We start from the raw sequence: 223,993 nt of genomic DNA, 5'->3' as shown, positions 1-223,993 counted from the left end.
GCCGAGCCGGCTCCGTCGGCCGCCCCGCGACCGACCCGCGGGACCCCGCCCAGGCGCCTGGTCCGGCCGCTGCCGCCGAAGCTGCCGACGGGGCTGCGGCGCACGACCGGCGCACGGACCGTGGCCCTGACCTTCGACGACGGGCCGAACCCGACCTGGACGCCGAAGGTCCTCGACCGCCTCCGGGCGGCCAAGGTCACCGCCACCTTCTGCGTGGTGGGCAAGCAGGCCCGGCGCCATCCCGACCTGGTCCGGCGGATCGTGCGGGAGGGCCACCAGCTCTGCAACCACAGTTGGAACCACGACCTGGATCTCGCCCGGCGTCCGGCCGCCGAGATCCGGCGGGACCTCCTGCGCACCAACGCGGCCATCCGGGCGGCGGTGCCGGGCGCCAAGGTGCCGTTCTACCGGCAGCCGGGCGGCCGGTGGACGGCCGAGGTGGTGACGGTCGCCAAGCAGCTCGGCATGCGGTCGCTGCACTGGCACGTCGACCCGCAGGACTGGGGCAAGCCGACCGCCGCGACGATCGCCAAGCGGGTACGCGCCGCGGCCCGCCCCGGCTCGATCGTGCTGCTGCACGACGGTGGCGGCGATCGGGCCGCCACGCTGGCCGCCAGCCCACGCCTGATCGCCGACCTGAAGCGCCGCTACGGCGTCGCCCGGCTCCGCTAGCGCCCTCTGACCTGCGGTTTTGCGGGACGTTGTGGTCAGGGCCATACCGGTTTGGTCGACGGACCGATCATCACGTAAGCTATCCAAGCCTCCGGCGGGGCCGGATGGGAGCAAGTCCGCTTGAAGTTGCGAGTGTGCAATGATGGCGGGGCCGCCCTCATCGTCTAGCGGCCCAGGACGCCGCCCTTTCAAGGCGGTAGCACGGGTTCGAATCCCGTTGGGGGCACGGTCCGGCTTCGGCCGGAGGCAACAAAGCTAGGTCCTGTGGAGCAGTTGGAGTGCTCGCCGCCCTGTCAAGGCGGAGGTCGCGGGTTCAAGTCCCGTCAGGACCGCCAGCGGAGAACGCCGCGCCCTGCGCGGCGTTCTGCGTATCGGGACATGTGACCCTTCCGGCGGAGAACCCGCCGTGCGGGTAGCATGAACCGAGCAACACGGCCAGGTAGCTCAGTTGGTACGAGCGTCCGACTGAAAATCGGAAGGTCGGCGGTTCGACCCCGCCCCTGGCCACATAGCCTTTCGCCGGGCTAAAGAGATCCCCACCAGCGGAAACGCCGGTGGGGATCTTCTTGTATGCCCTCCTGGCGCATCGATCGGCGCTGCCCGTGGTTGACCGCGCTTGACCCCTGATCGCTGCCGCTCGCTGCACGCGCCCCCTACCCTGCTGCCCCCAACCACCCACCCACCACAACCGTTCGGCAACTCCATCCTGGAGCCGTCTGGCCCCGCCGGAGGCACAGCTCTATCCCCGCCCCCGTGCTCACCTCCCACCCCTCCACCACCCTCACCCCACCCCTCCTGACCGGGCAGAATCCGGCGGCCTCGCGGATCTCGGGGTTCGGCTCCATCACCTCGGCCAGCGGCCGAGAGACGCCGTCCACCACGGCGAGGTGCCCGGACGCGACACTTTCGCACATTCTCGACCCGATACGCCGGTTCCGGTCCCACGGCGACCCGCCAGCCGGTCTTTTCCCCGGACTCGTCCGAGCGCCCGATGACTTCCTCCCTCACCCCGACGTCGGAAAATGCTCGCGGCCGCTATTCGGCGTTCCGGGTACGCATCGTCCAGCGGAAGGCGATCGGGCCGTCGTCCGCAGGATCGGCGCCCGTCTGGCGCAGGATCTCGACGCCTAGCCATTCGACGGAATCAAAATCGGGGGGAGCGGGCCCACCCCTCACGGACCCCTATCGGGAAAGCCGGTGGCGGCCGCATTCGCCGGCCCACGTTGCTTACCCGGTGATTACCGGCTTGTTCCACGGCGGATCCTATGTTGCGTCAGCGCGGCAACAGACGAGATCACCCCACATCGCGGTCACCTGCGAACAGGAGTCAGCATGGCAACGTTGGGCCCCACCGTGCCGGCCGGCAAGGCCGACAGTCCGCCGTCATTCCCGATGCGCCGCTCCGGGTGCCCCTTCAACCCGCCCCCGGAGTACGAGACGCTGCGCTCGACGGAACCGGTGTCCCGGGCCATGCTTCGCGACGGCAGCGCCGTCTGGCTGGTCTCGCGGTACGCCGACGTCCAGGCCGCGCTCACCGACCCCCGGATCAGCAGCGACAGCACCATCCCGAACATTCCCCTGGCCGGCGGTGCCGGGGTGGACCCGCAAGGACGGCGTTCGTCGTTCGTCCGGATGGACCCGCCCGAGCACGACATCTACCGCAAACTGCTGGTGCCCGACTTCACGATGCGCAAGATCCGCACCCTGCGCCCGCGGATCCAGCGGACGGTGGACGATGCGCTGGACGTCATGCGGGACAGTGGCCAGCCCGCCGACCTCGTGAAGCTGGTGGCGCTACGGGTGCCGTCGGTGCTCACCTGCGAACTTCTCGGCGTGCCGGAGTCCGAGCACCACTTCTTCCAGACCCGCGCGAATGTCCTGCTCGAGCGCAGCGTCCCGATGAACGAACTCCGGACCGCCGTGATGGAGATGCGCACCCGCATGCTCGCCCTGTTGGACGAGAAACGCCGTAACCCGGGCGACGACATCCTCACCAAACTCGCGCACGCACCGGCCGAACTCGAGCTGGCGGATTCCGAGCTCGCCGGCGCGGCCCAGAGCGTGCTGAACGCATCGCACGAGTCGACCGCCAGCATGATCGCCCTCGGCACGCTGGTCCTGCTGGAACACCCCGGTACGCTCGCCGAACTGAAAGCCGACCCGGCCCTGTGGCCCAAGGCTGTCGAGGAGTTGCTCCGCTACCTCAGCGTCGGCGATCTGGTTCTGCCCCGGATCGCCAAGGAGGATGTCGAGATCGCGGGTCAACGGATCGCGGCCGGTGAGGGTCTGTATCTCCTCGCCGCCTCGGCCAACCACGACAAGGACTTCTTCGAGGACCCGGACACCTTCGACATTCATCGCTCGACGCGCGGGCACATGGCGTACGGCTACGGCATCCACCAGTGCATCGGCCAGAACATGGCCAATGCGGAGCTGGAGATCGTCTTCGAGACCCTGTTCCGGCGGTTCCCCGACCTGCGCTGCACCGTGCCGCTCGAGGAGCTGTCGTACAAACACGAGAGCGCCTTTTTCGGTGTTCACGAATTGCCGGTCACCTGGTGAACCGGTGAGACGGAGCGGCCGGCCGATCCCGGCCGGTCGCTCCGTCCCCCACGTACGGTCAGCGCGGTCGCAGGCCGTGGATATCGCTGCGGCCCGCCAGCCAATCCCGGATCGCGTCGGTCATGTCCTCGTCGCTGTCGTAGGCGCTTTCGTTGCACAGCTGCCGCAATTCGTCCACGCGGCCATCATCGATCCGATTTCTGCCCTCCGGTCGCAGCGACCACTTGGCGAAGCTGGCCCGCCACGACGATGCCAGCGTCTCATCGATGACCGGCTTTTCGTGAGCCGCGGCGGATCACCGCTGCGGGGCAACATCTTGCGTCAGGCGTTCGTCCGGGCGCGGAAGCAGGTCGGCCTCGATGATCTGACCTTCCATGACCTGCGGCACACCGGACATACCCTCGCCACGCAGACCGGCGCGACCCTGGCTGACCTGATGAGGCGGCTCGGGCGCTCGTCCATGGCTGCTGACCTGCGGAAATGTGGCCGCCTGGAAATCGGGAGGCTTCCGGTTCGACGCCGGAGGGGACTCCGCTTCACCTTCCCTGGGGCCAGCGCTGGGTGGCTCCTTCGGAGCTGACGGTCCGGGCAGCGTCGGTGGCAGGACCAGGCTGGCGGACGTCACCTGTCGCCCCGGCTCCGCTGGGTCCGGTGCGCCTGGCGCGTCTGAGGCGCCGTATCGCCTCGGCTCCGGCGGCTCCCGCCGCAAGCAGCCCCGCCATCAGCGGCCATGGAGTACGACGCTTCACGGCTTGTTGCCTCTTCCGAACACGAGCACGACGGAGAGGGACGGCTGTTTTCCTCTTCAGGTACCTCTGCGCTGTCATTTCCTCATTGTGGGCACCCGCGATCAGGCAAGGTGGCTAAATCGAGGCGCAGAAATGGTCCGGTTGATCCTGCCCCGGGTTGGTGGCGGGGACGAGGGTGGCGGTCGGGTGCTGCGGCTGTCAGGTCATCCACCCAGCCGCGATCCGAATGGAGTCGGCGCAATCGCACGTTGGCTGCCGCAGTACTCGACGTGGCGGCGCCCCTGCTACGTTGCGCCCTTCCGGGGCGGCCGACATCCCGGCGACCAGGACGAGCCCCGGGGAGGAGCGCGGTGCCCACCGTCGACATGCCCGCACTGCGTGAGCGGATCGTCGCGAGCATCTGCGCGACGATCGGCCCGATGCTGGAGGGACGCGCATCGGAGGAGCTGTACGCGGTGGCGCTCACCACGGACAGCGACGTCGTCACGGTGACCCTGCTGGCGCACACCGAAGAGGCCCTGCAGATGCTCGTCGAGGCCGACGACGCGTACGCCGACGGCTACCGCTGGTGGCCCGACGAGTGGACTGTCACGGACGACCACGGGGCTACCGAGCCCGGTGTCGAGTCGATGGTGCAGATCAGCCGGGACATGTTCGACACCCACGACTCGCTCGGCGACGACGACGAGGCTCACGGCGAATGGTGCCTCCGGGCCCGCGCGACGCTGGAGGACGCCCTCGGCGACCACCGCGTCCGGGCGCGCATCGCCGACATCAACCCCGCATGGCACCCTGTGCTGTTCGTTACGGACACGGACGGCAACGCGCATCTCACGGTGCGCAGCATCGACCTGCTCAACAACGGCCACCCGTACCCCGACCTCGTCGCTTCCGCCCGCGACTTCTTCGACGAGACGGACGGCGGCTGACGACCGTTGCCGTAGCGTCGCCTACGCCGCTACGCGGCCGGGGTGGGGCGCGTACTGCCCGGCCTGGGCAGGATCAGCCGGCAGCACGGCACGGAGCCGGTGCCCTAGCGCCGGAGCAGGGCGAACCATCCCGCCCCGGTCACGGCGAGGAGGAGTGCCACCACGAACAGGGTGCGCCCGGCCAGGAAGGGCATGGGAACGAGGAACGGCGCCTGCTGGACCAGCAGGCACGCGCCGAGCAGCGCCTGGCTGCCGCCGATCCGGGCGGGTTGGGACCGCTGGGTCGCCGTCAGTCGGGCGACCCGCACCCACGCCGAGGGAAACCGTCCCGACACGGCGACACGCACGCCGAGCGCGATCATGGCCAGGCTGAGGACCACGATCACGAGGCGTACGGCGATCCACACCGGGTCCGGATCACTCAGGCTCATGCGGCCCATCATGCGGGGAACGTCAAGGTCCCAGGCCGTACCGGCGGGCCCGCTCCCTCGGCCCGGCCGCGACTGTCGGGGGTACGCAGTACGGTCCCGCCATGGCAGCCAGAATCAGCCTGACCCTCGACTGCGCGGACGCGAAACTCCTCGGCGAGTTCTGGAAGACGGCGCTGGGTTACGTGGACGAGCCGCCGCCCGCGCCCTTCCGGACCCGTGCGGAGTGGCACGCGAGTTTCGACCTGCCGGAGGACGACCCGGTGGACGACGTGGCGTGGCTGTGCGATCCCGACGGCGTCGGGCCCGCGCTCTCCATCCTCAGGGTCCCCGAGCCGAAGACGGCCAAGAACCGACTGCACATCGATGTCCGGGTGCCGGGCCACGGCAGCCCCGACGAGCGGTGGGCGCGGATCAGGGCCGAGTCCGAGCGGCTGGTGAAGGCGGGCGGGAGCGTCCTGGAGGAGTTCACCGGGCACCACATCGTCATGGCCGATCCGGAGGGCAACGAGTTCTGCGTCGCCGCGACCTCGGCGTGACGGCGCTTAGGCCGTCCGCCCGCCCCGGCTCCTGACGACGGACGGATCCGGGACAGCGCCAGGCCGCCCGGCTCTGCCAGGCTGTTCACCGACCCGCCCTGGTTCCGTCCGCGGCGGGCCGGCGCGACGGGGGGGGGGGGGGGGGGGGGACGGAGCGTGGCCGAGCAGTCGACCGCACAGTCGGCACCGCTGGTGGTGGTGAACCCAGGACGCCTGGCGGTGGGGCAGATGGTCGTGGTCGGCGTGACGGCCGCCCTGTTCCTGCGCGGGACCAACGGCGGCCCGTGGCTGCTGTTCGCCTTCTTCGTGGGGGTGCACGCCGTGCTGCTCGCCGGCGCGGCGACGCTGCTGACGCTGACCTACCTGCTCGGCACGCTCACCCGCCACGGATCGCTGCTGACCGAGAGCCCCGGCCCCCGGTGCGGCTGGGCCCTGCTCGTCTGGGTCGGCGGTGCCGCACTCGTCGGCTACGGGCGTGCCGCCCTCGGCCACCTCGGCTTCGATCCCGACCGGCACCCCGAGGTCGGTCACTGGTTGCTGGGCCTGGGCGCGGCACTGGTGGTGGGCCTGTTCACCCGGTCGCGACAGGCACGGACCGCCTCCGCCGCCACCATCGCACTCTTCGTCGTGGTCACGGTCGCACTGCGAGCCCTCGACTGATCATCCCGGCCGCGCGGGCCCGGACACCTGGGGGTCGTGCGCTACGAGGACATGGCCGTCGCCACGCGCGGCGTCCTCGACTTCCTGGGCTCGACGTGCCCGAGGACGGCTGTGTCGTCATCGCGCGTCACCAACGCCGGGCCGACGAACTCGACCGGCAGTGGACCGCCCGGTACCGGGCGGCGGTGACCGGCACCTGGTCCGTCGGCCGGCAGGCCCGGGTCAGCGCTGTTGGCGGTGCTGGGCGATCCCGCCCTGGATCGCCTCCCAGACGCTCCGGCCTGCCTGCCTCAGCGTCTCCCCCGCCTGCTCGGCGATCTGGGCGGCACTCGGCGCGCCACCACCGCCACCGCCCGAGGCCTCGGCCTGCCGGCCCTGCCCGGTCTCGGGCTGCTGGCGGCCCTGTCCGCCCTCGGACGGGCCGCCCGACCGCTCACGCTGCCCGGCCTCCAACCCGCCATCGGACCCGCCGGCGCCCCGGTCCCCGCCGCCCGCTCCGGCCGTACCGCCTCCGGGTCCGCCGACCCTCTCACCGCCCGGCTGCTGAGCGCCCTGTTCCGCGCGTTCCCGCCCCTGCCCGCCCCGCTCCGCGCCGCCCTGTGGTGAACCACCCGGCCGCTGCCCGCCCTGCTCCGGGGTGCCCTGGCCGCGCTCCCGTTCCTCGGGTCCGCCCGGCTCCCGACGGGCCGCCTCGTCGCCCTCCTGCTCGCGTGCGCGCTGCGCCTGGCCCTGCTCGCCGCCGCCGCCCGAGCCGCTGGCGAGGCCACCACCCCGCTGGGCCTGCTCGGCGCCCGGCTTCCCGCCCTGGCCCCGGCCGCCCGGCTCCCCGCCCTGGCCGGCGCCGGGCTTGCCGCCCCGGCCCGGGCCGCCCGGCTCCCGCAGTGACTGGTCGGCGACCGCACCGATCGCGCCCACCTGCTGACCGAGATCGTCGGTCGCGCCGCCGACCCGCTCCAGCGGGCGCTGCTCCCCAAGGGCGGTGAGCTGCTCAGCCCCGCCCCGCTCCCCCGGGCCGGTGAGCTGCCCACTCAGGTTGGCCAGCTGCTGACTGGCCCGGTTCACGTCGTCCATCGAGGCCGCCGCCGTACCCGACAGCGTCTGGATGACCTGCGGGTTGCGGTCGATGGTGGTCAACGCCCGGTCGAGGATCTGCACCAGCTTCTCCAGCCGCACCTTGAGCAACGCCTCGGCGTGCACCCCGGTGATGTCCAGCTCGACGCCCTCCAGGTGGACCCGTACCCCGGCGTCGAGCTGGAGGAGGTTGGCCAGCCGGGCCCGCAGGGAGACGTCGGCGTCCAGCCCGTCCACGGCGAGCCGGATCGAGTCGACCGACACCTCCGGGATGTCCAGCAGGACGTCCGGCTCGTTCTCCCCACCCCGACGGGCGGCTTCCGCTTCGCCGTCACGTCGCCCCGATCGGCCGCCGGTCCGGTCGTCGTCCCGCTGCTGCGCGTTCTCGCTCATGCTCCCCGCTCCGCATCCTCCGGCCGGGCCGGCCGGGACCGTTCGGCGCGGGTACCCGCTATCCGGCCGAACATCCCGCCGGCCCGGCGAGACGACCGGGTCACGGGTCGGGCGCGCGGGGCGTCTTCCGGCGTACGGATGGGCGGCCCGAAGACGGCAATCACGAAGCTGCGCACGCGGGCACCAGCCGGTATGGTCCGGGCCTATGGGACAGGAGATGGCTGACCCGGCCGGCATCCGGCAGGAGTCCGAACGATTCGCGTTGCGCAGCGCCCTCCTGGTCCCCGCTCCCGCGCAGCGGGCGTTCGAGGTGTTCACCGGCGCCCTGGCGCAGTGGTGGGTGGTGGAATACACCTGGTCCGGGCCGGAGCAGCTCGCCGACCTGGGCATGGAGCCGCGCGGCGGCGGGATGCTCTACGAGATCGGTCCGCACGGCTTCCGCTGCGACTGGGGCCGCGTGCTGACCTGGGATCCGCCCGAGCGGCTGGTCTTCACCTGGCAGATCGGGGCGGACCGGGCACCGGTGCCGGACCCGGCGAAGGCGAGCGAGGTGGAGGTGCTCTTCCACGCGGACGGGCCGGAGCGGACGCGGGTGACGGTCGAGCACCGGCACTTCGACCGGCACGGCGAGGCCGCGGAGGGCTACCGGCAGGCGCTGACCGCCGGCTGGCACGAGCTGCTCACCCGCTACGCCGCCAGAGTGGCCGACCACAGCGCCGACTGACCGGCTTCCGGCGGATCAGCGACCGAGGCCCGACCGCCCGGGCCACGCGCCACCGCCGTCACGCACCGCCCGGCCCACGCGCCACCGATACCATCCGCCACGTACCGTCAAGGGCTGCGGCAGGTCAGCGGCCGAGGCCGGGACGCGCGCCCGGCGCGGTGGCGACGCCCCGGCCACCGAGGTCGGCGCGGCGGCCCGCCTCGGCACCCGAGCCGAACCCGCCGCCGGCCAGCCGGCGCGGCGCGGCGGTACGCAGCCGTGGGTACACCTCGGCGACGCGGTGCTGGACCCGGTCCGACCGGTCGGCCAGGACCAGCGCCACCGAGGGCGCGCCCGCCTCGGCGACCGCCCCGGCCTCCGCCGCCCGCAGGCGCACGCCGATCACCTGGGCGAACCCGGCCAGCCACGAGCGCCGGAAGGCGGCGACGTGCGCGCCGGCCGGCACCTCGGCGCCGGCCAGCCCGTGGGCGGCCTGCACCAGCAGCGACGTGAAGAGCAGCTCGACCCGTTCCAGGTCGCTGGCGAAGCCGAACAGGTGCATGGCGAAGCCGGCGCCCTCCCGGCGGCGGACGCAGCGGCAGCGCAGCGAATCGGCGACCGCGGCGAGCAGGCCGGCCTTGTCCCGGGCGTACGGGGCGACGACCTCGACCACCCGGTCGCCCACCGGGTCCGTGGCCGGGTCCCGGGCGGCCAGCAGCGCCCGGTCCACGCCGTAGCGGGCGATCAGCTCGGTCGCCTTGGCCGTGAACGCGGCCGACTCGGCGGGGGTGCAGGCCGGGTCCTCGGCCTGGGCCAGCAGCTTGCGCACCTTGCTGAGCATGGCGTCGGACATGCCCTCAGCCTGTCACGGCGGTCCGGCCCCGCCGCGCCACGTCCAGCCGGCGGGCGGGCAACGGTCCGGCCGGCACACGCCGTCGTCCCGGACCGTGCCGTCGGGCGGCACGAACGGTCAGGCGGTCCGGCTACGCAGCGTCGCCACGGTCGAGCCGGCGAGGGTGAGCAGGCACTCCGGCAGCAGCCCGTCGGCCGCCGCCGCACCGAACAGCGCCTCGCCGGTGTCGTCGTCGGCGTTGGCGTACGCGCTGACGAAGCGCGCCACCCAGCGGGTGTCGTAGCCCGCCTCCTCGATGCCGGGGAAGTCCAGCGCGCACGTGCCCGGCGGCACCGGATCGCCGACCATCGTGGCGGCAAGACACCAGGCCACCCCGTACGCGCCGGCCAGGCCGGACCGGTCGACGACCGCGTCGAACGCCCCCGCCACCGCGTCGCCGTCCCCGGCCAGCGCCGAGCGGAGCACGGCGGTCGCGTCGTCAAGCGTCTGCTGTGGTGAGTCCGTCACCCACAGCACGGTAGAGGGGAGGGTCAAGCCACCCACCGACGGTCACTTTCCGTAGTCAGGGCGGGCGACCTGCGGATTGAGCCGCATCCGTGGTCCCGCCGCACGGCCCAGCACGCTAATGTGCGCAGCGGACCTTCGCCGGAGGAAGGACGACCATGTTCAAGTCACGCGCCTCGCGGGCGGCCACCCTGGCTGCCTGCGCGACGTTCCTGCTCGCCACGAGCGCCTGCGGGACCGAAGAGCCCGAGGAGGCGGCCACCCAACAGGTGCGCCTCTACGGCACCGACGGCAACATGCTGAACTCGTACCCTGCCGAGCTGAAGGACCGCGCCGGCCTGGTCGACGGCATGAAGGGCACCACGCCGCTCACGCCCCTGCCCGAGGACTTCAAGAACCGGCTCCGGTCAGTCGACCCGAAGCTGGGCGACTTCCTCTACTCCGCCGAGGCGTACGACGCGGTGGTGATCAGCGCGATCGCCGCCCAGCTCGCGGGCTCGACGGATCCGGCCGCCATCGCGAAGCAGATCGTCGGGGTCACCAACGACGGGCAGCGCTGCGAACGGGTGGCCGAGTGCCTGGCCCTGGCCCGCGCGGGCCGGGACGTGGAGTACCGCAGCGTCTCGCTGACCCGGGCCGGCTTCACCGACGCCGGCGAGCCGTCCACCGCGAGCTACGGCACGCTGCACTTCGACGGCCAGCGCCTCAACGACGGCAAGACGGAGTTCGTCGGGGCCGGCGACGAGTCGGCGGCGAGCACCAAGGCCCCGCCGAAGGCGAAGAAGCAGCGCGGCGGCCGGACCGACCGCAGCGACGGCTCGCCGCTGGTCCTGGGCGGCCTGCTGTCGCAGACCGGTGACCTGGCCCTCGCGTACCCGCCGATCTCCGCCGGCACCAAGCTGGCGATCAGGGAGATCAACGCGGCGGGCGGGGTGCTCGGCGAGCCGGTGGTCTGGATCGACGGCGACGACGGCACCAACCCGGCGGTCGCCAAGGCGACCGTGGCGCGGCACGTCGCGCAGAAGGTCCACGTCATCATCGGCGCCAGCGCCTCCGGCATCTCCCGCGCGGTGCTGCCCGACGTGGTGCAGGCCGGGAAGGTGCTGTTCTCCCCGTCGAACACCGACGCCAGCCTCACCGAGCTGGACGACAACGGCCTCTACTTCCGCACCGCCCCGCCAGACAGCCTCCAGGGCCGGGCGCTGGCCGACGTGATCCTCCGCGACGGCCCGCAGAAGATCGCCATCGTCGCCCGTAAGGACTCCTACGGCGAGGGCCTCCAGAGCACCGTCCGGGCCGAGCTGGAGCGGGCCGGCATCGGCGGCGACCGGCTCAAGCTGCTGACCTACGACCCGCCGGCGGACGCCAAGGCGAACCCGGTCGACTTCGTCGCGGGCGCGAAGGAGATCAAGGACTTCGGCGCGGAGGCCGTGCTGGTCATCGGCTTCGCCGAGTCCGCAGAGGTGATCCGGGCCCTCGCGGACGCCGGGGTGCAGATCCGGCACTGATTCACCACCCGTCGGACACGGACGGCCGCACCGGTGATCGGTGCGGCCGTCGTCTCGTCCGGGGCTCAGCGGGGGCGGCGCCGCTCGAGGAACTCCGTCATCCGCCGGTGCTTCTCCTCGTCCTCGAAGAGCACCGCCTGGCTGACCAGGTCGAGGTGCGGGTGCGCGGCGGCCGGCGCGTCGACCGCCAGCTTGGTCAGCCGCAGCGCCAGCGCGGACCCCTTCGCCATCTCGTCGAGCAGCCCGTGGGCCGTGGGCAGCAGCTCGACGGGCTCGGCCACCACCCGGTTGACCAGCCCGATCCGCAGCGCCTCCTCGGCGTCGACCCGACGGCCGGTGAAGAGCAGCTCCTTCGCTCGGGCCTCCCCGACCAGCGCCGGCAGCCGGTGGGTCGCGCCCGCTCCGGCCAGGATCCCCAACCGGACCTCCGGCTGGCCGAACACCGCCCGCGCCGTGCAGACCCGCAGATCGCAGGCGTACGCCAGCTCGGCGCCCCCGCCCAGCGCGGGCCCGTCCACGGCCGCCACGGTCGGCATCGGCAGCGCCCGGATCCGGGCGAAGGCCGCCGAGTTGATCGCCGCGAGCGCGTCCAGCCGGCCCCGCTCACGAAGCTGCCCGATGTCCGCCCCACCGGCGAAGATCCCCTCGGTGCCGCCGGTGAGCAGCAGCAGGCGGGGCCGCGCCTCCAGCTCCGCGCAGACCTGGTGCAGCTCGGCGATCAGGTCGGCGTCGATGGCGTTGCGCTTCTCCGGCCGGTCGAGCGTCACCACCAGCCGGTCCGGCTGCTCCTCGATCCGCAGCCCGCTCACGAGCGGGTCCCGCCTTCCCAGCGGTAGAAGCCCTGGCCGGACTTCTTGCCCAGGCGGCCGGCGGCCACCATCTCCACAAGCAGCGGCGGCGGGGCGAACCGGTCGCCGTACGCGGCCTGGAGGGTGCGCGCGATGTCGAGCCGCACGTCCAGCCCGACGATGTCCGTCAGCTCCAGCGGGCCGACCGGGTGCCGGTAGCCGAGCACCATCGCCTTGTCGATGTCGGCGGGGCTGGCCACCCCGTCGGCGACCATCCGGATGGCCTCCAGCCCGAGGGTGACCCCGAGCCGGGAGGTGGCGAAGCCGGGCATGTCGCGTACGACGACGGGGTCCTTGCCCAGCCGGCCGGCGAGCGCGACCGCCGCGGCGGTGGTCTCCTCGGCGGTGGCCGGGCCGACCACGACCTCCAGCAGGGCCATCGCCCAGACCGGGTTGAAGAAGTGCAGCCCGAGGAAGCGCTCGGGCCGGGCCAGCCCCTCGGCCAGCGCGGCGATCGGGATGCTGGAGGTGTTGCTGCCCAGCAGCGCCGGCCGCAGCGCCTCGGCCTCGCGCAGCACCGCCCGCTTCAGCTCCGGCCGCTCCGGTACGGCCTCCACCACGACGGCCGGCTCCTCGGCGACCTCGGCGAGCCCCGCGCGCAGCGTCACGCGCTGCCGGTTCGTGGCGGCCCGGTCGGCGTCCAGCTTGCCGCGCTCCACCGCCCTGTCCCACAGCTCCCCGAGCCGCTCGACGGCCGCCGCGCCCCGCGCCCGGTCCACTTCGACCAGCTCGACGGCGTGCCCGGCCCCGGCCGCCACGTACGCGATGCCGAGCCCCATCGTGCCGGCCCCGACGACGACAAAGCGGTCGCTCATGACGCCTCCCTGTCTCCGGTGGCGGGACGGGGTCGACCCGCGCCCCGCCGCCCGCTCCACTCGCTCATGGGCCCGACCCTATGCAGCGGCGATCTCCCCGGCATGCGTGGGGGCGCGCCGGATCGGGTACCACGGCACCCAACCGAGGGAAGGACGGCCCAGATGAGCCAGGCACCGGAGACCGTGCACGCCGCGGACGCGGCGGAGACCGTGGAGACCCGCGGGGACGAGCGGGTCGACCTGCTGCGCGCCGACACCAACAACGACGGCCGCACCGACGTCTGGGTGGTCGACACCGACGGGGACGGCAAGCCCGACCTGTTCCAGTTCGACACCGACGGGGACGGCAAGGTTGACATCACGATGGTCGACCTCGACGAGGACGGCACCCCGGACGAGGTGGTCGACGGCGACGGCGGCCTGCCGCCCGAGCAGCTCCCCCCGACCGTCCAGGTCTGACACCCGCGCCGGGTTCCCGCGTCCGGCGGGAATCCGGCGTCGGCGCCGTGGAGGTCTGCGGCCGGGGCCGGTCGTCAGCCGGCGAGGCGCAGGGTCGCCAGGTAGTACGGCGCGTCCCGATCGTCCACGTCGGTCAGTCGCCAGCCGGTGCCCCGGACCAGCTCGGCCAGTTCGTCCGGGGAGCAGACCAGGTAGTCGAACCACTCGGTGCCCAGTTCCCGGTAGCGCAGCCGGAGCCGGAGCTGCCCACCGAACCGGCCCCGACGCCGGTTGCGCTCGTGGTAGCCCGTGTGCACCGGGTCCCGGGTGCCGTACGGGTCGGTGCCGTGGGCGATGACCTGTGCTCCCGGCCGGGCCAGCGCCGCCAACGCGGCCAGCAGCGCCGGCCCGCGTTCCTGCCCCTCCAGCAGGCCCACGTTGTTGCCGAGCAGCAGGAACGTGTCGTAGCGGCGGCCGTCCGCGACGTGCGCGTCGACAGTGCCGTGCACCAGGTCGTGTACGCCCCGGCGGCGGCAGACGGCCAGCGCCCCGGCCGAGGTGTCCAGCCCGGTGACGGGCACGCCCCGTTCCTGGAGCAGCAGCGCGATCCGGCCCGCCCCGACGCCGACGTCAAGGGTCGCGCCCCGGACCCGGTCCACGGCCCGGTGGTCGTACGGCTGCCAGTCGGCCGGACCGTCCAGGTAGTGCGCGGCGGGGGCGCCGTTGATCAGCCCGTCGTCCCGCTCGATGATCTCGATGACCGGTCGCGGCAGCCGCCCGCCGGCCAGCGGGCGGGGGCCGACCCCGGTGGCCACGGCGTACGCGTCGCGCAGCATCTCCCCGAACACGTCACCGATCCGTGGCTGTCCCGTCACGGGCTTCACGCTATCCGGCCGGTCAGTCAGCCGCACCGGCCGTATCCTGGCGGGGTGACCACCCTGGACCGCCTCGGCGCGGAGAAGTACATCCTGCTCACGACGTTCCGCAAGGACGGTCGGGCGGTGCCGACCCCGGTCTGGGCGGTGCGCGACGGCGACGCGCTCTGGGTGTGGTCGGCGGCGGACGCCGGCAAGGTGAAGCGGATCCGGCGCAGCGGCGACGTCACGGTGGCCCCCTGCGACGTCCGGGGCCGCCCGCACGGCGAGGCGGTCGCCGCCCACGCGACCCTCTGCGACGCGGCCGGCACCCGACGGGTACGTGAGCTGATCAAACAGAAGTACCGGATGATCGGCCGGCTCAGCCTGCTCGGCAGCCGTCTGCGGCGCGGCGAGAGCGGCACGGTCGGCATCCGGGTCGTCCTCGCGGACCGGCCGCCGGCCGGCGCCTGATCCCCTCGCCCGTCGTCTTTACGCGGCGGGGTCCGGACACGACTGAGGGCGGCGGACCATGTCCGCCGCCCTCAGTTCACACCTGTTTGTACCCGGTCGGTCAGTCCCCCTGGCGCTGCTGGGGGATCTGTCCCTGCAACAGGGCCCTGACCTCCGACTCCCGGTACCGACGGTGTCCACCCAGCGTGCGGATGGCGCTGAGCTTGCCCGCCTTTGCCCACCGGGTCACCGTCTTCGGGTCGACACGGAACATCGACGCCACCTCGGCCGGTGTGAGTAGCGGCTCTGGTTCGTGCGTTCGCGATGCCATCGGTCACTCCTCCACATGTATAGACATCGGCCGGGGTCCCGCCGGTCGACGCGTCTCCCATGGTCCGGCTAGTCCCCGATGTCCGACATGGGCCGAACGGCCGAACGTCCCTAGACGGACGGATGAACCATGCCCGATTTATGCGACTTTTACACGGCAGAAAGTACCTTATTCGGACTCATGATCACGGTTCGTGATGCGTCGACTACGAACCCGCCTCGACTTCGGAGCAGATTATGGGCGGTTTAGCCTCAGTTGCACCTTTCCAGCAACTGGACCGCCCGCCAGCGCGCGACCAGCTTGTCGTACGCCGTCGAGGCCTCCTCCGCCTCGCCCCGGGACAGCCCGGCGAGCCCGCTCGCCACCAGCTGGGGCGAGTCGTCGGCGGCCAGCGTCTCGTCCGACAGCAGCTCGACCAGGCCGCCGTAGTCCAGCTCCACCATCGAACGCGGGTGGAACTCCTCCAGCCAGCGGGCGGCCTCCTCGACCGCCTCCGTGATCGGCGCGTCGCCGATCGACTTGCGCAGCACCGACAGGGCCCGCGACGAACGCCGCCGCGCCTTGGAGATCTCCGTCCGGTAGTGCAGCGCCCGCCGCCCGGGGTGGGTCACGTGGTGCCGTTCCTCCGGGCCGAAAAGCACGAACCAGCGCAGCGGCACGCCCCACGTGGCGATCTGCTCGTGCACGCGCGGCACGCCGTGCTCCAGCACCCGCGCCCCGCTGCGCCAGTCCTCCACCACGGCCTTCGCCTGCCCGGCGAGCACCGGCGGCACGAACGCGTCGGCCAGCACCGGCGGCACCCCGTCGCGCGCGTTCAGCGCCGCCTCGGCCACCCGGATGCGCAGGTTCCACGGGCAGACCAGCAGGGCCTCGTCGGTCTCCAGGACGTACGCCTCGTCCGGCAGGTCGGGCAGCCGGGTCCAGCCGGCGCCGAGCGCCTCCAGCACCGACGTCCGTTGCCGGCCCGGCCCCTCCACCGGTGCCACCGCCCGCCCCTGCTCGACGTAGCGCCGCCAGTACGCCTGGCGGTCCCGGTCGAAGGCGGTCAGCGGCTCGTACACGCGCAGGTATGAAGCGAAGAGCGACGGCACGGCGCGATCCTCCCACGAATTGGAACTCGGCCGCCGTCGGCAGCGCGATCACGCGTGCCGTGGGCGGCCGGACGGCGTCGGCCGATACTAGGCTCAGCGGCACCGGCAGCATCCCGCCGGCGGTCCACCGGTCCGCGTCCCACAAGGGCGCACCCCACACCAGGAGCGAGTCATGGGCGTATTCGCCACCACCGAAGACCCGGGGTCCAGCGGTCACGAACAGGTCGTGTTCTGCCAGGACAAGCAGACCGGCCTCAAGGCGATCATCGGCATCTACTCCACCGCGCTCGGCCCCGCGCTCGGTGGGACCCGGTTCTACCCGTACGCCAGCGAGTCCGACGCCCTCGCCGACGTGCTCGACCTCTCCCGGGGCATGGCCTACAAGAACGCCCTCGCCGGGCTGGACCTGGGCGGCGGCAAGGCGGTCATCTGGGGTGACCCCGAGCGGATCAAGAGCGAGGCGCTGCTGCGCGCGTACGGCCGCTTCGTGGAGTCCCTGGCCGGGCGCTACTACACCGCCTGCGACGTCGGCACCTACGTCGCCGACATGGACGTGATCGCCCGCGAGACCTCGTACGTCACGGGCCGCAGCGTCGAGCACGGCGGCGCCGGCGACTCCTCGATCCTCACCGCCTGGGGCGTGTTCCAGGGCATGCGGGCCGCGGCCGAGCACGTCTGGGGCGCCCCGACCCTCGCCGGCCGGCGGGTCGGCGTGGCGGGCCTGGGCAAGGTCGGCAAGTACCTCGTCGGCCACCTGATCGACGACGGCGCCGAGGTGGTGGCGACCGACGTCAACCCGAAGGCCCTGGAGTGGGCCCGCGCCACCCACCCGCAGGTCGCGCTGGTCGACGACGCCGCCGCGCTGGTCGCCGCCGACATCGACGTGTACGCCCCGTGCGCCCTGGGCGGCGCGCTCAACGACGACACGGTGCCGGCGCTGCGCGCCAAGGTGGTCGCCGGCGCGGCCAACAACCAGCTCGCCCACTCCGGCATCGAGAAGCTCCTCGCCGACCGAGGCATCCTCTACGCCCCGGACTACGTCGTGAACGCCGGCGGCGTGATCCAGGTGGCGGACGAGATCGAGGGCTTCAACTTCGACCGGGCCAAGCTGCGCGCGACCCGGATCTACGACACCACCCGGGAGATTCTGCGACTGGCCGACGCCGAGGGCGTGCCGCCGGCCGTGGCGGCGGACCGGCTGGCGGAGCGGCGGATGGCCGACGTCGGCCGGCTGCGCACGATCCACCTGCGCTGAGCGCCTCGGGGGCGGAGCGGTCGTTCCGCCCCCGGCCCCGGCGGGCCGCCCGTCCCGTTAGGGTGGTTTCGCATGGCTCTGCCCGGTGTCACGGGCGCTCCCGCCGCCGCTCCTTACCGGGTACAATCGGTGACGGCTGGATGACCGCGACGCGCGGTGTCGGTCGACGGTAACCCGAGGTGCCGAACGGTGGCATCCCCATGTACCGTAAGAGCCACGAGAGATGCCTGACGTCATCGGGGCCCGCCTTCGGGCTGCCCCGCATTCTGTGCGAGGGGGTCGAGCCATGGGGCGCGGCCGTGCTAAGGCCAAGCAGACGAAGGTGGCCCGGGAGTTGAAGTACCACTCCCCGAACACCGACCTCACCGCCTTGCAGCGCGAACTGGCGGGTGCTGGTAAGTCTGAGCACAACTTCGACGACGACTACAAAGAGTATGTCGACGACGATGATGAGGATCACGCGGACGAAGACCCGGATCCCTGGGTACGTCCGCCCCGCTGACCTCCGGTAGCAGCTGAGCACGCGGTGATCGCCCGCGTGCTCACGCATGTGCCCATCGAAGCGGCGCCAAGACCGACGATCAGGGACCTGCCCCGCCCGGAGAGCCTTCCGGACGATCGGCAGGTCCCTGATCACGGTCTGTCTCAGCGGGGACGGTTGTTCCAGTTGTAGAACGTCGGGATGTTCTCGAAGTGGTTCCAGGCGCACACGGCGCTCGCGCCGTCGCCGCCCGCCACCTCGGCCCGTAGTCGCCGCGCGGCCTCGGCCTCGCGCAGGAGTGCGGTGAGTCCCGGCGCGGCTTCCCGCACCCGGTCGGCGACCTCGTCCGGGCTGTCCGTCCTCCGGTCAGGATGCCGGTGACTGGTGGTCTCGGGCATGCTCCAACACTCCCTCCAGTAAGTGGATCTTGCTGTTGCGGCAGTGCGCGGTCTGCGTACCGTCGAAACGCCCCTGTTCGAAGTAGCGGTTGGCCGCGTGGCCGCCGCCGCAGAACCCGAAGTAGGGGCAGGACGCACGGCACGCCTCGACGCCGGCGAGGAACTCGCCGACCCAGGGCGTCCGGTCCGCGTGGGCGAGGATCTCGACCAGCGGGGTGGCCAGCACGTTGCCGCTGCTGAAGTCGCCGTACCGGACATCGGTGAAGCCGGCCAGCTCCGGCGAGAGCACTGTCACCGAGCCGTCGTGGCCGACGGTCGGGATCGGGTCCAACCGCCGGGGAAGCAGATCGTCGGCGCTGCCGTCCAGCACCGCCGCGGCGTACCGCAGCGACCACTCGACCTCGCGCAGGTGGATCCGGGGCTCCCGGCGCCAGGCCGCCACCAGCTCCGCCCAGAAGGCGGTCACCAGCCGCGCGTCGTGGGAGTTGTCGCGGAGGTTGACCCCCTCGGTCTCCTCGATGTTGACGCCCAGCACGTCGCAGCCCAGGTCGAGGAAGTAGTCGTACAGCTCGGTGGCCAGGCCCGGCCCGGGGCGACCCACCACCGCCAGCGCCGAGAACGGCAGGCCGTGCCGGCGCAGCGCCGCCACCCCGCGCAGGATCCGGTCGTACGCGGGACCACCTCCCCGCGTCACCCGGTCGCCGTTGCGTTCCCGCGGGCCGTCCACGCTCACGCTCACCCGCACCCCGTGCTCGACGAAGAACGCGCACCAGGCGTCGTCGATCAGCGTGGCGTTGGTCTGCACGTGGTGCTCGACCCCGGGCCCGAAGGGCGCGATCAGCGCGGCCAGGTGCTCCCGGCCGGCGGCCAGCGGCTCGCCGCCGTGCCACACCACCGAGAACCGGCCCGCCGCCGCCCACGGGTTGACCGACGCGGCCACCGCCTCGGCCACCGGCACCGGCATCCGCCGATCGGCCGCGCGGAAGGGCAGGTAGCAGTAGGCGCAGTCCAGGTTGCACAGGGTGGTGGGCTGCATGACCACGTACGAGGGGACGGCGGCCAGGCCGCGCATCCCGCTGAACGACAGTCCCCGAGCAGCCATTGCCCTCCTCCGCGCCTGAAGGGCTGTCGGGGAAACCGGGCGGGCGGCCCCGACAGCTCTGAGGGTGCCCTTCAGGCTAGGCGGCCACGGCCACTCGGGTGAAGCCCTGATCAGGTGCCCGTACGGTCACCGGGAGTCGATCAGCCCCGGGTGTGCTGGCCGACCATCTGCACGTTGCCGGAGCCCTCGATGATCTCGCCGGCCTGCCACGCGTCGACGCCCCGGCCCGTCAGGGTGGCCAGCGCGCGGTCCGCGTCCTCGGCGGAGACGATCGCGAACATGCCGACGCCCATGTTGAAGGTCGCCTCCATCTCCGGGTCCTCGATCCGCCCCTTGGACTGGATCAGGTCGAAGATCGGCTGCGGCTTCCAGGTGGACCGGTTGACGACCGCGTCGACGTGTTCGGGGAGCACCCGGACCAGGTTGCCGGGGATGCCGCCGCCGGTGACGTGGGCGATGGAGCGCACCTCGGCCTCGGCGATGAGCTTGAGGCAGTCCTGCGCGTAGATCTTCGTCGGGGTGAGCAGCTCCTCGCCGAGGGTGCGCTGCCGGCCGAAGTCGTCGATCACCACGTCGAGCCGCATCCGGCCGGCGCCCAGCAGCACGTGGCGCACCAGCGAGTAGCCGTTGGAGTGCAGGCCGGAGGAGCGCATCGCGATGACGACGTCGCCCACCTCGACCCGGTCGGGGCTGAGGATGTCGCTCTCCTCCACCACACCGACGCCGGTGGCGGAGATGTCGTACTCGTCCGGGCGGAGCACGCCCGGGTGCTCGGCGGTCTCGCCGCCCAGCAGGGCGCAGCCGGCGTAGCGGCAGCCGTCGGCGATGCCGGCGCCGATCTCGGCGACCTTGTCCGGCACGACCTCGCCGGTGGCGATGTAGTCGAGCAGGAAGAGCGGCTCGGCGCCGCAGGCCACCAGGTCGTCGACGACCATCGCGACCAGGTCGATGCCGACCGTGTCGTGGATGTCCATCTGCTGCGCGATCACCAGCTTGGTGCCCACGCCGTCCGTGGACGAGGCCAGGATCGGGTTCTTGTACTTCTTCGTGTTCAGCCGGAACAGGCCGGCGAAGCCGCCCAGGTCGCCCATCACCTCGGGGCGCCGGGTCTGCTTCACCTTCGACTTGAGCAGCTCGACCGCGCGGTCGCCCGCCTCGATCGAGACCCCGGCGTCCGCGTACGAGACCGAGCGTTTGCGCGCCTGGCGGCCGGTGCCGGCCGTCCAGGGCTGGCGGTCGCCGCCGGCGCCGGACGGGCTGCTTCCTGCGCCGCTGCGCTCGGACACGTGCGTCACGGTTCTCCCCCTTGGTTCTGGCGCCGCGCCGGCGGTGGCCGGGCCGCGCCGGGTGGTGCTACGGGCGGTGTGTGGTCACGCCGCCCGGAGTGGCGACGAGCGGGGCGGTGTGCTCCGGGGTGTCGGCCGCGTGCGCGGCGACCCGCCGGCCCACCCCTTCGAGCACGTGCTTGCCGATCAGGTTGCCGGCGGGCAGCTCGATCGGGTATTCCCCGTCGAAGCACGCACGGCACAGCCGGGTCTTCGGCTGCTCGGTGGCGGCGATCAGGCCCGGGAGCGACACGTAGCCGAGCGTGTCCGCCCCGATCGACCGCCGGATGCCGTCGTTGTCCAGCCCGTTGGCCAGCAGCTCGGCGCGGGTGGCGAAGTCGATGCCGTAGAAGCACGGCCAGTTGACCGGCGGCGACGAGATGCGCACGTGCACCTCCAGCGCACCGGCCTCGCGCAGCATCCGCACGATTGCCCGCTGCGTGTTGCCGCGCACGATCGAGTCGTCGACCACGACCAGCCGCTTGCCCCGGACGTTCTCCCGCAGCGGGTTGAGCTTGAGCCGGATGCCGAGCTGGCGCAGCGTCTGCGACGGCTGGATGAACGTGCGCCCGACGTACGGGTTCTTCATCAGGCCGGCGCCGTAGGTGATGCCCGACTCCTCGGCGTAGCCGATCGCGGCCGGGGTGCCGGACTCCGGCACCGGGATGACCAGGTCGGCCTCGACCGGGTGCTCCTTGGCCAGCTGGCGGCCGATCTGCACCCGGGCGGAGTGCACGTTGCGGCCGGCGATGGTGGCGTCCGGGCGGGCGATGTAGACGTATTCGAAGAGGCAACCCTTGGGTTCCGGGGCGGCGAACCGGCTGGAGCGCAGGCCGTCCTCGTCGATCGCGATCAGCTCGCCGGGCTCGACCTCGCGGACCACGCTCGCGCCGACGATGTCCAGCGCGGCCGTCTCGCTGGCCACCACCCAGCCGCGCTCCAGGCGGCCCAGCACCAGCGGCCGTACGCCGTGCGGGTCGCGGGCCGCGTAGAGGGTCGACTCGTCCATGAACACGAAGCTGAACGCGCCCCGCAGCTGCGGCAGCACCTCCAGCGCCGCCGCCTCGACCGACAGGTCCGGGCGGCTGGCCAGCAGCATCGTCACCAGGGAGGTGTCGTTGGTCGAGCCGTCGGCGACCAGGCCCCGCTCGGCCACCTCGCGCTGGAGCTCCGCGGTGTTGACCAGGTTGCCATTGTGGGCCAGCGCGATGGTGGTGCCGGACGTGGTGGACCGGATGGTCGGCTGGGCGTTCTCCCACGTCGAGCCGCCGGTGGTGGAGTAGCGGGCGTGCCCGATCGCCACGTGCCCGCGCAGGCTGGCCAGGGTCGGCTCGTCGAAGACCTGGGCGACCAGGCCGAGGTCCTTGTAGACCACCACGCCCGAGCCGTCGCTGACCGCGATGCCCGCGGCCTCCTGGCCACGGTGCTGGAGGGCGTAGAGCCCGAAGTAGGTCAGGTTGGCGACCTCCTCCCCGGGCGCCCAGACGCCGAAGACGCCGCACGCGTCCTGGGGGCCTGGTCGTTGGGGATCAAGGTCGTGGCTCAGCCGGCCGTCGCCTCGGGGCACCTGCGCTCCCTCATGCTGATCTGGACCGGCCTTGCGGAATCACGCGGGGGGCGGATCCGCACTCCTCGGCCGGGACCACTGTCGTCGCCTGACAGTGTACGCGAATCCGTGTCGATACAGAAAGTCACGATCCGGCTCCGAGGTGTGACCGGTCGATGCGTATCGCCCCAGCTAGAGCGGCAGGTGCGCGGAGAGATCCGCCCGGATTCCGCTCACCCGTACGCGACCCTGGGTGATCGCGTCGGCCCAGTCGAGCCGTCCGGTGGCCACCGCCAGCCAGGTCTCGGGCTCCATCTCGACGACGTTGGCGGGGGTGCCACGGGTGTGTCGGGGGCCGGAAACGCACTGAACTGCGCCGTAAGGTGGGACACGCACCTCCACCGATCGGCCGGGGGCGCGCTCCGCGAGGACGGTCAACAGGGCACGGACCGCCTCCCGGAGGACCGGTCGTTCGGGCGTACGCCCCTCGTCGAGCGCCGACAACGCCGCCGCGACCGCGGCGGACTTAGTGTGCGGAGAGGACACGACGGGACGATACGGCTTCAGCACGCCGCGCCTGACGCTGGCCCTGGGTCGCGCCGATCCGGTCAGACAAGGCATAGTTGCCGACGGCGTATTCGTACCGTGATGATCCCCGGCCCGGCGCCCCGCCGCCGAGGGAAGTCAGTCCGGAAGGGCGGTGGACGTGTCAACACACCGACGTGCCTGGAAGCAGCGGGCCGGTGTGGTCGTGGCGCTGGTTGTCGGCGCTCTGCTCGCCGCCCCCGCCACACCAGCCCTGGCCGCGGACGTCACCGTGTCGCCCGGCTCGGTCACCGTCAACGCCGGCAGCGACGCGATGGTCACCGTCCAGGTCACCCCCCGCGACGGCGACGAGAAGGTCGAGGTCAGCCTCGGCGGTCTCCCGAGGAACGTAAGCTGCGGCGGCTGCGGAGACATCGAGTTCAACAACGACCGGCCGAGGTCCCAGCTGCTGCGGATCAGGGCCAGCGACAACGCCGGCGATGCGAACGTCACCGTCACGGTAGCCGCGCAGGGCGACAAGTCCGGAGCCGGACAAGGCGCCACCTTCCAGCTCAGCGTCAAGGGCCGGGCCCAGCCGTCCCAGCCGCCCCAGACGCAGACCGTCAAGTCGGTCTCCGGCAAGGTGGTCGTGCAGGCGAACGGCAAGGCCGTGCCGAACGCCGTGGTCATGCTCCAGGACGGCGCCGGCAAGAAGATCGACACGATCAGCGACGACGACGGCAACTTCCGCTTCTCCGGCAGCAGCGAGAAGCCGATCGCGCCCGGCCGGCTCGCCATCGGTGCCAGCGTCGGTGAGGTCTACGCCACCAAGAGCTTCGACGCGTCCGCCGGGCAGAGCGTCACCGGCCAGCGCATCGCGCTGGCGATCAAGGTCGAGACGACCCCGAGCCCCACCCCGTCGGCCAGCGAGGAGCCGCTCCCCTCCGACGAGCCCGTCGAGGAGACGCCCGAGGAGAGCACCGAGGCGACCCCGGGCGCGGCGGCCAACGCCAGCAACGAGGACTCCGGCGGCATGGGCTCCTGGCTGATCATCCTGCTCGGCGGCCTGCTCGTCGCCGCCGGTGTCGGCACCATCGTGCTGCTCCTGATGCGGCGCAAGGACAACGGCGACGAGGCCGACGACGACGCCCCGGCGGGCGCCGCGGCCGGTGCGGTCCCGGCGGCCCGCGGGGCGTTCCGGGGCGCGGACGACCAGACCCGGGTGGTCAACCGGGTCGGCACCACGCCGGATCCGACGATGGTGGGCGGCGCCGCGCTCAGCGACGCCCCGACGATGATGCACCGCCCCGTGGTCGACGACGTGCCGCCGGACCCGTACGGCGCTCCCCCGCAGCCCTACGGCGCGGCGGGCAACCAGCAGGCCTGGGGCGGCAGCGGCTACGGCGACGAGCCGGCCGGCGCGGGTGGCTACGGCGGTGCCGGCTACGGCAACGCGCCCGCCTCCGGCGGCGGCTACGGCAGCGGCGGCTACGGCAACGCGCCCTCGTCCGGGAGCGGCTACGGCAACGCGCCCGCCTCCGGCGGCGGCTACGGCAGCAACGACTACGGCGCTCCGGCAGGTGCGGCCGGCGTGGCGGGTGCCGCGGGCTACCCGCCGGCGGGCGGCGGCCGGGGCCACGGCGAGCGGTACGACGAGCCGACCGGCCGCTACACCGGCGACGCCACCCAGTACCCGGCCCCGGCCGACCCGTACGCCACCGGCGTCTACCAGCCGGAGCAGGGTCAGGGCTACGGCCAGTCCGACCCGGGCGCTTACGGCCGGGGCGGCGAGTCCACCGGCAGTTACGACCAGCCGGGCGGCGGCTACGAGCGGGGCGGCTACGGCCAGTCCGGCGGCTACGGCGGCCAGGAGCCCACGGCGCCACGCGGCGGCTACGGCCAGTCGGGCGGCTACGACCAGCCCACCTCGTACGACAACCAGGGCGGCTACGGCCAGGGCGGCTACGGTCAGGAGCCCCCGCAGCAGCGCGGCGGCTACGAGGACCGCGACGGCTACGGCCAGGGTGGCTACGGCCAGCCGGGCGGCTACGACGATCCGCAGACCGGTCGCGGTCGCCCGGACGGCCCGCCGCAGCAGGACCGGGGTGGCCGCCGGCTGGACTGGCTGGACGACTGACCCGCTCGGGGCCGGCCCCCGACGACAGCACCACGGCGAGGGCCGTCCGGATCTCCGGGCGGCCCTCGCCGCCGTTCCGGCCCGCCCCGGGTCGGACGCGCGGTCGCAGGGAGGAGGTCAGGCGGCGGAGAAGACGCCCTGCCGCAGCAGCGGGACCACGTCCGAGACGCCGACCCGGACGGCGACCTCCACGTCCCCGGCGAAGCCGCCCTCGATGAGTTCGCGGCCCGACACGCTGCCGCAGACCGCGGCGGGCACGTCGGGGGTGCTGGCGAGCGCGGCGAGGGCCATGGCCGCCTCCACGGAGAGGCCGCCGGGCACACCCGACAGGGCGTCCAGCACGCAGGCCGCCCCGAGCTGGTCCTCCACGCAGGGGCGCAGGGAGCCGTCCGGCCAGCGCTCCCCGGAGGCGATCACGCCGATCGGCGCGTCCGTCGAGCCGTACCCCTGCTGGTCGAGCCAACGGCCGACGGCTTGCGCGTTGCGCAGGCAGGCCGCGACCACCGGCAGTCCGGTGGCGCTGGCCGCCGCGCTGATGGCCGAGCCGTTCGGCGACGGCAGCACGAGGTCGGCGACGACCGGCGCGGTGGTCAGCGCCGCCGACGAGAGCGACCACGGGTGTTCCGGGGTCGTCTGCCGGCGGCCCACCGCCGCGACCGCGCCGACGCGCCGTGCGTAGTCGGCGGCCTGCTCGCCCCACGGGAACGGGTGCACCCGCATGCCGCGCCCGACCGCGACGTCCACGGCGGTGGTGAACGACAGCACGTCCACCACCACCAGCACCGCGCACACCCGGCCCAGCTCGGCCGCCCCCGTCAACCCCCAGTCGAAGCGGGCGCCTGAACCGGGTTGGACGTGGACGGCCGCGGCCACCGCCTCAGCGCTGACCGGGCTCGGTGTCGCCGGGCTCGGGAGCCGACGCCCCGCCCGCCTCGGCCGGTCGGTCGGCGGCCTCGGCCGCCGACTGCTCCGGGCCGGGCGCGACGGCCTCCGCCGGGGCTGCCGCCTCGGCCGGGGCCACCGGCTCGACGGCACCGGTCGACGGGACCGGCCCGGCCGACGCGATCGGCTCGCTCACGACGGCCGACGGGTCCACCGGCTCCACGCCGGCCGATTCGGCGACGGGCAGCGGCACGGCCTCGACGGCACCCGCCACACCGGTGGCCGGCGCGGGCACCTCGACGACCCCCGCGCCCCCGAAGAGGCGCGGCAGCGTCTCGCCGTGCGCGGCCCGCAGCTCGTCCAGGCCGATGCGGAACTGGCCGTGCACCTCCAGCGCACCGCCGGTCGGGTCGGTGACGCCGATCAGCTCGAACGGCACGCCGCGCTCGGCGCAGAGGGCGGTGAACGCCTTCTCGTGGCCGCGCGGCACCGACACCAGGGCCCGGCCGGCGGACTCGCTGAACAGGTAGACGAACGGCATCGAGCCGCCGTCGAACCGCTCCGGCACGGCGATCCGGGCGCCGACGCCGCGCCGCAGGCAGGACTCCACCAGGCTCTGCGCGAGGCCGCCGTCGGAGAGGTCGTGCGCGGCGCTCAGGTGCCCGACCCGCGCGGCCTCCGCCAGCAGGTCGGCCAGGAGCCGCTCGCGGGCCAGGTCGACCTGCGGGGGTACGCCGCCGAGGTGCTCGTGGGTGACCCAGGCCCACTCCGAGCCGGAGAGCTCCACGTGCGTCTCGCCGAGCAGGAAGATCTGGTCGTGGTCGCCGCCCGGCCGGGGCACGAAGCCCATCGGCACCCGGTCGGCCACGTCGTCGAGCACGCCGAGCACACCGACCACCGGGGTCGGGTGGATCGGCGCCGCGCCGGTCTGGTTGTAGAAGCTGACGTTGCCGCCGGTGACCGGGATGCCCAGCTCCGCGCAGCCGTCCGCCAGGCCACGGACGGCCTCGGCGAACTGCCACATCACGCCCGGGTCCTCCGGCGAGCCGAAGTTGAGGCAGTTGGTGACGGCGATCGGCTTCGCGCCGGTGACGGCCACGTTCCGGTACGCCTCCGCCAGCGCGAGCTTCGTGCCGTGGTACGGGTCGAGCCGCGCGTACCGGCCGTTGCCGTCCACCGACAGCGCCACGCCCAGCCCGGTCCGCTCGTCGATCCGGATCACGCCGGAGTCCTCCGGCTGGGCGAGCACGGTGTTGCCCAGCACGTAGCGGTCGTACTGCTCGGTGACCCAGGTCTTGTCGGCCAGGTTGGGCGACGCGATCATGCGCAGCACGGTCTCGCGCAGCGCGTCCGGGTCGGCCGGCCGGGGCAGCGTCTCCGCGCGGTCGGCCTGGAGCAGGATCAGGTCGGCCGGTTCGCGCATCGGGCGGGCGTAGACGGGACCGTCGTCGACCAACGAGCCCGGCGGCACATCCACCACGAGCTGGTCGTGCCAGGTGATCAGCAGCCGACCCGGCTGGCCGTCCGGCGCCGGCGGGGTCACCTCGCCGATGGCGGTGGCCCAGACGCCCCACTTCTCGGCGGTCTTGAGCACCGCTTCGAGCTTCTCCGGCTCGACGACCAGCAGCATCCGCTCCTGGGACTCGCTGGCCAGGATCTCGTGCGGCTCCATCGAGGCCTCGCGCAGCGGCACGCGCTCCAGCCAGACCCGCATGCCGGTGCCGGCCGCCGCGGCGGTCTCGGTCAGCGCGCAGGTCAGGCCGGCGCCGCCGAGGTCCTGGATGCCGACGACCAGCCGGGCGTCGTAGAGCTCCAGGCAGGCCTCGATGAGCAGCTTCTCCATGAACGGGTCGCCGACCTGCACCGACGGGCGGCGCTTCTCGCTGCCCTCGTCGAAGGTGGCGCTGGCCAGCACCGACACGCCGCCGATGCCGTCCCGGCCGGTCCTGGCGCCCATCAGCACGACGACGTTGCCCGGGCCGGCAGCGGCCTTGTTCTGGAGCCGGTCGACCGGCAGCACCCCGAGGCAGAGCGCGTTGACCAGCGGGTTGCCCTGGTAGCAGGGGTCGAAGACGACCTCGCCGCCGATGTTCGGCAGGCCCAGGCAGTTGCCGTAGCCGCCCACGCCGGCGACCACGCCGGGCAGTACCCGGGCGGTGTCGGGGTGGTCGGCGGCGCCGAAGCGCAGCGGATCCATCACCGCGACCGGGCGGGCGCCCATGGCGAGGATGTCCCGCACGATGCCGCCGACGCCGGTGGCCGCGCCCTGGTAGGGCTCGACGAAGCTCGGGTGGTTGTGCGACTCGACCTTGAAGGTCACCGCCAGCTCGTCGGAGACCTGCACGACGCCGGCGTTCTCGCCGATGCCGGCGAGCAGCCGGTCGCTCGGCGGGGCCTTCTCGCCGAACTGCCGCAGGTGCACCTTGCTCGACTTGTAGGAGCAGTGCTCGCTCCACATGATCGAGTACATCGCCAGCTCGGCCTGGGTGGGCCGCCGGTCGAGGATGTGCCGGATCCGCTCGTACTCGTCGTCGCGGAGGCCCAGCTCGGCGTACGGCTGGAGCTCACCGGGGGTGTCCCCGGCGCGCGGCACGGTGTCCAGTCCGTCGGCCCAGTCGGCGTTCGCCGGCCCGGGACGCCCGGCCGGCGGCACGACGCCGGCCGGACGCGGCTCCACCGGCTGCGCCGGGGCGGCCGGGAAGGCCTCCGGGTTATCCCGTACCTCGTCCGGATGGGTGGTCATGACCTCTCCTCGCTGCGCTCGCGTCCGCCCGACGGGCGGGTGAGCCGACCGTTGATGCCGCGCACGGTCACGCCGGCATCCCCACCAGGTGCTTGAGCACCGAGGTGAAGAAGCCGAGACCGTCCAGGGAGGGGCCCGTGAGCGCCTCCACCGCGTGCTCGGGATGCGGCATGATGCCGACCACGTTGCCGGCGGGGTTCGTGATCGCGGCGATGTCGCGCTGCGACCCGTTGGGGTTGCCGCCGACGTAGCGGGCGACCACCCGGCCCTCGGCTTCGAGCTGGTCCAGCGTCGCGGTGTCGGCGACGTAGCAGCCCTCGCCGTTCTTGACCGGGATCAGCACCTCCTGGCCGGGCTGGAACGCGTTGGTCCACGCGGTGCCGACCGACTCGACGCGCAGGACCTGGTCGCGGTTGCGGAAGTGCAGGTGCTGGTTGCGGGTGAGCGCGCCGGGCAGCAGGTGGGCCTCGCAGAGGATCTGGAAGCCGTTGCAGATGCCGAGCACGGGCAGGCCGCCCCGGGCCGCGTCCACGATCGTCCCCATCACCGGGGCGAACCGGGCGATGGCTCCGCAGCGCAGGTAGTCGCCGTAGGAGAAGCCGCCGGGCAGGACGACGGCGTCCACCCCGTGCAGCTGCGGGTCGCCGTGCCAGAGGCGGACCGGTTCGGCGCCCGCGATCCGGACGGCCCGGGCCGCGTCCCCGTCGTCGAGCGAGCCGGGGAAGGTGACCACACCCACCCGGGCGGTCACGAGCGTGCGTCCACGGTCTCGTCGGCCTCGGCCACGCGGACCGTGAAGTCCTCGATGACCGGGTTGGCGAGCAGCTTGTCGGCGATCTCCCGGGCCCGGTCCAGGTCCGGTTCACCGGTGAATTCGATCTCGATCCGCCTGCCGATCCGAACCGAGGCGACGTCGCTGACGCCGAGCCGGGGCAGCGCGTTTGCGACGGCCTGGCCCTGGGGATCGAGGATCTCGGGCTTGAGCATGACGTCGACGACGACGCGAGGCACTGGGCACTCCTGACTGTGTACGCAGTTGGGTGCCTACCCACAACGGGCGAGCGCAGCCAGCCTACCTGGCAGATACCGCCCCGGACGCACCGGCCGGACGCAGTTCAGGCGGTGATCGACATTCCCGGCGCGGGGCCCGGGGACCGATGCGGGTTCGTTGCGATCCCGATGCCCATCCGTTGCCGACCGACCCGTTTCGCCCCACTCCGGGGGATCGCCGGGACACCGCCCGCCGCCCCGCCCGCCCATACCGTCTCATCCATCATTTCCGATGGATCTCTTGTGAACGACATCTCAGGGGCCCTACCGTACATCGTCGTACGTCGATCGGCTGTCGGGCCACCCGCCCGCCGGCCGACAGCTCGACCCGGTGAACCCGGGCCCCACCCCGAAGGAGCCCCCATGCGCATCCGATCCATGGTCGCGGTGCTGGCCACCGCAGCGGCCGGCCTGCTCGGCGCCAGCTCCGGCGCCCTCGCCGCCCCGGCCGGCCCGCAGCCGATCATCGGCGGCAGCACCGTCTCGTCGGCCCCGTGGGCCGCCGCCGTGCTCAGCAACGGCTCGTTCACCTGCTCCGGCACCATCATCGCGCCGCAGTGGGTGCTCACCGCGCGGCACTGCGTGAACGGCACGATGTCCGTCCGGGTCGGCAGCGTCAACCGCACCTCCGGCGGCCAGACCCGCACCGTCAGCGCCAGCTACAGCCGGTACGACCTGGCCCTGCTGCGCCTGTCCAGCTCGGTGAGCACCTCGTACGTCACGCTCGCCAACAGCAACCCGCCGCTCAACTCGACCAACTCGATCTACGGCTGGGGCATGACCTGCTACAGCGGCTGCTCCGCCTCGACCCAGCTGAAGACCGCGTCGGTCCGGGTGACCAGCAACAGCGCCACCGACGCGTACGGCGGGCAGGCGATCCGGAGCACCCGGATCAACGGCAACGCCTGGCGGGGCGACTCGGGTGGCCCGCAGTTCTACAACGGCGCGCAGGTCGGCGTCGCCTCCACCGCCGACGGCCAGAGCATCCAGAACTACGGCAGCGTCGCGTACAACCGGGCCTGGATCACCCAGACTGCCGGTGTCTGACGGTTAGCACCGCGCCGGGCGCGGATGGTCGGCAGCGCGCCGGCCGTCCGCGCCGCGCCGTTTTGCAGCATCCGATCAGGTGAACACGGCTCACGATCGGGTGCGCGCAACCCTGAGACCATCGGAAACGTGCTGGTCGTGACGACGGAGCAACTACCCGGGTACGAGATCCGCCAGATCCTCGGCGAAGTGGTGTCGTCGATGGCCAGGACGCGGAACCCGTACCGCGAGGGGGTCAAGAACCTGCGCGGTGGCGCGTACGACCCGATGGCCCCGGACAACCTCACCCGGTGGCGTACGGACTCGGTGGCCCGGCTCGGCGAGGAGGCCCGCCGCATCGGCGCGAACGCCGTGGTGGGGATGCGCTTCGACAGCCGCGACTGCGGCGAGATGTGGATGGAGATCTGCGCGTACGGCACGGCCGTGGTCGTGGCGCCCAAGATGCCCGACGTCATGCCGCCCGACCAGCCGCTGGTCGCCGCGGAGACCGCGCACGACCCCTCCTTCGCCGAGTCCCCGGGTGGCATCGCCGAACCGGCGAGCGCCCCCAACCTCCGCTCCGCAGCGGAAACCCCCACCCGAGACTGACCACCCCACCCCACCCCACCCCGGCCCCCCACCCCGCCCCGAGCCCGCGGTGATCATGAGGTTGACGGCGAAGTTGATCTCTAAAACCGCCGCCAACCTCATGATCACCGCGTAGAGGGTGGGGATGGGATGGGGGGGTGGGTGGGTCAGAGGATGGGGGGTGGGGTGTAGGTGGCGGCCTGGGGGTGGGCGTCCACGACCGTGGCGATGCGGCGGGCGACGGCCTCGACCTGGGCCGGGGCGGCGCCGACGAAGGCGGTGCGGTCGGCGACGAGGGTGTCGATCTCGGCGCGGGTCAGGCCCAGGCGGCCGTCCTGCGCCAGGCGGTCGAAGAGGTCGTTCCCGGCGGCGCCCTTCTCGCGCATGGCCAGGGCCACCGCGACCGCGTGCTCCTTGATCGCCTCGTGGGCGACCTCCCGGCCGACGCCGCGCCGGACCGCCGCCACCAGGATCTTCGTGGTGGCCAGGAACGGCAGGAAGCGCTCCAGCTCCCGGTTGACGACCGCCGGGTACGCGCCGAACTCGTCAAGCACGGTGAGGAAGGTCTGGAACAGCCCGTCGGCGGCGAAGAACGCGTCCGGCAGGGCGACCCGGCGGACCACGGAGCAGGAGACGTCCCCCTCGTTCCACTGGTCGCCGGCCAGCTCGCCGACCATCGACAGGTAGCCCCGGATGATCACGGCGAAGCCGTTGACCCGCTCGCTGGAGCGGGTGTTCATCTTGTGCGGCATCGCGCTGGAGCCCACCTGGCCCGGCTTGAAGCCCTCGGTGGCCAGCTCCTGGCCGACCATCAGCCGGATGGTGGTCGCCAGCGACGACGGGGCGGCGGCGATCTGGGCGAGCGCGGAGAGCACCGCCAGGTCGATCGAGCGCGGGTAGACCTGGCCGACGCTGTCGAGGACCCGGCTGAAGCCGAGGTGCCCGGCCACCCGGCGCTCCAGCTCGGCCACCTTGTCGGCGTCGCCGTCGAAGAGGTCGAGCTGGTCGGCGGCGGTGCCGACGGGGCCCTTGACGCCCCGCAGCGGGTACCAGTTGATCAGGTCGTCGAGCCGTTCGTACGCGATGAGCAGCTCCTCCGCGGCCGACGCGAAGCGCTTGCCCAGCGTGGTGGCCTGCGCCGCGACGTTGTGCGAGCGGCCGGCCATGACCAGGTCGCTGTGCTCGACGGCGAGCCGGGACAGCCGGGCCAGGGTGGCGACCACCCGGTCCCGGATCAGCTCCAGCGAGCGGCGCACCTGGAGCTGCTCGACGTTCTCCGTCAGGTCACGGGAGGTCATCCCCTTGTGCACGTGCTCGTGCCCGGCGAGCGCGCTGAACTCCTCGATCCGGGCCTTCACGTCGTGCCGGGTGACCCGCTCCCGCTCGGCGATCGAGCCCAGGTCGACCCGGTCGAGCACCCCCTCGTACGCCTCGACCACGCCGTCGGGCACTGCGATGCCGAGGTCCCGCTGGGCCCGGAGCACGGCGAGCCAGAGCCGCCGCTCCATCCGGATCTTCTCCTCCGGCGACCAGAGGGCGACCAGTTCGGGCGAGGCGTACCGGTTGGCGAGCACGTTCGGGATCGTCGTCACGGCGCTCATTCTCCCGGACCCGCCCGCACCGCATCGGCAGGGTTGCCGGCTGGCTATGGTGATCACCCTGCTGAGCCGACTGACGGGAATGAGGAAGAGTGTCCAGACTTACCGGCAGGGTCGCCCTGGTCACCGGTGGTAGCCGCGGTATCGGTGCCGCCGTCGTACGCCGGCTGGCCGAGGACGGAGCCCACGTCGCGTTCACCTACCGCGGCGCGGAGGAGAGCGCGAAGGCCGTCGTCGCCGACATCACGTCGTACGGCCGCACCGGCCTGGCCATCCGGGCCGACAGCGCCGACGGTACGGCGATCGTCGACGCGGTCGAGCGGACCGTCGCCGAGCTGGGGCGGCTGGACATCCTGGTCAACAACGCCGGGGTGTTCTCGGCCGGGCCGATCGGACAGGTCGGCCTCGACGATCTCGACCGGGCCATCGCCGTCAACGTGCGCGGGGTGTTCCTCGCCACCCAGGCGGCGGTACGCCACATGCGCGACGGCGGGCGGATCGTCAACGTCGGCAGCAGCTTCGCCAGCCGCGTACCGGTTCCCGGGGTGAGCGTCTACGCCATGACCAAGACCGCCGTCAACGGCCTGACCAGGGCGCTCGCCCGCGAACTCGGCCCCCGCGGGATCACCGTCAACCTGGTCCTGCCCGGCTCCACCGACACCGACATGAACCGGGCGGACAGCGCCGGCGCGGACGCCCAGCGGTCACACATCGCCCTCGGCCGCTACGGCACGCCGGAGGACGTGGCGGCGACGGTCAGCCACCTGGTGGGCGAGGGCGGCCGGCACATCACCGGCGCGTCGATCGCCATCGACGGCGGCGCCACCGCCTGATCCGACGGCCGGATGCGAGACCCGGACGAACGGCGGAACTCAGCGTGCGGGCCCAGGCCGGGGACTTCGACGAACTGCTCGACAAGAGCACGTACCGGTCGTGAGACTCGCCGACTACCTGGTCGACACCAGTGCGCTGGTCCGGCTGCTGCGCGACCCCGACACCCAGGCCCGATGGGAGCAGCCACTCACGGCCGGCCTGCTCGCGGTCTGCCCGCTTGTCGAACTGGAGTTCCTGTATTCGGCCCGCTCGCTGGCCGACCGCAGATGGCTGGGGGACCGGCTTCGGACAGTGTTCAACTGGGTGAGCATGCCGGACCGGACCTACGAGCGGGCGGCCGAGATCCAGGAGCAGGTCACCGCTCGGGGTACCCACCGGTCTGCCGGAGCCGTCGATCTGCTGATCGCGGCGACGGCCGAGTACCAGGGCCTCTCCCTGCTGCACTACGACCGCGACTTCGACCAGATCTCCGAGGTCACCGGTCAGCCCGCGCGATGGCTCGCCCCGGCAGGCACGATCAAGTAGGTCCCGGGGCCGACTCATGCCCCGGGACGCAGAACCCGTCGGAAAGGACTGCCCGCCTGGAGGGTCGCGACCGGCTGCCCGGCAAGGCCGCCCGTCCTCGGCGGGCCCGGGTCACCAGGTGGGGCGGGCGGCCGGATCGAGGGCGAGGTTCCGGAGCTGCTGCGGGGTGAGCACGAACCGCCCGTCACGGCTGTGCAGCCCGACCACGATCCAGGTGCCGTCGCGGTGCAGGACGTCAACCCGCCGGTGGTGGAGCACGCCCCCACCCCGCCCTGCGGGCGAGACGGCTGCGGTTTCCCGGACGCGCGCGCCGTCCGGTCCCGCGGAGAGACCGCACGAATCGACCCTCTGCTTCACGCAGTCCATGACGTCGCGGTTCATGCCCGGCTGCGGCTCGGCCAGGGCCAGGACGGACAACTCGTTGCCGAACGCGCCGGCGGGGTCCACCGGATAGGCGCGCACCGAGAACCCGACGTTGCGGAAGTCTTCGGACGCAGATCCGACCGGTGCGTCGCCGGCCGGTCCCGTGGGGAAGACGTCGCCGCGCACCACGGTCGGTTCCACCCACCGGACGCCGGACGCCCGCGCGACGAAGGCCGCCGCCACCGCGTCCCGGTAGCGCTCGGCCGCCTCCGTGGGCAGCCTCTGGTTGCTCTTGCGGTACGGGGGGCGCGAGGCGGCCACCGGGGCCGCCGGCTGCATGTCCGGACGGTCGACCACCAGACCCGCGCCGAGCACCAGCGCCAGCACCCCGCCGGTCGCCGAGGCGTACGCCCCGAGCCGGCGGGTGCGGACCAGCCGGCGCTGCCGCAGGATCACCCCGTCCAGGTCGATCGAGGAGGGTGGCGCGTCGCCGATCGCCGCGTCGAAGATCTCCCGGTACGTCACGCGAACCTCCCCGTGCTCAGGGCCGGCTGGTCAGCGGCCAGCAGGCGTAGCGATTCCAGTGCTCTGGCGGCCTGGCTCTTCACCGTGCCGGTGGTGATGCCGAGGATCTGCGCGGTCTCCTCCACGGAGAGGTCGCAGTAGTAGCGCAGCACCAGCACGGCGCGCCGCCGCTCGGGCAGCTTCCCGAGCAGGTCGAGGAGCAGCTCCCGGTCGGCCAGGTCGGGCTCGGTGTCCGGCGCGGCGTCGTCGGGGACCTCGTCGGTGCTGCGTTCACGCCGCCACGGCCGTCGTCGCTCGTCCAGCCAGGCGCGCGTGAGCACCTGCCGGACGTAGGCGTCGACGTTCTCCGCCGCGCGGACCCGGGTCCAGGCCCGGTAGAGCTTGCCCAGGGTGATGGAGACGAGGTCGTCGGCGGTGTGCCAGTCCCGGCAGAGCAGGTACGCCGTGCGGCGCAGATGCTCCAGCCGGGCCTCGACGAACTGCCGGTACTCGTCCTCGTCGGCCGACTTCACGCGTTCCGCCTTCGTCGCCTCATGCCCAGGGGACGGAGCGCGGGGCCGGGCGGGTTGCCCGGGTCCGCGTCTGCGGATCAGGTGCCCGGCTCAGCGCTCCAGGATCGCGGTCACGCCCTGGCCGCCCGCCGCGCAGATGGAGATCAGGCCCCGGCCGGTGCCCTTCTCGGCGAGCAGCTTCGCCAGGGTCGCCACGATCCGGCCGCCGGTGGCCGCGAACGGGTGCCCCGCCGCCAGCGACGAGCCGTTGACGTTCAGCTTCTCCCGGTCGATGGCGCCGAGCGGGGCGTCCAGGCCCAGCCGGTCCTTGCAGAACTCCGGGGACTCCCAGGCGGCGAGGGTGGCCAGCACCTGCGAGGCGAACGCCTCGTGGATCTCGTAGAAGTCGAAGTCCTGGAGCGTCAGCCCGGCCCGGGTCAGCATCCGCGGCACCGCGTACGCGGGGGCCATCAGCAGCCCCTCGTCGCCGTGCACGAAGTCGACGGCGGCGGTCTCCGACCAGGAGAACCACGCCAGCACGGGCAGGCTGTGCGCGCGGGCCCACTCCTCGCTGGCCAGCAGCACCGTCGAGGCGCCGTCGGTCAGCGGCGACGAGTTGCCGGCCGTCATGGTCGCTGCCCCGGCGTCGGGCCCCTTCGCGCCGAAGACCGGCTTCAGCGAGCCGAGCTTCTCCAGGCTGGTGTCGGGGCGCAGGTTCGCATCGCGGGTCAGCCCGAGGTAGGGGGTCAGCAGGTCGTCGAAGAACCCCCGGTCGTACGCGGCGGCGAGCCGCTGGTGCGAGCGCAGCGCCAGCTCGTCCTGGGCCTGCCGGTCGACCTGCCAGCGCAGCGCCGTGCGGGCGGCGTGCTCCCCCATCGACAGCCCGGTACGCGGCTCCGCGTTGCGCGGGATCTCCGGCTTGAACGGCTGGGTGGGGCGCAGCTTCGCGGCGATCTTCAGCCGCTCGCCGAGGGTGCGGGCGCTGTTGAGCCGGAGCAGCGTGCGGCGCATCTCCTCGTTGACGGCGAGCGGCGCGTCGGAGGTGGTGTCCACGCCGCCGGCGATGCCGACGTCGATCTGCCCGAGGGCGATCTTGTTGGCGACCAGGATGGCCGCCTCCAGCCCCGTGCCGCAGGCCTGCTGGATGTCGTACGCGGGGGTGTGCGGGTCGAGTTTCGAGCCGAGCACCACCTCGCGGGTCAGGTTGAAGTCCTTCGCGTGCTTGAGCACCGCGCCGGCCACCACCTCGCCGACGCGCTGGCCGGCCAGGCCGAACCGGGCGACGAGCCCGTCCAGCGCGGCGCCCAGCATGTCGGCGTTCGACGCGCTGGCGTACCGCGAGTTGGACCGCGCGAAGGGGATGCGGTTGCCGCCGATGACCGCCACCCGCCGGATGCTCTGCACGATCCCGCCTCCTCGAAAGACTTGCCCTCAACCTACTCGCCAGTAGGCTACGCCTATGACCGACAGGTACGCGAGCTTCGTCCGATCGGGGGCCGGCCGCACGCTGGTCAAGCGCCTCGGGCTGCCCGACCCGCCGCGACTGCGCCGGCACACCCCCGGCGATCCCATCGTGCCCGGCCCCGTCCTGCTGGGCGCCGTGACCGGCGGTCGGCTCGCCGAGCCGGCCGGCAAGTTCCTGGCCGCCGCCGGGGTCGAGCTGCGCGATCCCGGCGCCGTGGAGTCCACCGAGCGCTTCGCCGCCCTGGTGTACGACGCCACCGGCATCACCGACTCCACCGGGCTGCGCCAGCTCTACGACTTCTTCCACCCGCGTGCCCGGTCGGTGCTGCCCAGCGGCCGGGTCGTCGTGCTCGGCACCCCGCCCGACGAGTGCGGCTCCCCCCGGGAGGCGACCGCCCAGCGGGCCCTGGAGGGGCTGACCCGCAGCATCGGCAAGGAGTTCGGCCGGGGCGTCACCGCCCAGCTCGTCCACGTCACGAAGGCCCCCGACGCCGGCACCTGGACCAGCCTGGAGGCGACCCTGCGGTTCCTGCTCTCCGGCCGGTCCGCGTACGTCTCCGGGCAGGTGGTCCGGGTCGGCGCCGGCACGGCCGGGGCGCCGGCGGACTGGGACCGCCCGCTGGACGGGCAGGTCGTCCTGGTCACCGGGGCGGCCCGGGGCATCGGCGCGGCGCTGGCCCGGGTGCTGGCCCGCGACGGGGCCCGGGTCGTGGCGCTGGACATCCCGGCGGCCGGGGACGAGCTGGCGGCGGTCGCCAACGAGATCGGCGGCACCGCCGTCCAGCTCGACCTGACCGCCCCCGACGCCCCGCAGCGGCTCGCCGGGCACCTGGCCGAGCGGCACGGGCGGGTCGACGTGGTCGTGCACAACGCCGGGATCACCCGCGACAAGACCCTCGGCCGGATGGACGCCGACCGGTGGGACTCGGTGCTCGACGTCAACCTCTCCAGCCAGGAGCGGATCAACGACGTGCTGCTGGAGCGGGAGCTGATCCCGGCCGGCGGCCGGATCGTCTCGGTCTCCTCGATCGCCGGCATCGCCGGCAACCGGGGTCAGACCAACTACGCCACCAGCAAGGCGGGCGTGATCGGGCTCGTCGAGTCGCTCGCCCCGGCGCTGCGCGAACGGCAGATCAGCGTCAACGCGGTCGCCCCCGGTTTCATCGAGACCCGGCTGACCGCGCGCATCCCGCTGGTGATCCGCGAGGCGGGCCGGCGGATGAACAGCATGTCCCAGGGCGGGCTGCCGGTGGACGTCGCCGAGACCATCGGCTGGCTGGCGTGGCCGGCCTCCGGCGCGGTCAGCGGCAACGTCGTCCGGGTCTGCGGCCAGAGCCTGCTGGGGGCGTGATGGCGAGGAGAGGACAACCGGCGCCGGACCCGGACGACCTGTCGGTGCACGAGCTGATCGACGGCCCGACCGAGATCCTGTCGCAGGACACCCTGGACGCGATCCGCGGGCCGGCGGCGTCCGGCCACGACCTGAGCCTCGAAGAGACCCACGACCTCGCCGCCTCCGCCGCCGAGGCGACGCGGGACCTCTCGGGCGGGGGCCCGGCCGGGACGGGTGCCCGGGAGCGCGTCGAGCTGCCTCGGATGCCGGCGGCCGGGGCGCTCTACCGGCGGGCGCTGCTCGGCGCGCTGCCCGGTCTCGGCGGTGGACGGCGGTCGGCGGGCGTCCCGGCGGTCGAGCTGGCCGTCGGCGGGATCGCCGTCGACCGGACGCACCTCGCCGACTACGACCGGGTCTGCGGGTTCCGGCTCACCGACCGGCTGCCTGCGACGTTCCCGCACGTCATGGGCTTCCCGCTGGCGCTGCGGCTGATGACCGCGCCGGAATTCCCCATCCCGCTGACCGGCGTGGTGCACGTCGGCAACCGGATCACCGTGCACCGCCCAATCACCGCCGACGAGACCCTCGACTTCCGCGCGTACGCCGAGAACCTGCGCCCGCACGACCGGGGGCGGCAGGTCGACGTGGTGCTGGTCGGCTCGGTCGACGGGGCGGAGGTCTGGCGCGGCGTCTCGACGTACCTCGGCAGGGAGGGCAAGCGGGGCGGCGGCGGGCGGCGCGAGCAGGCCGGGCGGCCCGCGACGCCGGCCGGCTCGGCCCGCTGGCGGGTCGATCCCCGCGTCGGTACGGACTACGCGCGGGTCTCCGGCGACCACAACCCGATCCACACCTCCCGCCTCGGCGCGCGGCTGTTCGGCTTCCCCCGGCCGATCGCGCACGGCATGTGGAGCAAGGCCCGCTGCCTGGCCGCACTGGAGAACCGGCTGCCGGACGCCTACACGGTCGAGGTGGCCTTCAAGCTGCCCGTGCCGCTGCCGAGCACGGTGAGCTTCGGCCTGCTGGCGGACGGCGGGTTCGCCCTGCACGACTCGCGCGGCCGACCGCACCTGGCGGGCCTCGTGCGCTGAGGCGCCCCTGCCGAAACTGGGTACGCCCCTGCCGGATCCCGTCCCGGACTTGGCAGGGGCGTTCCCGTGCGCTAAGTTCTTCTCAGATCGAGATGTTCTCAGAATGAGAGAGACATGGTTGACGAGCAGGACTTCCTGGCCGCGTACGACCCCGGGGCCTACCCGTCGGTCGCCGTGACCGTCGACGTGGTGGCGCTGACCATCCGGGACGGCGCGCTGCACCTGCTGCTGATCCGGCGCGGCCAGCCGCCCTTCGAGGGACGGTGGGCGCTGCCCGGCGGCTTCGTCCGCCCCGACGAGGACCTCACCGTCGGCGCCCGACGGGAGCTGGCCGAGGAGACCGGGCTCGGCGGCGAGGGACTGCGCCGCGTACACCTGGAGCAGTTGGGCAGCTACGGCACCCCCGACCGCGACCCGCGCATGCGCGTCGTCTCGGTCGCCCACCTCGCGTTCGCCCCCGACCTGCCCGACCCGGCCGCCGGCACCGACGCCGACGAGGCCGGCTGGCTGCCGGTGACCGCGCTGGCCAACCGGCAGCTCGCCTTCGACCACGGTCGGATCATCGACGACGCGCTGGAGCGGGCCCGGTCCAAGCTGGAATACACCCCGCTCGCCACGCGCTTCCTCGCCGGCGAGTTCACGATCAGCGAGCTGCGCGCCGTCTACGAGACGGTCTGGGGCCACCCGCTGCACGCCGGCAACTTCCACCGCAAGGTGCTCTCGGTGCCGGGCTTCGTCGAGAGCACCGGCACCAGCACCGAGCGCGGCGGCGCCCGGGGCGGCCCCCGCGCCAAGCTCTACCGGGCCGGCGACGCCCGGCTGCTGCACCCGGCGCTGCTGCGCCCCGCCCGGGAGGAGACGGTCCGATGAGGACCGCCGAAGCCATCCGCCTGGTCGAGGCGGCCCGCACCGACGCCGACCTGTTCGGCACGGACCAGCCGGCCCGGCGCTACCGCGAGCTGGTCGCGGCCCTGCACCCCGACCGCCTGCCGGCCGACCCGGCGGTACGCGCCGAGGCCACCGACGCGTTCGTCCAGGTCACCACCCGCTGGCGGGCCCGGCAGGTCACCGTCCTCGGCGCCTACCGACTCGGCACGCCGACCCACTCGGGCGACCTGGCCGACCTCTACGACGTCGGGGCCGACCGGCTGCTCAAGCTGCCCCGGCGACCCACCGACAACGACCTGATGGCCCGCGAGGCGCACGCCCTGCGCACCATCGCCGAGCGCGGCGACCCGCGCTACCTGCCGTACGTGCCCCGGCTGGTCGAGGACTTCCGGCACCTCGACGCCGCGACCGGCGCCGAACGGCGCATCAACGTGCTCGCCACCGCGCCCGGCCTGCACGACCTCGACGAGGTCCGGCGCGCGTACCCGGACGGGCTGGACGCCCGCGACGTGGCCTGGATGTGGCGTCGGCTGCTGGTGGCGCTCGGCCTGGCCCACCAGGCGGGCGTCGTGCACGGCGCGGTCCTGCCGCCGCACGTGCTGATCGAGCCGGAGGCGCACGGCGTGGTGCTTGTCGACTGGTGCTTCTCCGCCCCCGTCGGCGGCACGATCCCCGCGCTGGTGCCCGGCTACGACGACTGGTACCCGCCCGAGGTCTACCGGAAGCGGCCCTGCGGGCCGGGCAGCGACATCATGATGGCCACCCGCTGCATGACCTGGCTGATGAACCGCCACGCGCCGCGCGAGCTGCTCACCTTCGCGCAGGGCTGCCGGCAGCGGTTCCTGCGCGACCGGCCCGACGACGCCTGGCGCCTGCTCGGCGAACTGGACGAGGTGCTGGACCGGCTCTACGGGCCACGCACCTTCCGACCCTTCACCCTCAACCCCTAAGGAGCTGTCATGGGCAGTGGAATGTGGTCCACCGACGTGTACGACGCCGCCGACCGCTACCGCCGGAAGACCGGCAAGAGCGCGTTCTCCTACAGCGACAGCGGGGCGCGCAAGGTGCACCCCGCGCTCGACCCGCGCGACGCGACGCGCGAGAGCCGCGACTCCGACGAGCACCCCCGCTCGACACCCATCGCGGTGCTCTTCGACGTCACCGGCTCGATGCGCAACGTGCCGCGCGTCCTGCAGACCAAGCTGCCGCAGCTGCTCGGGCTGCTGCAACGGCAGGGCTACGCCAGCGACCCGCAGATCATGTTCGGCGCGATCGGCGACGCCACCTGCGACCGGGTGCCGTTGCAGGTCGGCCAGTTCGAGTCGGACAACCGGATGGACGACGACCTCGGCCGGATCGTGCTGGAGGGCGGCGGCGGCGGGCAGATGACCGAGTCGTACGAGCTGGCCATGTACTTCATGGCCCGGCACACCGTGACCGACTCCTGGGAGAAGCGCGGCCGGCGCGGCTACCTGTTCATCATCGGCGACGAGCTGGCGTACCCGCAGGTGAAGGCCCGGGAGGTGGCCCGCCTGACCGGCGACGACCTGCGCGAGGACGTGCCGCTGCGGCAGGTCGTCGACGAGGTGACGCGCCGCTGGGACACCTACTACCTGCTCCCCGCCGGCAGCCACTACGCCGGCAACGCCAAGGTGCTCGACTTCTGGCGGGACCTGCTCGGGCAGAACGCCGTCGTGCTGGACGACCTCGACGCGGTCTGCGAGACCATCGCGCTCACCATCGGCCTCGGCGAACAGGCCATCGACCTGGACGAGGGCCTGCGCGACCTCGACCGCGCCGGCTCGGGCGCCACCGGCACCGTCTCCAAGGCGCTGGCCCGCCTGCGCGGGGGGCGGCGTGCCGAGGTGTCGACGCTGCCCGCGTTCCGCGACACCGGCGGCGAGGTGACCCGGCTGTGAACCACGTGACGGCGGTCGGCGGCGGCTCCGGCCGCCGCTGCGGCAGCGGGCAGGGCTCCGGCGGCGGCTGCGGGGAGGTCCGGTGAGCGGGCACGTCGCCGTGGTGGACCTCGGCTACGGCGATGCCGGCAAGGGCACGGTCGTGGACTGGCTCTGCGCCACCCGGCCCGTGCACACCGTGGTCCGCTTCAACGGGGGCGCGCAGGCGGCACACAACGTCGTGCTGCGCGACGGCCGGCACCACACGTTCGCGCAGTTCGGCGCCGGCACGTTCCACCCCGACGTCCGTACGCACCTGTCGCGGCACGTGGTGGTGGACCCGCTGGCGCTGGCCGCCGAGGCCGACCACCTCGCCTCGGTCGGGGTGCCCGACGCGCTCGACCGGCTGACCGTCGACGGGGAGGCGCTGCTCGCCACCCCGTACCACCGGGCCGCGAACCGGGCCCGGGAGATCGCCCGGGGAGCCGACCGGCACGGCTCCTGCGGGCTCGGGGTGGGCGAGACCGTCGCGTACGGTCTCGCCCACCCCGACGAGGCGCCCCGGGTGGCCGACTGCGGCGACCCGGGGCTGCTGCGGCGGCGGCTGACCGTCCTGCGGGGCCGGCTGACCGCCGAGCTGGGCCCGCTGGACGCGCCGCCCGTCGACGACTGCCTGCCCGCGTTCACCGGCTTCGCCGGGCGGGTCGCGATCGTCGACCGGAGCTGGCTGGCCGGGGCGCTGCGGGCCGGCACCTGCGTCTTCGAGGGCGCGCAGGGGGTGCTGCTCGACGAGTGGCACGGCTTCCATCCGTACACGACGTGGAGCACCACCACCTTCGCCAACGTCGACGGCCTGCTCGCCGAGGCGGGCCAGCCCGGCGACGTCACCCGGATCGGGGTGCTGCGCGTGGTCACCACCCGGCACGGGCCCGGCCCGCTGGTGACCGAGGACCCGGCCCTGCCGCTGGCCGACCCGCACAACCCGACGAACCCGTGGCAGGGCCGGTTCCGGTTCGGCCACTTCGACGCGGTCGCCCACCGGTACGCCCTCGCCGCCGCCGGCGGGGTCGACGGCCTGGCGCTCACCCACCTCGACCTCGCCGGCCCCGGGCTGCGGATCTGCCGCCGCTACGACACCACCGACCAGCTCACCCCGGGCCCGCCCGGCGACCTGGACCGGCAGGCCGCGCTCACCGCCCGCCTGCTGCGCGCCCGCCCCGTGTACGACGACGCCCCGCCGCCCGACTGGACGGCGGCCGTGCAGAAGGAGCTGGGCGCGCCCGTGGTACTGACCTCCCGGGGCCCCACCGCCGACGACAAGACCCCGCACGGCCCGCTGCTCGCCCCGCGCCCCCTCGCGCCGGCCAGAACGCCCGCCGGGGCGTCGGTGTGACGCCGGGCCGCGCCGGAGTCCCGAGCGGGTCGATCCGGCGACTCGACCACCGGGCGGGTCGCATCCGGCGAGCATGGGAGGCATGGAGTCCGTGCTCGACCTGCTCCGGCAGCTGGTCGCCTCACCGTGGGTGTACCTGCTGATCTTCGGGCTCACCGCGGTCGACGCGTTCTTCCCCGCCGTACCCGGCGAGACGGCCGTGATCACCGCCGCGGTGCTCGCCACCGGCGGCAACCCCGACCTGGGGTGGGTGATCGTCGCCGCCGCGCTGGGGGCGTGCGTCGGCGACCACGTCTCGTACGCCATCGGGCGCGGCGGCGGCGCGAGCCGGCTCGCCCGCTTCCCTGCGGACAGCCGGCGTCGGGCCAGCTCCGAGTGGGCCCGGCGGGCGGTGCACCAGCGCGGCGGGCTGATCCTGACCACGTCCCGGTACGTCCCCGGTGGCCGGACGGCGGTCACCCTCACCATGGGCGCGGTCCGCTACCCGATCCGGTCGTTCCTGCTCTTCGACGCCATCGCGGCGGTGAGCTGGGCGCTCTACTGCACCCTGCTGGGCTACTTCGGCGGGCTGGCCTTCGAACGCGACCCGGTCAAGGGCATCCTCGCCGGCGTGGGCCTCTCGCTGGCGGTCACCCTGCTGCTGGAGTCCGCCCGCTGGCTGCACCACCGCAGGCGGCGCGCCACATCTCGCCGTTGAACGCGCGACCGTGGAGCCGCCGCCGCTCAGCCGGGGGTGACCCGTGGGTGCCAGGTGACGCCGTGCAGGAGTTGACCGGCGCCGAGCCAGGCGACGTTCATCATCCGGGTGGCGGTCTTCTCCGGGTCGGCCTCCGGGTGGTCGGCGAGCCAGTCCGCCAGCGACTCGGTCGCCCCCACCAGGGCGTACGCGACGACCTCCAGGTCGGTCTCGCCCACCTCGCGCCCCTCGGCGCGCAGCGCGTGGTCGAGCATCCCGGCGACCACCTCGACCAGCCGGGCCCGCATGCCGGCCAGCTCGCCGGCGAAGGGCTGCTCGCCCCGGGCCTGCCGGTAGAGCACCGCCCATCCGTCGCGGTGCGCCCCGACGAAGCCGAAGAAGGCGCGCAGCCCGCGCCAGAGCCGCTCGTCGGCCGGCAACTCGGGGGCGGCCGCCCCGGCGATGGCCTGCATCATCCGGGTGCCCTCCCGGTGCAGGCAGGCGACGAAGAGTTCTTCCTTCGTGCCGAGGTACGCGTAGACCATGGGCTTGGAGATGCCGGCGTCCTCGGCGATCTCGTCCATGCTGGCCGCGTGGAAGCCCCTGCGTGAGAACACTTTCACGGCCGCGTCGAGCATCTGCTGCTCGCGTACGGCGCGGGGGAGGCGCTTGAAGGTGGGTGGGGTGGACACCTTGCGAGCATACCTACTCGCCCGTAAGGTTACGCACGAGTAGCCAATACCCGGAAGGTGCAGCCCCATGACTGACTTCGACCCGGCCAACTTCGCGAACGTCGGCCCCAAGGAGTTCGCCCAGCTGGTCAAGTCCACCCCGGACGACAAGATCGCCGAGGTGATGTCCGGCGACCTGCGCGGCAAGATCCTCGGCGAGGTCTTCGGCCGGATGCCGCAGCTCTTCCGCGCCGACCGGGCCGGCTCGACCAACGCGGTCATCCACTGGAACATCACCGGCCGTCCCGACGGGGGCACCGACACCTACGAGGTGGTCGTCGCCGACGGCACGTGCACCGTCAACGAGACCCCGCAGCACGACCCGAAGCTCAGCCTCACGATGGGCCCGGTCGAGTTCCTGAAGATCGTCTCCGGTGGCGCGAACCCCGTCATGATGTTCATGACCGGCAAGCTCAAGGCCAAGGGCGACCTGGGCCTGGCCGCCAACATCGCCAACCTGTTCGACATCCCCAAGGCCTGACATGGCCGAGTTCTCGCTCGACCTGAACGAGGAACAGCGGGATCTGCGCGACTGGGTGCACGGCTTCGCCGCCGAGGTCGTGCGCCCGGCCGCGGCCGAGTGGGACGCCCGGGAGGAGACCCCCTGGCCGATCATCCAGGAGGCGGCGAAGGTCGGCCTCTACGGCTTCGAGTTCCTCGCCACCTGCTGGGCCGACCCCACCGGCCTCTCCCTCCCGATCGCCAGCGAGGAACTCTTCTGGGGTGACGCCGGCATCGGGCTGGGCATCTTCGGCACCTCCCTCGCGGTGGCCGCGATCTACGGCGCCGGCACCCCCGACCAGATGGTCGAATGGGTGCCGCAGTGCTTCGGCACCGTCGACGAGCCGGCCGTCGCCGCGTTCTGCACCACCGAGCCCGAGGCCGGCTCCGACGTCGGCGCGATGCGCACCCGCGCCGTCTACGACGAGGCGACCGACGAGTGGGTGCTGAGCGGCCAGAAGGCGTACGCCACCAACGGCGGGATCGCCGGGGTGCACGTGGTCACCGCCTCGGTCGACCCGACGCTCGGCTCCCGCGGGCAGGCGGCGTTCGTCGTACCGCCGGGCACCGCCGGCCTGGCCGCGACCCGCAAGCTGCGCAAGCTGGGCCTGCGCGCGTCGCACACCGCCGACGTCTTCCTCGACGACGTACGCGTGCCCGGGCGCTGCCTGCTCGGCGGCCGGGACGCCCTGCTCGAACGGCTCGACCGGGCCCGCTCCGGCAAACGCGTCTCGGGCCAGGCCGCGATGCGCACCTTCGAACTCTCCCGACCCACCGTCGGCGCGCAGGCGCTGGGTGTGGCCCGGGCCGCCTACGAGTACGCCCTGGACTACGCGAAGGAGCGGGTCCAGTTCGGCCGCCCGATCATCGAGAACCAGGCGGTCGCGTTCACGCTGGCCGACATGAAGATGGAGATCGACGCAGCCCGGCTGCTGGTCTGGCGGGCGTCCTGGATGGGCCGCAACAACCGGCCCTTCACGGCCGGCGAGGGCTCGATGTCCAAGCTGAAGGCCGGTGAGGTGGCCGTCTCCGTCACCGACAGGGCCGTGCAACTGCTCGGCGGGGCCGGCTTCCTGCGGGACCACCCGGTCGAGCGCTGGTACCGGGACGCCAAGATCTACACCATCTTCGAGGGCACCTCCGAGATCCAGCGGCTGGTCATCTCCCGGGCCATCTCCGGCGTCCAGATCCGCTGACCGACCGCCGGCGCGGTCGCCGTCCAGGGCCGCACCAGGCCCGGGCGTCCGCCGCGCCCGTACCGCTGCGCGCTCGATCTCCAGATCGCCCGCGTGGGGTCCCCGGCCCGGGGGCCCCACGCGCACCGCACGAGGAGGCCGACATGGACCTGCCGTTCGTCGTCGCCACCCTGACCCGACGTGGGCTGCTCGCCCCCGGCCGACCGGTCCGCGTCGCCTCGCAGCTCCAGGCGCTGCGCAGGTGGGGCTGGAACATCGCCGGCGAGCTGCGCCAGGCCGCCGCCCGCGACCCCGACCGGGCGGCCGTCGTCGACGAGCAGGGCACCGCCCTGACGTACGCCGAACTGCTCGACCGGTCGGAGCGGCTGGCCGGGGGAATGCGGACGGCGCTGGGGGTGCGACCCGGGGACCGGGTCGGCGTGCTCTGCCGCAACCACCACGGCCTGGTCGAGACGATCGTGGCCGCCACCCTGCTCGGCGCGGACGCGGTGCTGGTCAACACCGGGCTCTCCGCCGGACAGCTCGCCACCGTCGCACAGGAGCAGCGGCTGCGGGCGCTGGCGCACGACGCCGAGTTCGCCGACCGGGTCGCCAACCTCCCCGCCGAGGTGCAACGGCTCGACGAGCGCGCCCGGGAGGCGCTCGTCGCCGGCGCGGTCCCCGGCGAGCTGCGTCCCCCCGAGCGCGACGGCCGGACCATCGTGCTCACCTCCGGCACCACCGGCGCACCCAAGGGCGCCCGGCGCCCCACCCCGAACGGGTTCGGCCCGCTGGTCTCCATCATCGACCGGATCCCGCTGCACGCCCGGGACACCGTCATGATCGCCGCGCCGCTCTTCCACACCTGGGGCTACGCGGCCCTCCAGGTCTGCTTCGCCCTGCGGGCCACGGTCGTGCTGCACCGCCGGTTCGACCCGGCCGCCACGGTGGCCGCCCTCGTGGCGCAGCGCTGCGACGCGCTCTTCGCCGTGCCGGTGATGCTGCAACGGCTGCTGGAGGTGCCGCCGCCGGACCCCCGTCCCCCGCTGAAGGTGGTCGCGGTCAGCGGTTCCGCGCTGCCGGGCGGCCTCGCCCTGCGGTTCATGGACGTCTACGGCGACGTACTGCACAACCTCTACGGCTCCACCGAGGTTTCCTGGGCGTCCATCGCCGGCCCCGCCGACCTGCGCGCGGCTCCGACCACCGCCGGCCGCCCGCCGCACGGCACCCGGCTGGCGATCCTCGACGCGGCCGGCGAGCCGGTGCCGGCCGGGCAGGTCGGCCGGATCTTCGTCGGCAACGAGATGCTCTTCGAGGGCTACACCTCCGGGGCGGTCCGGGAGCACCGCGGCGGCCTGCTCGACACCGGCGACCTGGGGCGGCTCGACGCCGACGGGCTGCTCTTCGTCGACGGCCGGGCCGACGACATGATCGTCTCCGGCGGGGAGAACGTCTTCCCGGCCGAGGTGGAGGACCTGATCGCCCGGCTGCCGCAGGTACGCGAGGCCGCCGTGATCGGCGTACCGGACCAGGAGTACGGCCAGCGCCTCGCCGCCTTCCTCGCCCTGCACCCCGGCGAGACGCTCGACCCGGAGGCGGTCCGCGAATACGTCCGGCACTACCTGGCCCGGTTCTCCGTACCCCGGGACGTGGTCTTCGTGAAGTACCTGCCCCGCAACGCCACGGGCAAGGTGCTGGCCCGCGAGCTGCGCCGCTACTACGGCTGACCGTTCCCCGGCCGTTACTGCCCGGATGCCCGGCCGCCCCTAGGCTGACGGCACCATGATCGGCTCCGGACCGCGCCGCCGTGCCCGGCATCGCCACCATCCCCGTCACCGCCAGCCGGGACCACGGAGGGCACCGCTGCTGCTGGTCGAAGCGGCGACCCTGCTCTCCAACACCGGCAACGGCGTGGCGAACGTGGCCCTGCCCTGGCTGGTGCTGGAACGCACCGGCAGCCCCACCGCCGCCGGCGTGGTCGCGGCAGCCACCGCCCTGCCGCTGCTGCTGTCCGGCCTCGTCTCCGGCACCGTCGTGGACCTGCTCGGCCGGCGGCGCACGGCACTGGTCTCCGACACGCTCTCCGCCGTCTCGGTCGCCGCGATCCCGGTGGTCGACGCGCTGCTCGGGCTGAACCTCGGCTGGATCGTGGCGCTGGCCGTGCTCGGCGCGGTGTTCGACCCGGCCGGCCTGACCGCCCGGGAGACGCTGCTGCCGGCCGCCGCGCAGGCCGCCGGCTGGCGGATCGAACGCGCCAACGGGGTGCACGAGGCGGTCTGGGGGCTCGCCTTCCTGATCGGGCCCGGCGTCGGCGGCATCCTCATCGCCGCGATCGGCCCCGGCTCGACCCTCTGGGTCACCGCCGCCGGGTTCGCGCTGGCCGTCGCGATGATCGCCGCCGTCCGGCTGCCCGGGGCCGGCCGCCCCGAACGTCCCCCGTCCGGGCTGTGGCGCGGCACCGTCGAGGGGCTGCGGTTCGTCTGGCGGGACAAGCTGCTGCGGACCATCGCGCTGCTCACGATGGTGCTGGCGGCGCTCTACCTGCCGGTCGAGGGCGTGCTGCTGCCGGCGTGGTTCGTCGGCCGGGGAGAGCCGGCCCGGCTCGGCGCGCTGCTCATGGCGATGAGCGCCGGCGGAGTCGTCGGGGCGCTCGCCTCCGGCATGGCGGGCCGGCTGATCCGGCGCCACACCCTGATGGTGATCTCCCTCGTCGTCATCGGGCTGGCCCTCGTGGGGCTGGCCACCCTGCCGCCGTTCCCCGCCATGATCGGCTTCGCCGTCGCGATCGGGCTCGCGTACGGGCCCGTCAACCCGCTGTCCAACTACGCCATGCAGACCCGCACGCCCGAACGGTTGCGCGGGCGCGTGGTCGGGGTGATGACCTCGTTCGCGTACGCCGCCGGCCCGGCGGGCTACCTGCTCGCCGGGCCGCTGGTCGGATGGGTCGGGCTGCGTACCGCCTTCCTGGTGCTGGCCGGGACGCTGCTGGTGGCGACGCTGGCCGCCGCGCCGCTGCCGGCGCTGCGGGCGCTGGACGAGCCGCCCCGCTACCCGCCCGCCCCGCCCGGCGGCCCGGGCGAACGGGTGGAGGAACTCGTGCCGCTCAACGGCCAGTACGCCTCCGCGACGCGCCGGGACACGCCCCGCGTACAGGGGCGAGTCCGGGTCGAGGGACTGTGGACGCCCGCCGCGCACCGGGACACGCCCGTACGGGGGTGACGGCACCGGGTCAGGGATGCAGCGTCAGCCCGGGCGCAGCGGTTCCAGCCGCGCCCCGACGTACTCGCGGTAGCCCTCGATGTCGGCAGGCAATCCCGCCACCTCCTCGCCTCACCGCTCAACCGGAGGCGAGGCTGGTGGAGGTTGCCCGGTCAGCCCGGAATGCTGATCCGACCCTCGACGGCGGCGGAGGCGATGTCGGTGCGGTGGTGCGAGCCGGCCAGCTCCACCCCGGCGACCAGCGCGTACGCGGCGTCCCGGGCGGCGGGCAGGTCGGCGCCGGTGGCGGTGGCGCAGAGCACCCGGCCGCCGGAGGAGAGCAACGCCCCGTCGGCGCCCCGTCGGGTGCCGGCGTGGACGATCCCCGGCCCCTCGCCCCCGGTGATCACGTCGCCGGTACGCGGGGCGGCCGGGTAGCCCTCGGCGGCCACCACGACCGTGACGGCGGCGCCGTCGCGCCAGCGCAGCGGCGGGTGCGCGGCCAGCGTGCCGGTCGCGGCGGCGTGCAGCAGCCCGGCCAGCGGCGTCTCCAGCAGCGCCAGCACCACCTGCGTCTCCGGGTCGCCGAAGCGGGCGTTGAACTCGATCACCCGGGGGCCGTCGGCGGTGATCGCCAGCCCGACGTAGAGCAGACCCGCGAACGGGGTGCCCCGCCGGGCCATCTCCGCCAGGGTCGGGTGGACGACGTCGCGCATGACCTCGTCGACCAGGCCGGCGGGTGCCCAGGGCAGCGGCGCGTACGCCCCCATGCCGCCGGTGTTCGGGCCGGTGTCGCCGTCGCCGACCCGCTTGAAGTCCTGCGCCGGCAGCAGCGGCACCGCCGCCTCGCCGTCGGTGACCACGAAGAGCGAGACCTCCGGGCCGGCGAGGTATTCCTCGACGACGACCCGGCCGCACTCCTCGGCGTGCCGCAGCGCGGCGGCGCGGTCGTCGGTCACCACGACGCCCTTACCGGCGGCGAGCCCGTCGTTCTTCACCACGTACGGCGCGCCGAACTCGTCCAGCGCCCTGCCGGTGCTCTCCGCGTCCGTGCAGGTGTACGCGCGGGCGGTCGGTACGCCTGCGGCGGTCATCACGTCCTTGGCGAACGTCTTCGAGCCCTCCAGCCGGGCGGCCTCGGCGGACGGCCCGAACGCGGGGATCCCCTTGGCGCGTACGGCGTCGGCGACCCCGGCCACCAGCGGCGCCTCCGGCCCGATCACCACCAGGTCGACCCCGGTCTCCACCGCCAGCGCGGCAACGCCCGCCGGATCACACGGATCGACGGCCCGCACCGAGGCGAGCGAAGCGATGCCGGGGTTGCCCGGCGCCGCAATCAGCTGCTCGACGGCCGGATCCGCAGCCAACCCGAGCGCGAGCGCATGCTCCCGCCCCCCACCACCAAGAAGAAGAACCCGCACACCGGCATCCTACTGACCCCCACCCCCGGCCCCGTTGATCATGAAGTTTGCGTCCCAATTCCGCCTCAGGACGGGCCAGAACCTCTTGATCACGCCGAGCGGGTGGGTCAGTGGGGGTGTAGGGCCGCTTTGACCGTGTTCGGGATGTAGTCGGGACGCAGCGTGTCGGCCCAGGTGAAGCGGAGGACCCGCCAACCGGCGTTGACCAGCCGGTTCTGCCGCGCCCGGTCCTCGAAGACCGCCCCGGGCATGTGGTGGGACGCCTGTCCGTCGGCCTCGGCGATCACCCGCGCCGCCCGCCAACCGAGGTCGCCGATGCCGAGCAGGTAGCCGTCCCCGTCGCGGACCTCCAACTGAAGTACGTCGGGCGGTACGCGACCGTCGACGCACCGCAGCCTCGTCCGGGTCTCCAGCGGGGACTGCGCCCGCCCGTCGGCCTCAGCCAGGTGACGGCGGGCCGCGACGGCTCCCCTACGGCCCTCGAGAAGGGCCGGCATCCCGGCCAGGTCGGACTCGGTGACGACCCGCCGATTCAGCGCGGAGTCGAGTACGCACACCGCCGAGTAACGGTCCACCCGGAGGATGACATCGGCCAACGTTCGCAGCGGGGTGGTCACGGGCATCCCGGCGACCTCGCCCACGGCGTGAGGATCGATGGTGAGCTGGTGCACCACGACGTCAGAGTCGGTGATCCGCTGTGGGCGTGGCCGGTTCGGCGGCAGGGACACGTGGATGGCGGGCGTCGGACGGAGCCCGGCGATCCGATGCAGCTCAGCGGCGGTGTCGAGAACGACGACTGCACCCGGCCCGAGGATGGCGACCGCAGCCCGGACGCGGGCTCTACGCAGTGCCGCAGGGCTCAACTCGGGGGCCGGCACGAAGCAGCCCCTCGCCACCCGGAGCCAACGGCCCGAGCGACACAGGTGCCGGATCTGGCTCCGGCTGAAGCCGGCAGACAACGCTTGGGCGGCCGTCACCATCCCGTCCTGGCGACCGGCGATGCGGCGGAGAACATCGACACTCATCCCACCACGATGACGGCCCGCCCGCACTCCGCACCGCCCCTGTGGACAACCCTGCCCCTCCTGTGAACACGCCCAACCTCTCCACGTTGATCAAGAGGTTTTTGTCCTGATCCGGCCTGGGTCCGGACGCAAACCTCTTGATCAACGCGCAGGCCGTCGGGGAGCCGGGTGGGGGTGGGGTTAGGGGAGGAGGGGGTGGCGGAGGACGTTTTCTTCGCGGCCCGGGCCCACGCCCACGACACTCACCCTGGTGCCGCAGAGTTCCTCGATGCGGGCGACGTAGCGGCGGGCGTTCTCCGGGAGCTCGTCCTCGGTCCTCGCCTTGGTGATGTCCTCCCACCAGCCGTCGAGCTCCTCGTAGATCGGAGTCGCGTGGTGGAAGTCGGTCTGGGTCATCGGCATGTCGTCGAAGCGCTCGCCGTTGATCTCGTACCCGACGCAGATCGGCACCTTCGGCAGGCCGGTGAGCACGTCCAGCTTGGTGACGACCAGGTCGGTGACGCCGTTGAGGCGGCAGGCGTACCGGGCGACGACGGCGTCGAACCAGCCGCAGCGGCGCTCCCGGCCGGTGGTGGTGCCGTACTCGTGGCCGATCTTCCGCAGGTGCTGCCCGTTGTCGTCGAACAGCTCCGTCGGGAACGGCCCGCTGCCGACGCGCGTCGTGTACGCCTTGCTGACCGCGATCACCTTGCTGATCGCCGTCGGCGGGATGCCGGCGCCCACGCAGGCCCCGCCGGCCGTCGGGTTCGACGAGGTCACGAAGGGGTACGTGCCGTGGTCCATGTCGAGCATGGTGGCCTGGGCGCCCTCCAGCAGGACCGTCTCGCCGCGGTCCAGCGCGTCCCAGAGCATGACCCGGGTCTCGGCGATGTACGGCTTGAGCCGCTCCGCGTACCGCAGGTATTCCTCGACGGTCTCCTCGACGTCGATCGCCTTGCGGTTGTAGATCTTGAACAGGAGCTGGTTCTTCTCGCGCAGCGCCAGTTCCAGCTTCTTGCGCAGGATGCCCGGGTCGAGCAGGTCCTGCAGCCGGATGCCCATCCGGGCGACCTTGTCCCCGTACGCGGGGCCGATGCCCCGGCCCGTGGTGCCGATGCGGGAGCTGCCGAGGTAGCGCTCGACGACCCGGTCGAGGGCCCGGTGGTGCGGCATGATCAGGTGCGCGTCGCCGGAGATCCGCAGGCGGCTGACGTCGACACCGCGCTCGGCGAGCCCGTCGATCTCGGCCAGCAGCACCTTCGGGTCGACCACGACACCGTTGCCGATGACGATCATCGCGCTCGGGGAGAGCGCGCCCGACGGCATCAGGTGCAGCGCGTACTTCTGGCCGTCCGGCGTGATCACCGTGTGGCCGGCGTTGTTGCCGCCGGAGTAGCGCACGACGTAGTCGACCCGCCCACCCAGCAGGTCGGTAACCTTGCCCTTGCCCTCGTCGCCCCACTGGGCACCGAGGAGCACGATCGCTGGCATCTCTTCGCCTCCAGAAGGCTCGGGTGCCAGGTGGCGACCGGTCAGCGAGCCCGGGGTGTCAGGCTAACAAGTAGTGGCGGCGCGGCCGGCAGGGGTCGCGTCGGGAGGCAGGAGGCCTTTCCGTGTACGACGTGGTGCTGCTCACCCTCGGCTCGGAGCGCGACGCGTCCGGCGGGGCCTGCGGCAGCGGCGGCTGCTGCGGCGCGGCGCCGCAGGAGGGGGCCGGCCCGACCGCCGCCGGCGCATCCGACGGCACGACGACCGACGCCGGCGCCCCCGCCAGCGGCACGACCGACGCCGGCGCCCCGGCCAGCGGCACGACGGCCAGCCGCGCGTCGGCCGACGCCTGCGCCCCCGCCGGTGGCGCGACGGCCGACGCCTGCGCGGCCGGTGACGCGACGGCCGACGGGCGCTGCGACACCCCGCGGGTGCCGGTGCTGGCCTGCGCCGACGCGCTCACCGCCCGGGGCGCCCGCGTCGAGACGGTCACCGCCCGCTCCGACGCCGAGATCGACCAGGTGCTGGCCCGGTTCGACGGCCCGCCCCGCCCGGACGGCCTCACCTGGCCCGATCCGGACTCCAAGGCCCGGCTCGTGGTCGCCGCGGCCAGCGACGCCCAGTTGCGCGCCGTCGTGCGCCGGCTCGTCCGCCGGTACGCCCCACCGCCCAGCCGCCGCCCCGACGACCTGCCCGGCAACCGGACGGTGCCGGACCTGCCGCCGATCGGCGTACTCCCGCTCGATCCGGCAGGGAGCACGGCGCACGGTGACCTGGCGGCGCAGCTCGGGCTGCCCCGCGACCCGGCGGCGGTGGCCGCCGCGGTGCTGGACGGCACGCCCCGCCGGCTCGACCTGCTGCGCAACGACGGCGGCTCGGTGACCCTGGACGGCGCGCTCCTCGGCGCCGCCGACGACAGCGGCCGGCCGCTGCACTGGCGCGGGCGGGTGGAGGTGGACGACGCCGTGCTCTCGAACGGCGACGATCCGCTGCTGGCCTGCGCGATCGGCAACGCGGGCGGGTACGCCCGGCTCGACGACGTGGCCCTGCTCGGCGACCCGGACCCGACGGACGGGCTGGTCGAGGTGGCGGTCGCCGTTCCCGTGGTGACCCGCTCGGCGTTGGGCAGGAAGCGGGTCCGGCTGGAGGTACGACGCGCCCGGGGGCGGGCCGTGGCCGTGCTGCCCCGCGAGGGAAAGGTCCCGTTCCTCGACGACGGTGCCGAGGGCGAGCTGAGCCGGAAGCGGTCCTGGTGGATCGAGCCGGGTGCCTGGGCGGTCTGGGCGGGCTGACCTCGGCGTCCCCGGCGCGACCGACGCGGCCGGCCCGCGACGGCCGGCCCGGCGCGGTCACTGGGCCTATCCTCGGCAGGAGGAATGGGGAGGAACCGTGGTGGACGAGAACGTCGACCGGGTCCACGGGCCCGGCCAGCAGCCGATGCCGGAGCGGGACATCGAACCACTCTGGCCCCCGGAGCAGATCGACGGCACCGACACACCGCCCTGGGCGTCGACCGCCGCGCCCCCGTCCCCGGTCCCGCCCCAGGGCCGGCCGGGTCACCCGCCCTCGCCGGCCGACTACCCGTCCCTGCACGGGGTGCCGCTCCCCGATGCGGGGGCGACCGCCCCGCAGGGCGTGAACACCGGCTGGGCGTCGCCACCACCCGCACTTCCGGGCCATCCCCCGGCCGCAGTCCCGGGGCCCTCACCGGCCACAGTCCCAGGGCCGCCACCGGCTGCGATCCCAGGGCCTCCGCCCACCGCAGTTCCGGGGCCTCCGCCCACTGCGATCCCGGGGCCTCCACCGGCCGTGGCTCCTGGGCCTCCGCATGCCGCCGCCTTGGGCCATCCAACGACCGGGGTGTCGGCCCGTCCACCGGTCGAGGCATCTGGTCCCCCACCGGGCACGGCGTCGGGATGGGGGCCGGACGCCTCGGCCTGGGCACCGCCGACGCCCACCGCGCAGGTCACACCGGCCACCCCGAACGCCCCCACAGGCCCGACGGTCCCGCCGAGCCCGAGCCCAGGCCCGAGCCCGACCGCAGGCCCGGGCCCGACGACCCCAGGTCCGAGCCCGACGGACCGAGGCCCGAGCCTGGGCCCGGGCCTCGGCGCGGTCGATGCGCCTGCCACCGGCCCTGCCGGCGACCGCATGGCGGTCGGGGCGGGCAGAGGTCCGTCGGTGGCCGCCGGAGGTGGCGTACCGGCTCCTCGGGCTCCGCAGACCGGTCCCGCCCCGGTCGACCTCGACATGCCATTCAGCCTCGACCAGCCGGCCGTACCCGTTCCGGTGGCGTCCCCGCAGCCCGTCGGCACCGCCCGGACCGACACGGCACCGGCCAACTCGACTCGTCCCAGCGGTCCGGGCGAGCCGGCCCAGGGGTTCGCCAAGCGGCACGACGGTGCCTCGCCGGACGCCACGGCCGGCGCCTTCCCGGGTGGTCGGCCGTCGCCCCACGACACGGCGCCCGGCCCCGGCGGATCCGCCGGAGCTGACGGCCCCCACCGGACCGGCGACGCCCCGACGGCCGGCACGCCGACTACGGGCGGGAACGGGACCGGCGGCCCGCCGAACGGGAGCACCAGCAGCCCTGCGAATGGGAGTACCGGCGGGCGGACGGATGACGGTGTCGGCGGCCCGGCGAAGGGCAGTGCCGGCGGCCCGGCGGATGACGGTCCCGACGGCCCGACGAACGGCAGTGCCGGCGGTTCGGCGAAGGGCAGTGCCGGCGGTTCGACGAACGGCAGTGCCGGCGGTTCGACGAACGGGGGTGCCGGCGGGGCGGCGACGGGCGGCGGTCAGGCCAACGGCGGGGTGCGGATGCCGGCCGAGTCGCCGTGGGCGCAGCCGCCGCAGCGGCCCGCCCCGGCGGTCGTCGAGCCCGGACCGGGAGCCGGCGTGACCGATCCGGCGCCCACGCACCAGGGCGCCACGCTCCGACCGACCCTCCACCACCAGCAACCGGCCCAGCCAGGCACGGCCGACCAGGCCCTCCCCCCGCCGGGTCCGGCCGACCAGGGCCCACTCCGGCAGGCCCCGCCCCAGGCGGGTGCGCCCCAGGTGCCGTTCCCGCGCGATTCGGCTGGGCAGGGCGTGCCGGTAGGCCCCGCGCCAAACCCCGGGCGCGACCCGGCGACGCCACACCAGAGCTTCGTAGCCGACCCGGCGACGCCACAGCAGGACTTCGGGGCCGACCCGGCGACGGCACAGCAGGGCCTGGGACCGGACCATGCGGCGGCACAGCAGGACTTCGGGGCCGACCCGGCGGCGGTACAGCAATCCGCACCGCCCGGGCCTTACCCGCCGCAGCAGGGCGGCCCCTACCCGGCGCAGCAGGCCGGTCCGCCGGGGCCGTACCCGCCGCAGCAGGGCGCGACGCCGCCCGGGCCGTACCCGCCCGGCTGGTATCCGCCGCCCTGGCAGCAGGCCGCCCCGGGGGGCCACGCCCCGACTCCGCAGCAGGCGTACCAGCCGGCGGAGGGGGTCGTCGCGGTGCCGCCGGCACAGCCCGACCCGAACTGGCGCCCGGCGATCACCGACCCGCCGACGGCCGAGGACTTCGCGCGCCGCCGGCAGGTCCGGCCCGCCGACCCGGTGGCCACGATGGGCGTACGGGCGGTGGCCAACCGGATGGGGCTGCGGCTGCCGCCCGGGCGGCACGAGCAGGAGATGCGGCGGGACATCGAGACGGTACGCCGCAACTTCGGCGGGCTGCGCCAGGTGACCGTGGTGAACCCGAAGGGCGGGGCCGGCAAGACGGTGGCCATCCTGCTGCTGGCGATGACGTTCGGCCAGAAGCGCGGCGGCTACGTGCTGGCCTGGGACAACAACGAGACCCAGGGCACCCTCGGGATGCGCGCCCAGCAGGACTTCCACTCCCGTACGGTGCGGGACATGCTGCGGGACCTGGGCCAGTTCCAGGGCGCGCACGGGCGGGTCGGCGACCTGTCGCAGTACGTCCGCTCGCAGGGCGAGGGGATGTTCGACGTGCTCGCCTCGGACGAGTCGGCCACGGGTGGCGAGATGCTCACCGCCGCCGCCTTCGCCGAGATCCGCGAGGTGGTCAGCCGGTTCTACAAGTTGATCTTCGTGGACACGGGCAACAACGTCCGGGCCCAGAACTGGCAGGCCGCCATGGACGCCACCGACCAGTTGGTGGTCACCATGTCGGCCCGCAACGACTCGGCGGAGACGGCCGCCCGGATGCTGGACCACCTGGAGCAGAGCGGCCGGCAGCGGCTGGTACGGCAGGCGGTCACCGTGGTCTCCATGCCGCCGTCGCGCAAGGAGATCGACCTGCCGGCGATCCAGGAGCACTTCGCGGCGCGCACCCGGGCGGTGCTGCTCGCGCCGTACGAGCGGCTCATCGACACCGGCGAGCCGATCCGGTACGGGGGGCTCTCCGCGGCCGCCCGGGACGCCTGGTTGAAGATCGCCGCCGCCGTCGCGGAGGGGCTGTAGGCCCTCGCACCGCCGGTGAGCGACCGCGTCGGCGCAGTCCATCGCCACGCTCCGGGCGCGGCGGAATGGTGGGTTCGGGCGAGCCGACGGCCGGCGGGACTGACGCCGCGCCGGCCGTCGGCTCGGACGTCAGTTGCTCGCGAGCGCGTCTGCGGCGGCCGGGTCGCAGTCGCGGAGGAACTGGGCGCAGCGGGCCGCCTCGTCCGCCTCGCCGATCTCGTCGGCGGCCCGGGACAGCACGTAGAGGCAGCGCAGGAAGCCCTGGTTCGGCTCGTGCGACCACGGCACCGGACCGAATCCCTTCCAGCCGCTGCGGCGCAGCTGGTCCAGGCCCCGGTGGTAGCCGGTGCGCGCGTAGGCGTACGCCGGGATGACCTGGCCGGCGGCGAGAGCCCGCGCGGCCAGCGCACCCCAGCCGGCGCTGTAGGTCGGGAAGCGCGCCGCCACCTGGGCGTGCGCCTCGTCGCTGCCGGCCTGCTCGGCGGCGGCCAGGGCGGCGTCGGCCTCGTCGTGCGCGGGGAGGAGAGTGGCCGGTGGTTCCGGCAACAGGTTCTGCATCGCCCCATTCAACCCGCTTCGCACCTGGGCGCGCGAGGGGGTTGGGCGAGCCGCCTGGCTGAACGGCTGAGGAGTTGGTCACGCCTGCGGCCCATGCCCCGGGCCGATACTTTCGACTACAACTATTGGTCGGGAGCCTCCCCAGGACCCGGTACCGCGGAAGCCCGGTGGTCACGGCCGCCGGGCTCCCGTCGGTCCAGCACGAGTGCGGTGACGCGCGGGTCGGGCGACCTCCGGCGGCAGGGTCGCCGGAGCGCGGAGGGCTCCCAGGTTTGGCCGGTTGACCCGGCGGGGCAGGATGGCCAGGGTGCCGACCCCACCTCCCGCGGACGTCATAGAGCCGCACACCTGCACCGACGAGATCGAGACCCGCGCCGAGTTCGACCGGCGGCTGACCACCGGCAGCCTCGTCGGGCTGACCGTGCAGGGGCTACGGCTCGACCTCGATCCCGTCCCCGACCTCACCGCCGTCGAGGTGACCGGCACCCTCTTCGTGGGCTGCCGCTTCGCCTCCCGGGAGGTCGGCGCCGACCTGGTCCGGCGCGGCGCGAACGTGGTGCCGCCGTTCTCCGGGCTGCCCTACCCGACCCAGCCGTCCCACCTCTACACCCCGGAGGAGCTGGCCGCCGGGTTCGCCGAGGGCGGGTTCGCCGGGATGTACGACACCCGCGTCTACGAGCACTTCCGGGCGCACGGCGGGGCGCTGCCGGACGTCCGGGAGGCGCTCGGCCAGCGGCTGCACGACCACGGCGTGGACAACGCGCTGGCCGACGCCACCCGCGCCTGGCTGGCCACCCACGGGCCGCAGTCGGTGGTGGGCATCATGGGCGGGCACGCGGTGCCGCGCGGCAGCGCGCCGTACCGGATGGCGGCGGTGCTGGGCTGGGAACTGGCGCGGGCCGACCGGCTGGTGGTGACCGGCGGCGGCCCCGGCGTGATGGAGGCCGCCAACCTCGGCGCCCACCTCGCGCTGCGGCCGGTCGAGGACCTGGACGCCGCGATCGACCTGCTGGCCGGGGCACCGGACTTCACCGACCACGACCGCTACACGGCGGCGGCGCTGCGGGTCCGGGAGCTGTACGGCCGGCCGGTGGTGCCGCCCCGGCCCCGGGACGCCGACACCGGCAGCGTGTCCCGCGCCGACTCGGCCGCGCTGGCCGGCGGCGACGTGGACTGGGCGCGCGCCGGCGGGCTGGCCATCCCCACCTGGCTGTACGGGCACGAGCCGGCGAACCTGTTCGCCGGCCGGATCGCCAAGTACTTCTCCAACGCCATCCGCGAGGACACCATCCTGCGGCTGGCCCGGGGCGGGATCGTCTTCGCCCCCGGTCGGGCGGGCACGGTGCAGGAGGTGTTCCAGGCCGCCACGAAGACCTACTACGGCACCGACGGGGCCAGCGGCGCGTACGTCTTCCTGGACCGCGCGTACTGGACGGACGAGCTTCCGGTGGAATCGCTGCTGCGGCCGCTGCTGGGCGCCTCGCCGTTCGGCGACCTGTCGTCCTCCGTGCACCTCACCGACGACGTCCACGAGGCGGTCCGGGTGCTCACCGCCGGTTAGGAAGGGCACCTTCCTATCGCATTCCGATGTGCAAGGTGCCCTTCCCGACGACGACGACGGCCGGCCCCCGGGTGGGGAGCCGGCCGTCGGCGGTACAGGTCAGCGCGTCACTTGGCCAGCGTGGTGCCGGTCGAGCGCAGGTGCTCGCAGGCCTCCGCCACGCGAGCGGCCATGCCGGCCTCGGCGGCCTTGCCCCAGACCCGCGGGTCGTACTGCTTCTTGTTGCCGACCTCGCCGTCCACCTTGAGCACGCCGTCGTAGTTGCGGAACATGTGGTCCGCGACGGGCCGGGTGAAGGTGTACTGGGTGTCGGTGTCGATGTTCATCTTCACCACGCCGTAGTCCAGCGCCTCGCGGATCTCCGACAGCAGCGAGCCGGAGCCGCCGTGGAAGACCAGGCTGAGCGGCTTCTCCTTGCCGTACTTGGCGCCGACCGCCTCCTGGATCTGGTTGAGGATCTCGGGGCGGAGCTTGACGTTGCCCGGCTTGTAGACGCCGTGCACGTTGCCGAAGGTCAGCGCCGCCATGTAGCGGCCCTTCTCGCCCAGGCCGAGCGCCTCGACCATGGCCAGGCCGTCCTCGACGGTGGTGTAGAGCTTGTCGTTGATGGCGTTCTCGACGCCGTCCTCCTCGCCGCCGACCACGCCGACCTCGATCTCGAGGACGATCTTGGCCTCGGCGGCGCGGTCGAGCAGCTCGGCCGCGATCTGCAGGTTCTCCGCCACGGGCACGGCCGAGCCGTCCCACATGTGCGACTGGAACAGCGGCTCCTGGCCGGCGGCCACCCGCTCCTTGGAGATCTGCATGAGCGGCCGGACGAACTTGTCCAGCTTCTCCTGCGGGCAGTGGTCGGTGTGCAGGGCGATGTTGACCGGGTACTTCTTGGCCACCTCGTGCGCGTACGCGGCGAACGCCACCGCGCCGGTGACCATGTCCTTGACGGAGGGGCCGGAGAGGTATTCCGCACCACCGGTCGAGACCTGGATGATGCCGTCGCTCTCCGCGTCGGCGAAGCCCTTGAGCGCCGCGTTGAGGGTCTGCGAGGACGTCACGTTGATCGCGGGGTACGCGTACCGGCCGGCCTTGGCGCGGTCCAGCATCTCCGCGTAGGTCTCGGGGGAAGCGATGGGCATGTCGAACGCTCCTTACTTACCGCTCTCGGCCGTCACCGGCCGCTGTTGTCCCTGGGTGCGCCGGACCGCGCTGTCCACCGTCGGCAGTATCCCGTAGAAGACCGGTGCCGGCACAACCGACCCGGTACGCGCCCGGTCCCTGGCCACCGCCCCGCCGCCCCTCCCACCTGTCGGGCACCGGGAACGCCGATCAGCCAGGTCGCCACGGCCAGCACGACGGCACCCCGGGACGCGGCCGCGCGACGGCGGTGGCCGCCGACCGGATCAGGAAGCCCACCGTCCCATCCTGGCACCGGGGGCGACGGCCGGTGGGTCGATTCGGTCGACTCGGCTTCCGAGCGGCGGGCGGGCGCAACCCGTACGGTGTGTGGGGAACTGTCCGCTGAGATCCCGGGAGGGACTGATATGGGTCAGCCCGAAGAGGACTTCGCACCCAGCGACCACCTCAGCCCCGAGGAACGCGACATGGAGGCGGAGCCGGCCGACGCGATCGAGCAGGCCGCCGCGATCGACCCCGGCGACGCCGACACCGAGCCGCACCGTGGCCTGGAGGTCGACGACTGGGACGCGATGGAGCAGGCGCGGGTGGTCGCCGCCGACGAGGACGACTACCGCTGAGCCGTACGCGGGCCGGACCCCGCCGGAGGACCCGGTGCCGTCCGGTCCGCGCGTCAGCGGGTGCGGTTGACCCGTTCCGGATGCCGCGCCGCCCACTGCGCCAGCCGGTCCTCCCGCAGCGCCGCGAGGAACTCCGGCGCTTCCTCCCGGTCCGGTGTCAGCCGCCAGCCGGGGCCCTCCGGCGGCCCGACCGGGAGGCTGAGCCCGACCGGGTCGACGGACGCCAGGCCCGGAAGCACCCGCAGCAGGTCCACGAGAGGCGTGCCGCCGCCCACCACCAGCCCCGCGCCGGCGGCGTCGACGAGGGCGCGGAGCCTGACGGGGCTGGTCAGCACCCCCTGCTCACCTGCCCGACGGATCAGCCCGGCGGCGAAGAGCTGCGCGTGCCGGTCCCGGTCGAGCCCGCCCTCGGGCAGTTCCCGCCGCTGCCGCAGCAGGTCGACCGAGGCGGCGCCGTCGAGCCGCTGGCAACCGCTCGGGAAGACCCGCTTCGTGTGGGACGAGCGCACCTCGCGCGGCAGGCAGACCTCCACCCCGCGGACCTCGTCGGTGAGCCGCCGCAGCACCGGGTAGGTGAGCACCGCGCCGGCGTCGACGCGTACGCCGGTCAGGTCGGCGACCACCCGGCGGGTCAGCTCGTAGCCGCGACCGAGGTCGGGCCGGCCGTCCCCGGCGCCGTGCAGGAAGGCGCTGCTGAGCTTGTCGGTCCCGTGCCCGGGAATCGGCACCGCCAGGTCGCGGGGCAGCGAGACGAGGTACGGCCGGCTGCGGTCCGCCGGGATGTGCACCAGCAGGACCGAGTCCGCCATCCGGGCGGGGGCCTTCGCCGAGCCGTCCGCGCCGAGCAGCAGGATGTTCAGCGCGCCGGTCGGTGCCGGCCCGGTGGGCTCGGCGAGCAGCGTGGCGTCCTCGGCGACCCGGTCCGGCGTGAACTGCGGCACTCCGATCCCGAGTACGCCGAGCAGGGCCAGCGCGGCACCGCCGGCCCGGAGCCGCAGCCGGCGACGGCGGCGGGCAGCCGCGAGCCGGTCGATGGCGGACCGCAGCGGGCCGGCGGGCGGCGTCAGGGTCTCGTGCCGGGCGAAGGCGGCACGCAGGTCGTCCTCGATCACGATCGGGCCTCCACGTATTCGGCGCGCAGCGTGGCCAGGGCTCGGGAGATGGACGAGCGGACCGTCCCGACGGCGCAGCCGAGGATGTCGGCGATCTCCGCGTCGGGCAGGTCCTCGTAGTAGCGCAGCACCAGCGTGGCCCGCTGCCGACGCGGCAGTCGGGACAGCCAGGACCAGACCTGGTCCCGCTCCACGGCGTGCTGGGCGTGGTCGGCCGGCGCCGGCACCGCGTCGTCGGGCTCGGCGCGTAGCAGCACCCGGCGCATCCAGGAGCCCCGCCGCCAGTCGACGTACTGGTTGGTCAGCATCCGGCGGACGTAGCGCTCGGGCGAGTCGGCACGGGCTACCCGGCGCCAGTTGAGCTGGACCCGGACCATGGTGTCCTGCACCAGGTCCTGCGCCTGGTGCGGGTCGCCGGTCAGCATGACCGCGTACCGCAGCAGCGCGGCCAGCCGTGAGTCGGCGAACTCCTCGTACGTCACTGCACCTCCCGGACTCCTGTTCCTGTTGACGGATGCGGGCGGCCGGAACATTGCGGCGATCCTGGTCAGCCGTTCGGTCGATGTTTGCCCGCCGGAGGCCGACCGGGCAGCGGCGGATCTTAAGGAGTCCTTAAGATCCGCTGGCCACTCCTGGCATTCCCACGGGAGGAACCCCCCACATGCTCAAGCACTCCACTCGGCGCTGGCTGGCCGGGCTGGGCGTCGCAGGCGCGCTCGTCGCCGCCTCCGCCTCCCCCGCCGTCGCCGAGGACACCGACGTCGAGCTCGGCGTCTACTTCACCGACCTGACCGTCGCGGCGGGATCCGAGGGCAAGTACGAGTCGCCCCTCATGTTCGCCTCCGAGCCCGTCACCGTGTTCGGCCTGACGGCCCGGTTCGACTACCGCGACTTCGCGGACAAGGTGCAGATCAAGTCGGAGTTCGAGTCCGAGTGCACGTCGCCGGAGACGGGCGTCCTGGTGTGCACGGATCCCTTCGAGCACGACCTGTACGACTGGGCCTCCGGCTACTTCAACGTGGCCGTCGTGCCCACGGCGGAGGCGAAGGACGGTGACGCCGGCAAGGTCAAGGTCACGGTGAGCGCCGACGGCCTGGCGCCGACGAGCCACACGTCGCAGATCCGGATCGGTGAGGGCGTCGACCTGGCCGGCGGCACGGAGACGGAGGTCTCGGCGGCGCCGGGCAGCCGGTTCACCGCGCCGATCGTGCTCGGCAACGCCGGTCAGACCACCGCGAAGGGCGCGGTCGCCGTCTTCGACAACGACCACGCCATCCGTGCCGACAAGCGGCACAGCAACTGCACCTACGAGGGCGACTACCTCCGCACCTGCCGCTTCTCGGCCGACGTGGCCCCTGGGGCCGTCCACTCGGGTTCGCTGGCGTACCAGCTGGGCGCGGACACCTACGCCCCCGGCAGGGACTACGGCTACTACAACTGGATGACCGTCGCCGAGTTCGAGGACTTCAGCAAGTACCTCACCGACAACGGCTACTCGGTCGGTGAGCCCGGCGACGGTGCGGCCCTGAGCCTCTCGGCCCCGAACGTCCGGGCCCGCTCGTCCCAGGTCGACATCAACCCGGAGAACAACTGGTCGAGCCTGGAGGTCACCGCCACCGGCACGAACGGCACCGACGTCGGCGCCATCGGCGACTCGGTGAAGGGGAACGCCGGCGTGCAGGTCACCGCGACCGTCGGGTTCCGCAACAACGGCCCCGCCACCCTCGACTACATGCGCGGCGGGTCCTCCGTGACCTACATGGAGGTCGCGGTTCCCGAGGGCACCACCGTGGTCGACGCGCCCGGGGACTGCATGCCCGTGAAGGGCGAGGACCGGGGCGAGCCGGGCGAGCCGGGCGGACGCACCTACTTCTGCTACGCCCAGCCGTTCCTCAAGGCCGGCGACGAGCAGACCTTCGAGTTCGGGCTCCGGATCGACAAGGTCGTCGCCAACGCGACCGGCACCGTCGACATCAACATCCCGTGCCAGTGCGACGGCGGCTTCTCCAAGGACCTGAAGCCGGCCAACGACACCGCCAAGCTCCTGGTGAACGCGTCCGGCGACGGCGGCGGCAGCGGAGGCGGTGACGGTGACGGTGACGGCGGCACCCTGCCGATCACCGGTGAGTCCACCGGCCTGATCGCCGGCATCGGCGGGCTGCTGCTCGTCGCCGGCGTCGGCGGCTACGTGGTGACCAAGCGCCGCAAGACCCGCTTCGTCGCCTGACCCACCCGCGCCCCCGGTGCCCCGCCGCCCCCTGGCCGGCGGGGCACCACCATTTCCACCCACCCCACCCCACCCCCAGCCACCCACCCCGACGCCACACCCCCAGACACCCACCCCCGACGGCACGCGCCCCCGCCCACAGACACCCCAACCGACGACAGGCGCCCCCGCCCGGGCGGCCGGACGAACCGGAACCACGACGGGTTTCCGGGGGAGCCCCGCCCGCGCAGGGATCAAGCCTGACCGCCCGGAGCGGGCGGGGCTCCCCCGGAAACCCCACCAGCGGACCCCCCGGAACCCACCAACCGACGAGCAACCAAAAACGGGACGACGCAAGATCGACGAGCCTGACACCATTGGGCGCGTGCTGCTCACCCTGACCACCACGCACCGCCCAGCCACCGACCTCGGACACCTGCTGATCAAGCACCCCGACCGCGCGCACGCCTTCGACGTGCCGGTCGGCACCGCGCACGTGTTCTATCCGGAGGCGGACGAGCAGCGTTGCACCGCAGCCCTGCTGCTCGACGTCGACCCGCTGCGGCTGGCCGGCGCGCGGGGCCGCGGCCGGCAGCAGGCGCCCACCCCGGACAGCTTCACCCTCGGGCGGTACGTCAACGACCGGCCCTACGCGGCGTCCAGCCTGCTCTCCTCCGCGCTGTCCAAGGTGTACCGCTCCGCCCTGCGCGGCGAGTCCCGCGAGCGCCCCGAGCTGGCCCGTACGCCGATCCCGCTGGAGGTGCGGGTGCCGGTGCTGCGCTGCCGGGGTGGCGCGGACGTGGCGGTCCGGATGTTCGGCCCGCTCGGCTGGGCGGTGACCGCCGCCCCGATCCCGCTCGACGAGCGGCACCCGGAGTGGGGCGACAGCCGGTACGTCGACCTGACGCTGACCGGCACGCTGCGCGTCGCCGACGCGCTCAACCACCTCTACGTCCTGCTGCCGGTGCTGGACGACGCCAAGCACTACTGGGTCGCCCCGGACGAGGTCGACAAGCTGCTGCGGGCCGGCGAGGGCTGGCTGGCCGACCACCCGGAGCGCGACATGATCAGCCGCCGCTACCTGGCGCACCGGCGGGCGCTGGCCGGGCTGGCCCTGGCCCGTCTGGCCGAGCGACGCCCGACCGACGAGCCGGCCGTCGACGAGGCGACCGGGGACGGCACGACCGCGGACGGGGCGACCGGGGAGGGCGGGCAGGTCTCGGCCCGCCGGGCGTCACTGGCCGCGCGCCGGCGGGAGGCCGTGCTCGGCGCGCTGGCCGGCGCGGGTGCGAGCCGGGTGCTGGATCTCGGCTGCGGCGGCGGTGCCCTGCTCGCCGCGCTGGTCGGCGACCGCCGGTTCACCGAGATCGTGGGCACCGACGTGTCCACGCACGCGCTGGCCCTGGCCGCCCGGCGGCTGCGGCTGGACCGGCTGCCCGAGCGGCAGCGGGACCGCATCCGGCTCTGGCAGTCCGCGCTGACCTACCGGGACGACCGGCTGCGCGGGTACGACGCGGCGGTGCTGATGGAGGTGATCGAGCACGTGGACCCGCCCCGGCTGCCGGCGCTGGAGGACGCCGTGCTCGGTCACGCCAACCCGGCGACGGTCGTGGTGACCACGCCGAACGCCGAGTACAACGTCCGCTACGAGGGGCTGCCCGCCGGGCGGTTCCGGCACGCCGACCACCGCTTCGAGTGGACCCGCGCGGAGTTCGCCGCCTGGGTCGACCGGGTGTCCACCACGTACGGCTACACCGCCGAGATCAGCGGGGTCGGCGACGACGATCCCGAGGTCGGCGCCCCCACCCAGCTCGTCGTGCTGACCCGGAAGGAGAACCCGTGACCACCCTCGACATCCCCGAGCTGGCCCTGGTCGCACTCGTCGGCGTCTCCGGCTCCGGCAAGTCCACCTTCGCGCGCCGGCACTTCGCGCCCAGCCAGGTGCTCTCCTCGGACACGTTCCGGGCGATGGTCGCCGACGACGAGAACGACCAGTCCGCCTCCGCCGACGCCTTCGACGCGCTGCACCACGTCGCCGCCACGCGACTGCGCCGGGGCCGGCTCACGGTGGTCGACGCGACAAACCTCCAGCCGCACGCCCGGGCGGGCCTGGTGCGGGTGGCCCGCGAGCACGACGTGCTGCCGGTGGCTGTCGTGCTGGACGTGCCCGAGGCGCTGGCGTGGGAACGCACCGAGGGCCGCGCCGACCGCACCTTCAACCGGCACGTACTCGCCCGGATGCAGCGCGACCTGCGCCGCTCGTACAAGCTGTTGGCCCGGGAGGGCTTCCGCAAGGTGCACGTGCTGCGCGGCGTCGAGGAGATCGACGCCGCCGAGATCCGCTACGAGAAGCTGTTCAACGACCGGCGCGAGCTGACCGGGCCGTTCGACATCGTCGGGGACGTGCACGGCTGCCGCGCCGAGCTGGAGACGCTGCTCGTCCGGCTCGGCTGGGAGCTGCGCCGCGACGAGCGGGGCCGGCCGGTGGACGCGACGCACCCGTCGGGGCGTACCGCCGTCTTCGTCGGTGACCTGGTGGACCGCGGTCCGGACTCGCCCGGCGTGCTCCGCCTGGTGATGGGCATGGTCGCCGCCGGGCACGCGATCTGCGTGCCCGGCAACCACGAGCAGAAGCTGCTGCGCCGGCTGCGCGGCCGCGAGGTGCGGCTCACCCACGGGCTGGCCGAGACGATGGACCAGCTGGCGGCGGAGCCGGACGCCTTCGTGGCCGAGGTGGCGGGCTTCATCGACGGCCTGACCAGCCACTTCGTGCTCGACGACGGTCGGCTGGTGGTCGCGCACGCCGGGCTGAAGGAGGCGTACCAGGGCCGCGCCTCGGGCCGGGTGCGCTCCTTCGCGCTGTACGGCGAGACCACGGGCGAGACCGACGAGTACGGGATGCCGGTGCGCTACCCGTGGGCGCGGGAGTACCGGGGTTCGGCGATGGTGGTCTACGGGCACACGCCGGCCGCCGTGCCGGAGTGGGTGAACAACACCATCTGCGTCGACACCGGCTGCGTCTTCGGCGGCCGGCTCACCGCGCTGCGCTACCCGGAGAAGGAGCTGGTCTCGGTGCCGGCGGAGCGGGAGTGGTACGCCCCGGTCCGCCCGCTGGCCGCCGCGCCGGCCCGACCCGACCAGGTGCTGGAGCTGACCGACGTGACCGGCCGGCGGCACGTCGAGCACCCGTACGGGTCGCTGACCGTGCCGGCGGAGAACGCGGCCGCCGCGCTGGAGGTGATGAGCCGCTTCGCGGTCGACCCGCGCTGGCTGGCCTGGCTGCCGCCGACGATGGCGCCCTGCTCGACGGCGACGGCGGGCGGCTTCCTGGAGCACCCGGCGCAGGCGTTCGCCGACTACCGTGCGGCGGGCGTGGACCGGGTGGTCTGCGAGGAGAAGCACATGGGCTCGCGGGCCGTGGTGCTGGTCTGCCGGGAGCCCGACGGCGGGCCCTTCGGCCCGGGCGGCGGGGTGGTGCACACCCGCACCGGCCGCCCGTTCTTCGGCGCGCCGCTCGACACCGAGCCGCTCGACCGGGTGCGCGCGGCGGTCGGTGGGGCGGGGCTCTGGGACGAGCTGGGCACCGACTGGCTGCTGCTCGACTGCGAGCTGCTGCCCTGGTCGGCGAAGGCGGGCGGCCTGATCCGCGAGCAGTACGCCGGGGTCGGCGCCGCCGGCCGGGCCGCCCTGCCGGCGGCGCTGGCCGCGCTGGAGGCGGCGGCCGGGCGGGGGCTGCCCGTGGCGGAGCTGCGTGACCGGATGGCCCGTCGCCGCGACGAGATCCTGGCCTACTCGGACGCCTACCGGGCGTACGTGGGGCCGACCGACGGGCTGCGCGGGGTGACCCTGGCCCCGTTCGCGGTGCTGGCCGGCGCGAAGGCCAGCTACGCAGACCGGGACCACGGCTGGCACCTCGGGCTGGCCGACCGGCTCTGCGCCGCCGACCCGGAGTTCTTCACACCGACGCGCCGCCAGGTCGTCGACCTGGCCGATCCGGCCGCCGAGGCGGCGGCCACCGAGTGGTGGCTGGCACTGACGGCGGCCGGCGGCGAGGGCATGGTGGTGAAGCCGTACGCCGGCCCGGCCGCCCGCACCGAGCGGGGCTCGCTGCTCCAGCCGGGCATCAAGTGCCGGGGCCGGGAGTACCTGCGGATCATCTACGGCCCGGGCTACGACGAGCCGGAGCAGTTGGCCGCGCTGCGCCGCCGGTCGCTGGGGCGCAAGCGGGGGCTGGCGCTGCGCGAGCACGGGCTGGGGCTGGCGGCGCTCGACGCGCTGGTCGCCGGTGCTCCGCTGTGGCGCCGGCACGAGCTGGTGTTCGCGATCCTGGCCTGCGAGTCCGAGCCGGTCGACCCCCGGCTGTGACGACGCACGACGGGTGACGGCGGTCGACGGCGGCCGTCACCCGTACCGCCGGGCGCCGGCTGTCGGTCGCCGCGGGTATGGTCGCCGGCCATGACGTACGAGGCGTTCTACGAGCCGGCCGGCGGTGGTCGGTTCGGGTCGACGCCGGCGACCGCCGGCCCGTGGGATCCGGCCGCCCAGCACGCCGGCCCGCCGTCGGCCCTGCTCGCCCGGGCGCTCGCCGGTCACGAACCGGTCGACGGCCAACTCCTCACCCGCGTGTCGGTGGACATCCTGCGCCCGGTGCCGGTGGCGGAGCTGACGCTGCGGGTCCGTACGGTCCGGGCCGGCCGCCGGATCACGCTGGTGGAGGGGATCGCGGAGGCCGGCGGGCAGGAGGTGCTGCACGCCCGGGGCTGGCGCGTCCTGGCCCCGGCCGAGCCGACGCCCGCGACGGTCGACGACGGGCCGCCGGTGCCGGGGCCGGACGCGGGCACCGAGCCGGAGCACTGGGCCGCCGCGCACTCCGCCGGCTACCTGTCGGCCATGCAGTGGCGCTTCGTCTCCGGCGCGTTCGTCGAGCCGGGCCCGGCCCGGGTGTGGGCGCGGCCCCGGATCCCCCTGCTGCCCGGCGAGCCCGTCGGCCCCGCGGAGCTGGCGCTGCTGGTGGCGGACTCGGGCAGCGGGGTGAGTGCCCGCCTGGACCTGGCCCGGTGGCTGTTCGTGAACGTCGACCTGACGGTGACCCTGCACCGGCCGCCGCGCGGCGAGTGGCTCCTGCTCGACTCGGCCACCACGATCGGGCCGCACGGTTCGGGCGTGGCGGCGAGCCGGCTGGCCGACGCCGACGGCACCGTGGGTGGCGCCGTGCAGACGCTCGTCGTCGCACCCCGCTGAGGCGGCGCGGCGGGCGGGGGGGGGCCGGTGCGGGATGTGCCTGCCCGGCCGGGGTGGCACCGCCTCGCGCGCTGTGACGTCGAGCACCGGGCAGGCCGGCAGCCACCTAGACTACGGACGTTCCGTCACCGACCGGCATACATCGGAGGTCGCCTCGTGCCGACGCCCACCACCACCCTGGCCCTGGGGCCGAGCTGGCTCGATCCAGAGGTGTTGATCTCGACGTTCGGGCTGATCGGCATCCTGGTGATCGTCTTCGCCGAGTCCGGCCTGCTGATCGGGTTCTTCCTGCCGGGCGACTCGCTGCTGTTCACCGCGGGGCTGCTCACCGCGGACGGGAAGTACATCACCTACCCGCTGTGGCTGGTCTGCCTGCTCATCACCATCGCGGCGATCGCCGGCGACCAGGTCGGATACGCGTTCGGCCGCAAGGTCGGCCCGGCGCTGTTCCGCCGGCCGAACTCGAAGCTGTTCAAGCAGGAGAACGTGCTGAAGGCGCACGAGTTCTTCGAGAAGTACGGCGCGCGCTCCATCGTGTTGGCCCGCTTCGTGCCGATCGTGCGGACGTTCACGCCGATCGTGGCCGGGGTCAGCCGGATGAACTACCGCACGTTCGTGATCTACAACGTGATCGGCGGCGTGCTCTGGGGCACGGGCGTGACCGTGCTCGGCTACTTCCTCGGCCAGATCCCGTTCGTCAAGGCGAACATCGAGATGATCCTGATCGCCATCGTGTTGATCTCGGTGGTCCCGATCGCCGTCGAGCTGCTGCGGGCGCGGATGGCCGCCAGGCGTGGCACCACCGCGCAGGAACGCGCCGCCGCCGAGGAGGCGATCCGGGAGACCCGCGAGCACTACGGCAAGCACTGACCGACCGGCCGTCCGGTGCCGCCCCCGGTGGGGGATGGCACCGGACGAACGGTGAAGGTCAGCGCGCCTTCTTGGTGGCGCGCTTGCGCGGCGGGGTCAGCAGATCGGCGATCGTGGCGATCGCCGTCGGCACCAGCCGGTAGTACGCCCAGACACCGCGCTTCTCCCGCTCCAGCAAGCCGGCCTCGGTGAGGATACGCAGGTGGTGACTGACCGTCGGCTGCGAGAGGCCGAGGGGTGCGGTCAGGTCGCACACGCACGCCTCGCCCTCGGGCGCCGACTGGATCAGGCTGAGCAGCCGAAGTCGAGCAGGGTCGGCGAGGGCCTTGAGGACCCCCGCCAGACGCTCGGCATCGGCACGTTCGATCGGCTCGCCGGCAAGCGGCGAGATCTGAGGCATAGTCATTTCGGCCAACGCAGTTCCCACGTATTCCATCCTTCCACCAGCAGCATCGATCCGCCTGCATATCGGCGGATCCGAATCGGCAGACTTTTACGCCACAAGGCCGAGGTCAGCCAACGTATAGGCCGCTCGATACGGCAATCCGGCGGCTCGCACCGCGTCGCCGGCGCCTCGATCAACAATAACCGCCACACCCACGATCTCGGCCCCGACCTCGCGAAGGGCCTCGACCGCCGTCAACACACTTCCCCCGGTGGTGGAAGTGTCCTCCACCGCCAACACCCGCCGGCCGGCCACGTCCGGCCCTTCGATCCGACGCTGGAGACCGTGCGTCTTACCCGCCTTGCGGACCACGAACGCGTCCACCGGACGGTCGGTCCCGGACGCGGCGTGCACCATCGACAGCGCCACCGGGTCGGCGCCAAGGGTCAGCCCGCCCACCGCGTCGTACTCCCAGTCGGCCGTCAGGTCACGCATCACGCGCCCCACCAACGGAGCGGCCTGGTGATGGAGCGTGACGCGACGTAGATCGACGTACCAGTCGGCCTCGCGGCCTGAGGAGAGCACCACCCGGCCGTGGACCACCGCCAGGTCAGTGATGAATTTACGCAGGTCGTCGTGGTCCCCCATGCCGATAGAGGGTACTGCTCAAGTCTGGGAGTCGTGTGCGGGGTCCACCGGGATCAGCCTTGGGGACGACCGGCGGGTGGCGATGGCCGGCTACGCTGAGCGACCGTTCAGCCGGACATATCGGACTATCGACGGAGGCCGACGGGGTGCGTCGCCCCCGACCCGCCGCTCAGCCGCCGTCGCGGCCGATCCGGCCCCGGGTGTCCCGGGACACCGCCTCCAGCAGCCGCCGGGGCGCGTGCCGCAGCCCCACCACGGCGAGCTTGTACTTCCATGCGGGAACGCTGACCAGCTTGCCTTTCCGCAGGTCACGCAGGGCTTCGTCGACCACGTCGTCGGCCCGCAGCCACATCCACTCCGGCGTCTTGGACATGTTGATGCCGGCGCGCTCGTGGAACTCCGTACGCGTGTAGCCGGGGCAGAGCGCCATCACGCGCACGCCGAAGGGCCGGGCGGACTGGCCGACGGACTCGCTGAAGTTGGTGACCCACGCCTTGCTGGCGGAGTATGTCGACCCCGGCATGACCACGCCGAACCCCGCCACCGAAGAGACATTTATCACTGCCCCACGCCGCCGCTCGGTCATCGGACGCAGGGCCGCGAGGGTCAGCCGCATCACGGCGTGCACGTTGAGCCGCAGCAGCCGCGCCTCGTCCTCGGCGGACGAGCGCAGGAACGGGGTGTTCAGGCTGATCCCGGCGTTGTTGACAAGCAACTCGATCGGCGGGCCCTCGACCAGCCGCCGCTCCACCGTCGCGCAACCGTCGTCGGTGGACAGGTCTGCCGGGATCGTCTCGACCTCCCGGCCGTGCCGCCCGGTCAGCTCGGCGGCCGTCGCCGCCAGCCGGTCCGCGTCCCGGGCCACCAGCACCAGGTGCCAACCGTCGGCGGCCAGCCGGCGGGCGAAGGCGGCACCGATGCCCGCGGTCGCTCCGGTGATCAGGGCCCGCCGGTCGCTGGCCGACTGGTCGAGCGTCACGGGCGGTCCTCACTCGGCGGGTACGGGGGCGCGGGCGGCGCCCCGGGCGGCTGGTGCGGGGGCTGGACGGGTGGCGGCGCGGGCGACGCCGGAGGGTGGTGCGGGGCGGACGGCGCGGGCCGCGGACGGAACCAGGCGCCCGCCGCCGGCAGTGCCAGCAGCACGGCTACCACAAGGTAACCGAGCACCTGGCCGACGGAAAGCCCTGCGCCCAGCGGAATCCACCAGGACGGGTAGGCGTCGGCGAGGAGGCCGAGGAGTTCCGCCGTCGGCCGCTCGTCCTCGCCCGACCCGAGCGGAGTGGCGCGCTGCCCGACCAGCAGCGCGAGCCCGCAGCACCCGGCGATCAGCCCCAGCCCCGAGACCACCCAGGTCGCGGTGCGGGCGCCGTCTCGGCCGGCCCGCAGGCCGAGGGCGAGACCGGCGAGGAGCAGCCCCGCGAGCAGGCTGACCACCGCCGTCAGCACGGTGGACACGCCCAGCAGGGTGACCGTCCCGTCGATCTGGTCCGGGAGTGCCGAGGTGCCCGCCGCGGCGACGCGGAACCGGTCGACGGTGCCGCCCCGGGTCGCCACACCGGCAACGGCGTACGCGAGGGCGGCGACCGCCATCAGCGCCAGCAGCGCCACGGCCGCCGTGACGACGGCCGGGCGGCGGGCCGGTGCCCGATCGGGGTGCGACACGACGAGTCCCTCCGGTAGGCGTCGGGTTGCAACCTACTCGGAGGGACCGTCGGCGTCGCTGTTATCGACCGGTCAACTCACCGGCGGCGGGGTCGGTCCGGGACGGTCCGAGCCGGGCTGCTCGCCACCCGGGTTCGGCCCCGGCTGGTCCCCGCCGTACGGCGTGGAAGGCGGCTGGTCGCCCGCGGCCGGCGGGTAGCCCGGCTGGTCGGACGCCTGCGGCTGGCCGGGCGTCGGCGGGTACCCCGGCGTGGGCGGGTAGCCGGGCTGGCCGGACTGCGGGTAGCCGGGCTGGCCACCGGACTGCGGGTAGCCGGGCTGGCCACCGGACTGCGGGTAGGCCGCACCCGGGACCGGCGGCTCCCAGCCCTGCTTCGGCTTGCGGAAGAACTCGTTGGCCTTCGGCAACGCCAGCAGGATCAGCGCGGCGAGCAGCGCGAGCAGCCCGAGCACGCTGAGCAGCGTGGTGACCGGGGTGAACCAGCCGGGCAGCGCCTCGTCGAGGCGGCGCTGGATCTCCTCCGGGCTCGGCGCGTCGCCGGTCGTCTGACCGGTGCCCATGCCGCCGCCCACTCCGCTGACCAGTCCGCCGCCCGTGCAGCAGACCATGATGCCGCCGATCACCCAGGTGGTGATCCGCGAGCCGTTGCTGCCCCGGTTGTTGAACACACCGAGCACGGCCAGCACGACCGCGAGCAGGAGCACGAAGACAGCGCCACCGATGGTGATCATCGTGGTGATGTCGGCCAGGTTCTGCGCGCCGTTGGCGTCGGTGCCCCGGTACGCCTCGTCGAGCACCTCCGAGATGGTGCCGACGGTGGAGAGCGTGATGATGAGGCCGATCAGCTGGGTGAGCGCGAACAGCCACAGCAGATACGTGGATATGGTCACCACACCCGGCCGGGTGCGGGCCGGCGTGTTGTGGGAATCGACCATGATTCTCCTTCCCTAGATCGCGGTCACACCGTATCCAGGTCGAGCCAGTCCGGCACGTCAGACGGGCGTTGACCCGCCGGGACGGCGGCGATCGCGGGCCACGGGCGGTACCTCAGTAGCCGCGCCACTCCGCGCGGGCGTACTCCAGCACGTGGGGCTGGAGCAGGGTGGAGGCCGGCACGTCCACCCGGCTCCGGTCGGCGGGGAAGGACCCGGCGGCGGAGAGCGTCGCCGGGTCGAGGAAGCGCAGCGTGGGCGCGTCCGGCGGCAGGGCCAGGGTGGGCGCGGTCGGGCCGGGGGCCGCCAGCAGGAAGCCCCAGTCGCCGAAGGACGGCACGTCCACGTGGTACGGCGTGGTGGCGAAGCCCGCCTCGCGCAGCGACGCCTCGATCGACCAGTACGACCGGGGCGCGAAGTACGGCGAGCCCGACTGCACCACCAGCCGCCCGCCCTCGGCGAGCACCGCCCGCACCAGCGCGTAGAACTCGACCGTGTAGAGCTTGGCGGTGGCCGTCTCGTCCGGGTCGGGCAGGTCCGCCACCACCGCGTCGAACCGGTCGGGGGCGGTACGCAGCCAGGCGAACGCGTCGGCGTGCACCACCCGCACCCGGGGGTCGTCGAGCGCCCCGCCGTTGAGCCGGCGTAGCTGCGGCTCGCTGCGGGCCAGCGCCACCACCGCCGGGTCCAGGTCCACCACCGTGATCCGCCGGACGTCCGGGTAGCGCAGCAGCTCGCGTACGGCGAGACCGTCACCGGCGCCCAGCACCAGCACCTCGCCGCGCGGGCCGTTCAGCACCGGATGCACCAGCGCCTCGTGGTAGCGGTACTCGTCGACGGAGCTGAACTGGAGGTCGCCGTTGAGGAAGAGCCGCAGGTCGGTGCCGGAGCGGCCGGTCTCGGCGACCGAGCGGGTCAGCACGATCTCCTGGTAGCGGCTGCGCTCGGAGTGCACCACCGGGTCCCGGTAGAGCTGCTGGCGGGCGGTCAGCTCGAAGTCGTGCGCGGTCACCCACGCGTACCCGAGGCTGAGGAAGACCACGACGCTGCCGGCGCCGAGCGCGACGCGCGACCGGCGGCTCAGCTCCCGCCGGAAGACCGTGCAGACGAGGGCGAGCCCCGCGACGGCGTTCACCGCGCCGACCACCAGCGCGCCCTTGAGCAGGCCGAAGACCGGCAGCAGCAGGAACGGGAAGGCCAGCCCGCCGAGCAGCGCGCCGACGTAGTCGGCGGCGAACAGATCCGCCACCGCACTGCCGGCCGCCTGCTCCCGGATGCGTTGCAGCAGCACCATCAGCAGCGGGATCTCCGCGCCGATCAGCAGGCCGAGCACGAAGGCGGTGGCGACCAGCGCCGGGCCGTAGAGGTCCAGCCACGCGAAGGCCGCGTAGAGACCGAGCACGGAGAGGCCACCGAGCAGGGCCAGGGCCAGCTCGATCGCGGCGAACGCGGGGGCCGACCGGGGCTGCAGGGGCTTGGCGGCGAGCGCGCCCACGCCCATCGCGAACACCATCACGCCGAGCACGATCGACGCCTGCCCGACCGTGTCCCCGATCAGGTAGCTGCCCAGGGCCACGAGGGCCAGCTCGTAGACCAGGCCGCAGGCGGCACAGACGAAGACCGCGACGAGCACCGCCGCGCGGGACAGCCGCCACCGCGCGGGCGGTGCCGGCGCGTCGACGGTCACCGGCCCTCCGGCGTACGCCTGGGGTCCCGCGCGGCGGCCTGCCGGGCGGCCCTGAAGTCCCGCATCCCGGCCCCCGCCTGTGCCTGCCGCCGGGCCTCCTCGCGGCGCTGCCGGCCGCGCTGCCAGAAGCCGACGGCGAACAGCAGCGCGGTGAACAGCAGCAGGCCGGCGACGGCGAGCAGGTAGCCCCAGCGGTCCCGCCAGAGGTCGCTACCGGCGTCCGGCAGCGGTGGCGCCTCGGCCGTCGCGGCCGCCGGGGTCGCAGCCGGCTCCACCAGGCCCGCCTCGGCGGCGAGCAACGGCAGCGAGACGGCGGCCCGGGTGACCGCCCAGCCGGGCTCGTCGACGAAGGCGTCCTCGGTCAGCCCGAGCCGTTCCAGCCCGCTCTGCATGCGGTAGCGGGCGGTGGTGGAGATGTCGCTGGAGGTCTCCACCGTGATGCGGGCGAAGTCGTTGCTCTCGCTGCTCTCCGAGGTGTACGCAACCTGGGCGACCACCTGCACCCAGCGCGGGCAGGCCGCGTTCTCCTCGACCGCCACCCCCTCGCCGAGGTTCGAGCCGACGCTGAGGTCCGTGTACTCGTAGAAGTCCCGCAGCACCCAGCCGTAGCAGATGCCCTGGCTGGCGCTGGAGCGTTGCAGGATCGGCACGGTGTCGCCGCGTTCCTGCGCCGTCGGCGGCAGCACGTTGTCGCCGCCGCTCCGGTTGATCAGGCTGATGCCCACGCAGCCCAGGACGACCACACCGATGACCGCCCAGACGATCCAGGTCCCCTTGGCCGCGTTCGCCTGCGCGGACCGTTGCCCGCCGGTGGTCTTCGTCCCGGTCATCAGCTGATGGCGGCGGCGATGATCGCACCGGTGGCGAGGTGCACGACGGCGGAGACCCAGACCGCCGGGTGCGGCTGCTGGTCGACCAGGATCTCGCCGAGCTTGCCCGGCGTGGCGACGTCGAGCAGCACGAAGGCCGCCGCCATGATCACCAGGCCGAGGATCCCGTACGCGGACGCGCCGACGATGCCGAGCGCGAAGTCGTCGTCGCTGGCGGCGATCGCGGCGACCACGATGATGCCGACGCCGGCCAGGTTGGAGGCGAGCAGCAGCGCGGCGTTGCGGTTGCGCTCGGTCCAGATCAGCTGGTTGAGCTTGCCGGGGGTGGCGAGGTCCACCAGGACGTAGCCGATGCCCATCAGCAGGACACCGACCGCCCCGTAGGCGAGGGTGACCAGCAGATCGGTGACGAGGGTCTGCACAGGAGGCTCCAGGGTGAGGGGTGTCGGTGCGTCACTTGCCGCTGCCGGGGCCGCCGCCCCGGACGGTGCTGCCACGGCCCCAGCCCCAGTGGGAGCCGACCGTGGAGTGGTAGCGGGGGTAGGCGGTGCTCATGCGCTCCAGCAGGATCACCGAGCCGGCGGCGATCGGCAGGATCACCACCGAGTCGTCGTCGTAGCGCAGGTAGACGCCGCTGCCGTCGACGTACTGGTCGGCCGGCTGCCACGCGTCGGTGACCTCCTTCGCCACCTGGCTCGGCGACCGGGGCGAGGTGTAGGCGACGGCGTTGCGGCCGATGTCCCGGCTCGCCGCCCGCTTGTACTTGTCCTCGACGTAGCCGCGCGGCGAGAAGCTGCCGTAGAAGATGGCGAAGGCGGCGACCAGGGCGCCGATGACGGCGAACGCCACCCCCACCACGAACCAGCGTCGGTACGTCATCGCAGTGCCACCACCGTCTCGGTCAGGACCAGCTCGTTGGTCTGGGGATACGCGTGCCAGGTGCGCCAGGCGAGGGTGCCGGCCGGCGGGTCGGGGCGGACCGCCAGCGCGGTCACCGCGTCCGCGTCGCCGGGGAACACGCCCACCAGCGCGTACGGGTCGTCGGCCAGGTCGGCACGGAGGGCGGCGACCTGCTCGCTCAGCCCTGCGCCGGCGGGGCGCAGCACGGTCGCCGTGAAGTGGTAGCCGCTCGCCTCGTCCCGTACCGCACCGGGCAGCTCGGGCGGGCGGCCGGGCAGGCAGGCGACCGTCTCGGTCAGCGCGACGCCGGACGCGTGCAGGACCACCTGGTGCGAGGCGCCGAGCAGCCGCAGCCGCAGCCGGACGCCGTCGGGCAGGTCGAGGTCGAGCACGTGCAGCGCGGGCCGCTCGACGTCGTCGAGCGCCAGGCTGAGGTCGGCAGCGCTGGTGTCGACGTACGGGGCGTCGAGGGTGACGAGCATCAGCCCACCTCGGACTGCGGATAGATCATCACGTCGCCGCGGTGCAGCAGCTCACCGAGCGCCACCTCCCAGCCCGCCTCGCCGTACGCCTCGAAGGAGAGCCGGGCGCCGCCGGGTGCCTGGTAGTCGTGGTACCGCATCGTGCCGGTCGGGTCGAGCCCGGTGTTGCCGACGGCGGTGAAGCGGGCCTGGCCGGACTCGTTCCAGCTGTAACGGCGGCCGGCGAAGTCGATGGTCGGGGCGCCGGGGGTCACGGTGGCGCCCTGCTCGGCTCCCCAGAGCACCAGCTCCAGCTCCGGGTCCTCCTCGACGGAGAGCCAGCGCCGCACGCCGCCGGCGTCGTCGAGCAGGTGCTCGGCCCAGCTCCAGCCGCCCTCGACCAGACGGATCGAGCCGCGCACCGCGTACGACACGCCCCGGATCTCGACGATGTCGCCGGGCTTCAGCCGGCGCGGGTCACCGCGCAGCGCGTCGGCGTCCCGGTCCCGCAGCGGGTCACCCGGCCCCTTGGCCCGTTGTTGCGGGCGGGAACGCGTCCGGTTCCAGGCGACCGCGGCCACCACCAGGCCCGCCACTCCGACCAGACAGCCGACCGCCGCCAGCACGTACGCGAGCGTTCCGCTCAACGCGACCACCTCCCCAGGTACGTCGGCGCAGACGGTAACAACCCCGCGCACCTGGGGAAAATGCCTGGTCGGGGAGTGAGAGGCCGGTTACGCCACGTGCCCGGCGACCGCCCTCCGCCGGGCCCGCCCCGAGAGGCTCTACGGCGCGTCGGGGCGGTCCGTGGCGTACTCGCGCAGGGTGGTGCGGCCCATGACGCAGCCCGTGAAGGTGCCGAACTCGGCCGGGTCGTCGCGCAACGCCGTCCAGGCGGCGCGCCCGGCGGTCGGATCGACGCGCTCCAGCAGCGTGGCGGCGTAGACGCGCCCGGCCGGGGTGCCCTCGGCGAGCAGCCGGTCGAGCTGTCCACGCAGGCCCTCGGGATCGTCGCCCAGCGCGGCCTCGACCCGCCGGTACGCCTCGGTCACCGGCAGCAGCGTCCCGGCGATCCCCACCCCACCGAACGCCACCGTCTCGGCCTGCCGCAGCTCGTCCAGCGCCGCCGCCACTTCCCGGTCGTGCTCCTTCTTCCGCCCCATTCCAAACACCCTCCACCCCTTCCCCGCAACCCACTCCCACACCACTTCCCCACCCACCCCCGCCCCCACCCTGTTGATCATGAAGTTGTTGCCCGCCAGATCGGCGTGTCGCGACAACAACTTCATGATCAACGCAACCGGGAGGTGGGTGGGTGGGGTCGGGTGGGGGTTAGGCCCGGGTGATCGTCAGGGATTCTTTGGTGTCCGCCAGGTCGACCCTGACCGTGTCGCCGTCGCGGATCTGGCCCGACAGGAGTGCCTTGGCGAGCTGGTCGCCGATGGCCGTCTGGACCAGGCGGCGCAGCGGGCGGGCGCCGTAGATGGGGTCGTACCCGTGCTCGGCGAGCCAGACCCGGGCCGGCTCGGTGATCTCCAGGCCCAGGCGTCGGTCGGCGAGACGCTTGCGCATCCGGTCGAGCTGGATGTCGACGATCGCCCGCAGGTCGTCCCCGAGCAGCGCGGCGAAGACCACGATGTCGTCGAGGCGGTTGAGGAACTCCGGCTTGAAGTGGGAGCGGACCACCGCCAGGACGCCCTCCCGGCGCTGCTCCTCGGCAAGCGTGAGGTCGCCGATCACCGACGAGCCCAGGTTGGAGGTGAGGATCAGGATCGCGTTGCGGAAGTCCACCGTACGGCCCTGCCCGTCGGTGAGCCGGCCGTCGTCGAGGACCTGGAGCAGGATGTCGAAGACGTCCGGGTGGGCCTTCTCCACCTCGTCCAGCAGGATCACCGAGTACGGCCGGCGGCGCACCGCCTCGGTGAGCTGGCCGCCCTCCTCGTAGCCGACGTAGCCGGGCGGGGCGCCGACCAGCCGGGCGACGGAGTGCTTCTCGCCGTACTCGCTCATGTCGATGCGGACCATGGCCCGCTCGTCGTCGAAGAGGAACTCGGCGAGCGCCTTGGCCAGCTCGGTCTTGCCGACGCCGGTCGGGCCGAGGAAGAGGAAGCTGCCGGTCGGGCGGTCCGGGTCGGCGACGCCGGCCCGGGCGCGGCGGACCGCGTCGGAGACCGAGCCGACCGCCTCGGCCTGACCGACCACGCGGGTGCCGAGCGACTCCTCCATCCGCAGCAGCTTGGCGGTCTCGCCCTCCAGCAGCCGGCCGGCGGGGATGCCGGTCCAGGAGGCGACCACGGCGGCGATGTCGTCGGCGCCGACCTCCTCCTTGAGCATCGCGCCCTCGGCCTGGAGCCGGGCCAGCTCCTCTTCGGCCTGCTTCAGCTCGGCCTTGAGGGCGGGGATCCGGCCGTAGCGCAGCTCGGCGGCCCGCTCCAGCTCGCCGTCGCGCTCGGCCCGCTCGGCCTCGCCGCCGAGCCGCTCCAGCTCCTCCTTGGCCGTGGAGAGCTTGGTGATGTGGCTCTTCTCCAGCTGCCAGCGCTCCGACAGGACGGTGAGCTGCTCGCGCTTGTCGGCCAGCTCCTTGCGCAGCCGCTCCAGCCGCTCGGCGGAGGCGGCGTCCGGTTCCTTGGCCAGCGCCATCTCCTCGATCTCCAGCCGGCGCACCGCCCGCTCGATCTCGTCCACCTCGACGGGCCGGGAGTCGATCTCCATCCGGAGCCGGGACGCGGACTCGTCGACCAGGTCGATCGCCTTGTCCGGGAGGAACCGGTCGGTGATGTAGCGGTCCGACAGGGAGGCGGCGGCGACCAGGGCGGCGTCGGTGATCCGTACGCCGTGGTGCACCTCGTAGCGCTCCTTGAGCCCGCGCAGGATGCCGATGGTGTCCTCGATCGTCGGCTCGCCGACCAGCACCGGCTGGAAGCGCCGCTCCAGGGCCGGGTCCTTCTCGATGTGCTCGCGGTACTCGTCAAGCGTGGTCGCGCCGACCATCCGCAGCTCACCGCGGGCCAGCATCGGCTTGAGCATGTTGCCGGCGTCCATCGAGCCCTCGCCCTTGCCGGCGCCGACGACGGTGTGCAACTCGTCGAGGAAGGTGATGACCTGCCCGTCGGAGTTCTTGATCTCCTCCAGGACGGACTTCAGCCGCTCCTCGAACTGGCCGCGGTACTGCGCGCCGGCGACCATCGCGCCGAGGTCGAGCGAGACGAGCTTCTTGTTCCGCAGCGACTCGGGCACGTCGCCGGCGACGATCCGCTGGGCCAGGCCCTCCACGATGGCGGTCTTGCCGACGCCCGGCTCGCCGATGAGCACCGGGTTGTTCTTGGTACGCCGCGACAGCACCTGGATCACCCGGCGGATCTCCGAGTCCCGGCCGATGACCGGGTCGATCTTGCCGTCGCGGGCGCTGGCGGTCAGGTCCACGCCGTACTTGGCCAGGGCCTGGTAGGTCTGCTCGGGGTCGGCGCTGGTGACCCGCCGGTCCCCGCCGCGTACGGACGGGAAGGCCGCGACCAGCGTCTCCTCGGTGGCACCGGCCGACTTCAGCGCGTTCGACACCGCGCCGCCCACCCGGGCCAGGCCGGCGAGCAGGTGCTCGGTGGAGGTGTACTCGTCGCCGAGCGGCCGGGCGATCTGCTCGGCGGCCCCGATGGCGTTGACGAACTCCCGGGCCAGGGTCGGCTCGGCGATGCTGGAGCCCCGCGCGGCGGGTAGGGCGTCGACCGAGCGCTGGGCCGCCCGGCGCAGCTCGCCGGGGTCGGCCCCGACGGCGCGCAGCAGGCCGGCGGCGGTCGAGCCGTCGGTGTCCAGCAGTGACAGCAGCAGGTGCCAGGACTCCACGGTGGCGTGGCCGCGCTGGTTCGCCAGCGCGACGGCACCGGTGATGGCCTCGCGGCTCTTGGTGGTGAGACGTTCCGTGTTCATGGGCTCCCCCGGGATCGGCGTGTCCACTGGAAAGGACACAACCAGAGTTGAGCCTATTCCGCTCAACCCTGGCCACGTGAGCTGACTCACACGAGTCCCGCGCGAGGGCCGAACTCATCGGCCCCGGGTCCGGCCTTCGGCGAGCCGAGCCGTGCGTGTCCGTGGCGGAGAAGCACTGACAGATGACTCAGCGACAGGCCACGTCCTGACTGGATCCGCAGGTGACGGCGGGGAGTAGCCTGACCGCGTGCGCGTACGTGTCGAACAGACCGCCCTGCCTGGCATCGGGGTCCGTCACGATCTGCTGACGGAATCCGGCCGCCGCCTCGGCGTCGTCTCCCACCGCAATGGCCGCCGTGACCTCGTCCTGTACGACCCGGACGATCCCGACTCATGTCAGCACGACATTCCGCTGACCGACGACGAGGCGGAGGCGCTCGCCGACATCCTCGGGGCGTCCCTGATGCTGGGCCAGCTCTCCGGGCTGCGCGACCAGGCCGCCGGGCTGCTCACCGAGCAGATCGCCATTCCGGCCGGGTCGAAGTACGTCAACCGGAAGCTCGGTGACACACAGGCACGCTCCCGTACGAGCGCCTCGATCGTCGCGGTGCTGCGCCACGGCGAGGTGATCGCCTCGCCGGACCCGTCCTTCCGCTTCGCGGCCGGTGACGTGGTGGTCGTCGTCGGGACCCGCAAGGGCCTCGACGGCGTGACAGCCATCCTCGCCGACAGCGACCCGGACGGCTGAGGCGCGGATGCACCACACGACAACACTGCTCGTCGAAGTCGGCGCGCTGCTGTTCCTGCTCGGCCTGCTGGGCCGGCTGAGCCGCCGGATCGGCCTCTCGCCCATCCCCCTCTACCTGCTCGCCGGGCTCGCGTTCGGGCACGGCGGCCTGCTCCCGCTCAACGCCAGCGAGGAGTTCTTCGCGGTCGGCGCCGAGATCGGCGTGATCCTGCTGCTGGTGATGCTGGGTCTCGAATACTCGGCCAACGAGCTGGTCGGCAACCTGCGCTCGGCCGCCCCGGCCGGGCTGATCGACGGGCTGCTCAACGCGCTGCCGGGAGCCGCGTTCGCGTTGCTGCTCGGGTGGGACTGGGTGGCCGCCCTGGTGCTCGCCGGCATCACCTGGGTCTCGTCGTCGGGTGTCATCGCCAAGGTGCTCGCCGACCTCGGTCGCCTCGGTAACCGGGAGACGCCGGTGATCCTCTCGGTCCTGGTGATCGAGGACCTGGCCATGGCGCTCTACCTGCCCCTGCTGACGGCCGTGCTGGCGGGCACCGGCCTGCTCGGCGGCGGCATCGCGCTCGGCGTCGCGGTCGGCACCGTGCTCCTGGTGCTGGTGGTCGCCATCCGGTACGGCAACCTCATCTCCACCGCCATGTCGGCGAAGGACCCGGAGGCGCTGCTGCTCGGCGTACTCGGGATGACCCTGCTGGTGGCCGGCATCGCGGCGAAGCTCCAGGTGTCGGCGGCGGTCGGGGCGTTCCTGGTCGGCATCGCCCTCTCCGGGCCGGTGGCGCACAACGCCACGGAGCTGCTCACGCCGCTGCGTGACCTCTTCGCGGCGGTCTTCTTCGTCTTCTTCGGCCTGGTCACCGATCCCCGGGACATCCCACCGGTGCTGCTGCCCGCGCTCGCGCTGGCCATCGTCACCATGGCGACGAAGACCCTCACCGGCTACCTGGCCGCCCGCCGGGTCGGCATCGCCGAACCCGGTCGATGGCGCGCCGGTCTGGCCCTCGTGCCACGGGGTGAGTTCTCCATCGTCATCGCGGGCCTCGCGGTGGCAGCCGGCAGCGTCGAGCCGAAACTGGCGGCGCTCGCGACGGCGTACGTGCTGATCACCGTGGTGACCGGGCCGATGCTGGCGCGGCTGCCCGACTTCGCGTGGTTCAAGCGCTGGCTGCGGCAGCGCGGCGCCGCGCAACGGGCCCAGCCGGCACCCGTGGCGGAGTGATCGACGTTGGCCGAGGGCCGACCCGACCGTACGGTCGGGTCGGCCCTCGGCCAATGGATGCCGAATTGCTCCGCGCGGGGTCTACCGCCGATCAGCGCTCCGGGTTACCGTTTCGCCCCAGCAGCCAGAGCTCGCGGGTGGCCGACGTCCGCGCGGGTTCAGAGCGGAAGGTTGGCCGGTGAGCGTGCAGGAGTCGACGTTCCACGGCTTCGCCAACCCCGTCGATCCGACCCCCGCCGAGTTGCGGGCGTGGGCCTACCAGCCGGACTCCGTACCGCTGACCTCGATGCCGCCGGACTGGGACCTGCTGGTCTCCGGCGACCGGCTGGTGGCGGTGCTCTTCGGCCTGGCGATGGACCCGGCCTGCCCGGCGCGCCGGTTCGCGCTGCACTGCCTCTACATCTACGCCGCCGACGGCATCCGGACGAACTTCCGCGCCCACCCGAAGCGGCGTTTCCGCAAGCTCGTGGAGCAGGCCGAGCGCGACGGCGACGACCTCATGCGCACCTGGGCGTACAACAGCCGGGTGCTGCTGGCCCGCCCGGAACTCTTCGTCTACCGGGACTGGTGCGAGGGCGGCCTGGTCCGGGAGAACCGCCGCATCGCCTGAGCAACGCAGGCAGCTTCTCAGGTGCGTCACGTCCGCCCTGTCGCCGAACACCGCTCCGTCTGAGCCACGAGTGGAACACGATGGGTGTCTCCGCCCCTGGATGACACCCGTGGTGTTCCACTCGTCGCGGTTGCCGGTTTGCCGGCGGGGGAGGCGCTGGATCCGCTAATCTGCGAATCAGGTCCAACCCGCTTAATCCGGACTCCAATGGCAGGGGGAGCCATGACGGAAGCCGCGAGGAAGGTTGCCCAGCAGGCGGAGGAACGGCTCGACGAGGTGGCGAAGAACGTCCGGGAGAGATTCGACCGGGTCACCGAGGGCCGCTTCACCGACAAGGTCAAGAACGGCGCGTTCGCCGACCGGGCCGACCACGGCACCGAGCAGGGACGCGACGAGGCGAGACGCCGCGAAAAGGGCGGATCGGAGCACTGACGTTCCGCCGACGTGCGGGCCGGGACCCACGGGGGGCCCCGGCCCGTTCGTCGTCGGAGTGCGGGCCGGGACGCTCGTGGGCTCCGTGCGGGGGCCCCGGCCCGTTCGTCGTCGGAGCGCGGGCCGGGACGCTCGTGGGCTCCGTGCGGGGGCCTGCGGCCCGTTCGTCGTCGGGCGATCGCAACCCAGCCCACGCGAGGGTCGCCGCGCGGCAGCAGAGAACGACCCGCCCAGGGCAGTCGAGCGGGAGCGGAAAGACGACCGCGCCCGGCCGCGGGAGAGCGGCCGGGCGCGCGAGGTGTCGTCAGCGCTCGGGGCCCCGGCGGGGACGCCAGACCACCAGCGCGGTGGAGGTGCGGTTGGTCGGCACGAGGTCGCTGCCGGGGAAGCGGGCCAGCGCCTCCAGTTCGGCGATCCGCCGGTACGCGGCGTCCAGCTCCGCCTCCAGCCGGGCCACCCGCTGCTGCGCCTGCTCCAGCAGCCGCTCCAGCCCGATGATCCGCTTGACCCCGGCCAGGTTGATCCCGTCGTCCTGGCTGAGCCGCTGCACCTCGCGCAGCAGCACCACGTCGCGGACGCTGTAGCGGCGCCCGCCGCCGGCGGCACGTCCCGGCTGGACCAGGCCCAACCGGTCGTACTGGCGCAGGGTCTGCGGGTGCATCCCCGCCATCCGCGCCGCCACCGAGATCATCAGCACCTTGGCCTCGTAGGCAGGGTCACCCGAGCCGACGAACTCGTCCGACATCCCGCTCACCTCCGCGTGCACTCCACCGAGCCGACTGAACACCGGGTCAACTGAATCGACGTACCCGCGCCTCGAGATGTTCCCGGGCGGCCGGCGGGGTCTGCGCGGCGAAGTCCTCCAACGCCGCCCGCGCCTCGTCGGACACCTTCGCGGGTACCACCACGTCCAGGGTCACCAACAGGTCGCCCGCCTGACCGTCACGGCGGACCACCCCCTTGCCCCGCGCCCGCAGGATCCGGCCGCTCGGCGTGCCCGGTGGCACCCGCAGGGTCACCGTGCCGTCGAGGGTGGGCACCCGCAGGTCCGTGCCGAGCACGGCCTCCGCGAACGTGACAGGCACCGTCAGCGTGAGGTCGTCGCCGGTACGCCCGAACAGTTCGTCCGGCCGCACCTTCACGTGTACGAAGAGGTCGCCCGCCGGGCCACCTCGCGCGCCGGGCTCGCCCCGCCCGGCCAGGCGGATCTTCTGACCGTCCGCCACTCCGGCCGGGAAGCGGACGTTCAGCGTGCGGGTCTTGGTGACCCCGCCGGTGCCCTGGCACTCGGGGCACTTCTCGTCCACGACGGTGCCCACGCCCTGGCAGTTGCGGCACGGCTCGGAGAAGCTGAACGACCCCTGGTTGCGGTTGGTCACCCCGGCCCCGTGGCACACCGGGCAGGTGCGCGGCTGGGTGCCGGGCTTGGCCCCGTTGCCGTGGCAGGTGTCGCACACCCCGGGGGCGCGCAGCGTCAGCGGGAGCGTCACCCCGCGTACGGCGTCCTCGAAGTCGAGGGCCACCTCGGCCTCGACGTCCCGCCCCCGGGCCGGGCCACGGGCCGCCGCCCCGCCGGCGGGACCGCCGGCACCGCCCGAGAAGATCGAGCTGAACAGGTCCTGGAAGCCGGCCCCGCCGAAGCGGCGGTCACCGCCCCCGCCCGCGGCGCCGCCGAACAGGTCGGAGACGTCGAACGGCACGCCGCCGGGCTGGCCGGCGCCACGGGCCCCGCGCCGGAACGCCCCCGAGCCGAACAGCGACCGCAGCTCGTCGTACTCGCGCCGCTTGGCGTCGTCGCCGAGGACGGCGTACGCCTCGGAGGCGGCCTTGAAACGCTCCTCGGCCTTCGGGTCGCCGGGGTTGTGGTCCGGGTGCGAATCCCGGGCCAGTTTCCGGTACGCCTTCTTGACGTCGTCGGCGGTGGCGGCCTTGTCCACGCCCAGCACGGCGTAGAAGTCCTTCTCGATCCAGTCCTTGGAACTCACCGGTCCACCCCCTTCCCTAGCTGGGGACCGACCGTCCCGCCGGCCCTCTGCGGGCGGGCGGGACGGTCCGGTCGTCGTTCCGCACTACTCCGGGTCGGCGACCGCGACCATCGCGGGCCGCAACAGCCGCTCACCGACCTGGTAGCCCCGACGCATCACCTGTACGCAGGTGGGCTCGGTGACGTCGGCCGAGGTCTGGTGGGCGACCGCCTCGTGCCGGGTCGGGTCGAACGGGTCGCCCTGCTCGCCGAACGGGGTCAGCCCGAACTTGCCGAGCGCCGCGACGAGCTGGTCGGCCACGCTGCCGAACGGCCCGACCAGGTCGCCGTGCTCGCGGGCCCGGTCCAGGTCGTCGAGGATCGGCAGCAGCGCGGCGAGCACCGCGCCGGTCGCCTGCTCGGTGACCAGACCCTTGTCCCGGTCCACCCGCTTGCGGTAGTTGGCGTACTCCGCCGTCACCCGCTGGAGGTCCCGGGTCCGCTCGTCGAGGTCCTTGCGCAGCGCCTCGAGTTCGGCGCCGAGCGCGCTCGGGCCGCCGTCGACCGGCTGGGCCGGAGCGTCCACCACCGGCGGCCCGCTCACCTCGGTCGCCTCGACCTCGATCTCGTCGACGACGACCTCGGACTCCTCGACCAGACCCTCGGCCGGGGCGTCCGAGCCGGCGTCGGCGGCAGCAGGCTCGGACGTCTCGCTGATCTTGCGGTTGTTACGGATGACGACCCGCGGCCCGTCGCCGGCCTGCTCGGCGGGCGCGGAGCCACCCGGCGTCGACCCGGTCGCACCCGGGTCGGCGGCTCGTGGCTTCTCCGTCATGGGGCTACCTCATCCCTCTGCCGTGGTTCCGTGTCCGGGACGAACCGTCACTTCTTGTCCTTGTCCTCGTCCACGATCTCCGCGTCGACCACGTCGTCCGCGCCGCCGGCGGGCCCACCGGCCTGCGTACCGCCGGTCGCCCCGGCGCCCGCGGCACCCGCCGCGCCCGGACCGGCCTCGCCCGGCTGCTCGCCCTGCTGGGCGTAGAGCAGCGAGCCGGCCTCCTGGGAGACCTGCGCCAGCCGCTCGTGGGCCGACTTGATCTTCTCGATGTCCTGGCCGCCGAGCGCGCCGCGCAGCTCGCCGAGCGCCTCGTTGATCTTGTCACGGGACTCCGACGGCAGCTTGTCGCCGCTCTCGGCCAGGAACTTCTCGGTCTGCCACTGGAGCGCCTCGGCCAGGTTGCGGGTCTCGGCCTCCTCGCGGCGACGCTTGTCGTCCTCGGCGTGCTCCTCGGCGTCACGGCGCATGCGCTCAATGTCGTCCTTCGGCAGCGAGGAGCCGCCGGTGATCGTCATCTTCTGTTCCTTGCCGGTGCCGAGGTCCTTGGCGTGGACGTTGACGATGCCGTTGGCGTCGATGTCGAAGGTGACCTCGATCTGCGGCACGCCGCGCGGCGCCGGCGGGAGGCCGGTCAGCTCGAAGGTGCCGAGCTTCTTGTTGTAGGCCGCGATCTCCCGCTCGCCCTGGAACACCTGGATCAGCACCGACGGCTGGTTGTCGTCCGCCGTGGTGAAGACCTCGGAGCGCTTGGTCGGGATGGTGGTGTTGCGCTCGATCAGCTTGGTGAAGATGCCGCCCTTGGTCTCGATGCCCAGGCTCAGCGGGGTCACGTCGAGCAGCAGGACGTCCTTGACCTCGCCCTTGAGCACGCCGGCCTGGAGGGCGGCGCCGACGGCGACGACCTCGTCCGGGTTGACGCCCTTGTTGGGCTCCTTGCCGGTGAGCTGCTTGACCAGGTCGGTCACGGCCGGCATCCGGGTCGAGCCGCCGACCATGATGACGTGCTCGACGTCGGAGACCTTGATGCCGGCGTCCTTCACGGCCTGCTCGAACGGGCCCTTGCAGCGGTCCAGCAGGTCCTGCGTCATCCGCTGGAACTCGGCCCGGCTGAGGGTCACGTCCAGGTGCAGCGGGCCCGCCGCGCCGGCCGTGATGTACGGCAGGTTGATGTTGGTGGTGGTGGCGGCGGACAGCTCGATCTTGGCCTTCTCGGCCGCCTCGCGGAGCCGCTGGAGGGCCATCTTGTCCTGGCCCAGGTCGATGCCGTGCTCGCCGCGGAAGGTCTTCACCAGGTGGTCGATGATCCGCTGGTCCCAGTCGTCGCCACCGAGGTTGTTGTCGCCGCTGGTCGACTTGACCTCGACGACGCCCTCGGCCAGCTCCAGCAGCGACACGTCGAAGGTGCCGCCGCCGAGGTCGAAGACCAGGACGGTCTGCTCCTTGGAGCCCTTGTCCAGCCCGTACGCCAGGGCCGCCGCGGTCGGCTCGTTCACGATCCGCAGCACGTTGAAGCCGGCGATCTCGCCGGCCTCCTTGGTGGCCTGGCGCTGGCCGTCGTTGAAGTAGGCCGGGACGGTGATCACCGCGTCGGTGATCTGCTCGCCCAGGTACGCCTCGGCGTCCCGCTTGAGCTTCATCAGCGTGCGGGCCGAGATCTCCTGCGGGGTGTACTTCTTGCCGTCGATGTCGACGGACCAGTTGGTGCCGATCTCCCGCTTGACCGAGCGGATGGTCCGGTCCGGGTTCGTCACCGCCTGGCGCTTGGCGACCTCACCGACGAGCACCTCGCCGTTGCGGGCGAACGCGACGATCGACGGGGTCGTCCGCGACCCCTCAGCGTTGGCGATGACGGTGGGCTCACCGCCCTCCAGAACGCTGACGCAGGAGTTCGTCGTGCCGAGGTCGATACCGACCGCACGTGCCATCTTCGCTTCCTCGCTTCATCACGTTGTGGGCAGGTGACGGGCGACGCCCGTCGAGCTGCCCGGCGGGCGTCGCCCGCAGCGACCCCACCACAAGTTGAGTGAACTTGACTCAATAGTGCCACGCCCCGCGAAATCGTCAAGTCGGGGTTGAGTCGACCCGACGCAACCCCAGGTTCGTACCGATCGGTTGTCTTCCCTTGCGTCGGTCGGGCACGCTTTAGCGGTGACGACGCACGGCGATCCCGCCACCCCGGCCGGCACGCCCACCGTCGCAGCCCGCACCGGCCCCACGGACGCCGGGGAGGACCGGCCCGCCACCACCGGGGACGACAGCCTGCCCGCCACACTGGCCGGCCTGCGCGCCGCGATCGGGGCGGCCCGGTTCCCGCTCGCGCTGCCCTCCGCCGAGCCTGCCCGGCGCGCCGGCGGGAGCCTCACCGACCAGCTCGACGACTACCTGCTGCCCCGGCTGCGCCGGCTCGACGCGCCGCTGCTCGTGGTGGTCGGCGGGTCCACCGGCGCGGGCAAGTCCACGCTGGTCAACAGCCTGGTGCAGGCGCGGGTGAGCGCCGCCGGGGTGCTCCGCCCGACCACCCGATCCCCGGTGCTGGTCTGCAACCCGGCCGACTCGGGCTGGTTCCGTCAGGGCGAGCTGCTGCCCGGCCTCACCCGCACCACCGAGCCCAGCGAGGACCCGCGCACCCTGCAACTGGTGACCGCCCCGGCCCTGCCGGCCGGGCTGGCCTTCCTCGACGCCCCCGACATCGACTCCGTCGTCGACGCCAACCGGGCCCTGGCCGGTCAGCTTTTGGCCGCCGCCGACCTCTGGCTCTTCGTCACCACCGCCGCCCGCTACGCCGACGCCGTCCCCTGGGAGCTGCTGCGCAGCGCCCGGGCCCGGGGCGCGGTCATCGCCATGGTGCTGGACCGGGTGCCTCCGGAGGCGGCCGACGAGATCGCCGCCCACCTGTCGGAGATGCTCGCCGCGCAGGAGCTGGGGGCGGCCCCGCTCTTCGTGCTGCCGGAGACCTGGGTCGACGGGCAGGGCCTGCTGCCCGAGCGGGTCACCGCGCCGCTCGCCGCCTGGTTCGCCCGGCTGGCCGCCGACGCCGACGCCCGCGCCGCCGTGGTCCGGCAGACCCTGGACGGCGCGCTCGCCGCGCTGCACCCGGCGGTCGAGGGGCTCGCCGACGCCGCCGAGGAGCAGGTCACCGCCGCCGACGCGCTCGACGAGCGGGTGCTGGCCGCGTACCGGGGGGCGTACCGGACCGTCGGGCAGGGGCTGAAGGACGGCCGGTTGCTCCGCGGCGAGGTGCTGGCCCGCTGGCAGGAGTTCGTCGGCACCGGCGAGTTCTTCCGCACCATGGAGGCCCGCATCGGGCGGCTCCGCGACCGGGTGGTGGCGGCGGTCACCGGCCGGCCCGCGCCCGCGTCCGAGCTGCGGGACGCCATCGAGTCCCAGCTGGTGACCCTGCTGCGGGGCGTCGCCGCCGAGGCGGCCGAGAACGCGTACACCGGGTGGAAGGCGCATCCCGCCGGGGCGGCGCTGCTCGACCCTGAGCTGGCCCACCCCTCCGCCGACCTGCCCGAACGGGCCGAGCGGCTGGTGCGGGAGTGGCAGCGGGGCGTGCTGGAGCTGGTCCGCGCCGAGGGCGGCGACCGCCGTTTCGTGGCCCGGACGGCCGCGTACGCGGTGAACGCCACCGGGCTCGCCGTCATGATCGCGGTGTTCGCCTCGACGGCGTTCATCCCCACCGGGCTGGAGGTGGCCACCGGGGCCGGCACGACCGTCGCCGCGCAGACCGTGCTCCAGGCGATCTTCGGCGACCAGGCCGTGCGTACGCTGGCCGCCAAGGCCCGGGCCGACCTGCTGGACCGGGTGCGGGCCCTGCTCGACGACGAGGCCGCCCGCTACCTGGACCGGACGGCGCAGGCGCGGCCCGCCGCGGACACCGCGGAGGCCCTGCGCGGCGCCGCCGACCGGGTGGAGATCGCCCGCAACCGCAGCGACCTCTCCGGCGCGGCCGTCGCGGGCCCGCCCGGCACCGGGGACGGAGGGTCATGACCAACATCGTCGGGCGGATGCGCGAGGCGTTCCGCGGAGACCAGCGGGTGGACGCCGACGCGCTCGTCGCCCGCCTCGACGCCGTACGCCGGTTCCTCACTGTCGTCGACGGCCACCTGCCGGACGCGCGGCTCGTGTCGGCGCACACCCTCGTCGAGCGGGCCGGCACCCGGCTGGCGCTCTCCCGCGACCACACCGTGGTGGCCCTCGCCGGCGCGACCGGCAGCGGCAAGTCCAGCCTGTTCAACGCGCTCGCCCGGATGGAACTCTCCACGGTCGGGGTGCGCCGCCCCACCACCGGCGTCGCGCACGCCTGCGTGTGGGGGCCGCTCGACGGCGGCAACCGCCTGCTCGACTGGGTGGGCGTGCTGCCCCGGCACCGGTTCGTCCGGGAGAGCGTGCTGGACGGCGACGACGAGTCCGCCCTGCACGGGCTGATCCTGCTCGACCTGCCCGACTTCGACTCGGTGCAGCGGTCGCACCGGCTGGAGGTGGACCGGCTGCTCGGCCTGGTCGACCTCGTGGTGTGGGTGGTCGACCCGCAGAAGTACGCCGACCGCGTCATCCACACCAACTACCTGCGCGAGTTCCACCGGCACCGGGACGTCACCCTGGTCGTGCTCAACCAGGCCGACCGGCTGCCACCGGCCGAGCTGCCCCGGGTGCTGGCCGACCTGCGCCGGCTGCTCGACTCCGACGGCCTGGAGGGCGTACCGCTGCTGGCGACCACCGCCGTCGACCCGGCGGGCATGGTCGGGCTGCGGGAGGCGCTGGAACGCACGGTGGCCGAGCGGCAGGCCGCGCTGCGGCGGCTCCAGGGCGACGTGGACGCGGTGGTGGCCGGGCTCGAAGAGCTGGTCGGCGGCGCCTCCCCGGCTGGTGGACCCGACGACGCCGCCGTCAGCGCGCTGCACCGGGCGCTCGCCGGTGCGGCCGGGGTGCCGGCGGTCGCCGACGCGGTCGAGCAGGCGTACCGGCACCGGGGCGCCGCCACCACCGGCTGGCCGCTGGTCCGGGGCTGGCGGCGGCTGCGGCCCGACCCGCTGCGCCGGCTGCACCTGCCCGGCCCGGCCGCCGGGCGCGACGAACCGGCGGAGAGCCTCGTCGCCGCGACCTCGGTGCCCGACCCCACCGCGGCGCAACGCGCGGCGCTCGGGCTGGCGATCCGGTCGGTGGCCGACCGGACCGGGGCGGACCTGCCCGCCGCCTGGCCGGCCGCGGTGACCGCCGCCGCCCGCTCCCGCCTCACCGACCTGCCGGACGCGCTGGACCGCGCGGTGGCCGGCACGGACCTGGGCATGGACCGGCGACCGCTCTGGTGGCGGTTCGTCGGCGGCCTCCAGTGGCTGGTGACCCTGGCCGCGCTGGCCGGGCTGGGCTGGCTGGCGCTCGGCTACGCGCTGCGCGCGCTGGGCCTGCCGGCGCTGGAGCACCCGATGGTCGGCGAGGTGCCGCTGCCCACCCTGCTGCTCCTCGGCGGCCTGCTCGCCGGGCTGCTGGTGGCCGCCCTGACCAGGCCGATCGTCCGCTGGGCGGCCCGCCGCGCCCGTCGCCGGGCCGAGCGGCGCCTCACGGACGCGGTGGCGACGGTCGGCGAGGAGCACGTGCTGGCCCCGGTGCGGACGGTGCTCGCCTCCTACGCCGAGGCCCGTACGGCCCTGGGGGAGGCCGCCGGCCGCTGAGCCGGAAATCCCGTGCCACGACAACCGCAGGTCGGCGGCGTGGCGGCGCGACGCGGGCCGGACGCTCGGGTCGCTCGTACCGTTCCGGGGCGGGCGGCGGCGTAGGGTCGGTGGATGGGAACGCCTCAGACCCCGTACGACGCGGTGCTGCACGCCGCCCGCGACGTGGCCAAGCTGGACAACGCCCTCGACGCGGAGATGCTCGGCGCGGCCCTGCTCGGCAGCGTCTACTCGGTCGCGGAGACCGAACGTGACGCCGCCGTCCGGGACTTCGTGGCCGGCTTCCTGGCCGCCACCTCCCGCCGCCGCTCGGCCGCGGCGACCACCATCCGTTCCGTCTTCGCCGCGCTGGTGCCCGACGCCGAGGGCACCGACCGGGTCCGTCCGGGCGCCGCCACCCCTGCCTGGGCCGGTCAGCTCGGCCGCGTGCACCTGACCGGCTGCTGGTCCTACGGCGACGTGTACGGCGACCAGACCTCCTACCTGGCGACCTTCGCCTACGACGACCCGGCCGGCGGTTCGGCGCACGCCGTGGTGACGCTGCTCGACCACAACATCGGCATCACCAAGGACGTCTTCGTCGGCGGACCGCCCGACCGCATCCTCGACCAGGTCCGGCAGATGTGCGCCGGGGACGAGCTGACCTGGTTCCGCGACGAGGAGCCGGCCCGGATGCGCGCCGAGGTGACCCGCCACCTCGCGATCACCGACGGCCTGACCGAGTTGCCCGGGGAGGGCTCGCTCGCCACCGACCGCGCCCTGCTCGGCGCCCGGCTGGCACGGCTGCCGCAGGCGGCCGGGGCGGCCCCCGCGCCCGCCGCCGAACCGCTCTCCGCCGCCGAGCGTACGGACCTGGTCCGCCGGTTCCTCGCCTCGCCCGAGGCGGCCCGGTTCGGCCTGGACACCATCGACGGGGCGGAGCTGGCCTCGCTGCACTTCTGCCTCAGCCTGCTGCTGGACCACGCGGCCAGCTTCCCGGACGCCGACCCGCTGCGGTGGAGCCCCACCGTGGCCGGGCTGTTCCTGCTGGACTGGGTGCATCGGCGCGCGGTGCTGGACATGGACGACGCCGCGCTGCTGCCCCGGGTGCTGCGCGCCTGGGCCGGCTACGCCGCCCGCAAGCGCGGGCTGCCCGAGCAGGCGGCGACGCAGATCGACACGGCCGTCGAGGAGATGGTGCCGGAGTTCGCCCGCCTCTACAGCACGGGCGAGCGCCGCAGTCCCGCCACCGCCGCCGTCGCGCAGCTGATGGCCGACGGCGTCGACCCCGACGACCCGGCCGCCCTGGACGCCTGGATCGAGGCCAACCGCCACCGCCTCACGGACGACCCGGCCTGACTCCACCCCGGCGCGTCTCGTGTCGTCGTTGGTTCAGGCGGCCCGCCGCGTTGATCATGAGGTTGGCGGCGATGTCGATCTTCCTGGCTGCCGCCAATCTCATGATCACGGCTGGATCCGCGGGAGTCAGCGCAGGGGGGCGAAGACCAGGGCGGCTACCAGGGCGCCCAGGGTTAGGCCCGCGACCACCTGGGGCACGGTGTGGTCGCGCAGGCGGACCCGGGACCAACCGACCAGCACGAGCAGTGGCGCCGTGGCTAGCAACCCGGCCCCGAACGTGAGCACCAGCACGACCACCGTGCCGGCGGCCACCGCCGAGTGGATCGACATCTTCCACCAGTGGCTCACCGTCACGGCGACCACCAGGCCGACGAGCCCGGCGGCGGCCAGGGCCAGCACCGGTCGGGGCGCGCCGAGCACGGCGAGCAGGGCCAGCCCGGCGGCGACCGAGCAGAGCCCGAACAGCAGCGGGACGCGGCGCTGCTCTCGGATCCCCACGTGATGGTCGGTCAGCCGGCCGCGACGCACCCCGCCGAGGATGTACGCGAACGGGATCCCGCTGACGAAGAGCGTGGCCAGCAGTCCCCAGGCCAGCCCGTGCGCGCCTCGGGCGCTGTGCCAGCCGACCGCCAGCGTCAGCGCCGAGACCAGCACGGCGGGCGCGGTCAACTCGGTCACGAACCGGGCGAGCCGGAGGGTCCGGCCGGGTGGTGGCGGGGCGGCCGGACGGCTGTGGGGTCCCGCGTCCGAACCGCCCGTCCCGCTCAGCGCCCCGCCTCTGCGTCCACCCCGGGCCGCCGCCCGGAACCGTTCCCGTCCGTACCCCGGCGCTCCGACCGGGCCGGGGCCCCGCCGTGGATCACCTGCCGTCGACCGTCACCGTACCCGCAGCCGGCCGTCCCGGTGCCCGGTCCCGCCGGGATCGCCGGTGGTCGGGCCGGGGTCCACGGTCGCGCTGGCGGTCGGATCGTCGGGTGCCGGGGACGCGCTGGGCGCCGGGGACGCCGTGGGCTCGGGCGGCGGTAGCGAGAGGGTGCTCGTCGGCTCCGCCGATGTCGGCTCGCCGGTCGGCGTGGGTGCCGGGCTCGGACTGGGGCTCGGCGAGGGCCTCGGCGACGGGCTCGGGGACGCCGAAGGCTTCGGGGCCGGGGGTGCCGAGGGCTTCGGGGACGAGGGCGGCGGTACCGGCCGGCCGCCGGGCCGGGACGGGGGCTTCGGACGCGCCGCCGGGCCGAGCGGCGGCGGGGCGGGCGCCGCGACGATCGGCGTACCCGGGAGGGGCACGAGGGTCCGCCAGTCGCCCGGGTCGGCCACGGCGGGGGACGGGGTCGACGGGACTACCGGGGGGCGACCCGTCGCCGGCACCGGGATCACCACGGGGCCGACCGAGGGTGTCGGGAGGAACGGGGTGCTGCCGTCCGGCAGGGCCGTGCTGCCGACGGTGGCGGAGCCGGTGCTGATCGCGGCGAGGATGGGCATCGACGCGGTGCCGGCGAGCAGTGCCACCGTGAACAGGTAGCCCCGGGACGGCCCGCCCGAGCCGGGGGCACGGTGTGCGCCGACCAGCCGGCGGTAGCCGCCGGCCCGGTGCCGGCCGAGGAGGGGAACGGTGGGGTCTGGGCCTGGCTCGGACACCACACACCCCTTTCGTCGACTTTGGCGGTGGACGGGCCGGTACGGCGACCGGCCCGAGCGCCCGGGGCACCGCCCGGACACGAGGAAGCGGCAAACCGCCCCGACGCGGACGATCCCGCGCCAATCAGCCTGGACCAGTGACGGTCGGTCGGCCAACCCTGTACAGCGTGTCGACACGCGTATCTGGCCGAACGGTGACGAACCATCGCCGGATCGGCCGCGCGTCGATGCAACGGACACCGGGCGCGCCGTGCGACGAAGCGGGCCACCGCGAGCGGCCGGGACAGGCGCACTGTGGGCGCGCTCACGTGTGATGCGAATATGGACCACGACGGCAACGCAGCCACGACCTCCGCGCACCCTCGCGGCAGGCGCGGCTGGGCGCCGGCGCTCCCGATCCGGGTTCGGCCAGAATCCGGCTCACGCCGCGCGGCAACCCCCACCGGGGCTAGGCGCGGCCGCCAGGAACCCGTCCGGCACCAGCCGGGCAGGCGCACGAGTTGCGCGGCCGGGTGACCCCCCGGTGCCGACGCAGACAGACAGGGAGAGACGGATGGCAAAGGGCGACCCCGGGGTCTCCAGTCGCGGCCGACGGGCCGCACCCCGGTCCAAGAAGGGTGCGACCGGCGACCCGCAGCTGGTGCAGCTGCTCACTCCGGAGGGTGAGCGGATCGAGAGCGCGACCGGCCCGGACGGGACCGAGTACCGCGTCGACTTCACCGACGAGGAGTACCGCGGGCTCTACCGCGACCTCGTGCTGGTCCGCAAGCTCGACGCCGAGGCCACCGCGTTGCAGCGCCAGGGCGAGCTGGGCCTGTGGGCCAGCCTGCTGGGCCAGGAGGCCGCGCAGGTGGGCTCGGGACGCGCGCTGCGTACGCAGGACATGGCCTTCCCGACCTACCGGGAGCACGGCGTCCTCTACTGCCGGGGCATCGACCCGATCATGCCGCTCGGCCTGTTCCGGGGCGTCGACCAGGGCGGCTGGGACCCGAACGAGTTCAAGTTCAACATGTACACGATCGTGATCGGGGCGCAGACCCTGCACGCGACCGGCTACGCCATGGGCGTCCACATGGACGGCAAGACCGGCACCGAGGACGGCGAGGCGGTGATCGCCTACTTCGGCGACGGCGCCACCAGCCAGGGCGACGTCAACGAGGCGTTCGTCTGGGCCAGCGTCTTCAACGCCCCGCTGGTGTTCTTCTGCCAGAACAACCAGTACGCCATCTCCGAGCCGCTGGAGCGTCAGACCCGTGTGCCGCTCTACCAGCGGGCCGGCGGCTTCGGCTTCCCTGGTGTCCGGGTGGACGGCAACGACGTGCTCGCGTCGTACGCGGTGACCCGGCACGCGCTGGACAACGCCCGGCTCGGCCAGGGCCCCAGCCTGATCGAGGCCTACACCTACCGGATGGGCGCGCACACCACCTCCGACGACCCGACCCGTTACCGGATCGCCAGCGAGGTCGAGGCCTGGCAGGCGAAGGACCCGATCGCCCGGATGAAGGCGTTCCTGGAGAAGCAGCAGATCGCCGACGCGGACTTCTTCACGGCCGTCGACGAGCAGGCCCGCACCGAGTCGGTGCACCTGCGTGAGCGGGTGCTTGCCATGCCCAACCCCGAGCCGGTGACGATGTTCGACCACGTCTACCCCAACGGGTCCCCCGAGCTCGACGAGCAGCGGGCGCAGTTCACGAAGTACATGGAGTCGTTCGAGGGGAGCGCCCACTGATGGCCACGGAGACGCTCACCCTCGGCAAGGCCCTCAACACCGGTCTGCGCAGGGCCCTGGAGAACGACCCGAAGGTCGTCATCATGGGCGAGGACGTCGGCAAGCTCGGCGGCGTCTTCCGGATCACCGACGGCCTCCAGAAGGACTTCGGCGACCAGCGGGTGATCGACACCCCACTCGCCGAGTCCGGCATCATTGGCACCGCGGTGGGCCTGGCCATCCGCGGCTTCCGGCCGGTCTGCGAGATCCAGTTCGACGGCTTCGTCTACCCGGCGTACGACCAGATCGTGTCGCAGGTGGCGAAGATGCACTACCGCTCGCAGGGCAAGGTGCGGATCCCGATGGTCATCCGGATCCCGTTCGGCGGCGGCATCGGCGCGGTCGAGCACCACTCGGAGTCGCCGGAGGCGTACTTCGCCCACACCGCCGGCCTGAAGGTGGTGTCCTGCGCCAACCCGCAGGACGCGTACACGATGATCCAGCAGGCCGTCGCCTCGGACGACCCGATCGTCTTCCTGGAGCCGAAGCGGCGCTACTGGGAGAAGGGCCCGGTCGAGCTGGACGGCCCGCTGTCGGGGGCTTACCCGCTGCACTCGTCCCGGGTCGTCCGGCCCGGCACGGACGCCACGGTGCTGGCGTACGGGCCGATGGTGCGGACCTGCCTGGACGCGGCGACCGCCGCCGCCGAGGACGGCCGGGAGCTGGAGGTCATCGACCTGCGCTCGATCTCCCCGCTGGACCTGACCGCCGCGTACGAGTCGGTGAAGCGCACCGGTCGCTGCGTGGTCGTGCACGAGGCCCCGGGCAACCTGGGCCTGGGCTCGGAGATCGCCGCCCGGATCACCGAGGAGTGCTTCTACTCCCTGGAGTCCCCGGTGCTGCGGGTGACCGGCTTCGACACCCCCTACCCGGCCGCCCGGGTGGAGGAGGAGTACCTGCCCGACCTCGACCGGGTGCTCGACGCCGTCGACCGCACCTTCGGCTGGTGAGCGGCATGTCGCGGATCAAGGAGTTCAACCTGCCCGACCTGGGCGAGGGCCTGACCGAGGGCGAGATCCTCGCGTGGCTCGTCAAGGTCGGCGACGTCATCGAGCTGAACCAGCCGATCGTCGAGGTGGAGACGGCCAAGGCGGCCGTCGAGATCCCGGCGAAGTGGGCGGGCCAGGTGCAGTCGATCTTCCACCCGGAGGGGAGCACGGTCGAGGTCGGCACGCCGATCATCGCGATCGACACCGACCCGGGCGCCGGCCCGATCGAGGCGTCGACGACCGGCGCCCCGGACGCGGCCCTGCCCACCCCGTCGGCGGCGTCGCTGGCCGCGGTCGAGGTGGCGCCGGCCGAGGGCGCGGTCGAGCCGGGCCTGATCGGCGGTCCCGCCCCGGGCGGCCGTACCGCCGTGCTGGTCGGCTACGGCCCGCGCACCGCGGCGGCCAAGCGCCGACCGCGCAGGGGCGACACACCGGTGCCGGCCCAGGCCGCGCAGCCGGTCGCACCGACGCAGCCGGCCCCGGTGGCCACTGCGCCGTCGAACGGTCACGGACCGGCCGGCGGGCCCGTGCTGGCCAAGCCGCCGGTGCGGAAGCTCGCCAAGGATCTCGGCGTCGACCTGTCCGCGCTGACCGGGTCGGGGCCGCTGGGCTCGATCACCCGGGAGGACGTACAGCGGGCGGCGAGCGGGGCCACGGCGGCGGCCGAGCCGCTCGCGGTGTCGGCGCCGGCCACGGCGGTCGCGAGCTTCGGCGCGGACCGCGAGCAGCGCATCCCCGTCAAGGGGGTACGCAAGCTCACCGCCGAGAACATGTCCCGCTCGGCGTTCACCGCGCCGCACGTGACGGAGTTCCTCACCGTCGACGTGACCCGGGCGATGAAGGCCCTGGACCGGCTCCGCAACCGGCGGGAGTGGCGCGACGTGCGGGTCTCGCCGCTGCTGCTGGTGGCCAAGGCGGTGCTGCTGGCCGTCAAGCGCCACCCGATGGTCAACTCGACCTGGGCCGGCGACGAGATCGTCGTCAAGGACTACGTCAACCTGGGCATCGCGGCGGCCACCGAGCGCGGGCTGATCGTGCCGAACATCAAGGACGCCGGGCGACTCTCGCTGCGCGAGCTGGCGGACGCGATGACCGGCCTGGTGCAGACGGCCAAGGCCGGGAAGACCTCGCCGGCCGACATGTCCGGCGGCACGCTGACGATCACCAACGTCGGCGTGTTCGGGGTGGACACCGGTACGCCGATCCTGCCCCCGGGCGAGTCGGCGATCCTCGCCTTCGGCGCGGTCCGCGAGATGCCCTGGGTCCACAAGGGCAAGGTCCGGCCGCGTCAGGTCACCACGCTGGGCCTCTCCTTCGACCACCGGATCATCGACGGTGAGCTGGGCTCGAAGTTCCTGCGCGACATCGGGGAGTTCCTGGCCGACCCGGAGGCGGCGCTGCTCGCCTGGACCTGACGGTCCTGACGCCAGCCGAACGGCCGGTGTGCGACGGGTTGACGCCCGGCACACCGGCCGTGTCCTTTTGTGGCGCGCGCACGCCCGGCGCCGGCCGCCCCTAGAGACAGAGGATTGCGTGGGTCACAGGCCCCCCTCACCTTCGATTGTTCGGCCCGTGTCCCAGCTCACCTAATAATCGATGGAAGTTGCGACCGTCTTGGGGTTCAATGGAAGACATCAAGGGGCTGACAACCGAATAGCCAGGAGGAGAGACCCATGAGCATGATCGAGCGAATCCGCAACCGCCGCGACGCCAACCGCCGCGCCCGTGCCATCGAGCACGCGCTGCGCTCCGCCAACTCGCCCGCGGTCCGCGAAGAGATCCTCGCCATCGCCCAGCGTCACATGAGCTGACGCCCGGAACCTTTCTCACCTCCTCCAGATCGATGACCCGCCCGGTCCGCCCGGGCGGGTCATCGGCGTTTCGCAGCGGTTGACACCGGGATTCCACCTCGCCTCAGCGCCCGGTACGGTGGGCTTCGGTCGTCGCCCGCCGACCCGGAGCAGTCGAGTCGATAGAAGCCGCTCGACACCATCCGGCCACGGGGAGTGACGATCGTGCTCCCCGGTCGCCCTCGGGCGGTCACCGGATACGGTGCGGGGAGCCGGCACGGCCGGTACACCGGCGACGCCGGCCACCCTGCCGAGAAGACCGATCGGCAGTGGCGGCCGACAGGTGATGGAGGAGGCGCACGCATGACGTCCGAGGGCACGCACCACCCCGGCCAGCAGCCGGACGAGGTGTCGCCGGGCGCCGGCGGACCGGCGCCGTACGGCGACCGCCCGGCACAGCAGGACAACGGATACGGCGCCGGCGCCCCCGATCTGGGCTGGGCACCCCCGCCCCCGTCGGAGCGACCGAACCCGCCCGCCTGGGGCGCGCAGGGTGAACAGCAGCCGGCCCCCGCGTGGGCCGCCCAGGCGCCGCAGCAGACCGACCCGGCCCAGTCCGGCCAGTGGGGACCGTCCGGCGCGTCGCCGCAGCCGCCGCAGCCGCCGTGGCCGGGCGCGCAGGAGCAGGCCGGTCCGGCCTGGGCCGCCGCCGCCCCGCAGCCGCCGCACGCCGCCCCGGAGCAGCCCGCCTGGGGATCCGGCGAGCAGGCGTCCCCCGCCTGGGCGCAGCCCGAGCCCGCCGCCCGCGGCGCCGCCCGGGTCCCGCAGCCCGCGCCCGCGCCCGCGCCCGCACCCACCACCCAGCCCTGGCCCGCCCAGGACGACCCCAACCGCTCCGGCGGCTGGGCCGGCGACCAGCAGCAGCAGGACGAGCAGCCCCGACCCGGCGGCTGGGCCGGCGGTGCCACCCCCGACGACCGGCCCGCGCAGGGCGACTGGGCCGCGCAGCAGAACGACGCCGACCGCCCCGGCGACGGCCAGCAGCAGGACGACCCCAACCGCTCCGGCGGCTGGCAGCAGGACGACCCGAACCGCTCCGGCGGCTGGCCCGGCGGCCAGCCGCAGGCCGAGCAGCCCGCCTGGGGAGCCGGCGAGCAGGCGTCCCCCGCCTGGGCGCAGCCCGAGCCCGCCGCCCGCGGCGCCGCCCGGGTCCCGCAGCCCGCACCCAACCCCCAGCCCTGGCCCGCCCAGGACGACCCCTCCCGCTCCGGCGGCTGGAACGCCGAGTCCCCTCAGGACCCCGCCAACGGCTGGAACCCGGGACAGCAGCAGGACGACCCCAACCGCTCCGGCGGCTGGGCCGGCGACCAGCAGCAGGGCGAGCAGCCTCCGGGTGGCGCCTGGGCCGCCTCCCGGGACGACGCGTCCCGGGACGACCAGCCCCAGGGCGGCGAGTGGCCGGCCCGGGACGAGCGCTCCGCACGGGGTGCCGCGTCCGTGCCCTCGCAGTCCGACGACCGGGACGCGAACGGCTGGGGCGCCCCTCAGCCCACCTCCACCCCGCCCGGTCGCGCCTCCGTCCCGGCGCCCGGCGACGGCGGGCCGAAGCCGTGGGGTCCCGCTGCGGAGAACCCGCCGCAGTGGGCCGGCAACGCCGCCGAGCGCCCAGCCGTACCGGACGTCGAGCCGTGGTCGGCGGACGAGGCGTGGGGCCGCGCGGAGGCGGGCGAGCCCGCCCCGGGCCGGGCCGGCAACGGCTGGGAGCCCGAGCGGGCCGAGGAGCCCCCGATCTACCAGCCCGCACCGGGGCCCGGCATCTCGCCGGCCAACGCCGTGCCGCTGCCGCCGCAGGAGCAGCGGGTGCCCGGTGCCAGCCTGGCCTCCGCCCCGCCCGTCGACTACGCGCCGCCGGCCCAGTTCGCCCCCGAGCAGCCCGGCCGGGACGGCGGCCTGCCGGCGTACGAGCAGGAGCAGCCGGCTTGGGCCCAGGCCGGCTCCCGGCACGACGAGCCGCAGTCGCCCGCCGGTCCGGTGGTCCCCGCGCCGCGCACCTCCCCGGAGGTGGGCGGGCGGGCGGGCGTACCGTCGCCGGAGGGTGCCGAACCGGCCGCCGGCAGCGTCTCGGCGAGCGCCTCGGTGCCGCTGGCCAGCCGGGTGCTGCCGCCGACCGACCAGGCCCTGCGACCGGGCGGTGCGCCCGCGCCGCAGCCCCGGGTGTACGGCCGACCGGCCCGCCCTGAGCCGGCGGACGAGCCGGAGCAGGAGGACCCGCGCGGACACCGGCCGGACCACGCGCCGACGCCCAGCTTCGACCAGGGACCGGACCCGCGCTTCGGCCAGGGACCAGACCCGCGCTTCGAGCAGGGACCAGACCCGCGCTTCGGCCAGGGACCGGACCCGCGCTTCGACCAGGAGCCGCGCTTCGACCAGGGTCAGGACAACCGGTTCGACCAGGGCCACGAGGGTCGCTTCGACGACCGGGACCGGGCACCGAGCGGAACCGCCGTCTTCGGCGCGGTCGCCCCGATGGCGCCCGCCTCGCCGGCCGCGCCCCCGGCCTTCCCGCCGGGCGTACCGTCCTTCGTCGACCCGCCGGCCAGCGACCGGCCGGTGAACGGGGTCCGGCCGCACGACAGCGCCGACCGGCCCGCCGACCCCTTCGGTACGCCGAACGCCGCCGGCGCGGCACCCGGCTACGGGCCCGCCCCGACCGCCGCGCCCACGTCGGGCGGCGCGTTCCCGTCGGCGTTCCCGCCGCCCCCGCAGCAGCCCGGCCCCTGGGACCAGGGCGGCCCGGAGCAGGAGCAGAACCGCTTCGACTCGTTCAAGCCGATCGCGGAGCCGAAGGCCGAGCCGGCCCCCACGCCCAAGGTCCGCAACGGCCGGGTGCTCGCCGCGGTGCTCGTCGCGGCGGTGCTCATCCTGGCGGTGCCGCTGGGGCTGCTCATGCTGCTCGGCAAGGTCGGCGGCGACGACCCGGCCCCGGCGTTCGACCCGGCGGTCGGCAGCTGCGTGAAGAAGTCGGGCGAGACGGCGGCGGCGGCGGAGTGCGGCGAGGCGGGCGCCTTCACCGTGGTCTCCAAGGTGGACGCGAAGGACAAGTGCGCCGACCCGACCCAGCCGCACGTGGTGCTCAAGGGCGGCGGGACGAACCGCGTGCTCTGCCTCAAGCCGGCGGGCCAGTAGCAGACGAAGACGACGGTGGGGCCACGGGAGACCGTGGCCCCACCGTCGTCCGTAGCGGCCGGCAGCGCCGTGGAGCGGATGCCGACAACGGCACTGCCGGTCGTACGGAAACGAAAGCGCCCGCCCCGTGGATGCGGGGACAGGCGCCTACGGAAGCCTGATGGTCAGGGTCGTTCGGCGACCTGGGCGACGAAGGCACGCCAAGCGGCCGGGGCGAAGACAAGGGCCGGCCCGGTCGGGTCCTTCGAGTCGCGGACCCCTACTGCACCCGGAAGATTGCCGGCGACCTCGACGCAGTCGCCGCCGTTGCCACCGCTCTTCGTGCTCTTGCGCCACTGCGCGCCGGTCAGGTCCATGATGCTGCCGCTTCTCTGAGAAGTTCCAAGGAGCGCCCTCGGGGAAGAGCCTCACCCCGTATGCGTTCCCACCGGTGCTCCAGCGTAGCAATGTCGGAAGTTTGGTCGACTATTTGCGCGCGCGCCTGGCTATCGACGTGCGCCACGCGCGTCCCGTCGGGAAGCTCGGCGAGTGTGAACGGTCCGTCGAGGCCTGGATAAGTCGATGTCTCACGCGGCACGACGTGGAGTTGAACGTTCGGCATCCCGGCGCAGCTCACCAGATGGGCTAGCTGCTCCGCCATGAGTCTCCGGTCTCCTGCTGCGGGACGACGGATGATTCCCTCGTCCAGCACCGCGACGAACAGAGGTCCGCGATCGCGAGTCAGGATCGCCTGACGGGCAACGCGTGCCGAGACCAACTCGCCTACCTCGTCCGGCGCCAGCGGCTGGCCTGTGAACGTGGCCCGCGCATAAGCCCTGGTCTGAAGGAGGCCCGGCACCCAGGCGAGTTGGAACGCCCTTAGGGCTACCGCCTCACGCTCGATGTCGACCCACGGTCGGAACCACACAGGTTCGCGCCGGTTGAGCAAGTCCGGCCAAGTTCCGACACGTTCTTGCCCAAGATCTTCGCGACTTCGGCACGGTGCCGACTCTGCGGAATACGTCCCGGGTTTGCCCACCGAGCGACGGTCTTCGGATGAATTCCGAGGCGACCTCCCAGACTTTCGGCTGTCTCGCACGCCTCGGCAAGCGCCGCCACAAACGCATGGTTCATGCCGCGTCCCTTCTGGAGCGATCGGAACGTTCCCGAGAAATCATCTAACGCTGGGTGATTGTCCGGCAACCCTCGGCAGGGTGCTTCGTAGACGGCGCGAGCCGGTGGAGGCGATGGGAGCCCGCCGGTCGCGCTGACGGGGCCGCTCTGGGCGAGCAACAGGGGCGGCCCTCCCACCTACCCGCCGGACAAGGGAGAGCGATGCCCGAGGAGAGGCCGAAGCTGAGACCCGCGCCGAAGAGCAATCCGCCGCCGGCCCGCCCGATCCTCCCGGGGCCGATCGGTCCCTTCATCCCGCCGTACCGGGGCCCAGGCCGCGTGGGCAACGTCGTTCCGGCGTCGCGCTGGTCGGCCCGGCGGAACGGGAGCCGCTGGTGACCGCCCGGACGCCGCCACCCGTACGGATGCTGCGGGCCGGCGAGGTCCTCCACTTGACCCGGGCGGCGTCGCCGCAGTTCGTGACCCCGATGCGCGTCCGCGTGATCCGCGAACTCGTCGACCGTTTCCCGCCGTACGGCTGGCTCTGGTTCGAGGGTTACCAGCTCGACGCCAAGGGCCGCGCGGTGGCGAAGCGCGAGCTGTTCGTACTGCGGGAGGGCCTTGAGTGGGTCGTCACCGCGCCGCCCCCGGCGCGGCCCGCCCCCGCACGACGGCCGCCGGCCCGCCCCCGCGCGGCGGTGGGCTGATGGTGCACGTCCGCGCCCACGTCCCCAGCCGGCCCACGTGGCGCTGTGGCGCCTGCGGGGTGGCGTGGCCCTGCTCGACGGCGAAGCTTCTCCTGCTCGCGAAGTACCGCGAGGACCGCGACGCGCTGATGGTCCATCTCGCCGAGCTGTGCGACGAGGCCGCCGAGGAACTCGCCGGGCTGGACCATGGCAGTCCGCCGGCGGACCTGGCGGTGCGCTTCACCGGCTGGGCCCGCGCCCGCTAGCCCGGCTCGCCGCTGTCGTCCGGGTCACGGGTCCGACTTCACGCGAGCCCGACGTGGCAGGCTGGCGGGCATGGGAACGACACCGCGCGTACGTGCCCCCGAACTGCGGGGCCGGCAGTGGCTCAACACGGGTGGGCGAGAGCTGAAGCTGTCCGATCTGCGGGGCAAGATCGTGATCGCCGACTTCTGGACCTTCTGCTGCATCAACTGCCTGCACGTGCTCGACGAGCTGCGCCCGCTGGAGGAGAAGTACGGCGACGTGCTCGTCGTGATCGGCGTGCACTCGCCGAAGTTCGAGCACGAGAAGGACCCGGACGCGCTGGCCGCCGCCGTGGAGCGGTACGGCGTCCACCACCCCGTGCTCGACGACCCCGAGCTGGACATGTGGCAGCAGTACGCGGCCCGCGCCTGGCCCACCCTGTCGGTGATCGACCCCGAGGGCTACGTGGTGGCGACGATGGCCGGCGAGGGTCACGCCGAAGGGCTCGCCCGCCTCGTCGACGACCTGATCGCCACCCACGAGGCGAAGGGCACCCTGCACCGGGGCGACGGCCCGTACGTCCCGCCCGCCGAGCCGCAGACCACGCTGCGCTTCCCGGGCAAGGCGGTGCTGCTGGAGAACGGCAACCTGCTCGTGTCCGACTCGGCCCGGCACTCGCTTGCGGAACTGGCCCCCGACGGCGAGACGCTGGTCCGGCGGATCGGCACGGGCAGCCGGGGCCGGGCCGACGGTCCCGCCGGGGCGGCCACCTTCTCCGAGCCGCAGGGGCTGTGTCTGCTGCCGGCGCACACCGCCGAGGTGGCCGGCTACGACCTCGTCGTCGCCGACACCGTCAACCACCTGCTGCGCGGCGTACGACTGGCCGACGGCGAGGTGGTGACGGTCGCCGGCACCGGCCGGCAGTGGCGTTCCACGGTCGACGACCACTCGCACGACGCGCTCTCGGTCGACCTCTCCTCCCCCTGGGACCTGGCCTGGTACGACGACAAGGTCGTCATCGCGATGGCCGGCATCCACCAGCTCTGGTGGTTCGACCCGGTGAAGCGCACCGCCGGCATGTACGCGGGCACCACCGTCGAGGCCCTGCGCGACGGCCTGCTGGCCGAGGCGTGGATGGCGCAGCCGTCGGGCCTCTCCGTCTCCGCCGACGGCGCCCGACTCTGGATCGCCGACAGCGAGACCAGCGCGATCCGGTACGTCGAGAACGACGTCATGGGCACCGCCGTCGGGCAGGGGCTCTTCGACTTCGGGCACGTCGACGGGCCGGCGGCGGAGGCGCTGCTCCAGCACCCGCTGGGGGTGTGCGCGCTGCCGGACGGCTCGGTGCTGGTGGCCGACACGTACAACGGGGCGGTCCGCCGCTTCGACCCGGAGAGCAACCGGGTCTCGACGGTCGCCGAGGGGCTCGCCGAGCCGAGCGACCTGGTGCTCACCCCGGCCGGCGAGGTGCTCGTGGTGGAGTCCGCCGCGCACCGGCTGACCCGGCTGGCGCCCGGCGCGCTCTCGGCGGCCGGCGCAAGCACCGTCGACGGTCCCCGGCACCGCACCGAACGCAAGCCCACCGACGTGGCGGCCGGCGAGGTGACCCTGGACGTGATCTTCACGCCTGCGCCGGGGCAGAAGCTCGACGAGACGTACGGCCCGTCGACGCGACTGGTGGTCTCGGCGTCGCCGCCGGAGCTGCTGCTGGAGGGGGCGGGGACCGGCACCGAGCTGTCCCGCCGGCTGGTGGTCGACGGCACGGTGGCCGGGGGCGTGCTCCAGGTGACCGCGCAGGCGGCGACCTGCGACGCGGACGTCGAGCACGCGGCCTGCCACCTGACCCGGCAGGACTGGGGCGTACCGGTCCGGGTGGTCGAGGGTGCCGCCGCCCGGCTCCCACTGGTACTCAGGGGCCTGGACGACGCCTGACGTCACGCGAACGGAGTGAGCGTCACCCCCGCGTCGATCAGGGCGGCGCGCACCAGTTCGGCGCAGCGGACCGCGCCGGGGGTGTCGCCGTGCAGGCAGATCGACTCGACCGGGCACGGGACGACGCTGCCGTCGACCGCGACCACGGTCCGCTCGGTGGCCATCCGCACGGCCCGGGCGGCCACCTCCTCCGGGTCGGTGACCAGCGCCCCGGGTGCGGTGCGCGGCACCAGCGAGCCGTTGGGCAGGTAGCCCCGGTCGGCGAAGCCCTCGGCGACCACCCGCAGCCCGGCGCCGGCGGCGAGCTGGGCGAGGACCGAGCCGGGCAGGCAGAGCAGCGGCAGCTGGTCGTCGTAGTCGCCGACCGCCGCGACCAGCGCCGCCGCCTGGGTCTCGTCGCAGGCGGCGGCGTGGTAGAGCGCCCCGTGCGGCTTCAGGTAGCGGACCCGGGTGCGGAACAGCCGGCAGAACGCGTCCAGGGCGCCCAGCTGGTAGGTGACCTCGTCACGCAGCTCCGCGAAGGCGTACGCGATGTGCCGCCGGCCGAAGCCGGCGAGGTCCCGGTAGCCGACCTGCGCGCCGACGGCCACCCCGCGCTCGGCGGCGCCCTCGCAGACCCGGCGCATGGTGGACGCGTCGCCGGCGTGGAAGCCGCAGGCGACGTTGGCGGAGGTGACGAGGTCCAGCAGCGCGGCGTCGTCGCCGAGTCGCCAGATGCCGAATCCCTCGCCGAGGTCAGCGTTGAGGTCCATGGAACCTGACCGTAGTCCCTGGCCGGGCCTGCGCGAGCGGGGTCACGTCGTCCACCACCCCGACGACGGGGTACCCGCCGGTGGTCGGATGGTCGGCCAGGAAGATCAACGGTTGGCCGTCCGCCGGCACCTGCACCGCCCCGAGCACGATGCCCTCGCTGGGCAGTTCCCCGGCCACCGCGCGGGGCAGCGCCGCGCCGGTGAGTCGCGCGCCGACCCGGTTGCTGACCGGGCTCACCGTGTACGCGCTGCCGAACAGCCGGTCCAGCGCGGTGGCGGTGAACCAGTCGTCGCGCGGGCCGAGGCGCAGGGTCAGCCGCAGCTCGGTCGGGGTGGGCGCCGCGACGGTGACGTCCACCGGGGCGGGCGGGCCGGCGGGTGCGCCCAGGGGCAGCCGGTCGCCGTCGCGTAAGGGCGGCGGGCCGAGCCCGGAGAGGGTGTCGGTGGCCCGGCTGCCGAGCACCGGTTCGACGGCGAACCCGCCGCCGACCGCGAGCCAGTTGCGCAGGCCGTCGCGGGGCGGGCCGATCCGCAGCACGGCGCCCGCCGGCACCGACAGCGGCCGACCCACGTCACCGGGACGGTCGCCAACCCGCACGGCGGCACCGGCACCGGTGACCGCGACCGCCGTCGCGCGGCGGAACCGCAGCTCGCAGCCGGTCATCGTGATCTCGAGGCCGGCGGCGGACTCCGGGTTGCCGACGAGCCGGTTGGCCAGCCGCAACGCCGCCGGGTCGAGCGCGCCCGACCGGGGTACGCCGAGGTGCGCCCAGCCGGCCCGGCCCAGGTCCTGGACGGTGGTCAGCGCCCCGGCGCGGAGCACCTCGACCACCGGGGTCACGCGGCCACCAGGCGTACCCGGGTGCCCGGGGTGAGCCGGGCGGGCGGGTCGGCATGCACGTCGAAGAGGCCCATCGTGGTGCGCCCGACCAGCAGCCAGCCGCCGGGCGAGGCCGCCGGATAGATCCCCGCGTACGGGCCGGCCAGGGCGACCGAGCCGGCCGGCACCCGGGAGCGCGGGGTGGGCAGCCGGGGCACCGCGAGTTCGGCGGGCAGCCCGGTGAGGTAGGCGAACCCGGGGGCGAAGCCGCAGAAGGCCACCCGGAACGGGGTACGCCGCAACCGGTCGATCACCGCCGGCACGTCCACGCCCCAGTGCTCGGCGACGAGAGGCAGATCCTCCCCGTCGTACGTCACCGGAACCTCGACCAGCTCAGCGGCGGCCGTCCCCGGTGCGGCGGCGGTGGTCGGTGCGGCGGCTGGTCGGGGCGGCCAGGCGGCGATCCGCTCGGCCGCCGTGGCCGGGTCCGGCACGCCGTCGAGCAGGACGGTGGTGGCCGCCGGCACGATCTCGACGGCGGTCAGTTCGCCGCGTTCCCGCCGCCGCCACAGCTCGGCCCGCCACGCCTCCACCTGGTCGGCGTCGGCACAGTCGATCAGCAGGGCGTGGGCGCCGACGGGTCGGATCCGCATGCCGCCATACTTCCCGACCGGCGCACGGCACCAGAGGCGGTCGGCCGGCGTCCCACGTGACCGGACGCACTACTTGAAAGTAACCTACGGTGCCGTAACCTAATGGGGTGACCACCCCCGCCCCGCTTCGACTGAAGCCGGTCGACATCGGTAAGCCCCGGATGCGCGGCTGGCTGCACACGTACGCGTTCTTCGTCGCAGGACTCTGCGGCATCGTGCTCAGCGCGGTCGCCGCCACCCGACCCGGCTGGGCCCCGCTGGTCAGTTGCCTCATCTACAGCCTCACGGTGTGCGGGCTCTTCGGCACGAGCGCGCTCTACCACCGGCGGGTGTGGTCCGAGCGCGGCTACCAGATCATGCGCCGGATGGACCATTCGATGATCTTCGTGTTCATCGCCGGCACCTACACGCCGTTCTGCGTACTGCTGCTGGAACCCCGGCCGGCCACGATCATGCTGGCGCTGGTCTGGGGCGGCGCGCTCGCCGGCGTGGCGCTCAAGCTGGTCTGGCCGCACGCCCCGCGCTGGGTCTCCGCGCCGCTCTACCTGGCGCTCGGCTGGGTCTCGGTCGCGATGCTGCCCGACATCCTGCACCAGGGTGGCGTCACCGCCCTGGTGCTGCTCATCGTGGGCGGCGCGATCTACAGCGTCGGCGCGGTCTTCTACGCGCTCCGCCGGCCCAACCCCTGGCCCACCGTCTTCGGCCACCACGAGTTCTTCCACGCCTGCACGCTCGTGGCCGCGCTCTGCCACCACATCGCGATCTACTTCGCCCTCTTCGCCTGACGGACACGCATCCGGGGGCCCCGCCGCGTGGCGGAGCCCCCGGAAAGAAGGTGTCCCGTCGTGACGTCAGACGGTGCGGCGCGGCTGGCGCACCTCGCGGTACTCCTCCACGACCCGGTCGTCCCGCACCGGCACGACCTGCTCGGCGACCACGCGCTCACCGCGCACCGGGGCGACCACGGCCCGACGGCGCGAGTTCCAGAAGTGGAGGGTGAGCAGCAGACCGGCCACGCCGGCGAGCATCAGCACCCAGCCCACCACGGCCAGGTTGAGCCAGCCCAGATCCGCTTCCACGGCGAACGCGAAGATCGCACCCAACGCGATCAGGAAGATACTGCCACCAAAGCCCATCTCGTCGCCTCCTCGGCTGTCCCCTGGCGTTTCCTTCCGCCGCGGCCATCGGTGAGGTTGCGGCATCCATCGACTTACCCAGGCGCTCTGATCGCCAATCGGGCAAGCTGTGGACATGACCGACGCTTCCGCCCAGGGACGCACGCTGGTGCTGCTCCGGCACGCCAAGGCCGAGCCGCCCGGGGAGGTGGTGCCGGACGTGCAGCGCCCCCTGGCGGTACGGGGTCAGGCCGACGCGGCTGCGGCCGGCGCCTGGCTGGCCAAGCACGACCTGCTGCCGGACGTGGTCATCTGCTCGGCCGCCCGGCGCACGCGGGAGACGTGGCACGGCGTGGCGATGGGCATGACCGGCTCCCCACCGGAGGGCGGCTCGGCCGGCCCCGCTCCCGTCGTGCGCTACGAGGCCGACGCGTACGAGGCGCACCCGGAGGACCTGCTGACGCTGGTCCGGGACGTGGACCCGACCGCCCGTACGGTGCTGCTGATCGCGCACAACCCGGGCATCTCGCTCCTCTCGGCGCTGCTCGACCCGGAGCGGGCGGACCGGGACGGGTTGCGCACCAGCGACGTGGTGGTGCACCGGCCCGATGTCGACTGGCCGGAACTGGGCCCGAGCAGGGCACCGATCACCGACCGGCACACCGCACGCGGCTGAGCCACCCGCCGGTACGTGGCGGGTGGCTCAGGACATGGTGCCGCCGGACGCGGTGGCTCAGGACGGTGGCGCGCCGCCGGACGCGCGGTGGCTCAGGACGGTGGCGCCGTCGGCGGCGGCGGATCGGGCGGCGGTGGCATCATCGCGGTCGGGTGCGAGAGCCGGTTCTCCTCGACGATCAGGGTCCGCGCCCGCTTGCGCCGGTCCTGCCAGAACCAGAGCGTGGTGAGCAGGACGCCCAGCCCGGCCAGGATGAACACCCAGCCGACTGCGCGCAGGTCGACCCACCAGACGTTGGCTCTGATGGCGAAGGTCAGGATCGCGCCGATGGCGATCAGGAAGATTCCGCTACCAATGCCCATGTGCGCTGCACTCCCCCGTGCGGTGGCTCTGGGCGTTCTCTGACGTGACCTCGCGACGGTTACCCGCCACACCGCCCGGCTACCCGGATGGCGTCCCCAAATAGCCGGCGGAAACCCCATCGGCGGGCCAGCCACCGTTCTTCCCACCCGACCCGATTGCACGCCACGACTACAAACCGTGACAGCAACCCCAAGGTCCGTGCCGCCACTCACCGTAACCACGGCCACCAGGCAGCGCTACCCGCAAAACGGGCATCACGCCCTAAAACCCGACCATCCGGGGCGACCTGACGCTCCCACGGGCACCCCTCCGCAGACGCTTTGCTCTGCATCCACGGACGCAACAGGCACCCAGAGTTGCTGGTGCCTCCGTGGATGCAGAGCAAAGGGCGAAGAGGGCAAGCCGGAGAGGCGGCCGACTGATGACACTGCGTGATCAGCTTGACCCCAGACCCACTCTGCCCGGCCCCGCCCAGCCCCGGCCCCGGCCCCGCCCGCGCTTTCCGCACCCTTTTCGGTGTTGATCATGAGGTTATCGCCTTGGAATGCGCTTTCCATAGGCAATAACTTCATGATCAACCTGCGCGGCGCTGGGTGGGGTGGCGCGGGGCGGGGCGGCGGCCTGACGTGCCCTCGTAGCGCGGGGTGCGGGCCGCCGACGAAAGGCAGCGGAACCAGGCTCGCGACGAAAGGCAGCGAAACCAGCCTCGCGCGGAGGGGCGGAGGCAGCGGAACAAGAACTCGCGCGAGGGCCGAAGGCAGCGGGAACGCATTCGCGCGAGGGGGCGCGCTGGCAGCGCGGAGCGCGCTCGCGCGAGGGGCGGAGGGCGCGGAGGGGCGGAGAAGGCGAAGGGGGCGGAGGAGGCGGAGGAGGCGGAGGAGGCGGAGGAGGCGAGGGGGGCGAGAGCGCTCGTTCGGGGGTGATTCGCGCGCCTCCGACGACACCGGCGACGTCCGGGGCGCTTTCCGGGCCGGCGGGTGGACGACGACGGCCGGCGAGCTGTTGCCCGCCGGCCGTCGTGCCGCTCATCTTCGGGTCGTTCCCGGCCCCGCCGCCGCGCCGCGGGGCGCTACGGCGTACCTCAGAAGGCCTCCTCCGGGAGGTCCATGACGTCCAGGTCGGTGCTCTCGACGATCCGCCGGTCGGCGCCGATGCGGGGCAGCACCTCGCGGGCGAAGAACCGGGCGGCGGCCACCTTGCCGGTGTAGAACGCCTTGTTGGCGGCGGAGACCTCGCCGGCCAGGGCCTTCAGGGCCACGTCGGCCTGCTTCTGGAGCAGCCAACCGACGACCAGGTCGCCAATCGCCAGCAGGAAGCGGCGGCTGCTCAGGCCGACCTTGTAGAGCGCCCGGGTGTCGCCACCCTGCGCCTCGCCCAGCCAGCCGGTCATGACGCCCAGCATGGTCTGGATCTCGGCGAGCGCCTTGCCCAGCGCCAGCCGCTCCTCCTTGAGCTGACCGTTGCCGGCCTCGGTGGCGATGAACTCCTGGATCTCGCCGGCGACCGCCATCAGGGCCTTGCCGTTGTCCCGGACGATCTTCCGGAAGATCAGGTCGAGGCTCTGGATCGCCGTCGTGCCCTCGTAGAGGGTGTCGATCTTCGCATCCCGGACGTACTGCTCCAGGGGGTAGTCCTGGAGGAAGCCGGAGCCACCGAAGGTCTGCAGCGACTCGTGCCCGAGCAGCTCGTACGCCCGCTCCGAGCCGACGCCCTTGACCAGCGGGAGGAGCAGGTCGTTGACCCGCTTGGCGAGCTTGGTCGCCTTCTCGTCGCCCGCCGCCTCGGCGATGGCGACCTTGTCCTGCCAGGTGGCGGTGTAGCAGACCAGGGCGCGCAGGCCCTCGGCGTACGCCTTCTGCAGCAGCAGCGAGCGGCGGACGTCCGGGTGGTGGGTGATCGTGACGCGCGGCGCGGTCTTGTCCGCCATCTGGGTCAGGTCGGCGCCCTGCACCCGGCTCTTGGCGTACTCCAGGGCGTTCAGGTAGCCGGTCGAGAGGGTGGCGATGGCCTTGGTGCCGACCATCATCCGGGCGTTCTCAATGATCATGAACATCTGCCGGATGCCCTCGTGCTTCTCGCCCAGCAGCCAGCCCTTGGCCGGTACGCCGTGCTCGCCGAAGGTCACCTCGCAGGTGTTGGAGACCTTCAGGCCCATCTTGTGCTCGACGTTGGTGGCGAAGACGCCGTTGCGCTCGCCCAGCTCACCGGTGTTCTCGTCGAAGTGGTACTTCGGCACCACGAAGAGGGAGAGGCCCTTGGTGCCGGGGCCGCCGACGCCCTCGACGCCGACCGGGCGGGCCAGCACGTAGTGGATGATGTTGTCGCTCAGGTCGTGCTCGGCGGACGTGATGAAGCGCTTCACGCCCTCGATGTGCCAGGAGCCGTCGGGCTGCTGGATGGCGCGGGCCCGGCCGGCGCCCACGTCCGAGCCGGCGTCCGGCTCGGTGAGCACCATCGTGGAGCCCCACTGCTTGTCGGCGAAGAGCTTCGCCCACCGCTTCTGCTGCTCGGTGCCCTCGACGTGCAGCACGTGCGCGAAGGACGGACCGGAGGAGTACATCCACACGGCGGCGTTGGCACCGAGGATCAGCTCGGCGAGGGACCACACGAGCGCCCGGGGCGCGTTGCTGCCGTCCAGCTCCGTCGGGAGCTCCAGCCGCCAGAACTCGGAGTTCATGAACGCCCGGTACGACTTCTTGAACGACTCCGGCAGCGGCGCGGTGTGCGTGGCCGGGTCGAAGACCGGCGGGTTTCGGTCGCTGTCCGTGTAGCTGGCGGCCAGATCCTCACGGGCGAGGCGGTCGACCTCGGCGAGGATGTCGCGTGCGGTGTCGACGTCCAGGTCCGTGTACGGCTCCTGGCTGAACGCCTGGTCCGCCCCGAAGACCTCGAAGAGGTTGAACTCGAGGTCCCGAAGGTTGCTCTTATAGTGGGTCATGCTCGCTGGCCCCGCTTCCGGACAGGTGTTACCGATCAGTAACTCCAGACTGTATTACCGATGGGTAGGCAGCGACAAGCCGATCACCGAAGTGACGGCGATTACACACTTGTCGTTCGGGTTGCGGAAGCGGGCGCCGAGCGGCCCCGGCTCAGCTCTCGGCCGCGCCGACTTCCCAGCTGGGGACGGCCACCGTGGCGGCGCCGCGCGAGCCCGTGTACTCCATCAGGACCAGGGCGATGTCGTCGTCGAGCCGACCGTGCACCCACTCGACCAGGGCGGTCTCCAGCGAGGCGAGCCCGTCGCCGACGGTGCCGTGGCCGAGCAGCCGCCAGGCCCGGTCGGCGGTCGGGAAGAACTCCCCGTCCCGGCGGGCCTCGCCGAGCCCGTCGGTGAAGAGCAGCAGCCGGTCGCCGGGCTCCAGCCGCTCGACCCTGGGGCGCACCACCGGCATGAAGCCCAGCGGCGGGGCGGGGGCCGGCGGTTCGAGCGGGATGACGGCGCCCCGGCGCAGCAGCAGCGGCGGCGGGTGACCGCAGTTGACGATGGTGAGCGTCCCGCCCCGCTCCTCGACCAGCGCGGCGGTGACGAAGTCCTCGTCGCCCACGCTCCGGGCCACCGCCCGGTCCAGGTCGGTCACGACGGCCCGCAGGTCCGCCCGCTCGTACGCCACGTGCCGGTACGAACCCAGCACGATGCTGGCGAGCCGGACCGCGTCGAGGCCCTTGCCCCGCACGTCACCGATGATCATCCGCACCCCGTACGGCGTGTCGACCGCCTCGTACAGGTCACCGCCGATCTCGGCGGTGGCGGTGGACGAGATGTACCTGGCGGCCACCGAGAGCGTGCCGACCTGCGGCCCGAGCGGGCGCAGCACTGCCTGCTGGGCGACCGAGGCCAGCCGGGACAGCTCGGCGATCCGTTCGGCCTGCCGCTGCCGTACGGCCGCCGTGGCCACCGCGATGGCGGTGCCCAGCGCGATGCCCGCGACGGCGACCGTGGTGGGCAGCGCCACGGTCTCCTCCCAGAGCGCGAAGCCGGCCCCGAGGGCGGTGGCGGCCAGGCCCACGCCGAGCACGATCCGCCACGACGCCAGCGCGGCGGTCAGGAACGGCGCGGCCACCATGAGCGCGATGTAGTTCGCCGGACGGCCGTCGGCCAGTTCCACGGCCGAGACGATCGCGAGCAGGACGAAGGCCGCGCCGAGGCCGGCGCGGGATCCGGGGCTCAGTGGGCCGGGGCCCGACTGGAAGGGTCGCGTGCGTACGAGGGACAGCATGCCTGATGGACGTGAGCGGGTGAATGAACCTGGCCCGTCGTCCGAGCATGTTCTGCCCACCCGGACCGTGTCGCCGGACCGATCGCCACCCGGCCGACGCTCAGCCGAGCACCTCGTAGCGGACCTCCACGTGGCCGGCGTCGAGCGAGGCGATCTGGGCGAACGCGGCCCGGGACAGGTCGAGGCAACGCCCCTCGATGAACGGGCCACGGTCGTTGACACGCACCGTCACGGACTTGCCGTTCGCCGGGTTGGTGACCCGGACCTTCGTGTTGAACGGCAGGGTCTTGTGGGCGGCGGTCAGCGCGGACGGATCGAAGTTCTCGCCGTTGGCGGTGAGCTGCCCCTCGGCGTAGAACGACGCGCCGCACGAGCCGGTGTCGACGACCGGGCGGGCGGTGCTGCTCTTCTTCGTCGCGGTGGGCTTCGGCGCGGCGGTGCGTGGCTTGCTCCGGGAGGGGGCCTGGGCGGACCGGCTGGCCTTGGGGGCGGCGGTCGCGCTCGGCGACGCGCTGGCGCTCGGCGAGGCGGCCGGCGGGGCGGCCGGGGTGCTGGGGACCGCGCTGGTCGGCAGGCCGGTGGGCGCGAGGTCGACTGCGGTCGGCCGGGCGGGCTCCGCGTCCGAGGTCAGCTGGACGGCGCCGACGGTGCCGCCGACGGCGAGGGCGACCCCGACCGCTGCGGTGGCCGCGATGCCGGCCGGCGAGGAGAACATGCGGGTACGGGAGTGCCTGCCAGCCACCGGCCCGGTCCTTTCGTCATCTGAACAAACCGGGTCGGACCGTAGCGAGAGAAGCACATCCGAAGTCAACGTGATCATGGTGGTATGACCGCAATTGCAGTGATACGTGTACCCGATCATCCGATCCAAGGTGGGCCGGGCGGCCCGGGTGCGGGGCGGACCGCCCGGCCCGGTCCCGTCGGGGTCACCCACTCGGCGGCCAGCCAGACCGGGTGGCGCAGGATGGGTCCATGCCCTCCGAGCTGAGCGGACGCCTCGCCGCGCTGGTCAGGTGGATCGATCCCGGCCCCGGCGCCACGCACCTGGTCAGCGATGTCTCCGGCTGGTGGCGGGACCCGGAGGTCCTCGCCCGGCTGGGGCCGGCCCTCGTGGAGCCGTTCCGGGCCGCCCGGCCGACGGTGGTCGTCTCGCCGGCGGTCACCGGATACCTGCTCGGTCCGCTCGCCGCGACGGCGCTCGGCGTCGGCTTCGTGCCGGCGCACAAGCCGGGCGACGGCCGGCTCCCCGCCGGGGCGCTCACCTGGGCGCAGAGCCCACCGGACTTCCGGGGCCGACGGGTCGACCTGGCCGTGCGGGACCACGGCCTGCAAGGGGGTGACCGGGTGCTGGTGGTGGACGACTGGGTGGCCACCGGGGCACAGGTCCGCGCGCTCTACGAGATCTGCGCCGCGCGGGGCGCGGAACCGGTCGGCACCGCCACGGTCGTGCTGGACTGCCCCCCGGCGATCGCCACCGAGCTGCGCGTACGGGGGCTCGTGAACGGGACGGATCTCACGGCTTGACCTGAACCTCGGTTCTTGCTCGCCGCCGCCGGCGATGCCGGTCACCTGATCTGAACGAAGTCCTCGACCGCCGTGCAGACCCGGCCGAGCGCCTCCGCCGAGCGGGCCAGCGGGCCCGGCACCATCAGCGCGTGGTCGGCCTGCTCGATCTCCACCACGTGCGGGGTGAGCCGGCGGGCGAGCGGGCCGTCCCAGGACGGGTCCGCCGTGCCGCCCACCAGCAGGACCGGCGCGGTGGCGCGGCGCAGGCCGTCGACCACGGCGGGCACGTGCAGCAGCGGGGTGAGCCAGACGGCCGGCAGCCCGCGGTCGGCCGCGAGCGGCGTGGCCATCGAGCCGAGCGACTTGCCGACCAGCAGGTGCGTCGGCTCGGCGAGGGTCGGGGCGACCTGCCCGACCACCCATTCGATGGCCGGCCCCGGCCCGTCGCGGTCGGGGGCGAACTGCTCCGGCACCTCCCACGAAAGGGCGTGCAGGGCGTAGCCGACGCGACGCAGCGCCTCGCCGGCGTAGACGAAGAGCGGGAACCGGGTGTCGTAGCCCCGACCGGGGATGAGCACCGCGCGCCTGTCCGCCATGCCGCCTCCCGATCGTCTCCCCACCCACCGTAGCGCCCGCCGCACCGACGGTGGGGGCGGAAATGCCACGACGGTTGATCGACGGTGACGGTACGGTCGGCAGGATGTGGCCTCGGATCGGTGGACTGCGCACCCTCGCCCTCGGCACCCCCGGTGAGCTGCGTACGCGGCTCAACGCCCTGGTGCTCGCCGGGGTGAAGACGGCGACCGCCGGGCTGACCACCGAGTACGCCGAGGAGGGCGAGGAGCTGGAGCACGCCGGCGAGCGGCTGGTCCTCGTCGACGACGGGGACGCGCTGGTCGGCGTCGTGGAGGTCACCGGCGTCGAGGTGGTCCGCTTCGCGGACGTGCCGTGGGACTTCGCCCGCTCCGAAGGGGAGGGGGATCGTTCCATCGAGGAGTGGCGCGCCGGTCACGCCGCCTACTGGGCGCGCGTGGGCACCCCCGTCACCGACGACAGCGAGGTCGTCTGCATCCGGTTCCGGTTGGTCTCCGGCGGCGACGGCGGCATCACCACCGGAGACCTCGGCACCTGAGGGCGCCGGCCCGACGCGTCCACCGGCCGGCCTGACGTCGTCGGCAAGGCGTCCGGTCAGGCGTGTCGCAGCTCGGGCAGCAGGCGGGTGGCGACATCGGCGAGGACGGCCTCGTCGCCGGCGTACCAGCTGCTGGCCCGGGGCCAGTGGGTGACCACGTCGGTGAAGCCGAGGGCGGCGGCCCGGCCGACCTGGTCGGCGAAGAACTCGGCGCTGCGCAGCGAGAAGACCGGCGCGGAGTCGAGCGAGAGGTAGCGGTCCAGGGTGTCCGGGTCGCGGCCGGCGGCGGCGAGCGTCGCGTCCATCCGGGCGGCGGCCTCGGCCACCCCGCCCCACCAGCCCTCCAGGTCGTCCTCGTCGGGGCCGGTGGTGACCCAGCCCTGGCCGAAGCGCGCCACCAGCCGCATCGACCGGGGCCCGTTGGCGGCCATCACGAACGGCACCCGGGGCGTCTGTACGCAGCCCGGGTTGTTCCGCGCGTCCACGGCGGTGAACCACTCCCCGCGCCAGGTCGTGCCGTCCTCGCGCAGGATGAGGTCGAGCAGCTCGGTGAACTCGGCGAGCCGGTCCACCCGCTGGCGCGGCGGCAGCGTCTCCCCGCCCAGCACGGCCGAGTCGAAGCCGATGCCGCCGGCGCCGAGGCCGAGCAGCAGCCGCCCGCCGGAGACGTCGTCGAGCGCGGTGACCTGCCGGGCGAACGCCGCCGGGTGACGGAAGTTCGGCGAGGCGACCAGCGTGCCGAGCCGGATCCGGGAGGTCACCGTCGCGGCGGCGGTCAGCGTGGTCACGGAGTCGAACCACGGGCCGTCGACCAGGTCCCGCCAGCCCAGGTGGTCGTACGTCCAGGCGTGGTCGAAGCCCCACTCGTCCGCCTGCGACCAGCGGCGACGCGAGTCGGACCAACGCTGGTCGGGAAGGATCACGATGCCAATCCGCATGATCGCCAGCCTAGGCCTCGTGGCGAAGGGCGGGCCAGGCCGTCGCGGTCGGGACGGGTCTTGACCATATATCGATGATCTGAATATGGTGTCGCCCGTGACCGCGATGCGAGAGCCGACCTTCCTGATCCTCACCGCGCTCGCCGGTGGCCCCCGGCACGGCTACGGCATCATCCGCGAGGTCACCACCCTGTCCGCGCAGCGCGTCACCCTGCTGCCGGGCACCCTCTACGCCGCGCTCGACCGGCTGCACGCCCAGGGGCTCGTCGCGCCCGACCGCGAGGAGACCGTCGACGGCCGGCTCCGCCGCTACTACCGCCTCACCCCTGACGGGATCCGTGCCCTCGACGTCGAGACCGCCCGGCTGCGCCAGCTCGCCGCCGCCGCCGAGAGCCGGCTGCGCACGCTCCGCCCCGGCACCGCCTGACCGCCCCGCACCCGCACCCCCGTCTGCCGCACCGGCACCGGCCCGCCGGTGCGTACCGATCGGAAGGACAGTCATGCCGACGACCGGCGACCCGCTCGCCCGCCGCTACCGGCGGCTGCTCTTCTGCCACCCCCGCGCCTACCGGCGGGCCCGGGCCGACGAGATGGTCGGGGTCCTGCTGGACGCGGCACCGCCGGACCGCACCCGGCCGACGCTGCGCGAGGCCGCCAACCTGATCCGGCACGGCCTGCGCTGCCGGCTGGGACGACCGGCCAGCCGCACGGTCGGCGTCTGGGCCACCCTCACCGCCGTCGTCTGCGGCCTCTTCACCGCCGCCCTCGCCACCCGGGCCGCCTGGGAGACCTCCGCGCCGCAGCCCGACCGGGCCGAGACCGCCGCCGTCTTCGCCGCCGTGCTGCCCGGTCACGACCTCGGCGACGTCGACCTGGCGCCGGCCTTCTTCACCTTCTACAGCCAGCCGCTCACCGTCCGCGCGCTGGACAACCTGCTGCTCGGCGACGGCGGCGAATACCAGCAGAGCGCCGTCGTGGCCGGCGCGGCCGGCACACCCCCGATGCCCGCCGACGAGACGCTCGCCCTGGCGCAGCGGCGCCTGCGCGAGACCGGCTGGCAGGTGTACGAGCCGGAGGTCCACAGCAACCCGGGCTGCGTCGACAAGACGTGCGTCCAGGTCCTCACGATCACCGACACCACCGTGCTCGCCCGGCGCGGCGACACGGTCCTCCAGCTCCAGGTGGCCGCCCCGCCCTCGGCCGACGGCAGCAACCTGTCGCTGGCGCTGAGCCGGACGGCCCCGCCGGCCGTGCTGCCGGCCGGCGTCGGCGGTGGCCTACTGGGAGCGGCTCTCGGCTGGCTGGTCTTCGGCTGGGCCAGCCGGCGCACAGAGGCGGGACATCCGGCCCGGGGAGCGGTCAGCGTCCTGCTCGCGATCACCCTGTTCCTCTGGTGGACGCCCGTACTGCTGACCGTCCCGAGCCTGCTCCGGCATCACCGCGCCGAGCCGCACCCGACGTGGCACCCGCTGTGGGAGTGGCTGGGTCAGCCGGCGGGCTCGCTGCTGTTCGTGGTGGGCGCGGCGAGCGCGCTGCTGGGGCTGGCGCTGGCCGCCGTATCCCGGCGCAGCCCGCAGCCGACGGCCGCCGTCGGCTGACCGCCGGAGCATCGGGCGGCGGGGCGACGCCGGACGTGGCGGCGTGGGCCGCGGCCGTATCCGACGTCGGACGTGGCGGCGTGGGGGGCGCCGTGTCCGACGCCGGACGTGGCAGCGTCGGGCGACGGCGTGTCCGACGAAGAGCTCTCCGGCGCCAGTCCTACCGGCTCCGATCCGTCGTCAGTCCCACCAGAACGACCAGGAGTGCAGGCCGAGAAGCTGCTCGGCGTAGGCGGTCAGGGTTCCGGCACCCTGCCAGACGTTGTCCGGGCAGAAGGCGAAGTGCTCGGCCGCGACCGCCAGGGCGTGCCCGGTCGACGTCGGTGGCGCGGCGACGCTGAGGTTCAGGGTGGCGAACCCGACGCCGACCACCCGTACGCCGAACCGGTCCTCCCAGCTCCGTAGCACCGCCGAGATCTCCCCGGCGTCGCCGGTGTGGTTCGCCGGGCCGTACCAGCCCACCACGGCGAGCGTGTCCGCGCTGCGGGCAGCCGGCACGAGCCCGAGACGCGTCCGCCCGTCCACGAGGAACTCCGCGCACTCGTCGGCGAGCTGGGCGGGCGGCTCCGTCGGGTCGCCGGGCAGGGCGAGGCCGGGCCAGTCCCGACCGAACGGGGCCGTGACGTCCGACGTGTCGTCCTCGCCGGTCGTCGCACAGTCGACCCACCACCGGGCCAGCACCTTCGCCACGTCGTGCTGCTCCGGCGACGACATGTCGGCCGGAGACACCTCGCCGTCGGCCCACGGGCGGTTCTCGTCGCTCGACAACCCGCTCAGCAGCAGCGGCCACAGCCCGGACTCCGGATGCCGCGACCGCATCCGCGCGAACAGTCCCGGGTCGGCCGGGGCGTCGCTCAGCCAGTACGGCGGCGGTCCGCCGTCCTCCGGCTCGACGGTGCGGCCGGGCGGCAGTGCCGCTGGCGGTAGCGAACTCGGCAACCGGGTCAGGTCCGAAATCACGGCGAGAGCGTAGGCGGCCCGTACGACCAATCCTGGCCCGCCCGCGACGCCCCGGGCCGACGGGGCCTCGAAACCGCTCACCGTGCCGAGGCAGCGCGCCTGGTCGCCGTCGATGGCCGGCGTGAACGCGGCGCATGAACGCCTGGTGCGTCATCGGGGTGTGCCGCCGCGCCGCTGGCCCCCGGTAACGATCTCGCCGCCGTCCGGCCGGGCGGTGGATTTCGGTGGCCGAGCCCTGCCCACAGGGGCTAGAACGGTGGTCGTGACCGCCGACATGAACGCCGACGAGGTCCACGCCGTCCTGGCCGCTCTCACCGCCGTCGGGTGCCGGGCCTGGATCGGCGGCGGCTGGGGCGTCGACGCGCTCGTCGGGCACCAGACCCGCGCGCACCGCGACCTGGACCTGGCCATCGCCGCCGAGCAGGAGGCCGTGGCGCTGAGGGCTCTCGGCCGGCTCGGCTACGTCGTCGAGACCGACTGGCGGCCGGTCCGCGTCGAGGTCGTCGCCGACGGGCGGGGGCGGGTCGACCTGCATCCGCTGACGTTCGACGAGGCAGGCGACGGCCACCAGGCCGGCCTCGACGGCGGCACCTTCCGCTGGCCGAAGGGCTGCTTCACCACCGGCACCATCGCCGGTCGCCGGGTCGACTGCATCTCGGTCACCCAGCAACTGCTGTTCCACAGCGGCTACGAACCGCGCGACGTGGACCGCGCCGACCTCGCCTGGCTGCACCGTCTCGCCACGCGCCCGGCGCCCGGCGACGAGCGGAGACCCTGAGCCGGCGGTCCCTGCGGACCTGGGCTTCACCGGAACCGTCCGGACTGGTTCACCGGCGGCCCTACCTGCCCGCGCCCCGTCGTCGGGCTGGCCGGTACGGCTTCAGCCCGGCCGCCGCCCCACGCCCGAGGAACATCCCCGCTGCGCAGCGGCCCAGCGGCCCGGCGGCCCAGCGACCCGGCGACCCGGCGGTCAGGCGGTCAGGCCGGTGTCAGGATCAGCCAGCCGAAGCCGACGACGTCGCGGTAGCTGGTGAGGTATTCGACGCGCCGCTCGTCGGCGAACGCGCGCGCCTCCGGCGTGCCGAGGCGCTCGATGCCCGCGCGCCAGTCGGACTCGAAGTCGTCCCACTCGGCGAGGGTGGACACGGCGACGTGCAGCGGTCGGAACCCGGCGTCCACGGCGAGTTGGGCCAGGCCAGCCAGATCGGGCAGGTCGCCGAAGATCTCGCGGACCTGCGCGCCGGGGCTGGCCTGGTAGAAGCCGTCAGCGAACAGCAGCCTGCCGCCGGGCAGGGTGAGCCGGTGCAGCGCGGCGAGGGCCCGCGCGGCGTCGCCCCAGATCTGGCCGGCCCCGACGTTGACGACGAGGTGGGCGGGCCGGTCCCAGGTGGCCGCGTCCGCGCCGTGGAACGTGACCCGCTCAGCGGCTCCCCGTTCCGTCGCGCGTCGCCGGGCCCGTTGACAGTCGTCGGCGTGGCGTTCCACGCCGTCGCCGGCGATGCCGTGAACCTCGCACAGCCGCAGGAGCAGCTCACCGTTGCCGCAGCCCAGGTCCAGGGCCCGCCAGCCCGGCCCGGTGGGGGTCAGCCGCCGGGCCAGGTCCGCCACCCGCTCCTCGCCGAGCGGCGAGTTGAAGGTCAGGTTGGCCGCGGCGGCGGCCAGGTAGGTACTGCGATCCTCGCTGTTCACCGGCACACGGTACGACAGTGGGCCCGTGACCGAGGGGCGTCGCAAAATCGACGGTCGGGGCTCCCGTCCTGGTCGGCAAACGCCCACCGGGGACGCCGAAGGGCCCGGAACCGCAGTGGCTCCGGGCCCTCGCGCGGCGACCGAGTTCAGCTGGCCGTGATGGTGAACGAGGTGGTGTCGTCCGCCGGGGTCACGTCGGTCAGGCTGGTGACGTAGTCCGAGCGGACCGTGTACGAGCCCGTGCCCAGTTCGCCCGCCGGGGTGCCGGCCGGCGCGGTGAGGATGACGTCGAAGGTGCGTGCCTCGCCCGGAACGAACCGGCCGCCCGGCACGGTGAACCAGTCCCCGGAACTCGGCATGTCCTGCGGCTCGATGTGGTCCACCACGACGCCGGCCGGCAGGTCGGCGATGACGTTCAGCCTGAACGAGGGCGCGTCGTTGCCGTACCGGACCGTCAGCGGCATGCGGCCCAGGAGGCTCCCGTCGGACAGCCGGTCGAGCCTGACCGCGTTGGCGCTCAGCGAGACGTCGGTCTGGGTCGCCTGCACGTACGGCTGCGGCTTGGTGATCTTGCCCTTCGTGGAGCGGAAGAGACTCGTGAACGAGGCGCTCTGGACCGGGTCCTGATCGCCGTTCGGCACCACGCCGATCCAGCTGTCGTCGACGACCATCGGGTAGTCCCGGGGAGTCGTCCGGACATGGAACCGGACGCTGTGCGCCCGACTGGCGCCGGGCGCCAGTTCGCCGCTCCCACTGCCGCAGTTCAGGATGGTGCGGACGCCGACCGCACCCGTATACACGCAGGCGTCCTCGGGATAGACGCGGCCCTCCGCGGCTCCGGCCGGCTCGAGGAAGGACAGGCTGTAGAAGCTGGCGGTCGGGCTGTTGTTCGTGACCGTGGCGTTGAGCGTGCCGACGTAGCCCTGATCGGTCGGCTCCAGGATCAACTGCTGCGCCGAGATGGACAGCGTGCCGGTGCTGGACTTCTGCGGCGCGGCTGCGGCCGGGGCCGTGGTGCCGACCAAGGCTACGGCCAAGCCGACCGCGACCGCGGCGACGCGGCGTCCGGTGGACAGAGTGATGGACATGCTGGAACGCACCTTCCCCCGTGGTTCATCACGCGGCGTAGTGGACGCGTGCTGAATGAGCAACATAGCCAGGCCGACTCCGGCCACGCTGCCCCGTGGGGCAAAACGGGCGTACGCGACCCCCGCCGCCGTTCCACCCTGCCTACCGCTCCTCCATGTCCCGGCCGTGGCCGGATCGGGTGGCGGCGACGAAGCAGAGGCCGGACCGCCCTGTGGACGCCCGGTCTGGTTGAGTCCGGCGTCGTGACCGTCCGCTGGTACGGGGCACGGCTGGCACAGCGCCTACGATCGTGCCCCGTGGAGGGTCTGGGAGCCCTCGGCGCGGTGCTCTGCGGCGCGCTGAGTTGCCTGTTCGCCTGCCTGATGCTCTGCGCCGTCGCTGCGGCCTGGGCAGCCTGGCCCACGCGCCGGTAACGGTCACTGCCGCCTCGGCCCGCCACCAACGCGGAAGCGGAACTGATGCCGCAATGGCAGCGAGGCGGCAACCAAGCGCCTTGCTGCTGCCGGACCTCGGTCAGTTGTACAGCCAGAAGGCAGCACAGCCGCAACAGAGCGCCAGTAGCACGACCGAGGTGAGCAGCAGCACGAGCAGCATGGACAGCTCGGTGCGCGCCGTCGGCGGAGACGGCTCCAGCGGGCGAACTGGCCTCGGCGGCTCGGAGTCGGGCACGGCGCGATCATGTCAGACCCGGAGAGGGCCGAGGAGCGTCCGTGTAACGAGGCCGCAAGGTGATTGCGTGCCCTGACGGCCGCGGTTCGCTCCGCTGTTGCCTGGCATGCTCATCGCATGCCCCCTCCCCGTCCCCGCTACGAGCCGATCATGGCTCCGCCCCCCAGCCCAGGCAGATGGCGTACGGGATTGGCAGCGGCCGCCGGCGTACTCCTGCTGTTCTTCGCCCTGTTCACCGTCGGTCAAGGGCTCTACCTCAACGCGAATGGTGTCACCAGTCAGGCCGAGGTCGTGGACGGGCGGCTCGGCGGTCGTAGCGACTTCGTGCGGGTACGGGTCAGTTCAGGGAAGGAGACAAATCTCTGGGCCTGGAAGGGAACTCCCGAGGTCGGCGAAACGATGACGGTGGTTCACCTTCGAGAGTCGAACTGGGCAAAGGACGCCCGTGCGTTCGCACCGGAAGGGAGCGTCTGGCCGGAACTGTTCCTGGGAGCCCTGTTTCTCGGCGAAGCGCTGCGGCAGCACCGTCGCCGCCGGCGGACCTTTCCCTTTCCGGCCGGCGGCAAGCGGTGACCGTGCCGTCCGCGTGAAGGGGCGGCCCACCGGCCGTGTTGCTCGGAACGCCTGCGACCGGTGGCCGGTCTGGTTGTGGCCCGCCCATGACCGCTCAGCCCTCTGGCTACCGATCCGCAGTCGGCCCATCGGAATCAGCCTGGCGCTCGGCTTGCCAGTTGGCGCGTCCCATCAGATCTCCTCGCCGGGCAGTCGTGGACCGTCCGATGCCGACCGGAGGTCGCAGGCGCGTCGGCAATGCCCGGGGCTGATGGCACGCGGTCGTCACAGCCTGGTCCCGATCGCCGGTCTCTAGCCGATGCGGACGCGACGGGCAGTTGGGGTGGCGTCGCGGACCGCTGATAGGGACATCCCGCGCAGGCGGATCGCTCTTCGAGCCGGAAAACCGTTTGAGCCCTACTTCGGCGTTCCCGTAGGTTGCCGATGCCCGTCGCAGCGAGGACAGAGGACAACCAGCGTGACCCCGCCCGCTCTTTAGACCTGACGCCTTCCTCCGCGCATCTACAGGCCGACCCTCCCGTCGGTTCTGTCGGGCTGCCCTCGTGCGCCCGTTCATGCAGCGTTTGAGGCCGCGCGCAATCGGCCTCGTGTCAGGTCTTCAGAGAGATCGTCATGTCTTCACAACCTCATATCGTGCTGCCCTGGATCGTTCGCCGGACCAGGCTTCCTCTGCTGTCGTTGCGGTGCGTGGACTGCCGGTCGGAGTCGGCCACCACCGGCGAGGGCAGGTTCCGCGTCAACGCCAACGGCAAGCTGCTGGACGTGTGGCTGCTGGTCCGGTGCGTGTCCTGCAATCGAACGAGCAAACTCACCGTGCACGAGCGAGCGTCGGTCAGATCCCTCGATCCGGCGTTACTCGACGGCTACCACGCCAACGATCCGGAGCTCGTGGCGGCCACGCTGCTGGATCCGCTGCTCGCCCGGCGCAACCGGTACACCCTGGACTGGCAGGGGGCCTGGCATCTGGACACCCCGCCGGCACAGCTCGACGAGGCGTGGCCCCTGCAGGTGGAGGTCGACTTCCAGGATCCGGTGCCGGTCCGCCCGGAGCGGCTCATCGCGCAAGGGCTCCGCCTCAGCAGAAACGAGGTACTGCGCCGGATCAAGTGTGACATTTCCCTGCGTCGTCCGACGAGCACCGGATTCACTTTTGTCGTGATGATGAGCGACTCGATGAACTGATTTGCACTCCCTGCGGTGCGAGTCACGGCCGCTACCACGCCACATACGCATACAGCGAGAATTGGTAGGGGGACATGGGCTGTCGCCCATGTCCCCCTGCCACGTTCAGGCCCTCGCTGGGTCCCCGCGCCTTAGCGTGGCAGGGTGGCTGCACCCCGCAGGGCACCCGCCGCCGGAGATGAGCCGTCGGTTTACGTTCCTGTTCGCGTTGGCGGCGGGAATGGCCATCGGCAACCTGTACTGGGCGCAGCCGCTACTCGGCTTCATTGCAGGCGACCTGCGCCGTGACCGCGGCGGCCGGCTGGCTCGTCACCGCGACGCGGATCGGGTACGCCGTCGGCCTGCTGCTGCTCGTACCGCTCGGTGACGTCCTGGACCGCCGGCGGTTCGTTCCGGTGATGCTGTTGATGCCGGCGGGCACTTCCAGGAACTGACCGCCGTTGAACCTCGGCTCCCGCTCGAACGGGAACGCAACGCCTCGGCGGGAACTATCTGGAGGTCGTACAGGCGCTCATTGCGCAGTCCAGGATGTCAGCCGTCCTCGGGCGTCGAGGCCTCCCTCCGATCGGAAGCCCTGGGCGCCATCGACGACATCAATCCCTTCTTGCTCTTCCGTCCACTGAGGGTAGTATCTCCATGTTTGGCCTGAAACGGGGGAGGAAGACCCACTTGAAATGGAAGATGCCGGCCGGCGTCCTAATGGCGCTGGCCTTTATGATTCCGGCAGCGCCGGCGGTGGCTCAAACCGAATCGCCCGGTCTGAACGAGGCCTGCCAGACGGTCGAGCGCAAGGTGTACAAGGATATCCGCGAGCTTGTCACCATCGACCTCGATACCGCCACCGATGTAGAGGTGCGGGTCTTGGCCAATCAGATCCTGGCCGCAGCTAACGCCGATTCGTTGCCCGTTCTGCCACGGGTGATGCAGGAGCGGCTGGACGGCACCGCGGATGATCTGCGTGCATTCCTCAAGGCGGACGTGCAGAACGCCTGGTCAACGAGTCTGCGGATCACGGTGGTCCGGACGTTGACGGGCGCTGGCGCCAACGTGAGGGCGACCGCGCAGAAGGTGCTCGACGACGGGTCCGTCGATGCCTACCTGGCTTACCTGAACAACGGCCTGCACTCCGCACGTGCGATTGACTGCGCGCCTCAGCCCACACCGACGGCAACGTCTCAGCCCACACCGGCACCGAGCGCCACGCCCAGCGCCACGACGACCGTTGCACCGACCCCTGCCCCCTCCTCCAGCCTGGGCGCCCCCGGCGGCGAGGGCGGTGGGCTGCCCGTGACCGGTGCCGACACCGCGACCGTGGCCGGCATTGGCGGTACGCTCCTGCTCCTCGGCGGCGCTGGCTACCTGATCGGACGCCGACGCCGTTCCCGCTTCGCGGCATAACTCGCTCGACGCGCCCAGCTCGATGCTTCGTCGGGTTGGGCGCGCAGGCAAACGTCGAAGGCCCTGGTCGGGATCTGCGTCCTGACCAGGGCCTTGCACGTGGAGCGGGTGACGGGAATCGAACCCGCACTGTCAGCTTGGGAAGCTGATGTTCTGCCATTGAACTACACCCGCAGGCGGCACCACTGTACCTGAGTCGTCACGACGCTGCACCCAGGTACCCCTCCGACACCACCCGGTGCCGCGATCTTGGCAGCCAACGGCCCCCACAGGGGCCTGAACTCGCCAAGATCGCGCCGCGCCACCGCCGCCGCGCCACCGCCGCCACGCCGCCGCCCGCCGCGCCACGCCGCGCCCGCCACGCCGCCACCCCAGTCACGCCACCGTCCGCCACGAGCCGCGTGGCACGACGTGCCCGATCCGCGCGTCGTGGTCCGGATCGAGGCGGCGAGCCGTGTCCCGCGTCAAGCAACGTCGATGCGCGTCCAGCCGCTGCCAGGAAAATCTCCACCGCGGCAACATATGGCCATTCTCAAATCAATCGATGGGTTGTAACGTCTGCCCAACGTTCCAGTCACGGCGTGACATACCCCCTGTCGCGCCGCCAGAAAGAGGTGGGCCCATGGGACTCCGTCCCAACCTGCTGACCCGGCGTACGGCCGGCGTCGCGTCGACGACCCTCGCGCTGCTGCTCAGCACCGCCGCCGTGGGTGTCGTACCGGCCGCTTCGGCCTTCTCCGCCGCCCCGACCGAGGTCTGCGTAGAGCCGGCCGACGTCCACTCGGACGCCCGCGTCAAGCCGGGCAGCGGCGCCAAGCACGAGCCGAACGAGCTGACCCTCGCGGAGACCCGCGAGCGCGAGGCCGACATGGCCGCCGCGCTGCGTGAGCGGGCCCGGTTCCGTACCGGCGCCGGGGCCTCCACGATGGCGGCCGCCGTCACCATCCCGGTGGTGGTGCACGTGATCCAGGAGAACAGCACCCGGGCCGGCGGCAACATCCCCGACTCGATGGTCAACTCGCAGATCAACGTGCTGAACCAGTCGTTCAGCGGGGCGACCGGCGGCGCGTCCACCGCGTTCAGCTTCCAGCTCCAGAAGATCAACCGGGTGACGAACCCGTCCTGGTACCCGATCGTGCAGGGCTCCTCGGCGGAGCGGTCGATGAAGACCTCGCTGCGTACGGGTGGCAAGAACACCCTCAACATCTACCTGGGCGAGCTGAGCGACAGCCTGCTCGGCTGGGCGACCTTCCCGACCCGGAAGCTCAGCAGCATGGACGGCGTCGTCGTGCTGAGCGAGTCGCTGCCGGGCGGCACCGCCACCAACTACAACCAGGGCGACACGGGCACCCACGAGGTCGGCCACTGGCTGAACCTCTACCACACCTTCCAGGGCGGCTGCTCCGGCTCGGGCGACAGCGTCAGCGACACCGCTGCCGAGGCGTCGCCGGCCTCCGGCTGCCCGACCGGGCGGGACACCTGCACCGCCCCCGGCGTCGACCCGATCACCAACTTCATGGACTACAGCTACGACTCCTGCATGTACCAGTTCACCGCCGGGCAGGCCAGCCGCATGCTGACCGCCTGGAACGCGTACCGCGCGGCGTAGTTGCGCCGTACGACTCGACCGGTGCCGGCCTCGCTCGACGGGGCCGGCACCGGCGTCTGCGCGGCCGGGCACGCGGGGGTCGGGCGGTGGTCACGGTGCGACGCCCCGGAGGGGGACGGCCCGGGGCGCCGCACCGCGTCTCAGGCGGCGGGGCGGGCGGCGTGGTCGCCGACGCGCCCCGGCCGGGTCTCGGGCACCAGCGCGGTGCCGGCGGCGGCCGCGTGGGGGTCGAGCCACACCTGGACGGCGGGCCGGCCGTGCCACTCGCTGGCGCCGCCCGCGACGCCGGACTCGCGGCGGGCCAGCATCGCCACGTCGACGGTGAACTCGAAGACCCGCCAGTCGACCTGCGGCGCGGCCCGGTGGCTGCGGGCCAGCCGGGCCACCCGCGCCGGGTCGGTCACCGGCCGGGCGTGGCCGGCGACGTAGGCTTCGTCGTCGCTCTCCTCCGGCGGGAACGAATGCAGCGCGTAGCGGCCGTCGCGCTCCAGGTCGCGCCGCTTGGGCGAGTCGACGACGAAGCAGAAGAGCCCCTCGTCGGTGATCACCGGGGAGACCGGGTGCACCCGGGGGCCGCCGTCGGCGCGGACGGTGGCCAGGTAGCCGAAGCCCGGCCCGTACTGCTGCATGAGGAGGCGGATCCCGTCGGCGAGGCGGGGCTCGTCGGCGGCGAATTCGGACCAGGAAGCCATGCCGGCATTCTATCGAACAATTGTACGAAGATGCACTCCGACACGCAGGTCACGCGTGTCGGTCGCTAAGGTGTGCGGATGCTGCTCTCCGACCGCGACCTGGCCTCCGAGATCGAGGCGGGAACGCTCGCGCTGGAGCCGTTCGAGCCCGCGCTGGTGCAACCGTCCAGCATCGACGTACGCCTGGACAAGCTCTTCCGGGTCTTCAACAACCACCTCTACACCCACATCGACCCCGCGCAGCAGCAGGACGACCTCACGTCGATGGTCGAGGTGCCGGAGGGCGAGCCGTACGTGCTGCATCCGGGCGAGTTCGTGCTCGCCTCGACGCTGGAGGTGATCACGCTCGGCGACCAGCTCGCCGGACGCCTGGAGGGGAAGAGCTCACTGGGCCGGCTGGGCCTGCTCACCCACTCCACGGCGGGCTTCATCGACCCGGGCTTCTCCGGGCACGTGACCCTCGAACTGTCCAACGTGGCCAACCTGCCGATCACCCTCTGGCCGGGCATGAAGATCGGTCAGCTCTGCATCTTCCGGCTCTCGTCGCCGGCGCAGCACCCGTACGGCTCGGCCGTCTACGGCTCGCGCTACCAGGGGCAGCGCGGACCGACCCCGAGCCGCTCCTGGCAGCACTGGCGCACCTGGCCGACGCGCTGACCCGACCCCGTGGGCACGCGGAGGGCCCCCGCCGGGCGGGGGCCCTCCGCGCGACTCAGCCGGGGCGGCCGTAGCTGTGGATCGGGCCGTCGTCGACCTTCTTCATCTTGATCGGCACCCCGGCGCGGGAGGCGTGCACCACCCAGCCCCCGCCGACGTACATGCCGACGTGGTGCAGGTCGCTGTAGTAGAAGACGAGGTCGCCCGGGCGCAGCTCTCCCCGGCTGACGGACGCGGTGGCCCGGCGCTGCTGTGCGGCGTTGTGCGGCAGCGACACCCCCGCCTTCGCCCAGGCGGCGAGCATCAGGCCGGAGCAGTCGTACGAGTTCGGCCCCTCGGCGCCCCAGACGTAGGGCTTGCCGATCTGCGCGCAGGCGAACTTCACGGCGGTGCCGGCCGGGCCGCCGGGATAGCCGGCCGGGCAGGGGGCGGGACGCAGCGGTCCGCCGCCGCCGTTGCCGTAGACCCGCAGCCGCAGCTTCTGCAACCGGTCGATCTCGGCGTTGATCTGCTTCTTCTTCGCCGCGAGCTGGGCCTCGGTGCGGCTGAGCTGGACGACCATCCCGTCCAGCGGTGCCTTCCTGGCGGCCAACCGGTCGCGCAGCTCGGCGACCTGCCGCACGTCCCGCTGCTGGTGTTGGGCGAACTGGTCGAGCAGTTCGAGCTGCCCGATCATCTCGCTCGGTGAGCGGCTGCCCAGCAGGGCGTTGACGGCGGAGACGTTCTCGCCCTTGTAGGCGCGGGCCGCCAGCGCGCCGACCTTCTCCATCGCCTGGTCGACCTGCTTCTCCAGCGGCCCGATCTGCGCGGCGAGCGCGTCGGCCTGCTTCCGCCTGGCGGCGAGGTCCTGGCGGGTGGCGTTGTGCCGTTCGATGATCGGTTCGAGCTTGTTCCAGTCCTCGTCGATCTGCCGCTCGATCTCGGCGACCGTCGGTTCGGCGTGGGCCGCCGTGGCGCCGCCGGTCAGGACGACGGCGAACGCGGCCAGGGCGGCGAGGGCGGTGGTGCAGCGGTACCAGCGTGGGCGCGGCGCAGCCGTCACCGGGTCGGCGAGGGCCGACCGGGCCGACGGTGGCCGCGGGGCATGGTGTGCCACCGGGCTTCGTGCTCCTTCTTCCGTACCGCCTACCGGGTTAGCTGACGGGTTCGGGCGGGAAGGGGCGCCCTACCGCAGGGACTGCGGATTCACCCCGGGGAACCTGGGTCCCCGGCTCGCTCGGGAGCGACTCGGCGGTGTCGGACCGTCACCGCCCTGGTTGGACGGAATGTCACCGGCCGACGAAGGACCAGAGTAGAGACGACCGTTATCGATCCGCAACCCTACGGGCGGTGACACTCCGTACCCGTCCGGGTCGGGCGGATCCGCAACCCGGGCGACGAAGATTTTCTTCCTTCTGAAGTGTCTGACGGAAAGGTATTGACCAGAGGCGGCGGGCGGGGCGAAGGTGACCCCACCTTTGCCCGTCCGAACTGGGGGTCTGATGCACCTGTCAGCGACATCGAGGAGCAGACGCGTCCTGCTGGCCGCCGCCGTGGCCGCCGCCATGGCGACGACGCCGCTCACCGCCGCCGGGTCCGCCGCCGCGGCAGCGCCGGTGGACGACCGGCAGCAGCAGTACGCCGCCGCGGCCGCCGAGTACGGCGTACCGGAGAGCGTCCTGCTCGGAGTCTCCTACCTGCAGTCCCGCTGGGACACCAACGCCGGCACGCCGAGCACCAGCGGCGGCTACGGACCGATGCACCTCACCGACGCCGAGCACGTCGCCGCCCTCGCCGGCGGCACGCACCACGACGAGGGCACCGAGGACCCGCGCGGCGACGACTCCCGCCCGTCCCTCGCCGAGGCCCACGAGCCGCCGGCCGCCACGCCGCCCGCCGAGGCCGCGCTGCGGACCGTCGACGCCGCCGCCGGGCTGACCGGCGCCAGCGAGGAGTCGCTGCGGACGGACGTCACGGCGAACATCCGGGGCGGCGCGGCGCTGCTGGCCGCGTACCAGAAGGAGATCGGCGCCCCGGTCGGCGCCGGCACCGACCCGGCGGCCTGGTACGGCGCGGTGGCCCGGTACTCCGGCGCGGACAGCGCCGACGCCGCGGCGGCCTTCGCCAACGAGGTGTACGCCACCATCGCCACGGGCGACAGCCGGGTGACCGACGACGGGCAGCGGGTCACGCTGGCCGGCCAGGCGGTCCAGCCGAACCGCTCCTGGCTGGACCGGCTGAACCTGCGCAAGCTCGCCCGGCCGGACGGGCTGGAGTGCCCGGACGACATCTCCTGCGAGTGGATCCCGGCGCCGTACGAGAACTACGGCCCCACCCTGGGCGACTACGGCAACCACGACCTGGGCAACCGTCCCACCCAGCAGAAGATCGAGTACATCGTCATCCACGACACCGAGGGCTACTTCGGTCCCAGCGTCAACCTGGTCAAGGACCCGAAGCGGGTGGGTTGGCACTACACCCTGCGCTCGGTGGACGGGCACATCGCCCAGCACATCAAGACCAAGAACGTCGGCTGGCACGCCGGCAACTGGTACGTGAACGCCAAGTCCATCGGCCTCGAACACGAGGGCTTCGCCGGGCACGGCACCTGGTACACCGAGGCGATGTACCGCACCTCCGCCAAGCTGGTCCGCCACCTGGCACGGGCGTACAACATCCCGCTGGACCGCAACCACATCATCGGGCACGACAACGTCCCCGGCACCGTCGCCGCGAACGTGCGCGGCATGCACTGGGACCCGGGACCGTACTGGAACTGGTCGCACTACTTCGACCTGCTCAAGGCGCCGTTCAAGTCGACCGGCACGCACCGGACCGGGCTGGTCACCATCGACCCGGACTTCGCCACCAACCAGCCGCCGTTCACCGGCTGCAACCGGCAGCCTCCGGGCGTGCCGAACCCGCCCCCGGCGACGGCTCCCTGCCCGCTGCGCGGCTCCTCCGCGCTGTTCCTGCACAACGCGCCGAGCCACGACGCGCCGCTGGTCAACGACATCGCGTTGCGGCCCGACGGCACGCCGAACACCACGTACGTCTCCGACCACGGCGCCCGCGTCTCGGCCGGCCAGACGTACGCGCTGGCCGAGGTGCAGGGCGACTGGACCGCGATCTGGTACCTCGGCCAGAAGGGGTGGTTCCACAACCCCGCCGCCAAGCCGACCGCAAAGTGGACCGTCGGGTTCGTGGTGACCCCGAAGGCCGGTAAGGCCACCATCCCGGTGTACGGCCGGGCCTACCCGGAGCAGGCCGCGTACCCGGAGGGCGTGCCGTACCAGGCGATCTCGCCGCTGCAGTACACGCTCTCGGCCGGCCAGCGGTACGCCGTCGGCAACCTGCTCCCCGGCGAGTACTACCGGGCCACCACGTTCGACGGGTCCGCCCCCCACGACCAGACGGTCATCCGGGGCGACAACAGGTACGTGCAGGTCCAGTTCGGCCACCGGATCATGTACGTCAACCTGGACGACGTGAACCTGGTGCCGTCCCCGCTGGGCGCGCCGCGCTGACCGCACCCGCACGAAGAAGGCCCCCGGTCCGACCGGGGGCCTTCTCTCGTTGCGCGAAGCTGATCAGCCGGGCCTGCGGAACCCTGCCACCGGCATCGTGTTGATGCTGGAGACGTTGACCGGCTTGCCGGCCCGGGGCGCGTGCACCATCTTGTCGTTGCCGAGGTAGAGGCCGACGTGACTCAGGTCGGCCTTGAAGAAGACCAGGTCACCCGGGCGCGCCTCGGAGCGCGGGATGGCCTTGCCCTCGTTCCACTGCGCACCCGTGAAGTGCGTCAGGTGGATCCCCGCCGCCTTGTAGGCGTACTGGGTGAGGCCGGAGCAGTCGAACGAGTTCGGGCCGGTGGCACCCCAGACGTACGGGTCGCCGACCTGCGCGCAGGCGGTGCGGATCGCGGTGCGGGCCGCCTCGCTGACCACGCCGTTGATGGTCGGGCACTTCTCCGTCTTGACGGTCGTCACCGGCATCGACGCCTCGAGCTTCTTGATGTCGGCGTCGATCTGCTTCTTCTTCGCCGCCAGGTCGTTCTGCTGCTTCGTCTGCGACACGATCAGCGTGTCGAGCTTCTGCTTCTCCGTGTCGTACTTCTGGCGGACCCGGGTCACGCCCTCGAGCTGCTTGCGCTCCTGGGCGGCCAGCCGGTCCAGCAGCGTCAGCTGCTCGGTCAGCGTGTCGGGCTTGGCGCTGACCAGCAGCGCGCCGATGTCGTGGGACGGGCCGGAGATGTAGTAACGGGAGGCGAGATCGCCGACCCGGTCCATCGCCAGCTCGCTCTCCAGCGCCAACGGCTGGATCTTCTTCTGCAGGTCCTCCGACTTCTTGCGGTTGACCTTCAGCTGCGCCCGCACCTTGTTGTACTGCTCGATGGTGGGCTCGAGCTGCTCCCACTTCTGGTCGATCGCGGCCTCGATCTCGTCGACCGAGGGCTCGGCGTGGGCGGGCGCGGCGAGCATGCCGGCGCCGACCGCTGCCGCGGCGACCAGGGTGAGCAGACGGTGGGCGACCCTACGCAGGCCACCTGGACGAGCAGACCGTCGAGGTGCGTGACGATGAGGGGGCATGGTTGCCACCGGCACCGACTCCTTTTGCAACCCGGCCGCTTGGCGCCTCGCGCGAGGGAAGGAGGGGCGAGACAGACGACCCACAGCGGCCGGTGCCCAACATTAGGGAAGGCCGGCAGCGGAATCAAGGCGACCGAGGGCCACTTCACGCCTGCGCAACCGCTTGCGTACCAAGGGTGTCGGCCCGCCTGCCGACGATGGCGGTCAATACGTCGTCGAGCGTGACCACCCCGAGGGGGCGGCGACCGTCGCTGACCAGCACCATGTGCCGCCGCTCCCGGCGCATCGACAGCAACAGGTCGGCGAGCGTACGGTCCGGCGGCACCACCGCCAACGGCCGGTAGACGTCCGCCGGCACGGGGGCCCGCCGGCTCGCGCCCGCGTACCCGAGCACGTCCTTGACGTGCACGAAGCCGAGCACCCGGCGGGTGTGTCGCTGCACCACCGGGAAGCGGGACCGCCCCGTCAGGGTGGCCAGCACCTCCAGCGAGGCGGGCGAGACGTCCTCGGCCACCGTGGTCACCGTGGACCACGGTTGGAGGGCGTCGGCGGCGGTCCGGCTGTGCAGGGCGAGCGCGCCCGTGATCCGGGCGTGCTCCTCCGCGTCGAGCAGCCCCTCCGTACGCGCCTGCGACACCAGCCCGGCCAGCTCCTCGGCGGTGAAGACCGTCTTCACGGCCTCGGCCGCCTCGACCCGCCACAGTCCCAGCACCCGGCGCGACGCCCACTTCATCGCCACCAGCAGCGGCTTGGTGGCCAGGCAGAACGCCAGCATCGCCGGCCCCAGCCAGAGTGCCGAGGGCTCCGGCCCGGCCAGGGCGATGTTCTTCGGCACCATCTCGCCGACCACGGTGTGCAGGAAGACCACCACCCCGAGGGCGAGCACGAAGGCCACTGGGTGGACCACCCCCTCCGGCAGCCGCGCCGCGTGGAAGGCCGGCTCCAGCAGGTGCGCGAGGGCGGGCTCGGCGATCGCGCCCAGCCCCAGCGAGCAGATGGTGATGCCGAGCTGCGCCCCGGCGATCATCAGCGGGATCTGGTTCATCGCCGACAACGCCCAGCGGGCCCGCTTCGAGCCGCCCGCCAACGGCTCGACCACCGTGCGCCGGGACGCGATCAGCGCGAACTCGCTGCCCACGAAGAACGCGTTGCCGAGCAGCAGCGCGACGGTGACCAGCAGCTCAGGCATCGCCGTCCGGCTCCTCGGGACGGAGCACCCGGACCTGCTCGATCCGGTGCCGCTCGACCTCCACGACGGTGAACTCGAAGCCCGACTCGTCGACCGTCTCGCCCGCGAGCGGGATGTGCCCCAGCCGGGCCATCAGGAACCCGGCGAGCGTCTCGTACGGCCCCTCGGGCAGCCGGAAGCCGGTCTGCTCCGCCAGCTCGTCGGAGCGCAGCACCCCGTCGACGAGGACCGTCCGCTCCCCGCCCGGCACCCTCAGCCCGACCGCGCCGACGTCGTCCACCGCGGCCGGGTCGAACTCGTCGGCGATCTCCCCGACCAGCTCCTCCACGAGGTCCTCCGTGGTGACCACGCCGTCGGTGCCGCCGTACTCGTCGACGACGATGGCGAGGTCGGCACCCGCGCTGCCGAGCGCGGCCAGTACGCCGTCGAGGTCCAGGCTCTCCGGCACGTACACCGGTTCGCGGGCCACCGACCCGACCGTGGTCGAGCCGCGCAGGCCCAGTGGCACGCCCAGCGCGTCCGGCACCCCGGCGACTCCGGTCACCAGGTCGAGGGTCTCCTCGTACACCGGGAACCGGGTCCGCCCAGTTTGGCGGGACAGCGCCAGCAGCTCCGCCACGGTGGCGGTGGCCCGCAGCGCGACCACGTCGACCCGCGGGGTCATCGCCTCGGCGGCCCGCTTGTCGCCGAACCGGATGGTCCGGCGCAGCAGCATGGCGGTGTCGGGCGGCAGCGCCCCGGCCCGCGCCGAGATGGCCGCCAGCAGCCCCAGCTCCTCCGGCGAGCGGGCGCTGGCCAACTCCTCCTGCGGCTCCACGCCCAGCAGCCGGACCAGGCGGTTCGCCGAGTCGTTCAGCGCCCGGATCAGCCAGCCGAAGGCGCGGGAGAAGGCGCGCATCGGGCCGGCGGTCGCGAGAGCGGTGGGCATCGGCCGGGCCAGCGCGAGGTTCTTCGGCACCAGTTCGCCGAAGAGCATGGAGAGGAGGGTGGCCAGGGCCAGGGCGAGGAACGGGGTGAACCGGCCGGCGGCGTCCCCGGCGACCGGCCGCAGCAGCGGGGTGAAGAGGCGGGCCAGGGCGGGCTCGGCCAGGTAGCCCGTGAGCAGCGCGGTGAGGGTGATGCCGAGCTGCGCCCCGGAGAGCTGGAAGGAGAGCTCCCGCAGCGCCCGGCGTACGGTCGCGGCCCGGCCGTCGCCCGCGGTCGCCCGCCGCTCGATCTCGGGGCGGTCCACCGTGACCAGGGCGAACTCGGCCGCGACGAAGAACGCGTTGCCGCCGGTCAGCAGCACGAAGCCGACCAGGGGCAGCAGCGTGGTCAGCAGCAGGCCATCGATGGTCGTCTCACCTCGGCGAAATTCTCGCACGGGCGGCGGCCCCGGTCACGGGCGGAAGATCTGCCGGGCTCGCCGGCCCCGGCTACCGTCGGGTGCATGGCCCCGCTCACGCTCGCCCACGAACTCGCCCTGCTCGGCTACGACGACGCGGGCGCCAACCAGCTCGGCCGTCCCACGCTCGACTACGGCCTGGCCGGCGCCCTGCTGCTGGAGCTGACGCTCGCCGGTCGGGTCGAGGTCGCCGACGACCGGCTGGTGGTGACCGATCCGACCCCCGTCGGGCAGCGGCAGCTCGACGACGCGCTGACCCGGATCGCCACCGAGCCGAAGCGGCGCAAGCCGAAGGACTGGGTCACCCGGCTCGCCAAGGACCTGCCCGAGCAGGTGCTGGACGGGCTGGTCACCGCCGGCGTGCTGCGCCGCGACTCGGACAAGGTGCTGTGGGTCTTTCCGCGTACCCGCTATCCGTCCACCACCGGCGCGGAGCCGGCGGTGGAGACGCAGGCCCGGCAGCGGATGGTCGCCGCCGTGGCCGCGGACGGCCCGGTGGACGGGCGGACGGCCGCGCTCATCGGCCTCGCCCGGGCCGTCGGCCTGGACCGCAAGCTCTTCGCGGAGCTGCCGAAGGAGCACGTCAAGCGCCGGCTGACCGAGATCGCCGCCGGGGACTGGGCGTCCGCCGCCACGAAGAAGGCGATCGAGGAGATCCAGGCGGTCATCCTGATCACGACCACCACGGCCGTCACCACCACGATCATCACCACGTCCTCCTGAACGACGACGGCGGCGGCACCGGGGGGTGCCGCCGCCGTAAGACGTCGCAGGGGGTACGCGTCAGCCGGCCGCCGGCGCCCGCTCGGTGTCGCCCGGCGCCTGCTCGGGCTTGACGGAGCGGAGCAGCACGCTGGCCACGTCGACGACCTCGACCTGCTCGCCGGCGCCCTTGCCGTTCACCCCGTCGTTGAGCATCGTCGAGCAGAACGGGCAGCCGACCGCGACCGTCTTCGCCCCGGTGGACATGGCCTCCTCGACCCGGTCCACGTTGATCCGCTTGCCGATCTTCTCCTCCATCCACATCCGGGCGCCGCCGGCGCCGCAGCAGAAGGAGCGCTCGCTGTTGCGCGGCATCTCGATGAGGCCGCCGTCGCCGCTCGCGCCGTCCCCGCCGGCGATGGCGCTGCCGAGCACCTCACGCGGCGGGGCGAAGACCCGGTTGTGCCGGCCCAGGTAGCAGGGGTCGTGGTAGGTCACGCCGCCGTCGACCGGCTGCACCGGGGTGAGCTTGCCGGTGGCGACCAGGTGCGCCAGGAGCTGGGTGTGGTGGACCACCTCGAACTCGCCGCCGAGCTGGCCGTACTCGTTGCCGAGGGTGTTGAAGCAGTGCGGGCAGGTCGCGACGATCTTCCGCTTGCTCTTCTCCCGGCCCTCGAACGCCTCGTTGAGGGTCTCGACGTTCTGCTGGGCGAGCATCTGGAAGACGAACTCGTTGCCGATGCGGCGGGCCGGGTCGCCGGAGCAGGTCTCGCCCTCGCCGAGGATCGCGAACTTCACGCCCGCCTCGTTGAGCAGCGTGGCGACCGCCCGGGTGGTCTTCTTGGCCCGGTCCTCGAACGCGCCGGCGCAGCCGACCCAGAAGAGGTACTCGAAGTCGTCGACCTCGCCGACCCGCGGCACCTCGAAGTCCAGGCCCTTGGTCCAGTCCTCGCGGGTGTTCTGCGGGGCGCCCCACGGGTTGCCCTTGTTCTCCAGGTTGCGCAGCATCACGCCGGCCTCCGACGGGAAGCTCGACTCGATGAGCACCTGGTAGCGGCGCATGTCGACGATGTGGTCGACGTGCTCGATGTCGACCGGGCACTGCTCGACGCAGGCGCCGCAGGTGGTGCAGGACCAGAGCACGTCCGGGTCGATGATGCCGCCTTCCTCGGCGGTGCCGATCAGCGGCTTCTCGGCCTCGGCCAGGGCCAGCACGTCCATGTGGGCGAGCTGGGCGGCGGTGGCCTTCTCCTCGCCGGTCAGGTCCTTGCCGCCGCCGGCCAGCAGGTACGGCGCCTTCGCGTACGCGTGGTCGCGCAGGCTCAGCACCAGCAGCTTCGGCGACAGCGGCTTGCCGGTGTTCCAGGCCGGGCACTGCGACTGGCAGCGGCCGCACTCGGTGCATGTGCTGAAGTCCAGCAGGCCCTTCCAGGTGAACTGCTCGACCTGGGCGACACCGAACTGGTCCTTCTCCGGGTCGGCCTCCTCGAAGTCCAGCGGCTTGCCCTGGCTGGTCATGGGGCGCAGCGCGCCGAGGCCGGAGACGTTGGCGCCCGGGTCGCGCTTGAAGAAGATGTTGAAGAAGGCCAGGAAGCGGTGCCAGGCGACGCCCATGGTGACGTTCAGCGAGATCACGATGAGCCAGGTCATCGAGATGACGATCTTGATCAGCGCGGCGACGCTGACGCCGGCCGCCCAGTTCGGCAGCAGGCCGCCGACGGCGTGGCTGAGCGGGGCGGCCCAGACCGGGTACTCGAAGTGGTCGGTGGCGACCTTGAAGCCCCGGATGACGAAGCCCATGATCAGTACGGCGAGGATGATGCCCTCGACGAAGTAGCCCTGCCACATGGTCGAGCCGGTGAACCGGGACTTCCCGCCCGGCCGGGTGGGCCGGTTGCGGAGCCGGATCGCGATCAGCACCAGGATGCTGACGATGCCCAGGATCGCGAGCCACTCGGTGACCAGCCCGTAGATCGCCCAGTTGCCCACCAGCGGCAGCCCGCCGGTCGGGGAGACGACCTCGAAGTACGCCTCCAGCACCAGCAGCGACAGCACGATGAAGCCGACCATCACGAACCAGTGCGCCGCGCCCACCACGCTCCAGCGGAGCATGCGGGTGTGGCCGGCGGTCTCGGCCAGCATCGTCTTCGCGCGGGTGCCCGTGTCGCCGAAGCGGGTCGGGTCCGGCTGCCCCAGCCGGATGACGGCCACCATCTTCATGACCGCGCGTACCGCAAGCCACACCGCCACGGCGGTGATGGCGAACGCGAGGATCGTGGTGACGATCTGGACGCTGCCCATCGAGTTGGCCTCCCCGGTCTGCTGCCTGTCGAGCGGCTCGGCGACCGGGGCCCCGCGTCAGGGCACGACCGGCGAGCAACAGCCGCCGCACCCTCGACCGGACCGGTCGATGACCTCGCTCCGCTCGGTCATGCAGTGCAGCCTACGCGCAAGGTTACCCAGGAGTAACGTGAGTCATCTCGCACCGGGCCGCGCCGCCCTGCGCACACCTTAGGGCGAAGACACCCCCACCGCCGGGTAGGGGCTCCACCGAGTGACATGGATTGCCACGCCACCGGCCCGGAACCGGACGGCGCCGACGGCAGGGCCGACCACGCCCGGACGACCCCGCCGCCGGTCCGGCGGCGGGGTGCGGCGCTCAGCGCCGGCGGGTGGGCGGGACGCCTAGCGCCAGCGGGAGAGCAGGATCAGGGAGGCGACCATCGCGCCGAAGCCCACCGCGAGGTTCCAGTAACCCCACGACATGACCGGGTACTCCTGCTCGGAGAGGTAGTAGATCACCAGCCAGCCGATGCCGAAGACGATCAGGGCGACCGCCGAGACCGGGAGCCACACCGGGCTAGGCTTGCGCGTCGCCGCCGTCGCCGTCGGACGGACGTCCGTCGGCGGGGTGTACACCTTCTTCTTGCGAACCTGAGACTTGGGCACGACGCTCTCCAGAGGGGTTACGACCTCGTCCGGCCTGACAACCGGGCGCGGGGGCGACGGTCCATGGCCAATAATGTTCGACAGCTAGCGTAGTCCCGAAGGCCCGTCCAATCCACGAATGGGGCGAGGCCAGTGCAAGGAGTGACCGAAAAAGGCGGGACTGTTCGGGTCGCCGCGGCGGCTCGCGCCTCCGCGGGCTGAACCAGACGACGGGGAAGGAACGCTCGGTGGAGTACACATCCGGCGCGGCCTCCTGGCAGAAGGTGCTCCGGCGGGCGGTCGCCGGGCTGCTGCCTCGACGCCCACGGCAGCGACGACCGGGCTGGTCGATCGGGGTGCCGCTGATCGCCGCCGCGGCCGGGCTGCTCTTCACCACCACGGCGACCACCGCGGGCGGCACCGCCCTGCGCGAGGACCGCCGGCCCCAGCTCAACCAGTTGATCGAGGACCGGCGCGCGGAAGTGGCGGCCAGCGAGCGGCGGGCGTCCGACCTGCGCGCCGAGGTCGAGGGCCGCACCAGCGCCCTGGCCAGCTCCGACGGACCGATCAGGGAACAGCAGGACCGGGCCGCTGCCAGCCGGGCGGACGCCGGTTTCACCGCGCTCGCCGGCTCCGGGGTGACGGTGGAACTCGACGACGCGCCCCGGCGCAACGACGGCACGCTGCCCGCCGGAGCCACCAACGACGACCTGGTCGTCCACCAGGGAGACGTGCAGGCGGTGGTGAACGCCCTCTGGGCGGGTGGCGCCGAGGCCATGTCCATCATGAACGTCCGCGTGCTGTCGACCAGCGCGGTACGCTGCGTGGGTAACACCCTGCTGCTGCACGGCCGGGTGTACTCCCCACCATTCAAGATCGTAGCAATCGGCGATCCCGCTGCCCTGCAGCAGGCCCTCGCCGACTCACAGGGAGTCCGGTTGTTCAGGGACCTGGTCGACGACTACAAGCTCGGTTACAAGGAGACCGTCTCCTCGGTGACCGTGCCGGCGTTCGAGGACTCGACCACGCTGCGCTCGGCGACGGTGCCCAGGTGAACCGCGTACCGGACGACCGGCCCGAGGACCGCGACGCCCGTCACCGCGACCAGGACGACGGGCCGACCGCCTTCCTGCCCAAGGTCGACCGGCCCGGGCCCGCCCCGGCCCGCCCGGCCCCGGCCGGCGCCTGGCCGGAGCCCACGCTCCCGCCCCGCTCCCCGGCCCCCCGTCCGCCCCACGGGCCCGACCCGGCCGCCGGCGACGGTCGCGCGCCTGCCGGCCCCTCCGGCGGATGGTCGCGCGCCGCGCCCGACCCGACCCGCCCGGCACCGGAACCCGGCCGTCCCGCGAACCTCGGCCACTTCCCGCCGAGCGCCGATCAGAGCCGCTCCGCCGGCAGCCCCGCCCGGCCCACCGAGCCCGGCCGTCCCGGTCCGGCGGACCACGGCCGTCCCTGGCCCGCCAACTTCGGTCGGCCCGGCTCCGCCGACGCCGACCGGCGCGCCCCGGCCGACCCCGGTCGCCCCGGCCCTGTCGAGCCCGGTCGCCCCGGCCCTGTCGAGCCCGGTCGCTCTGGTCCTGCCGACCCTGGCCGCCCCGGTCCTGCCCATTTCGGCCGCGAGGAGACCAGGGACTTCGGCCGCCTTGGGCCCGCCGAATCCGACCGGCGCGGGTCCGGCTTCGACCAGCACGGGTCCGGCTTCGACCAGCACGGGTCCGGCGATCTCGGCCGCCCAGTGCCTTCGCGCTACGACCGGCTCGCCGACCTCGACCACTCCCGGCCCGCCGATGCCGATCGTTCCCGGCCCGCCGACCTCGACCGCTCCCGGCCCGCCGACTTCGACCGGCGTGGAGGCGGCGACTTCGACCAACCCGGCCCTGCCGGCTTCGGTCGGCCGGGGCCCGCCGGAGCCGACCGCTCCCGGCCCGCCGACCTCGACCGCTCCCGGCCCGCCGACTTCGACCGGCGCGGTGGCGGCGACTTCGCCCGACCCGGCCCTGCCAGCTTCGGTCGCCCGGGGCCCGCCGACCGTCGGCCGGAGCCCGCCGACCTCCGCCATGCCAGCCCGACCGATTCCGGCCCGTCCGCCCGGCCCGGTGCCGGCGGGCCAGTGCCGTGGCCCGGTGCCGGCCCGGTCCGGCCGGCCGCCCCGCCGCACCCCGCGTCGCCGTCCGACGATCTCCGGCTGCCGACCTCCGCCGGGGCCTCCGGTCCCGGCGGCGAGCGCTCCGTCCGGCCGCCGGTCGATCGGGCCGCGGCCAGGGAAGGCCGGCCGGCCGGCGACGCGCCGACCGCCTTCATCCCGAAGGTGGGCGCGTCGGCCAACAGCCCGTCGACCCCGGTCTCCCCGGCCGGCCCCGGTCCCGACGTCGATCCCGGGGCCACCGCCCTGATCCCGACTGTCTCCGGGCGTACGCCGACCGCCCCGGCCGCGCTCGTCGAGTCGACCGCCCTGATGGGCGCGGTGCCGCGTCCTCCGAAGACGGACGAGCCGGAGGGCTCCGACACTCCCGCCGAGCAGCCACGGCCACGCCGGGGCGAACGGGTGGTCCAGCTCCGCCCGGAGCAGACCGGTGAGGGCTACAAGAGCGTCTACTCGGAGCTCACCCGGCCGTCGCTGGGCTCCCGGCTGCGTACCGGCATCCGGGTCAGCGGCGAACTGCTGATCACCTTCGGCCTGGTGGTGCTGCTCTTCGCCGGCTACGAGGTGTGGGGCAAGTCGGCGATCGTCGACGCCCACCAGAACGACCTCAGCCAGCAACTGGCGCAGGCCTGGGGCCCCGAGGGCGACCCGACTGTGGCGCCGTCGGCCAGCGCGTCCACCAAGCCGAAGCCGCCCGTGCAGGGCAAGCCCATCGCCGGGCTCTACATCCCCAAGCTCGACAAGAACTGGGTCGTCGTCGAGGGCGTCACCCAGAAGGACATCCGGTACGCGCCGGGCCACTACCCCTCCAGCGCCCTGCCGGGCCAGGTCGGCAACTTCTCCGTCGCCGGGCACCGCAACCGGGCCACCTTCTGGCGGCTCGACGAGCTGAACGACGGGGACGCCATCGTGGTGGAGGGCAAGACCGACTGGCACGTCTACAAGGTGACCCAGAGCCGGATCGTCAAGCCCACCCAGGTCGAGGTCGTGGCGCCCGTACCGGGCAAGCCCGGGCAGAAGCCGACCAGGTCGATGCTCACCCTGACCACCTGCAACCCGAAGTTCGACAACTACCAACGCCTGATCATCCACGCCGAGCTGGCGCGCAGCCAGCCGAAGTCGGCGGGGCGCCCGGCGGAACTGGGGGCCTGACGGTGTACGGCTGGATCTGGCGCAAGCTGCCCTTCGGGCTGCCCGGCAAGCTCGTCGGCAGCCTGCTGATCACCAGCGCGATGGTGGCCCTGCTCTGGTACGTGGTGTTCCCGTGGGCCGAGCCCCTGCTGCCCTTCGACGACGTGCAGGTCACCCAGGATGCCGGCGATCCCGGCGGCGACTCGGTGCCGGGCGGCGGGGAGAGCGACGACGCCCCGCCCGGCGACGAGCACGAGTTGCCGTACGACACCGACCAGAACAACACCCCGCCTGCCTCCCCGGACGAGTGAGCCCTTGATGCGTGTCCTGGTGATCGACAACTACGACTCGTTCGTCTTCAACATCGTGCAGTACCTGGGCCAGCTCGGCGTGGACTGCGACGTCCGGCGCAACGACGAGATCGAGGTCGCCGAGGTGGGCAAAGTCGGCGCGGCCGGCGTCCTGCTCTCGCCCGGCCCCGGCAGCCCCGACCGCGCCGGCATCTGCCTCGACGTCATCCGCGCGTACGCGGGCGAGCTGCCGATCTTCGGCGTCTGCCTGGGTCACCAGGCGATCGGTGAGGCCTTCGGCGCCACGGTGACCCGCGCCCCCGAGCTGCTGCACGGCAAGACCTCCGAGGTGCGCCACCACGGTGTCGGGGTGCTCGCCGGCCTGCCGGACCCGTTCACCGCCACCCGCTACCACTCGCTCGCCGTGCTGCCGGAGACGCTGCCCGAGGAGCTGGAGGTCACCGGCTGGACGGGTTCCGGCGTGGTGATGGCGATGCGCCACCGTACGCTGCCGATCGAGGGCGTCCAGTTCCACCCGGAGTCGGTGCTGACCGAGGGCGGTCACCTGATGCTGGCGAACTGGCTCGCCGCCTGCGGTCACCCGGAGGCGCTGGAGCGGGCCCCGGCGCTGGCCGCCGAGGTGGACGCGCGCCGCCGCGCCGCCTTCGCCACCGCCTGAGCATTCCGTCGCCGCTGCGGAGATCCACTCGCCCTGATGCCACCCACACAAAATGCCCAAGGCCGACTTGCCGGATCCTTGCGCCCGCTCACCTCACGGTCAGCTCTTGAGCGCGTCCTCGACGGCCGGGTCTGCGGGTGAGCTGACCGCGGGCGGCCTGCCCCGGACCGCGTCCCAGGCCGCCTTGCCGCTGGCGAAGTAGTCGCGGACGGCCTTGCCGACGAGCAGGACGGGTCCGCAGCCGGCACAGCGGGCGGTCACCCCGTCGACGTCGAGGCCGAGGTGCCGGCACAGCGTCACCGCGCGGGACAGGTGGTAGGACTGGGTCACGATCAGGGCCCGCTCGACGCCGTACACGTCGCGCGCCCGGGCGCAGGTGTCGTAGGTGTCCAGGCCGAACGGGTCGGCCACGACGCGACGAGGATCGACGCCGAGCCGCTCGGTCAGGTGGGAGGTCATCGCCGCCGGTTCGTCGCCGGACGTACCGCCCCCGTCGCCTGACACGAGGACCACCCGGGCCCGCCCGCTCTTCACGAGGGCGGCGGCGGTCTCCAGGCGGCCGGCGAGGCGGTCACCCGGCTGACGGCGGTCCGCCGCCACCGCCGTACCCAGGACGATCACGACGTCGGCGGCGGGCGCGTCGGCCTCGCCGTACAGGTGGCCACGGGCGGCGGTCGTCGTCCAGAGCCAGGGAATGCTGGCCAGGAGCAGCGCCGCCAGGCCCAGGACCGCCGCGCGGATCAGGCGCCGTCGCCACCGGCTCGAACGGTCCGCCGCACCGGTCGTCGGCCGCCCGTCGTCGACCGGCGGAGGGCGCTGCCCGGCGGCATCGGAAGGCCGCCGCGCGGCGGCGTCGACCTGCCCGGCGGCGTCGGAAGGCCGCTGCCCGGCGGCGTCGACCTGACCGGCAGCGTCCGCAGGGCGCTGACCGGCAGGGTCCCCCGCGCTCACGAGCGGGGTCAGCGCTCGGGCAGTCGGATCGGCGGGGTGGTCGGCAGCGGGAAGCCCCCGCCGCCGCCGTCACCGGGGGTGGTCGGCGTGGCGCTGGGCGTCGGGCTCGCCGAGTCGGTGGGCGTCGGCTCGGTTTGCGGCACGGTGACCACGATCGTCACGGTCTTGCCCCTGGCGAGGTTGCTCCCGGCCGGCGGGGTCTGCGAGGTGACCTGGCCGGCCTCCTCCGGCGGCACCTCGCGGCCCCGCTTGACGTCGACCCGGTAGCCCGCCTCGTCCAGCTCCTCCTCGGCGTCGTCCTTGCTGGAGCCGACCACGTTGGGCACCTTGCCGACGTTGCCCCTGGAGACGGTGAGCGTGACCGTGCTCTTCGCGGCGACCTGCTTGCCCTCATCGGGCGACACCGCGAGGACGATGCCCTCCTTCTCGGCGTCGTCCTTCTCCTTCTTGTCCACCTTGAAGCCGGCTTCCTCCAGCCGCTTCTTCGCGCCCTCGTAGGTGGAGCCGACGAGGTCCGTCGGGATGGCCTTCATCTCCACGCCGCCGCAGACCCGGACGACGACATCGCGGTTCGCTTCGAGGAGTGAGTTGGCGGGCGGGTCCTGGTTGACGACCTGGCCCTTCTGGCAGGTGCCGAAGACCTGGTCGCCCTCCTTGGGCACCAGGTTGGCCTGCTCGATCCGGGCGAACGCCTCCTGCTGGGTCAGGCCGGTCACCGTGGGGACCGTGGCCCGGTCGTCGCCGTCACGCTGGCTCAGCAGGGCGGCGGCGAGGGCGATCACCGCGAGGACGCCCACCGCCGCGAACGTCGCGATCAGCCAGGAGGACGCCTTGCGCCGGCGCGGGTCGCCGACCCGGGCCGGCATCTGCCGGGTCTGCGGGGCGCCGGGGGTGCCCGCGTAGCCGCCCGCGGCCGGGGCGAGCTGCGTCGTCTCCTCCTGCGGCAGCACGGGGGTCGCCATCACCGGGCGGCCGGCGGCCGCGCGGAGCAGGTCGGCCCGCATCTCGCCGGCGCTCTGGTAGCGGTTGAGGGGGTTCTTCGACAGCGCCTTGAGCACGATCGCGTCGACCGCAGGGTTGACGTCCGGGTTGATGTCGCTCGGGGTCGGGGGCGCCTCCCGCACGTGCTGGTAGGCCACACTGACCGGGCTGTCGCCGACGAACGGCGGATGCCCGCAGACCAGCTCGAAGAGCACGCAGCCGGCGGCGTAGACGTCGGAGCGGGCGTCGACCGCCTCGCCGCGCGCCTGCTCGGGCGAGAGGTACTGCGCCGTACCGATGACCGCACTGGTCTGGGTCATGGTGGTGGCGCCGCTGGCCAGCGCCCGCGCGATGCCGAAGTCCATCACCTTGACCTGGCCGGTCTGGGTGAGCATCACGTTGCCGGGCTTGATGTCGCGGTGGATGATGCCGTGCCGGTGGCTGAACTCCAGGGCCGCGCACATGTCGGCGCAGATCTCCAGCGCCCGGCGCGGCTGGAGCCGCCCCTCGACGCCGAGCACCTCCTTGAGGGTCCGCCCGTTGACGAACTCCATCACGATGAACGGCAGGGTCTCGCCGGTGGGCGCGGTCTCCTCGCCGGTGTCGTAGACGGCGACGATCGCCGGGTGGTTGAGGGACGCGGCGTTCTGCGCCTCCCGGCGGAACCGCATCTGGAAGGTGGCGTCCCGGGCGAGGTCGGTCCGGAGCATCTTGATCGCGACGTCCCGACCGAGCCGGAGATCGCGACCGCGGTGCACCTCGGCCATACCGCCGTAGCCGAGCAGCTCGCCGACCTGGTACCTGCCACCGAGCAGGCGGGCCTGCGCTGTCATCGCGTCTGTCGTCCTTCGCTCGTCGTCTCGTCGCTGCCCGACCGGGGCAGTTCCTGTCGACGGTACGACGTTCCGGTCGGATCGTCGCGTCCGTCGGGCCACAGCGCGCCGGACGTCACCGTCGGCGGAGTGACCGCGCTCGACTTCGTGCCTTCCCGCAGGTTGTAGGAAATCACGCCGGAGCAGACGAGGACCAGCACGGCCACGAGGATGGCGAGGAACACCATCCCGGACCGGGACCGCTGCCCGCCCGGCTGGTGCGCCGGCGGGACGGCGTGTCCCGCGTACGGCATCGGCCGGGCCTGCGGCACTGGCGCCGCGCCACGCGGGTAGCCCGTCGGCGCCATCTGCGGGTGCTGGACGGGCGCGGCGGGCGCGACCGAGGTGGGACGGTGCGGCGCGGCGGCCGGCCGGGTGTTCGCCACGGGCGGCCGGTGCGCCGCCATGGGCGGACGCGGCGGCTGCGCGGCGACGTTCGGCTGCCGGTGCGGCGGCGACACCGGCGGGCGCGGCGGCGGCACCTGGGCGCGGCCGGGCGGGCCGGCCGGTGACGCCGGGGCGGCGGAGACGGGCTGGCCCGCCGCCCGGGCCTGCTGGGAGAGCTGGGCCTTGAGCTGACGGGCCACCCCCGCCAGCGTGGCGGCGCTCGGCCAGCGGGCCGCCGGGTCCTTCGCCAGGGCCCGCTCGACCACCGCCCGGACCTGCGGCGGGATGTCGGCCGGCAGCGGACGGGGCGTCTCCCGCACGTGCCGCATGGCGATGTCGAGGGGGTTGTCGCCCTCGAAGGGGCGCCGGCCGGCGAGGCACTGGTAGGCCACCACGCCGAGCGCGTAGACGTCGGACGCGGGCGTGGCGACGCCGCCGGTGGCCTGCTCCGGGGAGATGTACGAGGCCGTGCCGAGCACCGAGCCGGCCGCCGTGAGCTGGGCCACCAGCTCCGAGCGGGCGATGCCGAAGTCGGTGAGCACCAGGGTGCCGTTGGGCCGGACCAGCAGGTTGCCGGGCTTCACGTCCCGGTGCACGATGCCCTTCACGTGCGCGGCGTGCAGCGCGTCGGCGGCCTGGGCGACGAGCGCCATCGTGCGGGCCGGGGTGAGCCGGCCGACCCGGGCCAGGGTCGCCGAGAGCGCGTCGCCCTCGACGTACTCCATGACCAGGAAGGCGATCTGCTGGTCGTTGCCGAAGTCGTAGACGTCGACCACGCCCGGGTGGTTGATCGTGGCCATGGTGCGGGCCTCGCCCCGGAAGCGCTCGGCGAAGTCGGGGTCGTCGAGCAGCGCGGGAAGCAGGCTCTTGACCGCGACCGTACGCCCGAGCACCTGGTCGGTGCCGCGCCAGACGTCGCCCATGCCACCGCTGGCGATCCGCTCGTCCAGGCGGTAACGGTTGCCGAGCTGCACCCCGGGGCTCAGCATGTCAGCGGCCCCCCGGGTCGGCGATGGCGGCGCGCATGATCTGCCCGGCGATCCGGGCCGCCTCGGCACTGCCGCCGTCGCCGCCGTTTTCCAGCAGGACGCAGACTGCGGAGACCGGCGTGCCTTTCTTGTCCAGGGCGAAGCCGATGAACCACGAGTGGGGAGCAATGCCGGGGCCGACGTCGGCGGTGCCGGTCTTGCCGCCGACCGTGTAGCCCCTGAGCTGCGCGTTCGTGCCGGAGCCGTTCTCGACCACGCTGACCATCATGTCCCGCAGGTCCTTGGCGACCTGACCGCTGACCGGCTGCCGCAACTCCCTGGGCTTCGCCGTGTAGTAGCTGGTGGTGCGGTCCGGGGCGAGCAACTGGCGGACCAGGTACGGCCGCATCTGGCTGCCGCCGTTGGCGACGGACGCGGCGATCAGGGCGCCCTGGAGCGGGGTCATCCGCACGTTGTTCTGGCCGATCGACGACTGCGCCAGCGCGGCCGGGTCGGTGCTGCCGTCCGGGTTCTGCATGTCCCCGGTCCGGCTCGCCGCCACCGGGTGGCCGGCCTCGTTGAGGTGGCCGACGGTGAGGTCCTCCTGCTCGAAGCCGAACTGCCGGGCCTTTTCCTTGATCTTGTCGGCGCCGAGCCGGACGCCCATCTGCGCGAAGCCCGTGTTGCACGACTCGGTCACCGCGTTGATCAGGGTGACCTCGTCCTCGGGGCAGATCGACGGGGCCGCGTTGCGGATCGGCGTGCCCGAGGTCGGCGGGGTCCAGCTCGCCCCGGCCGGGATCCTCGTCTGCTGGCCCACGCCGCTCTCCAGCGCCGCGGCGGCCACCACGATCTTGAAGGTGGAGCCCGGGGGGAGCACCTCGCCGAGGGCGCGGTTCTTCAGCGGGCCCGCCGGGTCCTGCTCCAGCTTGTTGTACGCGGCCGTGGCCTCGTTGGTGCTGTGGCTGACCAGCGGGTTGGGGTCGAAGCTAGGCATCGAGACCAGCGCCTGCACCGCCCCCGTACGCGGGTCGACGGCGATCGCCGCGCCCTTGGCGGCGTCGACCCGGTTGTTGCGCAACTGCTCGAACGCGGTGTTCTGGGCGCCCTTGGAGACCGTCAGCAGGACGTTGCCGCCGCCGGACTGGTCACCGGTGAACATGTCCTTGACCCGGTTGGCGATCAGCGCGTCGCTGGTGCCGGCCAGGAAGTCGTTCTCGAACTTCTCGATGCCGGTCTCGGCGAGGTTGACCGGCTTGTAGCCGAGGATGTGGGCGTACCGTGCCCCGCCGGGGTAGCTGCGCTGGAACTTCAGCTCGCCGTTGGTCTCCTTGCTGAGCGCGAAGGCGGTGCCGCCGGCCTCGATGTTGCCGCGCCGGCGCTCGTACTCGGCGACCTGGACCCGACCGTTGTAGTCGCTGGTGCGGTACTCGTCGGCCTTGTATGCCTGGATCCAGTTCAGGTTCGCGAAGAGCAGGCCGAAGAGAACCATGACGACGACGCCGACGCGGCGCAGGGGTGCGTTCACGGCCTGATCACCTCCGTGGGGGCACCGTGCAGCTGCTCCGGCGGGCCGCCGGACGGTCGGGCCGCCTTGCCGCCACCGCCGGCGACGGGGCGGCGGGCCCCGTCGGAGATCCGGAGCAGGGCCGCGATGAGCAGCCAGTTCGCCATCAGCGAGGAACCGCCGGCGGAGAGGAACGGGGTGGTCTGCCCGGTCAACGGGATGAGCTTGCTGATCCCGCCGACGATCACGAAGACCTGGAGCCCGAGGGTGAAGGCCAGGCCGCCGGCCAGCAGCTTGCCGAACGAGTCCCGGACCGCCAGCGCCGCGCGCAGCCCCCGCTCCACGATCAGCAGGTAGACCACGAGCAGGGCGGAGAGGCCGAAGAGGCCGATCTCCTCGCCGATGCCCGCGAAGATGAAGTCGTTCTGCACCTCGGGCAGCAGGCCGGGCTGGCCGCCACCGGGACCCGCGCCGAACAGGCCACCCGTGCCGAGTGCGAGCAGGCCCTGCACGAGCTGGTAGCCGTCGTTGTAGGGGTCGGCGAACGGGTCGAGCCAGATCTGCGCGCGCAGGTAGAAGTTGGCGAACGGCCCGCCGACCATGTCGCCGAGCACGTACGCCAGGTAGACGCCGCCGAAGAACAGCACCAGACCGATGAGCAGCCAACTGACCCGCTCGGTGGCGATGTAGAGCGTCACCACGAACATGCCGAAGTAGAGCAGCGAGGTGCCCAGGTCCTTCTCGAAGACGAGGACCAAGACGCTGACCAGCCAGACCGCGACCACCGGGCCGAGGTCCCGCCCGCGCGGGAAGTCGATGCCGAGGAACCGGCGGCTCGCCAGTGAAAGCACCTCGCGCTTGCGCACCAGGTAGTAGGCGAAGAAGACCAGCAGGGCCAGCTTGGCGAACTCACCGGGCTGGATCGAGAAGCCCCCGACCCGGATCCACAGCTTCGCGCCGTTGATCTCGGAGAACCGGCTGGGCAGCACCGCCGGGATCATCACCAGCACGATGCCGGCCAGCCCCAGCGTGTACGCGTAGCGCGACACCGAGCGGTGGTCCCGCATGAGCGCGAGCAGGCCGGCGGCGAGGATGACCGAGGCGAGCGTCCAGGCCAACTGCCTGCCGCCGGTGCCGGCGAAGATGGCCAGGTCCTCCCGCTCGGCGGGCGCCGCGCTGCCCAGGTCGAGCCGGCGCAGGAAGCCGACCCCGATCCCGTTGAGCAGGGCGACCGCCGGCAGCAGGGCCGGGTCGGCGAAGGGTGCCAGGAACCGGATCACCAGGTGCAGGCCGAGGAACACGGCGGTGAGCGCGGCGGCCGGCATCCAGAAGTCGGCCGTGACCGTGTCGAGCACCTTCGCCTCGACCATCGCCCCGTACGCGGCCACCAGCACCATGGCGACCAGCAGCAACGACAGCTCGGCGTTGCGCCGGGACCGGGCCAGGCGTACGCCGGGCTGCTCGCCCGTGGTGGCGGGCGAGGATGCCGGAATGGCCGCTGCGGTCACGGAACGTCCTCGGATCGAGCCGCGCCTACTCCGGCGACCGGCACGCGGCGGGGTCGAGCGCCGGCGAGTCGGTGTCGGAGGGCGGGGCGTCGGGCGTGGTGGTCGGCGCGGCCGGCGTGCTCGGCCGGCCGCTGACCGGTGCGCTCGCACTCGCGCTGACGGTCGGAGCGGGCGACACCGGGACGGAGGTCGGCGTCGGGACGGTGGTGACGGCCCCGGCGCTCGGACTCGGGCTCGGCGGGCAGATCGGCTTCAGGTTCGGGTTCATCGGGTCGTCGCTGGTCAGCTCGGCCAGTCGACGCTCGGCGTCGGGCTCGCTCTTGGCCGGGATGCCCTGCTTGACCTGCTCCTGGGCGGCCAGCGTCAGGTCCTCCAGGTCCGCCGGGCTCTTGGAGTGCACGGTCGACAGGTTCATCCCGGCGATCTCGCCCTGGATGCCCCGGAACACCGCGACCTGGCCGTTCTCGGTCGCGCCGACGTAGTACTGCCGCTGGGTGTAGCTCCAGCCGCCGAAGACCGCGCCGCCGACGAGGACCAGCAACGCCACCGAGATCGCGGCGGCCCGCACCGGCCGACGCCTCGGGCGCTCCGACTCGTCGTCGGCGCCTGCCGTCGGTTCCTCGGGAACGGGCGGGCGCGGCGCGGAGAGGGCGGACGCGCGGGCGGCCGGCGTGGACACGTCGGCGGAGGTCGCCATGCCCCGGTCCCGGGCGGCGGCGCCGCCGACGATCGGGCTCGCCTCGACGATGTCCTGGTCGGTGGCGTCGGCGATGATCACCGTGATGTTGTCCGGGCCGCCGCCGCGAAGGGCGAGCTGCACCAGCCGCTCCACGCACTGCTGCGGGTCGGTGTATTCGCGCATCGTCTCGCCGATGGTGTCGGCGCTGACCACACCCGAGAGGCCGTCGCTGCAGATCAGGTAGCGGTCGCCGGGAAGCACCTGACGGACGCTGTATTCCGGGTCGATGTCGCGGCCGTCGAGCGCCCGGGTGAGCAGCGAGCGCTGGGGGTGGCTGCTCGCCTCCTCGGCGCTGATCCGGCCCTCGTCGACGAGCATCTGGACGTACGTGTCGTCCTTGGTGATCTGCGCGAACTCACCGTTGCGCAGGAGATAGGCCCGCGAGTCACCGATGTGGACCATGCCCAGCTTGCTGCCGGAGAAGAGGGTCGCGGTGAGCGTGGTGCCCATCCCCTCCAGCTGGGGGTTGGCGTCCACGGTGTCGCGGAGCTGTTGGTTGGCGGTGCCCACGGCCGAACGCAGCGCGTCGACGAGGGCGTCACCGGGGACGTCCTCGTCGAGCGGCGCCATGGCACCGATGACGATGTTGCTGGCGACGTCACCGGCGGCCATGCCGCCCATGCCGTCGGCGACGGCGAGAAGCCGCGGCCCGGCGTAGACGGAATCCTGGTTACCGTCTCGGATCAGACCGCGGTCGCTGTGGGCCGCATAGCGCAGGGTCAGAGTCATGGCCGTAATTCGAGAGAAGTGCGGCCGATCCGGATCGGCACGCCGAGGGGGACGGGGGTTGGTCCGGTGACCTTAGCGCGATCCAGGTACGTGCCGTTAGTCGAGCCGAGGTCCTCGACGAACCACTGGCCGTCGCGCGGCACCAGACGGGCGTGCCGCGCCGAGGCGTAGTCGTCGGTGATGACGAGGGTGGAATCCTCCGCCCGGCCGATGGTGATCTGCGCTTCGCCGAGGGTGATCCGGGTCCCGGCAAGTTGACCGGCGGTTACCACGAGCTGGTGGGCCGCCCTGCCCCGCTTCCCCTTCGTCGGTTTCGCCGCCTGCCCGAGCGAGGCGCCGACGGCCCGGGGGGCGGCCACCAGCCGGCCCGACCGGGCGCCCGCGAACAGGTCCCGACGGATCACGCCGACCACCGTGAACACGAAGATCCACAGCAGGATGAGGAACCCGAACCGGGCGACGGTGATGACGAGCTCCGGCAAGGCGGGTCAGCCGTCCACGCGGAAGGTCAGCGTCGTGGTGCCGAGCTGGATCATGTCGCCGGGGTTGAGCGCCACGGCGGAGACCCGCTGGCCGTTGACCATGGTGCCGTTGGTCGACCCCAGGTCGGTCAGCACGACCTGACCACCGTCGAAGTCCAGCCGGGCGTGTCGCCGCGAGATCCCGACGTCGGGCAGGCGCAGGTTGGCCTGGTCGCCGCGGCCGATCACGGTCGAGCCCATCTGGAGGGGGTAGGTGCGCCCGTCGCCGGAGACCAGCCGCACGTTGCGGCCGCCGCCGTGGCCGGGCGGGGGACCGTAGCCGCCGCCCTGGTCGTAGGCCGGGTAGGCGGGCGGGCCCGCGTCGTAGCCGGGCGCCGAGACCGGGGCGACCTCGCCGCCGGTGTAGACCTCGGCGGTGACCCGGAACATCCCGGTGTCCAGCCCCTCGCCGCGTTCGATCTCGACGATCACGTCGCCATAGACCGTCCAGGCCTGCTCGCCGATGAACTCCGCCTGCGACTGGGCCAGCTCCTGGGCCAGCGCGGCGGCGTACGGCGCCAGACGACTGTGGTCGTAGGGCGAGAGATCGATCACGTAGCGGTTGGGCACCAACGTGCGCCCACCGGCCAGGATCGCCTTGTGCGCCTCGGCCTCCCGCTGCATGGCGTTGAGGATCTCCACGGGGTGGACCACCCCTTTGAAGACCTTGGCGAAGGCCCCCTCGACCAGGCCTTCCAGACGCTTCTCGAAGCGTTGCAGCACGCTCACCGGCTCCTCCTCGGGTCCCGAGGACATGATGGTATCCGGCCGGCGCGCGCGCAGCTCACACGCCGCTCGGCCGTCTGACGGCGGCCCGTTCGGGCGGGCCGATAATGCCGTGCTACTCTTTCGTCCGCCACGAACGGTAACCGCTCCTCGGACGGTAACCGATCGTCGCAACGACCACGGACCGGCTAGGATGTCCGGGGCCCGCTGGAGACAGCAGGTCCGGCACAGACTACAGTGTTCGAGGTCAAGCCACGGGGAAGTGGCGGAATGGCAGACGCGCACGGTTCAGGTCCGTGTGCCCGAAAGGGCGTGGGGGTTCAACTCCCCCCTTCCCCACCAATACGCGAGGGCTCCGCAGCGATGCGGGGCCCTCGCGCCGTATCGGGGCGTGCCGTACGTCACGCTATGCTCCGATGGTTTCTGCCTCCGATGGACCAGGAGTGGCGTGTGAGTGTCGCGTTCGTGACCGGGTCGGGCGGTCTGATCGGCTCCGAGGCGGTCCGGCACTTCGCCGGCCTCGGTCTCGAGGTCGTCGGCATCGACAACGACATGCGGCAGGAGTTCTTCGGCGCGGAGGCGTCCACCGCGTGGAACGTCCGCCGGCTGACCGACGAGCTGGGGTCCGCGTACTCGCACCACAGCATCGACATCCGCGACCGGGCCGCGCTGGCCAAGCTGTTCAAGCGGTACGGCACCGACGTCGCCGTGGTGATCCACACCGCCGCCCAGCCGTCGCACGACTGGGCGGTACGCGACCCGTTCACCGACTTCGACGTGAACGCCGCCGGCACGCTCAACGTCCTGCAGAACGTGCGCGAGCACTGCGTCGAGGCGCCGCTCATCCACTGCTCCACCAACAAGGTCTACGGGGACCGGCCGAACAGCCTGCCCCTGGTCGAGCTGGAGACCCGCTGGGAGATCGAGCCCGGGCACGCGTACGAGCAGGGCATCCGCGAGGACATGTCCATCGACGCCTGCCTGCACTCGATCTTCGGCGCCTCCAAGGTGGCGGCCGACGTCATGGTGCAGGAGTACGGCCGCTACTTCGACATGCGGACGGCCTGCTTCCGGGGCGGGACGCTGACCGGCCCGGCGCACTCCGCGACGGAGCTGCACGGCTTCCTCGGCTACGTGATGCGCGCCAACATGGAGCGTCGCACCTACAAGATCTTCGGCTACCAGGGCAAGCAGGTCCGCGACGCCATCCACAGCTCGGACGTGGTCAGCGCGTTCGAGGCGTTCTTCCGCAACCCGCGCTCGGCGGCGGTCTACAACCTCGGCGGCGGCCGGCACTCCAACACCTCCAACCGCGAGGCGTTCGCGCTCGCCGAGCAGATCACCGGCCAGGAGATGGTCACCGAGTACGTCGAGGCCAACCGGATCGGCGACCATAAGTGGTGGATCGGCTCGAACGAGGCATTCCAGGCCGACTACCCCGAGTGGAAGCAGGTCTACGACGTGCCCATGATCATGCGCGAGATCTACGAGGCCAACGTGGACAAGTGGGTGCCGGGCGCATGACCGGCAGGGGCAAGCGGAACGTCCTCGGGGTCCTGGTCGACGCCACCGACTACGCCGAGGCGACCGAGCAGGTGGTGGCGGCGGCGCAGGAGCGCCGACCGCTGGCGCTGACGGCGCTGGCCGTGCACGGCGTGATGACCGGGGTGCTCGACCCGGCGCACAACGCCCGGCTTAACTCCTTCGACGTGGTCACCCCCGACGGCCAGCCGGTGCGCTGGGCGCTCAACCTGCTGCACGGCGCGGGGCTGACCGACCGGGTCTACGGCCCGAACCTGACCCTGCACGTGCTCGCCCGGTTCGCCGACGAGGGGCTGCCGGTCTACCTCTACGGGTCGACCGAGGAGACCCTGGCCAGGCTGATCCCGGCGCTGGAGCGGATGTTCCCGGCACTGAAGATCGCCGGGGTGGAGCCGTCCAAGTTCCGGGCGGTGCAGCCGGGCGAGGACGTGGAGATCGCCGACCGGATCCGGTCCAGTGGGGCCCGGCTCGTGCTGGTCGGGCTGGGCTGCCCGCGCCAGGAGGTCTTCACGTACGCCATGCGGCCGCTGCTGGACATGCCGCTGATGGCGGTCGGGGCGGCCTTCGACTACCACGCCGGCCTGCTGCGCCAGCCCCCGCCGTGGATGCAGCGGGCGGGCCTGGAGTGGTTCTGGCGCCTCGGCCTGGAGCCCAAGCGGCTCTGGAAGCGCTACGTGATCCTCAACCCGGCCTACCTGACCCGACTCGCCGGCCAGAAGTCGGGGCTGTGGAAGGCGAAGCCGCCGGCCCCGGCCACGGAGCGCCCCGCCAGCTTCTCGGTGTGAGAACGCCGGTGGCCGTGGAAGCGAGATCCGATCCGGCTCCGCCTGTCCCTTCGCGCGGGCGTAGCTGAGCACGCACCACGAGGCAGGTGGTGGGCTTGAGCTTGAGGCCCACCACCTGCCCTTGTGCGGATGCGGGGTCAGTCCCGCGGCAGCTGCAACACCAGTCGGCGACGACGGAACAGCACGATCAGGACCGCCCCGAGCGCGAGCACCGCAGCACCCGCGCCCGCGAGGAGCCCGGCCGGTGCGCCGGTGACCGGCAGGCCGCCACCGGAACCGCCGCTGTCCGTGGTGATGACGATCCGGGCGGTGTTGTTCGGCGGATAGGACTCGTTGGACCCGACGACGACACTGCGGGCGTGGATCGTGCCGTCGGTGCCCGGCTCTGACTTGATCTTCAGTTGAACGGTTGCCGTGATCCTGCCGTAGCCGGAGGCGACAGCCGGGAACTCACTCTCGAAGTTGCAGCGCAGCTTCGCCGACTCCGGCAGCGACTCGTGTTCGGTGCCGTCGGTGTAGCACCACTCGGCCGGCAGCAGCACCGTCCCGGTCGGCGCGGTGATGACAACTGACGGGCCGCCACCATCGGACGGGCCGTTGTTGACGACCTCGTACGTGAGGTCGACGGTCTGCCCGACGGCGCCCTTGACGGCCGGGGCCGTGACCGCGAGGTCAAGGGTGTTTCCCTTGCTCCAGAACGCGAAGTCTGCGGTGTTGTCCGATTCGTCGAGTTCCCGTCGCGTGCCGACGTCGCCCTTCGCGGCCTTCGCCTGCTGCTTACGTACGGCCTCTGCGAACGACGGGCCGGTTCCTTCGGTACGGGCGGCCTTCTTCGCCCCTAGCGCCTCTTCGGCAAGGGCCACCTCGACGAGACCGTGGTGCTCCAGCGGCCCCGGCAGGTTTCGGCCGAAGGTGATGTTGAACAGCGACTTTCCTGTCGCGTAGTCGAACAGCAGCAGGTCGTGCCCGGGTTCCAGGGTCAGTGGAACGGCGCAGCTAACCTCGCCCGGCCCGTAGACGTAGGGCTGCCCGGTGTCCTTCGGATAGAAGTCTGTGTAGGTGCAGTCGCTGTACCGCTCGACGAACGTGGCACCGGTGGGGACGATGACCCTGAGCGTGAAGTTGCTCGCGGCCGTGTCGCCCTCGTTCGCGACGCGTCCGTGCAGCGGGACGACATCGCCGGGGCCGACCGGATTGTCCCTGCCGTTCAGATTCCGCGCGGCGGCGACCAGGTCGGGACCGGACGGGCTCACCGTGACCGGGAACGACGTGGTGTTGTCGCCCGGGGACATGTCGTCCTCCGCGCCGGCGATGGTGACGGTGACCGATCCCGCGTCGCCGGGGGAGGCACCTTGGCGGCTGGCCAGCGACAGCGGGCTCAGGTGCGTGACCTGGCCGGCCTGAAGAACCCCGATGGCACAAGTCACCTTGGCATCGGCGAGCTTGCAGGAGTCGGTCCAGTCCGGCACCGAGACGGTGACCGAGTCCGCGACCTTGCTCAGGGCCAGCGTCACGGTCACCGCGGTGGCGGTCGCACCGCCGTAGTTGTAGACGTACATGCCGACGTAGGTGCCGCTGTTGTCGATCTCGGCAACCGGGTCACGGTCGAACGAGACAGACAGGTCAGGCAGCGGATCTGCGGCATGGGCGGCGGTCGGGGCACCAATTGTCGCGACGGTTGCCAGTACGGCCGCACCTGCCGCGACGCGAGACCAGACCCCGGGCTTATGTGTCATTTTCTCTCCGGTCAATTGACATCGGTGCCGCACTCTAGCCTGCGATCCCGTGCGGAAACCTTGGCCGATCGTGCAGAGATCATGACGAGTGGGTATCGCGCGCCAGCGCGGTCCCCCGGCCGAACGTCGGCTGGGGCCCGCGAGCGTAAGGAAGGGCCCCTTCCTATCGCGTACGCGATAGGAAGGGGCCCTTCCTTACACCTCAAATCAGAGGGTGAGGGTCCAGGTGTTCAGGTAGCCGGTGTCGCCCGAGTAGACGTCGCGCACCCGCAGCTGCCAGGTGCCGTTCGCCGCCTCGCTCGACAGGTTCGCCGTGTAGGTGGCGTTGATGTTGTCCGCGCCGTCGAAGAGGCTGCTGTTCTTCAGCCGGTAGGCCGAGCCGTCGGGCGCGACCAGGTCGATGACGACGTCACCGCGGTAGGTGTGCACGATGTTCACCGCGACGGTGGAGGCCGACGAGGCGTTGCGGGCGCAGCCGGCGATCACGATCGAGCTGCTCACCGCGACGTTCGTGTCCGGGATCGCGAGGTCGGTGCCGTTGCTGCCGGAGCAGCCGCCGCCGGTGCCGGTGACCGTCAGCGAGTAGGTGGCGGTCCTGTTGCCCGAGGCCGCGGTGCCCGTCACGGTCACGGAGTAGGTGCCGGCCGGCGTGCTCGCCGAGGTGCTGATGGTCAGCGCCGACGAACCACCCGAGGTGACGGTGGCCGGGCTGAACGAGGCGGTCGCCCCGGACGGCAGCCCGCTCGCCGAGAGGCTCACCGACTGGGCGGAGCCGTTGGTCGTGGCGGTCGCGACCGTGGCGGTCACCGAGCCACCCGGCGCGGTCGAGCCGGACGTCGGCGAGACCGAGACGGAGAAGTCGTTGGTCGGCGGCGGGGTATCGCCGTTGACGACGTAGAGCAGCTTGTTCGGCGAGCCGGTGCCCGGGTTGGTCACCACGTTGCTGGTGGCGTTGTTCACCAGGTAGTCGCGGACCTGCTGCGGCGTCCAGGCCGGGTTGGCGCTGGCCACCAGGGCCGCCGCGCCGACGACGTGCGGCGTCGCCATCGAGGTGCCGCTGATCGTGTTGGTGGCGGTGTCACCGGTGTGCCACGCCGAGGTGATCGACGAGCCCGGCGCGAAGATGTCCAGGCAGGTGCCGATGTTGGAGAACGACGACCGGGCGTCCGTGTTGGTCGTCGAGCCGACGGTGATGCCCTCGGCGGTACGGGCGGGCGAGGTGTTGCAGGCGTTGCCGCCGGAGTCGTTGCCGGCCGCCAGGCCGTAGCTCACGCCGGAGTTGATGGAGTTGCGCACGGCGGTGTCGAGCGTGGTGTTCGCGCCGCCGCCGAGGCTCATGTTGGCCACGGCCGGCTTGACCGCGTTGGCGGTCACCCAGTCGACGCCGCCGATGACGCCGGCGTTCGTGCCGCTGCCCTGGCAGTTCAGCACGCGTACGCCGACCAGCTGGACGCCCTTGGCCACGCCGTACGCCGAACCGCCGACGGTGCCGGCGACGTGCGTGCCGTGCCCGTTGCAGTCGTCGGCCGAGCCGCCGTCGACGGCGTCGTAGCCGGAGACCGCCCGGCCGCCGAAGTCGCTGTGGCTGAACCGGATGCCGGTGTCGATGATGTAGGCGTGCACGTTGCTCGCCGTGTTCGGGTACGTGTAGGAGCTGTCCAGCGGCAGGGCGCGCTGGTCGATCCGGTCCAGGCCCCAGGAGGGCGGGTTGGTCTGGGTGCCGGCGATGGAGACCGTGTGGTTCTGCTCGACGTACGCCACCGCGGGGTCCGCGGCGATGCGGGCGGCGGCCCTGGCGTCGACCCGGACCTCGAAGCCGCGCAGGGCGGCGCCGTAGGTGCGGGCGACCGCGCCGCCGTGCCGGCCGACCAGCCGCTGCGCGGTGTCACCGACGCTGCTGCGGGCGACCGAGCTGTCCTTGAAGACGACGATGTAGCTGTCGGCCACGGCGGTGGCGCCGCCAGCGGCGCGGATCGTGCCCACCGGTTCGGCGGCCATGGCGGGCGTGGCGGTGGCCACCATGGCCAGCGCGGCCACCCCGACGAGTACGGACCTGCGTGGAAGACCCATCTTCTACTCCCTCCGACCGGCACCGACCGTCCAACTGTTCGAGACGAGTGAATCGATGAATGCCGATCAAGCTGAGGGTAGGGGGGCGCAAACGGGAATTCAAACATGTCGACTTCCCCATACCACCGGAGGGATGACCCCCTAGGGGCGGCGGCTGCGGGACGAACCGGGGACCTGCCCGGATTCACGGTCGTCGAAAACGGGCAAGGCTGTCGGTCATGGAGATTCACCTGACCGTGCTGCTGTCGCTGGCCGCCGTCTGGCTCGTCGCCGGCTGGCTCGCGGACGGGCTGCCCCGGCTGGACCACGCCCGGGCCCTGCGCCGGCGTACCGGATGGGTGCTCGCCCTGACGCTGACCGGCCTGGGCCTGACGGCCGCCGTGCTCGGCGCGGGGCTCTCCAGCGCCGGCGCGACCCCCGCGGACCGGGCGGCCGCCGGCCTCACCCTCGCCGCCGCCCCCGCGCTCGTGGTCGCGGCCTGCACGGTGCGCCGGGTACGCCGGCTGCGGGCGGGCGCGGGCGCGCTCTCGTCGGCCCCGGGCACCCCGGCGCCGCACGGCTTGCGGGCCTCCGCCGCGCACCCGCTGATCGGGCTCCCGGTGCAGGTCACCGGCCTGGCGATCCTGCCCGCGGTGGCTGCGGCGAGCGGCCCGGACCTGCTCTCCGGACCTGGCGTGGCCGGGCCGGCGGTCACCCTGGGAGTGCTGGGCGTCGCCGCCATCGGCGTACGCCACGCCCTGCGGCACAACCGGCTCGTCGAGCGGGCCGCGCCGGTACGGCCCGCGTCACCGCGAGCGGCCGGGGCCCTGCACGTATAGCAGTTCCAGGATCGCCCGGGTCGCCTCGAACCAGCGGTCGAGCCAGCCGGGCGGCGGGACGCTGCCCTTCGGCGGCAGCTCCATCAGCAGCCCGCGCAGCAGCGGATGGTCGACAAGCGACTCGGGCGGCTCCACCGACCAGTTGCCGGGCGGGAACGACGGTTCGGTCAGCGGGTTGGGGTCCAGCGAGGGCAGGGAGAGCGGTGGACCGGGCTGCTCCGGCGGCGCGGCCGGGCTCTCCCGGCCACCCATCTCGGTGTCGGTAGACACCACCTCGGTGAGAACGGTGTCCCGCCGTGCCCCCCGGTACTTGCCCCCGAACCGTTCCGGCTTGCCCGGCCCGTTGGTGAGGTTGTCCGAACCGATCGTCGTCATCCGTCTCGCCTGCCTCGCTCGGTTGCCGATCCCGGCGGCGGCTCGTCGACCACCGCCGTGCCGAGGGGTACAACGACACGGGACCCGATGTGGCGACGCCGACGGCGGGACGACTTCGCGGCCGGTCCGGACGCGGACACGACGATGCCCCCGCCCGGCTCCCCTGCCGGGCGGAGGCATCCCGTCACGTTCCGGTCCCGTCAGCCCTTGTCGAACACACCGCCCCTGGCGCCGGCGACAAAGGCGTGCCAGCCACCCGGGGAGAAGACCAGGGCCGGGCCCGTCTTGTCCTTCGAGTCCCGCACGCCGACCGCCCCCGTCACGTACGCCACCTCCACGCAGTTGTCGCAGTTCGGCCCGCTCTTCGAGCTCTTGAACCACGTCGCCTGCGTCAGGTCCACGGGGAACCCGTTGGTCGCCATTTCCACATCGGCTCCTCTGCCAGTTTCGCGATGTGTGCGATGGACTCCTCAGGACGTATGGCCGCCGCTCGGATGTGATCGAAGATGAAGCTGTACTTCTGCAGTTCGTCACTCTTCTCCAGGAAGAGCCCACCCGTGGCATTCTCCGCGTACACGACATCCGGATCACCGGGCTCAGGGAAGCTGAGGATCGTGAAGGTGCCGTCCATGCCGGCGTGCGCACCCACCGTGAAAGGCAGGATCTGGAGCGTCACGTTCGGCAGTTCCGCCACCTCGACCAGGTGTTTCAGCTGGTCACGCATTACCTCGTCCCCGCCCACCGGACGGCTCACCACCGCTTCATCGAGCACCACCCACAGATCGACCGGATCATCCTGCGTCAACAACGACTGACGGCCCAGACGGACACGCACCCGTTGCCGCACCTGTTCGGGAGTGAAGTCGGGCCGGGCGGCCCGGATCATCGCGCCCGCGTAGTCCTCGGTCTCCAGCAGCCCGGGCACCACCTGCTGCTCGTACGCCCGGATCGAACCGGCCGCCGCCTCCAGCCCGACGTACGCGCCGACCAGCACCGTGCTGTAGGGGTGCCACCAGCCCTTCTGCCGCGCCTCGCGGGCGATCTGCACCAGCTCGTCGCTCTCGGCACCCACCACGCCGTAGATCCGCAGCATGTCCCGCACGTCGCGGGGCGTCGCCGTGGTGTGGCCGGTCTCGATCCGCGAGACCTTCGACGCCGAGCACTCCAACTGCTCGGCGACCGCCTCGATGGTGATGCCGGCCGTCTCCCGCTGCCGGCGCAGTTCGGCGCCGAGGCGACGCCGCCGGATGGTGGGGCTGCGCCGCTCGCTCACGACACGACCCCGCCCGCTGGTCGGAACCACCGCCTGTCAGGCCTCACCCGGTCCACCTCCGCCTCGCCGTGCGCCACTGTCGTCACCCGCCAGGGGCGCGACCGTCGTACGGCGGGCGTCGTTCGCGGCGTGGGGTGGTGCCGGTCATCGGCCGGCCGCGACGGGCGAAACCGCTCCCAGTGTGCCGGGCATACGTGAATGGCTTCAAGCGCAGCTTTGCACGAGCCGCTCACGTATCGGCAAAAGTCGACGTGCAACTTGCATGAAGCACGTCGCTGATGCACTCTGTCCGTATGGCACGGGTTACTCACAGTCTTCGTCCGCTTCCTCGCCGTGGCGACCCCACGGACCGCGGGACGCGCGTCGGTGGAGGCGCCCGGCAGTCGACAACCAGACCTGCCCCGGGTTGATGACCTCGCCGCTGCACGCCAGTTGGCTGCGGCGGCGGGAGCGGTACCCGGAGTAGCCGAGTGTTGGTCGGGTGGCGGTTCGCCACCAGCGGATACGGCCCGACCACCACCGCCCGCAGCACCGGTCCACGAGGCACGACCCCGCCCGGGCCATCGACGTCCCCCGACCCCACCCGCCGGCCCGTCGGCCGGCCTACCCTTCCCAGGAGCCCATGTGCTTCCCCGCTCCGGTGACGTACTGCACGTGACTCGCGCGGCGAGTGTCCAGTTCCTCAGACCCATCATGTTCCGGGTCATCCGGGTGCTGGACTGGCCGACCTACGACGGCTGGATCTGGCTCGAAGGCTACGAGTTGAACGCATCGGGGGACGCGGTCAGCCGGCGGTCGATCTTCGTCCAGCGGGAGGGGCTGCGCCACCTGCGCTCGGCCCCCGAGCCGCGTCCGCACACCGTGCGCGCGCCGCGCCGGCCCACCGCCCGCACTCCGGTCCGGGTGGGCTGACCTGCGCGATCGGCAGCCGAGGGGCGTGCCGTCGCCATAGGATGAGGTACGCCCACCCCGGCACGTTTCCACCCCGCGCGTCCAGGACCCCGAACCTGGGATGGCCATGGTCAATCAGCCCGCCGCGCGGCGGCACCACCGCTCTCGTATCGCCTACGCCTTCGGACTACTGGCGCTGATCGGCGCCGCCACCACACTGGTGGTCGTGGTCCGCGATCCCGCCCTCTCGTCCACCACGCGGCTGACCACCCCGGTCCCGGCACCGGAGATCACCGTGGTGGACGAGGACCCGCCCTACGACGACGTGCCGGACGCCCTCGACCCCCCGTACGCGCTGGCCGGGCCGGACGGGGCGGACGCGTTCGGCGCTGCCGGCGACTCCGGACCCACCGCCGGGGCAGGTGTTCCCACGGGCGCCCCGGACGGTGCGGCACACGCCGCCCGCCCCGCGCCCGACGACGTCCGCCGTTCCCTCTTCTGGTCCGGCATCTTCGGACTGGCCATCTCGCTGGCCGGGCTCGGCATGGTCGGGACGAGACGACGCATGTGGTGACGCGGCGGCGCTGGCCGGCGGCTCACCGGGTGGCGGTCGGTTCGACCGACGGCGTGACCCCGCCGGTCGGCGAGGCGGCGTCGCGAGCCACCACCAGCGTGACCTCCTCGTCCGCCGGCACCAGCTCCCCCGCCGCCGGTTCGGTGCGGATCACCGTGCCGGCCGGACGGTCCGACGTCTCGTACTCGACCCGGTGGTCCAGCCCGACGTCGTCCAGGATGGCCTGCGCCGTCTCCAGTGGCAGGTTCACCACCGGCGGCATCGGCAGTGCGGCCGGCTCCGAGGGTGTCGGGGATGCCGAGGGCGACGAGCTGGTGGGGGCCGCCGAGGTCGGCGCGGCGGTGGTCGGCGACGCGCGGGTCACCGACGGCGACGGCGACGGCTCCGGCCCGCTCGGATCGTCGTCCGCCGACTGGAGGGCCAGCCACAGCCCGGCGCCGAGCAGGCCGAGCAGCAGCAGCACGATCACGCCCCACAGGATCGGCAGCCACCAGCGCCGCGAGTCCTGCTCCTCGGCGTACCACTCGGCCTCCGGCTGGTCGGCCGGCCCGCCGGGCCGCACCTCCGCCCGGCCGGACCACGCCGCCGGCCCGGACCGCTCCGGCGGCACGGCGGCCGTACGGTCCAGCGGGGCGGTGTCGCCGGGCACCGGTCGGGTGGCGTCGCCGGCGTCCGGGGCGCTCCGGTCGGGCCGGGGCAGCGGCTGCGTACGGTCGGGTTCCGGCCCGGCCGAGGGATCGCCCGACGGAGGCAGCGGGCGGGTCCGGTCGTCGTGTTCCCCGGCGGAGGGCTCCCGGCGGTCGTCGCTCATGCCGCCGCTCCGCTCCGCTGCGTGCCGACATGAGGCACCACCGCACCGTGCCGATGACTCGCTCGCTGACGCTCACTCATGGCGCGTCCTCTCCCGGCCCGGGCGGGCGTCGCGGGCCCTGACCGCCAACCTAGCGGTCCCGGAGGCCATCGGCCGGGATCAGCGTGCCGGACGCTCCGTCAGGGTGTCGGGGAGGGCGAACCGCCGTCCTCCGGCGCGTCGCCGCACCAGATCGACACCTGGTCGTTCCACCGGCCCGCACCGTCGCCGGGCGGATCCTGGCGGCTGACCTTGCCGGTCCGGCCCGTCCGGTACTGCGGGTAGAAGCCCTCGTCGACGAGCTCGTCCGCCGCGTCGTCGCAGTCGTCGCCCACCACGTCCGGCACGGTGGCGGCCGGCGCCGGACCGCTCACGTAGAGCGTCACGGTGCGCCCGGGCTGCACCTCGGCGCCCACCTCCGGGGAGGTGCGCTCCACGGTCGTCCCGGTGCCACGGCCGAAGACGAGCCGCCAGCCCAGCCGCTTCTCGCGGAGCTCCTCGCGGGCGTCCGTGAAATCCTCGCCGACGACCGGCGGGACCGTCAGCCCGGCGGGACGGCTAGGTGCGGTCGTCCGGGGAGCCGCCGCCGGCGCGGAGCGGCCCGGGGTCGCTCGGGTCGTAGCGGGCGTGCTGGTGGCGGGCAGACCCTCCGCCGCCGCCGTCGGCGGGGCCGACGGATCGTCCTCGCCGGCCAGGAGCCAGCCGCCGGTCGCGCCGACGGCAGCGAGCAGCACGACGGCCAGCCCGCCCCTGAGCAGCAACGCCGACCGGTCCGGCCCGGCGCCGTCCCGCGCGCCCGTGTCCCCGTCCGTCATACGCCCACCCCGCCTCGATCACCGGCGACCGTACCCGCTCCCGTCAACGCCTGCGTCGTCGCGGTTGCTCCGGCCGGACCGCCACGACTCGCCGCGCCGACCACGGGACGTTACGCTCCCCGGCATGGCCAGACGGGGCTGGGGAGGATCGATCGCGATCGCGGTCGGCGTCGCTGCCGGCGCGGGCGCGGCCCAACTGGGCTTCGGCTACGGGCTGGGCATCATCAACTGGGCGCCGGCGGACGCGACCGCCGGCGCGACCGCCTGGGTGGCAGGCCTGATCTGGGCCACCTGGATCGCGGCCACCTCGACGGTCTTCGGCGCGGTCTGCGCGCAGCGGCTGCGCGACCGCGCCCCGGAACCGGACACCGGTCCCGCCGACGCGACTCCGGCCGGACCGGGTGGCGGCGTCCTCGGCTCCGCCGCGCTCGCCGTGGCCGCCGGGGTGGGCGCGCTGATCACCGTGCTGCTGGTGGCCGTACCGGCCCGGCAGGCGGTGGCGGTGGCCGACACCGGTTCGCCCCGGAACGTCGCGGCCGCCTACGCGGCGGTCGGCGTGCTGGTCGGCGTGCTGACGGCGGCCTGGGCGCTGCGCTCGCGGGCCGCCGCGAACAACGTGCTCGCCACCGTCGGCTGGCTCTGGCTGCTCGCCGTGATCGCCGTCGTGGACGGCGTGCTGGCCGGGCGCGGCCTGACCAGCGCCCAGCTCGGCATCTGGCAGCTCGGCCCCGACGACGGGCGGTACTGGATCCGCGACTACTTCTACTGGCCTGGCGCGCTGCTGTCCCTCGGTTCCGCGCTGGTGATCGGCGCCCTCGCGGCCCGCCGGGACGCCCGGGACCCCGACCACCGGGTCGGGGCCGCCGCCTCGGGTGCGGCCGGGCCGCTGCTCGTCGCGACCGCGTACTTCCTGGCGGTGCCGAGGCTGACCGCGATCAGCCCGGAGCAGGTGTCGGCCCACCTGATCGCACCGTACGCGGTGATCGTCGGGGTCGGCGGCGCCGTCCTGGTCACCGTCCTCGCACAGCGGGCCTCCCGACGGGCGGCGGCCCGGGGGCCGGTGCGGGTCCCCCGCCAACGCACCGGCGAGCCCGCCGACCACCCGGGTGATCCGGCCCCGGGGCGGCACACCGCTCCGGTCGACGGCACCGACGGCGACGCCCAGGCGACGCCCGACCGCAGCGACACCCGCACGACGCCGGGCGGCAGCGACACCTCCACCATGTCGGGCGGCAGCGACACCTCCACCGTGCCGGGCGGCAGCGGCGCCTTCATTGGGCCCGGCGGCAGCACGCCGGGTGGGGAGCCCGTCGCGGCGGGCGGAGGGGCGTTCCCGGCCGACCGCGAACCGACGCCGGTCCCCGCCGCCGCGCGGCCCGCAGCCGCGTCCGGCACGCCGGGCGGAGAACCGGCCGCGTCCGGCACGCCGGCCAGGGAGCCGGCCGCTTCGGCCCCCGGGGACGGCACGCCGGCGTCGGCGACGACCGGGGAGCCGGCCGTGCCGGTCGACGACGATCCGGCGGAAGCGCAGGCCACCGGCCGCCGGTCCCGCTCCGGCCGCCGCACCCGCTGACCGGCGGCCGGGCGGCGTTGGCCACTCCCGCCCCGGCCCCCACTGACGGGCCTCACCGCCGCACTCCCGCCCCGGCCCGGCGTCACCGCCGCGGAGCGCCCGGACGGGTCAGTCGACGGGCCAGGTGTGCACGGGCTCGTTGCTGCGCTGCAGCTCGGCGTAGCGCTGCACCATGTGGTGCAGGGCGGCGCCCCGGTCCATGCCGCGGTGCCGCTCGGCCGCCCAGACCGCCTCGGTCTGCCAGACCGCGCCGTTGCGGCCCGTACGGCAGCGCTGCTCGATGATGTCGAGCAGCCGGTCGCGTTCGGCCGGGGACACCCCGAACCGGTCGAGCCCGGCGGCCGCCTTGGGCAGCAGGACGTCCAGGACCAGCTTGGTCACCGGCACCTCGCCGAGGCGGGGCCAGTGCAGGACGGCGTCCATGCCGCGCCGGGCGGCGGCGTGGAAGTTCTCCTCGGCGGAGCTGAAGGTGAGCTGGCTCCAGATGGGCCGGTCGGACTCCGCCAGCCCGCGCGCCAGCCCGAAGTAGAAGGCGGCGTTGGCCAGCATGTCGACCACGGTCGGGCCGGCCGGCAGCACCCGGTTCTCCACCCGCAGGTGCGGGCGGCCGTTCATGATGTCGTAGACCGGCCGGTTCCACCGGTAGACGGTGCCGTTGTGCAGGCGCAGCTCGCCCAGCTCCGGTACGCCGCCGCCGTGCAGGACCTCGACCGGGTCCTCGTCCTCACAGATCGGCAGCAGTGGCGGGAAGTAGCGGACGTTCTCCTCGAAGAGGTCGAAGATCGAGGTGATCCAGCGTTCGCCGAACCAGACCCGGGGTCGTACGCCCTGCGCCTTCAGCTCGTCCGGCCGGGTGTCGGTGGCCTGCTCGAACAGGGCGATGCGGGTCTCCGCCCAGAGCTGGCGCCCGTAGAGGAAGGGCGAGTTGGCCCCGACGGCCACCTGCACGCCGGCGATGGCCTGGGAGGCGTTCCAGTAGTCGGCGAAGCTGTCCGGGGCGACCTGGAGGTGGAACTGGAGGCTGGTGCAGGCGGCCTCGGGGGCGATCGAGTCGGTGTGGGTCTGGAGGCGTTCGACACCTCGGATGTCGAGCTCGATGTCCTCGCCCCGGGCGCCGACGATCTGGTCGTTGAGCACCCGGTACCGCTCGTTGGTGGAGAGGTTGTCCTCGACGAGGTGACGCTCGGTGAGGGTGGGCAGGATGCCGACCAGGACGATCTTCGCGTCCGACTTGGCGGCCCGCTCGTCGGCGCGGGAGAGGCTGCCGCGCAGGTCCTGCTCGTAGTCGGCGAAGCCGTCGCCCTCGATCAGCCGGGGCGGCGCGTTCAGCTCCAGGTTGAACTGGCCCAGCTCGGTCTGGAAGAGCGGATCGGCGATGTCGGCGAGGATCTGGTCGTTGCGCATCGCCGGCTCGGCCGCCGAGTCGACCAGGTTCAGCTCGATCTCCAGCCCGGTCATCGGCCGGTCGGCGTCGAAGCCGAAGTCGTCCAGCATCAGGGCGAAGACGTCCAGGCACCGCCGGACCTTCTGTCGGTAGCGGACCCGGTCCTCCCGGGAGAAGGCGCCCTGCTCGACGTCCCTGCCCATGTTTCCTCCCGGCGCGAGGCGCAGTCGGGCCGTGCCGGCCCGGTAAGCGCGTGGTTAACCCCTCCACGTTAGGAGTGTCGGCATCGCCGGGACCAGAGGAGGTAGCGGCGGTCCCACGGCCGGGACGACCGTACTCCGGTCGACGGACGCGCTCCCGGCGGCATCTCTACCCAGCGGCGCCGCCCGGCACCCGATCGAACCGCGAATGAGTCGTGACAAATCGCACCCGGTCGGGGGCGCTCACCCTGTGTACACGCGTCGGGCCCGCGCCGTGACGCGGCGCGGGCCCGGAAGCGGTACGGCGGATCAGGCCTGGCGAACGGCCTCGCCCTCGATCTCGATCTTGATCTTCTTGCCGACCAGCACGCCCCCGGTCTCCAGGGCGACGTTCCAGGTCAGGCCGAAGTCCTCGCGGTCGATCTCGGTGGAGGCGGAGAAGCCGAAGATGTCCTGCCCGAACGGGCTGCGGCCGACGCCCTCGAACTCGACCTCCAGGTCGACCGGGCGGGTGACGCCCTTGATGGTCAGCTCGCCGGAGAGGACGAACTCGTTGCCGTCGCGGGACTTCACGGCCGTGCTGCGGAACTCCAGGGTCGGGAAGGCCTCGGCGTCGAGGAACTCGGGGCTGCGCAGGTGCGCGTCCCGGTCGGCCTGGTTGGTGTTGATGGTGGCCGCCTGGATGGTGGCGCTGACCGAGGACCGCATCGGGTCCTCGGCGACGGTGATGGTGGCGCTGGCGTCGGCGAACTCACCGCGTACCTTGCTGACCATCATGTGCCGGGCGACGAAGCCCACGCGCTTGTGCGCGGCGTCCAGCAGGTAGGTGCCGGCGGTCGGGATCGTGAGGCCGTCCCAGTCGCGGGTAACCGGTGCGGTGCTGCTGGTCATGAAACTGCCCTCCGTGGGGAAAGTTGTTTAGTAGCCCAACGACTGTCGCAGCAACTATAGGCACAGCAATATTCCTCGTGTCAAGTACTGCTACGATGGGCGCGTGGACCAGAACGTGTTCGACGACCCCCGGATCACCGCCGTCGGCCTGCTCGTCGAGGCGCACGCCGGGCTCTCGGCCCGGTTCGCCGCCCAGTTCGAGGAGCACGGCCTCTCACCGGTCGAGTTCGAGGTGCTGACCAGACTCGCCCGCTCACCCGGCAACCAGTTGCGGATGACCGACCTCGCCGCCCAGACCTCGCTCTCGACGAGCGGCGTCACCCGCGTGGTGGACCGGATGGAACGCGACGGGCTGCTCACCCGCCGCGCCTGCCCCTCCGACCGGCGCAGCTCGTTCGCCGTGGTCACCGCCACCGGCCTGCAACGCCTCGACGAGACCCTGCCCGGGCACCTACGGATCATCGAGCAGTGGTTCACCGGCCAGCTCGACCCGGCGGCCCTGGACGCCCTGCTCGACGGGCTGCGCCGGGTCCGGGACGCGGTGCACCCCGGCGCCACCGCCGGAAGCACCGGGTCCGCCGCCGACTGCGACGAGACGGCCACGTCCTCCTGACCCGTTCCCGGGGCCCGCTCGGCACCGGCAGAAAGAGCGGCAGAACTGCCGCGCCCACGGGACGATAGACGTTCAAACCGGACGGGACCGCGTGCGGGCGGTGGCTAGTCTTCGGGCAGTGGGGACGCACCGGGGGGTGATGGCGCGGGCGACGAGCGAGGGGTAGCAAGAGGGGCTTCGTCGCCCGCGTCACCCCCGGTCGCTCTGCGCAACGCTCTCCACTCGCTCTGCGCAACGCCCTCCAGGTGACGTCCGACGCCATCGCCGACGGGCGACCCGCTCCGGCCCGCCCTCCACGGGCGCAGTTGCTCCTCCTCGTGCGGCAGCAGCCGGACGCCGCTCTGCCGGCAGGCCCGGTCGAGACGGTCCAGCACGCCGGGTTCGCCCGAGCTGGCCGCCAGCCCCACCAGCGCCTCCACCACGTCACGCCGGTCCTGGCCGTCGACGCCCGCTTCCGCCGCGGCGGCGAACCACTCCGCCGCCAGCTCACGGTCGCCCCGGCACAGGGCCAGGTTCCCCTCGATCAGCGCGCAGATCCCGTCCTCCGGGCGCGCCCCGGGCGACCAGACCTCCTCGGCGCGGGGCACCGGGGGTGGGCGCAGCTCGGCCAGCACCTCGGTCGCCTCGGCGGACCGGCCGTCGCGGGCCAGCGCCAGTCCCACCGTGCCGAGCACCCGGCGACGGTGGCCCGGATCGCCGAGGTCCGCCAGCGCCGCCACCACCCGCCGGCCCTGGTCGACGGCGTCGGCGTAGCGGCCCTCCAGGCGGGACACCTCGGCGAGGTTGGCCCGCGCGAGCACCCGCAGCCGCTGCTCCCCGCCCTGCGCGGCGAGCCGGTCGACCGTGGCCAGCCGGCGCCGGGCGGCCGCCAGGTCACCGACCCGGATGTCGTGCCAGGCGAGGTTGTTCTGCGCCACCGTCATGTCGCGGGCCCGCCCGTGCCGGATGGCCAGCGCGAGCACCGCCTCGGCCTGCGTACGCGCCTCGTCGTGCTCGCCGAGGGCGATCAGCAGCGCGCAGAGCACCGAGCGCGCCTCCAACTCCCCGGTGACGTCGCCCGCGTCCAGGAACGCGGCCAACGCACGCCGCGCGGCCGGCAACTCCTCGGACCCGGCGCCGTGCTCGGCGGCGAGTCGGGCCACCCCGAGGAACGCCCACGCCCGCAGCACCGGATCGACATCGGCGGTACGCGGATCCGCCAGCAGGCGCCGGAGCCACTGCCTGCCGGGAACGTCGCGCCCCCGGAAGCGCCACCACCGCGACAGCGCCGCCGCCAACCGCAGCGCGGTCAACGGGTCGTCGACGGCGGCGTGCGCCAGCGCGGAGCTGATGTCGCCGGACACCTCGTCCAGGCGGTGCACCGCCGCCGGCAGGTTGGCCCCGACCAGCTCCGGTGCGGTCCGCGCCACCAGCCGGGCGACGACCTGCGCGTGCCGCCGCCGGATAGCGGTCAGCTCGCCCGCGCCGGTCGCCTGCTCCGCGGCGAAGTCCCGTACGGCGTCGAGCAGGCGGAACCGGAACGGCCCGGCGCCCCGCACGCTGAGCAGACCGAGTTCGACGAGCCGGTCGAGCAGCGGCACCGGGTCCACGACCACCGTCCCGTCCCGGTCGGCGGGGTCGGCGAGCATCTCCTCGGCCAGCTCGACCGACCAGCGGTTGCCGAAGGCGGCGAGCCGGCGCAACGCGGCACGCTCGTCGGGGGCGAGGAGGCGGTAGCTGACGGCCACCGCGTCGCGCAGGGTCTCCGCCACCGCCGCCCGTGGGCGCTCCGGACGGCCCCGCTCCGTGCTGTCCCAGCCCGGCCGCCCGGCCGCCCCCGACGAGGTGGTCAGGTCGAGGACGCGGTCGCCGTACCGGTCGAGCAGCTCGTTGAGGTCGAGGATCCGGCCCCGGGCCGCCATCAGCTCGATGGCGAGCGGGAGCCCGCCCAGGCGGCGTACCAGGGCGGCGAGGGCGGGCAGCTCGGCGGGGCCGGGCGGCTCCCGGCGGACCTGGGCGAGCCGGGCGGTGAAGAGAGCCACGGCGGGATAGTCGGCAAGCGCCGCCGGGCCCTCCCGCTCGCTACCCGGCGGCGGCACGTCGAGCGGGGCGACCGGCCACACCCGCTCCCCGGGCAGGCCGACCGGGTGCCGGCCGGTGACCAGCACCCGCAGCGACGGCACCGCCCCGGCGAGCCGGTGCACCGTCTCGGCGACCGCGTCGGGGGCCCGCTCGGCCGCGTCCACGAGCAGCAGCGCCGGCCGGCCGGCGAGGCGGGCGGTCAGCTCGGGCAGCCGGGCGACGCCGAAGACGGCGACCGAGGCGGAGAGCACGTCGGCCGCGTCCGAGCCCTCGCCGATCAGCACTCCGGCCGCCCCGCCGGGATGGTCGTCGGCGACCGCGTGGACCACCGAGAGGGCCAGGGCGGTCTTGCCCACGCCGGCCAGCCCGACCAGGCTGGCCAGCCGGGGCCCGCGGCCGTCGGTGAACAACCCGACCAGTTCGGTCAGGTCACGGTCCCGGCCGACAAGCGCGACCGGGGGCGGGAGCGCGGCCGGCGTACCGGCGTGGTGGTCGAGGTCGACGCGGGCCGGCGGGGCGCCGCGGGGGGTGGCCGGCGCGGCGGCCGGGACCGGCCCCCGGGCGGCGGCCAGGAACGTCGACCGGACGGCTCCGGCCAGCTCCAGCGCGCCGGCGAGCAGCTCGACAGTGGTGCGCTGCGGCCGGGACGAGCGGCCCCGTTCCAGGTCGCGGACGGTCCGGATGCCCACGCCGGCCCGGCCCGCCAGCTCGGCCTGGGTCAGGCCGGCGGCGAGCCGGTGCCCGCGCAACAGCTCCGGCAGCCCGGTACGACCGCCCGGATGCGGCGAACGATCATGAACCGGCGTCATGGGCAGGAAGGGTACGGACGGGGTACGACCGACAGCAGCCGAGCGTCGCCCTGCCGACGCCCCGGCGCGGATATCCGACAGCGGAACGGACCCACGGCGACGCGGACCGGACCCGGTGGCACGAAACGGCTCGGCAGCAGGGAACGGGCCGGTCACACCGGGCGGGCCCGGTGGCGCGGAGGCGGCTGCCTCGACGCCACCGGACCCGTCGCCGTCACATGCCCAGATCGCGCGCGATGATCATGCGCTGCACCTCGGACGTGCCCTCGCCGATCTCCAGGATCTTGGAGTCGCGCCAGAAGCGGGCCACCGGGTACTCATTCATGAAGCCGTAGCCGCCGTGGATCTGGGTTGCCTCGCGGGCGTTGTCCACGGCGATGGTGCTGGCGTGCAGCTTGGCGATGGCGGCCTGCCGCTTGAACGGCTCGCCGGCGAGCATCCGCGCGGCGGCGTCGTAGTAGGCCAGCCGGGCGGTGTGCGCCTTCATCTCCATGTCGGCGATCTTGAACTGGATCGCCTGGTAGTTGCCGATCGGCTGGCCGAACGCCTGGCGTTCCTTCGCGTACCGGATCGACTCGTCGACGCAGCCCTGGGCGAGGCCGACGGCCAGGGCGGCGATGGCGATCCGCCCCTCGTCGAGGATGCGCAGGAACTGGGCGAAGCCCCGGCCGCGCTCGCCGAGCAGGTTCGCCGCCGGAACCCGGCAGTCGTCGAAGGTCAACTCGTGCGTGTCCGAGGCGTTCCAGCCGACCTTCGAGTAGCCCGGCGCGACGGTGAAGCCCGGCGTACCCGAGGGGACGATGATGGTGGACAGCTCCTTGGCGCCGTCAGGACGGGTGCCGGTGACCGCGGTGACGGTGACCAGCGCCGTGATGTCGGTGCCCGAGTTGGTGATGAACGCCTTGGAGCCGTTGATCACCCACTCGTCCGTCGACTCGTCGAGCACCGCGCGGGTCTGGGTGCCGCCGGCGTCCGATCCGGTGCCCGGCTCGGTCAGCCCGAAGCCGGCCAGCGCCTCGCCGCTGAGCAGCTTCGGCAGCCACGTCGCCTTCTGCTCGTCGGTGCCGAAGCGGTAAATCGGCATCGCGCCCAGCGAGACCGCCGCCTCCAGGGTGATGGCGACGCTGGAGTCGACGCGGGCCAGCTCCTCCAGTGCGAGGCAGAGCGCGAAGTAGTCGCCGCCCATGCCGCCGTGCTCCTCGGCGAAGGGCAGGCCGAACAGGCCCATCTTGCCCATCTGCCGGATCACCTCGTACGGGAAGGTGTGCTTCTCGTAGTGCTCCGCGATGACCGGGGCGACCACCTCGCGCGCGAATTCCCGCACGCTCTCCCGCAGCGCCTCTTGCTCCTCGGTGAGCCGGAAGTCCATGGAATCCTCCTGTGTGGATGGGCCGCCGGGCGCTCGTGACGCCGGGAACGGACGGGTCGCAGGTGCGGTGCGGGCCCGCGCCGGCCGGGTGGGGCCGGCGGCGGGATCAGACCGGGGTGACGCCGTGCCGGCGCCGGGAGAAGTGCCGCTCCTTGGTGCGGGCGGCGGCGAACCGGCGGACCAGCTCGGCGCGCAGCTCGTGCGGCTCGACGATCGCGTCGACGACCAGCTCGCTGGCGAGCCGGACCACGTCGATGTCGCGCTCGTACTCCTCGCGCTTCGCGGCGACGAACGCGGCCCGCTCGGTTTCGTCCCCGATCGCGGCGATCTTGTTGGCGTAGACCGCGTTGACCGCCGCCTCCGCGCCCATCACGGCGATCTTGGCGGTGGGCAGCGCGATCGTGGCGTCCGGCTCGAAGCCGGGACCGGCCATCGCGTAGAGGCCGGCGCCGTACGCCTTGCGGACCACCACGCAGATCTTGGGTACGGTCGCCTCCGAGATCGCGGTGATCATCTTGGCGCCGTGCCGGATGATGCCCTGCTTCTCCACCGCGCTGCCGACCATGAACCCGGGCACGTCCGAGAGGAAGAGCAGCGGCACGTTGAACGCGTCGCAGAGCTGCACGAAGCGGGTCGCCTTGTCGGCCGAGTCGACGAAGAGCACGCCGCCCTTGAACATCGAGTTGTTGCCGACCACGCCGACGACCTCGCCGTTCAGCCGGCCGAAACCGATGGTCAGCTCCTTGGCCCAGAGCGCCTGGATCTCGAAGAAGGAGCCGTCGTCGAGCAGGCCCTTGACGTACCGCCGCATGTCGAACGCCTGCCGCTCGCTCGCCGGCACCAGCGCGGCCAGGTCGGCCTTCTCCGGCGCCGTGACGGCGGGCGCGGCCGGCGGCTGCTGCGTCCAGTTCCCCGGCAGGTAGGACAGGTAGCGCCGCACCACGTCGAGCGCGTCGGCCTCGGTCTTGCAGAGGAAGTGCCCGACGCCGGACTCGGCGCAGTGCACCTTGGCGCCGCCCATGGCCTCCAGCGTGGTCTTCTCGCCGGTGACCATCTCGACCATCCGGTCGGAGCCGAGGTACATGCTGGCGTTGCCGTCGACCATGGCGACCACGTCGCAGAACGCCGGGATGTAAGCCCCGCCGGCCGCGCTCGGTCCGAACAGCGCGCAGACCTGCGGGATGGAGCCGGAGGCGCGGACCTGGTTCCAGAAGATCTTGCCGGCGCCACGTCGGCCGGGGAAGAGGTCGACCTGGTCGGTGATCCGGGCGCCGGCCGAGTCGACCAGGTAGACCATCGGCACGCTGGTCGAGTAGGCCCGCTCGATGATCCGGATGATCTTTTCGACGGTACGGGCGCCCCAGCTGCCGGCCTTGACCGTGGAGTCGTTCGCCATCAGGCAGACCGGGCGGCCGTCGATGGTGGCGGTGCCGGTCACCACGCCGTCGGCGGGGAGGCCCTCGGCCATCGCGTTGGCATAGAGGCCGTCCTCGACGAAGGAGCCCTCGTCGACCAGGAGCGCGACCCGCTCCCGGGCGAAGAGCTTGCCCTTGGCGGCGTTCGCCGCGTGGTACTTGTCCGCACCGCCGGCCCGGGCCCGCTTGCGCAGCTGCTCCAGTGCCTCACCGTCGAGCGTCACGCCGACTCCCTCGCCACCTGAGCCGGTCACCTCACGGGCGGACCGACTGACCTGAACGATCGTTAGGCTAGCGCATCCCCCCGCCCCCCGGCGAGCCACGGCCGACGGGGGAGACGCCACCCGGCCCCACCCGGTCGACAGGCATTGAAAATCATGAATTTATGGGGCTACGCTCCTGACACCCCTCCTCCCGGATTGGAGTCAGCGATGACCTCACGGCTCAACCGGCTCGCGGTCGCGTTCGTCGCGACGGCACTGGCCACCCTCGGCGTCACGGTCGCCAGCCCGTCACCCGCCAGCGCCGCCATGACCATCTGCTACAACACCAGCCAGGCGGGGAGCTTCGCCGGCACCGCCAACCAGGCCGCCTCGATCTGGAACAACGCCACGTCGAACCTGACGCTCACGGCGAACTGCGGCTCCAACCTGCGGATCTACCAGATCACCGGCGGCGGCTCGTACGCCGTCCGGACCAGCCTCGGCAACGGGCGGGTCTACATCGACACCCAGCAGGCCCAGCAGTACAGCCCGCTGCGGATCATGACCCACGAGATCGGGCACATCCTCGGCCTGCCCGACAACTACAACGGCAACTGCGCGCTCCTGATGTCCGGCGGCAGCGCCGGCACCAGCTGCACCAACCCGTACCCGAGCACCACCGAGGCGAACCGGGTGAGCAGCCTCTTCGCCGGCACCCTCAGCACCAACCGCGCCGGGTCGCAGATCTTCCAGGACAGCTGGCCGGCCACGCTCGCCACGGTGGGCTGACCGACCGGGCACGACGGAGGGGCCGGCGTCGTGCCGGCCCCTCCCGCGTGTGGTCAGCCCGGCAGCGGCGTCAGCCGGGTACGCGGGCCCGCGCGGAGCACCCCCGACGGGAGCCGCTTGCCGACCAGCTCCTCGGCCAGCTCGGCCACCTCGACCAGGGCGTCCAGGTCGATGCCGGTCTCGATGCCCATGTCGTGCAGCATGTGCACCGCCTCCTCGGTGGCGAGGTTGCCGCTGGCCCCCGGCGCGTACGGGCAGCCGCCGAGGCCGCCGACGCTGGCGTCGAACTCGGTCACGCCCAGCTCCAGCGCGGTGAGCATGTTGGCCAGCGCGGTGCCCCGGGTGTTGTGGAAGTGCAGCAGCACCGGCACGTGCGCGTTGCGGTCGCGTACCGCCGTCAGCAGCTCGCGGACGCGTCGGGGCGTACCCATGCCGGTGGTGTCGCCGAAGGCCACCCGGTCGGCGCCGTCGCGGACCACCCGGTCCACGATGGCCGCCACCCGGGCCGGGTCGGTGTCCCCCTCGTACGGGCAGCCGAAGCTGGTCGCCACGATCACCTCGGCCTGCGCGCCGGCGCCGTGCAGCAGGTCGATCAGCTCGGCGATGTCGTCGAGCGACTCGTCGGTGGAGCGGTTGACGTTGCGCCGGTTGTGCGTGTCGCTGGCCGAGACCACCACCTCGATCTCGGTGAAGCCGGCGGCCAGGGCCCGCTGCGCGCCCCGGGTGTTCGGCACCAGCGCCGAGTAGCGCACGCCGTCGGCCTTCGCGGCCCGCTGCCACACCTCGTCGGCGTCGGCCATCTGCGGGATCGCCTTCGGGTGCACGAACGAGACGGCCTCGATCCGCTGCACGCCGGTGCCGGAGAGGGCGTCGAGCAGCCGCACCTTGGCCTCGGTCGGGATCGGCTCCTCGTTCTGGAGCCCGTCGCGCGGCCCGACCTCCCGGATCGACACGGAGTTCGGCATTTCCGCCATAAGGGGTCACCTCACTGTGACGCAGAGCTTGTGCTGGGTTCTCCCAGCCTCCCACCCATCTGGCCCGTTCCGCACCCAGCGACGTCGATCATGAGGTTGACCGCGACGACAGCGGCGAACCGCACGGCCAACCTCATGATCGACGTGGCGGACCCGCAGGGGTCAGCGCATTCGGGTGACGATGGCGGTGTCGTAGTCGCCGGAGAGGAACTCCTCGTTCTCCAGGAGTTCGGCGAAGAAGGGGAGGTTGTTCTTCGGGCCGGACAGGTCGAAAGCGGCGACCGCCGTCCTCGCGCGCTCGATCGCCTCGGCGCGGGTGGCGCCGTTGACGATGAGCTTGGCCATCAGGCTGTCGTAGAACGGGGTGACGGTGTTGCCCTCGACGTAGCCCGAGTCCACCCGGACGCCCTCGCCGGTCGGCTCCACCCAGGTCCTGATCACGCCGGGGCCGGGCAGGAAGCGCTTCGGGTCCTCGGCGTTGATCCGCAGCTCGATGGCGTGCCCGCGCGGGGCGAGCGCGTCCGGGTCGAAGGTCGGCGCCAGGCCGGCGGCCACCCGCAGCTGCTCCTCGACCAGGTCGACGCCGTAGACCAGCTCGGTGACCGGGTGCTCGACCTGGAGCCGCGTGTTCATCTCCAGGAAGAAGAACTCCTGCGTGGCGGGGTCGAGCAGGCACTCGACCGTGCCCGCGTTGCGGTAGCCCACCGCCTCGCCGGCGCGCACGGCGGCGGCCAGGATGCGCTCGCGCAGCTCCGGGGAGACCGCCGGCGACGGCGACTCCTCGACCAGCTTCTGGTTGCGCCGCTGCACCGAGCACTCCCGCTCGCCGAGGGCCACCACCCGGCCGTCGGCCAGGCCGAGGATCTGCACCTCGACGTGGCGCACCCGGGGGAAGTACCGCTCGATCAGCACCGAGCCGTCGCCGAACATCCGCTCGGCGAAGGAGCGCACCTTGTCGTACTCGGTGCGCAGCGCGGCCTCGTCGGTCGCCACGCCCATGCCCATGCCGCCGCCACCGGCCGCGGCCTTGACCATCACCGGGTAGCCGATCTCCGCCGCCGCGACGACCGCCGCGTCGAGGTCAGCCGCCGGGTCGGTGGTGCCGGGCGCGACCGGCACGCCGGCCGCCGCCATCAGGTTCCGGGCGTTGATCTTGTCGCCCATCGCGGTGATCGCGTCCGCGCCGGGCCCGATCCAGATCAGCCCGCTCGCCTCGACGGTACGGGCGAAGTCGGCGTTCTCCGACAGGAAGCCGTAGCCGGGGTGGATGGCCTGCGCGCCTGTCGACTTGGCGGCGGCGAGGATTGCCTCGACGTTGCGGTAGCTCTGGGCCGGGTTGGCCGGACCCACGCACACCGCCTCGTCGGCCTCCGTCACGAACGGCAGGTCGGCGTCGGCCTCCGAGTGCACCGCGATCGCGCGGATGCCGAGCCGCCTGGCGGTCCGGATGATCCGGCGGGCGATCTCGCCCCGGTTGGCGACCAGCAGCGACTCGATCATGTTTCCCTCCAGCGTCCAGGGGTGGGGACGGGTGCTAGGGAACCACGGCCGGAAGGTTACTGACGAGTTGCCCCCGCCCGGTTCAGGAACCGGGGTGGGCCAGCAGTGCGGCCAGGGTGGCGGCGCGGAGCAGCTCGGCCCGGCGGCGCCGGTCCACCTCGCCACCCAGGAACGGCGTCGAGTTCATCAGGCCGAACGCGGCGTGGGCCAGCACCCGCGCCTCGCCGTCGGGCATACCCGGGTGCAGCGCGGTCAGCACCGTCACCCACTGTTCGACGTAGAGCCGCTGAAGCCGGCGGATCCGGCGGCGCGGCTCGTCGGGGAGGCGGTCCAGCTCGTGCAGGTGCAGGGCGATCACCGCCGGGTTGGCCAGCGCGAAGTCGACGTGGAAGTCGATCAGCGACTCCAGCGCGCCGCGCGGATCGTCGGGGTGGCCGGCGGACCGCTGCTGGCCGCCGGCAAGCAGTTCCTCGCTGACCGGGATCAGCGCGGCGACCAGCATGGCCTCCTTGCCCGCGAAGTGGTGGTAGAGCGCCGGGCCGGTGACCCCGGCGGCCGCGCCGATGTCGTCCATCGAGACGCCGTGGTAGCCCCGGGACGCGAAGAGGCCGACCGCGATCTCCAGGATCTCGTCCTTGCGGGACCGGCGCCGGGCCGACCCCGCGGCACCGTTCGCCCTGCCCCGTGCCTGCTGCTCGACCGTCACCGGGCAAGCGTAGACCTCGACCGGCCCGGCGTGGAGCCTCCGCTACCCGTCGGTTGGCTCACGTCCGCCGCCCGGGACGCCAGGTCCGGGCCCCTTGACCCTCGACCCGGTCGAGCCCGGAGGGTCGCCGGCATGACCGCACCCCCGCTCGGCCGCGACTACCGGCTGCTCTGGTCCGCCGCCGTGTCCTCGCGTCTCGGCGTCGCCCTGCGTACGCCGGCACTGGCGCTGCTGGCCGCGACGCTGACCCGCGATCCCCGGGTGATCGCGGCGGTGACCGTGGCCGGGCAGCTCCCGCCGCTGCTGTTCGGCCTGCTCGGCGGCGTGTACGCGGACCGCTGGGACCGCCGCCGGACGATGGCGGTGGTGGACGGCCTGCGCGCGGCCGTGATCGGCGCACTCGCCCTCGCAATCGCCCTCGACCGGGCGGGCGTCGCCGCGCTGGTGGCCGTGGCCTTCCTGCTCGCCGCGCTCGGCACCCTCTTCGACGCCGCCTCGTTCGCGATGCTCCCGTCCGTGGTGCCGCCGGCCGCGCTGCCCCGGGCCAACGGCCGCCTCCAGGCCGGCTCGGCGGTGGCGGGCGGCTTCCTCGGCGCCCCGGCCGCCGGCGTGCTCTTCGCCCTGGCCGCCCCGCTGCCGTTCGCCGTGGACGCCCTCACCTTCCTCTGCGCCGCCCTGCTGACCCTCGCCCTCCGTCCCGTCCCGCCCAGCCCCCGCGCCCACCCCGGGCGCCGGTCGGTGTGGCAGGAGGCCGTCGAGGGGGTGCGGTGGGTACGCGGGGACGCGACGCTGTGGCGGCTGACCGTCGCTACCGCCGGGAGCAACCTGGCGATCAGCGGGCTGATGGCGGTGCTGGTGCTCTACGCGCTCGACGTGCTGCGGGTGCCGCCGGCCGGGTACGGGCTGTTCGCCGCGGGGGCGGTCCTCGGCGGGCTCGCCGGTGGGCTCGGGGCGGGCCGGTTGGCCGCCCGGCTCGGCACGGTGCCCGCGCTGCGCGTCGTGCTCGCCGGCCAGGCCGTCGCGCTGACCGGGCTCGCGCTGGCCCGGCACCCGGTGCCCGGCGGGCTGGCGCTGGCCGTGTTCGCAGCCGGCACCACGGTGTGGAACGGCCTCTGGGCCTCGTACGGGCAGCGCCACGTGCCGCCCGCCCTGCTCGGCCGGGTGGGTGCCGCCCAGCGGATGGTCGGCCTGCTCACCGCGCCGGTCGGGGCGGCCCTCGCGGGCATGGCCGGCGCGGCGTACGGGGTGGGACCGGTGGCGGCGGCGGTGGCCGGGGTCTTCGTGCTGGTCACCCTCGCGGCGTGGCGGACGCTGCGACCGGCCGCGCCGGCACCGGCCGCCGCGCCCACCAGCGTCGCGACAGCAGCCCGGCCAGAGCGGCGCCCGTCGCGTTGAGCAGCACGTCGTCGGCCGAGGAGACCCGGCCGAGGTCGAGCGCGTACTGGAGGGACTCGACCAGCACGGAACCGGCCGCCCCGAGCAGGAACAGCCGGCCGACGCCGGCCAGTGCGGCCAGGCGTACCGGGGCGAAGAAGCCCAGCGCGGCGAAGACCAGCAGGTTGCCGACGACCTGGACCACGGCGGTCACCGGCGGCCCGGTCAGCAGGTCGGCCAGGTCGCGCAGCGGCACCGGGTCGACCTGCCGGGGCGCGGGCCGGGGGGTGAGGATCATCCACACCCACGGCAGGGTGCCGGCCACCGCGCCCACCTCGGCGACGCTGCGCCGCCACGACTCCCCGACCGTCGCGGCGTCGCGGCGGTGGCGCGCCAGCAGGGCGGTGAGAAGGGCCAACAGGGGCAGCCCGGCGGCCACGGCGAGCAGCACGCCACCCCAGTCCCGCCACACCTGACCCACCGGGGCAGCCTAGCCGCGCGCCCCGTCGCGCCTGATCGACCGGGCGGCCCGGCCGCGCGATCCGCCGGGCAGGTCAGCCGCGCGTCCCGTCGCGGTGGTGCAGGCCGGAGAGGCGCATCGCGACCCGGTGCCGGGCCGGCGGCACGGCGCCGAGCAGGCGGAACAGCAGGTTCCGGGCCGGCCGGGCGGCCGGTGGCAGGGTGGCGAGCCGGGTCAGCCGGTCGGCGAGGGCCACCACCTCCGCGGCCATCGGGCGGCGCCGGGCCGCGTACGCGTCGAGCAGCGCGTCGGGCGCGCCGTCCAGCACGTCGGCGAGTGTGTCGCCGAGGTCGACCGCGTCCACGATGCCGAGGTTCATCCCTTGGCCGCCGGCGGGGCTGTGCACGTGCCCGGCGTCGCCGGCGAGCAGCACCGGCCCGCTGCGGAAGGTGTCGGCGATCCGGTGGTGGATCCGGAACCGGGAGCCCCAGAGCACCTCCGTCACCCGGTCGGGGCGGCGGGCCGGGCCGCGCTCGTCGAGCAGCGCCTGGAGGTAAGCCCGGTCGGGCACGGCCGGAGCCTCCGCCACGGCCGCGACCAGCCGGACCACCCCGTCGGGCAGCGGCGCCCAGACCAGCGGACCGGAGCGGGCCAGGAAGAGGGACACCCGGTCGCGGGGCAGCGCGCTCTCCAGCCGGACGTCGGCGAGGGCGAACGACTCCTCGCCGCCGGCCGGGCCGGAGAAGCCGATCCCGGCCCGCTCCCGCACCGTGCTGTGCATCCCGTCGGCGCCGACCAGGTAGCGGGCCCGGACCGTCGCGCCGCCCGCGAAGGTGGCGAGGACGCCGGCCGCGTCGGGGGCCAGCCCGGTCATCTCGTACGGGCGCAGCACCGGGACGCCGAGCGCGGCGAGCTGCCCGGCGAGCACCTCCTCCGTGACCGACTGGGACACCATCAGCGCGTAGGCGTGCCGGGAGGGCAGCGTGTCGAACGGCACGGTGAGCAGCGCCCGGTCGCGGTCGCGGACCGTGAACCCCGGCGACCGCAGCCCGCGCGCCACCAGCGGGGCGCCGGCGCCGATCCGGTCCAGCGTCTCCAGGGTGTACGCGTGCACCACCGCCGCCCGGGAGGTCCGCGCCGGCCGGTCCAGCCGGTCGACCACTGTCACGTCGACCCCGCGCCGGGCGAGGGTCAGCGCGGCGGTCAGCCCGGTCGGGCCGGCACCCACCACCAGGACGTCCGTGCTCGTGGGCAGCATCGCCGACCTCCATCCGTCAATGCCAACGGATGTTGGCAAACGCTTGTTGGCAACGTTAGGGCGGCCGACGGTGGAGTGTCAACAGGTGTTGGCATACGGTCGTGGGCATGACCGACGCCGCGCCGATCCGTACCCGCCGCTCCGACGCCACCCGGGCGGCGATCCTCCGCGCCGCCCGCGAACGCTTCGCCGCCGACGGCTACGACCGGGCGACCATCCGGGCCATCGCGGCGGACGCGCGGATCGACCCGTCGATGGTGATGCGTTACTACGGCAGCAAGGAGGGGCTCTTCGCGGCGGCGGCCGAGTTCGACCTGCGGCTGCCCGAGCTGGCCGACGCGCCACCCGAACGGCTCGGCGAGCTGCTGGTCCGGCACTTCGTCGACCGGTGGGAGACCGACGGGACGATGGCCGCGCTGCTGCGTACGGCCGCCACCAACCACGCCGCCGCCGAGCGGATGCGGGGCATCTTCGCCGACCAGCTCACCACGGCGGTGGCCCGGGTCGTGCCGGAACCGGCGCAGGCCCCCCGGCGGGCGGGGCTTGTCGCCAGCCAGATGCTCGGCCTGGCGCTGACCCGGTACGTGCTCCGGCTGCCCCCGGTGGTCGACGCCGACCCGGCCGAGCTGGTCGCCTGGGTCGCGCCGACCGTCCAGCGCTACCTGTGTGGTGCGCCCGACGCCTGATCTCGCCGCCGCGCCCAACCTTTTCCGGCCCCGGTGCGTCTGTCTTGTGACGCGCGACGGCCGGCCGGAGGGAGGGCGGATGGGACCGCCGAAGACCGACGACGGGCGGGACGGCTACGTCACCTTCGTCGAGAGCCACCAGCACCGGCTGCTGCGCGCGGCCTACCTGGTCTGCGGCAACCGGCACCAGGCCGAGGACCTGCTCCAGGACGCCCTGCTCAAGCTCGCCCTGCGCTGGCCCTCGGTGCGGCACGGCGACCCGGCCGCGTACGTGCGGACCATCCTCTACCGCGACGCCGTCTCCTGGTGGCGCCGACGCCGCCGGGAGTGGCTGAGCGAGTACCCGCCGGAGCGGGCCACGACCGAGGGCGACGGGGCGCTGCGGCTCGCGCTGCGCGACGCGCTCGGCCACCTGCCGCCCCGGCAGCGGGCAGTGCTGGTGCTGCGCTACTTCGAGGATCTCACCGAGGCCGCCACCGCCGAGGCGCTCGGCGTCACCGTCGGCACCGTCAAGAGCCAGTGCCACATGGCGCTGCGCCGGCTCCGGGAGATCGCGCCCGAGCTGGGACGCGACGAGGGACGGCCCGGCGGCGGCCTGGTCACCGGAATGGAGGTGAACCCGTGAGGGAAGACGATCTGCACCGGCTGCTCACCGTCGCCGCCGAGGACGTCCGGCCGGCGCACCCCGCCGCGACCGGCTGGGAACGGGCCCGCCGGGTGCGGCGTGCCCGCCGCGCCGCCGGCGCCACCGTGCTCGCGGTCGCCCTGCTCACCGGCGGTACGGCACTGGCCCTGCGCCCCGCCGCGCCGCCAACACCGGCCACCACCGCGACACCGGAGAAGAACCCGACCCCGCACCCCGTACCCGTGCAGACGCCCCCGGCCGACCTGGCCTATCCCGGGCACCCGCTGGGCCGCCTCGGCGACCCGGTCGGCGCGACGCTCTCCGACCGGCCCGTACGCCGGGCGCTGGCGCTGCACCAGCCGATCGACCCCGGGACCGGTGTCGCCGGCCGGATCCGGGTGCTCGGCGACGACGGCGTCGTACGCGACCTCGACGTGGTGACCCCCGCCCCGACCCGCGACGCCGGGGGCAACGAGGCGGTGCCGCTGAAGAGCGGGAGCCTCTCCCCGGACGGGCGGACGGCCGCCTTCGCGCAGACCGACGAGGTGATCGTGGTCGACCTGACCACCGCCGTCGTACGCCGCCACCCGCTCAAGGGCTACCTGGAGCACGTCCTCTGGTCCGGCGACCGGCTGCTCGTCGGCGACGACGACACCACGTACGAGCTGGACCGGGCCACGGGCGCCACCCGGAAGCTGCCCCTGTCTCCCTGGGACGCGGTCACGCCCGACCCGGCGGCCCCACCGAACCTCCCGCTCGAACTGGGTGGCACGCCACCGAACCTGACGGAGGTCCGGTGGACCGCCGACGAGACATACCGGAGCATCCGCCGGGTCGACTTCCGCGCGCTGCCTCCGGGCAACCGGGTCGACGAGTTCTACGGGCGGGGCTGGCAGCGCGGAGACCGGGTGGCTCGCGCCGGCTGGATCACCACCGGCACGATGGGCGGGCTGGAGGGCGTCGCGCTGCTGAACGCCGACACCGGCATCGTGACGCACCTGCTCGACCTGGGCCGGGACCGCTGGAAGGGCTGCTGCGAGGTGCTCGGCTGGGACTCCGACGGCGCGGTGCTGCTGCGCCACAACCCGGGCGGGCTGCTGCGCTGGCGGCCGGAGACCCGCGAGATCACCGGCGTGACGCGGAACCTGTTCGGGGCGGTGTCGCTCTCCGCCGGCTGACCTGTCCCGTACCACGGCAGGGCCGGTCCCCGTGCGACCGTGGCGGGCGCGCGGGGACCGGCCGGCGCGTCAGCCCGCCAGGCCGCCGGGCTGGTCGCCCTTCACGACGGGGGCCCGCACCAGGTTGCCCCACTCGGTCCACGAGCCGTCGTAGTTGCGCACCTGCGGATAGCCCAGCAGGTGCCGCAGCACGAACCAGGTGTGGCTCGACCGCTCGCCGATCCGGCAGTACGCCACGATGTCGTCGTCCGGGCTCAGGCCGAGCTGGTCGGCGTAGATGGCGCGCAGCTCGTCGGCCGACCTGAACGTGCCGTCGTCGTTGGCGGCGGACTTCCACGGCTTGCTGACCGCGCCCGGGATGTGCCCGCCACGCAGCGCGCCCTCCTGCGGATAGTCCGGCATGTGCAGCATCTCGCCGGTGTACTCGCCCGGCGACCGGACGTCGACAAGCGGACGGCCCGCCGCCACGTGCGCCATCACCTGCTCGCGGTACGCCCGCACGGGCGCGTCGTTGCGCTGCGGCACCGGGTAGTCGGCGCGGGGCCGGGCCGGCTTGTCCCGGGTCGTCTCGCGGCCCTCGGCGACCCACTTCTGCCGGCCGCCGTCGAGCAGCCGCACGTCCGGGTGGCCGAAGAGGCTGAACACCCACAGGGCGTACGCGGCCCACCAGTTGAAGTTGTCGCCGTAGAAGACGACCGTGTCGTCCCGGCCGATGCCCTTGGCGGCGCACAGCTCGGCGAAGCGCTCGGCGTCCAGGTAGTCCCGGGTCACCTGGTCGTTCAGCTCGGTGTGCCAGTCCACCTTCACGGCACCCGGAATGTGGCCGGTGTCGTAGAGCAGCACGTCCTCGTCGCACTCGACGACGACGAGGCCCTCGTCGCCCAGGTGCTCGGCCAACCATTCGGTGGTGACCAACCGCTGCGGGTCCGCGTACGACTGGAGTCGGGGATCGGGATCGCTCGGCACAGACATGATCCCCAAGGTACGCCGCATCCCGGGCCGGCGGCCGGCCATCGGAAATCGGTGCAGCGAATCCGACGCGTCGCGCGTGACAGTGGCGAGACCCGCCAACCAACGAGGATCGCCATGACCGTACGGCACCGAACCGGGCCGCCCCGGGCCGCCGCGTCACCAGTGGACTTCACCGACTTCTACCAGGCGCACTTCCACCGCCTGGCGGTGCAGCTCTACGCGTATCTGGGAGACCACGCCGAGGCGCAGGACCTGACCCAGGAGGCGTTCTGCCGGGTGCTGGAGCGCTGGAACCGGATCAGCGCGTACGACGACCCTTCCGCGTGGGTCCGCCGGGTCGCCTGGAACCTGGCCACCAGCCGGCTGCGCCGGGTCCGCACAGTCGTCCGGCACCTGGCTCGGCAGCGGGAGGAACACGTCCCCGGCCCGGAACCCGACCGGGTGGCGCTGAGCCGTGCCCTGGCCTGTCTGCCCACGAGCCAGCGCCGGGCCGTCGTGCTGCACCACCTGGCGCACCTGAGCATCGCGGAGATCGCCGACCAGATGGACGCCCCCGAGGGCACCGTCCGCTCGTGGCTGTCCCGGGGGCGGGCGGCGTTGGCCACCTACTTCACCGAACGGCAGGAGGCCCACGGTGCGTGAGAACGACCTGGACGAGATGTTCGCCGAGTTCGAGGCCGACGTGATGACCAGTTTTCGCCCGCCGGGCGTACCGACGGCGGAACGCCGGATACGCGACCGCCGGCGACGCCGCCGGTTGCTGGCGGGCATGGCCGCCCTCCTCCTGGCCGGACCGGCCGGAGCATTCGTCGCCGCCGGCCGGGGCGCGGACCCCGACCCGCCGGCCCCGACGCCCGTCCCCTCCGTGTCGCCGACATCCACCGGGCAGCTCCCGGAACGGAAAGTCGCCCTGCCCGGCGCGCCCGGCAAGCTGACCGGCCTGCGATTCGTCGACGCCCGGCACGGCTGGGCGCTCTTCGACACCTGCCACTCAGGCGACCTGGACGCGACCGGCTGCCGGCGGGCCGTCGGGCGGACCACCGACGGCGGGGCGACCTGGCAGCCGACGTCCACGCTCGCCGACGCGAAGGGGTTGGCGCAGCTGTTGCCGGTCGACGACCAGACGCTCACGGTGCTGGTCCGCGACGGTTACCTCGTCACCACGGACGGCGGCGCTGCCTGGTCCCGCCACTCGTTCAGCGCCCCGCCGCCGGCCACGCAGACGGGCACCGCCACCCGCAGCGGGTTCCTCGTCCGCTGCCCGGGCAGAAACGGCCTGGAAGGCAAACCGTGTCCCCGACGGGAGCTGACCCGGGTCGGCTTCGGACCCGTCCGCCCGCAACCCCCGGTGGCCCTCACCGAGGAGACCGAACACAGCCTCATCGAGGGCGGCGACGGGCGGCTCTGGCTGACCGTACGCGACGGGGACCGGCTCACGGTCCTGCTCAGCACCGACGGGGCGGCGAGCTGGCGGAAGCTGCCGGCCGTGGCGGGGGCCGGACGGCTCCTGGTCTCCCCGGACGGCGCCGACGCCTGGCTGGTGGGCGTCCGGGACAACGGATTCGTCGTGGCGGCGGCAAAGCAGGTGTGGCGGCTGGCCGGAAGCAGGTGGGAGCAGCGACCGGGCCTGCCCGACAACACCAGTGACGTCGCCGCCGCGAACGGCGGGATCCTCGCCGTCACCAGTCCCTACGGCAGCGCCGGCTTCTGGGCCGACGGACGCTACGTCGACGCGCCCGAGCTGCGCGCCGCGCTGCGGGACGACACCGACGCCAGCCTGTCGGTGGAGGTGCTGCGGGACGACACGGTCGTCGTGAGGACCGGATCGGCCCAGATCATGGGCGTCGGCTCCGGCGTCACACGTACGTGGACCCTGGTCTCCTGACGGCCCACGACGGCCGACCCAACGAGCCTGCGTGTGTCGGTCGGGTTCGTCGGCGTCGCTCTGACGGGCTCGGACGGCTGGCTCGTCGGCGTCGCGGTCAGGCGCGGCGGTGGGCGATCCGGCCGGCGACCACGGTCACCAGGCAGGCGCCGTCGGCGTCGAGGACCGCCAGATCGGCGCGCCCGCCGGGCGCCAGCGTCGGCGGTACGGCGGCCGGCAGCACCGCCAGGTCGCTGCGCTCCACGGCGGCCCGCAGCGCCGGATCGGTCAGGTGACCGGCCAGCACGGCGGTCACCCCGAGGCGCAGCAGCGCGTGCACCCGCTCGCGGGGAGTGTCGGCGGCCGGCAGCGGCCCGTCGTGCACCAGCCCCGGCCCGAGTGTGCCGGGCCAGCGGCGGATTCGGGCTCCGGCGTACGCCCCGGTCAGCTCGGCCAACGACCCGACCGCGACGATCCGGTCGGCCCGGACCGCGACGGCGGCCCCCGGGGTGGGCGGGGCGTCGGGCGCGGTCCGCAGCAACGGCGCGGCGTGCAGGGTGAGCACGACTCAGTCGATGATCGGGCCGAGCGACGGGCGCTTGGCGGTGACCGTGTCGCCGGAGGAGCGGCCGGTGAGCCGGCGCTTGATCCACGGCGCCAGGTGCCGCCCGGCCCAGCGCAGGTCGGCGGCGCGGGCGGCCAGCCAGGGCGTCGGCGCCGGATGCGGCGGCACCATCAGCCACTCCTCGTCGCAGCCGACACCCAGCGCGTTGAGCACCTGCGCCGCGACCCGCCGGTGCCCGGCCTCCGACAGGTGTAGCCGGTCGGTGCTCCAGAGCATCGGGTTGAGGTACGCGTCGTCGGCGTACAGGTCGACCAGGATGGCGCCGTGCCGCTCGGCGGTCTCGCCGACGGCCCGGTTGAGCAGTTGCACCCGGGGCGCGACGAGGCGCTGGCCGGGCAGCCGGGCCATCACGTCGGCGAACCGGAACAGGACCACGTCGGCGCCGCCGGAGCGCAGCCTGCGCACCACGTCGTCAAAGCGGGTGACCAGGGCGTCCGGGTCGAAGGTGCGGCGGAGCACGTCGTTGCCGCCGGCCGCGAAGCTGATCAGGTCGGGCTTCATGGCGAGCGCGGCGGGCACCTGCTCGGCCACCACGCCGGGGAAGAGCCGGCCCCGGATGGCCAGGTTCGCGTAGCGGAAGTCGGGCCCGGCCTCGGCGGCCAGCCGGGTGGCCACCAGGTCCGCCCAGCCCCGGTAGCTGCCGTCCGGGTACGCGTCGTCCATGCCCTCGGTGAAGCTGTCCCCGACCGCCACGTAACTGCGCCAGCGCACCTGATCATCCCTCCGACGTGCGGTGGGAAAGAGCACCCCGGTGGAGGAAGGGGCCCTTTCCGACGCGGGACAGTCTTCACCAGGAGAGCCGGTGCCGGGGGGCACCGACGGACAAACGTGGCGGACGTCATCGTTGGCGGCGGGACCGTGCCCACAGGCGTGATCCGGGATCGGGGCCACGAGCCCGATCACCGCGCTGCGTCGATGCGAGGAGTTCCGTGGCGCCGTCGACAACCCTCGGAGCGTCCTATTTGCGGGGACCGCCGGCCGTCCCGCGCGGTCCGGTCAGGTGGATGGCGGCGCCAGCAGGTGCGCTGCGGCCTGCGGTGTGCGAGCCTCGTCCAAGCCTTTTAACGAGGTTGTAACACTTGTCACCGCCGTGTCACCCTCTGCACCGCAGCGGGCGACGCCGCCCGCACGTCCTGGGAGAAAGCAGCGTGTCGAACCTCGACCTGGCACTGAAGACCGCGATGAGCATCGACGGCGCGATCGGCGCCGCACTCGTCGACTACAACAGTGGGATGACCCTCGGCGTGGCGGGTGGAACCGGGGAGATCGACCTGACCGTCGCCGCCGCCGGCAACACCGATGTCGTCCGCGCCAAGCTGCGCACCATCGAGATGCTCAACCTGAACGACGAGATCGAGGACATCCTCATCACCCTCGGCACGCAGTACCACCTGATCCGCCCGGTGACCAGCCGCACCGGCAAGGGACTCTTCCTCTACCTGATGGTGAGCAAGAGCCGCGCCAACCTGGCGATGGCGCGTCACCAGCTGCGCAGCATCGAGGAGAGCCTGGAGCTGTGAGCGGGATCGACGACACCGAGACCCCGCTTCCCCGCCGCACCGCACGCACGGGCACCCTTCCGCCGCCCCGGTCGTTGCCCCCGTCGCTGGCCGGGAACACGTCGCTGCCGTACCCGGCGATCGGGCACGAGCTGTCGGAGCTGCGCCTCCAGATCCCCGGGGTGCACGGCTGCGTCCTCGGCGGCGTGGACGGCCTGCTCATCACCCACAACCTGCAGACCGACGTCGACCCGAACGACCTGGCCGCGCTCGCCGCCACCACGTACGGGCTGGGCCGGCAGGTCGGGCTGCGGCTGGGGCAGGGCGAGTTCCAGCAGTCCACCGTCCGCAACGCCGGTGGCTACCTGAGCGTCTACGCGGTCAGCCCGCAGGCGCTGCTCGCGGTCGTCGGCGAGGACAGCATCAACGTGGCCCGGCTGCACCTGCACGCCCCGCCGGTGGCCGAACGGCTCGCCGCCCTGCTGGAGCAGCCCGTCCACGCCAGCCACGGGTCCTGAGGGCAGGCCCTGCCAGGGGTACCGCCACCGGGGAGGGAACTTCCCGCCTTCGCACCGCCGACGGTCGGCCGATCGGGCCCGAAGATCCGATCTGCCGGACCGGCTTCGGCAGGTCGCCGGCCAGGGCGCGGGCTGCGTCGGCGGGTCAGGCCGCCGACGACCGCTGCCCGACGCACAGGCGGATGGCGAGCAGCGCCAGGGTGACACCGGTCAGCGCCGCCCCGGCCAGGAACGTGCCGCGCGTCGAGGTGGCCGCCTGGACCGACCCGAGCAGCAGCGGCGAGACGAACAGGCCGGCGAAGGTGGCGCTGGCCAGCAGCGCGGTGGCCTGGCCACGCCGGGCGGGCGGGGAGTGTTCGGCCACCAGGACGGTCAGCGCCGGCACGACCAGCCCCATGCCGATTCCGAACACGGCTGGCGCGACCAGCATGAGCGCCGGCGAACCGGTCAGCCCGAGGGTGACCAGCGCGACCGTGAAGACGGCGAGGGTGATCGCGAGCAGCCGCACCTGACCCAGGCGGGCCCGGGCCCGGGCGTAGCCCAGACCGACGACGCTCATGGCCAGCGACGGGGCGCCCGTGAACAGCGCCACGACAGCCGTCTCGGTGATGCCGACCTCAGCCAGCCGCAGCGGCAGGAACACCAGCACCCCGTACAGCAGCAGGCTGGTCACCACCTGGAGGCCGTAGATCCCGACGAGCGCGGGATGCCCACGCAGCAGGTTCCACAGCGACCCCGGCCGGCCCGGTGGCGCACCGGCGTCGACTGCGGCGCGACGCCCCGGGAGCACCCGGAGCGTGACCAGGCCGAGCGGCACCCCGACCAGGTAGACGCCGAACGGGGCGTGCCAGGAGAGCCCGCCCAGCACTCCGCCCAGCAGGGGGAACAGCACTCCGCCGAGGCTGATCGCGGTGGACCGCCAGCCCATCGCCCGGTCGCGGGCCGCCCCCTCGTGCAGGTCGAGCAGCCCGAGCGTGGTCCCCGCGAAGACGAGCGCCGCGCCGACGCCGAAGATCAGGCGGGTGGCGATCAGCAGGGGGTAGCTGTCGGTGACCAGACCCGCGCCGCCGGCGAGACCGTACAGGATCAGCCCGAGGGCCAGGGGCGTGCGCACCCCCCACCGGTCGATGGCGCGGCCCACCAGCGGGCCGGCGAGGGCGAGGGAGAGTCCGTGGGCCGTGAGGACGAGCCCGGCGGCGGTGCCGGTGAGCCGCAGTTCGCCGCGGATCAGCTCGACCACCGGGGTCAGCACCGCGCCCGCGAGCACGGTCAGCAGGGAGCCGGCGAGCAGGACGGCCGTCGCCGCCCGGCGACCGGCGACGGGGGCGGTGGCGGCGGGAGCCGCGGCGATGCCCGTCACGGGCGGGCCGCCCTCGGCCGGCCGGCGTCGGCGGCCGGCGGTGGGGCAGGGTTCGCCCTCACCGGCGGGGCCGGGGCCGCCGCCGGGCGGCGGACCGGGGCCAGGGCCGCCGCCCAGGTGAGCAGTTCGTCGAGCATCGCGTCCAGGCTGCGTTCCTGGTGGGCGGCGGGGGTCAGGCGTTCCCCGGTGAAGTCGGTGGGCAGGGAGAGCCCGACGGCGGTACGCACTCCGGCGACCCGGACCTCCGCCAGCACCAGGCGCAGCGCCTCGACGGCCCGCCAGCCCCCGGTCACGCCGTACCCGACGAAGCCGGCCGCCTTGTGCTGCCACTCGGCACACAGGTAGTCGATCGCGTTCTTGCAGGCGGCCGAGGTGGAGTGGTTGTACTCCGGGGTGACGAAGACGAACCCGTCGCACGGCTCGACGGCGGCGGCCCAGGCCCGGGTGTGCGGGCGGCGGTAGTCGCCGAACGCCGCCGGGACCGGCTCGTCCAGCAGGGGCAGGTCGAAGTCGACGAGGTCGAGCCGCTCGAACGCGACGGCCCGGTGCCGCTCACGGGCGACGTGGTGCACCCACTCGGCCACCGCCCTGCCCCGTCGTCCGGGCCGCGTCGACCCGACGACGATTCCGATCCGTATCGGCTCCATGACGCGAGTCTTCAACCTCGACCATGGTCGAGGTCAAGCCGCTAGCATGCCGACATGGCGAGCCTCCCGCCCCAGCACACCGAACTGACCGTCGGCCAGGTCGCGGCCCGCACCGGCGTCGCCGTCACGGCTCTGCACTTCTACGAGGCCAAGGGGCTGATCCACAGTCGACGCACCAGCGGCGGACAGCGCCGCTACCCCCGCGACGTGATCCGGCGGGTGTCCTTCATCCGGGTCGCCCAACGGGTCGGCATCCCGCTCCGGCTCGTCGCCGAGGCGCTGGCCGGTCTGCCGGACGGGCGTACCCCGACCCGGGAGGACTGGGCCGCGCTCTCCACCACCTGGCAGGCCGAACTCGACCAGCGCATCGCCCAGCTCCAGCACCTGCGCGACGACCTGACCGACTGCATCGGGTGCGGCTGCCTCTCCATCGACCGCTGCCTCCTGCGCAACACCGACGACCACCTCGGCGAGACCGGTCAGGGCCCGCGCCGCCTGCTCGGCCCCGTCCCGGCGACGCCACCCGCCCCGGAACCGGGCTGACCGCCGTACCCGAAATGGATCGTCGTCCCGCCACCGGCCCCCGTACGCTGCGCCAATGCTGCTACGCATGTCGACCCTGCTGCTCCGGACCCTGCGCGAGGACCCGGCCGACGCGGAGGTGCCGAGCCACCGGCTCCTGCTGCGCGCCGGCTACATCCGTCGCGCCGCACCGGGCGGCTACACCTGGCTGCCGCTGGGCAAGCTGGTGCTGGACCGGGTCACCGAGGTGGTCCGGCAGGAGATGACGGCGATCGGCGACCAGGAGGTGCACTTCCCGGCGCTGCTGCCGGCCGAGCCCTACCGGACCAGTGGCCGGTGGACGGAGTACGGCGACGACATCTTCACCCTCGCCGACCGGCGCGGCGCGGAGCACCTGCTGGCGCCCACCCACGAGGAACTGGCCGCGCTGCTGGTCAAGGACCTGTTCACCTCGTACCGGGACTTCCCGGTGACGCTCTTCCAGATCCAGACGAAGTTCCGGGACGAGGCCCGGCCGCGCGCCGGACTGCTGCGCGGGCGCGAGTTCCTGATGAAGGACGCCTACTCGTTCGACCTCGACGAGGCGGGCCTCGCGGCAGCGTACGAGCGGCACCGCGGCGCGTACCGGCGGATCTTCGACCGGCTCGGGCTGGAGCACACGATCGTGCGCGCCACCTCCGGGGCGATGGGCGGGTCGGCGTCGGAGGAGTTCCTGGCGGCGACGCCCGTCGGCGAGGACACCTTCGTCGGCTGCACCGCCTGCGACTACGCGGCCAACACCGAGGCGGTGACCACGCCCGCCCCGCCGGCCGGCGACCCGGACGCCCAGCCGCCGGCCGAGGTGCACGACACCCCCGAGACCCCGACCATCGCCAGCCTGGTCGAGCTGGCCAACGCCCGACGCCTGGGCGGCCGGGACGGCTGGACCGCCGCCGACACCCTGAAGAACGTGGTGCTCGCCCTGCACCGGCCCGGTGCAAAGGAGGCCGAGCTGCTGGTGGTCGGGCTGCCCGGCGACCGCGAGGTCGACCTGAAGCGACTCGGCGCGGCGGTCGCCCCGGCCACGGTGGACGTCCTCGACGGCTGGGACGCCCACCCCGAGCTGGTCCGGGGCTACCTCGGGCCGCAGGTCCTGGCCAAGCTGGGCATCCGCTACCTGGCCGATCCCCGGGTGGTGCCGGGCAGCGCGTGGCTGACCGGCGCGAACGAGCCGGGCCGGCACGCGACGGGCGTGGTCTGCGGCCGGGACTTCGTGCCGGACGGCACGGTCGAGGCCGCCGAGGTGCGCCCCGGCGACCCCTGCCCGGCGTGCGGCACCGGCGAGCTGACCATGCGGCGGGGCATCGAGATCGGGCACATCTTCCAGCTCGGTCGCCGCTACACCGACGCCTTCGCCGTCGACGTGCTCGGTCCCGCCGGCAAGCCCGTCCGGCCGACCATGGGCTGCTACGGGATCGGGGTGTCCCGCGCGGTCGCGGCGATCGCCGAACAGCACCACGACGAGCGGGGGCTCGTCTGGCCGGCGGCGGTCGCGCCGTGCGACGTACACCTGGTGGCTGCCGGGAAGGGGCCGCAGCTCGACGCGGCGCTGGAGCTCGGCGGGCGGCTCGCCGCCGCCGGCCTGCGGGTGCTCGTCGACGACCGGACACACGTCTCTGCCGGGGTGAAGTTCACCGACGCCGAGCTGATCGGCATCCCGCGCGCCGTCGTGGTCGGCCGCCGTCTCGCCGAGGGGCACGTGGAACTACGCGACCGGGCGTCCGGCGAGCGCGTCGAACTGCCGGTCGACGGGGTGGCGGACCGGCTGGTCGAACGGGTACACCGGGAGCGCGGGAACGTGGTGTAGCGAACGTGTCACGGGGTACCGCAGTCCGATCGACTGAATGCGTTCTGGAGGCTCTCATGACCGGTTACCGGGTCAGCGACGTGATGACGAAGCAGGTCATCTACCTGCCGGCCGAGACCACCCTGGACGAGGCGGCCAGGGTGATGAAGGAGGCGGACATCGGCGACGTGGTCGTCACCGACGGCGCCACCCTCGCCGGCATGCTCACCGACCGGGACATCGTCGTACGGGCGGTGGCCGAGCGCAGCGACCCGGCCACCACCACGATCGGCTCGATCATCACCCGCGAGGTGGTGATGATCGAGCAGCACTCGACCGCGGCCGAGGCGGCCGCCCTGATGCGGGAGCGGGGCATCCGGCGGGTGCTGGTCTGCGACAGCGAGCGCAAGCTGGTCGGCATCGTCTCCCTCGGCGACCTCGCGATGCAGCTCGACCCCCACTCGGCGCTGAGCGACATCAGCGAGCAGGCACCGACCGTCTGAGGTGCAAGGAAGGGCCCCTTGCTAACGCCTACCGGTGTAGAAAGGGTCCCTTCCTCCGGCGGTAGCCTCGGAGGCATGTCATCCATGCCGGCCAGGCTTTCCGAGATCGTCGACGAGTTCGCCGCCGCGCCCCGCGACGTGGTGCTGGAGATGCTGCTGGAGTACGCCGACGTCATCCCGCCGCTGCCCGCCGGCGCCGCCGACCGGGAGGGCATGGAGCAGGTGCCGGAGTGCCAGACGGCGTTCTTCCTGCGCGCCCGGGTGACGCCGGAGAAGACGGTGGAGACGCTGTTCGACTGCCCTCCGGAGGCGCCCACCACGCGCGCGTTCGCCGGCATCCTCGCCGAGGGGCTGGCCGGGGCGAGCGCGGACGAGGTGCTCGCCGTGCCCGACGACCTCTACCAGCGGATGGGACTGGCCCAGGCGATCAGCCCGCTGCGGGTGCGCGGCGGCACGGCCATCCTGGCCCGGCTCAAGCGGCAGGTTCGGGAACAGACCAGCTAGACGGAGGGTTGTCACCCGACATGGAGATCGAGATCTACGCCGACGTCGTGTGCCCCTGGTGCTACATCGGCAAGCGTCGGCTGGAGCAGGCCCTGGAGTCGTACGACGGCGAGGTGACCGTCCGCTACCGGCCGTTCCAGCTCGACCCGTCGCCGGTGCCGGAGCCGCGTCCGCTGGTCGACGCGATGGCCGCGAAGTTCGGCGGGCCGGACCGCGTCCGGCAGATGTTCGGTCAGGTGACGGAGGTGGGGGCCCAGGTCGGCCTGAAGCTCGACTTCGACCGCGCGGTCGCGGCGAACACCTTCGACGCGCACCGCCTGGTCGCCTGGGCCACCGACCGTGGACGCGCCGCCGAGACGGTCGACGCGCTCTACCGCGCCCACTTCACCGACGGCGTCGATGTCGGCTCCCGCGACGCGCTCGCCGCGCTCGCCGCCGAGGTGGGCCTGGACGCGGCCGAGGCGCGCCGCTTCCTCGACTCCGGCGAGCGGGTGGCGGAACTCTCCGACGAGCTGGCCACCGCCCGGCAGATCGGGGTGACCAGCGTGCCCACCTTCGTGCTGGCTGGCAGGTACGCGGTCACCGGCGCGCAGGAGCCGGAGACGCTGCTCGCCGCCCTGGCCGAGGTGGACCGCCGCCAGGCCGAAGCCGACTGAGCCGTCCACGGCGACGGGCGGATCGACCTCCGACGGCAGACATCGACGTGTGTGATGTTTCACGTGCAACGGCATCGACGTCCGTCACCGGTCAGGCCGGCCTGGCCAGCCCCTCCACCACGCGCGCGCCGGGCAGCGCGCCGAGCGCCGGCCCGGGCAGCGCGATCTTGCTGTGCCGTACGCCCGACCCGATGATCACGTGCGGGGCGGCGATCACCCGCGCGTCGACCAGGATCGGCCACTGCTCCGGCAGGCCGATCGGGGTGATGCCGCCGTACTCCATGCTGGTCAGCTCCACCGCCTCGGCCATCGGCGCGAAGCTCGCCTTCCGCACGTCGAGCGCGCGGCGGGCCACCCCGTTGACGTCGACGCGGGTGGTGGCGAGTACGACGCAGGCCGCGTAGCGCACGACTCCCTCACGCTTGCCGGCCACCACCACGCAGTTGGCCGACTCGTCCAGCCCCACCTCGTACGCGGCGCAGAAGGCGGCGGTGTCGGCCAGCTCGGCGTCGATCGGCGCCACCAGCACGTCGTCGACGTCCACCGGCGCCTCGGCGGGCCACTGCCCGACGGCGGCGGCGACCGGCGGAGCGAGCAGGTCGAGCCGACTGCGGGCAGGTTCGGTCTTCAGCGTCCCCATCACGCCTGCGATCCTCGCACCCGCCCGGGCCCGGCGTTCCATCACCTGACCAGCGAGCGGAACCGTCGTCGACAGGGGGTCACCCCTATCGATCCGGAGACGGGTGCCGACGGCGTGTGGGAGCGGGTGATGCCGGGTACCGGCGATCGGCATGAGTGAACTTCCGCTGCACATCCTGACCGACGCAGGCTTCACGACCGACGAGGCGAACTCCATCGTCGACCACCTCCTCAAGGGTGTCGACACCCACGACGGGAGAGGCGAGACCGACCGGATCGACGTCGAGTCGCTCCCGGAGGAGAAGAAGGCCGCCGTCGACAAGTTCAACCTGGCCGTGGCCGCCGACTTCTAGTCACCCGGAGCACCGGCCCCGTCCCGGGCCGACCGGGACGGGGCCGGTCAGTTGCCGGTGAGAAAGCCGTTCTCGCGGAGCAGCGCGCGGTCCCGGACGGAGGCCAGTTCCTCCGCCCGCTCGGCCTGGACCCGGCGCACCTCCATCTCCTCCAGGGCGTGGCGGATGGCGAGCCGGATCACGCCGTAGAGGAAGACGAAACCGGCGACGTACAGGATGACGGTGGCGACCATGGCGAACATGGCGTCACGGTAGGCCGGACGTGAACGCGCAGGCCGTTCATCTTGCGCCCGTTCCCCCGTACGTGTCGGCGAGGTGGTCGGCCCAGGTCCGGGCGCCCTTCGGGGTCGCTTCGGTGACCAGGCCGCCCGAGCGCAGGGCGCGGCCGATCCCACCGGGGATCCGGACCGGGAGCAGCGGGCGGCGGGACCGCCGCGCGGCCGTCCACGCGCGGGCCGCGTCGTCGAAGCGGAGCACCTCCGGGCCGCCGTACTCCTCGACGCCGCGCAGCGGGCCGGCGGTGAGCCGCCGGACGAGGCGGTCCGCGACCTCGCCGGGATCCACCGGCTGGGCGAGTACGGCCGGGTCGCCGATCACGGGACCGAGGCGGCTCGCCCCACGCAGCATCCCGTCGAGGAACTCCGGGAACTGGGTCGCCCGCAGCACCGTCCACGGCACCGTGCCGGCCGCCACGACCTGCTCGGCGGCGAGCTTGTGCCGGTAGTAGGGGATCGGCACCCGGTCCACCCCGACGATCGAGACGTAGACCAGGTGCCGTACGCCCGCCTGCCCGGCGGCGACGACCAGCCGGCGGGTGCCGAGCACGTCGACCCGGTGGGTCTGCCGCCCCCGGTTCGGTGCCGAGGCCAGGTGCAGTACGGCGTCCACGCCGGCCACCGCCTCGACCACCCCCTCCCCGGTGGCCAGGTCGGCGACCACCCACGAGCCGGTACGCGCCCGCCGGCTCGTCGCCCGCACGTCCCACCCCTCGGCGCGCAGCCGGGGTAGCACCACCCGCCCGAGCCGACCGCCCGCCCCGGTGACCAGCACCCGCATGGTTCCCTCCCTCTCCGACCGTCGCGCGCCCGCCGCACGACAGTGGTGGTGACGGCGCCCGGCCCCCGCGTGTGACCGGCTGTGCGACGGCTCATCGCAGCAGCTCGGCAGCCGTCAGGACGACGAAGAACCCGATGACGATCTCGCTGACCACCCAGGAGTGCCGCCCGGCCCAGTCCCGGATCCGGGGCAGCACCGTCTCGGCCCGGTAGCCGAGCAGCAGCAACGCCAGCAGCGGCAGGGCCAGCAGCGCCAGCGTGAGCAGGACGAACGGCAGCAGGTGCCACCAGGACAGGTCGTGCCGGGCGGCGCTCGCCCCGACGGTGAGCATGGTGAGGTCGTCCGTCGGCATGGCCAGGAAGAGCAGGACGCCGAGCCGCAGCGCGTACGCCGGGCTCGCCCGCTGGAGGTTGCCCATCCACTTCGGCGGGCCGGCGGTGTGCCGGCGCAGGAAGACGACCACCGCCAGGACGAGCAGCAACGCCAGCACGGCCACGTCGATCCGGCTCTGCACCGCGCGCTGCCCGAGCCCGGCACCGACGTCGACCTTCACGGCCCGGGTGAGCAGCCAGCTCGCCGTCACCCCGCCCGCCACCACGATCCCCGCCCCGCCCAGGTAGCCCAGCGACGCGGCACGCGGCCGGTCCGCCGAGGCGAGGAAGACCGCCGCGACCAGCTGCGTCCCGGCGATCATCACCACGGCCATCGGCAGGATGGTCAGGAAGTTCATCGCCCGCCCATCCTCCCGGGCCGACGGCCGCCACCGGACCGGATCGGCACATCGCCGCCGGCCGTGCCGGGGTCGGGCACCCGGCGGGCGGTCAGCCGGCGCGGATCCCGGACGCGCCAGGCACCACCCGGCCGGCGAGCACGACACCCAGCAGGGCCAGCCCGGAGGCCACCGCGAGCGTGCCGGCGTAACTGGCCGGTCCCGGGGCCGCGCCGGCCGCGAGCACCGCGCCGGTGAGCGCCAGCACGGTTGCCGCGAAGAGCGAGTCGCCCAGTTGCAGCGAGGAGCTGTTGCGGCCCTGCTCGCCGGGGGCGGACAGCTCCAGCGTGAGCACCGACAACGAGGGGTAGAGCAGCCCCATGCCGAGACCCGCGCCGGCCCAGCCCAGCACGCCGACCCAGACCGGCACCGCCGGCGCGACGGCGAGCGTGACCACGGCCGTACCGGCGGCGATGCAGGTCAGCCCCGCCCTCGGCAGGGTGGCCCGGGAGCGCGGCGGCGGCATCCGCCCCTGCAACCAGGAACCCGCCGACCAGGCGAGCGCGCCCGTGGTCAGGACCAGGCCGGCGGCGGTCGGCGACAGCCCGCGCTCCCGCGAGAGCATCAGCGGGATCACCACCTCCGCGCCCACGAACGCGGCCGAGGCGAGACCGCGCAGCCCGATCACCGTGGGCAGGCCCCGGCCGGCGCGCAGGAACCCGGCCGGCAGCAGCCGGGGCGCGCAGACCAGCAGTCCGATCAGCGCCAGGGCCACCAGCCCGACGGCGGCAGCGCCGCGCTGCTGCCCCCCGATGTGCAACAGTGCGGCGCTCACCCCCGCCCCGCAGGCCCAGCCGATCCGGGCCGCCGCGCCGGACGGCAACCGGGTCACCGGGGGCACGCCGATCGCCCGCAGGCCGGGGTGGATCAGCAGTACCGCCGGCACCGCCACCACCGGCACCGCCAGGAAGACCCAGCGCCACCCGAGGTGTTCCACGAGCAGGCCGGCCAGCGCCGGCCCGACCAGCGACGGTACGACCCACGCGGCGGCGAACGCCGCGAAGATTCGCCGGTGCAGCGCCTCCGGGTACGCCTGCCCGACGATCACGTAGAGCGCCACCGAGAGCAGGCCGGAGCCGAGGCCCTGCACGATCCGGCCGGCGACCAGGACGCCCATGGTGGTGGCGCCACCGGCGAGCACCAGCCCCAGCACGAACCAGCCGAGCCCGTGCCACATCGGCGCCCGGGGGCCCCGCGAGTCGCACCAGATGCCGGAGGCGACCATGGCGAGCACGCCGGCGGCGAACGGACCCCCGAAGGCGATCCCGTAGAGGGCCAGCCCGTCGAGGTTGCGGGCGACGGTCGGCATGGCGGTACCCACCGCCAGCGCCTCGAAGGCGAGCAGCGAGATCAGCGCGACGCTGCCCACCGTCATCGCGCGCAGCCGGGGTGCGAAGAGCCCGGCCTCGTCGGCGACCCGGGCGGCGTGCGTCGCCGTTCCGGTCACCTCCGGCCCGCCGCGCCCGGCAGCCACAACGGTCGGTAGCCGAGGCGGGCCCGTGGGTCCGACGGACCCGGCTCGCGGCGGAGCAGTTCGATCAGCATGCGACCAGCCTCGGACCTCAACCCGGCTTCAGGTCAAGGGTGACCCGACTCTCTCCGACCCATCCGGGGAACTTCCGCTGCTCGGAGCGCATAACGGACGATCAGCCGGGAAGCCAGGCCGCCGGAGCTTCGGGCGTGGGAGGCGAGATGGCGTACGGCGGGAGCAGCGGCAGCGAGGGGCCTGACCGGCGCCCGTCCGGTCGTACGCCTCGATGATCTCACTGGTCCGCACCGCCGGCCGGCTCCTTCCGCCGGTGCCGGTGCCGCCGGTCGTCGGCGAGGCGTCCCGGAACGTCGGTGCCGTCGCGGCCCGGCTGGCGCGGGCGGCCGGGCTCAGCCGGCGTCGGGTCTGGTCCCGCCCCGGCCGGCACCACATCGAGGTGATCGGGGTCTGCCAGGACGGCGGCGACGTACTCGCACGTCAGGTCGAGGCGGCGCTGGAGCGGATGCCCGGCGTCGAGTGGGCGCGGGTCAACGCCCCGTCCGGCCGGGTGGTCGTCGCCGTCGGTACGCCGGAGCCCGCCCTGCGGGACCTCATCGCGACCGTCGCCCGTACCGAACGCACCTGCCCCCACGAGCCGGACCCGGAGATCCCGCCGCCGCACCCGCCCGAGGAGGGGCCGCGCACGCCGCGCACCCTCGGCGCGCTGGCCTCCGACGCCCTGGGCCTGACCCTCTCCGCCGCCACCCGGATCCTGCCGTTCACGCCGGTGCCGGGGGAGATCGCCGGGCTGCTCGTCGCGGTCGACCTGCACCCGAAGCTGCACGCCCTGGCGGACCGGGGGCTACGCTCCGACCCCCGCGCCGACCTGCTGTTCCCGCTGGCCGAGGCGGTGGCGCTGGGCCTGACGGGCGGCTGGGCCGGGCTCATGCTCGACGGCGCGCAACGGGTGGTGCAGTGGGGCGAGGCGCGGGCCCAGCTCCGCGCCTGGGCAGAGGCCGAACCTCGGCTGACCGGGCATCCGGAGCGGGCCGCCGCCTCCGTGCCGAAGATCGAGCGCCCCCGGCCGAAGCCGGACGGCCCCGTCGAGAGGTACGTGTCCCGGACGCTCGCCGCGGGCGCCGTGGCGGCGGCCGCCGCGACGCCGGTCGTGGGTGGGAAGCGGGCCGCCGCGCTGGGCCTCTCCACGCTGCCCAAGGCTCCTGGCAGCGGACGCGAGGGGTACGCCGCGCAGCTCGGCCGCATCCTCGCCCGCCGCGGCGTGATCGCGATGGACCGCAGCGTGCTGCGCGAACTGGACCGGATCGACACCCTGGTCCTGGACGCCGCCGTGCTCGGCTCCGACCGGGGCGTGCTGGCCGACCTGGCGCCGCTGGCCGGGGCGGACATCGGGCGGGTGGCGGCGCGCGCGTTCGCTCTCTTCGATCCCGCCGCGCCCCGCGAGCCCCGGCACGCCGACGGCTGGCGGCTCGGGCCGCTGGACGCGCTGGACGTCGAGGACCCGGGCGACACCGGCGACAGCCGGCGGCTGCGCGACGCGGGCGGACTCCTGCTCGGCCTTGCCGACGGCGACACCCTCGCGGCCGTGCTGCGGGTCGAACCGGAGCCGGCGCCGGGCGTCGACGCCCTGTCGGTCGCCGCCCGCCAGGCCGGCCTGCGGCTGGTCGTGGCCGGCGACGACGAGCGGCGGTACGGCTTCGCCGACGCCCACCTGCCGGGCCGCGACCGGCTGGCCGAGTCGGTGCGGGATCTGCAACGCGGCGGGGCCATGGTGATGGTGGTCTCCGCCGACCGCGCCGCGCTGGGCGTCGCCGACTGCGGACTGGGGCTCAGCGGCCCCGAGGAGCTGCCGCCCTGGGGCGCGCACCTGCTGCTCGGCGCCGACCTGCGGGTGGCGGCACTGATCGTCGAGGCGGCGGGGGTGGCCCGTCGGATGACCCGGCAGAACATCGGCCTGGCGATGGCCGGCACCGGCCTCGGCGCGCTGAACGCGCTCACCGCCCCCCGCGAGCGGCTGCCCGTACGCGCCGTCGTGCCCGTGAACGGGGCGGCGGCGTTGGCCTTCGCCCACGGCGTCCTGCGGGCACACCGGCTGCCCGACCGGACGGACGGCCCGACCCCGGCCGTCACCGCCTGGCACCTGATGCCGTCCTCGACCGTGCTCGACCACCTCGACACCGGCCCCGACGGGCTCGCCACCGACGAGGCCGAGCGCCGCCGGGGCGACCGGGACGCCCGGCCCTCGGGGTCGACGGGGCTGCTGCGCGCCTTCGTCGACGAGCTGGCCAACCCGCTCACCCCGGTGCTGGCCGCCGGGGCGGTGCTCTCGGCCACCTTCGGCTCGCCCGTCGACGCCGCCCTCGTCGGCGGCGTGGTCGGCGGGTCGGCGCTGCTCGGGGCGGTGCACCAGCACAACACCGAGCGGTCGCTGGCCGAACTGCTGTCCCGCTCGGCGGTGACCGCCCGGGTACGCCGCGACGGCGCGGAGCGGATCCTGCCGGCCGAGGACCTGGTGCCGGGGGACGTCGTCCTCCTCGAATCGGGGGACGCCGTCCCGGCCGACTGCCGGCTGCTGGAGTCGGCCGGGCTGGAGATGGACGAGTCCTCGCTCACCGGCGAGTCGCTGCCGGTCGGCAAGACCGACCAGCCGGTGGTCGCCGCCGCCGTCGCCGACCGGCGGTCGATGCTCTACGAGGGCACCAGCGTCGCCGCCGGCCACGGGACGGCGGTGGTGGTCGCGACGGGTGCGGGCACCGAGGCGGGGCGGAGCCTGGCGATGGCCCGGCAGGCCCCACCGTCGAGCGGCGTGGAGGCACGGCTGGGCCGGTTGACCCGGGCGGCGATCCCGCTGGCCGCCGGATCGGCGGTGGCGGTGGCCGGCGCGGGCCTGCTTCGGGGCGTACCCCTGGCCCAGACCGCCGCGACCGCCGCGAACCTGGCCGTAGCGTCCGTGCCGGAGGGGCTGCCTTTCCTGGTCAGCGCCGCACAGCTCGCCGCCGCACGGCGGCTGGCGGAGCACGGCGCGCTGGTCCGCAACCCGCGCACGATCGAGACGCTCGGGCGGGTGGACGTGCTCTGCTTCGACAAGACCGGCACCCTCACGGAGGGGCAGCTGATGCTCGCCGGGGTCGGCGACGACGGCCGGTACGCACCGGTCGACCGCCTCGACGACGGCCTGCTGCGCACCCTCTCGGCCGCGCTGCGCGCCACCCCGGGCGCCGACGACCCCCACGACCTGGCCCAGCAGACCGACCGGGCGGTCCGGTCCGGCGCGCAGGCCGCCGGGGTGACCGAGCAGACCGGCGCCCAGGGATGGGAGCCGGTGGGTGGGCTACCGTTCGAGCCGTCCCGCGGCTACCACGCCACCGTCGGCCGGGCCGGGGACCGGCTGCTGCTCAGCGTGAAGGGGGCGCCGGAGTCGGTGCTGCCCCGGTGCTCGGCCTGGCGTACGCCGGGGGGACGCGACGAGCCCCTCGACGACGAGGGCCGCGGCGGGCTGCACGCCGTGCTCGCCGACCGGGCGGGGGCGGGACACCGCATCCTCGCCGTGGCCGAGTGCCGGGTCTCCTCGCCCGAGGTCACCGACGAACAGGTGCACGACCTGACCTTCGTCGGCTTCCTGGCCCTCGCCGACGGGGTACGCGAGAGCGCCGCCCCCGCCGTACGCCGGATCCGCCAGGCCGGCGTGCACACCATCATGATCACCGGTGACCATCCGGCGACTGCCGAGGCGATCGCGGCCACCATCAGCGACCACGAGGACCAGCGGGTCGTCACCGCGACGGAACTCGACCAGCTCGACGACGAGGCCCTCGGCGCGCGGCTCGCCGCCACGGACGTGGTGGCCCGGTGCACCCCGGCGCACAAGGTCCGGATCATCCAGGCGTTGCAGCGGTGCGGACGTACGGTGGCGATGACCGGCGACGGCGCCAACGACGCCGCGGCGATCCGGCTGGCCGACGTGGGCATCGCCCTCGGTCAGCGGGGCACCCCGGCGGCCCGGGCGGCGGCCGACCTGGTGGTCACCGACGACCGGCTGGAGACCATCATCGCCACCCTGGTCGAGGGCCGGGCGATGTGGTCCTCGGTACGCCACGCGCTCAGCATCCTGGTCGGCGGGAACCTCGGCGAGATCGCGTTCAGCGTGCTGACCGCCGCCGCGACCGGCCGCTCGGCGCTCACCGGCCGGCAACTGCTCCTGGTCAACCTGCTCACCGACCTGGCACCGGCGTTGGCGATCGCGATCCGGCCACCCGACGCGGACCACGCCGACGGCCTGCTCCGGGAGGGCCCCGACACCTCGCTGGGCGAGACGATGACCCGGGAGATCGGGCTGCGCGCCGCCGCCACCACGCTGGGCGCCACCGCCGGCTGGACGCTGGCCCGCTACACCGGGCGACGCAGACGGGCGGGCACCGTCGCACTGGTCTCGCTGGTCGGCACCCAGCTCGGCCAGACGGTGCTGGCCGGCGGCACCAGCCCGGCCGTACTGGCCTCCACCGCCGCGTCGCTCGGGGCGCTGGTGGTGGTCGTCCAGACGCCGGGGGTCAGCCACTTCTTCGGCTGCACACCGCTCGGCCCGGTCGGCTGGACCATCGCGACGGGCTCCGCGCTCGGCGCCACCTTCGCCAACGGCGCGCTCACCCGCCTGGTGGAGCGCCTGCCCGGCTCCGGGACCGGCACGGACGACGAACCGGAGTGACCGGGCCCGCCGTCCGCAGTCGACCAGCACGCCGTGACCCCGGCCGGAATGAGCCCGCCGATCACGGGTAGGGCTACCGGTGGAGGTGCACATGTCGACGACGCAGCCCGAGGTCACGTTCATCGGCACCGCCACCACGGTGCTGCGGATCGGCGGGTTCACCCTGCTCACCGACCCGAACTTCCTGCACCGGGGCCAACGCGCGTACCTGGGCAAGGGGCTCTGGTCGCGGCGGCGCACCGACCCCGCGCTGCGGATCGCCCAACTGCCGTCGCTGGACGCGGTCGTCCTCTCCCACCTGCACGGCGACCACTTCGACCGCGTGGCCCGCCGGGAACTCGACCGGGAGCTGCCCATCGTCACCACTCCCGCCGCCGAGCGGAAGCTGCGCCGCTGGGGCTTCCGGGCGGCCGAGGGGCTGCCCACCTGGAACTCCCGGGAGCTGCGCCGCGACGGCGAGACGCTGCGGCTGACCTCGATGCCGGGAAGGCACGGGCCGGGCGCGCTGGACCTGCTGATGCCCGACGTGATGGGCACGATGATCGACCTGGAACGCGACGGCAGCCGCCGGTTCCGCCTCTACGTCACCGGCGACACGCTCAACCGGCCGATGCTGGCCGACATCCCCGGGCGGTACCCGGACATCGACGCGATGCTGATCCACCTCGGCGGCACCAGGATCGCCGGCATCCTGCTCACCATGGACGCGCGGCAGGGCGCCGACCTGGTCGAACTGGTGCGGCCGAAGCTCACCGTGCCGATCCACTACGACGACTACCCGGTGTTCCGCTCGCCGCTGGGCCACTTCGTGGCGGAGGCCCGGCGGCGCGGCCTCGCCGGAACCGTCCGCACCATCGCCCGCGGCGAGACCGTCCCGCTGACCCCACCGGACTGAGCCGCCGACCTCCCGTCCGGTCCCGCCGGGGCCTCCTCCCGCGCATCCGGCCGCCGGTGCACCGCGTACGCCGATCGCCGCCTCCCGGCCGGGGCCGGAGGGCGGCGATCGGTCGTGACGCGTGGTCAGGCGCGCTCGGAGATGGCCTCGATGAGGTCGCCCACCGGGCGCTCGGGCAGGGAGCGGGCCACGTCGGCGACGGCCACGATGCCGACGAGCTCGTGCCCGTCGATCACCGGCAGCCGGCGCACCTTGTGCTGGCTCATTGTCCGCAGGATCTCCGCCGCGTCGTCGTCGGCGCCGATCGTCACCGCCTCGCCCTGGGCGAGTTCACCGGCGGTGACGCGGCCCGGGTCGCGGCCCTCGGCGAGGACCTTCACCACGATGTCGCGGTCGGTCAGCATTCCCTTGAGCCGGTTGTCGTCCCCGCAGATCGGCAGCGAGCCGACGCCCAGCTGGGCCATCTGCTTGGCAGCCGTCTTGAGGTCGTCCTGCTCACGGATGCAGGTCACGTCGTTCGTCATGATCTCGCGTGCGGTCGGCATTGGCTGACACCTCACTTCCAGGGGGATCGTTGCCGTTTCTCCTACCCCCGTCCTCCCGGCCCATGCACCCGGAGGGAACCGCCGGCCCCGACAGCCGTTCGCGCCGCCCGACCCGGTCGCCCGCGCCCGCCTCAGGCCGTCGGGTGCCAGGTGGCGGCGGCGCGGCGCAGCCGGTCGTTGACCGCACGGCCGACGCCCACCTCGGGCACCGGCTCGACCAGGATCTCGCCGACCCCGGCGGCGTCCAGCTCGTGCAGCGCGTCGAACAGCCGCGCGGCGGCCTCGGTCAGGTCGCCGGCGGCGGAGAGCACCTCCACGGCCGCCCAGTCGCCCGCCGGCCGGTCCCGGAAGGCCAGGAAGCCGCGCCGGACCCCGTCGGCCGCCGGCGGCTCGCCGCCAGAAGCCAACCGCAGCGGCGTACGCGGGGCGTAGTGCGCCGCCAGCGTGCCGGGCGCGACGGGCTGCCCGGAGCTGCCCGGGCGTACGGTCACCGGGCCGGCCGCCTCCTCCAACGCCTCGATCGGCAGCGCGCCGAGGCGCAGCACCACCGGCCGCCCGCCCCGGGCGTCCACGATTGTCGACTCGATGCCGCACCGCGTCGGCCCACCGTCGAGCACCACGTCCACGGCGGCGCCCAGCCCCCGCACCACGTGCTCCGCCCGCGTCGGGCTGAGCTGGCCGAACCGGTTCGCGCTCGGCGCCGCCACCGGCACCCCGGCCTCGGCGATCAGCGCCCGCGCGTACGCGTTGTCCGGCACGCGGACCGCCATCGTCGCCAGCCCGGAGGTGACGATCGGCGGGATCGCCGCCGGCCGGTCCACGATCAGCGTGAGCGGCCCGGGCCAGAAGCGCCCGGCCAACGCCGTCACCGCCGCCGGCACCGCCCCGACCAGCTTCTCCAGCTCGGCCGCGTCGGCGAGGTGCGTGATCAGCGGATCGAAGCTGGGCCGCGCCTTCGCCTCGAAGATCCGGGCGGCGGCCCGGGCGTCCAGCGCGTTCGCGCCGAGCCCGTAGACGGTCTCGGTGGGAAAGGCCACCAACCCGCCGGTACGCAGGACGGAGGCCGCCTCGGCGATGCCGCTGTCGGCCGGGAGCACACGTGGGGATCCGGTGGTCACGCCTCCGACGCTAACCTGCCGGGGCGGGCGGTTCGTGGCCGGCCGTACGGAACCGCGGTGGCCGCGTCCGCGCGTGAGCCGACAGGAAGGATCGTGGCGTGTCCAGCGACCGTCTGATGCGCATCCACAGCCCCGAGTTCCAGGCCATGGCCGAGCGGGTCCTGCGGGTCACCGAGCTCACCTCCCGCCTGAACGTCCTGCCCTTCGAGGACGAGGCGGGCAAGGCGAAGCTGTTCGCACAGATCCTCGGCAGGCCGCTGCCGAAGCGAGTCACGATCTATCCACCCTTCTACAGCGACCACGGCCTCCGCCTGGACCTCGCGGAACGCGTGTTCATCAACCAGAACTGCACGTTCCTGGACTACGCCGGCATCCGGCTCGGTCAGGGAGTGATGGTCGGACCGAAGGCCACCTTCATCACCGTCGGCCACCCGGTCGATCCGGAGGAGCGACGGGGCTGGCTGAGCGGAGGGCCCATCGACGTGGCGGAGAACGTGTGGATCGGCGCCGGTGCCACCATCCTCCCCGGCGTCAGCATCGGCCGGGACGCCGTGGTCGCCGCTGGCGCGGTCGTGGCCGAGGACGTACCGCCGGCCAGCCTGGTGACGGGCGGCAAGGCGACCGTGTATCGACAGTGGTGACGCCTGTCCCCGTGCGCGAGGATGACGGGCATGCTTCGTACCCCTCGGGCCCTCCTGCTGGACTTCGGCGGCGTCCTGGCCGACGCGCCGCCCCAACCGCCGGCCCCGCCGGGTCTGGTGCGGCGTCTCGCCGAACTCGTCGACGGCGCCGTGCCGGACGAGCAGATCGCCCGTGACCTAAGCCAGGGCGCGCGGGCATACGCGCTGTGGCGCGACGACGTGGGCAGGACGGGCGCCCCGGTCGAGCTGCCGCATGCCCAGGTGTGGGCCGACTTCGTGACCCGGTCCTGGCCGCGGGAGGCCCGCGCCGCCGTCGAGCGGGAGGCGACCCCGCTGGCGTACGCCTGGACCTGGCGCCGGGAGTGGGCGGTGCGTCCCGGCATCGGCGAGGCCCTGCGGCACGCCGCCGACGCCGGCCTGCCGATGGCGGTCGTCAGCAACACGCTCTGCGGTGCCGCCCACCGGGACTTCCTGGCCGCCGCGGGGCTCTCCGGGCTGTTCGGGGCCGAGTTCTACAGCGACGAGGCCGGGCCCCGGAAGCCGAACCCGGAACTGGCGCTGCTGGCGGCCCGCGCCGTCGCGGTGCCGATCGGCGACTGCTGGTTCGTCGGCGACACCGTGCACCGCGACGTCGTCTGCGCCCGTCGCGCCGGCACGGGCGCCGCGATCCTCATGCGCTCGCCCCGCACCGACCGGGAACCGGCGCTCCCGGGGGTGCGAACCGGACGCGCGGATCGAGGACGGCCACGGGCTCCTCGCGCTGCTGCGTGGGCACGCCCGCCCGTGACCGGCGGTACCGACTGGCAGGCGTGGCACGAGCCGTACGCCGACGCGGACTCCCCGCTGTCACGTCGGCTGCGGCTGGTGCAGCAGCACATCGCCTCGTGGCTCGACGAGCGCTCCGAGGAACGGCTCACGGTGGTCAGCGCCTGCGCGGGGCAGGGCCACGACCTCATCGGCGTCCTCGCCGCACGGCCCGACTCCCCGCGCGTGCACGCGACCCTGCTCGAGTACGACGCCGGCAACGTGGCCGCCGCGCGGGCCGCCGCCGAGCGTGCCGGACTCTCTCACCTCGTGGTCAGGCAGGCGGACGCGGGCCAGCCCTCCTCCTACGCCGGAACGGTTCCGGCCGACCTGGTGCTCATGATCGGAGTCTTCGGCAACATCCCGGACGCCGACGTGCGGCGGACGGTCGCCGCCCTGCCCCGGTTCTGCGCGGCGGGGGCCACCGTGATCTGGACCCGGGCGCGGCGGGCCCCGGACCTCACGCCGGCCGTACGGGGGTGGTTTCGCGACGCCGGCTTCGTGGAGGAGGCGTTCCATGCTCCGGCCGACGTGCGGTTCTCCGTCGGCGTCCACCGGTTCCAGGGCACACCGCGACCTCTGGACGCCACGGGAACGCTCTTCACCTTCCTGCACTGACCGCTGATGCTGCCGCTGCCGCTGCCGCAAGCATCAGGTGGTGCTGCGGGGCCCGGGATGACCCGACCGGACCGTGCCCCGCAGCCCCGTCACGTCGGCTCGACGGGTAGCCACAGCTCGCAGGTCGCGGTGCTGAAGTCGTCCGCACGCTCCAGGATCGCCACCATCGAGGGACCCGGCCGCAGACGCCACGGGTTGGAGGGGAACCACTCGGTCGCGGTCGCGGCCCAGGTGTCCTGTAGTGCCTGCGGGTGGGGCCCGGCGGTGCGGAAGACCGCCCACCTGCCGGCCGGCACCTCGATGGCGTCCAGATCCTCGGGGACCGGCGTGTCCCGGGACACCGCGACCCCGTGCAGGTAGGTCAGCTCGCTGCCCTCGGTGCCGTCGGGATCGAGGTCGTCGCAGACCTGCAGCAGCCCACCCGGGTCGGTGTCGCTGAGGGCCTTCAGCCGGGGATGCTCCTGCGGCGGGAGCGCGGTGATGTGCTGCTGGATGTGCGGGTTGACGCCCTGATGGATGAGTGGGACCCGGGCCGCGTGTCCGACGAGCCGGAACGCGGGGCGGTCCACGATGCGGGTGTCCATGGGGATGCTCCCTTCGACGGTCAGGCGGAACCTGACCTGCGGTTGCGTGCGAAGGGGACCTCCGTCGCGGCGAACGTCACCGGGGTTGGCGCCGTGGACCGCCCGGAACGCACGTCCGAACGCCTCCGTCGAGCCGTATCCGTGCCGGACGGCGATGCTCAGCAGATCGTCCTCACCCCGCACGACGTCGGCGGCGGCGACGGTCATGCGGCGCCGGCGCACGTACTCCGACAGCGGCATGCCGGCCAACGACGAGAACATCCGGCGCAGGTGGTACTCGGTCGTGCCGAGCGCCCTGGCCGGTCCGCTGACGTCGAACTCCTCGGTGAGGTGCTCCTCCACGAGGTCGACGAGCCGATTGAGTGCCGCGATCACGAGGCCTCCCTTCGACCACGATCCTGGTCGAAGGATCCGGGCCGCGCCCGACTGTAGAGGCCCGATCCGATCAGGTGCCCGGAAGGTCGCGACGCCAACGCACGGCATGCCGCGATCCGCGTGACCGCTGGCCCGTACGAATGGCTGCACTCGAAACCGAGATCAACCGAGGAAAGTGCTGGTGGAGCCCAGGGGACTCGAACCCCTAACCCCTGCCTCGCAAAGAGCAAGACTGCTGTCGGCCGGCGTCGGTCCCTGCCGCTGACCTGCTCGCCTTGTAGCCTCCAGTCGGCCCCTGATCGCGCCTGTCGGCTGGCTTGGCTGTACCAATGGCTGTACAGCCAACTCCTGCGTGGGACCCGGACCCGGACGAAACGGGGCCGTGGCAGTTGCCGTTATCCAGTACCGTCCGGGCGGCAAACTACTCACAGCACGGGGGGACCCTTGACGAATTCCTTCAGAACCCGTCGCATGCTCGCCTGGACCGCCCCCGTGGCGCTGGCGCTGACCGCGCTCGCCCCGACCCTGCCAGCCCAGGCCGCGCCGAAGCCCACGCCCACCGTCACCACCGGCCCGGTCGACAAGGACCTCAACGGCGACGGGGTGCCCGACCTGGTCGCCGTCGGCGGTCCGGGCACTGGCCTCGGCTCCGGCGTCTGGTCGGCACTCGGTGTGAAGTCCCACAAGACCGGCGTCGGCACCGGCCAAGTGCAAACCCCAGCCAGCAACATTGGCCTGCGCGGCACTGGCGTCACCGAATACAACGCCCCGACCGACTTTGACGGTGCCCAGGTCATCACCGGACGCTTCATCGACGTCGACCGCCAGGACTTCCTGTACTACTTTCCGACCGGAAATTCCGCCGGCGTCGGCGGCGTCCTCCGCGGCGCCGGGGACGGCACGATGACCAACCCGGCGCTCAGCGGCAACCAGTTCACGATCGGACACGACAATTTGATCGACGCCAACGGCAACAGCCCTCTGCAGCTGGTGAACGCGTTCCAGGCTGACGGCGTCGACACCGGCATCCCGGACCTGCTCGGCATCGCCGGTGACGCCACCAACGGCTACCGGCTCGGCTACCACCCCAACTACTTCGCGCCGGGCCTCTACTACGGCGTCACCGGCCTGACCAACCCCACGCCGACCGGCGGGACCGACTGGCAGAACTGGAGCCTCGCCAGCACCGAGACCGCCTCAGGGATCGCGCTCTTCCTGCGCAACGCCGGCACCGGTGACCTGTACCTGTGGACCGGAGTCACCATGGTCGACAACGGCGACGGCACCGGCACGCTGACCCACACCCAGTACCAGGTAGCGGCGAACTGGAACACCGGCGTCGCGATCAGCACGTTGCAGGCCGCCGATATCAATGCCGACGGCACTCCGGACCTGTGGGCCGTACTGACGGACGGCACCTACCGGGCGTACCTAATCTCCGGCCTGTCCAACAGCGGCACCGCGACGGTCACCACCACCCGCGCCCGACAGCTGGCCTAACCTCCTGGCAACCCATCGGACCATCCGTCTGAAAATCGGAAGGTCGGCGGTTCGACCCCGTCCCTGGCCACATAGCCTTTCGCCGGGCTAAATAGATCCCCATTAGCGGAAACGCAGGTGGGGATCTTCTTGTATGCCCTCCTGGCGCATCGATCGGCGTTGCCCGTGGTTGACCGCCCTTGACCGCTCATTGCCGCCGGCTATCGCACGTAGATCGCACGCCCTCCCCCTCTGCTGCCATCCCGTATGCCGCCGACCCACACACCGTGGAGCGGATCAGGGCCAGGGTGCCAAGGTGGAGCACCCCACCGGGAGTGTTGATCAATCCGCAAGCAGCTGATCTCTTTGCGAGAGTCGCTTGGCTGTACTCGGGACCGAGATCAACCAAGGGAAGTGCTGGTGGAGCCCAGGGGACTCGAACCCCTAACCCCTGCCTTGCAAAGGCAGTGCTCTGCCAGTTGAGCTAGGGCCCCCGGGGCGGACGACGCCGCCGGTGCCGGCAGTGCCAGCGAGATCAGCGCAGGTCGGGCGCGGTGGTCGCCTCGTGCCACAGGGCGCGCTCGTCGTTGGAAGCCTTGACCTTCCTGGCCACCACGGCTGCCACACCAACGACGCCGGCCAGGATCAGAAGCTTCTTGAACATGGGGCCTACCCCTCGCGCTCGACTGCCGTCGGACGAATGTGCGGTGGGGCTAGCTGGAATCGAACCAGCGACCTCAGAGTTATCAGCTCTGCGCTCTAACCGACTGAGCTATAGCCCCGCGTGGCGACGAGCAAGGTTAACCCATCCGTCCGTCCGGCCCCAAATCGGGGGCCGCCGCGACGTCCGGGCGTTGCCGTCGCTTCTGAACCTACCGGAGGCTTCCCGCCCGGCCCAGCCGATTACGCCGCCCGCACGTCCCGCCCGGGACGCCCGGTGACGTGCTCCGAACGCACGGAAGCCGGGGCTCCGCGCTCGGCGGTGCCCCGGCTTCCGAGGTGGTTCAGTCGCGCTCGGCGAGGGTCAGCTCGATGCCGCCGACCAGGTCCGCGCAGACGTTGTAGACGAACGCCCCGAGCGTGGCGAGCGCCGTGAACAGCACGACGTTGACCAGGCCGATCAGCGCCGAGCTGAGGATCACGCCCTTGGCGGTGATCTGGAAGCCGCTGGTGCTCTGGCCGCCGCCCGCGCTGACCAGGTCGGTCAGGCTGTCGTTGACGCTGGTGAACACGCCCATCGCGTCGAGGGCCAGGTAGAGCACCGAGGTGGCCACCACCACGACGATGAAGAGCACCACCGAGACCGCGAACGCGAACTTCATGACGGACCAGGGGTCGATCCGCTTGAGGTTCAGCCGGGCACGGCGCGGCCCGCGCGACGCGGCCGAGCTGACCGACGTACGCGCGGCGCGTACCGCGTCACCCACACGGGCCGCCCCGACGGCTGCGGCGCCACTGACACCCGGCGGCAGGCCGCCCCCGTTGGCGGGGCGGCCGGCACCGGTCGGGCGGGCGCCGTCCGGCTGCGGCTTCGCGGTGCCCGTGACGCGGGGCTGCGTGCCGGTGGTGCCCGTGATCCGCGGCTGTGTTCCGGTGGTGCCGGTCGACTGGGCGGCACCGACCTTCAGCGGCTGCGTCGTCGTCGGTGTGGCGGCGGCCGGCTTGGCGGCGGGGGCCGGCTTGTCGACCCCCACCGCCTCGGTCCGGTCCGCCGCGTCGCCGTCCTCGGAGGGCTTGTCCGGAGGCGGTGTCATCCCGGGGGCCCGGGTGAATTTCGGGGCAGGCGCGTCGGCGGGGACGGTCGCCCGACCCACGGCCGCGCGGCCGGTCGCTGGTGTGCCGCTCTTCGCGGCCTCCTCGTCGACCGGGGTGGCCGAGGTCCCCGTGTTCCCCGACTTCGCCTGTGTCTCCGTCATTCAACTAGTCCTGTTCGTCAGGCTCGTCGGCATTGCGAGCAATCGCCACGATAGTCACGCCATCCGGAAGGTCCATCAGCTTGACCCCCATTGTGTTCCGGTCACGCGTACGGCGTACAGGCTTCACCGGAGTCCGGATGACACCACCGTTGCTGGTGATCGCGAACAGCTCGTCGTCCGGGTCGATCACCACCGCGCCGACCAGACCACCGCGCCGCTCGGTGATCTTCGCAGTCAGCACGCCCTTACCTCCCCGGCCCTGCACGGGGTATTCCTCGATCGGGGTGCGTTTCGCGTATCCCCCGTTCGTGGCCACCAGAACGTCCAGACCCTCGCGGACCACCTCCATGGCCAGCAGGACGTCTTCCTCGCTGAAGCGCATGCCGATCACGCCCGAGGTGGCCCGCCCCATCGGGCGCAACGCCTCGTCGCTCGCGTTGAACCGGATCGCCTGCGCGTTCTTCGAGACCAGCAGCAGATCCTCCTCCGGCGCGACGAGCGCCGCCCCGACCAGCTCGTCCTCGTCGCGCAGGTTGATCGCGATGATGCCGCCGGACCGGGGGGAGTCGAACTCCTCGAGCCGAGTCTTCTTCACCAGGCCGTTCTTCGTGGCAAGTACCAGGTAGGGAGCCACCTGGTAGTTCGGAATCTCGATGATCTGCGCGATCTGCTCGTCAGGCTGGAACGCGAGCAGGTTGGCCACGTGCTGGCCCTTGGCCACCCTACTGGCCTCCGGCAGTTCGTACGCCTTCGCCCGGTAGACGCGCCCCTTGTTGGTGAAGAAGAGCATCCAGTCGTGGGTCGAGCATACGAAGAAGTGGCTGACGATGTCGTCCTGTCGGAGCGTCGCCCCGCTGACACCCTTGCCGCCACGACGCTGTGACCTGTAGAGGTCGACCTTGGTCCGCTTCGCGTAACCCGTACGGGTGATCGTGACCACCACGTCCTCGCGGGCGATGAGGTCCTCCATGGAGACCTCGCCCTCGAACGGCACGATCTTGGTGCGCCGCTCGTCGCCCCACTTGGCGACGATCTCGCCCAGCTCCTCCGAGACGATCCTGCGCTGCCGCTCGGGCTTGGCGAGGATGTCCTTGAGATCGGCGATCTCCAGCTCCAGCTTGGCCAGGTCGTCCAGGATCCGCTGCCGCTCCAGCGCGGCGAGCCGGCGCAGCTGCATGTCGAGGATCGCGGTCGCCTGGATCTCGTCGATCTCCAGCAGCCGGATGAGGCCCTGCCGGGCGTCCTCGACCGTGGGCGAGCGCCGGATCAGGGCGATCACCTCGTCGAGGGCGTCCAGCGCCTTGGACAGACCGCGCAGGATGTGCGCCCGCTCCTCCGCCTTGCGCAGCCGGAACGCCGTCCGCCGGCGGATCACGTCGATCTGGTGCTCGACGTAGTAGCGGATGAACTGGGCCAGGTTGAGCGTGCGCGGCACTCCGTCGACCAGCGCCAGCATGTTGGCGCCGAAGGTCTCCTGGAGCTGGGTGTGCTTGTAGAGGTTGTTCAGCACCACCTTGGCGACCGCGTCGCGCTTGAGCACGAGCACGATCCGCATGCCCGTACGCCCGGAGGACTCGTCGCGGATGTCGGCGATGCCGGCGAGCTTGCCCTCCTTGATCAGCTCGGCGATCCGCTCGGCCAGGTTGTCCGGGTTCACCTGGTAGGGCAGTTCGCTGACGACCAGGCAGGGGCGACCCCGCTTGTCCTCCTCGACCTCCACCACGGCCCGCATCCGGATCGACCCGCGCCCGGTGCGGTACGCGTCCTGGATCGCCTGCGTGCCCACGATCAGGCCGTGGGTGGGGAAGTCCGGCCCCTTGACGATCTCCAGCAGCGCGTCGAGGGTGGTGGCCTCGTCCTCCTCCGGGTGCTCCAGACACCACTGCACGGCCGCGCCGATCTCGCGCAGGTTGTGCGGCGGGATCTTGGTGGCCATGCCGACCGCGATGCCCTCGGAGCCGTTGACGAGGAGGTTCGGGATCCGCGACGGCAGGATGGTGGGCTCCTTGGCCCGGCCGTCGTAGTTGTCCTGAAGGTCGACGGTGTCCTCGTCGATGTCCCGCAGCATCTCCATGGCCAGCGGGTCGAGCTTGCATTCGGTATATCTCATCGCGGCAGCAGGATCGTTGCCCGGCGAGCCGAAGTTGCCGTTGCCGTCGACCAGCGGGTAGCGCAGCGACCAGGGCTGCGCCATCCGGACCAGCGCGTCGTAGATCGCCGAGTCGCCGTGCGGGTGGAACTGACCCATCACGTCGCCGACCACGCGGGAGCACTTCACGTAGCCCCGGTCCGGCCGGTAGCCGGAGTCGAACATGGCGTAGAGGATCTTGCGGTGGACCGGCTTGAGCCCGTCCCGGACGTCCGGCAGCGCCCGCCCGACGATGACGCTCATCGCGTAGTCGAGGTAGGAGCGCTGCATCTCCACCTCGAGCCCGACCGGTTCGATGCGGTCGTGCGCGACGACGGCGGCGACGGTCTCCGGGAGCTCGGGCTCGTTGGGTGTGGACTCGGGGATATCGGTCACTGTTAACCCTTATCAGACTCAGAGTCGTTTTCGTGCTGTGGATAACGGCTGTGGATACCGGCCGTGCTGTGGATAACTCTGTGGACAGGCGGGTCGGCCGGTGGATGACCGGCCGGCCCGCCGGAACCCGTCAGATGTCCAGGAACCGGACGTCCTTGGCGTTGCGCTGGATGAACGAGCGGCGCGCCTCGACGTCCTCACCCATCAGCACGCTGAACAACTCGTCGGCGGTGGCCGCGTCGTCGAGCGTGACCTGACGCAGCGTACGCGTCGCCGGGTTCATCGTGGTCTCCCACAGTTCGGGGTAGTTCATCTCGCCGAGGCCCTTGAACCGCTGGATGTCGTCCGGCTTCGCGTTCGGCTTCTTCTGCTGGCGCAGCGCGATCAGCCCGTCCCGCTCGCGGTCCGAGTACGCGTACTGCGCGTCGTCGCCGCGCTTGTTCCACTTGATCTTGTAGAGCGGAGGGGCGGCCAGGTAGACGTGCCCCATCTCGACCAGCGGGCGCATGAAGCGGAAGAGCAGCGTGAGCAGCAGCGTCTGGATGTGCTGGCCGTCGACGTCGGCGTCGGCCATCAGCACCACCTTGTGGTAGCGCAGCTTCTCCATGTCGAAGTCGTCGTGGATGCCGGTGCCCAGCGCGGTGATCAGCGCCTGGACCTCGTTGTTCTTCAGCACCCGGTCGATCCGGGCCTTCTCCACGTTGAGGATCTTGCCGCGGATCGGCAGGATCGCCTGGGTCCGCGGGTCGCGGCCCTGCTTGGCCGAGCCGCCGGCCGAGTCGCCCTCGACGATGAAGACCTCGGACTCGCGCGGGTCGGTGGACTGGCAGTCGGCCAGCTTGCCCGGCATCGAGCCGGACTCCAGCAGGGACTTGCGCCGGGCCAGCTTGCGCGCCTGCTGCGCGGCGATCCGGGCCCGGGCGGCCTGGGACGCCTTCTGGATGATGATCTTCGCCTCGGCCGGGTTGCGGTCGAACCAGTCGACCAGCCACTCGTTGCAGACCCGCTGCACGAAGCTCTTCACCGGGGTGTTGCCCAGCTTGGTCTTGGTCTGGCCCTCGAACTGCGGGTTGGCCAGCTTGACCGAGATGATCGCGGCCAGGCCCTCGCGGATGTCCTCGCCGGAGAGCTTCTCGTCGCCCTTGAGCAGCTTCTTGTCGGTGCCGTAGCGGTTGACGACGCTGGTCAGCGCGGCCCGGAAGCCCTCCTCGTGGGTGCCGCCCTCGTGGGTGTTGATCGTGTTGGCGAAGGTGTAGACCGACTCGCCGTAGGACTCGTTCCACTGCATGGCGATCTCGACCGACATGCCCTCCTCCTCAGCGCCGAACTCGACCACGGTCTTGTGGATCGGGTTCTTCGAGGCGTTGAGGTGCCGGACGAAGTCGGCGATGCCGCCCTTGTAGCAGAAGGTGACCTCGCGCGGCTTGCCCTCCTCGCCCTCCGGGACCCGCTCGTCGAGCAGGTGGATGGTGAGGCCCCGGTTGAGGAAGGCCATCTCCTGGAGGCGCCGGTAGATGGTCTGGAAGTCGAAGTCGACCGTCTCGAACACGTCGGCGTCGGGCCAGAAGGCCACCGCGGAGCCGGTGCGGTCGGTCGACTCGCCCTTCTCCAGCGGGGTCGGCTTT

209 protein-coding genes, 7 tRNA genes, 4 pseudogenes and 1 riboswitch (2 of these 221 running past the window's edge) are annotated in these 223,993 nt (G+C 73.3%); of the genes and pseudogenes, 103 read left to right on the top strand and 117 right to left on the bottom strand.

The annotated features are described in order from the left end of the window. From AC0OO9_RS15760 to AC0OO9_RS15735, 6 genes are all read left to right on the top strand, one after another. On the top strand, positions 1–672 hold the 3' portion of the coding sequence (locus AC0OO9_RS15760) for a polysaccharide deacetylase family protein (protein WP_484517808.1). Its footprint begins 123 nt before the window's first position; the window shows 672 of its 795 coding nt (coding positions 124–795); its start codon lies beyond the left edge, outside the window; it ends in the stop codon at positions 670–672. Positions 673–825: 153 nt separating this feature from the next. Next, positions 826–898 (top strand) — tRNA-Glu (locus tag AC0OO9_RS15755). Positions 899–930: 32 nt separating this feature from the next. Next, positions 931–1,007: transfer RNA gene (locus AC0OO9_RS15750), tRNA-Asp, on the top strand. Positions 1,008–1,105: 98 nt separating this feature from the next. Then, a tRNA-Phe gene (locus AC0OO9_RS15745) sits at positions 1,106–1,179 on the top strand. 825 nt (positions 1,180–2,004) lie between these two features. After that, the gene (locus AC0OO9_RS15740; RefSeq protein WP_484517807.1) at positions 2,005–3,234 is read left to right on the top strand and encodes a cytochrome P450; all 1,230 of its coding nucleotides are present in this window, start codon (positions 2,005–2,007) and stop codon (positions 3,232–3,234) included. Positions 3,235–4,333: 1,099 nt separating this feature from the next. Continuing rightward, a complete protein-coding gene (locus AC0OO9_RS15735; protein WP_484517806.1) occupies positions 4,334–4,912 on the top strand; it encodes a DUF4303 domain-containing protein in 579 nt (192 codons plus the stop codon). A 104-nt stretch (positions 4,913–5,016) separates the two neighbouring features. Here the strand turns inward: AC0OO9_RS15735 and AC0OO9_RS15730 are convergent, their stop codons facing one another. Next, entirely contained in the window at positions 5,017–5,343 is a 327-nt protein-coding gene (locus AC0OO9_RS15730) for a hypothetical protein (RefSeq protein WP_357576931.1), read from the bottom strand. A gap of 101 nt (positions 5,344–5,444) precedes the next feature. Here AC0OO9_RS15730 and AC0OO9_RS15725 point away from each other — a divergent pair, with 101 nt between their 5' ends. Together AC0OO9_RS15725 and AC0OO9_RS15720 are read left to right on the top strand one after the other, a co-directional pair. Beyond that, positions 5,445–5,879, top strand: coding sequence for a VOC family protein (locus AC0OO9_RS15725; protein WP_484517805.1), 435 nt, complete (start codon positions 5,445–5,447; stop codon positions 5,877–5,879). A gap of 156 nt (positions 5,880–6,035) precedes the next feature. After that, positions 6,036–6,539 (top strand): hypothetical protein, encoded by a 504-nt coding sequence (locus AC0OO9_RS15720; RefSeq protein ID WP_484517803.1) that lies wholly within the window; start codon positions 6,036–6,038, stop codon positions 6,537–6,539. A gap of 222 nt (positions 6,540–6,761) precedes the next feature. Here the strand turns inward: AC0OO9_RS15720 and AC0OO9_RS15715 are convergent, their stop codons facing one another. Then, entirely contained in the window at positions 6,762–8,003 is a 1,242-nt protein-coding gene (locus AC0OO9_RS15715; protein WP_484517801.1) for a hypothetical protein, read from the bottom strand. 205 nt (positions 8,004–8,208) lie between these two features. Between AC0OO9_RS15715 and AC0OO9_RS15710 the strand changes: the two genes are divergently transcribed. Beyond that, the gene (locus AC0OO9_RS15710; RefSeq protein ID WP_357576936.1) at positions 8,209–8,727 is read left to right on the top strand and encodes an SRPBCC family protein; all 519 of its coding nucleotides are present in this window, start codon (positions 8,209–8,211) and stop codon (positions 8,725–8,727) included. A gap of 124 nt (positions 8,728–8,851) precedes the next feature. Here AC0OO9_RS15710 and AC0OO9_RS15705 read toward each other — a convergent pair whose 3' ends face one another. Together AC0OO9_RS15705 and AC0OO9_RS15700 are read right to left on the bottom strand one after the other, a co-directional pair. Beyond that, positions 8,852–9,559: a DUF2786 domain-containing protein gene (locus AC0OO9_RS15705; protein ID WP_484517799.1), complete on the bottom strand. Its 708-nt coding sequence runs from the start codon at positions 9,557–9,559 to the stop codon at positions 8,852–8,854. Positions 9,560–9,676: 117 nt separating this feature from the next. Then, entirely contained in the window at positions 9,677–10,066 is a 390-nt protein-coding gene (locus AC0OO9_RS15700) for a hypothetical protein (protein WP_311412127.1), read from the bottom strand. Positions 10,067–10,221: 155 nt separating this feature from the next. Here AC0OO9_RS15700 and AC0OO9_RS15695 point away from each other — a divergent pair, with 155 nt between their 5' ends. Next, positions 10,222–11,571 carry an ABC transporter substrate-binding protein gene (locus AC0OO9_RS15695; RefSeq protein ID WP_484517798.1) on the top strand — a complete coding sequence of 450 codons (1,350 nt, stop codon included), beginning with the start codon at positions 10,222–10,224 and terminating at the stop codon, positions 11,569–11,571. 65 nt (positions 11,572–11,636) lie between these two features. Here AC0OO9_RS15695 and AC0OO9_RS15690 read toward each other — a convergent pair whose 3' ends face one another. Together AC0OO9_RS15690 and AC0OO9_RS15685 are read right to left on the bottom strand one after the other, a co-directional pair. Further along, entirely contained in the window at positions 11,637–12,380 is a 744-nt protein-coding gene (locus AC0OO9_RS15690; RefSeq protein ID WP_484517797.1) for an enoyl-CoA hydratase/isomerase family protein, read from the bottom strand. Continuing rightward, the gene (locus tag AC0OO9_RS15685) at positions 12,377–13,234 is read right to left on the bottom strand and encodes a 3-hydroxyacyl-CoA dehydrogenase family protein (protein ID WP_421456783.1); all 858 of its coding nucleotides are present in this window, start codon (positions 13,232–13,234) and stop codon (positions 12,377–12,379) included. The genes AC0OO9_RS15690 and AC0OO9_RS15685 overlap by 4 nt, the downstream gene beginning before the upstream one ends. 162 nt (positions 13,235–13,396) lie before the next feature. On the opposite strand from AC0OO9_RS15685, the gene AC0OO9_RS15680 reads away from it, so the two are divergent. Next, positions 13,397–13,693 (top strand): hypothetical protein, encoded by a 297-nt coding sequence (locus AC0OO9_RS15680; protein ID WP_151455703.1) that lies wholly within the window; start codon positions 13,397–13,399, stop codon positions 13,691–13,693. 74 nt (positions 13,694–13,767) lie between these two features. Here the strand turns inward: AC0OO9_RS15680 and AC0OO9_RS15675 are convergent, their stop codons facing one another. After that, positions 13,768–14,547, bottom strand: a complete 780-nt coding sequence (locus AC0OO9_RS15675) for a class I SAM-dependent methyltransferase (protein WP_484517796.1) — start codon at positions 14,545–14,547, stop codon at positions 13,768–13,770. 54 nt (positions 14,548–14,601) lie between these two features. On the opposite strand from AC0OO9_RS15675, the gene AC0OO9_RS15670 reads away from it, so the two are divergent. Further along, positions 14,602–15,000 carry a PPOX class F420-dependent oxidoreductase gene (locus AC0OO9_RS15670; protein WP_132235136.1) on the top strand — a complete coding sequence of 133 codons (399 nt, stop codon included), beginning with the start codon at positions 14,602–14,604 and terminating at the stop codon, positions 14,998–15,000. A 100-nt stretch (positions 15,001–15,100) separates the two neighbouring features. Here the strand turns inward: AC0OO9_RS15670 and AC0OO9_RS15665 are convergent, their stop codons facing one another. Together AC0OO9_RS15665 and AC0OO9_RS15660 are read right to left on the bottom strand one after the other, a co-directional pair. Next, entirely contained in the window at positions 15,101–15,310 is a 210-nt protein-coding gene (locus tag AC0OO9_RS15665; RefSeq protein WP_007073996.1) for a BldC family transcriptional regulator, read from the bottom strand. A 251-nt stretch (positions 15,311–15,561) separates the two neighbouring features. After that, positions 15,562–16,401 carry a DUF8083 family protein gene (locus tag AC0OO9_RS15660; protein WP_484517794.1) on the bottom strand — a complete coding sequence of 280 codons (840 nt, stop codon included), beginning with the start codon at positions 16,399–16,401 and terminating at the stop codon, positions 15,562–15,564. A gap of 172 nt (positions 16,402–16,573) precedes the next feature. Here AC0OO9_RS15660 and AC0OO9_RS15655 point away from each other — a divergent pair, with 172 nt between their 5' ends. Then, the gene (locus AC0OO9_RS15655; RefSeq protein ID WP_357576944.1) at positions 16,574–17,656 is read left to right on the top strand and encodes a Glu/Leu/Phe/Val family dehydrogenase; all 1,083 of its coding nucleotides are present in this window, start codon (positions 16,574–16,576) and stop codon (positions 17,654–17,656) included. Positions 17,657–17,942: 286 nt separating this feature from the next. After that, on the top strand, positions 17,943–18,158 hold the full coding sequence (locus AC0OO9_RS15650; RefSeq protein ID WP_089002617.1) for a DUF3073 domain-containing protein: 216 nt from the start codon (positions 17,943–17,945) through the stop codon (positions 18,156–18,158). 143 nt (positions 18,159–18,301) lie between these two features. On the opposite strand, the gene amcA is transcribed toward AC0OO9_RS15650, so the two are convergent. From amcA to AC0OO9_RS15625, 5 genes are all read right to left on the bottom strand, one after another. Beyond that, positions 18,302–18,535, bottom strand: coding sequence for a multiple cyclophane-containing RiPP AmcA (gene amcA, locus AC0OO9_RS15645; RefSeq protein WP_484517792.1), 234 nt, complete (start codon positions 18,533–18,535; stop codon positions 18,302–18,304). Beyond that, a complete protein-coding gene (gene amcB / locus AC0OO9_RS15640; RefSeq protein ID WP_357576970.1) occupies positions 18,504–19,607 on the bottom strand; it encodes a cyclophane-forming radical SAM peptide maturase AmcB in 1,104 nt (367 codons plus the stop codon). Before amcB ends, amcA begins: the two co-directional genes overlap by 32 nt. Positions 19,608–19,777: 170 nt before the next feature. Further along, positions 19,778–20,932, bottom strand: coding sequence for a phosphoribosylformylglycinamidine cyclo-ligase (gene purM / locus AC0OO9_RS15635; protein ID WP_484517791.1), 1,155 nt, complete (start codon positions 20,930–20,932; stop codon positions 19,778–19,780). 58 nt (positions 20,933–20,990) lie between these two features. Then, complete coding sequence (gene purF / locus AC0OO9_RS15630; protein ID WP_484517790.1) at positions 20,991–22,529, bottom strand: amidophosphoribosyltransferase; 1,539 nt, start codon at positions 22,527–22,529, stop codon at positions 20,991–20,993. Between the two features lie 171 nt (positions 22,530–22,700). Continuing rightward, the gene (locus AC0OO9_RS15625; protein WP_421456780.1) at positions 22,701–23,054 is read right to left on the bottom strand and encodes a sterol carrier family protein; all 354 of its coding nucleotides are present in this window, start codon (positions 23,052–23,054) and stop codon (positions 22,701–22,703) included. Positions 23,055–23,214: 160 nt separating this feature from the next. On the opposite strand from AC0OO9_RS15625, the gene AC0OO9_RS15620 reads away from it, so the two are divergent. Beyond that, entirely contained in the window at positions 23,215–25,170 is a 1,956-nt protein-coding gene (locus AC0OO9_RS15620; RefSeq protein WP_484517789.1) for a carboxypeptidase-like regulatory domain-containing protein, read from the top strand. Between the two features lie 117 nt (positions 25,171–25,287). Here the strand turns inward: AC0OO9_RS15620 and AC0OO9_RS15615 are convergent, their stop codons facing one another. From AC0OO9_RS15615 to purS, 4 genes are all read right to left on the bottom strand, one after another. Further along, entirely contained in the window at positions 25,288–26,043 is a 756-nt protein-coding gene (locus AC0OO9_RS15615; protein ID WP_311412118.1) for a 2-phosphosulfolactate phosphatase, read from the bottom strand. 4 nt (positions 26,044–26,047) lie between these two features. Beyond that, a complete protein-coding gene (gene purL, locus AC0OO9_RS15610; RefSeq protein WP_484517788.1) occupies positions 26,048–28,795 on the bottom strand; it encodes a phosphoribosylformylglycinamidine synthase subunit PurL in 2,748 nt (915 codons plus the stop codon). Positions 28,796–28,862: 67 nt separating this feature from the next. Next, positions 28,863–29,546 carry a phosphoribosylformylglycinamidine synthase subunit PurQ gene (gene purQ / locus AC0OO9_RS15605; protein ID WP_484517787.1) on the bottom strand — a complete coding sequence of 228 codons (684 nt, stop codon included), beginning with the start codon at positions 29,544–29,546 and terminating at the stop codon, positions 28,863–28,865. Next, positions 29,543–29,806, bottom strand: coding sequence for a phosphoribosylformylglycinamidine synthase subunit PurS (gene purS / locus AC0OO9_RS15600; RefSeq protein ID WP_121397234.1), 264 nt, complete (start codon positions 29,804–29,806; stop codon positions 29,543–29,545). Before purS ends, purQ begins: the two co-directional genes overlap by 4 nt. 402 nt (positions 29,807–30,208) lie before the next feature. Here purS and AC0OO9_RS15595 point away from each other — a divergent pair, with 402 nt between their 5' ends. After that, entirely contained in the window at positions 30,209–30,892 is a 684-nt protein-coding gene (locus AC0OO9_RS15595) for a S1 family peptidase (RefSeq protein WP_132235154.1), read from the top strand. 24 nt (positions 30,893–30,916) lie between these two features. Next, a complete protein-coding gene (locus tag AC0OO9_RS15590; RefSeq protein ID WP_484517786.1) occupies positions 30,917–31,480 on the top strand; it encodes a YbjQ family protein in 564 nt (187 codons plus the stop codon). Positions 31,481–31,626: 146 nt separating this feature from the next. On the opposite strand, the gene purB is transcribed toward AC0OO9_RS15590, so the two are convergent. Continuing rightward, complete coding sequence (gene purB / locus AC0OO9_RS15585; protein ID WP_484517785.1) at positions 31,627–33,051, bottom strand: adenylosuccinate lyase; 1,425 nt, start codon at positions 33,049–33,051, stop codon at positions 31,627–31,629. Positions 33,052–33,149: 98 nt separating this feature from the next. Here purB and AC0OO9_RS15580 point away from each other — a divergent pair, with 98 nt between their 5' ends. Further along, positions 33,150–33,890 (top strand): SDR family NAD(P)-dependent oxidoreductase, encoded by a 741-nt coding sequence (locus tag AC0OO9_RS15580; protein ID WP_484517784.1) that lies wholly within the window; start codon positions 33,150–33,152, stop codon positions 33,888–33,890. Positions 33,891–33,990: 100 nt separating this feature from the next. Continuing rightward, complete coding sequence (locus tag AC0OO9_RS15575; protein ID WP_484517783.1) at positions 33,991–34,416, top strand: PIN domain-containing protein; 426 nt, start codon at positions 33,991–33,993, stop codon at positions 34,414–34,416. Positions 34,417–34,527: 111 nt separating this feature from the next. Here AC0OO9_RS15575 and AC0OO9_RS15570 read toward each other — a convergent pair whose 3' ends face one another. The 3 genes from AC0OO9_RS15570 to AC0OO9_RS15560 form a co-directional block, all read right to left on the bottom strand. Then, positions 34,528–35,304, bottom strand: a complete 777-nt coding sequence (locus AC0OO9_RS15570; protein ID WP_484517782.1) for a hypothetical protein — start codon at positions 35,302–35,304, stop codon at positions 34,528–34,530. Continuing rightward, positions 35,301–35,816, bottom strand: a complete 516-nt coding sequence (locus AC0OO9_RS15565) for a SigE family RNA polymerase sigma factor (RefSeq protein WP_151455565.1) — start codon at positions 35,814–35,816, stop codon at positions 35,301–35,303. The genes AC0OO9_RS15570 and AC0OO9_RS15565 overlap by 4 nt, the downstream gene beginning before the upstream one ends. 90 nt (positions 35,817–35,906) lie before the next feature. Next, the gene (locus AC0OO9_RS15560; RefSeq protein WP_484517781.1) at positions 35,907–37,199 is read right to left on the bottom strand and encodes an acetyl-CoA C-acetyltransferase; all 1,293 of its coding nucleotides are present in this window, start codon (positions 37,197–37,199) and stop codon (positions 35,907–35,909) included. Positions 37,200–37,254: 55 nt separating this feature from the next. Here AC0OO9_RS15560 and AC0OO9_RS15555 point away from each other — a divergent pair, with 55 nt between their 5' ends. From AC0OO9_RS15555 to AC0OO9_RS15525, 7 genes are all read left to right on the top strand, one after another. After that, entirely contained in the window at positions 37,255–38,610 is a 1,356-nt protein-coding gene (locus AC0OO9_RS15555; RefSeq protein ID WP_484517780.1) for a 3-oxoacyl-ACP reductase, read from the top strand. A 245-nt stretch (positions 38,611–38,855) separates the two neighbouring features. Continuing rightward, positions 38,856–39,680 (top strand): MaoC/PaaZ C-terminal domain-containing protein, encoded by an 825-nt coding sequence (locus AC0OO9_RS15550; protein ID WP_484517960.1) that lies wholly within the window; start codon positions 38,856–38,858, stop codon positions 39,678–39,680. Between the two features lie 114 nt (positions 39,681–39,794). Further along, on the top strand, positions 39,795–40,550 hold the full coding sequence (locus tag AC0OO9_RS15545; protein WP_484517779.1) for an NUDIX hydrolase: 756 nt from the start codon (positions 39,795–39,797) through the stop codon (positions 40,548–40,550). Beyond that, on the top strand, positions 40,547–41,518 hold the full coding sequence (locus tag AC0OO9_RS15540; RefSeq protein WP_484517778.1) for a serine/threonine protein kinase: 972 nt from the start codon (positions 40,547–40,549) through the stop codon (positions 41,516–41,518). Before AC0OO9_RS15545 ends, AC0OO9_RS15540 begins: the two co-directional genes overlap by 4 nt. 9 nt (positions 41,519–41,527) lie before the next feature. Then, complete coding sequence (locus AC0OO9_RS15535) at positions 41,528–42,487, top strand: hypothetical protein (RefSeq protein WP_132235172.1); 960 nt, start codon at positions 41,528–41,530, stop codon at positions 42,485–42,487. Positions 42,488–42,569: 82 nt separating this feature from the next. Next, positions 42,570–43,859 carry an adenylosuccinate synthetase gene (locus tag AC0OO9_RS15530; RefSeq protein WP_484517777.1) on the top strand — a complete coding sequence of 430 codons (1,290 nt, stop codon included), beginning with the start codon at positions 42,570–42,572 and terminating at the stop codon, positions 43,857–43,859. Between the two features lie 82 nt (positions 43,860–43,941). Beyond that, a complete protein-coding gene (locus tag AC0OO9_RS15525) occupies positions 43,942–44,556 on the top strand; it encodes a DedA family protein (RefSeq protein ID WP_484517776.1) in 615 nt (204 codons plus the stop codon). Positions 44,557–44,582: 26 nt separating this feature from the next. Here the strand turns inward: AC0OO9_RS15525 and AC0OO9_RS15520 are convergent, their stop codons facing one another. Next, the gene (locus AC0OO9_RS15520) at positions 44,583–45,227 is read right to left on the bottom strand and encodes a TetR/AcrR family transcriptional regulator (RefSeq protein WP_151455556.1); all 645 of its coding nucleotides are present in this window, start codon (positions 45,225–45,227) and stop codon (positions 44,583–44,585) included. Positions 45,228–45,294: 67 nt separating this feature from the next. Here AC0OO9_RS15520 and AC0OO9_RS15515 point away from each other — a divergent pair, with 67 nt between their 5' ends. The 4 genes from AC0OO9_RS15515 to AC0OO9_RS15500 all read left to right on the top strand — a co-directional run bounded on the left by AC0OO9_RS15515 (position 45,295) and on the right by AC0OO9_RS15500 (position 50,161). Further along, a complete protein-coding gene (locus tag AC0OO9_RS15515; RefSeq protein ID WP_132235180.1) occupies positions 45,295–45,747 on the top strand; it encodes an SCP2 sterol-binding domain-containing protein in 453 nt (150 codons plus the stop codon). Position 45,748: 1 nt separating this feature from the next. Continuing rightward, positions 45,749–46,963: an acyl-CoA dehydrogenase family protein gene (locus AC0OO9_RS15510; RefSeq protein WP_484517775.1), complete on the top strand. Its 1,215-nt coding sequence runs from the start codon at positions 45,749–45,751 to the stop codon at positions 46,961–46,963. 143 nt (positions 46,964–47,106) lie between these two features. Further along, on the top strand, positions 47,107–48,669 hold the full coding sequence (locus tag AC0OO9_RS15505; protein ID WP_484517774.1) for an AMP-binding protein: 1,563 nt from the start codon (positions 47,107–47,109) through the stop codon (positions 48,667–48,669). Between the two features lie 55 nt (positions 48,670–48,724). Further along, positions 48,725–50,161, top strand: a complete 1,437-nt coding sequence (locus AC0OO9_RS15500; protein ID WP_484517773.1) for an MFS transporter — start codon at positions 48,725–48,727, stop codon at positions 50,159–50,161. Positions 50,162–50,313: 152 nt separating this feature from the next. On the opposite strand, the gene purD is transcribed toward AC0OO9_RS15500, so the two are convergent. From purD to AC0OO9_RS15480, 4 genes and pseudogenes are all read right to left on the bottom strand, one after another. Next, the gene (purD, locus tag AC0OO9_RS15495) at positions 50,314–51,561 is read right to left on the bottom strand and encodes a phosphoribosylamine--glycine ligase (RefSeq protein ID WP_484517772.1); all 1,248 of its coding nucleotides are present in this window, start codon (positions 51,559–51,561) and stop codon (positions 50,314–50,316) included. Between the two features lie 107 nt (positions 51,562–51,668). Beyond that, positions 51,669–52,235: a DUF559 domain-containing protein gene (locus AC0OO9_RS15490; RefSeq protein WP_484517959.1), complete on the bottom strand. Its 567-nt coding sequence runs from the start codon at positions 52,233–52,235 to the stop codon at positions 51,669–51,671. Positions 52,236–52,457: 222 nt separating this feature from the next. Beyond that, positions 52,458–52,586: pseudogene (locus AC0OO9_RS15485) on the bottom strand (type IV toxin-antitoxin system AbiEi family antitoxin domain-containing protein); the annotation flags it as partial. A 180-nt stretch (positions 52,587–52,766) separates the two neighbouring features. Continuing rightward, positions 52,767–54,056 carry an adenylosuccinate synthase gene (locus AC0OO9_RS15480; RefSeq protein WP_327030141.1) on the bottom strand — a complete coding sequence of 430 codons (1,290 nt, stop codon included), beginning with the start codon at positions 54,054–54,056 and terminating at the stop codon, positions 52,767–52,769. A 122-nt stretch (positions 54,057–54,178) separates the two neighbouring features. Between AC0OO9_RS15480 and AC0OO9_RS15475 the strand changes: the two genes are divergently transcribed. Further along, positions 54,179–55,345, top strand: a complete 1,167-nt coding sequence (locus AC0OO9_RS15475; protein ID WP_484517771.1) for a diacylglycerol kinase family protein — start codon at positions 54,179–54,181, stop codon at positions 55,343–55,345. Between the two features lie 1,528 nt (positions 55,346–56,873). Further along, positions 56,874–58,514 (top strand): MinD/ParA family ATP-binding protein, encoded by a 1,641-nt coding sequence (locus AC0OO9_RS15470; RefSeq protein ID WP_484517770.1) that lies wholly within the window; start codon positions 56,874–56,876, stop codon positions 58,512–58,514. Between the two features lie 129 nt (positions 58,515–58,643). Here AC0OO9_RS15470 and AC0OO9_RS15465 read toward each other — a convergent pair whose 3' ends face one another. Continuing rightward, positions 58,644–59,072: a DUF3151 domain-containing protein gene (locus AC0OO9_RS15465; protein WP_484517769.1), complete on the bottom strand. Its 429-nt coding sequence runs from the start codon at positions 59,070–59,072 to the stop codon at positions 58,644–58,646. Between the two features lie 307 nt (positions 59,073–59,379). Here AC0OO9_RS15465 and AC0OO9_RS15460 point away from each other — a divergent pair, with 307 nt between their 5' ends. Next, a complete protein-coding gene (locus AC0OO9_RS15460) occupies positions 59,380–60,633 on the top strand; it encodes an LOG family protein (RefSeq protein ID WP_421456739.1) in 1,254 nt (417 codons plus the stop codon). A gap of 107 nt (positions 60,634–60,740) precedes the next feature. Here AC0OO9_RS15460 and fbaA read toward each other — a convergent pair whose 3' ends face one another. Then, positions 60,741–61,766, bottom strand: a complete 1,026-nt coding sequence (fbaA, locus tag AC0OO9_RS15455; protein ID WP_132235200.1) for a class II fructose-bisphosphate aldolase — start codon at positions 61,764–61,766, stop codon at positions 60,741–60,743. 405 nt (positions 61,767–62,171) lie between these two features. On the opposite strand from fbaA, the gene AC0OO9_RS15450 reads away from it, so the two are divergent. Continuing rightward, a complete protein-coding gene (locus AC0OO9_RS15450; protein ID WP_311414846.1) occupies positions 62,172–62,384 on the top strand; it encodes a hypothetical protein in 213 nt (70 codons plus the stop codon). A gap of 53 nt (positions 62,385–62,437) precedes the next feature. On the opposite strand, the gene AC0OO9_RS15445 is transcribed toward AC0OO9_RS15450, so the two are convergent. Further along, the gene (locus tag AC0OO9_RS15445; protein WP_484517768.1) at positions 62,438–63,496 is read right to left on the bottom strand and encodes an LCP family protein; all 1,059 of its coding nucleotides are present in this window, start codon (positions 63,494–63,496) and stop codon (positions 62,438–62,440) included. Beyond that, positions 63,493–63,978, bottom strand: coding sequence for a SigE family RNA polymerase sigma factor (locus AC0OO9_RS15440; protein ID WP_484517767.1), 486 nt, complete (start codon positions 63,976–63,978; stop codon positions 63,493–63,495). Before AC0OO9_RS15440 ends, AC0OO9_RS15445 begins: the two co-directional genes overlap by 4 nt. Positions 63,979–64,157: 179 nt before the next feature. On the opposite strand from AC0OO9_RS15440, the gene AC0OO9_RS15435 reads away from it, so the two are divergent. The 5 genes from AC0OO9_RS15435 to AC0OO9_RS15415 all read left to right on the top strand — a co-directional run bounded on the left by AC0OO9_RS15435 (position 64,158) and on the right by AC0OO9_RS15415 (position 71,813). Next, on the top strand, positions 64,158–65,723 hold the full coding sequence (locus AC0OO9_RS15435) for an LPXTG cell wall anchor domain-containing protein (RefSeq protein WP_484517766.1): 1,566 nt from the start codon (positions 64,158–64,160) through the stop codon (positions 65,721–65,723). A 364-nt stretch (positions 65,724–66,087) separates the two neighbouring features. After that, a complete protein-coding gene (locus tag AC0OO9_RS15430; RefSeq protein ID WP_484517765.1) occupies positions 66,088–67,545 on the top strand; it encodes a 3' terminal RNA ribose 2'-O-methyltransferase Hen1 in 1,458 nt (485 codons plus the stop codon). Next, positions 67,542–70,067 carry a polynucleotide kinase-phosphatase gene (locus AC0OO9_RS15425; RefSeq protein WP_484517764.1) on the top strand — a complete coding sequence of 842 codons (2,526 nt, stop codon included), beginning with the start codon at positions 67,542–67,544 and terminating at the stop codon, positions 70,065–70,067. Before AC0OO9_RS15430 ends, AC0OO9_RS15425 begins: the two co-directional genes overlap by 4 nt. A gap of 90 nt (positions 70,068–70,157) precedes the next feature. Then, entirely contained in the window at positions 70,158–70,943 is a 786-nt protein-coding gene (locus AC0OO9_RS15420) for a thioesterase family protein (RefSeq protein ID WP_484517763.1), read from the top strand. Between the two features lie 156 nt (positions 70,944–71,099). Then, complete coding sequence (locus tag AC0OO9_RS15415; RefSeq protein ID WP_484517762.1) at positions 71,100–71,813, top strand: DedA family protein; 714 nt, start codon at positions 71,100–71,102, stop codon at positions 71,811–71,813. A 58-nt stretch (positions 71,814–71,871) separates the two neighbouring features. Here AC0OO9_RS15415 and AC0OO9_RS15410 read toward each other — a convergent pair whose 3' ends face one another. From AC0OO9_RS15410 to clpB, 13 genes are all read right to left on the bottom strand, one after another. Then, positions 71,872–72,249 carry an ArsR/SmtB family transcription factor gene (locus AC0OO9_RS15410; protein WP_007073957.1) on the bottom strand — a complete coding sequence of 126 codons (378 nt, stop codon included), beginning with the start codon at positions 72,247–72,249 and terminating at the stop codon, positions 71,872–71,874. A 57-nt stretch (positions 72,250–72,306) separates the two neighbouring features. Further along, positions 72,307–72,846: an orotate phosphoribosyltransferase gene (locus tag AC0OO9_RS15405; RefSeq protein WP_121397268.1), complete on the bottom strand. Its 540-nt coding sequence runs from the start codon at positions 72,844–72,846 to the stop codon at positions 72,307–72,309. A gap of 169 nt (positions 72,847–73,015) precedes the next feature. Further along, positions 73,016–73,825, bottom strand: coding sequence for an SDR family NAD(P)-dependent oxidoreductase (locus AC0OO9_RS15400; protein WP_484517761.1), 810 nt, complete (start codon positions 73,823–73,825; stop codon positions 73,016–73,018). Then, the gene (locus AC0OO9_RS15395; RefSeq protein WP_484517760.1) at positions 73,822–74,508 is read right to left on the bottom strand and encodes a hypothetical protein; all 687 of its coding nucleotides are present in this window, start codon (positions 74,506–74,508) and stop codon (positions 73,822–73,824) included. Before AC0OO9_RS15395 ends, AC0OO9_RS15400 begins: the two co-directional genes overlap by 4 nt. Before the next feature lie 72 nt (positions 74,509–74,580). Then, complete coding sequence (locus AC0OO9_RS15390) at positions 74,581–75,444, bottom strand: hypothetical protein (protein ID WP_484517759.1); 864 nt, start codon at positions 75,442–75,444, stop codon at positions 74,581–74,583. A 112-nt stretch (positions 75,445–75,556) separates the two neighbouring features. Further along, on the bottom strand, positions 75,557–77,128 hold the full coding sequence (locus AC0OO9_RS15385; protein WP_484517758.1) for a polyamine aminopropyltransferase: 1,572 nt from the start codon (positions 77,126–77,128) through the stop codon (positions 75,557–75,559). Beyond that, the gene (locus AC0OO9_RS15380; RefSeq protein ID WP_484517757.1) at positions 77,125–77,958 is read right to left on the bottom strand and encodes a hypothetical protein; all 834 of its coding nucleotides are present in this window, start codon (positions 77,956–77,958) and stop codon (positions 77,125–77,127) included. Before AC0OO9_RS15380 ends, AC0OO9_RS15385 begins: the two co-directional genes overlap by 4 nt. Continuing rightward, on the bottom strand, positions 77,958–78,380 hold the full coding sequence (locus AC0OO9_RS15375; protein ID WP_101413564.1) for a DUF350 domain-containing protein: 423 nt from the start codon (positions 78,378–78,380) through the stop codon (positions 77,958–77,960). Before AC0OO9_RS15375 ends, AC0OO9_RS15380 begins: the two co-directional genes overlap by 1 nt. Positions 78,381–78,411: 31 nt before the next feature. Next, positions 78,412–78,837, bottom strand: coding sequence for a DUF4247 domain-containing protein (locus tag AC0OO9_RS15370; protein ID WP_151457283.1), 426 nt, complete (start codon positions 78,835–78,837; stop codon positions 78,412–78,414). Next, positions 78,834–79,340, bottom strand: coding sequence for a DUF2617 family protein (locus tag AC0OO9_RS15365; RefSeq protein WP_484517756.1), 507 nt, complete (start codon positions 79,338–79,340; stop codon positions 78,834–78,836). The genes AC0OO9_RS15370 and AC0OO9_RS15365 overlap by 4 nt, the downstream gene beginning before the upstream one ends. Next, on the bottom strand, positions 79,340–79,966 hold the full coding sequence (locus AC0OO9_RS15360) for a DUF4178 domain-containing protein (RefSeq protein ID WP_484517755.1): 627 nt from the start codon (positions 79,964–79,966) through the stop codon (positions 79,340–79,342). Before AC0OO9_RS15360 ends, AC0OO9_RS15365 begins: the two co-directional genes overlap by 1 nt. A 138-nt stretch (positions 79,967–80,104) precedes the next feature. After that, positions 80,105–80,482, bottom strand: a complete 378-nt coding sequence (locus AC0OO9_RS15355) for a hypothetical protein (RefSeq protein WP_484517754.1) — start codon at positions 80,480–80,482, stop codon at positions 80,105–80,107. Between the two features lie 169 nt (positions 80,483–80,651). Continuing rightward, complete coding sequence (clpB, locus tag AC0OO9_RS15350) at positions 80,652–83,243, bottom strand: ATP-dependent chaperone ClpB (RefSeq protein ID WP_484517753.1); 2,592 nt, start codon at positions 83,241–83,243, stop codon at positions 80,652–80,654. Between the two features lie 247 nt (positions 83,244–83,490). Here clpB and AC0OO9_RS15345 point away from each other — a divergent pair, with 247 nt between their 5' ends. The 4 genes from AC0OO9_RS15345 to AC0OO9_RS15330 all read left to right on the top strand — a co-directional run bounded on the left by AC0OO9_RS15345 (position 83,491) and on the right by AC0OO9_RS15330 (position 86,246). After that, positions 83,491–83,991 carry a cation:proton antiporter regulatory subunit gene (locus tag AC0OO9_RS15345; protein ID WP_121397280.1) on the top strand — a complete coding sequence of 167 codons (501 nt, stop codon included), beginning with the start codon at positions 83,491–83,493 and terminating at the stop codon, positions 83,989–83,991. Between the two features lie 7 nt (positions 83,992–83,998). Then, complete coding sequence (locus AC0OO9_RS15340) at positions 83,999–85,204, top strand: cation:proton antiporter (protein ID WP_132235240.1); 1,206 nt, start codon at positions 83,999–84,001, stop codon at positions 85,202–85,204. Positions 85,205–85,382: 178 nt separating this feature from the next. Continuing rightward, on the top strand, positions 85,383–85,814 hold the full coding sequence (locus AC0OO9_RS15335) for a hypothetical protein (RefSeq protein WP_132235242.1): 432 nt from the start codon (positions 85,383–85,385) through the stop codon (positions 85,812–85,814). A gap of 222 nt (positions 85,815–86,036) precedes the next feature. Next, a complete protein-coding gene (locus tag AC0OO9_RS15330) occupies positions 86,037–86,246 on the top strand; it encodes a hypothetical protein (protein WP_484517752.1) in 210 nt (69 codons plus the stop codon). Between the two features lie 304 nt (positions 86,247–86,550). Here the strand turns inward: AC0OO9_RS15330 and AC0OO9_RS15325 are convergent, their stop codons facing one another. The 4 genes from AC0OO9_RS15325 to dnaK form a co-directional block, all read right to left on the bottom strand. Continuing rightward, on the bottom strand, positions 86,551–86,991 hold the full coding sequence (locus tag AC0OO9_RS15325) for a heat shock protein transcriptional repressor HspR (RefSeq protein ID WP_121399143.1): 441 nt from the start codon (positions 86,989–86,991) through the stop codon (positions 86,551–86,553). A gap of 46 nt (positions 86,992–87,037) precedes the next feature. Beyond that, positions 87,038–88,231: a molecular chaperone DnaJ gene (gene dnaJ, locus AC0OO9_RS15320; RefSeq protein WP_132235248.1), complete on the bottom strand. Its 1,194-nt coding sequence runs from the start codon at positions 88,229–88,231 to the stop codon at positions 87,038–87,040. A gap of 84 nt (positions 88,232–88,315) precedes the next feature. Beyond that, positions 88,316–89,044, bottom strand: a complete 729-nt coding sequence (grpE, locus tag AC0OO9_RS15315; protein ID WP_484517751.1) for a nucleotide exchange factor GrpE — start codon at positions 89,042–89,044, stop codon at positions 88,316–88,318. Positions 89,045–89,091: 47 nt separating this feature from the next. Further along, positions 89,092–90,972: a molecular chaperone DnaK gene (gene dnaK, locus AC0OO9_RS15310; RefSeq protein ID WP_484517750.1), complete on the bottom strand. Its 1,881-nt coding sequence runs from the start codon at positions 90,970–90,972 to the stop codon at positions 89,092–89,094. A gap of 223 nt (positions 90,973–91,195) precedes the next feature. On the opposite strand from dnaK, the gene AC0OO9_RS15305 reads away from it, so the two are divergent. The 3 genes from AC0OO9_RS15305 (at position 91,196) to AC0OO9_RS15295 (ending at position 96,057) form a co-directional block, all read left to right on the top strand. Beyond that, entirely contained in the window at positions 91,196–93,037 is a 1,842-nt protein-coding gene (locus AC0OO9_RS15305) for an ABC transporter (protein WP_484517748.1), read from the top strand. Next, positions 93,034–94,719 (top strand): GTPase, encoded by a 1,686-nt coding sequence (locus tag AC0OO9_RS15300; protein ID WP_484517747.1) that lies wholly within the window; start codon positions 93,034–93,036, stop codon positions 94,717–94,719. Before AC0OO9_RS15305 ends, AC0OO9_RS15300 begins: the two co-directional genes overlap by 4 nt. Positions 94,720–94,833: 114 nt before the next feature. Further along, entirely contained in the window at positions 94,834–96,057 is a 1,224-nt protein-coding gene (locus tag AC0OO9_RS15295; protein ID WP_484517746.1) for a hypothetical protein, read from the top strand. A gap of 126 nt (positions 96,058–96,183) precedes the next feature. Here the strand turns inward: AC0OO9_RS15295 and AC0OO9_RS15290 are convergent, their stop codons facing one another. Further along, entirely contained in the window at positions 96,184–96,735 is a 552-nt protein-coding gene (locus AC0OO9_RS15290; protein WP_484517745.1) for a phosphatase PAP2 family protein, read from the bottom strand. A gap of 250 nt (positions 96,736–96,985) precedes the next feature. Between AC0OO9_RS15290 and AC0OO9_RS15285 the strand changes: the two genes are divergently transcribed. The 6 genes from AC0OO9_RS15285 to AC0OO9_RS15260 all read left to right on the top strand — a co-directional run bounded on the left by AC0OO9_RS15285 (position 96,986) and on the right by AC0OO9_RS15260 (position 105,425). After that, positions 96,986–97,576 (top strand): hypothetical protein, encoded by a 591-nt coding sequence (locus tag AC0OO9_RS15285; protein WP_484517744.1) that lies wholly within the window; start codon positions 96,986–96,988, stop codon positions 97,574–97,576. A 669-nt stretch (positions 97,577–98,245) separates the two neighbouring features. Continuing rightward, complete coding sequence (pdhA, locus tag AC0OO9_RS15280; protein WP_357580646.1) at positions 98,246–99,421, top strand: pyruvate dehydrogenase (acetyl-transferring) E1 component subunit alpha; 1,176 nt, start codon at positions 98,246–98,248, stop codon at positions 99,419–99,421. Next, complete coding sequence (locus tag AC0OO9_RS15275) at positions 99,421–100,410, top strand: alpha-ketoacid dehydrogenase subunit beta (protein WP_484517743.1); 990 nt, start codon at positions 99,421–99,423, stop codon at positions 100,408–100,410. Before pdhA ends, AC0OO9_RS15275 begins: the two co-directional genes overlap by 1 nt. Positions 100,411–100,415: 5 nt before the next feature. Beyond that, a complete protein-coding gene (locus AC0OO9_RS15270) occupies positions 100,416–101,864 on the top strand; it encodes a dihydrolipoamide acetyltransferase family protein (RefSeq protein WP_484517958.1) in 1,449 nt (482 codons plus the stop codon). Positions 101,865–102,122: 258 nt separating this feature from the next. Continuing rightward, positions 102,123–102,260, top strand: coding sequence for a hypothetical protein (locus AC0OO9_RS15265; protein WP_165947779.1), 138 nt, complete (start codon positions 102,123–102,125; stop codon positions 102,258–102,260). 342 nt (positions 102,261–102,602) lie between these two features. Further along, positions 102,603–105,425, top strand: a complete 2,823-nt coding sequence (locus AC0OO9_RS15260; protein WP_484517742.1) for an LppU/SCO3897 family protein — start codon at positions 102,603–102,605, stop codon at positions 105,423–105,425. Between the two features lie 164 nt (positions 105,426–105,589). Here the strand turns inward: AC0OO9_RS15260 and AC0OO9_RS15255 are convergent, their stop codons facing one another. After that, positions 105,590–105,781: a DUF397 domain-containing protein gene (locus tag AC0OO9_RS15255; protein ID WP_484517741.1), complete on the bottom strand. Its 192-nt coding sequence runs from the start codon at positions 105,779–105,781 to the stop codon at positions 105,590–105,592. Further along, positions 105,772–106,538, bottom strand: a pseudogene (locus AC0OO9_RS15250) (DUF5753 domain-containing protein). The gene AC0OO9_RS15255 and the pseudogene AC0OO9_RS15250 overlap by 10 nt, the downstream one beginning before the upstream one ends. Before the next feature lie 374 nt (positions 106,539–106,912). On the opposite strand from AC0OO9_RS15250, the gene AC0OO9_RS15245 reads away from it, so the two are divergent. The 3 genes from AC0OO9_RS15245 to AC0OO9_RS15235 all read left to right on the top strand — a co-directional run bounded on the left by AC0OO9_RS15245 (position 106,913) and on the right by AC0OO9_RS15235 (position 109,381). After that, positions 106,913–107,224 (top strand): hypothetical protein, encoded by a 312-nt coding sequence (locus tag AC0OO9_RS15245; RefSeq protein ID WP_484517740.1) that lies wholly within the window; start codon positions 106,913–106,915, stop codon positions 107,222–107,224. Beyond that, entirely contained in the window at positions 107,224–107,469 is a 246-nt protein-coding gene (locus tag AC0OO9_RS15240) for a flavin reductase (protein WP_484517739.1), read from the top strand. The genes AC0OO9_RS15245 and AC0OO9_RS15240 overlap by 1 nt, the downstream gene beginning before the upstream one ends. 70 nt (positions 107,470–107,539) lie before the next feature. Next, positions 107,540–109,381, top strand: a complete 1,842-nt coding sequence (locus AC0OO9_RS15235; RefSeq protein WP_484517738.1) for an NHL domain-containing thioredoxin family protein — start codon at positions 107,540–107,542, stop codon at positions 109,379–109,381. Between the two features lie 2 nt (positions 109,382–109,383). On the opposite strand, the gene AC0OO9_RS15230 is transcribed toward AC0OO9_RS15235, so the two are convergent. Genes AC0OO9_RS15230 through AC0OO9_RS15220 form a run of 3 tightly spaced genes read right to left on the bottom strand, consistent with a single transcriptional unit; the run spans position 109,384 to position 111,606 of the window. Then, the gene (locus AC0OO9_RS15230) at positions 109,384–110,133 is read right to left on the bottom strand and encodes a LamB/YcsF family protein (protein WP_484517737.1); all 750 of its coding nucleotides are present in this window, start codon (positions 110,131–110,133) and stop codon (positions 109,384–109,386) included. After that, complete coding sequence (locus AC0OO9_RS15225; protein ID WP_484517735.1) at positions 110,117–110,974, bottom strand: 5-oxoprolinase subunit C family protein; 858 nt, start codon at positions 110,972–110,974, stop codon at positions 110,117–110,119. The genes AC0OO9_RS15230 and AC0OO9_RS15225 overlap by 17 nt, the downstream gene beginning before the upstream one ends. Next, a complete protein-coding gene (locus AC0OO9_RS15220) occupies positions 110,971–111,606 on the bottom strand; it encodes a 5-oxoprolinase subunit B family protein (RefSeq protein WP_484517734.1) in 636 nt (211 codons plus the stop codon). Before AC0OO9_RS15220 ends, AC0OO9_RS15225 begins: the two co-directional genes overlap by 4 nt. A gap of 107 nt (positions 111,607–111,713) precedes the next feature. Between AC0OO9_RS15220 and trhA the strand changes: the two genes are divergently transcribed. Further along, the gene (trhA, locus tag AC0OO9_RS15215) at positions 111,714–112,391 is read left to right on the top strand and encodes a PAQR family membrane homeostasis protein TrhA (RefSeq protein WP_421456657.1); all 678 of its coding nucleotides are present in this window, start codon (positions 111,714–111,716) and stop codon (positions 112,389–112,391) included. Between the two features lie 66 nt (positions 112,392–112,457). Here the strand turns inward: trhA and AC0OO9_RS15210 are convergent, their stop codons facing one another. Beyond that, positions 112,458–112,742, bottom strand: a complete 285-nt coding sequence (locus tag AC0OO9_RS15210) for a DUF6458 family protein (protein ID WP_132235282.1) — start codon at positions 112,740–112,742, stop codon at positions 112,458–112,460. 115 nt (positions 112,743–112,857) lie between these two features. Here AC0OO9_RS15210 and AC0OO9_RS15205 point away from each other — a divergent pair, with 115 nt between their 5' ends. Next, on the top strand, positions 112,858–113,397 hold the full coding sequence (locus AC0OO9_RS15205; RefSeq protein ID WP_484517733.1) for a SixA phosphatase family protein: 540 nt from the start codon (positions 112,858–112,860) through the stop codon (positions 113,395–113,397). A 92-nt stretch (positions 113,398–113,489) separates the two neighbouring features. Here AC0OO9_RS15205 and AC0OO9_RS15200 read toward each other — a convergent pair whose 3' ends face one another. From AC0OO9_RS15200 to AC0OO9_RS15185, 4 genes are all read right to left on the bottom strand, one after another. Continuing rightward, positions 113,490–113,759 (bottom strand): DUF6458 family protein, encoded by a 270-nt coding sequence (locus AC0OO9_RS15200; RefSeq protein ID WP_013730795.1) that lies wholly within the window; start codon positions 113,757–113,759, stop codon positions 113,490–113,492. Between the two features lie 1,082 nt (positions 113,760–114,841). After that, positions 114,842–116,698 (bottom strand): acyl-CoA dehydrogenase, encoded by a 1,857-nt coding sequence (locus tag AC0OO9_RS15195; RefSeq protein ID WP_421456652.1) that lies wholly within the window; start codon positions 116,696–116,698, stop codon positions 114,842–114,844. Between the two features lie 151 nt (positions 116,699–116,849). Continuing rightward, the gene (locus tag AC0OO9_RS15190) at positions 116,850–117,977 is read right to left on the bottom strand and encodes a PP2C family protein-serine/threonine phosphatase (RefSeq protein WP_132235288.1); all 1,128 of its coding nucleotides are present in this window, start codon (positions 117,975–117,977) and stop codon (positions 116,850–116,852) included. A gap of 100 nt (positions 117,978–118,077) precedes the next feature. Beyond that, a complete protein-coding gene (locus tag AC0OO9_RS15185) occupies positions 118,078–118,719 on the bottom strand; it encodes a septal ring lytic transglycosylase RlpA family protein (protein ID WP_484517731.1) in 642 nt (213 codons plus the stop codon). A 230-nt stretch (positions 118,720–118,949) separates the two neighbouring features. On the opposite strand from AC0OO9_RS15185, the gene AC0OO9_RS15180 reads away from it, so the two are divergent. Beyond that, positions 118,950–119,501: a phosphoribosyltransferase gene (locus AC0OO9_RS15180; protein WP_484517730.1), complete on the top strand. Its 552-nt coding sequence runs from the start codon at positions 118,950–118,952 to the stop codon at positions 119,499–119,501. A 41-nt stretch (positions 119,502–119,542) separates the two neighbouring features. Here the strand turns inward: AC0OO9_RS15180 and AC0OO9_RS15175 are convergent, their stop codons facing one another. Then, entirely contained in the window at positions 119,543–120,079 is a 537-nt protein-coding gene (locus AC0OO9_RS15175; RefSeq protein ID WP_484517729.1) for an alpha/beta fold hydrolase, read from the bottom strand. A 104-nt stretch (positions 120,080–120,183) separates the two neighbouring features. Between AC0OO9_RS15175 and AC0OO9_RS15170 the strand changes: the two genes are divergently transcribed. Then, entirely contained in the window at positions 120,184–120,615 is a 432-nt protein-coding gene (locus AC0OO9_RS15170) for an ASCH domain-containing protein (protein WP_311410058.1), read from the top strand. 56 nt (positions 120,616–120,671) lie between these two features. Here the strand turns inward: AC0OO9_RS15170 and AC0OO9_RS15165 are convergent, their stop codons facing one another. Continuing rightward, entirely contained in the window at positions 120,672–121,553 is an 882-nt protein-coding gene (locus tag AC0OO9_RS15165) for an LLM class flavin-dependent oxidoreductase (protein WP_484517728.1), read from the bottom strand. A gap of 106 nt (positions 121,554–121,659) precedes the next feature. Between AC0OO9_RS15165 and AC0OO9_RS15160 the strand changes: the two genes are divergently transcribed. Together AC0OO9_RS15160 and AC0OO9_RS15155 are read left to right on the top strand one after the other, a co-directional pair. Then, positions 121,660–121,980 carry a PadR family transcriptional regulator gene (locus AC0OO9_RS15160; protein WP_484517957.1) on the top strand — a complete coding sequence of 107 codons (321 nt, stop codon included), beginning with the start codon at positions 121,660–121,662 and terminating at the stop codon, positions 121,978–121,980. Positions 121,981–122,053: 73 nt separating this feature from the next. Continuing rightward, positions 122,054–123,151: a hypothetical protein gene (locus AC0OO9_RS15155; protein ID WP_484517727.1), complete on the top strand. Its 1,098-nt coding sequence runs from the start codon at positions 122,054–122,056 to the stop codon at positions 123,149–123,151. Positions 123,152–123,331: 180 nt separating this feature from the next. Here the strand turns inward: AC0OO9_RS15155 and AC0OO9_RS15150 are convergent, their stop codons facing one another. After that, complete coding sequence (locus AC0OO9_RS15150) at positions 123,332–124,111, bottom strand: DUF4253 domain-containing protein (protein ID WP_484517726.1); 780 nt, start codon at positions 124,109–124,111, stop codon at positions 123,332–123,334. A 262-nt stretch (positions 124,112–124,373) separates the two neighbouring features. On the opposite strand from AC0OO9_RS15150, the gene AC0OO9_RS15145 reads away from it, so the two are divergent. After that, a complete protein-coding gene (locus AC0OO9_RS15145; protein ID WP_484517725.1) occupies positions 124,374–124,889 on the top strand; it encodes a nucleotidyltransferase domain-containing protein in 516 nt (171 codons plus the stop codon). Between the two features lie 200 nt (positions 124,890–125,089). Here the strand turns inward: AC0OO9_RS15145 and AC0OO9_RS15140 are convergent, their stop codons facing one another. The 3 genes from AC0OO9_RS15140 to AC0OO9_RS15130 form a co-directional block, all read right to left on the bottom strand. Then, positions 125,090–125,800, bottom strand: a complete 711-nt coding sequence (locus tag AC0OO9_RS15140; protein WP_484517724.1) for an SAM-dependent methyltransferase — start codon at positions 125,798–125,800, stop codon at positions 125,090–125,092. A gap of 146 nt (positions 125,801–125,946) precedes the next feature. After that, positions 125,947–126,888 carry a hypothetical protein gene (locus AC0OO9_RS15135; protein ID WP_484517723.1) on the bottom strand — a complete coding sequence of 314 codons (942 nt, stop codon included), beginning with the start codon at positions 126,886–126,888 and terminating at the stop codon, positions 125,947–125,949. Positions 126,889–127,402: 514 nt separating this feature from the next. Beyond that, complete coding sequence (locus AC0OO9_RS15130; RefSeq protein ID WP_484517721.1) at positions 127,403–127,558, bottom strand: hypothetical protein; 156 nt, start codon at positions 127,556–127,558, stop codon at positions 127,403–127,405. 189 nt (positions 127,559–127,747) lie between these two features. Here AC0OO9_RS15130 and AC0OO9_RS15125 point away from each other — a divergent pair, with 189 nt between their 5' ends. From AC0OO9_RS15125 to AC0OO9_RS15110, 4 genes are all read left to right on the top strand, one after another. Beyond that, positions 127,748–128,131, top strand: coding sequence for a hypothetical protein (locus tag AC0OO9_RS15125; RefSeq protein ID WP_484517720.1), 384 nt, complete (start codon positions 127,748–127,750; stop codon positions 128,129–128,131). A gap of 687 nt (positions 128,132–128,818) precedes the next feature. Next, entirely contained in the window at positions 128,819–129,313 is a 495-nt protein-coding gene (locus AC0OO9_RS15120) for a DUF1062 domain-containing protein (RefSeq protein WP_484517718.1), read from the top strand. A 284-nt stretch (positions 129,314–129,597) separates the two neighbouring features. Further along, a complete protein-coding gene (locus tag AC0OO9_RS15115; protein ID WP_484517717.1) occupies positions 129,598–129,747 on the top strand; it encodes a hypothetical protein in 150 nt (49 codons plus the stop codon). 235 nt (positions 129,748–129,982) lie between these two features. Further along, complete coding sequence (locus AC0OO9_RS15110) at positions 129,983–130,711, top strand: LPXTG cell wall anchor domain-containing protein (RefSeq protein WP_484517715.1); 729 nt, start codon at positions 129,983–129,985, stop codon at positions 130,709–130,711. 100 nt (positions 130,712–130,811) lie between these two features. Here AC0OO9_RS15110 and AC0OO9_RS15105 read toward each other — a convergent pair. After that, positions 130,812–130,885, bottom strand: a tRNA-Gly gene (locus AC0OO9_RS15105). Positions 130,886–131,333: 448 nt separating this feature from the next. On the opposite strand from AC0OO9_RS15105, the gene AC0OO9_RS15100 reads away from it, so the two are divergent. Then, positions 131,334–132,320: a zinc metalloprotease gene (locus AC0OO9_RS15100; protein ID WP_132235311.1), complete on the top strand. Its 987-nt coding sequence runs from the start codon at positions 131,334–131,336 to the stop codon at positions 132,318–132,320. A 140-nt stretch (positions 132,321–132,460) separates the two neighbouring features. Here the strand turns inward: AC0OO9_RS15100 and AC0OO9_RS15095 are convergent, their stop codons facing one another. Next, positions 132,461–133,012 carry a pyridoxamine 5'-phosphate oxidase family protein gene (locus AC0OO9_RS15095; RefSeq protein WP_484517714.1) on the bottom strand — a complete coding sequence of 184 codons (552 nt, stop codon included), beginning with the start codon at positions 133,010–133,012 and terminating at the stop codon, positions 132,461–132,463. A gap of 78 nt (positions 133,013–133,090) precedes the next feature. Between AC0OO9_RS15095 and dcd the strand changes: the two genes are divergently transcribed. After that, positions 133,091–133,669: a dCTP deaminase gene (dcd, locus tag AC0OO9_RS15090; protein WP_121397319.1), complete on the top strand. Its 579-nt coding sequence runs from the start codon at positions 133,091–133,093 to the stop codon at positions 133,667–133,669. Positions 133,670–133,724: 55 nt separating this feature from the next. Here the strand turns inward: dcd and AC0OO9_RS15085 are convergent, their stop codons facing one another. Further along, positions 133,725–134,765: a C40 family peptidase gene (locus tag AC0OO9_RS15085; protein ID WP_484517713.1), complete on the bottom strand. Its 1,041-nt coding sequence runs from the start codon at positions 134,763–134,765 to the stop codon at positions 133,725–133,727. A gap of 12 nt (positions 134,766–134,777) precedes the next feature. After that, positions 134,778–134,912: riboswitch (cyclic di-AMP (ydaO/yuaA leader) on the bottom strand. Between the two features lie 238 nt (positions 134,913–135,150). Here AC0OO9_RS15085 and AC0OO9_RS15080 point away from each other — a divergent pair. Then, on the top strand, positions 135,151–137,175 hold the full coding sequence (locus AC0OO9_RS15080; RefSeq protein ID WP_484517712.1) for an N-acetylmuramoyl-L-alanine amidase: 2,025 nt from the start codon (positions 135,151–135,153) through the stop codon (positions 137,173–137,175). 63 nt (positions 137,176–137,238) lie between these two features. Here the strand turns inward: AC0OO9_RS15080 and AC0OO9_RS15075 are convergent, their stop codons facing one another. The 3 genes from AC0OO9_RS15075 to AC0OO9_RS15065 all read right to left on the bottom strand — a co-directional run bounded on the left by AC0OO9_RS15075 (position 137,239) and on the right by AC0OO9_RS15065 (position 140,732). Beyond that, entirely contained in the window at positions 137,239–138,237 is a 999-nt protein-coding gene (locus AC0OO9_RS15075) for a C40 family peptidase (protein WP_484517711.1), read from the bottom strand. 145 nt (positions 138,238–138,382) lie between these two features. After that, positions 138,383–139,426, bottom strand: coding sequence for a hemolysin family protein (locus AC0OO9_RS15070; RefSeq protein ID WP_484517710.1), 1,044 nt, complete (start codon positions 139,424–139,426; stop codon positions 138,383–138,385). Further along, a complete protein-coding gene (locus tag AC0OO9_RS15065; RefSeq protein WP_484517956.1) occupies positions 139,419–140,732 on the bottom strand; it encodes a hemolysin family protein in 1,314 nt (437 codons plus the stop codon). Before AC0OO9_RS15065 ends, AC0OO9_RS15070 begins: the two co-directional genes overlap by 8 nt. Positions 140,733–140,855: 123 nt before the next feature. On the opposite strand from AC0OO9_RS15065, the gene AC0OO9_RS15060 reads away from it, so the two are divergent. After that, complete coding sequence (locus AC0OO9_RS15060; RefSeq protein WP_484517709.1) at positions 140,856–141,533, top strand: GOLPH3/VPS74 family protein; 678 nt, start codon at positions 140,856–140,858, stop codon at positions 141,531–141,533. A gap of 60 nt (positions 141,534–141,593) precedes the next feature. Here the strand turns inward: AC0OO9_RS15060 and AC0OO9_RS15055 are convergent, their stop codons facing one another. Both AC0OO9_RS15055 and AC0OO9_RS15050 read right to left on the bottom strand, forming a co-directional pair. Continuing rightward, entirely contained in the window at positions 141,594–143,813 is a 2,220-nt protein-coding gene (locus tag AC0OO9_RS15055) for a (Fe-S)-binding protein (RefSeq protein WP_132235564.1), read from the bottom strand. A gap of 384 nt (positions 143,814–144,197) precedes the next feature. After that, positions 144,198–144,461: a cell division protein CrgA gene (locus tag AC0OO9_RS15050; protein ID WP_151454344.1), complete on the bottom strand. Its 264-nt coding sequence runs from the start codon at positions 144,459–144,461 to the stop codon at positions 144,198–144,200. Positions 144,462–144,688: 227 nt separating this feature from the next. On the opposite strand from AC0OO9_RS15050, the gene AC0OO9_RS15045 reads away from it, so the two are divergent. The 4 genes from AC0OO9_RS15045 (at position 144,689) to AC0OO9_RS15030 (ending at position 148,683) form a co-directional block, all read left to right on the top strand. Beyond that, positions 144,689–145,495, top strand: a complete 807-nt coding sequence (locus tag AC0OO9_RS15045; protein ID WP_151454343.1) for a DUF881 domain-containing protein — start codon at positions 144,689–144,691, stop codon at positions 145,493–145,495. Between the two features lie 680 nt (positions 145,496–146,175). Beyond that, a complete protein-coding gene (locus tag AC0OO9_RS15040) occupies positions 146,176–147,735 on the top strand; it encodes a class E sortase (RefSeq protein ID WP_484517708.1) in 1,560 nt (519 codons plus the stop codon). 2 nt (positions 147,736–147,737) lie between these two features. Then, a complete protein-coding gene (locus tag AC0OO9_RS15035) occupies positions 147,738–148,025 on the top strand; it encodes a hypothetical protein (RefSeq protein ID WP_484517707.1) in 288 nt (95 codons plus the stop codon). Positions 148,026–148,032: 7 nt separating this feature from the next. Continuing rightward, the gene (locus AC0OO9_RS15030; protein WP_393169229.1) at positions 148,033–148,683 is read left to right on the top strand and encodes an aminodeoxychorismate/anthranilate synthase component II; all 651 of its coding nucleotides are present in this window, start codon (positions 148,033–148,035) and stop codon (positions 148,681–148,683) included. A gap of 99 nt (positions 148,684–148,782) precedes the next feature. Here AC0OO9_RS15030 and AC0OO9_RS15025 read toward each other — a convergent pair whose 3' ends face one another. From AC0OO9_RS15025 to AC0OO9_RS14990, 8 genes are read right to left on the bottom strand one after another with little or no spacing between them, the layout of a single operon-like run. Then, the gene (locus AC0OO9_RS15025) at positions 148,783–149,634 is read right to left on the bottom strand and encodes a SanA/YdcF family protein (protein WP_484517706.1); all 852 of its coding nucleotides are present in this window, start codon (positions 149,632–149,634) and stop codon (positions 148,783–148,785) included. An 8-nt stretch (positions 149,635–149,642) separates the two neighbouring features. Next, positions 149,643–151,448: a Stk1 family PASTA domain-containing Ser/Thr kinase gene (gene pknB, locus AC0OO9_RS15020; RefSeq protein ID WP_484517705.1), complete on the bottom strand. Its 1,806-nt coding sequence runs from the start codon at positions 151,446–151,448 to the stop codon at positions 149,643–149,645. Next, entirely contained in the window at positions 151,445–152,863 is a 1,419-nt protein-coding gene (locus AC0OO9_RS15015) for a serine/threonine-protein kinase (protein WP_484517704.1), read from the bottom strand. The genes pknB and AC0OO9_RS15015 overlap by 4 nt, the downstream gene beginning before the upstream one ends. 1 nt (position 152,864) lies before the next feature. Further along, positions 152,865–154,370: a peptidoglycan D,D-transpeptidase FtsI family protein gene (locus AC0OO9_RS15010; RefSeq protein ID WP_484517703.1), complete on the bottom strand. Its 1,506-nt coding sequence runs from the start codon at positions 154,368–154,370 to the stop codon at positions 152,865–152,867. After that, a complete protein-coding gene (locus tag AC0OO9_RS15005) occupies positions 154,367–155,857 on the bottom strand; it encodes an FtsW/RodA/SpoVE family cell cycle protein (RefSeq protein WP_484517702.1) in 1,491 nt (496 codons plus the stop codon). Before AC0OO9_RS15005 ends, AC0OO9_RS15010 begins: the two co-directional genes overlap by 4 nt. Positions 155,858–155,882: 25 nt before the next feature. Further along, positions 155,883–157,325 (bottom strand): PP2C family protein-serine/threonine phosphatase, encoded by a 1,443-nt coding sequence (locus tag AC0OO9_RS15000; RefSeq protein WP_484517701.1) that lies wholly within the window; start codon positions 157,323–157,325, stop codon positions 155,883–155,885. Next, on the bottom strand, positions 157,322–157,807 hold the full coding sequence (locus AC0OO9_RS14995) for an FHA domain-containing protein FhaB/FipA (RefSeq protein ID WP_132235345.1): 486 nt from the start codon (positions 157,805–157,807) through the stop codon (positions 157,322–157,324). Before AC0OO9_RS14995 ends, AC0OO9_RS15000 begins: the two co-directional genes overlap by 4 nt. Before the next feature lie 6 nt (positions 157,808–157,813). After that, positions 157,814–158,602 carry an FHA domain-containing protein gene (locus AC0OO9_RS14990; RefSeq protein ID WP_088996759.1) on the bottom strand — a complete coding sequence of 263 codons (789 nt, stop codon included), beginning with the start codon at positions 158,600–158,602 and terminating at the stop codon, positions 157,814–157,816. A gap of 226 nt (positions 158,603–158,828) precedes the next feature. Between AC0OO9_RS14990 and AC0OO9_RS14985 the strand changes: the two genes are divergently transcribed. The 3 genes from AC0OO9_RS14985 (at position 158,829) to AC0OO9_RS14975 (ending at position 160,899) form a co-directional block, all read left to right on the top strand. After that, positions 158,829–158,914: transfer RNA gene (locus AC0OO9_RS14985), tRNA-Leu, on the top strand. A 66-nt stretch (positions 158,915–158,980) separates the two neighbouring features. Further along, complete coding sequence (locus AC0OO9_RS14980) at positions 158,981–160,096, top strand: NAD-dependent epimerase/dehydratase family protein (RefSeq protein ID WP_421456594.1); 1,116 nt, start codon at positions 158,981–158,983, stop codon at positions 160,094–160,096. Beyond that, complete coding sequence (locus AC0OO9_RS14975) at positions 160,093–160,899, top strand: WecB/TagA/CpsF family glycosyltransferase (RefSeq protein ID WP_484517700.1); 807 nt, start codon at positions 160,093–160,095, stop codon at positions 160,897–160,899. The genes AC0OO9_RS14980 and AC0OO9_RS14975 overlap by 4 nt, the downstream gene beginning before the upstream one ends. A gap of 137 nt (positions 160,900–161,036) precedes the next feature. Here AC0OO9_RS14975 and AC0OO9_RS14970 read toward each other — a convergent pair whose 3' ends face one another. Together AC0OO9_RS14970 and AC0OO9_RS14965 are read right to left on the bottom strand one after the other, a co-directional pair. After that, positions 161,037–162,635 carry a COG1361 family protein gene (locus AC0OO9_RS14970; protein ID WP_484517699.1) on the bottom strand — a complete coding sequence of 533 codons (1,599 nt, stop codon included), beginning with the start codon at positions 162,633–162,635 and terminating at the stop codon, positions 161,037–161,039. 207 nt (positions 162,636–162,842) lie between these two features. Further along, positions 162,843–164,705: a S8 family peptidase gene (locus AC0OO9_RS14965; protein ID WP_484517698.1), complete on the bottom strand. Its 1,863-nt coding sequence runs from the start codon at positions 164,703–164,705 to the stop codon at positions 162,843–162,845. Positions 164,706–164,923: 218 nt separating this feature from the next. On the opposite strand from AC0OO9_RS14965, the gene AC0OO9_RS14960 reads away from it, so the two are divergent. Beyond that, positions 164,924–165,523, top strand: coding sequence for a hypothetical protein (locus AC0OO9_RS14960; RefSeq protein ID WP_484517697.1), 600 nt, complete (start codon positions 164,924–164,926; stop codon positions 165,521–165,523). On the opposite strand, the gene AC0OO9_RS14955 is transcribed toward AC0OO9_RS14960, so the two are convergent. The 3 genes from AC0OO9_RS14955 to AC0OO9_RS14945 all read right to left on the bottom strand — a co-directional run bounded on the left by AC0OO9_RS14955 (position 165,491) and on the right by AC0OO9_RS14945 (position 167,171). Further along, the gene (locus AC0OO9_RS14955) at positions 165,491–165,898 is read right to left on the bottom strand and encodes a hypothetical protein (protein ID WP_311410018.1); all 408 of its coding nucleotides are present in this window, start codon (positions 165,896–165,898) and stop codon (positions 165,491–165,493) included. The genes AC0OO9_RS14960 and AC0OO9_RS14955 overlap by 33 nt on opposite strands. A gap of 200 nt (positions 165,899–166,098) precedes the next feature. Further along, complete coding sequence (locus AC0OO9_RS14950) at positions 166,099–166,320, bottom strand: DUF397 domain-containing protein (protein ID WP_132235357.1); 222 nt, start codon at positions 166,318–166,320, stop codon at positions 166,099–166,101. Next, positions 166,290–167,171, bottom strand: a complete 882-nt coding sequence (locus tag AC0OO9_RS14945; protein WP_132235359.1) for a helix-turn-helix domain-containing protein — start codon at positions 167,169–167,171, stop codon at positions 166,290–166,292. Before AC0OO9_RS14945 ends, AC0OO9_RS14950 begins: the two co-directional genes overlap by 31 nt. 624 nt (positions 167,172–167,795) lie before the next feature. Here AC0OO9_RS14945 and AC0OO9_RS14940 point away from each other — a divergent pair. Together AC0OO9_RS14940 and AC0OO9_RS14935 are read left to right on the top strand one after the other, a co-directional pair. Beyond that, entirely contained in the window at positions 167,796–168,083 is a 288-nt protein-coding gene (locus AC0OO9_RS14940; RefSeq protein WP_484517695.1) for a hypothetical protein, read from the top strand. Between the two features lie 100 nt (positions 168,084–168,183). After that, entirely contained in the window at positions 168,184–168,636 is a 453-nt protein-coding gene (locus AC0OO9_RS14935) for a hypothetical protein (protein WP_484517694.1), read from the top strand. Between the two features lie 22 nt (positions 168,637–168,658). Here AC0OO9_RS14935 and AC0OO9_RS14930 read toward each other — a convergent pair whose 3' ends face one another. Both AC0OO9_RS14930 and AC0OO9_RS14925 read right to left on the bottom strand, forming a co-directional pair. Beyond that, the gene (locus AC0OO9_RS14930; RefSeq protein ID WP_484517693.1) at positions 168,659–169,447 is read right to left on the bottom strand and encodes a PASTA domain-containing protein; all 789 of its coding nucleotides are present in this window, start codon (positions 169,445–169,447) and stop codon (positions 168,659–168,661) included. 179 nt (positions 169,448–169,626) lie between these two features. After that, positions 169,627–170,301, bottom strand: coding sequence for a PASTA domain-containing protein (locus tag AC0OO9_RS14925; RefSeq protein WP_484517692.1), 675 nt, complete (start codon positions 170,299–170,301; stop codon positions 169,627–169,629). Between the two features lie 124 nt (positions 170,302–170,425). Here AC0OO9_RS14925 and AC0OO9_RS14920 point away from each other — a divergent pair, with 124 nt between their 5' ends. Beyond that, positions 170,426–171,874, top strand: a complete 1,449-nt coding sequence (locus AC0OO9_RS14920; RefSeq protein ID WP_484517691.1) for a hypothetical protein — start codon at positions 170,426–170,428, stop codon at positions 171,872–171,874. 108 nt (positions 171,875–171,982) lie between these two features. On the opposite strand, the gene AC0OO9_RS14915 is transcribed toward AC0OO9_RS14920, so the two are convergent. After that, complete coding sequence (locus AC0OO9_RS14915; protein WP_151455974.1) at positions 171,983–173,461, bottom strand: glutamate-cysteine ligase family protein; 1,479 nt, start codon at positions 173,459–173,461, stop codon at positions 171,983–171,985. A gap of 306 nt (positions 173,462–173,767) precedes the next feature. Beyond that, positions 173,768–174,349 (bottom strand): YceI family protein, encoded by a 582-nt coding sequence (locus AC0OO9_RS14910; protein ID WP_484517690.1) that lies wholly within the window; start codon positions 174,347–174,349, stop codon positions 173,768–173,770. Between the two features lie 103 nt (positions 174,350–174,452). Here AC0OO9_RS14910 and AC0OO9_RS14905 point away from each other — a divergent pair, with 103 nt between their 5' ends. Next, positions 174,453–174,962, top strand: coding sequence for a MarR family winged helix-turn-helix transcriptional regulator (locus tag AC0OO9_RS14905; protein ID WP_484517689.1), 510 nt, complete (start codon positions 174,453–174,455; stop codon positions 174,960–174,962). Between the two features lie 302 nt (positions 174,963–175,264). Here the strand turns inward: AC0OO9_RS14905 and AC0OO9_RS14900 are convergent. The 3 genes and pseudogenes from AC0OO9_RS14900 to AC0OO9_RS14890 form a co-directional block, all read right to left on the bottom strand. Continuing rightward, positions 175,265–177,832, bottom strand: a pseudogene (locus AC0OO9_RS14900) (ATP-binding protein); the annotation flags it as partial. A gap of 214 nt (positions 177,833–178,046) precedes the next feature. Beyond that, positions 178,047–179,201 carry an acyl-CoA dehydrogenase family protein gene (locus AC0OO9_RS14895; protein ID WP_121397345.1) on the bottom strand — a complete coding sequence of 385 codons (1,155 nt, stop codon included), beginning with the start codon at positions 179,199–179,201 and terminating at the stop codon, positions 178,047–178,049. Between the two features lie 106 nt (positions 179,202–179,307). Then, the gene (locus AC0OO9_RS14890; RefSeq protein WP_484517688.1) at positions 179,308–180,840 is read right to left on the bottom strand and encodes an acyl-CoA carboxylase subunit beta; all 1,533 of its coding nucleotides are present in this window, start codon (positions 180,838–180,840) and stop codon (positions 179,308–179,310) included. A 207-nt stretch (positions 180,841–181,047) separates the two neighbouring features. Between AC0OO9_RS14890 and AC0OO9_RS14885 the strand changes: the two genes are divergently transcribed. Further along, positions 181,048–181,608 (top strand): snapalysin family zinc-dependent metalloprotease, encoded by a 561-nt coding sequence (locus AC0OO9_RS14885; RefSeq protein ID WP_484517687.1) that lies wholly within the window; start codon positions 181,048–181,050, stop codon positions 181,606–181,608. A gap of 53 nt (positions 181,609–181,661) precedes the next feature. Here AC0OO9_RS14885 and AC0OO9_RS14880 read toward each other — a convergent pair whose 3' ends face one another. The 3 genes from AC0OO9_RS14880 to AC0OO9_RS14870 all read right to left on the bottom strand — a co-directional run bounded on the left by AC0OO9_RS14880 (position 181,662) and on the right by AC0OO9_RS14870 (position 184,788). Beyond that, positions 181,662–182,582 carry a hydroxymethylglutaryl-CoA lyase gene (locus AC0OO9_RS14880; protein ID WP_484517686.1) on the bottom strand — a complete coding sequence of 307 codons (921 nt, stop codon included), beginning with the start codon at positions 182,580–182,582 and terminating at the stop codon, positions 181,662–181,664. 162 nt (positions 182,583–182,744) lie between these two features. Continuing rightward, positions 182,745–184,082: an acetyl-CoA carboxylase biotin carboxylase subunit gene (locus AC0OO9_RS14875; RefSeq protein ID WP_484517685.1), complete on the bottom strand. Its 1,338-nt coding sequence runs from the start codon at positions 184,080–184,082 to the stop codon at positions 182,745–182,747. 82 nt (positions 184,083–184,164) lie between these two features. Then, entirely contained in the window at positions 184,165–184,788 is a 624-nt protein-coding gene (locus AC0OO9_RS14870; protein WP_421456567.1) for a TetR/AcrR family transcriptional regulator, read from the bottom strand. A gap of 132 nt (positions 184,789–184,920) precedes the next feature. On the opposite strand from AC0OO9_RS14870, the gene AC0OO9_RS14865 reads away from it, so the two are divergent. Beyond that, positions 184,921–186,183 carry an MFS transporter gene (locus tag AC0OO9_RS14865; protein ID WP_484517684.1) on the top strand — a complete coding sequence of 421 codons (1,263 nt, stop codon included), beginning with the start codon at positions 184,921–184,923 and terminating at the stop codon, positions 186,181–186,183. Here AC0OO9_RS14865 and AC0OO9_RS14860 read toward each other — a convergent pair. Continuing rightward, positions 186,077–186,643, bottom strand: a complete 567-nt coding sequence (locus AC0OO9_RS14860) for a VanZ family protein (RefSeq protein ID WP_484517683.1) — start codon at positions 186,641–186,643, stop codon at positions 186,077–186,079. The two genes, AC0OO9_RS14865 and AC0OO9_RS14860, sit on opposite strands and share 107 nt — an antisense overlap. A 73-nt stretch (positions 186,644–186,716) precedes the next feature. Continuing rightward, positions 186,717–187,919: an FAD-dependent oxidoreductase gene (locus AC0OO9_RS14855; protein ID WP_484517682.1), complete on the bottom strand. Its 1,203-nt coding sequence runs from the start codon at positions 187,917–187,919 to the stop codon at positions 186,717–186,719. A 68-nt stretch (positions 187,920–187,987) separates the two neighbouring features. Between AC0OO9_RS14855 and AC0OO9_RS14850 the strand changes: the two genes are divergently transcribed. From AC0OO9_RS14850 to AC0OO9_RS14840, 3 genes are all read left to right on the top strand, one after another. Then, complete coding sequence (locus tag AC0OO9_RS14850; protein ID WP_484517681.1) at positions 187,988–188,566, top strand: TetR/AcrR family transcriptional regulator; 579 nt, start codon at positions 187,988–187,990, stop codon at positions 188,564–188,566. 79 nt (positions 188,567–188,645) lie between these two features. Further along, on the top strand, positions 188,646–189,191 hold the full coding sequence (locus tag AC0OO9_RS14845; protein ID WP_484517680.1) for a SigE family RNA polymerase sigma factor: 546 nt from the start codon (positions 188,646–188,648) through the stop codon (positions 189,189–189,191). Beyond that, entirely contained in the window at positions 189,188–190,369 is a 1,182-nt protein-coding gene (locus AC0OO9_RS14840; RefSeq protein WP_484517679.1) for a hypothetical protein, read from the top strand. The genes AC0OO9_RS14845 and AC0OO9_RS14840 overlap by 4 nt, the downstream gene beginning before the upstream one ends. Positions 190,370–190,438: 69 nt before the next feature. Here AC0OO9_RS14840 and AC0OO9_RS14835 read toward each other — a convergent pair whose 3' ends face one another. Beyond that, positions 190,439–191,341, bottom strand: a complete 903-nt coding sequence (locus AC0OO9_RS14835; protein WP_484517678.1) for a sulfurtransferase — start codon at positions 191,339–191,341, stop codon at positions 190,439–190,441. Between the two features lie 114 nt (positions 191,342–191,455). On the opposite strand from AC0OO9_RS14835, the gene AC0OO9_RS14830 reads away from it, so the two are divergent. Next, positions 191,456–191,983: a SigE family RNA polymerase sigma factor gene (locus tag AC0OO9_RS14830; protein ID WP_484517677.1), complete on the top strand. Its 528-nt coding sequence runs from the start codon at positions 191,456–191,458 to the stop codon at positions 191,981–191,983. Next, positions 191,976–193,226, top strand: a complete 1,251-nt coding sequence (locus AC0OO9_RS14825; protein WP_484517676.1) for a hypothetical protein — start codon at positions 191,976–191,978, stop codon at positions 193,224–193,226. The genes AC0OO9_RS14830 and AC0OO9_RS14825 overlap by 8 nt, the downstream gene beginning before the upstream one ends. Before the next feature lie 97 nt (positions 193,227–193,323). Here the strand turns inward: AC0OO9_RS14825 and AC0OO9_RS14820 are convergent, their stop codons facing one another. Then, complete coding sequence (locus AC0OO9_RS14820) at positions 193,324–193,770, bottom strand: imidazolonepropionase-like domain-containing protein (protein ID WP_484517675.1); 447 nt, start codon at positions 193,768–193,770, stop codon at positions 193,324–193,326. A 3-nt stretch (positions 193,771–193,773) separates the two neighbouring features. Further along, positions 193,774–194,541: an SGNH/GDSL hydrolase family protein gene (locus tag AC0OO9_RS14815; RefSeq protein WP_484517673.1), complete on the bottom strand. Its 768-nt coding sequence runs from the start codon at positions 194,539–194,541 to the stop codon at positions 193,774–193,776. Positions 194,542–194,978: 437 nt separating this feature from the next. Here AC0OO9_RS14815 and AC0OO9_RS14810 point away from each other — a divergent pair, with 437 nt between their 5' ends. Continuing rightward, positions 194,979–195,350 (top strand): hypothetical protein, encoded by a 372-nt coding sequence (locus AC0OO9_RS14810; protein ID WP_151452779.1) that lies wholly within the window; start codon positions 194,979–194,981, stop codon positions 195,348–195,350. Beyond that, positions 195,347–195,847 carry a roadblock/LC7 domain-containing protein gene (locus tag AC0OO9_RS14805; RefSeq protein WP_484517672.1) on the top strand — a complete coding sequence of 167 codons (501 nt, stop codon included), beginning with the start codon at positions 195,347–195,349 and terminating at the stop codon, positions 195,845–195,847. Before AC0OO9_RS14810 ends, AC0OO9_RS14805 begins: the two co-directional genes overlap by 4 nt. A gap of 145 nt (positions 195,848–195,992) precedes the next feature. Here the strand turns inward: AC0OO9_RS14805 and AC0OO9_RS14800 are convergent, their stop codons facing one another. Then, positions 195,993–197,207 (bottom strand): MFS transporter, encoded by a 1,215-nt coding sequence (locus tag AC0OO9_RS14800; protein WP_484517671.1) that lies wholly within the window; start codon positions 197,205–197,207, stop codon positions 195,993–195,995. After that, positions 197,204–197,854 carry an NADPH-dependent FMN reductase gene (locus AC0OO9_RS14795; protein WP_484517670.1) on the bottom strand — a complete coding sequence of 217 codons (651 nt, stop codon included), beginning with the start codon at positions 197,852–197,854 and terminating at the stop codon, positions 197,204–197,206. The genes AC0OO9_RS14800 and AC0OO9_RS14795 overlap by 4 nt, the downstream gene beginning before the upstream one ends. Positions 197,855–197,908: 54 nt before the next feature. Between AC0OO9_RS14795 and soxR the strand changes: the two genes are divergently transcribed. The 5 genes from soxR to AC0OO9_RS14770 all read left to right on the top strand — a co-directional run bounded on the left by soxR (position 197,909) and on the right by AC0OO9_RS14770 (position 201,864). Next, a complete protein-coding gene (gene soxR, locus AC0OO9_RS14790) occupies positions 197,909–198,397 on the top strand; it encodes a redox-sensitive transcriptional activator SoxR (RefSeq protein WP_421456472.1) in 489 nt (162 codons plus the stop codon). Between the two features lie 55 nt (positions 198,398–198,452). Further along, complete coding sequence (locus AC0OO9_RS14785; protein ID WP_484517669.1) at positions 198,453–200,222, top strand: proline--tRNA ligase; 1,770 nt, start codon at positions 198,453–198,455, stop codon at positions 200,220–200,222. Positions 200,223–200,278: 56 nt separating this feature from the next. Then, positions 200,279–200,704 carry a CBS domain-containing protein gene (locus AC0OO9_RS14780; protein ID WP_132235410.1) on the top strand — a complete coding sequence of 142 codons (426 nt, stop codon included), beginning with the start codon at positions 200,279–200,281 and terminating at the stop codon, positions 200,702–200,704. A 75-nt stretch (positions 200,705–200,779) separates the two neighbouring features. Continuing rightward, positions 200,780–201,208 (top strand): SufE family protein, encoded by a 429-nt coding sequence (locus AC0OO9_RS14775; RefSeq protein WP_311409990.1) that lies wholly within the window; start codon positions 200,780–200,782, stop codon positions 201,206–201,208. Between the two features lie 20 nt (positions 201,209–201,228). Then, entirely contained in the window at positions 201,229–201,864 is a 636-nt protein-coding gene (locus AC0OO9_RS14770; RefSeq protein WP_484517668.1) for a DsbA family oxidoreductase, read from the top strand. 91 nt (positions 201,865–201,955) lie between these two features. Here AC0OO9_RS14770 and AC0OO9_RS14765 read toward each other — a convergent pair whose 3' ends face one another. Then, complete coding sequence (locus AC0OO9_RS14765) at positions 201,956–202,504, bottom strand: YbaK/EbsC family protein (RefSeq protein WP_484517955.1); 549 nt, start codon at positions 202,502–202,504, stop codon at positions 201,956–201,958. A gap of 151 nt (positions 202,505–202,655) precedes the next feature. Here AC0OO9_RS14765 and AC0OO9_RS14760 point away from each other — a divergent pair, with 151 nt between their 5' ends. Continuing rightward, positions 202,656–202,856 carry a hypothetical protein gene (locus AC0OO9_RS14760; protein ID WP_151452774.1) on the top strand — a complete coding sequence of 67 codons (201 nt, stop codon included), beginning with the start codon at positions 202,656–202,658 and terminating at the stop codon, positions 202,854–202,856. 47 nt (positions 202,857–202,903) lie between these two features. Here the strand turns inward: AC0OO9_RS14760 and AC0OO9_RS14755 are convergent, their stop codons facing one another. From AC0OO9_RS14755 to AC0OO9_RS14740, 4 genes are all read right to left on the bottom strand, one after another. Then, on the bottom strand, positions 202,904–203,098 hold the full coding sequence (locus tag AC0OO9_RS14755) for a hypothetical protein (protein WP_132235413.1): 195 nt from the start codon (positions 203,096–203,098) through the stop codon (positions 202,904–202,906). A 37-nt stretch (positions 203,099–203,135) separates the two neighbouring features. Beyond that, positions 203,136–203,912: an SDR family oxidoreductase gene (locus tag AC0OO9_RS14750; protein WP_484517667.1), complete on the bottom strand. Its 777-nt coding sequence runs from the start codon at positions 203,910–203,912 to the stop codon at positions 203,136–203,138. A gap of 91 nt (positions 203,913–204,003) precedes the next feature. Further along, positions 204,004–204,642 carry a GAP family protein gene (locus AC0OO9_RS14745; RefSeq protein WP_484517666.1) on the bottom strand — a complete coding sequence of 213 codons (639 nt, stop codon included), beginning with the start codon at positions 204,640–204,642 and terminating at the stop codon, positions 204,004–204,006. 91 nt (positions 204,643–204,733) lie between these two features. Further along, positions 204,734–206,128: an MFS transporter gene (locus tag AC0OO9_RS14740; RefSeq protein ID WP_484517665.1), complete on the bottom strand. Its 1,395-nt coding sequence runs from the start codon at positions 206,126–206,128 to the stop codon at positions 204,734–204,736. Positions 206,129–206,438: 310 nt separating this feature from the next. On the opposite strand from AC0OO9_RS14740, the gene AC0OO9_RS14735 reads away from it, so the two are divergent. Then, the gene (locus tag AC0OO9_RS14735; RefSeq protein ID WP_484517664.1) at positions 206,439–210,869 is read left to right on the top strand and encodes a cation-translocating P-type ATPase; all 4,431 of its coding nucleotides are present in this window, start codon (positions 206,439–206,441) and stop codon (positions 210,867–210,869) included. Positions 210,870–210,960: 91 nt separating this feature from the next. Continuing rightward, entirely contained in the window at positions 210,961–211,764 is an 804-nt protein-coding gene (locus tag AC0OO9_RS14730) for an MBL fold metallo-hydrolase (RefSeq protein WP_484517663.1), read from the top strand. Between the two features lie 125 nt (positions 211,765–211,889). On the opposite strand, the gene AC0OO9_RS14725 is transcribed toward AC0OO9_RS14730, so the two are convergent. After that, positions 211,890–212,309, bottom strand: coding sequence for a CBS domain-containing protein (locus tag AC0OO9_RS14725; RefSeq protein ID WP_121397384.1), 420 nt, complete (start codon positions 212,307–212,309; stop codon positions 211,890–211,892). A gap of 131 nt (positions 212,310–212,440) precedes the next feature. After that, complete coding sequence (locus AC0OO9_RS14720) at positions 212,441–213,427, bottom strand: L-threonylcarbamoyladenylate synthase (RefSeq protein WP_484517661.1); 987 nt, start codon at positions 213,425–213,427, stop codon at positions 212,441–212,443. Positions 213,428–213,525: 98 nt separating this feature from the next. Here AC0OO9_RS14720 and AC0OO9_RS14715 point away from each other — a divergent pair, with 98 nt between their 5' ends. The 3 genes and pseudogenes from AC0OO9_RS14715 (at position 213,526) to AC0OO9_RS14705 (ending at position 215,490) form a co-directional block, all read left to right on the top strand. Beyond that, on the top strand, positions 213,526–214,068 hold the full coding sequence (locus tag AC0OO9_RS14715) for a DapH/DapD/GlmU-related protein (protein ID WP_484517660.1): 543 nt from the start codon (positions 213,526–213,528) through the stop codon (positions 214,066–214,068). A gap of 30 nt (positions 214,069–214,098) precedes the next feature. Further along, positions 214,099–214,855: pseudogene (locus AC0OO9_RS14710) on the top strand (HAD family hydrolase). Beyond that, entirely contained in the window at positions 214,852–215,490 is a 639-nt protein-coding gene (locus AC0OO9_RS14705; protein ID WP_484517659.1) for a class I SAM-dependent methyltransferase, read from the top strand. Before AC0OO9_RS14710 ends, AC0OO9_RS14705 begins: the two are co-directional and overlap by 4 nt. A gap of 89 nt (positions 215,491–215,579) precedes the next feature. Here AC0OO9_RS14705 and AC0OO9_RS14700 read toward each other — a convergent pair whose 3' ends face one another. Then, positions 215,580–216,449 carry an AraC family transcriptional regulator gene (locus AC0OO9_RS14700; protein WP_484517658.1) on the bottom strand — a complete coding sequence of 290 codons (870 nt, stop codon included), beginning with the start codon at positions 216,447–216,449 and terminating at the stop codon, positions 215,580–215,582. A gap of 471 nt (positions 216,450–216,920) precedes the next feature. On the opposite strand from AC0OO9_RS14700, the gene AC0OO9_RS14695 reads away from it, so the two are divergent. Continuing rightward, positions 216,921–217,949: a hypothetical protein gene (locus AC0OO9_RS14695; RefSeq protein ID WP_484517656.1), complete on the top strand. Its 1,029-nt coding sequence runs from the start codon at positions 216,921–216,923 to the stop codon at positions 217,947–217,949. A gap of 397 nt (positions 217,950–218,346) precedes the next feature. On the opposite strand, the gene AC0OO9_RS14690 is transcribed toward AC0OO9_RS14695, so the two are convergent. The 6 genes from AC0OO9_RS14690 to gyrB form a co-directional block, all read right to left on the bottom strand. After that, positions 218,347–218,422, bottom strand: a tRNA-Ala gene (locus AC0OO9_RS14690). A gap of 41 nt (positions 218,423–218,463) precedes the next feature. Further along, on the bottom strand, positions 218,464–218,592 hold the full coding sequence (locus AC0OO9_RS14685) for a DLW-39 family protein (RefSeq protein WP_210834795.1): 129 nt from the start codon (positions 218,590–218,592) through the stop codon (positions 218,464–218,466). Positions 218,593–218,636: 44 nt separating this feature from the next. Beyond that, positions 218,637–218,710, bottom strand: a tRNA-Ile gene (locus tag AC0OO9_RS14680). A gap of 222 nt (positions 218,711–218,932) precedes the next feature. Next, a complete protein-coding gene (locus AC0OO9_RS14675; protein WP_484517655.1) occupies positions 218,933–219,844 on the bottom strand; it encodes a DUF3566 domain-containing protein in 912 nt (303 codons plus the stop codon). 4 nt (positions 219,845–219,848) lie between these two features. After that, the gene (gene gyrA, locus AC0OO9_RS14670) at positions 219,849–222,368 is read right to left on the bottom strand and encodes a DNA gyrase subunit A (protein ID WP_311409976.1); all 2,520 of its coding nucleotides are present in this window, start codon (positions 222,366–222,368) and stop codon (positions 219,849–219,851) included. Between the two features lie 130 nt (positions 222,369–222,498). After that, positions 222,499–223,993: the 3' portion of a DNA topoisomerase (ATP-hydrolyzing) subunit B gene (gene gyrB, locus AC0OO9_RS14665; RefSeq protein WP_484517654.1), read on the bottom strand. It continues 452 nt past the right edge of the window; 1,495 of the gene's 1,947 nt are visible here — the last part of the coding sequence; its start codon lies beyond the right edge, outside the window; it ends in the stop codon at positions 222,499–222,501.

This window comes from Micromonospora sp. USAFONa4, assembly GCF_057197825.1.
This window is presented reverse-complemented; position numbering and strand designations above follow the sequence as displayed.

Excerpts from the sequence above, each read along its gene's own strand:
- AC0OO9_RS15740 (WP_484517807.1), top strand. The coding sequence starts at position 2,005 with ATGGCAACGTTGGGCCCCACCGTGCCGGCCGGCAAGGCCGACAGTCCG.
- AC0OO9_RS15730 (WP_357576931.1), bottom strand. The coding sequence starts at position 5,343 with ATGAGCCTGAGTGATCCGGACCCGGTGTGGATCGCCGTACGCCTCGTG.
- AC0OO9_RS15725 (WP_484517805.1), top strand. The coding sequence starts at position 5,445 with ATGGCAGCCAGAATCAGCCTGACCCTCGACTGCGCGGACGCGAAACTC.
- AC0OO9_RS15715 (WP_484517801.1), bottom strand. The coding sequence starts at position 8,003 with ATGAGCGAGAACGCGCAGCAGCGGGACGACGACCGGACCGGCGGCCGA.
- AC0OO9_RS15710 (WP_357576936.1), top strand. The coding sequence starts at position 8,209 with ATGGGACAGGAGATGGCTGACCCGGCCGGCATCCGGCAGGAGTCCGAA.
- AC0OO9_RS15705 (WP_484517799.1), bottom strand. The coding sequence starts at position 9,559 with ATGTCCGACGCCATGCTCAGCAAGGTGCGCAAGCTGCTGGCCCAGGCC.
- AC0OO9_RS15695 (WP_484517798.1), top strand. The coding sequence starts at position 10,222 with ATGTTCAAGTCACGCGCCTCGCGGGCGGCCACCCTGGCTGCCTGCGCG.
- AC0OO9_RS15685 (WP_421456783.1), bottom strand. The coding sequence starts at position 13,234 with ATGAGCGACCGCTTTGTCGTCGTCGGGGCCGGCACGATGGGGCTCGGC.
- AC0OO9_RS15680 (WP_151455703.1), top strand. The coding sequence starts at position 13,397 with ATGAGCCAGGCACCGGAGACCGTGCACGCCGCGGACGCGGCGGAGACC.
- AC0OO9_RS15665 (WP_007073996.1), bottom strand. The coding sequence starts at position 15,310 with ATGGCATCGCGAACGCACGAACCAGAGCCGCTACTCACACCGGCCGAG.
- AC0OO9_RS15655 (WP_357576944.1), top strand. The coding sequence starts at position 16,574 with ATGGGCGTATTCGCCACCACCGAAGACCCGGGGTCCAGCGGTCACGAA.
- AC0OO9_RS15650 (WP_089002617.1), top strand. The coding sequence starts at position 17,943 with ATGGGGCGCGGCCGTGCTAAGGCCAAGCAGACGAAGGTGGCCCGGGAG.
- amcA (WP_484517792.1), bottom strand. The coding sequence starts at position 18,535 with ATGCCCGAGACCACCAGTCACCGGCATCCTGACCGGAGGACGGACAGC.
- amcB (WP_357576970.1), bottom strand. The coding sequence starts at position 19,607 with ATGCGCGGCCTGGCCGCCGTCCCCTCGTACGTGGTCATGCAGCCCACC.
- purL (WP_484517788.1), bottom strand. The coding sequence starts at position 28,795 with ATGACCACCCATCCGGACGAGGTACGGGATAACCCGGAGGCCTTCCCG.
- AC0OO9_RS15595 (WP_132235154.1), top strand. The coding sequence starts at position 30,209 with ATGCGCATCCGATCCATGGTCGCGGTGCTGGCCACCGCAGCGGCCGGC.
- AC0OO9_RS15590 (WP_484517786.1), top strand. The coding sequence starts at position 30,917 with ATGGTCGGCAGCGCGCCGGCCGTCCGCGCCGCGCCGTTTTGCAGCATC.
- AC0OO9_RS15555 (WP_484517780.1), top strand. The coding sequence starts at position 37,255 with ATGACCGACAGGTACGCGAGCTTCGTCCGATCGGGGGCCGGCCGCACG.
- AC0OO9_RS15550 (WP_484517960.1), top strand. The coding sequence starts at position 38,856 with ATGCCGGCGGCCGGGGCGCTCTACCGGCGGGCGCTGCTCGGCGCGCTG.
- AC0OO9_RS15545 (WP_484517779.1), top strand. The coding sequence starts at position 39,795 with ATGGTTGACGAGCAGGACTTCCTGGCCGCGTACGACCCCGGGGCCTAC.
- AC0OO9_RS15540 (WP_484517778.1), top strand. The coding sequence starts at position 40,547 with ATGAGGACCGCCGAAGCCATCCGCCTGGTCGAGGCGGCCCGCACCGAC.
- AC0OO9_RS15535 (WP_132235172.1), top strand. The coding sequence starts at position 41,528 with ATGGGCAGTGGAATGTGGTCCACCGACGTGTACGACGCCGCCGACCGC.
- AC0OO9_RS15525 (WP_484517776.1), top strand. The coding sequence starts at position 43,942 with ATGGAGTCCGTGCTCGACCTGCTCCGGCAGCTGGTCGCCTCACCGTGG.
- AC0OO9_RS15515 (WP_132235180.1), top strand. The coding sequence starts at position 45,295 with ATGACTGACTTCGACCCGGCCAACTTCGCGAACGTCGGCCCCAAGGAG.
- AC0OO9_RS15510 (WP_484517775.1), top strand. The coding sequence starts at position 45,749 with ATGGCCGAGTTCTCGCTCGACCTGAACGAGGAACAGCGGGATCTGCGC.
- AC0OO9_RS15505 (WP_484517774.1), top strand. The coding sequence starts at position 47,107 with ATGGACCTGCCGTTCGTCGTCGCCACCCTGACCCGACGTGGGCTGCTC.
- AC0OO9_RS15500 (WP_484517773.1), top strand. The coding sequence starts at position 48,725 with ATGATCGGCTCCGGACCGCGCCGCCGTGCCCGGCATCGCCACCATCCC.
- AC0OO9_RS15480 (WP_327030141.1), bottom strand. The coding sequence starts at position 54,056 with ATGCCAGCGATCGTGCTCCTCGGTGCCCAGTGGGGCGACGAGGGCAAG.
- AC0OO9_RS15470 (WP_484517770.1), top strand. The coding sequence starts at position 56,874 with ATGCCGGCCGAGTCGCCGTGGGCGCAGCCGCCGCAGCGGCCCGCCCCG.
- AC0OO9_RS15465 (WP_484517769.1), bottom strand. The coding sequence starts at position 59,072 with ATGCAGAACCTGTTGCCGGAACCACCGGCCACTCTCCTCCCCGCGCAC.
- fbaA (WP_132235200.1), bottom strand. The coding sequence starts at position 61,766 with ATGCCCATCGCTTCCCCCGAGACCTACGCGGAGATGCTGGACCGCGCC.
- AC0OO9_RS15450 (WP_311414846.1), top strand. The coding sequence starts at position 62,172 with ATGGGTCAGCCCGAAGAGGACTTCGCACCCAGCGACCACCTCAGCCCC.
- AC0OO9_RS15435 (WP_484517766.1), top strand. The coding sequence starts at position 64,158 with ATGCTCAAGCACTCCACTCGGCGCTGGCTGGCCGGGCTGGGCGTCGCA.
- AC0OO9_RS15420 (WP_484517763.1), top strand. The coding sequence starts at position 70,158 with ATGACGTACGAGGCGTTCTACGAGCCGGCCGGCGGTGGTCGGTTCGGG.
- AC0OO9_RS15410 (WP_007073957.1), bottom strand. The coding sequence starts at position 72,249 with ATGGAATACGTGGGAACTGCGTTGGCCGAAATGACTATGCCTCAGATC.
- AC0OO9_RS15405 (WP_121397268.1), bottom strand. The coding sequence starts at position 72,846 with ATGGGGGACCACGACGACCTGCGTAAATTCATCACTGACCTGGCGGTG.
- AC0OO9_RS15390 (WP_484517759.1), bottom strand. The coding sequence starts at position 75,444 with ATGGTCGATTCCCACAACACGCCGGCCCGCACCCGGCCGGGTGTGGTG.
- AC0OO9_RS15380 (WP_484517757.1), bottom strand. The coding sequence starts at position 77,958 with ATGACCGGGACGAAGACCACCGGCGGGCAACGGTCCGCGCAGGCGAAC.
- AC0OO9_RS15370 (WP_151457283.1), bottom strand. The coding sequence starts at position 78,837 with ATGACGTACCGACGCTGGTTCGTGGTGGGGGTGGCGTTCGCCGTCATC.
- AC0OO9_RS15365 (WP_484517756.1), bottom strand. The coding sequence starts at position 79,340 with ATGCTCGTCACCCTCGACGCCCCGTACGTCGACACCAGCGCTGCCGAC.
- AC0OO9_RS15355 (WP_484517754.1), bottom strand. The coding sequence starts at position 80,482 with ATGGGGCGGAAGAAGGAGCACGACCGGGAAGTGGCGGCGGCGCTGGAC.
- clpB (WP_484517753.1), bottom strand. The coding sequence starts at position 83,243 with ATGAACACGGAACGTCTCACCACCAAGAGCCGCGAGGCCATCACCGGT.
- AC0OO9_RS15340 (WP_132235240.1), top strand. The coding sequence starts at position 83,999 with ATGCACCACACGACAACACTGCTCGTCGAAGTCGGCGCGCTGCTGTTC.
- AC0OO9_RS15330 (WP_484517752.1), top strand. The coding sequence starts at position 86,037 with ATGACGGAAGCCGCGAGGAAGGTTGCCCAGCAGGCGGAGGAACGGCTC.
- AC0OO9_RS15325 (WP_121399143.1), bottom strand. The coding sequence starts at position 86,991 with ATGTCGGACGAGTTCGTCGGCTCGGGTGACCCTGCCTACGAGGCCAAG.
- grpE (WP_484517751.1), bottom strand. The coding sequence starts at position 89,044 with ATGACGGAGAAGCCACGAGCCGCCGACCCGGGTGCGACCGGGTCGACG.
- dnaK (WP_484517750.1), bottom strand. The coding sequence starts at position 90,972 with ATGGCACGTGCGGTCGGTATCGACCTCGGCACGACGAACTCCTGCGTC.
- AC0OO9_RS15300 (WP_484517747.1), top strand. The coding sequence starts at position 93,034 with ATGACCAACATCGTCGGGCGGATGCGCGAGGCGTTCCGCGGAGACCAG.
- AC0OO9_RS15295 (WP_484517746.1), top strand. The coding sequence starts at position 94,834 with ATGGGAACGCCTCAGACCCCGTACGACGCGGTGCTGCACGCCGCCCGC.
- pdhA (WP_357580646.1), top strand. The coding sequence starts at position 98,246 with ATGGCAAAGGGCGACCCCGGGGTCTCCAGTCGCGGCCGACGGGCCGCA.
- AC0OO9_RS15275 (WP_484517743.1), top strand. The coding sequence starts at position 99,421 with ATGGCCACGGAGACGCTCACCCTCGGCAAGGCCCTCAACACCGGTCTG.
- AC0OO9_RS15270 (WP_484517958.1), top strand. The coding sequence starts at position 100,416 with ATGTCGCGGATCAAGGAGTTCAACCTGCCCGACCTGGGCGAGGGCCTG.
- AC0OO9_RS15265 (WP_165947779.1), top strand. The coding sequence starts at position 102,123 with ATGAGCATGATCGAGCGAATCCGCAACCGCCGCGACGCCAACCGCCGC.
- AC0OO9_RS15260 (WP_484517742.1), top strand. The coding sequence starts at position 102,603 with ATGACGTCCGAGGGCACGCACCACCCCGGCCAGCAGCCGGACGAGGTG.
- AC0OO9_RS15255 (WP_484517741.1), bottom strand. The coding sequence starts at position 105,781 with ATGGACCTGACCGGCGCGCAGTGGCGCAAGAGCACGAAGAGCGGTGGC.
- AC0OO9_RS15240 (WP_484517739.1), top strand. The coding sequence starts at position 107,224 with ATGGTGCACGTCCGCGCCCACGTCCCCAGCCGGCCCACGTGGCGCTGT.
- AC0OO9_RS15235 (WP_484517738.1), top strand. The coding sequence starts at position 107,540 with ATGGGAACGACACCGCGCGTACGTGCCCCCGAACTGCGGGGCCGGCAG.
- AC0OO9_RS15230 (WP_484517737.1), bottom strand. The coding sequence starts at position 110,133 with ATGGACCTCAACGCTGACCTCGGCGAGGGATTCGGCATCTGGCGACTC.
- AC0OO9_RS15220 (WP_484517734.1), bottom strand. The coding sequence starts at position 111,606 with ATGCGGATCCGACCCGTCGGCGCCCACGCCCTGCTGATCGACTGTGCC.
- AC0OO9_RS15210 (WP_132235282.1), bottom strand. The coding sequence starts at position 112,742 with ATGGGCTTTGGTGGCAGTATCTTCCTGATCGCGTTGGGTGCGATCTTC.
- AC0OO9_RS15205 (WP_484517733.1), top strand. The coding sequence starts at position 112,858 with ATGACCGACGCTTCCGCCCAGGGACGCACGCTGGTGCTGCTCCGGCAC.
- AC0OO9_RS15200 (WP_013730795.1), bottom strand. The coding sequence starts at position 113,759 with ATGGGCATTGGTAGCGGAATCTTCCTGATCGCCATCGGCGCGATCCTG.
- AC0OO9_RS15195 (WP_421456652.1), bottom strand. The coding sequence starts at position 116,698 with ATGACCCACTATAAGAGCAACCTTCGGGACCTCGAGTTCAACCTCTTC.
- AC0OO9_RS15190 (WP_132235288.1), bottom strand. The coding sequence starts at position 117,977 with ATGCTGTCCCTCGTACGCACGCGACCCTTCCAGTCGGGCCCCGGCCCA.
- AC0OO9_RS15180 (WP_484517730.1), top strand. The coding sequence starts at position 118,950 with ATGCCCTCCGAGCTGAGCGGACGCCTCGCCGCGCTGGTCAGGTGGATC.
- AC0OO9_RS15175 (WP_484517729.1), bottom strand. The coding sequence starts at position 120,079 with ATGGCGGACAGGCGCGCGGTGCTCATCCCCGGTCGGGGCTACGACACC.
- AC0OO9_RS15170 (WP_311410058.1), top strand. The coding sequence starts at position 120,184 with ATGTGGCCTCGGATCGGTGGACTGCGCACCCTCGCCCTCGGCACCCCC.
- AC0OO9_RS15165 (WP_484517728.1), bottom strand. The coding sequence starts at position 121,553 with ATGCGGATTGGCATCGTGATCCTTCCCGACCAGCGTTGGTCCGACTCG.
- AC0OO9_RS15160 (WP_484517957.1), top strand. The coding sequence starts at position 121,660 with ATGCGAGAGCCGACCTTCCTGATCCTCACCGCGCTCGCCGGTGGCCCC.
- AC0OO9_RS15155 (WP_484517727.1), top strand. The coding sequence starts at position 122,054 with ATGCCGACGACCGGCGACCCGCTCGCCCGCCGCTACCGGCGGCTGCTC.
- AC0OO9_RS15135 (WP_484517723.1), bottom strand. The coding sequence starts at position 126,888 with ATGTCCATCACTCTGTCCACCGGACGCCGCGTCGCCGCGGTCGCGGTC.
- AC0OO9_RS15100 (WP_132235311.1), top strand. The coding sequence starts at position 131,334 with ATGGGACTCCGTCCCAACCTGCTGACCCGGCGTACGGCCGGCGTCGCG.
- AC0OO9_RS15095 (WP_484517714.1), bottom strand. The coding sequence starts at position 133,012 with ATGGCTTCCTGGTCCGAATTCGCCGCCGACGAGCCCCGCCTCGCCGAC.
- dcd (WP_121397319.1), top strand. The coding sequence starts at position 133,091 with ATGCTGCTCTCCGACCGCGACCTGGCCTCCGAGATCGAGGCGGGAACG.
- AC0OO9_RS15080 (WP_484517712.1), top strand. The coding sequence starts at position 135,151 with ATGCACCTGTCAGCGACATCGAGGAGCAGACGCGTCCTGCTGGCCGCC.
- AC0OO9_RS15075 (WP_484517711.1), bottom strand. The coding sequence starts at position 138,237 with ATGCCCCCTCATCGTCACGCACCTCGACGGTCTGCTCGTCCAGGTGGC.
- AC0OO9_RS15070 (WP_484517710.1), bottom strand. The coding sequence starts at position 139,426 with ATGCCTGAGCTGCTGGTCACCGTCGCGCTGCTGCTCGGCAACGCGTTC.
- AC0OO9_RS15060 (WP_484517709.1), top strand. The coding sequence starts at position 140,856 with ATGGCCCCGCTCACGCTCGCCCACGAACTCGCCCTGCTCGGCTACGAC.
- AC0OO9_RS15055 (WP_132235564.1), bottom strand. The coding sequence starts at position 143,813 with ATGGGCAGCGTCCAGATCGTCACCACGATCCTCGCGTTCGCCATCACC.
- AC0OO9_RS15030 (WP_393169229.1), top strand. The coding sequence starts at position 148,033 with ATGCGTGTCCTGGTGATCGACAACTACGACTCGTTCGTCTTCAACATC.
- pknB (WP_484517705.1), bottom strand. The coding sequence starts at position 151,448 with ATGACAGCGCAGGCCCGCCTGCTCGGTGGCAGGTACCAGGTCGGCGAG.
- AC0OO9_RS15015 (WP_484517704.1), bottom strand. The coding sequence starts at position 152,863 with ATGCTGAGCCCCGGGGTGCAGCTCGGCAACCGTTACCGCCTGGACGAG.
- AC0OO9_RS15000 (WP_484517701.1), bottom strand. The coding sequence starts at position 157,325 with ATGACTCTGACCCTGCGCTATGCGGCCCACAGCGACCGCGGTCTGATC.
- AC0OO9_RS14990 (WP_088996759.1), bottom strand. The coding sequence starts at position 158,602 with ATGTCCTCGGGACCCGAGGAGGAGCCGGTGAGCGTGCTGCAACGCTTC.
- AC0OO9_RS14980 (WP_421456594.1), top strand. The coding sequence starts at position 158,981 with ATGCTCCGATGGTTTCTGCCTCCGATGGACCAGGAGTGGCGTGTGAGT.
- AC0OO9_RS14975 (WP_484517700.1), top strand. The coding sequence starts at position 160,093 with ATGACCGGCAGGGGCAAGCGGAACGTCCTCGGGGTCCTGGTCGACGCC.
- AC0OO9_RS14970 (WP_484517699.1), bottom strand. The coding sequence starts at position 162,635 with ATGACACATAAGCCCGGGGTCTGGTCTCGCGTCGCGGCAGGTGCGGCC.
- AC0OO9_RS14965 (WP_484517698.1), bottom strand. The coding sequence starts at position 164,705 with ATGGGTCTTCCACGCAGGTCCGTACTCGTCGGGGTGGCCGCGCTGGCC.
- AC0OO9_RS14960 (WP_484517697.1), top strand. The coding sequence starts at position 164,924 with ATGGAGATTCACCTGACCGTGCTGCTGTCGCTGGCCGCCGTCTGGCTC.
- AC0OO9_RS14955 (WP_311410018.1), bottom strand. The coding sequence starts at position 165,898 with ATGACGACGATCGGTTCGGACAACCTCACCAACGGGCCGGGCAAGCCG.
- AC0OO9_RS14950 (WP_132235357.1), bottom strand. The coding sequence starts at position 166,320 with ATGGCGACCAACGGGTTCCCCGTGGACCTGACGCAGGCGACGTGGTTC.
- AC0OO9_RS14935 (WP_484517694.1), top strand. The coding sequence starts at position 168,184 with ATGGCCATGGTCAATCAGCCCGCCGCGCGGCGGCACCACCGCTCTCGT.
- AC0OO9_RS14930 (WP_484517693.1), bottom strand. The coding sequence starts at position 169,447 with ATGAGCGACGACCGCCGGGAGCCCTCCGCCGGGGAACACGACGACCGG.
- AC0OO9_RS14925 (WP_484517692.1), bottom strand. The coding sequence starts at position 170,301 with ATGACGGACGGGGACACGGGCGCGCGGGACGGCGCCGGGCCGGACCGG.
- AC0OO9_RS14920 (WP_484517691.1), top strand. The coding sequence starts at position 170,426 with ATGGCCAGACGGGGCTGGGGAGGATCGATCGCGATCGCGGTCGGCGTC.
- AC0OO9_RS14915 (WP_151455974.1), bottom strand. The coding sequence starts at position 173,461 with ATGGGCAGGGACGTCGAGCAGGGCGCCTTCTCCCGGGAGGACCGGGTC.
- AC0OO9_RS14910 (WP_484517690.1), bottom strand. The coding sequence starts at position 174,349 with ATGACCAGCAGCACCGCACCGGTTACCCGCGACTGGGACGGCCTCACG.
- AC0OO9_RS14895 (WP_121397345.1), bottom strand. The coding sequence starts at position 179,201 with ATGGACTTCCGGCTCACCGAGGAGCAAGAGGCGCTGCGGGAGAGCGTG.
- AC0OO9_RS14885 (WP_484517687.1), top strand. The coding sequence starts at position 181,048 with ATGACCTCACGGCTCAACCGGCTCGCGGTCGCGTTCGTCGCGACGGCA.
- AC0OO9_RS14880 (WP_484517686.1), bottom strand. The coding sequence starts at position 182,582 with ATGGCGGAAATGCCGAACTCCGTGTCGATCCGGGAGGTCGGGCCGCGC.
- AC0OO9_RS14875 (WP_484517685.1), bottom strand. The coding sequence starts at position 184,082 with ATGATCGAGTCGCTGCTGGTCGCCAACCGGGGCGAGATCGCCCGCCGG.
- AC0OO9_RS14865 (WP_484517684.1), top strand. The coding sequence starts at position 184,921 with ATGACCGCACCCCCGCTCGGCCGCGACTACCGGCTGCTCTGGTCCGCC.
- AC0OO9_RS14850 (WP_484517681.1), top strand. The coding sequence starts at position 187,988 with ATGACCGACGCCGCGCCGATCCGTACCCGCCGCTCCGACGCCACCCGG.
- AC0OO9_RS14845 (WP_484517680.1), top strand. The coding sequence starts at position 188,646 with ATGGGACCGCCGAAGACCGACGACGGGCGGGACGGCTACGTCACCTTC.
- AC0OO9_RS14835 (WP_484517678.1), bottom strand. The coding sequence starts at position 191,341 with ATGTCTGTGCCGAGCGATCCCGATCCCCGACTCCAGTCGTACGCGGAC.
- AC0OO9_RS14830 (WP_484517677.1), top strand. The coding sequence starts at position 191,456 with ATGACCGTACGGCACCGAACCGGGCCGCCCCGGGCCGCCGCGTCACCA.
- AC0OO9_RS14795 (WP_484517670.1), bottom strand. The coding sequence starts at position 197,854 with ATGGAGCCGATACGGATCGGAATCGTCGTCGGGTCGACGCGGCCCGGA.
- soxR (WP_421456472.1), top strand. The coding sequence starts at position 197,909 with ATGGCGAGCCTCCCGCCCCAGCACACCGAACTGACCGTCGGCCAGGTC.
- AC0OO9_RS14785 (WP_484517669.1), top strand. The coding sequence starts at position 198,453 with ATGCTGCTACGCATGTCGACCCTGCTGCTCCGGACCCTGCGCGAGGAC.
- AC0OO9_RS14780 (WP_132235410.1), top strand. The coding sequence starts at position 200,279 with ATGACCGGTTACCGGGTCAGCGACGTGATGACGAAGCAGGTCATCTAC.
- AC0OO9_RS14775 (WP_311409990.1), top strand. The coding sequence starts at position 200,780 with ATGTCATCCATGCCGGCCAGGCTTTCCGAGATCGTCGACGAGTTCGCC.
- AC0OO9_RS14770 (WP_484517668.1), top strand. The coding sequence starts at position 201,229 with ATGGAGATCGAGATCTACGCCGACGTCGTGTGCCCCTGGTGCTACATC.
- AC0OO9_RS14765 (WP_484517955.1), bottom strand. The coding sequence starts at position 202,504 with ATGGGGACGCTGAAGACCGAACCTGCCCGCAGTCGGCTCGACCTGCTC.
- AC0OO9_RS14760 (WP_151452774.1), top strand. The coding sequence starts at position 202,656 with ATGAGTGAACTTCCGCTGCACATCCTGACCGACGCAGGCTTCACGACC.
- AC0OO9_RS14755 (WP_132235413.1), bottom strand. The coding sequence starts at position 203,098 with ATGTTCGCCATGGTCGCCACCGTCATCCTGTACGTCGCCGGTTTCGTC.
- AC0OO9_RS14750 (WP_484517667.1), bottom strand. The coding sequence starts at position 203,912 with ATGCGGGTGCTGGTCACCGGGGCGGGCGGTCGGCTCGGGCGGGTGGTG.
- AC0OO9_RS14745 (WP_484517666.1), bottom strand. The coding sequence starts at position 204,642 with ATGAACTTCCTGACCATCCTGCCGATGGCCGTGGTGATGATCGCCGGG.
- AC0OO9_RS14735 (WP_484517664.1), top strand. The coding sequence starts at position 206,439 with ATGATCTCACTGGTCCGCACCGCCGGCCGGCTCCTTCCGCCGGTGCCG.
- AC0OO9_RS14730 (WP_484517663.1), top strand. The coding sequence starts at position 210,961 with ATGTCGACGACGCAGCCCGAGGTCACGTTCATCGGCACCGCCACCACG.
- AC0OO9_RS14725 (WP_121397384.1), bottom strand. The coding sequence starts at position 212,309 with ATGCCGACCGCACGCGAGATCATGACGAACGACGTGACCTGCATCCGT.
- AC0OO9_RS14695 (WP_484517656.1), top strand. The coding sequence starts at position 216,921 with ATGCTCGCCTGGACCGCCCCCGTGGCGCTGGCGCTGACCGCGCTCGCC.
- AC0OO9_RS14685 (WP_210834795.1), bottom strand. The coding sequence starts at position 218,592 with ATGTTCAAGAAGCTTCTGATCCTGGCCGGCGTCGTTGGTGTGGCAGCC.
- AC0OO9_RS14675 (WP_484517655.1), bottom strand. The coding sequence starts at position 219,844 with ATGACGGAGACACAGGCGAAGTCGGGGAACACGGGGACCTCGGCCACC.